The sequence below is a fragment of the Mesorhizobium sp. RCAM 05104 genome (assembly GCF_059683645.1).
On the sequence record NZ_CM185033.1, the window covers coordinates 170,385 to 388,815 of the forward strand.

General features: G+C 61.2%; 252 protein-coding genes, 5 tRNA genes and 3 pseudogenes (2 of these 260 only partly in view). 65 read left to right on the plus strand and 195 right to left on the minus strand.

The window, feature by feature from the left end:
* The 9 genes from AC56QP_RS00875 to eno all read right to left on the minus strand — a co-directional run.
* On the minus strand, positions 1-154 hold the 5' portion of the coding sequence (locus AC56QP_RS00875) for a GlsB/YeaQ/YmgE family stress response membrane protein (RefSeq protein WP_019858028.1). The gene continues 104 nt to the left of window position 1, outside the view; only the first 154 of its 258 coding nucleotides appear in the window; its start codon is at positions 152-154; the stop codon falls past the left edge of the window.
* Positions 155-256: 102 nt separating this feature from the next.
* Entirely contained in the window at positions 257-1,702 is a 1,446-nt protein-coding gene (gene lpdA / locus AC56QP_RS00880) for a dihydrolipoyl dehydrogenase (RefSeq protein WP_489861272.1), read from the minus strand.
* A gap of 12 nt (positions 1,703-1,714) precedes the next feature.
* Positions 1,715-2,350 carry an SGNH/GDSL hydrolase family protein gene (locus tag AC56QP_RS00885; protein ID WP_489861271.1) on the minus strand — a complete coding sequence of 212 codons (636 nt, stop codon included), beginning with the start codon at positions 2,348-2,350 and terminating at the stop codon, positions 1,715-1,717.
* A 4-nt stretch (positions 2,351-2,354) separates the two neighbouring features.
* Positions 2,355-2,768 carry a hypothetical protein gene (locus AC56QP_RS00890; protein WP_489861270.1) on the minus strand — a complete coding sequence of 138 codons (414 nt, stop codon included), beginning with the start codon at positions 2,766-2,768 and terminating at the stop codon, positions 2,355-2,357.
* Positions 2,769-2,783: 15 nt separating this feature from the next.
* The gene (locus AC56QP_RS00895; RefSeq protein WP_489861269.1) at positions 2,784-4,157 is read right to left on the minus strand and encodes a pyruvate dehydrogenase complex dihydrolipoamide acetyltransferase; all 1,374 of its coding nucleotides are present in this window, start codon (positions 4,155-4,157) and stop codon (positions 2,784-2,786) included.
* Between the two features lie 17 nt (positions 4,158-4,174).
* Positions 4,175-5,575, minus strand: a complete 1,401-nt coding sequence (locus AC56QP_RS00900; RefSeq protein ID WP_489861268.1) for a pyruvate dehydrogenase complex E1 component subunit beta — start codon at positions 5,573-5,575, stop codon at positions 4,175-4,177.
* 15 nt (positions 5,576-5,590) lie between these two features.
* The gene (gene pdhA, locus AC56QP_RS00905) at positions 5,591-6,628 is read right to left on the minus strand and encodes a pyruvate dehydrogenase (acetyl-transferring) E1 component subunit alpha (protein WP_489861267.1); all 1,038 of its coding nucleotides are present in this window, start codon (positions 6,626-6,628) and stop codon (positions 5,591-5,593) included.
* 194 nt (positions 6,629-6,822) lie between these two features.
* A complete protein-coding gene (locus AC56QP_RS00910; RefSeq protein WP_489861266.1) occupies positions 6,823-7,146 on the minus strand; it encodes an FtsB family cell division protein in 324 nt (107 codons plus the stop codon).
* A 165-nt stretch (positions 7,147-7,311) separates the two neighbouring features.
* On the minus strand, positions 7,312-8,586 hold the full coding sequence (eno, locus tag AC56QP_RS00915) for a phosphopyruvate hydratase (protein ID WP_489861265.1): 1,275 nt from the start codon (positions 8,584-8,586) through the stop codon (positions 7,312-7,314).
* A 208-nt stretch (positions 8,587-8,794) separates the two neighbouring features.
* On the opposite strand from eno, the gene AC56QP_RS00920 reads away from it, so the two are divergent.
* Positions 8,795-8,920 carry a hypothetical protein gene (locus AC56QP_RS00920; protein ID WP_091584815.1) on the plus strand — a complete coding sequence of 42 codons (126 nt, stop codon included), beginning with the start codon at positions 8,795-8,797 and terminating at the stop codon, positions 8,918-8,920.
* A gap of 57 nt (positions 8,921-8,977) precedes the next feature.
* Here the strand turns inward: AC56QP_RS00920 and AC56QP_RS00925 are convergent, their stop codons facing one another.
* From AC56QP_RS00925 to AC56QP_RS00940, 4 genes are all read right to left on the minus strand, one after another.
* Entirely contained in the window at positions 8,978-9,343 is a 366-nt protein-coding gene (locus tag AC56QP_RS00925; RefSeq protein WP_091584703.1) for a PRC-barrel domain-containing protein, read from the minus strand.
* Between the two features lie 83 nt (positions 9,344-9,426).
* The gene (locus AC56QP_RS00930; RefSeq protein ID WP_027045027.1) at positions 9,427-9,630 is read right to left on the minus strand and encodes a dodecin family protein; all 204 of its coding nucleotides are present in this window, start codon (positions 9,628-9,630) and stop codon (positions 9,427-9,429) included.
* A gap of 86 nt (positions 9,631-9,716) precedes the next feature.
* Positions 9,717-10,562 (minus strand): 3-deoxy-8-phosphooctulonate synthase, encoded by an 846-nt coding sequence (gene kdsA / locus AC56QP_RS00935; RefSeq protein WP_489861264.1) that lies wholly within the window; start codon positions 10,560-10,562, stop codon positions 9,717-9,719.
* Positions 10,559-11,449, minus strand: a complete 891-nt coding sequence (locus tag AC56QP_RS00940; protein WP_489861263.1) for a VOC family protein — start codon at positions 11,447-11,449, stop codon at positions 10,559-10,561. Before AC56QP_RS00940 ends, kdsA begins: the two co-directional genes overlap by 4 nt.
* 90 nt (positions 11,450-11,539) lie before the next feature.
* Here AC56QP_RS00940 and AC56QP_RS00945 point away from each other — a divergent pair, with 90 nt between their 5' ends.
* A complete protein-coding gene (locus AC56QP_RS00945; RefSeq protein WP_489861262.1) occupies positions 11,540-11,743 on the plus strand; it encodes a GNAT family N-acetyltransferase in 204 nt (67 codons plus the stop codon).
* 327 nt (positions 11,744-12,070) lie between these two features.
* On the opposite strand, the gene AC56QP_RS00950 is transcribed toward AC56QP_RS00945, so the two are convergent.
* Both AC56QP_RS00950 and AC56QP_RS00955 read right to left on the minus strand, forming a co-directional pair.
* Positions 12,071-12,361: a Dabb family protein gene (locus AC56QP_RS00950; RefSeq protein ID WP_489861261.1), complete on the minus strand. Its 291-nt coding sequence runs from the start codon at positions 12,359-12,361 to the stop codon at positions 12,071-12,073.
* Positions 12,362-12,454: 93 nt separating this feature from the next.
* Positions 12,455-12,589, minus strand: coding sequence for a hypothetical protein (locus tag AC56QP_RS00955; protein ID WP_489861260.1), 135 nt, complete (start codon positions 12,587-12,589; stop codon positions 12,455-12,457).
* Positions 12,590-12,735: 146 nt separating this feature from the next.
* On the opposite strand from AC56QP_RS00955, the gene AC56QP_RS00960 reads away from it, so the two are divergent.
* Positions 12,736-12,876, plus strand: coding sequence for a DUF1365 family protein (locus AC56QP_RS00960; RefSeq protein ID WP_489861259.1), 141 nt, complete (start codon positions 12,736-12,738; stop codon positions 12,874-12,876).
* 59 nt (positions 12,877-12,935) lie between these two features.
* On the plus strand, positions 12,936-14,192 hold the full coding sequence (locus AC56QP_RS00965; RefSeq protein ID WP_489861258.1) for a class I SAM-dependent methyltransferase: 1,257 nt from the start codon (positions 12,936-12,938) through the stop codon (positions 14,190-14,192).
* 111 nt (positions 14,193-14,303) lie between these two features.
* On the opposite strand, the gene AC56QP_RS00970 is transcribed toward AC56QP_RS00965, so the two are convergent.
* On the minus strand, positions 14,304-16,280 hold the full coding sequence (locus AC56QP_RS00970; protein WP_489861257.1) for a bifunctional 2',3'-cyclic-nucleotide 2'-phosphodiesterase/3'-nucleotidase: 1,977 nt from the start codon (positions 16,278-16,280) through the stop codon (positions 14,304-14,306).
* Positions 16,281-16,431: 151 nt separating this feature from the next.
* The gene (locus tag AC56QP_RS00975; RefSeq protein ID WP_489861256.1) at positions 16,432-17,697 is read right to left on the minus strand and encodes an NAD(P)/FAD-dependent oxidoreductase; all 1,266 of its coding nucleotides are present in this window, start codon (positions 17,695-17,697) and stop codon (positions 16,432-16,434) included.
* A 164-nt stretch (positions 17,698-17,861) separates the two neighbouring features.
* Here AC56QP_RS00975 and AC56QP_RS00980 point away from each other — a divergent pair, with 164 nt between their 5' ends.
* On the plus strand, positions 17,862-18,512 hold the full coding sequence (locus AC56QP_RS00980) for a 5-formyltetrahydrofolate cyclo-ligase (RefSeq protein WP_489861255.1): 651 nt from the start codon (positions 17,862-17,864) through the stop codon (positions 18,510-18,512).
* Between the two features lie 161 nt (positions 18,513-18,673).
* A complete protein-coding gene (locus tag AC56QP_RS00985) occupies positions 18,674-19,087 on the plus strand; it encodes a hypothetical protein (protein WP_489861254.1) in 414 nt (137 codons plus the stop codon).
* On the opposite strand, the gene AC56QP_RS00990 is transcribed toward AC56QP_RS00985, so the two are convergent.
* Positions 19,084-19,557 (minus strand): Lrp/AsnC family transcriptional regulator, encoded by a 474-nt coding sequence (locus AC56QP_RS00990; RefSeq protein WP_013531467.1) that lies wholly within the window; start codon positions 19,555-19,557, stop codon positions 19,084-19,086. The genes AC56QP_RS00985 and AC56QP_RS00990 overlap by 4 nt on opposite strands.
* Positions 19,558-19,712: 155 nt before the next feature.
* On the opposite strand from AC56QP_RS00990, the gene ald reads away from it, so the two are divergent.
* On the plus strand, positions 19,713-20,828 hold the full coding sequence (gene ald, locus AC56QP_RS00995; protein WP_489861253.1) for an alanine dehydrogenase: 1,116 nt from the start codon (positions 19,713-19,715) through the stop codon (positions 20,826-20,828).
* Between the two features lie 220 nt (positions 20,829-21,048).
* Positions 21,049-22,350, plus strand: coding sequence for an outer membrane protein (locus AC56QP_RS01000; RefSeq protein WP_489861252.1), 1,302 nt, complete (start codon positions 21,049-21,051; stop codon positions 22,348-22,350).
* A 234-nt stretch (positions 22,351-22,584) separates the two neighbouring features.
* On the opposite strand, the gene AC56QP_RS01005 is transcribed toward AC56QP_RS01000, so the two are convergent.
* The 5 genes from AC56QP_RS01005 to AC56QP_RS01025 all read right to left on the minus strand — a co-directional run bounded on the left by AC56QP_RS01005 (position 22,585) and on the right by AC56QP_RS01025 (position 26,451).
* Positions 22,585-23,052 carry a DUF1203 domain-containing protein gene (locus AC56QP_RS01005; protein ID WP_489861251.1) on the minus strand — a complete coding sequence of 156 codons (468 nt, stop codon included), beginning with the start codon at positions 23,050-23,052 and terminating at the stop codon, positions 22,585-22,587.
* A gap of 164 nt (positions 23,053-23,216) precedes the next feature.
* Positions 23,217-23,780 carry a GNAT family N-acetyltransferase gene (locus AC56QP_RS01010; RefSeq protein ID WP_256753660.1) on the minus strand — a complete coding sequence of 188 codons (564 nt, stop codon included), beginning with the start codon at positions 23,778-23,780 and terminating at the stop codon, positions 23,217-23,219.
* Between the two features lie 5 nt (positions 23,781-23,785).
* Entirely contained in the window at positions 23,786-24,637 is an 852-nt protein-coding gene (gene sseA, locus AC56QP_RS01015) for a 3-mercaptopyruvate sulfurtransferase (protein ID WP_489861250.1), read from the minus strand.
* A 36-nt stretch (positions 24,638-24,673) separates the two neighbouring features.
* On the minus strand, positions 24,674-25,417 hold the full coding sequence (locus AC56QP_RS01020; protein ID WP_489861249.1) for an alanyl-tRNA editing protein: 744 nt from the start codon (positions 25,415-25,417) through the stop codon (positions 24,674-24,676).
* On the minus strand, positions 25,417-26,451 hold the full coding sequence (locus tag AC56QP_RS01025; protein WP_489861248.1) for a cysteine synthase A: 1,035 nt from the start codon (positions 26,449-26,451) through the stop codon (positions 25,417-25,419). The genes AC56QP_RS01020 and AC56QP_RS01025 overlap by 1 nt, the downstream gene beginning before the upstream one ends.
* A 226-nt stretch (positions 26,452-26,677) precedes the next feature.
* Between AC56QP_RS01025 and AC56QP_RS01030 the strand changes: the two genes are divergently transcribed.
* The gene (locus tag AC56QP_RS01030) at positions 26,678-27,499 is read left to right on the plus strand and encodes an SDR family oxidoreductase (protein WP_489861247.1); all 822 of its coding nucleotides are present in this window, start codon (positions 26,678-26,680) and stop codon (positions 27,497-27,499) included.
* A gap of 88 nt (positions 27,500-27,587) precedes the next feature.
* Positions 27,588-28,562, plus strand: coding sequence for an alpha/beta hydrolase (locus AC56QP_RS01035; RefSeq protein WP_489861246.1), 975 nt, complete (start codon positions 27,588-27,590; stop codon positions 28,560-28,562).
* Between the two features lie 106 nt (positions 28,563-28,668).
* Here AC56QP_RS01035 and AC56QP_RS01040 read toward each other — a convergent pair whose 3' ends face one another.
* Positions 28,669-30,060 carry a DEAD/DEAH box helicase gene (locus AC56QP_RS01040; protein WP_489861245.1) on the minus strand — a complete coding sequence of 464 codons (1,392 nt, stop codon included), beginning with the start codon at positions 30,058-30,060 and terminating at the stop codon, positions 28,669-28,671.
* Positions 30,061-30,448: 388 nt separating this feature from the next.
* Here AC56QP_RS01040 and AC56QP_RS01045 point away from each other — a divergent pair, with 388 nt between their 5' ends.
* Positions 30,449-31,981 (plus strand): acyl-CoA carboxylase subunit beta, encoded by a 1,533-nt coding sequence (locus tag AC56QP_RS01045; protein ID WP_489861244.1) that lies wholly within the window; start codon positions 30,449-30,451, stop codon positions 31,979-31,981.
* A 35-nt stretch (positions 31,982-32,016) separates the two neighbouring features.
* On the opposite strand, the gene AC56QP_RS01050 is transcribed toward AC56QP_RS01045, so the two are convergent.
* Complete coding sequence (locus AC56QP_RS01050; RefSeq protein ID WP_489861243.1) at positions 32,017-33,543, minus strand: NAD(P)H-hydrate dehydratase; 1,527 nt, start codon at positions 33,541-33,543, stop codon at positions 32,017-32,019.
* A 354-nt stretch (positions 33,544-33,897) separates the two neighbouring features.
* Here AC56QP_RS01050 and AC56QP_RS01055 point away from each other — a divergent pair, with 354 nt between their 5' ends.
* Positions 33,898-34,236 carry a P-II family nitrogen regulator gene (locus tag AC56QP_RS01055; RefSeq protein ID WP_006205430.1) on the plus strand — a complete coding sequence of 113 codons (339 nt, stop codon included), beginning with the start codon at positions 33,898-33,900 and terminating at the stop codon, positions 34,234-34,236.
* Positions 34,237-34,299: 63 nt separating this feature from the next.
* Positions 34,300-35,709, plus strand: coding sequence for a type I glutamate--ammonia ligase (gene glnA / locus AC56QP_RS01060; RefSeq protein ID WP_256753651.1), 1,410 nt, complete (start codon positions 34,300-34,302; stop codon positions 35,707-35,709).
* Between the two features lie 852 nt (positions 35,710-36,561).
* Here glnA and AC56QP_RS01065 read toward each other — a convergent pair.
* Positions 36,562-37,602, minus strand: coding sequence for a glutamine synthetase beta-grasp domain-containing protein (locus AC56QP_RS01065; RefSeq protein ID WP_497100851.1), 1,041 nt, complete (start codon positions 37,600-37,602; stop codon positions 36,562-36,564).
* 317 nt (positions 37,603-37,919) lie between these two features.
* On the opposite strand from AC56QP_RS01065, the gene AC56QP_RS01070 reads away from it, so the two are divergent.
* The gene (locus tag AC56QP_RS01070; protein WP_489861242.1) at positions 37,920-38,117 is read left to right on the plus strand and encodes a DUF2735 domain-containing protein; all 198 of its coding nucleotides are present in this window, start codon (positions 37,920-37,922) and stop codon (positions 38,115-38,117) included.
* Positions 38,118-38,204: 87 nt separating this feature from the next.
* On the opposite strand, the gene AC56QP_RS01075 is transcribed toward AC56QP_RS01070, so the two are convergent.
* From AC56QP_RS01075 to rpsL, 44 genes and pseudogenes are all read right to left on the minus strand, one after another.
* Positions 38,205-40,091 carry an MFS transporter gene (locus AC56QP_RS01075; RefSeq protein WP_489861241.1) on the minus strand — a complete coding sequence of 629 codons (1,887 nt, stop codon included), beginning with the start codon at positions 40,089-40,091 and terminating at the stop codon, positions 38,205-38,207.
* Positions 40,092-40,283: 192 nt separating this feature from the next.
* Entirely contained in the window at positions 40,284-41,075 is a 792-nt protein-coding gene (locus AC56QP_RS01080; protein ID WP_489861240.1) for an ATP12 family chaperone protein, read from the minus strand.
* A 12-nt stretch (positions 41,076-41,087) separates the two neighbouring features.
* Positions 41,088-41,960 carry a DMT family transporter gene (locus AC56QP_RS01085; protein ID WP_489863429.1) on the minus strand — a complete coding sequence of 291 codons (873 nt, stop codon included), beginning with the start codon at positions 41,958-41,960 and terminating at the stop codon, positions 41,088-41,090.
* Positions 41,961-42,007: 47 nt separating this feature from the next.
* Positions 42,008-42,988, minus strand: coding sequence for an RluA family pseudouridine synthase (locus tag AC56QP_RS01090; RefSeq protein ID WP_489861239.1), 981 nt, complete (start codon positions 42,986-42,988; stop codon positions 42,008-42,010).
* A gap of 60 nt (positions 42,989-43,048) precedes the next feature.
* Complete coding sequence (crcB, locus tag AC56QP_RS01095; protein WP_489861238.1) at positions 43,049-43,423, minus strand: fluoride efflux transporter CrcB; 375 nt, start codon at positions 43,421-43,423, stop codon at positions 43,049-43,051.
* Positions 43,424-43,454: 31 nt separating this feature from the next.
* On the minus strand, positions 43,455-43,838 hold the full coding sequence (locus AC56QP_RS01100) for a DUF779 domain-containing protein (protein WP_489863428.1): 384 nt from the start codon (positions 43,836-43,838) through the stop codon (positions 43,455-43,457).
* Positions 43,839-43,950: 112 nt separating this feature from the next.
* The gene (gene adh / locus AC56QP_RS01105; RefSeq protein WP_489861237.1) at positions 43,951-45,468 is read right to left on the minus strand and encodes an aldehyde dehydrogenase; all 1,518 of its coding nucleotides are present in this window, start codon (positions 45,466-45,468) and stop codon (positions 43,951-43,953) included.
* Between the two features lie 141 nt (positions 45,469-45,609).
* On the minus strand, positions 45,610-46,581 hold the full coding sequence (locus AC56QP_RS01110) for a helix-turn-helix domain-containing protein (RefSeq protein ID WP_489861236.1): 972 nt from the start codon (positions 46,579-46,581) through the stop codon (positions 45,610-45,612).
* A gap of 176 nt (positions 46,582-46,757) precedes the next feature.
* Positions 46,758-48,416, minus strand: a complete 1,659-nt coding sequence (locus AC56QP_RS01115) for a hypothetical protein (RefSeq protein ID WP_489861235.1) — start codon at positions 48,414-48,416, stop codon at positions 46,758-46,760.
* A 337-nt stretch (positions 48,417-48,753) separates the two neighbouring features.
* Positions 48,754-49,584, minus strand: coding sequence for an aspartyl/asparaginyl beta-hydroxylase domain-containing protein (locus tag AC56QP_RS01120; RefSeq protein WP_489861234.1), 831 nt, complete (start codon positions 49,582-49,584; stop codon positions 48,754-48,756).
* A gap of 155 nt (positions 49,585-49,739) precedes the next feature.
* Positions 49,740-50,423, minus strand: coding sequence for a DUF930 domain-containing protein (locus AC56QP_RS01125; protein ID WP_489861233.1), 684 nt, complete (start codon positions 50,421-50,423; stop codon positions 49,740-49,742).
* Between the two features lie 5 nt (positions 50,424-50,428).
* The gene (locus tag AC56QP_RS01130) at positions 50,429-51,736 is read right to left on the minus strand and encodes a replication-associated recombination protein A (RefSeq protein WP_489861232.1); all 1,308 of its coding nucleotides are present in this window, start codon (positions 51,734-51,736) and stop codon (positions 50,429-50,431) included.
* A 48-nt stretch (positions 51,737-51,784) separates the two neighbouring features.
* Positions 51,785-53,276, minus strand: a pseudogene (locus AC56QP_RS01135) (DegQ family serine endoprotease).
* Between the two features lie 198 nt (positions 53,277-53,474).
* Entirely contained in the window at positions 53,475-53,906 is a 432-nt protein-coding gene (gene rplQ / locus AC56QP_RS01140) for a 50S ribosomal protein L17 (RefSeq protein WP_023799277.1), read from the minus strand.
* 39 nt (positions 53,907-53,945) lie between these two features.
* Entirely contained in the window at positions 53,946-54,956 is a 1,011-nt protein-coding gene (locus AC56QP_RS01145) for a DNA-directed RNA polymerase subunit alpha (RefSeq protein WP_013531438.1), read from the minus strand.
* A 101-nt stretch (positions 54,957-55,057) separates the two neighbouring features.
* Positions 55,058-55,447 (minus strand): 30S ribosomal protein S11, encoded by a 390-nt coding sequence (gene rpsK / locus AC56QP_RS01150; RefSeq protein ID WP_006205444.1) that lies wholly within the window; start codon positions 55,445-55,447, stop codon positions 55,058-55,060.
* A 128-nt stretch (positions 55,448-55,575) separates the two neighbouring features.
* On the minus strand, positions 55,576-55,944 hold the full coding sequence (gene rpsM / locus AC56QP_RS01155) for a 30S ribosomal protein S13 (RefSeq protein ID WP_006205445.1): 369 nt from the start codon (positions 55,942-55,944) through the stop codon (positions 55,576-55,578).
* A gap of 191 nt (positions 55,945-56,135) precedes the next feature.
* Complete coding sequence (locus tag AC56QP_RS01160; protein ID WP_497100850.1) at positions 56,136-56,732, minus strand: adenylate kinase; 597 nt, start codon at positions 56,730-56,732, stop codon at positions 56,136-56,138.
* On the minus strand, positions 56,729-58,069 hold the full coding sequence (gene secY / locus AC56QP_RS01165; protein ID WP_015317976.1) for a preprotein translocase subunit SecY: 1,341 nt from the start codon (positions 58,067-58,069) through the stop codon (positions 56,729-56,731). The genes AC56QP_RS01160 and secY overlap by 4 nt, the downstream gene beginning before the upstream one ends.
* 193 nt (positions 58,070-58,262) lie before the next feature.
* Positions 58,263-58,736 (minus strand): 50S ribosomal protein L15, encoded by a 474-nt coding sequence (rplO, locus tag AC56QP_RS01170; RefSeq protein WP_027028844.1) that lies wholly within the window; start codon positions 58,734-58,736, stop codon positions 58,263-58,265.
* 22 nt (positions 58,737-58,758) lie between these two features.
* Positions 58,759-58,956 carry a 50S ribosomal protein L30 gene (gene rpmD, locus AC56QP_RS01175; protein WP_006205449.1) on the minus strand — a complete coding sequence of 66 codons (198 nt, stop codon included), beginning with the start codon at positions 58,954-58,956 and terminating at the stop codon, positions 58,759-58,761.
* Positions 58,957-58,981: 25 nt separating this feature from the next.
* Positions 58,982-59,545, minus strand: coding sequence for a 30S ribosomal protein S5 (gene rpsE / locus AC56QP_RS01180; protein ID WP_006333394.1), 564 nt, complete (start codon positions 59,543-59,545; stop codon positions 58,982-58,984).
* Positions 59,546-59,680: 135 nt separating this feature from the next.
* Positions 59,681-60,040 carry a 50S ribosomal protein L18 gene (gene rplR, locus AC56QP_RS01185; RefSeq protein WP_091584612.1) on the minus strand — a complete coding sequence of 120 codons (360 nt, stop codon included), beginning with the start codon at positions 60,038-60,040 and terminating at the stop codon, positions 59,681-59,683.
* Between the two features lie 138 nt (positions 60,041-60,178).
* Positions 60,179-60,712, minus strand: coding sequence for a 50S ribosomal protein L6 (gene rplF, locus AC56QP_RS01190; protein ID WP_091584610.1), 534 nt, complete (start codon positions 60,710-60,712; stop codon positions 60,179-60,181).
* Positions 60,713-60,804: 92 nt separating this feature from the next.
* Positions 60,805-61,203 carry a 30S ribosomal protein S8 gene (rpsH, locus tag AC56QP_RS01195; protein ID WP_006205453.1) on the minus strand — a complete coding sequence of 133 codons (399 nt, stop codon included), beginning with the start codon at positions 61,201-61,203 and terminating at the stop codon, positions 60,805-60,807.
* A 12-nt stretch (positions 61,204-61,215) separates the two neighbouring features.
* Complete coding sequence (gene rpsN / locus AC56QP_RS01200; RefSeq protein WP_010909282.1) at positions 61,216-61,521, minus strand: 30S ribosomal protein S14; 306 nt, start codon at positions 61,519-61,521, stop codon at positions 61,216-61,218.
* Between the two features lie 27 nt (positions 61,522-61,548).
* Positions 61,549-62,127 carry a 50S ribosomal protein L5 gene (rplE, locus tag AC56QP_RS01205; protein WP_091584608.1) on the minus strand — a complete coding sequence of 193 codons (579 nt, stop codon included), beginning with the start codon at positions 62,125-62,127 and terminating at the stop codon, positions 61,549-61,551.
* A complete protein-coding gene (rplX, locus tag AC56QP_RS01210; protein ID WP_013531428.1) occupies positions 62,120-62,434 on the minus strand; it encodes a 50S ribosomal protein L24 in 315 nt (104 codons plus the stop codon). Before rplX ends, rplE begins: the two co-directional genes overlap by 8 nt.
* A 12-nt stretch (positions 62,435-62,446) precedes the next feature.
* Complete coding sequence (gene rplN / locus AC56QP_RS01215) at positions 62,447-62,815, minus strand: 50S ribosomal protein L14 (protein WP_006205457.1); 369 nt, start codon at positions 62,813-62,815, stop codon at positions 62,447-62,449.
* Positions 62,816-62,887: 72 nt separating this feature from the next.
* A complete protein-coding gene (gene rpsQ / locus AC56QP_RS01220) occupies positions 62,888-63,127 on the minus strand; it encodes a 30S ribosomal protein S17 (protein ID WP_010909280.1) in 240 nt (79 codons plus the stop codon).
* 11 nt (positions 63,128-63,138) lie between these two features.
* The gene (rpmC, locus tag AC56QP_RS01225) at positions 63,139-63,339 is read right to left on the minus strand and encodes a 50S ribosomal protein L29 (protein WP_006205459.1); all 201 of its coding nucleotides are present in this window, start codon (positions 63,337-63,339) and stop codon (positions 63,139-63,141) included.
* 13 nt (positions 63,340-63,352) lie between these two features.
* Complete coding sequence (gene rplP / locus AC56QP_RS01230) at positions 63,353-63,766, minus strand: 50S ribosomal protein L16 (protein ID WP_013531427.1); 414 nt, start codon at positions 63,764-63,766, stop codon at positions 63,353-63,355.
* Between the two features lie 27 nt (positions 63,767-63,793).
* The gene (gene rpsC, locus AC56QP_RS01235) at positions 63,794-64,519 is read right to left on the minus strand and encodes a 30S ribosomal protein S3 (RefSeq protein ID WP_091584605.1); all 726 of its coding nucleotides are present in this window, start codon (positions 64,517-64,519) and stop codon (positions 63,794-63,796) included.
* A complete protein-coding gene (gene rplV / locus AC56QP_RS01240; protein WP_006205462.1) occupies positions 64,519-64,908 on the minus strand; it encodes a 50S ribosomal protein L22 in 390 nt (129 codons plus the stop codon). The genes rpsC and rplV overlap by 1 nt, the downstream gene beginning before the upstream one ends.
* Before the next feature lie 2 nt (positions 64,909-64,910).
* Complete coding sequence (rpsS, locus tag AC56QP_RS01245) at positions 64,911-65,189, minus strand: 30S ribosomal protein S19 (RefSeq protein ID WP_006205463.1); 279 nt, start codon at positions 65,187-65,189, stop codon at positions 64,911-64,913.
* A 16-nt stretch (positions 65,190-65,205) separates the two neighbouring features.
* On the minus strand, positions 65,206-66,039 hold the full coding sequence (rplB, locus tag AC56QP_RS01250; RefSeq protein ID WP_024505067.1) for a 50S ribosomal protein L2: 834 nt from the start codon (positions 66,037-66,039) through the stop codon (positions 65,206-65,208).
* A gap of 22 nt (positions 66,040-66,061) precedes the next feature.
* Complete coding sequence (locus AC56QP_RS01255; protein ID WP_010909275.1) at positions 66,062-66,355, minus strand: 50S ribosomal protein L23; 294 nt, start codon at positions 66,353-66,355, stop codon at positions 66,062-66,064.
* Positions 66,352-66,972: a 50S ribosomal protein L4 gene (gene rplD / locus AC56QP_RS01260; RefSeq protein ID WP_489861230.1), complete on the minus strand. Its 621-nt coding sequence runs from the start codon at positions 66,970-66,972 to the stop codon at positions 66,352-66,354. Before rplD ends, AC56QP_RS01255 begins: the two co-directional genes overlap by 4 nt.
* Positions 66,972-67,694 (minus strand): 50S ribosomal protein L3, encoded by a 723-nt coding sequence (gene rplC / locus AC56QP_RS01265; protein WP_091584603.1) that lies wholly within the window; start codon positions 67,692-67,694, stop codon positions 66,972-66,974. The genes rplD and rplC overlap by 1 nt, the downstream gene beginning before the upstream one ends.
* Before the next feature lie 61 nt (positions 67,695-67,755).
* Positions 67,756-68,064, minus strand: coding sequence for a 30S ribosomal protein S10 (gene rpsJ / locus AC56QP_RS01270; protein ID WP_010909272.1), 309 nt, complete (start codon positions 68,062-68,064; stop codon positions 67,756-67,758).
* 69 nt (positions 68,065-68,133) lie between these two features.
* The gene (gene tuf / locus AC56QP_RS01275; RefSeq protein WP_256753628.1) at positions 68,134-69,309 is read right to left on the minus strand and encodes an elongation factor Tu; all 1,176 of its coding nucleotides are present in this window, start codon (positions 69,307-69,309) and stop codon (positions 68,134-68,136) included.
* A 66-nt stretch (positions 69,310-69,375) separates the two neighbouring features.
* A complete protein-coding gene (gene fusA, locus AC56QP_RS01280) occupies positions 69,376-71,466 on the minus strand; it encodes an elongation factor G (protein ID WP_091586436.1) in 2,091 nt (696 codons plus the stop codon).
* Between the two features lie 29 nt (positions 71,467-71,495).
* Complete coding sequence (gene rpsG / locus AC56QP_RS01285) at positions 71,496-71,966, minus strand: 30S ribosomal protein S7 (RefSeq protein ID WP_008875664.1); 471 nt, start codon at positions 71,964-71,966, stop codon at positions 71,496-71,498.
* Between the two features lie 74 nt (positions 71,967-72,040).
* A complete protein-coding gene (gene rpsL / locus AC56QP_RS01290; protein WP_006333356.1) occupies positions 72,041-72,412 on the minus strand; it encodes a 30S ribosomal protein S12 in 372 nt (123 codons plus the stop codon).
* Positions 72,413-72,875: 463 nt separating this feature from the next.
* Between rpsL and AC56QP_RS01295 the strand changes: the two genes are divergently transcribed.
* From AC56QP_RS01295 to AC56QP_RS01305, 3 genes are all read left to right on the plus strand, one after another.
* Positions 72,876-73,157: a transcriptional regulator gene (locus tag AC56QP_RS01295; RefSeq protein WP_489861229.1), complete on the plus strand. Its 282-nt coding sequence runs from the start codon at positions 72,876-72,878 to the stop codon at positions 73,155-73,157.
* Between the two features lie 16 nt (positions 73,158-73,173).
* The gene (locus tag AC56QP_RS01300; protein WP_489861228.1) at positions 73,174-74,286 is read left to right on the plus strand and encodes a PLP-dependent cysteine synthase family protein; all 1,113 of its coding nucleotides are present in this window, start codon (positions 73,174-73,176) and stop codon (positions 74,284-74,286) included.
* A 75-nt stretch (positions 74,287-74,361) separates the two neighbouring features.
* Entirely contained in the window at positions 74,362-75,288 is a 927-nt protein-coding gene (locus AC56QP_RS01305) for a Gfo/Idh/MocA family protein (RefSeq protein WP_489861227.1), read from the plus strand.
* Between the two features lie 170 nt (positions 75,289-75,458).
* On the opposite strand, the pseudogene rpoC reads toward AC56QP_RS01305, so the two are convergent.
* From rpoC to tuf (AC56QP_RS01370), 13 genes and pseudogenes are all read right to left on the minus strand, one after another.
* Positions 75,459-79,656 (minus strand): annotated as a pseudogene (rpoC, locus tag AC56QP_RS01310) (DNA-directed RNA polymerase subunit beta').
* 130 nt (positions 79,657-79,786) lie between these two features.
* Positions 79,787-83,923: a DNA-directed RNA polymerase subunit beta gene (gene rpoB, locus AC56QP_RS01315; protein ID WP_489861225.1), complete on the minus strand. Its 4,137-nt coding sequence runs from the start codon at positions 83,921-83,923 to the stop codon at positions 79,787-79,789.
* A 250-nt stretch (positions 83,924-84,173) separates the two neighbouring features.
* Entirely contained in the window at positions 84,174-84,551 is a 378-nt protein-coding gene (gene rplL, locus AC56QP_RS01320) for a 50S ribosomal protein L7/L12 (protein WP_091586446.1), read from the minus strand.
* A 54-nt stretch (positions 84,552-84,605) separates the two neighbouring features.
* A complete protein-coding gene (gene rplJ / locus AC56QP_RS01325; protein ID WP_095089664.1) occupies positions 84,606-85,124 on the minus strand; it encodes a 50S ribosomal protein L10 in 519 nt (172 codons plus the stop codon).
* Between the two features lie 392 nt (positions 85,125-85,516).
* Entirely contained in the window at positions 85,517-86,215 is a 699-nt protein-coding gene (gene rplA / locus AC56QP_RS01330; protein WP_091586448.1) for a 50S ribosomal protein L1, read from the minus strand.
* 4 nt (positions 86,216-86,219) lie between these two features.
* Positions 86,220-86,648 (minus strand): 50S ribosomal protein L11, encoded by a 429-nt coding sequence (rplK, locus tag AC56QP_RS01335; RefSeq protein WP_006333334.1) that lies wholly within the window; start codon positions 86,646-86,648, stop codon positions 86,220-86,222.
* A 177-nt stretch (positions 86,649-86,825) separates the two neighbouring features.
* Positions 86,826-87,353: a transcription termination/antitermination protein NusG gene (nusG, locus tag AC56QP_RS01340; RefSeq protein WP_256753630.1), complete on the minus strand. Its 528-nt coding sequence runs from the start codon at positions 87,351-87,353 to the stop codon at positions 86,826-86,828.
* Positions 87,354-87,380: 27 nt separating this feature from the next.
* Positions 87,381-87,584 carry a preprotein translocase subunit SecE gene (secE, locus tag AC56QP_RS01345; RefSeq protein WP_013531408.1) on the minus strand — a complete coding sequence of 68 codons (204 nt, stop codon included), beginning with the start codon at positions 87,582-87,584 and terminating at the stop codon, positions 87,381-87,383.
* Between the two features lie 364 nt (positions 87,585-87,948).
* A tRNA-Trp gene (locus tag AC56QP_RS01350) sits at positions 87,949-88,024 on the minus strand.
* An 81-nt stretch (positions 88,025-88,105) separates the two neighbouring features.
* Positions 88,106-88,657, minus strand: coding sequence for a putative glycolipid-binding domain-containing protein (locus tag AC56QP_RS01355; RefSeq protein ID WP_489861224.1), 552 nt, complete (start codon positions 88,655-88,657; stop codon positions 88,106-88,108).
* A gap of 23 nt (positions 88,658-88,680) precedes the next feature.
* Complete coding sequence (locus tag AC56QP_RS01360) at positions 88,681-89,163, minus strand: group II truncated hemoglobin (RefSeq protein WP_489861223.1); 483 nt, start codon at positions 89,161-89,163, stop codon at positions 88,681-88,683.
* 97 nt (positions 89,164-89,260) lie between these two features.
* Positions 89,261-90,904 carry a COG3904 family protein gene (locus AC56QP_RS01365; RefSeq protein WP_489863427.1) on the minus strand — a complete coding sequence of 548 codons (1,644 nt, stop codon included), beginning with the start codon at positions 90,902-90,904 and terminating at the stop codon, positions 89,261-89,263.
* A gap of 163 nt (positions 90,905-91,067) precedes the next feature.
* The gene (gene tuf, locus AC56QP_RS01370; RefSeq protein WP_256753628.1) at positions 91,068-92,243 is read right to left on the minus strand and encodes an elongation factor Tu; all 1,176 of its coding nucleotides are present in this window, start codon (positions 92,241-92,243) and stop codon (positions 91,068-91,070) included.
* A gap of 292 nt (positions 92,244-92,535) precedes the next feature.
* On the opposite strand from tuf (AC56QP_RS01370), the gene AC56QP_RS01375 reads away from it, so the two are divergent.
* A complete protein-coding gene (locus AC56QP_RS01375; protein WP_489861222.1) occupies positions 92,536-93,423 on the plus strand; it encodes a DMT family transporter in 888 nt (295 codons plus the stop codon).
* Between the two features lie 189 nt (positions 93,424-93,612).
* Here the strand turns inward: AC56QP_RS01375 and AC56QP_RS01380 are convergent.
* Positions 93,613-93,686 (minus strand) — tRNA-Gly (locus AC56QP_RS01380).
* A gap of 211 nt (positions 93,687-93,897) precedes the next feature.
* Between AC56QP_RS01380 and AC56QP_RS01385 the strand changes: the two genes are divergently transcribed.
* Positions 93,898-94,377 carry a potassium channel family protein gene (locus tag AC56QP_RS01385; RefSeq protein WP_489861221.1) on the plus strand — a complete coding sequence of 160 codons (480 nt, stop codon included), beginning with the start codon at positions 93,898-93,900 and terminating at the stop codon, positions 94,375-94,377.
* A gap of 12 nt (positions 94,378-94,389) precedes the next feature.
* Here AC56QP_RS01385 and hemN read toward each other — a convergent pair whose 3' ends face one another.
* The gene (hemN, locus tag AC56QP_RS01390) at positions 94,390-95,739 is read right to left on the minus strand and encodes an oxygen-independent coproporphyrinogen III oxidase (RefSeq protein ID WP_489861220.1); all 1,350 of its coding nucleotides are present in this window, start codon (positions 95,737-95,739) and stop codon (positions 94,390-94,392) included.
* A 156-nt stretch (positions 95,740-95,895) separates the two neighbouring features.
* Between hemN and AC56QP_RS01395 the strand changes: the two genes are divergently transcribed.
* Positions 95,896-96,624, plus strand: a complete 729-nt coding sequence (locus AC56QP_RS01395) for a Crp/Fnr family transcriptional regulator (RefSeq protein WP_489863426.1) — start codon at positions 95,896-95,898, stop codon at positions 96,622-96,624.
* Here the strand turns inward: AC56QP_RS01395 and AC56QP_RS01400 are convergent.
* Positions 96,621-97,037, minus strand: a complete 417-nt coding sequence (locus AC56QP_RS01400; RefSeq protein ID WP_489863425.1) for a hemerythrin domain-containing protein — start codon at positions 97,035-97,037, stop codon at positions 96,621-96,623. The two genes, AC56QP_RS01395 and AC56QP_RS01400, sit on opposite strands and share 4 nt — an antisense overlap.
* Positions 97,038-97,289: 252 nt before the next feature.
* On the opposite strand from AC56QP_RS01400, the gene ccoN reads away from it, so the two are divergent.
* The 10 genes from ccoN (at position 97,290) to AC56QP_RS01450 (ending at position 107,604) form a co-directional block, all read left to right on the plus strand.
* Positions 97,290-98,900 carry a cytochrome-c oxidase, cbb3-type subunit I gene (gene ccoN, locus AC56QP_RS01405; protein ID WP_489861219.1) on the plus strand — a complete coding sequence of 537 codons (1,611 nt, stop codon included), beginning with the start codon at positions 97,290-97,292 and terminating at the stop codon, positions 98,898-98,900.
* A gap of 11 nt (positions 98,901-98,911) precedes the next feature.
* Entirely contained in the window at positions 98,912-99,643 is a 732-nt protein-coding gene (gene ccoO / locus AC56QP_RS01410) for a cytochrome-c oxidase, cbb3-type subunit II (RefSeq protein ID WP_489861218.1), read from the plus strand.
* 12 nt (positions 99,644-99,655) lie between these two features.
* Positions 99,656-99,805, plus strand: coding sequence for a cbb3-type cytochrome c oxidase subunit 3 (locus tag AC56QP_RS01415; protein WP_091586321.1), 150 nt, complete (start codon positions 99,656-99,658; stop codon positions 99,803-99,805).
* A gap of 2 nt (positions 99,806-99,807) precedes the next feature.
* On the plus strand, positions 99,808-100,671 hold the full coding sequence (gene ccoP, locus AC56QP_RS01420) for a cytochrome-c oxidase, cbb3-type subunit III (RefSeq protein ID WP_489861217.1): 864 nt from the start codon (positions 99,808-99,810) through the stop codon (positions 100,669-100,671).
* A 216-nt stretch (positions 100,672-100,887) separates the two neighbouring features.
* Positions 100,888-102,447: a cytochrome c oxidase accessory protein CcoG gene (ccoG, locus tag AC56QP_RS01425; protein WP_489861216.1), complete on the plus strand. Its 1,560-nt coding sequence runs from the start codon at positions 100,888-100,890 to the stop codon at positions 102,445-102,447.
* The gene (locus AC56QP_RS01430) at positions 102,444-102,941 is read left to right on the plus strand and encodes a FixH family protein (protein WP_489861215.1); all 498 of its coding nucleotides are present in this window, start codon (positions 102,444-102,446) and stop codon (positions 102,939-102,941) included. Before ccoG ends, AC56QP_RS01430 begins: the two co-directional genes overlap by 4 nt.
* On the plus strand, positions 102,938-105,226 hold the full coding sequence (locus tag AC56QP_RS01435; protein ID WP_489861214.1) for a heavy metal translocating P-type ATPase: 2,289 nt from the start codon (positions 102,938-102,940) through the stop codon (positions 105,224-105,226). Before AC56QP_RS01430 ends, AC56QP_RS01435 begins: the two co-directional genes overlap by 4 nt.
* Positions 105,223-105,378 carry a cbb3-type cytochrome oxidase assembly protein CcoS gene (gene ccoS, locus AC56QP_RS01440; protein WP_091586331.1) on the plus strand — a complete coding sequence of 52 codons (156 nt, stop codon included), beginning with the start codon at positions 105,223-105,225 and terminating at the stop codon, positions 105,376-105,378. The genes AC56QP_RS01435 and ccoS overlap by 4 nt, the downstream gene beginning before the upstream one ends.
* A gap of 203 nt (positions 105,379-105,581) precedes the next feature.
* Positions 105,582-106,688, plus strand: coding sequence for a copper-containing nitrite reductase (gene nirK / locus AC56QP_RS01445; RefSeq protein ID WP_489861213.1), 1,107 nt, complete (start codon positions 105,582-105,584; stop codon positions 106,686-106,688).
* Between the two features lie 49 nt (positions 106,689-106,737).
* On the plus strand, positions 106,738-107,604 hold the full coding sequence (locus tag AC56QP_RS01450; RefSeq protein ID WP_497100849.1) for an SUMF1/EgtB/PvdO family nonheme iron enzyme: 867 nt from the start codon (positions 106,738-106,740) through the stop codon (positions 107,602-107,604).
* A gap of 54 nt (positions 107,605-107,658) precedes the next feature.
* Here AC56QP_RS01450 and AC56QP_RS01455 read toward each other — a convergent pair whose 3' ends face one another.
* The gene (locus AC56QP_RS01455; RefSeq protein WP_489861211.1) at positions 107,659-108,834 is read right to left on the minus strand and encodes an NnrS family protein; all 1,176 of its coding nucleotides are present in this window, start codon (positions 108,832-108,834) and stop codon (positions 107,659-107,661) included.
* Between the two features lie 105 nt (positions 108,835-108,939).
* Complete coding sequence (locus AC56QP_RS01460; RefSeq protein WP_489861210.1) at positions 108,940-109,377, minus strand: pseudoazurin; 438 nt, start codon at positions 109,375-109,377, stop codon at positions 108,940-108,942.
* A 145-nt stretch (positions 109,378-109,522) separates the two neighbouring features.
* Here AC56QP_RS01460 and AC56QP_RS01465 point away from each other — a divergent pair, with 145 nt between their 5' ends.
* Positions 109,523-110,224 (plus strand): Crp/Fnr family transcriptional regulator, encoded by a 702-nt coding sequence (locus AC56QP_RS01465; RefSeq protein ID WP_489861209.1) that lies wholly within the window; start codon positions 109,523-109,525, stop codon positions 110,222-110,224.
* Positions 110,225-110,227: 3 nt separating this feature from the next.
* Here the strand turns inward: AC56QP_RS01465 and AC56QP_RS01470 are convergent, their stop codons facing one another.
* Positions 110,228-110,476 carry a DUF1858 domain-containing protein gene (locus tag AC56QP_RS01470; RefSeq protein WP_497103893.1) on the minus strand — a complete coding sequence of 83 codons (249 nt, stop codon included), beginning with the start codon at positions 110,474-110,476 and terminating at the stop codon, positions 110,228-110,230.
* Positions 110,477-110,853: 377 nt separating this feature from the next.
* On the opposite strand from AC56QP_RS01470, the gene AC56QP_RS01475 reads away from it, so the two are divergent.
* From AC56QP_RS01475 to AC56QP_RS01485, 3 genes are read left to right on the plus strand one after another with little or no spacing between them, the layout of a single operon-like run.
* The gene (locus tag AC56QP_RS01475; RefSeq protein ID WP_497103894.1) at positions 110,854-111,666 is read left to right on the plus strand and encodes an FMN-binding protein; all 813 of its coding nucleotides are present in this window, start codon (positions 110,854-110,856) and stop codon (positions 111,664-111,666) included.
* A 31-nt stretch (positions 111,667-111,697) separates the two neighbouring features.
* Positions 111,698-112,411 (plus strand): FAD:protein FMN transferase, encoded by a 714-nt coding sequence (locus AC56QP_RS01480; protein ID WP_489861206.1) that lies wholly within the window; start codon positions 111,698-111,700, stop codon positions 112,409-112,411.
* Complete coding sequence (locus AC56QP_RS01485) at positions 112,408-113,919, plus strand: RnfABCDGE type electron transport complex subunit D (protein ID WP_489861205.1); 1,512 nt, start codon at positions 112,408-112,410, stop codon at positions 113,917-113,919. Before AC56QP_RS01480 ends, AC56QP_RS01485 begins: the two co-directional genes overlap by 4 nt.
* Positions 113,920-113,927: 8 nt before the next feature.
* On the opposite strand, the gene AC56QP_RS01490 is transcribed toward AC56QP_RS01485, so the two are convergent.
* The 3 genes from AC56QP_RS01490 to AC56QP_RS01500 are packed head-to-tail and all read right to left on the minus strand — an operon-like array spanning position 113,928 to position 116,262.
* The gene (locus AC56QP_RS01490; RefSeq protein ID WP_489861204.1) at positions 113,928-115,271 is read right to left on the minus strand and encodes a sensor histidine kinase; all 1,344 of its coding nucleotides are present in this window, start codon (positions 115,269-115,271) and stop codon (positions 113,928-113,930) included.
* On the minus strand, positions 115,271-115,936 hold the full coding sequence (locus tag AC56QP_RS01495; RefSeq protein WP_489861203.1) for a response regulator transcription factor: 666 nt from the start codon (positions 115,934-115,936) through the stop codon (positions 115,271-115,273). The genes AC56QP_RS01490 and AC56QP_RS01495 overlap by 1 nt, the downstream gene beginning before the upstream one ends.
* Entirely contained in the window at positions 115,936-116,262 is a 327-nt protein-coding gene (locus AC56QP_RS01500; protein WP_489863423.1) for a PepSY domain-containing protein, read from the minus strand. Before AC56QP_RS01500 ends, AC56QP_RS01495 begins: the two co-directional genes overlap by 1 nt.
* A 619-nt stretch (positions 116,263-116,881) precedes the next feature.
* Between AC56QP_RS01500 and AC56QP_RS01505 the strand changes: the two genes are divergently transcribed.
* Positions 116,882-117,580: a CBS domain-containing protein gene (locus AC56QP_RS01505; protein ID WP_489863422.1), complete on the plus strand. Its 699-nt coding sequence runs from the start codon at positions 116,882-116,884 to the stop codon at positions 117,578-117,580.
* A gap of 103 nt (positions 117,581-117,683) precedes the next feature.
* Here AC56QP_RS01505 and AC56QP_RS01510 read toward each other — a convergent pair whose 3' ends face one another.
* Both AC56QP_RS01510 and AC56QP_RS01515 read right to left on the minus strand, forming a co-directional pair.
* The gene (locus tag AC56QP_RS01510; protein WP_489861202.1) at positions 117,684-118,142 is read right to left on the minus strand and encodes an NUDIX hydrolase; all 459 of its coding nucleotides are present in this window, start codon (positions 118,140-118,142) and stop codon (positions 117,684-117,686) included.
* Positions 118,143-118,229: 87 nt separating this feature from the next.
* Positions 118,230-119,042: a universal stress protein gene (locus AC56QP_RS01515; protein ID WP_489863421.1), complete on the minus strand. Its 813-nt coding sequence runs from the start codon at positions 119,040-119,042 to the stop codon at positions 118,230-118,232.
* 734 nt (positions 119,043-119,776) lie between these two features.
* Between AC56QP_RS01515 and AC56QP_RS01520 the strand changes: the two genes are divergently transcribed.
* Positions 119,777-121,291: a PAS domain S-box protein gene (locus AC56QP_RS01520; protein WP_489863420.1), complete on the plus strand. Its 1,515-nt coding sequence runs from the start codon at positions 119,777-119,779 to the stop codon at positions 121,289-121,291.
* A complete protein-coding gene (gene fixJ, locus AC56QP_RS01525) occupies positions 121,281-121,895 on the plus strand; it encodes a response regulator FixJ (protein ID WP_489861201.1) in 615 nt (204 codons plus the stop codon). Before AC56QP_RS01520 ends, fixJ begins: the two co-directional genes overlap by 11 nt.
* On the opposite strand, the gene AC56QP_RS01530 is transcribed toward fixJ, so the two are convergent.
* Positions 121,892-122,647: a hypothetical protein gene (locus AC56QP_RS01530; RefSeq protein ID WP_489861200.1), complete on the minus strand. Its 756-nt coding sequence runs from the start codon at positions 122,645-122,647 to the stop codon at positions 121,892-121,894. The two genes, fixJ and AC56QP_RS01530, sit on opposite strands and share 4 nt — an antisense overlap.
* Between AC56QP_RS01530 and AC56QP_RS01535 the strand changes: the two genes are divergently transcribed.
* Positions 122,646-123,293 carry a helix-turn-helix domain-containing protein gene (locus AC56QP_RS01535; RefSeq protein ID WP_489861199.1) on the plus strand — a complete coding sequence of 216 codons (648 nt, stop codon included), beginning with the start codon at positions 122,646-122,648 and terminating at the stop codon, positions 123,291-123,293. The genes AC56QP_RS01530 and AC56QP_RS01535 overlap by 2 nt on opposite strands.
* Positions 123,294-123,435: 142 nt before the next feature.
* Here AC56QP_RS01535 and AC56QP_RS01540 read toward each other — a convergent pair.
* A tRNA-Tyr gene (locus tag AC56QP_RS01540) sits at positions 123,436-123,520 on the minus strand.
* 198 nt (positions 123,521-123,718) lie between these two features.
* Between AC56QP_RS01540 and AC56QP_RS01545 the strand changes: the two genes are divergently transcribed.
* A complete protein-coding gene (locus tag AC56QP_RS01545) occupies positions 123,719-124,567 on the plus strand; it encodes a TrmH family RNA methyltransferase (RefSeq protein ID WP_489861198.1) in 849 nt (282 codons plus the stop codon).
* Positions 124,568-124,689: 122 nt separating this feature from the next.
* Here the strand turns inward: AC56QP_RS01545 and AC56QP_RS01550 are convergent, their stop codons facing one another.
* The 3 genes from AC56QP_RS01550 to gcl form a co-directional block, all read right to left on the minus strand.
* A complete protein-coding gene (locus AC56QP_RS01550) occupies positions 124,690-125,607 on the minus strand; it encodes a 2-hydroxy-3-oxopropionate reductase (protein ID WP_489861197.1) in 918 nt (305 codons plus the stop codon).
* A gap of 195 nt (positions 125,608-125,802) precedes the next feature.
* On the minus strand, positions 125,803-126,600 hold the full coding sequence (gene hyi / locus AC56QP_RS01555; RefSeq protein WP_489861196.1) for a hydroxypyruvate isomerase: 798 nt from the start codon (positions 126,598-126,600) through the stop codon (positions 125,803-125,805).
* Positions 126,601-126,624: 24 nt separating this feature from the next.
* On the minus strand, positions 126,625-128,406 hold the full coding sequence (gene gcl / locus AC56QP_RS01560; protein ID WP_489861195.1) for a glyoxylate carboligase: 1,782 nt from the start codon (positions 128,404-128,406) through the stop codon (positions 126,625-126,627).
* Between the two features lie 212 nt (positions 128,407-128,618).
* On the opposite strand from gcl, the gene bhcR reads away from it, so the two are divergent.
* Positions 128,619-129,440, plus strand: coding sequence for an HTH-type transcriptional regulator BhcR (gene bhcR, locus AC56QP_RS01565; protein ID WP_489861194.1), 822 nt, complete (start codon positions 128,619-128,621; stop codon positions 129,438-129,440).
* Here the strand turns inward: bhcR and AC56QP_RS01570 are convergent, their stop codons facing one another.
* Positions 129,441-129,800 (minus strand): hypothetical protein, encoded by a 360-nt coding sequence (locus AC56QP_RS01570; RefSeq protein ID WP_489861193.1) that lies wholly within the window; start codon positions 129,798-129,800, stop codon positions 129,441-129,443.
* A gap of 118 nt (positions 129,801-129,918) precedes the next feature.
* Between AC56QP_RS01570 and AC56QP_RS01575 the strand changes: the two genes are divergently transcribed.
* Positions 129,919-130,353, plus strand: coding sequence for a hypothetical protein (locus AC56QP_RS01575; RefSeq protein WP_489861192.1), 435 nt, complete (start codon positions 129,919-129,921; stop codon positions 130,351-130,353).
* 76 nt (positions 130,354-130,429) lie between these two features.
* On the opposite strand, the gene AC56QP_RS01580 is transcribed toward AC56QP_RS01575, so the two are convergent.
* The 3 genes from AC56QP_RS01580 to AC56QP_RS01590 all read right to left on the minus strand — a co-directional run bounded on the left by AC56QP_RS01580 (position 130,430) and on the right by AC56QP_RS01590 (position 131,501).
* Positions 130,430-130,735, minus strand: coding sequence for a BA14K family protein (locus AC56QP_RS01580; protein ID WP_489861191.1), 306 nt, complete (start codon positions 130,733-130,735; stop codon positions 130,430-130,432).
* Positions 130,736-130,946: 211 nt separating this feature from the next.
* A complete protein-coding gene (locus tag AC56QP_RS01585) occupies positions 130,947-131,141 on the minus strand; it encodes a hypothetical protein (RefSeq protein WP_489861190.1) in 195 nt (64 codons plus the stop codon).
* Between the two features lie 192 nt (positions 131,142-131,333).
* The gene (locus AC56QP_RS01590; protein WP_489861189.1) at positions 131,334-131,501 is read right to left on the minus strand and encodes a hypothetical protein; all 168 of its coding nucleotides are present in this window, start codon (positions 131,499-131,501) and stop codon (positions 131,334-131,336) included.
* 158 nt (positions 131,502-131,659) lie between these two features.
* Between AC56QP_RS01590 and AC56QP_RS01595 the strand changes: the two genes are divergently transcribed.
* Both AC56QP_RS01595 and AC56QP_RS01600 read left to right on the plus strand, forming a co-directional pair.
* Positions 131,660-131,735 (plus strand) — tRNA-Thr (locus AC56QP_RS01595).
* A gap of 224 nt (positions 131,736-131,959) precedes the next feature.
* Positions 131,960-132,436 carry a hypothetical protein gene (locus AC56QP_RS01600; protein WP_489861188.1) on the plus strand — a complete coding sequence of 159 codons (477 nt, stop codon included), beginning with the start codon at positions 131,960-131,962 and terminating at the stop codon, positions 132,434-132,436.
* Positions 132,437-132,523: 87 nt separating this feature from the next.
* On the opposite strand, the gene AC56QP_RS01605 is transcribed toward AC56QP_RS01600, so the two are convergent.
* A complete protein-coding gene (locus AC56QP_RS01605) occupies positions 132,524-132,781 on the minus strand; it encodes a hypothetical protein (protein ID WP_489861187.1) in 258 nt (85 codons plus the stop codon).
* Positions 132,778-133,401: a hypothetical protein gene (locus tag AC56QP_RS01610; RefSeq protein WP_489861186.1), complete on the minus strand. Its 624-nt coding sequence runs from the start codon at positions 133,399-133,401 to the stop codon at positions 132,778-132,780. The genes AC56QP_RS01605 and AC56QP_RS01610 overlap by 4 nt, the downstream gene beginning before the upstream one ends.
* Positions 133,402-133,515: 114 nt before the next feature.
* Here AC56QP_RS01610 and AC56QP_RS01615 point away from each other — a divergent pair, with 114 nt between their 5' ends.
* Positions 133,516-133,755, plus strand: a complete 240-nt coding sequence (locus tag AC56QP_RS01615; protein ID WP_489861185.1) for a hypothetical protein — start codon at positions 133,516-133,518, stop codon at positions 133,753-133,755.
* A 4-nt stretch (positions 133,756-133,759) separates the two neighbouring features.
* Positions 133,760-134,092: a hypothetical protein gene (locus AC56QP_RS01620; RefSeq protein ID WP_489861184.1), complete on the plus strand. Its 333-nt coding sequence runs from the start codon at positions 133,760-133,762 to the stop codon at positions 134,090-134,092.
* A 178-nt stretch (positions 134,093-134,270) separates the two neighbouring features.
* Here AC56QP_RS01620 and AC56QP_RS01625 read toward each other — a convergent pair whose 3' ends face one another.
* Positions 134,271-134,603 (minus strand): hypothetical protein, encoded by a 333-nt coding sequence (locus tag AC56QP_RS01625; RefSeq protein WP_489861183.1) that lies wholly within the window; start codon positions 134,601-134,603, stop codon positions 134,271-134,273.
* 439 nt (positions 134,604-135,042) lie between these two features.
* On the opposite strand from AC56QP_RS01625, the gene AC56QP_RS01630 reads away from it, so the two are divergent.
* Both AC56QP_RS01630 and AC56QP_RS01635 read left to right on the plus strand, forming a co-directional pair.
* Positions 135,043-135,333, plus strand: a complete 291-nt coding sequence (locus tag AC56QP_RS01630) for a hypothetical protein (protein WP_497100847.1) — start codon at positions 135,043-135,045, stop codon at positions 135,331-135,333.
* Between the two features lie 75 nt (positions 135,334-135,408).
* Complete coding sequence (locus AC56QP_RS01635) at positions 135,409-135,873, plus strand: Ros/MucR family transcriptional regulator (protein ID WP_489861181.1); 465 nt, start codon at positions 135,409-135,411, stop codon at positions 135,871-135,873.
* Positions 135,874-136,387: 514 nt separating this feature from the next.
* Here the strand turns inward: AC56QP_RS01635 and AC56QP_RS01640 are convergent.
* Positions 136,388-136,594 (minus strand): hypothetical protein, encoded by a 207-nt coding sequence (locus AC56QP_RS01640; protein WP_489861180.1) that lies wholly within the window; start codon positions 136,592-136,594, stop codon positions 136,388-136,390.
* A 129-nt stretch (positions 136,595-136,723) separates the two neighbouring features.
* Between AC56QP_RS01640 and AC56QP_RS01645 the strand changes: the two genes are divergently transcribed.
* Together AC56QP_RS01645 and AC56QP_RS01650 are read left to right on the plus strand one after the other, a co-directional pair.
* Entirely contained in the window at positions 136,724-136,852 is a 129-nt protein-coding gene (locus AC56QP_RS01645; protein ID WP_489861179.1) for a hypothetical protein, read from the plus strand.
* Between the two features lie 58 nt (positions 136,853-136,910).
* The gene (locus AC56QP_RS01650) at positions 136,911-137,240 is read left to right on the plus strand and encodes a hypothetical protein (protein WP_489861178.1); all 330 of its coding nucleotides are present in this window, start codon (positions 136,911-136,913) and stop codon (positions 137,238-137,240) included.
* Between the two features lie 615 nt (positions 137,241-137,855).
* Here AC56QP_RS01650 and AC56QP_RS01655 read toward each other — a convergent pair.
* From AC56QP_RS01655 to AC56QP_RS01680, 6 genes and pseudogenes are all read right to left on the minus strand, one after another.
* Positions 137,856-138,077 carry a DUF768 domain-containing protein gene (locus tag AC56QP_RS01655; protein WP_489861177.1) on the minus strand — a complete coding sequence of 74 codons (222 nt, stop codon included), beginning with the start codon at positions 138,075-138,077 and terminating at the stop codon, positions 137,856-137,858.
* A gap of 586 nt (positions 138,078-138,663) precedes the next feature.
* Positions 138,664-140,781 carry a hypothetical protein gene (locus AC56QP_RS01660; RefSeq protein WP_497103899.1) on the minus strand — a complete coding sequence of 706 codons (2,118 nt, stop codon included), beginning with the start codon at positions 140,779-140,781 and terminating at the stop codon, positions 138,664-138,666.
* Complete coding sequence (locus AC56QP_RS01665) at positions 140,781-142,172, minus strand: hypothetical protein (RefSeq protein WP_489863714.1); 1,392 nt, start codon at positions 142,170-142,172, stop codon at positions 140,781-140,783. Before AC56QP_RS01665 ends, AC56QP_RS01660 begins: the two co-directional genes overlap by 1 nt.
* 279 nt (positions 142,173-142,451) lie before the next feature.
* Positions 142,452-143,162: pseudogene (locus tag AC56QP_RS01670) on the minus strand (phage tail tip lysozyme); the annotation flags it as partial.
* Positions 143,159-144,151 (minus strand): tail fiber domain-containing protein, encoded by a 993-nt coding sequence (locus AC56QP_RS01675; protein WP_489861174.1) that lies wholly within the window; start codon positions 144,149-144,151, stop codon positions 143,159-143,161. The pseudogene AC56QP_RS01670 and the gene AC56QP_RS01675, both read right to left, overlap by 4 nt.
* A gap of 2 nt (positions 144,152-144,153) precedes the next feature.
* Positions 144,154-144,630, minus strand: coding sequence for a GNAT family N-acetyltransferase (locus AC56QP_RS01680; protein WP_497100843.1), 477 nt, complete (start codon positions 144,628-144,630; stop codon positions 144,154-144,156).
* Positions 144,631-144,949: 319 nt separating this feature from the next.
* Here AC56QP_RS01680 and AC56QP_RS01685 point away from each other — a divergent pair, with 319 nt between their 5' ends.
* Positions 144,950-145,204, plus strand: a complete 255-nt coding sequence (locus tag AC56QP_RS01685) for a hypothetical protein (protein WP_497109016.1) — start codon at positions 144,950-144,952, stop codon at positions 145,202-145,204.
* A gap of 1,268 nt (positions 145,205-146,472) precedes the next feature.
* On the opposite strand, the gene AC56QP_RS01690 is transcribed toward AC56QP_RS01685, so the two are convergent.
* From AC56QP_RS01690 to AC56QP_RS01780, 19 genes are all read right to left on the minus strand, one after another.
* Positions 146,473-147,177, minus strand: a complete 705-nt coding sequence (locus AC56QP_RS01690; protein WP_489861172.1) for a hypothetical protein — start codon at positions 147,175-147,177, stop codon at positions 146,473-146,475.
* Positions 147,177-147,848: a hypothetical protein gene (locus AC56QP_RS01695; RefSeq protein WP_489861171.1), complete on the minus strand. Its 672-nt coding sequence runs from the start codon at positions 147,846-147,848 to the stop codon at positions 147,177-147,179. The genes AC56QP_RS01690 and AC56QP_RS01695 overlap by 1 nt, the downstream gene beginning before the upstream one ends.
* 80 nt (positions 147,849-147,928) lie before the next feature.
* A complete protein-coding gene (locus tag AC56QP_RS01700; protein WP_489861170.1) occupies positions 147,929-148,420 on the minus strand; it encodes a hypothetical protein in 492 nt (163 codons plus the stop codon).
* Between the two features lie 12 nt (positions 148,421-148,432).
* On the minus strand, positions 148,433-149,416 hold the full coding sequence (locus tag AC56QP_RS01705) for a phage major capsid protein (protein ID WP_489861169.1): 984 nt from the start codon (positions 149,414-149,416) through the stop codon (positions 148,433-148,435).
* A gap of 5 nt (positions 149,417-149,421) precedes the next feature.
* The gene (locus AC56QP_RS01710; RefSeq protein ID WP_489861168.1) at positions 149,422-150,558 is read right to left on the minus strand and encodes a hypothetical protein; all 1,137 of its coding nucleotides are present in this window, start codon (positions 150,556-150,558) and stop codon (positions 149,422-149,424) included.
* The gene (locus AC56QP_RS01715) at positions 150,516-150,806 is read right to left on the minus strand and encodes a hypothetical protein (protein ID WP_489861167.1); all 291 of its coding nucleotides are present in this window, start codon (positions 150,804-150,806) and stop codon (positions 150,516-150,518) included. Before AC56QP_RS01715 ends, AC56QP_RS01710 begins: the two co-directional genes overlap by 43 nt.
* A gap of 70 nt (positions 150,807-150,876) precedes the next feature.
* The gene (locus AC56QP_RS01720) at positions 150,877-151,245 is read right to left on the minus strand and encodes a hypothetical protein (protein ID WP_489861166.1); all 369 of its coding nucleotides are present in this window, start codon (positions 151,243-151,245) and stop codon (positions 150,877-150,879) included.
* Positions 151,245-152,495 carry a hypothetical protein gene (locus AC56QP_RS01725; RefSeq protein WP_489861165.1) on the minus strand — a complete coding sequence of 417 codons (1,251 nt, stop codon included), beginning with the start codon at positions 152,493-152,495 and terminating at the stop codon, positions 151,245-151,247. Before AC56QP_RS01725 ends, AC56QP_RS01720 begins: the two co-directional genes overlap by 1 nt.
* A gap of 1 nt (position 152,496) precedes the next feature.
* The gene (locus AC56QP_RS01730) at positions 152,497-153,216 is read right to left on the minus strand and encodes a hypothetical protein (protein ID WP_489861164.1); all 720 of its coding nucleotides are present in this window, start codon (positions 153,214-153,216) and stop codon (positions 152,497-152,499) included.
* Positions 153,217-153,501, minus strand: a complete 285-nt coding sequence (locus AC56QP_RS01735) for a hypothetical protein (protein ID WP_489861163.1) — start codon at positions 153,499-153,501, stop codon at positions 153,217-153,219.
* Positions 153,501-154,931 carry a hypothetical protein gene (locus AC56QP_RS01740; RefSeq protein ID WP_489861162.1) on the minus strand — a complete coding sequence of 477 codons (1,431 nt, stop codon included), beginning with the start codon at positions 154,929-154,931 and terminating at the stop codon, positions 153,501-153,503. Before AC56QP_RS01740 ends, AC56QP_RS01735 begins: the two co-directional genes overlap by 1 nt.
* A gap of 133 nt (positions 154,932-155,064) precedes the next feature.
* Entirely contained in the window at positions 155,065-155,937 is an 873-nt protein-coding gene (locus AC56QP_RS01745; protein ID WP_489861161.1) for a hypothetical protein, read from the minus strand.
* 263 nt (positions 155,938-156,200) lie between these two features.
* A complete protein-coding gene (locus tag AC56QP_RS01750) occupies positions 156,201-156,512 on the minus strand; it encodes a hypothetical protein (protein WP_489861160.1) in 312 nt (103 codons plus the stop codon).
* Between the two features lie 120 nt (positions 156,513-156,632).
* A complete protein-coding gene (locus AC56QP_RS01755) occupies positions 156,633-156,956 on the minus strand; it encodes a hypothetical protein (RefSeq protein ID WP_489861159.1) in 324 nt (107 codons plus the stop codon).
* A complete protein-coding gene (locus AC56QP_RS01760; protein ID WP_489861158.1) occupies positions 156,956-157,165 on the minus strand; it encodes a hypothetical protein in 210 nt (69 codons plus the stop codon). The genes AC56QP_RS01755 and AC56QP_RS01760 overlap by 1 nt, the downstream gene beginning before the upstream one ends.
* Positions 157,150-157,404: a hypothetical protein gene (locus AC56QP_RS01765; protein WP_489861157.1), complete on the minus strand. Its 255-nt coding sequence runs from the start codon at positions 157,402-157,404 to the stop codon at positions 157,150-157,152. The genes AC56QP_RS01760 and AC56QP_RS01765 overlap by 16 nt, the downstream gene beginning before the upstream one ends.
* A complete protein-coding gene (locus AC56QP_RS01770; RefSeq protein ID WP_489861156.1) occupies positions 157,401-157,616 on the minus strand; it encodes a hypothetical protein in 216 nt (71 codons plus the stop codon). The genes AC56QP_RS01765 and AC56QP_RS01770 overlap by 4 nt, the downstream gene beginning before the upstream one ends.
* Before the next feature lie 2 nt (positions 157,617-157,618).
* Complete coding sequence (locus AC56QP_RS01775) at positions 157,619-158,521, minus strand: hypothetical protein (RefSeq protein WP_489861155.1); 903 nt, start codon at positions 158,519-158,521, stop codon at positions 157,619-157,621.
* Between the two features lie 86 nt (positions 158,522-158,607).
* Positions 158,608-160,008 (minus strand): hypothetical protein, encoded by a 1,401-nt coding sequence (locus AC56QP_RS01780; RefSeq protein ID WP_489861154.1) that lies wholly within the window; start codon positions 160,006-160,008, stop codon positions 158,608-158,610.
* Between the two features lie 111 nt (positions 160,009-160,119).
* Between AC56QP_RS01780 and AC56QP_RS01785 the strand changes: the two genes are divergently transcribed.
* Positions 160,120-160,458: a hypothetical protein gene (locus tag AC56QP_RS01785; RefSeq protein WP_489861153.1), complete on the plus strand. Its 339-nt coding sequence runs from the start codon at positions 160,120-160,122 to the stop codon at positions 160,456-160,458.
* Here the strand turns inward: AC56QP_RS01785 and AC56QP_RS01790 are convergent.
* From AC56QP_RS01790 to AC56QP_RS01835, 10 genes are all read right to left on the minus strand, one after another.
* The gene (locus AC56QP_RS01790; RefSeq protein WP_489861152.1) at positions 160,455-161,879 is read right to left on the minus strand and encodes a hypothetical protein; all 1,425 of its coding nucleotides are present in this window, start codon (positions 161,877-161,879) and stop codon (positions 160,455-160,457) included. The two genes, AC56QP_RS01785 and AC56QP_RS01790, sit on opposite strands and share 4 nt — an antisense overlap.
* Entirely contained in the window at positions 161,857-162,330 is a 474-nt protein-coding gene (locus AC56QP_RS01795) for a terminase small subunit-like protein (RefSeq protein WP_489861151.1), read from the minus strand. The genes AC56QP_RS01790 and AC56QP_RS01795 overlap by 23 nt, the downstream gene beginning before the upstream one ends.
* A complete protein-coding gene (locus AC56QP_RS01800; RefSeq protein WP_489861150.1) occupies positions 162,314-162,721 on the minus strand; it encodes a helix-turn-helix domain-containing protein in 408 nt (135 codons plus the stop codon). The genes AC56QP_RS01795 and AC56QP_RS01800 overlap by 17 nt, the downstream gene beginning before the upstream one ends.
* Complete coding sequence (locus AC56QP_RS01805; protein WP_489861149.1) at positions 162,718-163,092, minus strand: hypothetical protein; 375 nt, start codon at positions 163,090-163,092, stop codon at positions 162,718-162,720. Before AC56QP_RS01805 ends, AC56QP_RS01800 begins: the two co-directional genes overlap by 4 nt.
* A complete protein-coding gene (locus AC56QP_RS01810; protein ID WP_489861148.1) occupies positions 163,082-163,519 on the minus strand; it encodes a hypothetical protein in 438 nt (145 codons plus the stop codon). Before AC56QP_RS01810 ends, AC56QP_RS01805 begins: the two co-directional genes overlap by 11 nt.
* Entirely contained in the window at positions 163,516-163,812 is a 297-nt protein-coding gene (locus AC56QP_RS01815) for a DUF6074 family protein (protein WP_489861147.1), read from the minus strand. Before AC56QP_RS01815 ends, AC56QP_RS01810 begins: the two co-directional genes overlap by 4 nt.
* A gap of 114 nt (positions 163,813-163,926) precedes the next feature.
* On the minus strand, positions 163,927-164,460 hold the full coding sequence (locus tag AC56QP_RS01820) for a hypothetical protein (RefSeq protein WP_489861146.1): 534 nt from the start codon (positions 164,458-164,460) through the stop codon (positions 163,927-163,929).
* Positions 164,460-164,678, minus strand: a complete 219-nt coding sequence (locus AC56QP_RS01825; RefSeq protein ID WP_489861145.1) for a hypothetical protein — start codon at positions 164,676-164,678, stop codon at positions 164,460-164,462. Before AC56QP_RS01825 ends, AC56QP_RS01820 begins: the two co-directional genes overlap by 1 nt.
* Positions 164,675-164,965: a winged helix domain-containing protein gene (locus tag AC56QP_RS01830; RefSeq protein ID WP_489861144.1), complete on the minus strand. Its 291-nt coding sequence runs from the start codon at positions 164,963-164,965 to the stop codon at positions 164,675-164,677. The genes AC56QP_RS01825 and AC56QP_RS01830 overlap by 4 nt, the downstream gene beginning before the upstream one ends.
* Positions 164,962-165,153: a DNA-binding protein gene (locus tag AC56QP_RS01835; RefSeq protein WP_489861143.1), complete on the minus strand. Its 192-nt coding sequence runs from the start codon at positions 165,151-165,153 to the stop codon at positions 164,962-164,964. Before AC56QP_RS01835 ends, AC56QP_RS01830 begins: the two co-directional genes overlap by 4 nt.
* Positions 165,154-165,273: 120 nt before the next feature.
* On the opposite strand from AC56QP_RS01835, the gene AC56QP_RS01840 reads away from it, so the two are divergent.
* The 3 genes from AC56QP_RS01840 to AC56QP_RS01850 all read left to right on the plus strand — a co-directional run bounded on the left by AC56QP_RS01840 (position 165,274) and on the right by AC56QP_RS01850 (position 167,245).
* Entirely contained in the window at positions 165,274-165,894 is a 621-nt protein-coding gene (locus AC56QP_RS01840) for an Arc family DNA-binding protein (protein WP_489861142.1), read from the plus strand.
* Positions 165,891-167,141, plus strand: coding sequence for a tyrosine-type recombinase/integrase (locus AC56QP_RS01845; RefSeq protein WP_489861141.1), 1,251 nt, complete (start codon positions 165,891-165,893; stop codon positions 167,139-167,141). Before AC56QP_RS01840 ends, AC56QP_RS01845 begins: the two co-directional genes overlap by 4 nt.
* A tRNA-Thr gene (locus tag AC56QP_RS01850) sits at positions 167,112-167,245 on the plus strand. Before AC56QP_RS01845 ends, AC56QP_RS01850 begins: the two co-directional genes overlap by 30 nt.
* A 134-nt stretch (positions 167,246-167,379) precedes the next feature.
* On the opposite strand, the gene AC56QP_RS01855 is transcribed toward AC56QP_RS01850, so the two are convergent.
* Genes AC56QP_RS01855 through AC56QP_RS01865 form a run of 3 tightly spaced genes read right to left on the minus strand, consistent with a single transcriptional unit; the run spans position 167,380 to position 168,634 of the window.
* Positions 167,380-167,658 carry a hypothetical protein gene (locus tag AC56QP_RS01855; RefSeq protein ID WP_497100839.1) on the minus strand — a complete coding sequence of 93 codons (279 nt, stop codon included), beginning with the start codon at positions 167,656-167,658 and terminating at the stop codon, positions 167,380-167,382.
* Positions 167,655-167,891, minus strand: a complete 237-nt coding sequence (locus tag AC56QP_RS01860) for a hypothetical protein (protein WP_497100838.1) — start codon at positions 167,889-167,891, stop codon at positions 167,655-167,657. Before AC56QP_RS01860 ends, AC56QP_RS01855 begins: the two co-directional genes overlap by 4 nt.
* Positions 167,888-168,634 carry a hypothetical protein gene (locus AC56QP_RS01865; RefSeq protein WP_497100837.1) on the minus strand — a complete coding sequence of 249 codons (747 nt, stop codon included), beginning with the start codon at positions 168,632-168,634 and terminating at the stop codon, positions 167,888-167,890. The genes AC56QP_RS01860 and AC56QP_RS01865 overlap by 4 nt, the downstream gene beginning before the upstream one ends.
* Before the next feature lie 125 nt (positions 168,635-168,759).
* Between AC56QP_RS01865 and AC56QP_RS01870 the strand changes: the two genes are divergently transcribed.
* Entirely contained in the window at positions 168,760-169,014 is a 255-nt protein-coding gene (locus AC56QP_RS01870) for a helix-turn-helix domain-containing protein (protein WP_497100836.1), read from the plus strand.
* Positions 169,011-169,382 carry a hypothetical protein gene (locus AC56QP_RS01875; RefSeq protein WP_497100835.1) on the plus strand — a complete coding sequence of 124 codons (372 nt, stop codon included), beginning with the start codon at positions 169,011-169,013 and terminating at the stop codon, positions 169,380-169,382. Before AC56QP_RS01870 ends, AC56QP_RS01875 begins: the two co-directional genes overlap by 4 nt.
* Here AC56QP_RS01875 and AC56QP_RS01880 read toward each other — a convergent pair.
* From AC56QP_RS01880 to AC56QP_RS01945, 14 genes are all read right to left on the minus strand, one after another.
* Positions 169,372-169,752, minus strand: coding sequence for a hypothetical protein (locus AC56QP_RS01880; RefSeq protein ID WP_497100834.1), 381 nt, complete (start codon positions 169,750-169,752; stop codon positions 169,372-169,374). The genes AC56QP_RS01875 and AC56QP_RS01880 overlap by 11 nt on opposite strands.
* A gap of 16 nt (positions 169,753-169,768) precedes the next feature.
* Complete coding sequence (locus tag AC56QP_RS01885) at positions 169,769-170,629, minus strand: ATP-dependent DNA ligase (protein WP_497100833.1); 861 nt, start codon at positions 170,627-170,629, stop codon at positions 169,769-169,771.
* A gap of 167 nt (positions 170,630-170,796) precedes the next feature.
* Positions 170,797-171,387 carry a hypothetical protein gene (locus AC56QP_RS01890; RefSeq protein ID WP_497100832.1) on the minus strand — a complete coding sequence of 197 codons (591 nt, stop codon included), beginning with the start codon at positions 171,385-171,387 and terminating at the stop codon, positions 170,797-170,799.
* Between the two features lie 2 nt (positions 171,388-171,389).
* A complete protein-coding gene (locus tag AC56QP_RS01895) occupies positions 171,390-172,400 on the minus strand; it encodes a hypothetical protein (protein ID WP_497100831.1) in 1,011 nt (336 codons plus the stop codon).
* Positions 172,401-172,589: 189 nt separating this feature from the next.
* Entirely contained in the window at positions 172,590-173,039 is a 450-nt protein-coding gene (locus tag AC56QP_RS01900) for a hypothetical protein (RefSeq protein WP_497100830.1), read from the minus strand.
* 54 nt (positions 173,040-173,093) lie between these two features.
* Positions 173,094-173,258, minus strand: a complete 165-nt coding sequence (locus tag AC56QP_RS01905; RefSeq protein ID WP_497100829.1) for a DUF3309 family protein — start codon at positions 173,256-173,258, stop codon at positions 173,094-173,096.
* A complete protein-coding gene (locus tag AC56QP_RS01910; protein ID WP_497100828.1) occupies positions 173,255-173,848 on the minus strand; it encodes a hypothetical protein in 594 nt (197 codons plus the stop codon). Before AC56QP_RS01910 ends, AC56QP_RS01905 begins: the two co-directional genes overlap by 4 nt.
* Before the next feature lie 97 nt (positions 173,849-173,945).
* A complete protein-coding gene (locus AC56QP_RS01915; protein WP_497100827.1) occupies positions 173,946-174,158 on the minus strand; it encodes a hypothetical protein in 213 nt (70 codons plus the stop codon).
* Complete coding sequence (locus AC56QP_RS01920; RefSeq protein ID WP_497100826.1) at positions 174,143-174,415, minus strand: hypothetical protein; 273 nt, start codon at positions 174,413-174,415, stop codon at positions 174,143-174,145. The genes AC56QP_RS01915 and AC56QP_RS01920 overlap by 16 nt, the downstream gene beginning before the upstream one ends.
* Positions 174,415-175,722 (minus strand): peptidoglycan-binding protein, encoded by a 1,308-nt coding sequence (locus AC56QP_RS01925; RefSeq protein WP_497100825.1) that lies wholly within the window; start codon positions 175,720-175,722, stop codon positions 174,415-174,417. Before AC56QP_RS01925 ends, AC56QP_RS01920 begins: the two co-directional genes overlap by 1 nt.
* 18 nt (positions 175,723-175,740) lie before the next feature.
* On the minus strand, positions 175,741-175,992 hold the full coding sequence (locus AC56QP_RS01930; RefSeq protein ID WP_497103905.1) for a DUF7338 family protein: 252 nt from the start codon (positions 175,990-175,992) through the stop codon (positions 175,741-175,743).
* A gap of 59 nt (positions 175,993-176,051) precedes the next feature.
* On the minus strand, positions 176,052-176,222 hold the full coding sequence (locus AC56QP_RS01935) for a hypothetical protein (protein WP_497103906.1): 171 nt from the start codon (positions 176,220-176,222) through the stop codon (positions 176,052-176,054).
* A 21-nt stretch (positions 176,223-176,243) separates the two neighbouring features.
* Positions 176,244-178,049 carry a hypothetical protein gene (locus AC56QP_RS01940; protein ID WP_497109017.1) on the minus strand — a complete coding sequence of 602 codons (1,806 nt, stop codon included), beginning with the start codon at positions 178,047-178,049 and terminating at the stop codon, positions 176,244-176,246.
* On the minus strand, positions 177,964-179,034 hold the full coding sequence (locus AC56QP_RS01945) for a hypothetical protein (protein ID WP_497109018.1): 1,071 nt from the start codon (positions 179,032-179,034) through the stop codon (positions 177,964-177,966). The genes AC56QP_RS01940 and AC56QP_RS01945 overlap by 86 nt, the downstream gene beginning before the upstream one ends.
* A gap of 89 nt (positions 179,035-179,123) precedes the next feature.
* Between AC56QP_RS01945 and AC56QP_RS01950 the strand changes: the two genes are divergently transcribed.
* On the plus strand, positions 179,124-179,339 hold the full coding sequence (locus AC56QP_RS01950) for a hypothetical protein (protein WP_497100822.1): 216 nt from the start codon (positions 179,124-179,126) through the stop codon (positions 179,337-179,339).
* Here the strand turns inward: AC56QP_RS01950 and AC56QP_RS01955 are convergent.
* The 23 genes from AC56QP_RS01955 to AC56QP_RS02065 all read right to left on the minus strand — a co-directional run bounded on the left by AC56QP_RS01955 (position 179,333) and on the right by AC56QP_RS02065 (position 200,074).
* The gene (locus AC56QP_RS01955; protein ID WP_497100821.1) at positions 179,333-183,610 is read right to left on the minus strand and encodes a hypothetical protein; all 4,278 of its coding nucleotides are present in this window, start codon (positions 183,608-183,610) and stop codon (positions 179,333-179,335) included. The two genes, AC56QP_RS01950 and AC56QP_RS01955, sit on opposite strands and share 7 nt — an antisense overlap.
* Complete coding sequence (locus tag AC56QP_RS01960; protein WP_497100820.1) at positions 183,610-186,819, minus strand: D-Ala-D-Ala carboxypeptidase family metallohydrolase; 3,210 nt, start codon at positions 186,817-186,819, stop codon at positions 183,610-183,612. Before AC56QP_RS01960 ends, AC56QP_RS01955 begins: the two co-directional genes overlap by 1 nt.
* Entirely contained in the window at positions 186,819-187,310 is a 492-nt protein-coding gene (locus AC56QP_RS01965; RefSeq protein ID WP_497100819.1) for a hypothetical protein, read from the minus strand. The genes AC56QP_RS01960 and AC56QP_RS01965 overlap by 1 nt, the downstream gene beginning before the upstream one ends.
* Before the next feature lie 10 nt (positions 187,311-187,320).
* Positions 187,321-189,786, minus strand: coding sequence for a phage tail protein (locus AC56QP_RS01970; protein ID WP_497100818.1), 2,466 nt, complete (start codon positions 189,784-189,786; stop codon positions 187,321-187,323).
* On the minus strand, positions 189,786-190,388 hold the full coding sequence (locus AC56QP_RS01975; protein WP_497100817.1) for a phage connector family protein: 603 nt from the start codon (positions 190,386-190,388) through the stop codon (positions 189,786-189,788). Before AC56QP_RS01975 ends, AC56QP_RS01970 begins: the two co-directional genes overlap by 1 nt.
* Positions 190,389-190,392: 4 nt before the next feature.
* Positions 190,393-190,635, minus strand: coding sequence for a hypothetical protein (locus AC56QP_RS01980; RefSeq protein WP_497100816.1), 243 nt, complete (start codon positions 190,633-190,635; stop codon positions 190,393-190,395).
* A gap of 67 nt (positions 190,636-190,702) precedes the next feature.
* The gene (locus tag AC56QP_RS01985) at positions 190,703-191,692 is read right to left on the minus strand and encodes a Coat protein (RefSeq protein ID WP_497100815.1); all 990 of its coding nucleotides are present in this window, start codon (positions 191,690-191,692) and stop codon (positions 190,703-190,705) included.
* A gap of 40 nt (positions 191,693-191,732) precedes the next feature.
* Positions 191,733-192,644 (minus strand): hypothetical protein, encoded by a 912-nt coding sequence (locus AC56QP_RS01990; protein WP_497100814.1) that lies wholly within the window; start codon positions 192,642-192,644, stop codon positions 191,733-191,735.
* An 86-nt stretch (positions 192,645-192,730) separates the two neighbouring features.
* Complete coding sequence (locus AC56QP_RS01995; protein ID WP_497100813.1) at positions 192,731-193,303, minus strand: hypothetical protein; 573 nt, start codon at positions 193,301-193,303, stop codon at positions 192,731-192,733.
* 55 nt (positions 193,304-193,358) lie between these two features.
* A complete protein-coding gene (locus AC56QP_RS02000; protein ID WP_497100812.1) occupies positions 193,359-193,535 on the minus strand; it encodes a hypothetical protein in 177 nt (58 codons plus the stop codon).
* Complete coding sequence (locus AC56QP_RS02005) at positions 193,532-193,861, minus strand: Bbp19 family protein (protein ID WP_497100811.1); 330 nt, start codon at positions 193,859-193,861, stop codon at positions 193,532-193,534. The genes AC56QP_RS02000 and AC56QP_RS02005 overlap by 4 nt, the downstream gene beginning before the upstream one ends.
* Positions 193,858-195,594, minus strand: a complete 1,737-nt coding sequence (locus AC56QP_RS02010) for a portal protein (RefSeq protein ID WP_497100810.1) — start codon at positions 195,592-195,594, stop codon at positions 193,858-193,860. Before AC56QP_RS02010 ends, AC56QP_RS02005 begins: the two co-directional genes overlap by 4 nt.
* Positions 195,594-195,932, minus strand: a complete 339-nt coding sequence (locus AC56QP_RS02015) for a hypothetical protein (protein ID WP_497100809.1) — start codon at positions 195,930-195,932, stop codon at positions 195,594-195,596. The genes AC56QP_RS02010 and AC56QP_RS02015 overlap by 1 nt, the downstream gene beginning before the upstream one ends.
* Before the next feature lie 2 nt (positions 195,933-195,934).
* Positions 195,935-196,129 carry a hypothetical protein gene (locus AC56QP_RS02020; protein ID WP_497100808.1) on the minus strand — a complete coding sequence of 65 codons (195 nt, stop codon included), beginning with the start codon at positions 196,127-196,129 and terminating at the stop codon, positions 195,935-195,937.
* A gap of 14 nt (positions 196,130-196,143) precedes the next feature.
* Positions 196,144-196,395, minus strand: a complete 252-nt coding sequence (locus AC56QP_RS02025; RefSeq protein ID WP_497100807.1) for a hypothetical protein — start codon at positions 196,393-196,395, stop codon at positions 196,144-196,146.
* A complete protein-coding gene (locus AC56QP_RS02030) occupies positions 196,388-196,864 on the minus strand; it encodes a hypothetical protein (RefSeq protein ID WP_497100806.1) in 477 nt (158 codons plus the stop codon). The genes AC56QP_RS02025 and AC56QP_RS02030 overlap by 8 nt, the downstream gene beginning before the upstream one ends.
* A gap of 3 nt (positions 196,865-196,867) precedes the next feature.
* Entirely contained in the window at positions 196,868-197,311 is a 444-nt protein-coding gene (locus tag AC56QP_RS02035; protein WP_497100805.1) for a hypothetical protein, read from the minus strand.
* The gene (locus tag AC56QP_RS02040; RefSeq protein WP_497100804.1) at positions 197,311-197,529 is read right to left on the minus strand and encodes a hypothetical protein; all 219 of its coding nucleotides are present in this window, start codon (positions 197,527-197,529) and stop codon (positions 197,311-197,313) included. Before AC56QP_RS02040 ends, AC56QP_RS02035 begins: the two co-directional genes overlap by 1 nt.
* Positions 197,529-197,717 (minus strand): hypothetical protein, encoded by a 189-nt coding sequence (locus AC56QP_RS02045; protein WP_497100803.1) that lies wholly within the window; start codon positions 197,715-197,717, stop codon positions 197,529-197,531. The genes AC56QP_RS02040 and AC56QP_RS02045 overlap by 1 nt, the downstream gene beginning before the upstream one ends.
* A complete protein-coding gene (locus AC56QP_RS02050) occupies positions 197,714-198,448 on the minus strand; it encodes a phage terminase large subunit family protein (RefSeq protein WP_497100802.1) in 735 nt (244 codons plus the stop codon). The genes AC56QP_RS02045 and AC56QP_RS02050 overlap by 4 nt, the downstream gene beginning before the upstream one ends.
* A gap of 112 nt (positions 198,449-198,560) precedes the next feature.
* Positions 198,561-199,283, minus strand: coding sequence for a terminase large subunit domain-containing protein (locus tag AC56QP_RS02055; RefSeq protein ID WP_497100801.1), 723 nt, complete (start codon positions 199,281-199,283; stop codon positions 198,561-198,563).
* A complete protein-coding gene (locus tag AC56QP_RS02060; protein ID WP_497100800.1) occupies positions 199,204-199,677 on the minus strand; it encodes a terminase small subunit-like protein in 474 nt (157 codons plus the stop codon). Before AC56QP_RS02060 ends, AC56QP_RS02055 begins: the two co-directional genes overlap by 80 nt.
* 37 nt (positions 199,678-199,714) lie before the next feature.
* Complete coding sequence (locus AC56QP_RS02065) at positions 199,715-200,074, minus strand: hypothetical protein (RefSeq protein ID WP_497100799.1); 360 nt, start codon at positions 200,072-200,074, stop codon at positions 199,715-199,717.
* A gap of 74 nt (positions 200,075-200,148) precedes the next feature.
* On the opposite strand from AC56QP_RS02065, the gene AC56QP_RS02070 reads away from it, so the two are divergent.
* A complete protein-coding gene (locus tag AC56QP_RS02070) occupies positions 200,149-200,367 on the plus strand; it encodes a hypothetical protein (RefSeq protein WP_497100798.1) in 219 nt (72 codons plus the stop codon).
* A 171-nt stretch (positions 200,368-200,538) separates the two neighbouring features.
* Here AC56QP_RS02070 and AC56QP_RS02075 read toward each other — a convergent pair whose 3' ends face one another.
* From AC56QP_RS02075 to AC56QP_RS02125, 11 genes are all read right to left on the minus strand, one after another.
* Positions 200,539-201,177: a DUF6456 domain-containing protein gene (locus tag AC56QP_RS02075; protein WP_497100797.1), complete on the minus strand. Its 639-nt coding sequence runs from the start codon at positions 201,175-201,177 to the stop codon at positions 200,539-200,541.
* Entirely contained in the window at positions 201,174-201,461 is a 288-nt protein-coding gene (locus AC56QP_RS02080; RefSeq protein ID WP_497100796.1) for a hypothetical protein, read from the minus strand. The genes AC56QP_RS02075 and AC56QP_RS02080 overlap by 4 nt, the downstream gene beginning before the upstream one ends.
* Entirely contained in the window at positions 201,458-202,063 is a 606-nt protein-coding gene (locus tag AC56QP_RS02085) for a hypothetical protein (protein ID WP_497100795.1), read from the minus strand. Before AC56QP_RS02085 ends, AC56QP_RS02080 begins: the two co-directional genes overlap by 4 nt.
* Positions 202,060-202,989 (minus strand): primase/helicase family protein, encoded by a 930-nt coding sequence (locus AC56QP_RS02090; protein ID WP_497100794.1) that lies wholly within the window; start codon positions 202,987-202,989, stop codon positions 202,060-202,062. Before AC56QP_RS02090 ends, AC56QP_RS02085 begins: the two co-directional genes overlap by 4 nt.
* Positions 202,986-204,572: a DEAD/DEAH box helicase gene (locus AC56QP_RS02095; protein ID WP_497100793.1), complete on the minus strand. Its 1,587-nt coding sequence runs from the start codon at positions 204,570-204,572 to the stop codon at positions 202,986-202,988. Before AC56QP_RS02095 ends, AC56QP_RS02090 begins: the two co-directional genes overlap by 4 nt.
* Positions 204,569-204,922 carry a hypothetical protein gene (locus AC56QP_RS02100; protein ID WP_497100792.1) on the minus strand — a complete coding sequence of 118 codons (354 nt, stop codon included), beginning with the start codon at positions 204,920-204,922 and terminating at the stop codon, positions 204,569-204,571. Before AC56QP_RS02100 ends, AC56QP_RS02095 begins: the two co-directional genes overlap by 4 nt.
* On the minus strand, positions 204,915-205,784 hold the full coding sequence (locus AC56QP_RS02105; RefSeq protein WP_497100791.1) for a hypothetical protein: 870 nt from the start codon (positions 205,782-205,784) through the stop codon (positions 204,915-204,917). The genes AC56QP_RS02100 and AC56QP_RS02105 overlap by 8 nt, the downstream gene beginning before the upstream one ends.
* Positions 205,781-206,011, minus strand: coding sequence for a hypothetical protein (locus tag AC56QP_RS02110; protein WP_497100790.1), 231 nt, complete (start codon positions 206,009-206,011; stop codon positions 205,781-205,783). The genes AC56QP_RS02105 and AC56QP_RS02110 overlap by 4 nt, the downstream gene beginning before the upstream one ends.
* On the minus strand, positions 206,004-206,195 hold the full coding sequence (locus AC56QP_RS02115) for a helix-turn-helix transcriptional regulator (protein WP_497100789.1): 192 nt from the start codon (positions 206,193-206,195) through the stop codon (positions 206,004-206,006). Before AC56QP_RS02115 ends, AC56QP_RS02110 begins: the two co-directional genes overlap by 8 nt.
* Positions 206,196-206,304: 109 nt before the next feature.
* Positions 206,305-207,306 carry a hypothetical protein gene (locus AC56QP_RS02120; protein WP_497100788.1) on the minus strand — a complete coding sequence of 334 codons (1,002 nt, stop codon included), beginning with the start codon at positions 207,304-207,306 and terminating at the stop codon, positions 206,305-206,307.
* 8 nt (positions 207,307-207,314) lie between these two features.
* Complete coding sequence (locus tag AC56QP_RS02125) at positions 207,315-208,520, minus strand: tyrosine-type recombinase/integrase (protein ID WP_497101066.1); 1,206 nt, start codon at positions 208,518-208,520, stop codon at positions 207,315-207,317.
* A gap of 498 nt (positions 208,521-209,018) precedes the next feature.
* Between AC56QP_RS02125 and AC56QP_RS02130 the strand changes: the two genes are divergently transcribed.
* Positions 209,019-209,624, plus strand: a complete 606-nt coding sequence (locus AC56QP_RS02130; protein ID WP_489861140.1) for a cupin domain-containing protein — start codon at positions 209,019-209,021, stop codon at positions 209,622-209,624.
* Between the two features lie 208 nt (positions 209,625-209,832).
* Here AC56QP_RS02130 and AC56QP_RS02135 read toward each other — a convergent pair whose 3' ends face one another.
* Together AC56QP_RS02135 and AC56QP_RS02140 are read right to left on the minus strand one after the other, a co-directional pair.
* A complete protein-coding gene (locus AC56QP_RS02135; protein WP_489861139.1) occupies positions 209,833-210,399 on the minus strand; it encodes a DUF2569 family protein in 567 nt (188 codons plus the stop codon).
* A 123-nt stretch (positions 210,400-210,522) separates the two neighbouring features.
* Positions 210,523-211,137 carry a TetR/AcrR family transcriptional regulator gene (locus AC56QP_RS02140; protein WP_489861138.1) on the minus strand — a complete coding sequence of 205 codons (615 nt, stop codon included), beginning with the start codon at positions 211,135-211,137 and terminating at the stop codon, positions 210,523-210,525.
* A gap of 91 nt (positions 211,138-211,228) precedes the next feature.
* Here AC56QP_RS02140 and AC56QP_RS02145 point away from each other — a divergent pair, with 91 nt between their 5' ends.
* The 6 genes from AC56QP_RS02145 to AC56QP_RS02170 form a co-directional block, all read left to right on the plus strand.
* A complete protein-coding gene (locus AC56QP_RS02145; RefSeq protein ID WP_489861137.1) occupies positions 211,229-212,314 on the plus strand; it encodes a polyamine ABC transporter substrate-binding protein in 1,086 nt (361 codons plus the stop codon).
* A 13-nt stretch (positions 212,315-212,327) separates the two neighbouring features.
* On the plus strand, positions 212,328-213,194 hold the full coding sequence (locus tag AC56QP_RS02150) for an ABC transporter permease (protein WP_489861136.1): 867 nt from the start codon (positions 212,328-212,330) through the stop codon (positions 213,192-213,194).
* A gap of 1 nt (position 213,195) precedes the next feature.
* Positions 213,196-213,978 carry an ABC transporter permease gene (locus AC56QP_RS02155; RefSeq protein WP_489861135.1) on the plus strand — a complete coding sequence of 261 codons (783 nt, stop codon included), beginning with the start codon at positions 213,196-213,198 and terminating at the stop codon, positions 213,976-213,978.
* Entirely contained in the window at positions 213,975-215,039 is a 1,065-nt protein-coding gene (locus AC56QP_RS02160) for an ABC transporter ATP-binding protein (protein ID WP_489861134.1), read from the plus strand. Before AC56QP_RS02155 ends, AC56QP_RS02160 begins: the two co-directional genes overlap by 4 nt.
* Positions 215,040-215,041: 2 nt before the next feature.
* Entirely contained in the window at positions 215,042-215,803 is a 762-nt protein-coding gene (locus AC56QP_RS02165; RefSeq protein ID WP_489861133.1) for an MBL fold metallo-hydrolase, read from the plus strand.
* 125 nt (positions 215,804-215,928) lie between these two features.
* Positions 215,929-218,431, plus strand: partial view of a caspase family protein gene (locus AC56QP_RS02170; RefSeq protein ID WP_489861132.1) — the 5' portion only. The gene runs 458 nt beyond the window's last position; the window shows 2,503 of its 2,961 coding nt (coding positions 1-2,503); the start codon lies at positions 215,929-215,931; the stop codon falls past the right edge of the window.

The following is a 218,431-nucleotide window of genomic DNA, read 5'->3' on the forward strand; positions in this document are numbered from 1 at the left end:
CCTGCAGGATGGCGTTCAACACGACCGCGCCAACGATGCCCATGATAATGTTCATGAAGATGCCGGTGTTGCTCTTCATGACCATTTCGGCGAACCAGCCTGCCAGGCCGCCGATGATGATGGCTGCGATCCAGCCGACGCCGTTCAAGTGCATATGCCCTCTCCTTGTTCGATGGGTGAAAACGCATCCGCAAACGAACACCCTTGCCGTCGAGCTCTCGCAGCTTGCGCGTTTGAGTCTCGTTCGACAAATCTATCATGCGTTCAGCGCGCGGCCATAGGCGTCAAGCACGCTTTCCTTCATCATCTCCGACAGTGTCGGATGCGGGAAGATGGTGTGCATCAGCTCCTCCTCGGTCGTTTCGAGGTTCATCGCCACGACAAAGCCCTGGATCAGTTCTGTCACTTCGGCGCCAACCATGTGCGCGCCGAGCAACTGACCGGTCTTCTTGTCGAAGATGGTCTTGATGAAACCCTGGTCCTCGCCGAGCGCGATGGCCTTGCCATTGGCGGCGAACTGGAAGCGCCCGACGCGGATGTCCTTGCCCTCGGCCTTGGCCTTGGCTTCGGTCAGGCCAACGGAGGCGACCTGCGGGTTGCAGTAGGTGCAGCCTGGAATCTTGAGCTTGTCGATGGCATGCACGCCGGGGAAGTTGGCGATCTTTTCCACGCACACCACGCCCTCGTGCTCGGCCTTGTGGGCAAGCATCGGCGGACCCGCGACGTCGCCGATAGCGTAGATGCCGGGCACATTGGTCTTGCCATAACCGTCGACGACGACGCAGCCGCGGTCGGTCTTCACGCCAAGCGCTTCAAGGCCGAGATTCTCGATGTTGCCCTGCACGCCGACGGCCGAGATCATGCGGTCGGCGGTGATCTTCTCGACCTTGCCGTCCTTCATCTCGACATGCGCGGTGACAGAATTCGCGCCCTTCTCGACCTTGGTCACCTTGGCTTCGAGGATAATCTTCATGCCTTGCTTCTCGAACTGCTTCTGGGCGAACTTCGAGACTTCGGCGTCCTCGACTGGCATCACTGCCGGCAGCAACTCGACGACCGTCACCTCGGCGCCCATGGTGCGGTAGAAGGAGGCGAATTCGATGCCGATGGCGCCCGATCCCATCACCAGCAGCGACTTCGGCATCTCCTTCGGCACCATGGCTTCGAAATAGGTCCAGATCAGCTTGCCGTCAGGTTCGATGCCGGGCAGCGCGCGCGGCCGGGCGCCGGTCGCCAGGATAATGTGCTTGGCGGTGTAGGTGCCCTCGCCCTTGACGCCTTTCGGCACCGGAGGCTGCGGCTCCATCGGCTTCTTGGCCGTGTTGGACACGACGATCTCGCCGGGCTTGGAAAGCTTGGCTTCGCCCCAGATGACATCGACCTTGTTTTTCTTCATCAGGAAGGCAACGCCGCCGTTGAGCCGCAGCGAGACCTTGCGCGAGCGGTCGACCACGGCCGATGTGTCAACGCTGACCTTGCCGTCGAGCTTCAGCCCGTAATCCTTCAGATGATCGGAATAGTGCATGATCTCGGCCGAGCGCAGCAGCGCCTTGGTCGGGATGCAGCCCCAGTTGAGGCAGATGCCGCCGAGATGCTCGCGCTCGACGATCGCCGTCTTGAAGCCAAGCTGGGCGGAACGCACCGCCGTGACGTAGCCGCCGGGGCCCGAGCCGATGATGATGACGTCGTAGTTCTCAGCCACGGTCTTTCTCCTTTACAGTTCCAGCATGACGCGCACGACCGATGTCAGCGCCTTGCCGATGTTTCGCGTGTTTTCGGCATCGAGGTGGACGCCATCGAGAGGGGTGGTTTGCGCCACCGTGCCGGCATCGAAGAAGCCGCAGCCGGCTTCGTCGGCGAGCGCCGCATATTGGGGCGCAAGCTGTTGCGACGCCGCGTCGCCGCCGGCAAACATTTCCTTGAAGTCGGCATTTTCGGTGCGGCTGACGACAGGCGGCGAAACGATGAGTATCTGCGGCGCCGGCCAGTCGAACGGATAGTCGTGGCCACGCACGATGTCGATCAGCCGTTGGATGCCTTGCTTGGCCGCGACCGGATTGCCGTGGATCCACGGCTTCATGTCGTTGGCGCCGAGCATGATGACGATCAGGTCGAGCGGCGCGTGTGTCGTCAGCACCGTTGGCAGCACCCTGGCGCCGTTGCGATCGGCTCCGGCCAGGTGATCGTCAAAGGCGGTGGTGCGCCCATTGAGGCCGTCAGCGATGATCTGGACGCCGCCGCCGACGCCAGCCTGCAGCACACTCGGCCAGCGGTCCTGCAGCGCATGACGGCCACCTTCGGCGTTGTAACCCCAGGTCAGCGAATCGCCGTAGCAAAGAACCGTCTTCATCCGCTCAACTTGCCTTCCCAACAATCATGTCACGCTTCACCCGCCGGCGGACGAACACCCGTTGCACCAGTATGGTCACCAGCCCCGGCAGGCCAAGGCCAAGCACCATGGGAATATCGCCCTTCACCGCCGTCGTGCTGCTGTCGGTGTAGAGGATCAGGGCGGTCAGCAAGACAAGAAGCGCCACAAAGACGATCAGCAACCACATCCCCGTTTTCCCGACCGCAGCCAGCGGATCGGCTGTGAACTGCGCCACGAACAAGATAGAGGTCGCCACGATCGTCACCAGCACCGATGCCATGAAGACGAGAATGTATTCTTCCTGAGCGTTGGTGATGACGGCCAGTTCTTGCGCCACCAGCCCGCCGGCGAATCCGGAAATGATGAAAGCGAGAAGGCTGGTGAAGAATTTCCGCACCGCCTTCTCCCCTTCCTACACCAGCATGCCCATCGGGTTCTCGATCAGCCGCTTGAAGGCGACCAGCAGTTCGGCACCCAGCGCACCATCGACGGCACGATGATCGGTCGACAGCGTCACCGACATCACGGTGGCAATCTTGATCTCGCCATTCTTGACCACCGCCCGCTCCTCGCCCGCTCCAACGGCCAGGATGGTCGCGTGTGGCGGGTTGATGACGGCGGCGAAGTCCTTGATGCCGAACATGCCGAGGTTGGACACCGCCGTGGTGCCGCCCTGATACTCTTCCGGCTTCAGCTTGCGGCTGCGCGCCCGGCTGGCCAGATCCTTCATCTCGTTGGAGATGGCGGACAGCGTCTTTTCGTCCGCATGCCGAATGATCGGGGTGATCAGGCCGCCGGGGATCGACACCGCAACGCCGACATCGGCATGCTTGTGCTTGACCATGGCGCTCTCGGTCCATGAGGCATTCGCATCCGGCACCGCCTTCAGCGCCATCGCCATCGCCTTGATGACCATGTCGTTGACCGACAGCTTGTAGGCCGGCACATCGCCCTTTTCGGTCTTCTTCACCGGCGCCGCCGCATTGATCTGCGTGCGCAGCGCCAGCAGCGCATCGAGTTCGCAGTCGAGCGTCAGGTAGAAATGCGGGATGGTGGTCTTGGCCTCGACCAGGCGGCGCGCGATGGTCTTGCGCATATTGTCATGCGGAACGAGCTCGTAGGAGCCTTGCTCGAACAGTTTCAGCACCTGATCGTCCGACATCGCCTTGACGGCGGGAGCGGCAGCGGCAGGCGCGCCGGCCGGAGCCTTGGCTGCAGGCGCTGCCTTGGCACCACCACCGGCAATCGCCGCGTCGACATCGGCCTTCACCACACGGCCATGCGGGCCGGTGCCGGTGACGGCGGACACATCGACGCCGGCTTCCTTGGCGATACGACGCGCCAACGGCGAAGCGAAGGTGCGCTCGCCACCCGCATGACCGTTGCCAACCGGAGCCGCATCTGCCTTGGGTGCGGCGGCGACAGGTTCAGCCTTTGGTGCCTCGGCCTTCAGTGCTTCAGCCTTGGGCGCTTCGGTCTTGGGAGCCTCGGCTTTCGCTGGCGCAGCACCGCCACCGCTTTTCGCGGCAGCGCCGGCGTCCTCACCCTCGGCAGCCAGCACGGCGATCAGCGCATTGACCTTGACGCCTTCGGTACCGGCGGGAACGACGAGCTTTGCAACCGTGCCCTCATCGACAGCCTCGACCTCCATCGTCGCCTTGTCGGTCTCGATCTCGGCGATGACATCGCCCGGCGAAACCTTGTCACCTTCCTTGACCAGCCACTTTGACAGATTGCCTTCTTCCATGGTGGGCGACAGGGCCGGCATGGTGATGTTGATTGGCATTTTGTCCTCCCGCCGGTTCAGCGATACGTGACGGCTTTGACCGCCTCGATGACTTCGCCAACGTTCGGCAACGCCAGTTTCTCGAGGTTGGCCGCATAAGGCATCGGCACGTCCTTGCCGGCAATGGTGATGACCGGAGCATCGAGGAAATCGAAGGCGCGCTGCGAGACCTGGTTGGCAATATGGTCGCCGACCGAACTCTGCGGGAAGCCTTCTTCCACCACCACCAGCCGGTTGGTCTTCTTGACCGAGGCGATGATGGTGTCGAGATCGAGTGGGCGGATGGTCCTGAGATCGATGATCTCGGCATCGATGCCCAGGCCGCGCAATTCCGCCTCCGCCTTGACCGCATAGGTCATGCCGATGCCGAAGGAGACGATGGTGACGTCCTTGCCAGTCTTGTGAATGCGCGCCTTGCCGATCGGCAGCACAAAATTATCCAGCTTCGGGACGTCGAAGGACTGGCCGTAGAGGATCTCGTTCTCGAGGAAGATGATCGGGTTCGGATCGCGGATCGCTGCCTTGAGCAAGCCCTTGGCGTCCGCCGCGGTGTAGGGCATCACAACCTTGAGGCCTGGAATATGGCTGTACCAGGCCGCATAGCATTGCGAATGCTGCGCGGCGACGCGGGCGGCGGCGCCGTTCGGTCCACGGAACACGATCGGCGCGCCCATCTGGCCACCGGACATATAGAGCGTCTTGGCGGCCGAGTTGATGATCTGATCGATCGCCTGCATGGCGAAATTGAAGGTCATGAACTCGACGATCGGCTTCAGGCCGGCCATCGCCGCACCAACGCCTACACCGGCAAAGCCATGCTCGGTGATCGGCGTGTCGACAACGCGCCGCGGCCCGAATTCCTGCAGCAGGCCCTGCGTGATCTTGTAGGCGCCCTGATATTCAGCGACCTCCTCGCCCATGACGAAGACATCGCCGTCGCGGCGCATTTCCTCGGCCATCGCGTCGCGCAGAGCTTCGCGCACCGTGGTCGAGACCATTTCGGTGCCGGCCGGAATGTCCGGATCGGCGGCGATTTCGGTTTTCGGGGCGGCGGCGACAGGTGCCGCGGCCGGCTTTGTGGCTTCCGCCTTGTCGTCGGCGGCCGGAGCCTCTGCCTTCGCCGGCGCTTCCGTCTTGGCGGGAGCCGCGGACTTGCCGACGTCGGCGGCGCTTTCGCCGTCCTGCAACAAGACGGCAATCGGCGTGTTGACCTTGACGCCTTCGGTGCCGGCGGCGATCAGGATCTTGCCCAGCGTGCCTTCGTCAACGGCTTCGACTTCCATCGTCGCCTTGTCGGTTTCAATCTCGGCGATGACGTCGCCGGCGACGACCTTGTCGCCCTCGTTCTTCAACCATTTGGAAAGATTGCCCTCTTCCATGGTCGGCGAAAGGGCGGGCATGAGAATTTCGATCGGCATGTCCTTGCCCTCCCGTTACAGTACGATATCGGTCCAGAGCTCGGACGGATCCGGCTCCGCGTCGTTCTGGGCAAATTCGGCGGCATCCGCGACGACGTCGCGAACCTCCTTGTCGATGGCTTTCAATTCGTCTTCGGTCGCCCACTTCTTCTCGATCAGCCGCGCCTTGACCTGCTCGATCGGGTCATGCTCGGAGCGCATCTTCTGCACTTCTTCCTTGGAGCGGTATTTCGCCGGGTCGGACATCGAATGGCCGCGATAGCGATAGGTCTGCATTTCGAGGATCAGCGGCCCGTTGCCGGCGCGGCACCATTCGGCGGCGAGATCGCCGGCGGCCTTCACCGCACGCACGTCCATGCCGTCAACCTGGATGCCGGGAATCTTGAACGAGGCACCGCGATGCGAAAAGTCTGTCTCCGCCGACGAGCGCGAGACCGAGGTGCCCATGGCATAACGGTTGTTCTCGATGATGTAGATGACCGGCAGCTTCCACAGCGAGGCCATGTTGAAGCTTTCATAGACCTGGCCCTGGTTGGCAGCACCGTCACCGAAATAGGTCAGCGAGACGTTGTTGTTGTCGCGATAGCGGTTGGCAAAGGCGAGCCCGGTACCGAGCGACACCTGAGCGCCGACGATGCCATGGCCGCCGTAGAAGTGCTTTTCCTTGGAGAACATGTGCATGGAGCCGCCCTTGCCCCTGGACAGACCACCGCGGCGGCCAGTCAGTTCGGCCATGACGCCGCGCGGTGAAAGCTCCATGGCCAGCATGTGGCCGTGGTCGCGATAGGCGGTGATCATCTGGTCGCCCTCGATCAGCGCCATCTTCATGCCGGTGACGACTGCCTCCTGGCCGATATAGAGGTGGCAGAAACCGCCGATGAAACCCATGCCGTAAAGCTGGCCGGCCTTTTCCTCGAAGCGACGAATGAGCAGCATGTGCCGATAGGCGGCAAGCTCTTCATCCCTGGTGAATTCAGCAGGCTTGGGGGCGGAAAGCCCTGATTTGCCGTCGGATCTGGATTTGGCAGGCGCTTTTCTGGCTGCGGTGGCCATGCATCACTCCCTGTTGGCGTCTCTTTGCGGACATTAGAGCAGGATGAAATCTGCTCTGGGGAGATCAGCTCCTCCCCACCGATTTATGGGAGGCTAACACGCGTAAGAGCGTTACGCCATGCCGAATTTGCATAGCTGGCATGCACCTAAGCGATTAAAAACATTGAAAATATTGGCGATTAACCTGATATCGGTTATTTCGCTGAGACCGGCAACATGATGGTTATTTCGTCAGCCTGGGACAGATTGAGCGCCCTGCGCGCCTGCTCGTCGAGCATGTCCCTCTCGAGCGTACCTTCATGCATGAGCCGAACGCGCCGTTCAAGTTCCATCCGGCGCGCCTTGATCGCATCGAGCTGACCTTGCAGCGCAACCGTCTGGGCTTCCAGCTGATATTTCGAGTTGATGCCGAATTCACCATGATAGGCATGGAAGCCGAAATAGGCGAGGAACGCCACGCAAAGCGAGGGGATGATCAGCCGGCCGGTGTTCCTCTGTTTGTGCTGACGCGTCCACATCGCTCGAATCCTCGCGGCCGCAAACTCAGGCGACCCAGGATCTTTTTCGCCCGATTGTGCTTAACGGACGGTTACGGATGACCGGCCTGGCGGCGCCGAAATGAAAAAGGGGCGGGAATGCTCCCGCCCCTTCACGCGATATCCGAGAATCCGAATGTTTTCGGATCAACCCTTCAACATCGACTTGCCGGCATAGAGTGCCTGCTTGCCGAGTTCTTCCTCGATGCGGATCAGCTGATTGTACTTGGCCATGCGGTCAGAACGCGACAGCGAACCGGTCTTGATCTGTCCGCAATTGGTGGCGACGGCGAGATCGGCGATGGTCGAATCCTCGGTTTCGCCCGAGCGGTGCGACATGACGGCGGTGTAGCCGGCCTTGTGCGCGGTCTCGACCGCGTCGAGCGTTTCCGTCAGCGAGCCGATCTGGTTGACCTTGACCAGGATCGAGTTGGCGACGCCCATGCGGATGCCGTCGCGCAGTCGCGCCGTGTTGGTGACGAACAGATCGTCGCCGACTAACTGGGTCTTCTTGCCGATCAGGTCGGTCAGATATTTCCAGCCTTCCCAGTCATCCTCGGCCAGGCCGTCCTCGATCGTGATGATCGGGTAGTCCGCGGCAAGCTTGGCCAGGTATTTGGCCTGGGCTTTCGGGTCGCGCGTCTTCTTCTCGCCCTCATAGACGTAGTTGCCGTCCTTGAAGAACTCGGTCGCCGCGCAATCGAGGCCGAGCGCGACCTCTTCGCCCGGCTTGAAGCCGGCCTGCTCGATCGATTCCATGATGAAGTCCAGCGCGACCGGCGCGCTCTTCAGATTGGGGGCAAAGCCGCCCTCGTCGCCGACATTGGTGTTGTGGCCGGCGTCCTTCAGCTTCTTCTTCAGCGTGTGGAAGATTTCCGATCCCCAGCGAACGCCTTCGCGCAGCGTCGGCGCGCCGATCGGCAGGATCATGAATTCCTGGAAATCAATCGGGTTGTCGGCATGCGCGCCGCCATTGATGATGTTCATCATCGGCACTGGCAGGACATGCGCCTTGGTGCCGCCGACATAGCGGTAGAGCGGCAGGCCGGCGGCATCGGCAGCCGCCTTGGCCACCGCCAGCGAGACGCCGAGGATGGCGTTGGCGCCAAGCCGGCTCTTGTTGGGCGTGCCGTCGAGCTCGATCATGGTCTGGTCGATGTGGATCTGGTTTTCGGCTTCCATGCCGCCGATTGCTTCGAACAGCTCGCCATTGACCGCCTCGACGGCCTTGAGCACGCCCTTGCCGAGATAGCGGGCGCCGCCGTCGCGCAGTTCGACAGCCTCGTGGGCACCGGTCGAGGCGCCCGACGGCACCGCGGCGCGGCCCATCGAGCCGTCTTCGAGAACGACGTCGACCTCGACGGTCGGATTTCCACGGCTGTCCAGGATTTCACGCCCGACAATGTCGATGATGGCGGTCATTGCGATGTCCCCGATTGATCGATTGAAAGCGTCGCGCACGTCTTAGCCAAAGTGCCGCAAAAGGCAATCGGCCTGCCTGCAATTATTGCCGTGGCGTCAGACCCGGCGATTCACGAAGCGCAAATCCCTGTCATCATAAGTCATGCCATCGGGCACGGATTTCGGGTATGGCTGTTGTCGCGCGGGGCGAAACATGAGGAGTTTCGCCATGTCTGAGTTGAGCGGTATCGTGAGTCTGTTCCTGATCGCGGCTGCGTTTCTGACGTCGTGCGACAACCAACAGTCGCCACCCAAAGCTTTGGCGCCGCTGCCGGCCTTGCACATCAGCGAGTAGGCCGCGACCTGAATCAAAAAGGCCCCGTCTCGGCGGGGCCTTTTTTGATTGCAGCCGTCAATGCCAGTAGGGCGTGACCTTGTAGTAGTCGTAAGACGCATCACGCGCCGTCTCGCCATCCGCGCCGGCCAGCTCGTTGATCGAATAAGCAGGCGCCGCTTTCAGCTGCTCCTTGGAGAACGGCACGATGTAGCCGCCCTTGTCCTCATCATAGTCGAGACTTGCCCACGGGATGGCGTGATACTTCTCGCCGATGCCGAGAAAGCCGCCAAAGCCAATCACCGCGAACATGATGCCGTTCGACGTCTTGTCGAGCATGATATCCTCGATACTGCCGATGCTTGTGCCTTCGGTATTGTAGACGGACGTACCGATGACGCGCGAAGCAGCAATGGCTTCGGTATGGCCTGTCTGCGTTGTCATGGTGTGCTCCTCGTTGTCGTTGATCTAGACTTTGACAATGAGGGGCGGGAGCGAAAGTTCCCGACTTTTTCGGCTACGGGCAGCTACTCCGCGAGGATGAAGGTAACCTTCATATTGACGCGATAGGCAGCGATCTTGCCGTCCTCGACGACGATCTTCTGGTCCTGGATCCAGGCGCCTTCGACGTTCTTGAGGGTCTTCGATGCGCGCGCAATTCCCTTTTCGATGGCGTCCTGAAAGCTCTTCTTCGACGACGATGTGATTTCGGTGACGCGGGCAACGGACATGGCTTCCTCCTGCCAAAACGCTCATTTGCCGGACAAGCGTACAGCCGGCTTATCCCTTCCACAAGCGCCGGCAGGATGCGTCTGGCTCAGCGAGCCTTCGCCACCCGGTCGAAAGCCATCAGCCTTTCCAGGAGTGCCGGCATATCCTTCAGCGGCAGCATGTTCGGGCCATCTGAAGAGGTCGAATTGTCAGGATCCTGGTGGGTCTCGATGAACACGCCGGCAACGCCGACGGCGACAGCCGCGCGGGCCAGCGTCTCGACAAAGCGACGTTCGCCACCCGATGAACCACCCTGCCCGCCCGGTTGCTGCACCGAATGCGTGGCATCGAAGATCACCGGCGCGCCGATCTCGGCCATGATCGGCAAGGCACGCATGTCGGACACCAGCGTGTTGTAGCCGAAAGACGCGCCGCGCTCGGTGGTCAAGACGTTTGGGTTGCCGGAGCCGGTGATCTTGGCGACCACGTTCTTCATGTCCCAGGGCGCAAGGAACTGCCCCTTCTTCACGTTGATGACCTTGCCGGTTTTGGCGGCGGCGACCAGCATGTCGGTCTGGCGCGACAGGAAGGCCGGGATTTGCAGCACATCGACATGCGGCGCGACGATCGCGCACTGTTCCTCGGTGTGGACATCGGTCAGCACGGGGAGCGAAAATTCCTTGCGCAGCTCGTCGAAAACGGGAAGTGCGGCGTCCATGCCGGCGCCGCGCGTCGCCGACAGCGAGGTGCGGTTGGCCTTGTCGTAGCTGGTCTTGTAGACGAGGCCGATACCGAGCTTGCCTGTCAGTTCCTTGAGCGCGCCAGCCATGTCGAAGGCGTGCTGGCGCGATTCAAACTGGCAGGGGCCGGCGATCAGCGCCAGGGCCGCGTTGTTGTCGAAGACGACATTGCCAACGGTTACCGACGAATTGGGCGCCAGGGGCTTGCTCATTTGATCTCCCGGAAGATGAAAGCCGCGCCCTGTCCGGATGCCGGCTGCACGACAATATCATTGCCCGATATATTGTGTTTGATGGAATTGGCTGCAAGCAGCCTCGAGGTGACATCGGCGTGCCGGATCGAAAAGACCACCGCGGCGAAGCGAAGCTCAGTTGGCGCGCCGGCCGACACGCCAAAACGTGAGGTGAAAGACGCGGGGTCAAGCACGCTCAAGGTTGCATTCGGCAAATGAAACGTGCTGCCCTGCCCGCTGGCGGTTGGATCGTCCATCGCTACCGAAATCAACCTGCGCTGTTCGGAAGGCTGGCCGCTGACCGCCACCACTTCGACGATGCCGGTGGCTCCGTTGGCGTGGGCCTGCAACGCCGCGCGGTCCACTTTCGGAGCATTGACCCGCTCGCAGGCAAAGAGAAAAGCATCCGTAGCCTTGCTGCCAGACGCAAAGGCGAGCTTGAACGATGCGATGTCGCTCTTGCCCGCCGTGTCGGTGAAGGCGCGCGAAAAGCTCAGCATATCTCCAGCCGAGATACCGGCTTCGACATAGCGTGCATGGTCGGCGTCGGCATTGCCGGTGGCAAGAACCATGGCGGAAAAGCCGTCGTCGCCGTGACTGTCGCGATAGACGCGGTCGCGCGCGACGAACACATTGCCGTCGGCAATGGCCTTCGTCGCTGCCTGTTCATCGCCGACCGAGATCGGTTCGAGATAGGTGCCATCGGCGAGGAAAACACAGCAATTTTCCGTTCCGAAGGGATGGATGCCGGTCGGCGCAACGACGAAGCCAAGCGCGGTGAGCCGGGCTCGCGCCACGTCGAGGCTGCGCACAGGCAGCACCAGATGATCGAGCGGATGAATGCCGGCGGCTGTTGTTCGGGTCATGCAGGCGCGATGTGCATCATTCCGTAAAGCGGTTCAAGCCGTGATCGCATCCCGGCCGCCAGCCGGTCGCCTTTGTCTTCGGGTTGGTCGATGGCGAATGCTTCCGCTATATTCTGCTTGCCTGCGATTATGGCGCGTTATGCGCGCTATTCTCCGGGATTCCTGGTGCTCGACCATGTGATGGCAGAGTGGGCCGCCGGCGGCGGCACCATCTTCGATTTCACCATCGGTGACGAACCGTTCAAGGCTGACTTCGGCTGCAGCCGCACGACGGTGCACGAGTTCCGCTTGTGACAGTCCTGCCGCCCCTGCCAATGGAAATCAGCGGCGTTGCCACGCGCTGCGGCTGGCGAGGCAGTACCGCATCGCTTTCGGCACAGCCACCGACGTCCTCAAATATCGATCGGCGAACTCGATCTCACGCACGCATGCCGGCTGCATAAGAGGGCTGGACGATCTTGTCGCCCGCTGTCCCGACTATCAATCCGAAGGCTACGGGCCGATCCTGAGCTGTCTGACGATACGTGGCGCGCTGAAAGCGGCGGCGCAAGGCCATTTCGGCACCGCGTTGGCCGAAGTGAAGGCCCGGCGGAAGGCTGGCAACCTGCCCGGCGGCCTCGATCAGCTGCCGGCCACGACATCGGCCGAATAGCGCAGTTCGCGCAACGGTTTGACCTCCCTGGTGGTCTGCGTATAGAGCGGGTGCGCCTTGTAGGCGGCCAGCGCGGCGTCATCGGCGAACTCCGCGTAGACGACCACATCGACCTCATCCGACAGGGGATCCACCTTGGTGTTCAGCGTCACCTCGAAGAGACTGGAATGGGGAATGTTGCCGAGCGCCAGCAGGCCCGTGCGCACCGCCTCCACATCCTCCTTGCGCCGCGCGCTGAAGAAAACAATGTGCCGGATCAACCCCGCCTCCTCGATCGAAATGCCGGGGTCTTTTGTGATGGCAGAACGGTCACGTCAACCGACAACGATGTCGCGGCGGCGTTCAGATGGGCGCTAGATCCTGCCGGTCACGTATCGCACGACATGCGTTACGTCCCTGACCGTCATGTCGAGATACCGGCCCTGATTGTAGAGGCCGTCCCAGATCAGAAAAAACGCGACGGCGGCAATGACGATTACATAACGCATGGCTAAAACTATCGCACAAGCGCGGTTGCAACCATAGGTGTTTTTGGTGCGTTCGGCCTGTGCTTTGCTAGAGGCAAATCCAAACCGGCGATCGCTGGCCCATTGGCACAGCCCAGCTCGCAGCCTGCCTCTTGAAGTTCCCCCTCATGACGTGGAAGATTGTCGCGGGGATTCACTGGGAAGCGCTGAAGCTCTGGTTAAAGGATGCGCGCTTTCGTTCGAGCCCGCACGTCGCCGAACCGGTCAGCTACCGGGACCAGGCAACGGCGTTCGAGCCTGGCGAATGAACCGCGAGAAGAGGAGGTCGGCAATTTGTGCCGACACCGCGGAAGTCCGGGGGCATGCGATGGCTTACAAGGAACATCACGGCGTAGCGTCGGGCGACGCAGTCAGGCTGGATGAATTCAATTTCGCCGAGATCGTCAAGGGCCTGCCGGCCAAGGCGCGCATGGTGCTGTCGGCAGCGATGAACCTGCCGCGCGGTACGCTGAAGGTCAGGATGCCGGACGGCCGCGCTGTCCTGGTCGGAGGCAAGGGACCCGGCCCCGACGCCGAACTGGTGCTCAAGAACTGGCGCTTGCCCGGCCGCGCCTTTTCCGGCGGTACGATCGGCGTTGCCGAATCCTACATGGACGGTGATTGGGAAAGCCCTGACGTGACCAGCTTCCTGGAACTGTTCGTGGTCAATTCGGCCATCGGCGAACGCGTCGCCGGCGGCGCCAGCTGGCTCATCAACACCGTTCAGCGTATTCGCCACTGGTTCAACGAGAACACACGCACCGGCTCGAAGCGCAATATTTCAGCGCACTACGACCTCGGCAACGCCTTCTACAAGGAATGGCTCGACCCGAGCATGACCTATTCCTCGGCGCTCTACGCGACCGGTGCCAACGACCTGGAGGGCGCCCAGGCCGCCAAATATCGCGCACTGGCGAAGGACACGGGGATTGGCCCGAAGGACCACGTGCTGGAAATCGGCTGCGGCTGGGGCGGCTTCGCCGAATTCGCGGCGCGAGAGATCGGCTGCCATGTAACCGGGCTGACGATCAGCCGCGAGCAGCACGACTTCGCCAAAGCACGCATCGAAAAGGCCGGGCTTGCCGACAAGGTCGACATCAAGCTGCAGGACTATCGCGACGAAACCGGCACCTACGACCGCATCGCGTCGATCGAGATGTTCGAGGCGGTCGGTGAGAAATACTGGCCGGTGTTCTTCGGCAAGATGAAGGCCTGCCTGAAACCCGGTGGTACCGCGGGCCTGCAGATCATCACCATCAACGAAGCCGCTTACGACACCTATCGCGCAAGGCCGGATTTCATCCAGCGCTACGTTTTCCCCGGCGGCATGCTGCCGACCCCGTCGATCCTGAAGGCGCTCGGCAAGGATCATGGCCTTGCCCATCTGCGCGAGCGCGTGTTTCCCGATGATTATGCGCGCACGCTCGCCGAGTGGCGCCATCGCTTCTGGGCGTCATGGGAGAAGATCGTTCCGCTCGGCTTCGACGACCGCTTCAAGAAGCTCTGGGAATTTTACCTGCACTATTGCGAAGCCGGCTTCCGCGCCAGCTACATCGACGTGCGCCAGGTGGTCTACAAGGCGTAAATCCACGCTGTGACGGCGTGGAAACGAGCTTGCGCGGCCTGTTTCCTGCGCAGATCGTTTCTTGAATTCCACAGTGCAAAACCGCCCCCCAACGATCGCGGATGGCAGCGATCATAGAAGGATGCGATACTTCGCGAATCCTGCCTCGCCTTCACCCACCGGTTCGATCTTCAGCGATTTCACGTCAGCTATGAAATCCTTCGCCCTGGCGCCGGTTTCGAACAAAGCGCTGGTTCCTGGCAGCGGCGCGAACGACCAGTTGTCGTCCGCCGACGGGTTGATCGTGCCCTGGCTTACGATATAGCGAACGATGACGTCGCGATTGGTGTCCGGCGCTTCGTAGATGATCTTCGAGGCATTGATGTCGGGGAAATTGCCGCCGCCGCCGGCACGATAATTGTTGGTCGCGACGACGAATTTCTGTTCTACATCAATTGGTTTTCCATCGAACATCAAGTCGATGACACGGTTGGCGCCGGCATTCGCCACCCCGCCCTTGGCATCGTATTTCGGCGGCTGCGAGAGATCGATCTTGTAGGTGACGCCGTCGATGACGTCGAAATTGTAGGATGGGAAGTCTGTGTTGATGAGCGCCTGGTCCGCCTGGCCCGGCTCGATCCTGTTGAAGATGCCGGCAGACATTTCCAACCATTCCTTGACCTCGGCCCCGGTGATTTCGACGGCCCGCACGGTGTTCGGATAGAGATAGAGATCGGCAACGTTCTTGATGGCGATGTCGCCTGCCGGCACATCGGTATAGTAGTCGGCGCCGTTGCGTCCGCCTGCCTTGAAGGGAGCGGCGGCCGACAGCAGCGGCACATCCTTCCATTGCGTGTTCTTGAGAATATCCCTGAGGTACCAGGTTTGCGCCTGGCTGACGACCTGCACCGACGGATCGTCCGCGACCAGCGCGAAGTAGGAATAGAGCGGGGCAGAGGTCTTGCCGACAGGGCGGCGCACATAGGCCAAGGTCGCCTGGTGGTCCTGCTCGAGCGCCGCGATGATGCGCTTGTCGTCCGGGACGGTCGGCTTGTTCTTGTTGTCGACGCGTTCGAAGATCGGCCGCGCCTCGGAAGTCGCGGAAACGACCTTCCATTTCGATCCGTCGCGCTCCAGCATCAGGTCGATCAGCCCCATATGCGAGCCCCAGAAGCCACCCATGACGGCGGGTTTACCCTGCAGCGTGCCTTTCTGTGCATCGACGCCCTCGAGCGACTGGAAATCCTTCTTGCCAGGGAAAACCAGGTGCTGGTGGCCGGTGAACACCGCATCGATGCCGTCGACGCCGGCCACGAAGAACGAAGCGTTCTCCATCATGTCGCCCTGCTTCACGTCGATGCCGGAATGCGAGAGCGCGATCACGATGTCGGCGCCTTCCTCCTTCATCTGCGGCACCCAGGCCTTGGCCGCCTCGACGATGTCGCGCGTCTTGACGTTGCCCTCGAGATTCTTGAGGTCCCAGACCATGATCTGCGGCGGCACGAAGCCGATGATGCCGATCCTGATCGGTTGCTCGGCGCCCGAGCCGTCCTTGATCTTCTTGTCGAGGATGACATAGGGCTTCAGGTAGAGCTTGTCGTCGCGCGGGTTCGCGGCAAGCTCGGTGCCTCGGACAAGGTTGGCGCAGACGAAGGGGAAATTGGCGCCGGCCAGTACCTTGTCCAGGAACGACAGGCCGTAATTGAACTCGTGGTTGCCGAGCGTCGAGCATTCGTAGCCGAGCAGGTTCATGCCTTTCATGATCGGATGGAGATCGCCGTCCTTCATGCCCTTCTCGTAGGCGATGTAGTCGCCCATAGGGTTGCCTTGCAGCAGGTCGCCATTGTCGATCAGCATCGCATTGGTGGCTTCCTTGCGCACCGCGTCGATAAGGGAGGCCGTGCGCGACAGGCCCATCGTGTCGTTCGCTTTGTCGGCGTAGTAATCGTAGGGCAGCACGTTCACATGGATGTCGGTGGTCTCCATGATCCTGAGGTGCGCCTGGTTGGCCTGCGCGCGGGCGGAGAACGGATGCAGCATGATCAGCGCCCCTGCGGCGGCCCCCGCAAGGAGATCGCGGCGGGAGACGGGATGGAGCAGTCGGGACATGTTTTCTCCTTCTTCGACGACGTCACAAGCCCTGCCCCGAAGCGAACTTGGCGCTGAAATCGGCTCAAGTCCACTCAAGAAGTCGCGCGCATTGGAGCGCCAGTCGATCAGCGCCATATGACGCGCGGATGAATGCGACAGTGAAGAATAGTCAGGTCTTGTCGTCGTCGCCTTGGGTGATCAGCCGGGCGCTGCGCTGGCCTGTGACGTAGATCCATAGCCAACTCAGGGAAACCGCAAGCCGGTTGCGGAAGCCGATCAGAAAATAGATGTGCGCGATGCCCCACAGCCACCAGGCGAGCCAACCCGTAAGCTTGATCCAGCCGAAATCGATCGCGGCAGCGCGTTTGCCGATCGTCGCCAGATCGCCGGCATGTTTGTAGTGAAATGGCCGCGTGGTGCTATCACCGCCGAGCCTGGCCTTGATGGTCGCCGCGACATGGCGGCCCTCCTGCTTGGCGGAAGGCGCGACGCCGGGTACCGGCCGTCCATCGGGCCGCAGCACAAGGGCGGCGTCGCCGATGACAAAGATCTCCGGGCTGCCAGGCACGCTGAGGTCCGGCTCGACGAGCACCCTGCCCGCGCGGTCCGCCTTCGCCCCTAACCATTCGGCGGCGGGCGAAGCGGCAACACCGGCTGCCCACAGGATCGTCCTCGCCTCCAGCTGCTTGTCGCCAAACACAACACCTTCGGCGTCGCAGCGCGTAACGGCCCGGCCGAGTTCGATCGTCACGCCGAGCCGCTCGAGCGCCTTTCTGGCATAGTCGGAGAGTTTTGGCGCGAAATTGGCAAGGATGCGATCGCCGGCCTCGATCAGAACCACGCGCGTTTGCCGCGTATCGATGTTGCGGAACTCGCCGCGCAACGTGTCATGCGCCAGTTCGACGATGGTGCCGGCAAGCTCCACGCCGGTTGGCCCGCCACCGACGATCGCAATGGTCAGCAGCGCCTGGCGCTTGGCCTGATCGGTTTCCCGCTCGGCCTGTTCGAAGGCCAAGAGAATGCGCCGCCGGATGGTGGTGGCGTCCTCAAGTGTCTTCAGGCCCGGCGCGAAAGGCTCCCATTCGTCGTGGCCGAAATAGGCATGACGAGCGCCGGTGGCCAGCACCAGCGTGTCGTAGGCGACAGCGCTGCCGTCATCGAGCAGCACGCGTTTGCCTGCACGGTCGACGCCGGTGACGTTGGCTAACAGCGTCGTCACGTCCTTGCGCTTGCGCAGGAGGTGGCGGATTGGCCAGGCAACCTCGGAGGTTGCCAGCGCGGTGGTCGCGACCTGGTAGAGCAGCGGTTGAAAAAGATGGTGGTTGCGCTTGTCGATCATGGTGATGCGCACCGGCGCTCCGTCAAGCGCGCGGGTGAATTCAAGACCGCCGAAACCCGCGCCGACAACGACGACATGATGGCTGGCCTGGTTCACTTCATTTCACCCTGACGGTAAGAATACCTGTCCCAGATGTAGGTACTTTTGTGCAATGCAGCAACAGAAACACGGTGCCAGGGACTCGCCGTCCCATGTCGTGAATGCACAAGTTATATCGTGTCGCGAGGTATAGCGTCATCCAACACGCTTTGAGGTGACGCATGGCCAACGATCATGACGACCAAGCTCCGGCGCAGTATGCTTCGCCGCCTTGCTTCATGCATGAATTCGATCCGGAATTCCGGGCGCCGCTATCCGACTGGACCGATGTGAGGCGCTGGCGCAAGGCCGAGCGAGAACGGTTGATCGCCGCTCGTCTTGCCGTTTCGGCCGACGCGCGGACGGTGATGTCGCAGCGCATCGCCGAAGGCCTGGACGCTGTCGTCGGCGAGATCGCCGGCCGCATGGTCAGTCTCTACTGGCCGTTCCGCGGCGAACCGGATCTGCGGCCATGGATGGCGTCCATCAACGAGCGTGGCGGCCGCACCGCGCTGCCCATCGTTGTCGAGAAAGCGCAACCGCTGATCTTTCGCGCCTACGCACCGGGCGATCGGCTGGAAAAGGGCGTGTGGAACATCCCGATACCGGCCGAGGGCGACCCGGTTCTGCCAGATATCGTCATTTCGCCTATCGTCGGCATCGATCCGGGAAATTATCGCCTGGGCTATGGTGGCGGCTTCTTCGACCGCACGCTGGCCGCGATGCCGTTCAAGCCGCTGGTCATCGGCGTCGGCTACGAACTGCAGCGCATCGCCACCATCTATCCGCAGCCGCATGACATTCCAATGGATCGGGTCGTCACCGAGGCCTAAGAGCGCCGCACAGCAGCGCAAATGTCTCGTGACAAAAATCCGACTTGGTCGATAAATAATATGACCTTTGAGCGACCATGCTGTGGAGGACTGTTTCGACTTGCGTTCTGGGCGGATCCAACGGTCGCTCTTAGACTGGCCGCTTCACAACGGATGATAGGATGATCGGACGAACTTTAGCGGCTGCCGTTGCCATTGCGTTTTCCTTTTCGCCTGCGCATGCGCAACCGCAGCATCGTTTGCCGAGCGGCTATAAATGGGGCCGCTGCCTGCTTGTTGTTGACGGTCAGACCCGTATATCCGGAAGATGCTCCTATCAAATCGAGACGGGCGGCGATTTCAATATCCAGGGGCCTCGGCAAGTTTTTGCGGGTATCGACTATCCCGATACGCATAGTGGGGCCGGTGAAATGTCCGAAGATTACTGGGCCGTTGTCTACAAGGACGGTGATGTTTGGGGCGGCTATGCGAACTCGGACATTCGCGAAACTCACGGTGATGAACGTTGGGCAGACCTTCGCCGCGAAGGCGCATGTTATCTTGGAAAGGGCGTCCGGGTGTGCCTCTGGCGTTAAGCCATTTCCGGCTTCATGCCCATCGCCGTGCGGTCGACGATCTCACGCAAGGCGAATGACGAGTTGATCTTCGTCACATGCGGCATGGCCGACAGCCACTCCTTGTGAATGCGCTCATAGTCGACCAGATCCTTTGCCGCGATGCGCAGGATATAGTCGTATTCGCCCGACATCAGGTGGCACGACAGCACGTTGGGGCAGCGCTTGATCGCGGCCTCGAAATCCGACAGCGTCTTCTCGAACTGCCCCGACAGCGATATGTGCACGATCGCCGTCATCTGGTGACCAAGGGCTGCATTGGATAGCCGGGCGTGGTAGCCGCGGATGGTTCCGGATTTCTCCAGATTGTCGAGCCGGCGCGAGCAGGCCGACTGCGACAGGCCAACCTTCTCTGCAAGAGCGGCATTGGGTATCCGACCATCCTTCTGCAAAGCCTCGAGAATGGCGATATCAATCCTGTCGAGCGGCATTTTTCGTGAATCCTGCGAAAATATAGCTATTTTGCGCAACGATTATCGAAACTTGCTGGCGCGCGCAAGCGCATTCGCAAACACATGCGCAGCGATTCATGGTTCACTTGGCCGATACAGGGAACGAGCCCAAAGGGCCGGATCAGGAGAAGAAGATGCGCGTCGGCTGCCCCAAGGAAATCAAGAACCACGAATATCGCGTCGGCCTCACGCCCGGCTCGGTCCGCGAATATGTCGCTCATGGCCACGAAGTGCTGGTCGAGACCGGTGCCGGTGCCGGCATCGGCGCCGATGACAACGCCTACCGCGCCGCCGGCGCCACGATTGCCAAGACCGCTGCCGACGTGTTCGCCAAGTCGGACATGATCGTCAAGGTCAAGGAACCGCAGCCCAATGAATGGGCGCAGCTTCGCGATGGCCAGATCCTTTATACCTACCTCCACCTGGCTCCAGATCCGGAGCAGACCAAGGGGCTGCTTGCTTCCGGCGTCACTGCAATCGCCTACGAGACCGTGACCGACGACCGGGGCGGCCTGCCGCTTCTGGCGCCGATGTCGGAAGTCGCCGGACGCCTGTCGATCCAGGCCGGCGCGACGGCGCTGCAGAAGGCCAATGGCGGCCGCGGCGTGCTGCTCGGCGGCGTGCCCGGCGTGCTGCCCGGCAAGGTCACCGTGCTCGGCGGCGGTGTCGTCGGCCTGCATGCCGCCAGAATGGCGGCGGGCCTTGGCGCCGACGTCACCATCATCGACCGCTCCATCTCGCGCTTGCGCCAGCTCGACGACCTCTTCGCGGGCCGTGTCCACACCCGCTACTCGACCGTCGAGGCGCTCGAGGAAGAATGCTTCTCGGCCGACATCGTCGTCGGCGCCGTGCTCATCCCGGGCGCCGCCGCGCCGAAGCTCGTCACCCGCGAAATGCTGTCCGGCATGAAGAAGGGGTCCGTTCTGGTCGACGTCGCCATCGACCAGGGCGGTTGCTTCGAGACCTCGCACGCGACGACTCATGCCGACCCCACCTACGAGGTCGATGGCGTCATTCACTATTGTGTTGCCAACATGCCTGGCGCGGTGCCGGTCACCTCGGCCCATGCGCTGAACAATGCGACGCTGCACTACGGCCTGCAACTCGCCGACAAGGGTCTGAAGGCGCTGGTCGACGACCACCACCTGCGCAACGGCCTCAATGTCCACAAGGGCAAGATTACCAACCGTGCGGTCGCCGAGGCGCTTGGGTACGAACTGGTCGAGCCGAAGGCCGTCCTGGCTGCCTGATTCCGCGAAAAGACAGCTTCCTCCCGTCTAACTCGCCGGCTTATGCCGGCGACTTTTTTTGGGGAGATCGAAGGCAACGAAGCCCGTTTTCCAAGCAAATCGGAAACAAAACCCCGCGGCGCAACGGCGCTTTGCCCATGACTGTTGCATTTTTGTCATTTCCTACATTAGCCACCCCTTGCTAGAGGCATTCCGGGCTTATTATTGAGGGGTACGGGCAATGTTCATTCGCACGTCTGCGAAATCTATTCTTTTTTCCGCTGTTTCGATCTTGGCTTTGATGTCTGCTGCTCATGCGGCCGATGTGGTGCAGCCCGTTGAAGCGTCCGGCTTCAACTGGAGCGGCATCTATGTCGGCTTCGGTGTCGGCGCCGGCGCCAACGTGCACGAGCTGGGCAGTGATTTTACTCCCATCTCGCTGAACGGCATCGGTGGAGAAGGCGCCTATGGTGAATTGACGGTTGGCTATGACTATATGGTGTCGCCGCGCTTCCTGCTCGGGGGTCTGCTTGACGCTCACGTCGGTAACATCGAAACCTCGCTGGATGCTGGCGGATTAAGCGCTTCGATCCAGGAGACCTATGGTTTCGACGCCGGTTTGCGAGTGGGCTACCTCTTCACGCCGAATACTCTGGGCTATGTGCTCGGCGGCTATTCCTGGCAGAAGTACAAGCTCGATACGAACGCTGGATTCGGCTTCGATTGGGACCAGAGCGGATATTTCGTCGGAGGTGGCATTGAAACGGCCATCAACAGCAATTGGACGATCAAGACCGAGTATCGTTATACCCGCTTCGGCACCAAGGGGGATCTCCTTTCCGAGGCCGGCATCCCGTCACCGGATGGCGCGCTCAACCTCGACACCTCGCGGCACACTTTCCAGGTTGCAGCCAATTATCGCTTTGGCGCCCGGAATGGCGGCGCAACTGCCTTTGAAACTCCGACTTACAACTGGACCGGTTTCTACGCCGGCGGTGCGTTGGGCGCAGGTGCATCCGTGCACCAGATCGAAATCCCGCCGCTAGCTGGCGCCAAGTTCAACGGCCTCGGCGGTGAAGGCGCGTTTGGCGAGTTGAACGTCGGCTATGATCATGATTTCGGCAACTGGGTCGCCGGCGTCATGGTCGATGCTCGCTACTCCGGCATGACCTCGAAACTGGACCTCGGCGGCGGATCCATCAACGTCGATACCGACTATGGTTTCGATGTGCTTGGCCGCGTCGGAATGAAAATGGACGAATCGACGCTCGCCTACGCACTGGCTGGCTACAGTTGGCAGCATTTCGACCTGAACGCTTCCGACCCGATCGGCGATATCCTCGACTGGGGCTCCAGCGGTTTCTCAGTTGGTGGCGGTTTGGAAACGGCTGTGTCCAGCAACGTCACCGTCGGTCTTGAGTATCGCTATTCGCAGTTTGCCAAGAAGGATTTCTCGTCGGAGTTGGGGCTGCCTGACGACTCCATCACCTCTACTTCTTCTTTCCATACCGTGCGTCTCGGCGCGAAGTACAAGTTCAACTAAAAAGCCCTCCAGGCAAACAGTTGCAGCCCGTCGGCCTGGCCGACGGGCTTTTTCTTTGCTCGGAGAACTCATTGGGCAAAGCGCGGGCAACAAAAAAGCGGAGCCAAAGCCCCGCTTCCTCGGTATCGAGATTTCCCGCCGGTTCATCCGCGGTCGGCAAATCGATCGACAATCGCTTTCTATCGCGACTATGCGACGGGAGTAAGACAGCCGCACCCAGCCGCTGTCTTCGCCTCACGCGCGCTCGATACGGCACTGGTAGCAATTGTTGCGCGCCGAGCGGACATGGACGTAGGCGATATCGTCGCGTTCGAACAAGGTCTCGGCTCGCGCGGCAATTGCTCCGGTCGGGATGACACCGCCGCTGCCGTAGACGATGCGGTCGTCCCTGCCATAGCCGCGCACGATGTAGTCGGGACTTTCGAGAATCTCGGGCAAAACCTCGCTCTCGGCGGCGCGTTCGCATTCTTCGGCATGCAGGAAGATCGGCCCGGTTTCGGCATAGGGCTGAGGGTCCGGAAATGGCCGGTAGGCCAAAACGAGATAGGCGTCGCCAGCGGCGATGTTCTTCAGGCAGTGCCGGCAAGGCATGCCGTCACCGTCAGAAATCTGTCGCTCGGGCGTGTGGCCGTAGCCATCCGGGCCGCCAAACTGCAGGGCCCTGACATCTTGGGTCGGCAGGGCTTTGAACTGGATGGTCATGGTGAAAAATCTCCGGTGTCGCTGACCAGAAATTATGCGCCAAGGCCGATGCTTCCCACCCGATTCCTGCCAAGTATCGAAGCGCCGATGGCATTGGCAGCCTGTGCTGATCGATCTCTCGATGGATCAGCGGTGCCATCAATGACGAAGCCGGCTAATCAATATCACGGCCGCATCACGCTGGCCGAACGCTCGGCGAAAGGCAGCGGATGCACGATCTCCTTCTTCTGCGCCACCGGCGCAAAGCCGAGCTTCTGGTAGAGCGGCAGGGCCGCCGGATGATCGAGTGTGCAGGTCTGCACCGCCACCCGCTTCGGCCCGTACGACCATGCGGCGGCAATCGCAGCGCCGAGGAACCAGCGGCCGATGCCTTGTCCGGTCGCATGTTCCATCATGCCGAAATAAGCGAGTTCCACCTCTTCCGGCAAATGTGGCTTGAGGTCGAAGAAGCCGGCCGGCGCGCCATCGAGATAGAGCACCCTGATATCGCGATCCTCGCGGTGGATGCCGGCCGCGAGTTCGTCGTCATCCAGCCTCAATACATTGACCCAGTGCCATTTGCGCCCTACCCGGTCCATCAGGTAGCGGTAGAAATGCAAGGGAATGTCCTTGGTCTTCAGCAGTGCGATCTGACGGTTGTAGGGCACAGGCGGCGAATAGGCCGGCGGCACGTGCATCTCGAGAAATGTCACGGTGACTTCGATGTCTTCCAGCACGCCGTTGTCCATCGTCGTCATTCCTTGCCGGTCACAACAGGCGTGTCGGAGAGCCCGCCCCACTCCGTCCATGAGCCGTCGTAAAGCCTGTTGTCGGTATGGCCAAGCGTTTCCAGCGCCAGTGTGACCACCGCGGCAGTGACACCGGAGCCGCAAGACGTGACGACAGGCTTCGACAGGTCGATGCCGGCCTCCTCGATCACCTTGCGCAGGCGGTCCTTCGACAACAGCACGCCGTTTTCCGACAGCGCCGAATAGGGCAGATTGCGCGCGCCCGGCATATGGCCGGAACGGATGCCGGCGCGGGGCTCGGGCTCGGTGCCGGCAAAGCGGCCCGGTCCACGGGCATCGGCGATCTGGCTTTCCCTGGTGTCGACGATCCGGCGCATGTCGGCGAGGCTGGCGACGCGACCCGCGTCGAAATCGGCATAGAATACGCATGGGGCGATCTTCGTGGGCTCGGCCGTTACCGGCCAGCCGGCCGCCTTCCAGCCATCGAAGCCACCGTCCAGAATATAGGTCTGGAAAACACCCATCACGCGGAACATCCACCACGCCCTGGGCGCGGAGAAGAAGCCCGGGCCATCATAGACGACGATGGTATCGTCGGCCGAAACCCCCATCGCACCGACATACTGTGCAAAATGCTGCGGCGACGGCAATGTGTGCGGCAGGGCAGAATCGGGATCGGAAACCGCATCCTGATCCAGGAACCGAGCACCCGGAATGTGCGCCGCCTCGTATTCGGCGCGCGCATCGCGTTTTTGCGCAGGCAGATACCAGGACGCATCGATGATCACCAGGCCAGGCTGGCCAAGGCGCGTCCGCAGCCAGTCCGCGTCGACAGTGAAGGGGCTATCCTCGGCCATTCTTGTTCTCTCTATTCTCGGCAAAAGCGTTGTGTATCAGGCCGCCGGCATCGGGCCAAAGCGGATACGGAAGCGCCGGTTCTCGCGACCCTTCTTCTCGATCTTGCCGATGTGGATTTCGCCGACTTCGCCGGTGCTTTTGACATGTGTGCCGCCGCAAGGCTGGCTGTCCACCGAGGCGTTCTCGCCGATGCAGACAAGGCGGATCTTGCCGGTACCAACCGGTGGCCGGACGTTCTTGGACTTCACCAGGCCAGGGTTTGCAGCCAGTTCCTCATCGCTGATCAGCCTGGTGAAGATCGGGTGGTCGGAGCGCACCAGGTCCATCAGGCTCGCCGTCACCTCTTCCTTGCTGAAGCTGGCATCGGGAATGTCGAAATCGACGCGGCTGTCGTCCTCGGAAACGGAAGCGCCCGTGATCGGGAATGGGCAGACGACCGTGAGCAGGTGACATGCCGCGTGCATGCGCATCAAAAGATGCCGCCGCTCCCAGTCGATCGCCAGGCTCACCTTCTCGCCGACCTCCGGCCCGGCATGATCCGGCGCCGGCATGTGGATGATCTCGTCCTTGGTCTCACCGGATATGGTGGCGGCAATGGCGACGCGGCTGCCATCGGCGCGTTCGAGATGGCCGGTATCGCCCGGCTGGCCGCCCGAGGTGGCGTAAAAGATCGTTCGGTCGAGAATGATGCCGCCACGATCGTTGACGGCGACGACGGTGGCGTCGGCCGTCCTCAGGTAGGCGTCGTCGCGAAACAGCGCTTCCGTCTTGTACGCCATCACGCGACCTTTTCGAATGGCACCGAAATCCTGCTCTTCAGCTCCATCCAGCCAGGAACCGGCAGCTTCTTTTCGCGCAGGAATTCCGGGTTGAACAGCTTCGACTGGTAGCGCGTGCCGTAGTCGCAAAGAATGGTCACGATCGTGTGGCCGGGGCCCAATTCCCTGGCCAGCCGGATCGCGCCGGCTATGTTGATGCCGGTCGAGCCGCCGACGCAAAGACCTTCCTCCTGGATCAGGTCGAAGACGATCGGCAGCGCCTCCTCGTCCTGGATCTGGAAGGAGAAGTCAGGCGCGAACCCTTCGAGATTGGCGGTGATGCGTCCCTGCCCGATGCCTTCGGTGATCGAGCTGCCCTCGGACTTCAGCTCACCGCTGGTGTAGAAACTATAGAGCGAGGCGCCCAGCGGATCGGCGAGTGCGATCTTGACGTCCTTGCTCTTTACCTTCAGCCCGAAGGCGACGCCGGCCAGCGTCCCACCCGAACCGACAGCCGAGACAAAACCGTCGATCTTGCCTCCGGTCTGGCTCCAGATTTCCTGCGCCGTGGTCCGGATATGGCCGTCACGGTTGGCGACATTGTCGAACTGGTTGGCCCAGATGGCGCCGTTCGGTTCCGTCCTCGCCATCTGCTCGGCGAGCCGGCCCGACAGTTTCACGTAGTTGTTGGGATTCTTGTAAGGAACGGCAGGCACTTCGATCAGCTCGGCGCCGAGCAGCCTGATCGTATCCTTCTTCTCCTGGCTCTGCGTGTCGGGAATGACGATGACGGTGCGGTAGCCGAGCGCCTTGGCGACCAGCGTCAGCCCGATACCGGTATTGCCGGCGGTCCCCTCGACGATGACGCCGCCGGGCTTCAGCAACCCGCGCTGTTCGGCATCGCGGATGATGAACAGACCGGCGCGATCCTTGACCGACTGGCCCGGATTCATGAATTCGGCCTTGCCAAGGATCTCGCAGCCGGTCTCTTCGGAAGCTTTGTTGAGGCGGATCAGAGGCGTGTTGCCGATCACGTCGATCACAGAACGGGGCATTCAGGATTCCTTTGTGCGGTGCGCCGAAACCCTAGAAACCCGAAGCTTCGGTTTCAAGGCAAGAATTTGTCTGGTCCAGTCGCATTTGCGGTGCTGTTGTTGCAACAACGTTTCCCGGGACCGACCTCGTGCCCCACTGTTCATTTCCGCCTGGCGTTGAAAAGCAGCTTTTCATTCGATTTCTTCATCGCTAGAGCAAAGCAGGAACAAGTCGACAGGGCGCAGCATGACACTCTACCGGGCCAACCCGAAGCACGGCGTCGCCTGGATCACGGGCGGAAGCAGCGGTATCGGTCGCTCGCTGGCCAGGGATCTTGCGTCCCAGGGCTATGCCGTCGCGGTGACGGCACTCGACGACGATCCGATCGACACGCTCGTCGTCGAGACCGCACAGATGCCGGGCAGTGTCACGGCTTTTCCCTGCGATGTCACCGACGAGCCGCGCATGGCCAGAACCGTCGCCGCGATCGAGAAGGAACTCGGGCCCATCGTGCTCGCCGTCTTCAATGCCGGAAACTACATATCGACACCGGGTGAGGCTCTTGTCGTCAATGACTTTCGCCGGTCCTTCGAGGTCAACTATTTCGGCATCGTCAACGGCCTGGTGCCGCTCATCGAGCGCATGCGTGTCAGGGCACGCGGCCATGTCGTGCTGGTCGGTTCGGTCACCGCCTATTTCGGCTGGCCGACCACGGCCGCCTATGGCGGCACCAAGGCGGCGATCAACATCCTGGCGGAATCGCTGAAGTATGATTTCGACAAGATGAATGTGCGCATCCAGGTGATCAATCCGGGCTTCATCGACACGCCGCTGACCGAGAAGAACATGCTGCCGATGCCGGGGCTGATGCCGGTCAGCCGGGCGTCGCGCCGCATGGCGCGGGGCATCAAGTCCGGCGGCTTTGAAGTCACCTTCCCGCGCCGAACAAGCTGGCCCCTGAAACTCCTCAGCCTGCTGCCGAGGCCGCTGTACAGAGGGGTAATCAGCCTGATGACCAACTGGAAGGCGCGCCCGCTGCACTACGACCGCAAGCCGCCAATCGAATAGAACGCCGTCGAAAAGTGTCGGCTCCCTGCCGGCCGTTGCCTGTTTCTGGACGCGGCCATAGGTTGAGAATTGTAGTGTGGAGTCCGCGATGGGGCGACGGGTTGTGCTTGCTATGCTGGTCCTTGTCGCCGTCCTCGCACTGGCCTTCGGGCTCGGCCCGCGTGTAGCTGTCGACACCACGATCCATTTCGATCCTTCGGTCATCGGCGACGATCCGCAGGCCTATGTGGCGCGAGTGGAAGCCGCCGTGCCCGGAATCCGCGATGGGCTGGACAAGGAGATCGTCTGGGCAAATCCTATGGTTCATGCCATGACGCCGCTGTCGATCGTCTATATCCACGGCTTTTCCGCATCGAAGGGCGAGATCCGGCCGCTGCCTGATGACGTGGCCAGCCAGCTCGACGCCAACCTCTTCTACACCCGCCTTACCGGTCACGGGCAGGATGGCGCTGCGATGGCGCAAGGCAGCGTCAATGCCTGGATCAACGACTATGAGGAGGCGCTCGCCATCGGCCGGGCGATCGGCGACAAGGTGATCGTCATCTCGACCTCGACCGGCGGCTCGCTGGCGGCATGGGCGGCAACACAGCCGGGCGCGTCGGACAGAGTGGCGGCGATTGCGTTCATCTCGCCGAACTTCGGCGTCAAGGCATCCGGCGCCGAAATCCTGACCATGCCGTGGGGCAAGCAGATCGCCAAACTCGTCGCTGGCAAGGAACGCAGCTTCGTGCCGCACAACGCGTTGCATGAGAAATTCTGGACCTACCGCTACCCGATCGAAGCGACCTTGCCGATGCAGGCGCTGACCGAACTTGCCTATGGCGCGCCGGTGGAGAAGGCGACCATCCCTGCCCTGTTCATCTTTTCGGATTCGGACAGAGTGGTGCGGCCCGACCGCACCCGCGAAATCGCCGGGCGCTGGGGTGGTGCGCACGAACTGGTGCCGGTCGACGACACTGGCGACCCGGACAACCATGTCATCGCCGGCGACGCGCTGTCACCGTCCACTACGGCCTTCCTCGCGCAGAGGATTGGTGTCTGGATCGAAGCGGTGGTGAAGTAAGGCGCGGACGAAAAGGGCGGCCGAAGCATCGCTTCAGCCGCCCTTTTCTGTATCAGTCACGGACAATCAGCCAGCTTGAGACTTGGCTGCTGCAACGCGATCTGGCTTACGCAGCCCGCGCCGCGGGCCGCTTGCCGCCGAAGCGGCGCTTGTTGTTGCCCTTGAAGGGCTTGGCGCCTTCCGGCTTGCGCTCGCCAGCAAAAGCCGGCTTTTCGCCGAAGCGCTTCTTCTCACCGCCCGGCCGCCGGCCGTCGCGACGGCCATTACGGTCATTGGCGGGCTCGAAGCGCTCGTTCTTCTCGGCCGGATTGCGCTGCGGATCGGGGCTGCCGAGATGGTCGGCAACGATCGGCAGCTTGGTGCGGATGATGCGCTCGACCTGGCGCAGCTTGCTGTTTTCGGAAGGATCGCAAAGTGTGATGGCGATGCCGTCCATGCCGTTGCGGCCGGTGCGACCGATGCGGTGGACGTAGCTTTCCGCTTCGTCCGGCAGGTCGAAATTCACGACATGGCTGATGCCGGGCACGTCGATGCCGCGCGCCGCGATGTCGGTCGCGACCAGAATGCGTACCGAACCTTCACGGAAATCGTTCAGCGCCTTCTGACGGGCATTCTGCGACTTGTTGCCGTGAATGACGGCGGCCTTGAACCCGTCGCGCTCGAGATCCTTGGTCACCCGGTCGGCGCCATGCTTGGTGCGCGAAAAAATGATGACGGACTTCATCGCTTCGTCGGCGAGCATCGTCGAGAGCACCTGACGCTTCTGCTTGGTGCGGGCGAAGACGACGCCCTGCACGATTTCGACCGCCGCGGTGCTATGCGGCGAGACTTCGATGCGAACCGGATTCTTCAGCAGGCCCTTGGCCAGCTCGGCGATCTCATCCGGCATGGTGGCCGAGAACAGCGCCGTCTGGCGATCAGGCGCGGTCGCCTTGGCGATGCGCTTGACGTCGTTGATGAAGCCCATGTCGAGCATGCGGTCGCCCTCGTCCAGCACCAGCCATTTGGTGTCGGAGAGAATGAGGTCGCCTTCGCGCACCAGGTCGGTCAACCGGCCGGGCGTGGCAATAAGGATGTCGACGCCGGGGGCTACCTTCTTCACCTGGCTGAAGCGCGAGACGCCACCCAGCACGAGCGCGGTCGAGACATGCGCGCCCTTGGCGAGGATCTTGATGGTGTCCTCGATCTGCACGGCGAGTTCGCGCGTCGGCGCCAGAATCAGCGCGCGCGTCGTCTTGGCGCGCCGCTTGGTGCCGAGCGCGATGATCTTCGACAGGATCGGCAGTGCGAAGGCCGCGGTCTTGCCGGAGCCGGTCTGCGCAATGCCGAAAATGTCGCGGCCTTCCATCTGCGGCGGAATTGCCTGCGCCTGGATCGGCTTGGGCTCGGTGAAACCGGCGGCGTGGGTGGCCTTGAGCAGCGCACCCGTAATTCCCAGTGCTGCGAAACCGGAAAGTTCCCCAGAGTCCTTACCGGGCAAAGTGTTTTCGTTGGTCAAAATAATCTTCTTTCACGCGGCCTCTGGCCGCAAACATCAATGGCGGCAGGGCGCAACCTACCGTCGGATAACATTGTCATGGAACGACAAGGCGGCGGACGATTTCGTCCGCGCGGCTGCGCTGTCGTGCCCGCAGGCATCATGCCACGGGGCTTTTTCGCCACCTTGCCGATCAACCGGAAAGAGGGAAAACAGACGCAACCAGTCTCATTCTTCGAGAAGGCCGGATAGTCCCGGCCCAAGCGCCTATGCCGCCGCATATGGCCCAGTTCGCCGCCAAATGCAAGGGGCGCCATGCTGCAGCGCAACAAAACCATGATTAAGGGGGTGCTTGCACTCGCCTGCGAGCATCATTACCACGAAATGCAGCCTGCGCGGGAGATCGGCCATGAAAGATGTACTCAAGGAACTCGAACGCCGTCGCGACATCGCCCGCATGGGCGGCGGCCAGTCCCGCATCGACGCCCAGCACAAGAAGGGCAAGCTCACCGCGCGTGAACGCATCGAGGTTTTTCTCGACGAGGGTTCGTTCGAGGAGTTCGATATGTATGTCGAGCATCGTTCGACCGATTTCGGCATGGAGAAGACGAAGATCGCCGGCGATGGCGTCGTCACCGGCTGGGGCACGGTCAATGGTCGCCCGGTCTACGTCTTCGCCAAGGATTTCACCGTGTTCGGCGGTTCGTTGTCGGAAGCCCATGCCGAGAAGGTCATCAAGGTGCAGGAGATGGCGCTGCGCAACCGTGCACCGATCATCGGCCTTTACGACGCCGGCGGGGCCCGGATCCAGGAAGGCGTGGCGGCGCTCGGCGGCTATGCCGAGATCTTTCAACGCAATGTGCTCGCCTCCGGCGTCATTCCGCAGATTTCCTTGATCATGGGCCCTTGTGCCGGCGGCGACGTCTATTCGCCGGCCATGACCGACTTCATCTTCATGGTGCGCGACACCTCCTACATGTTCGTCACCGGACCGGACGTGGTGAAGACCGTCACCAACGAGACGGTCACCGCCGAGAGCCTCGGCGGCGCGTCCGTCCACACGACGAAATCCTCGATCGCCGACGGCGCCTATGACAATGACGTCGAGGCGCTCCTGCAGATGCGCCGGCTGGTCGACCTGCTGCCCGCCTCCAACACGTCGGAGCTTCCCGAGATCGAATGTTACCAGTCGGTCACCGACCACGATCTGTCACTCGACCGGCTGATTCCCGACAACGCCAACAAGCCCTACGACATCAAGGAACTGATCCTGAAGACCGCCGACGAAGGCGATTTCTTCGAGATCCAGCAGAATTTCGCCAAAAACATCGTCACCGGCTTCGGGCGCGTCGAGGGCCGCACGGTCGGTTTCGTCGCCAACCAGCCGATGGTGCTGGCCGGCGTGCTCGATTCGGACGCCAGCCGCAAGGCGGCGCGCTTCGTGCGCTTCTGCGACTGCTTCTCGATCCCGATCGTCACCTTCGTCGATGTTCCAGGTTTCCTGCCCGGCACGGCGCAGGAATATGGCGGGCTGATCAAGCACGGCGCGAAACTCCTGTTCGCCTATGCCGAGGCAACCGTGCCGAAGATCACCGTCATCACCCGCAAGGCCTATGGCGGCGCCTATGACGTGATGGCGTCAAAACATCTGCGCGGCGACATGAACTATGCCTGGCCGACGGCGCAGATCGCGGTGATGGGCGCCAGGGGCGCGGTCGAGATCATCTACCGCAAGGACATCGGTGATGCTGAAAAGATCGCAGCCCATACAAAGACTTACGAGGATCGCTTCCTGTCGCCCTTCGTCGCCGCCGAGCGCGGTTATGTCGACGAGGTGATCATGCCGCACTCGACTCGCCGCCGTATCGCGCGGGCGCTCAGGATGCTGCGAAACAAAGACATGCAGAACCCCTGGAAGAAGCACGACAACATCCCACTGTAAGCTGAATGTCGCCGGCATTGCGCAAGCGCCGTTGATCAGCGCCTGCCTAGGGCAGCGAGCAGTTCGCGCAACACCGGCACCAGCGCCAACGGCAGATCCTCGGCGATCAGACCCGGTCCAAACCGGGCCCCGGCTTCGGCATGGATCCAGACCGCGGCGCAGGCCGCTTCGAAGGCTGGCATGCCTTGCGCTAACAGGCCGGCGGTGATGCCGCACAGCACGTCACCCGAACCGGCGGTGGCAAGCCAGGGCGCTCCATTGCAATTGATCGCCGCCCGGCCATCGGCAGCAGCGATCACCGTGTCGGCGCCCTTGTAGACGATGACCGCATTGGCACGCGTGGCCGCCGCGCGTGCCTTGTCCAGCTTGGATGAGACATCGTTGCCAGCTAGGTCGGGAAACAGCCTGGCGAACTCCCCTTCATGCGGCGTCATCACCAAGGCCGGTGCGTTCGGTTGGCGAGCGGCTTCGAACAAAGCGTCCGGTGCCTCGCGAAACGAGGTGATCGCGTCGGCGTCGAGGACCAGCCCGTCAATCCTGGTGGAGGCGTCGCTCGGTTGGCCGGCCAGCAACGTGAGTGCGAAGGTCCGCGTTCTCTCACCGACACCAAAGCCGGGCCCGAGAACAAAGGCCGAAGGCCTACGTTCGTCGACAAAAGCCTCGATGTCGGAGATGTCGTCGGTCTTGCGCAGCATGATCGAGGTCAGATGCGCAGCATTCGCTTCAATGGCGCTGTCGGGCGAAAGCACGGTCACCGCCCCTGCCCCGCTTCGGGCCGCGGCCAATGCCGACAACCGCGCCGCGCCCGTCGCGCTAGAGCCGCCGGAAAAGACGCCGGCGTGGCCGCGCTTGTATTTGTGCGCGTCGACGGCTGGCACCGGAAAATGGTCCAGCCAAAGCGCCGGCGTGTTCTCGAACGTCCGGGGCTGGAGCCGCGCGATGATGCCGTCGCCGATGCCAATATCGGCGAGCACGATCTCGCCGCATCGTTCGCGGCCCGGCAAGAGCAGATGGCCGGGCTTCTTTCGCGCGAAGGTCACGGTGGTGTCGGCGAAAAATGCCTTGCCGAGCACTTTGCCGCTGTCACCGGAGACACCGGAAGGAAGGTCGACCGCGACGACCGGCAAATGCAGATCGGTAGCGATGTCGACCGCCCCGGCGGCATCGCCGGACAAGGGCTTGGACAGGCCTGCCCCATAAAGCGCGTCGACCACAATCGAGCCGGCCTCGGGATCAAATCCAGACAGCGGCCGAGACTTGATCGGACATTCGGCGGCAGCGAGCGCCGCATCGCTTTGCGGCCGCGGCGCTCCGGATGCCCAGATGGTGATGCCGAGGCCACTTGTGGCCAGGAGGCGGGCGACGACGTAGCCATCGCCGCCATTGTTGCCGGGGCCGCAAAGCACATGGACGTGCGTCGCCGCCGGATAGCGCTTGAGGACCTCGGCCGCGACCGCTTCGCCGGCCCGGCGCATCAATCCGATACCGTCGGTCGGGCCGTCGGAAATCGTCAACCGGTCGGCCTCGCCCATCTCGGCGGAAGAAAGAAGTTCGTTGCTCATGGATTGCCGATCCGCATTCGATCAAGCATTGTCCGGTTTTCGATCCGAAGCAAAGAGGAGTTGTCGCGATCTGCGGCCATATCGTCGGGACGGGACGTGGCAGGCGCAAAACTGCCCACCAAATGGGCGATATGCCTAACTATTATGCGGACGCAAGCGCTGGCGCTGTGTAGGCTCCAGCAGCCCACGCCGTATCCGATGCAGCGAATGACGCGAATTTGCATCCGCGCGCGGCTCGGCTTTGAAATCGTATGAGACCCCTTCGAATCCATCCAATTGGCACAGTTCGTGCTTGATGGAGGCGCAAGCGGGGGCTCACAACCCGTCTTTTTGGCAGTGGAGGCCACTTTTTACATGAAAAAGATCGAAGCGATCATCAAGCCATTCAAGCTGGATGAAGTGAAGGAAGCCCTTCAGGAGGCCGGACTGCAAGGCATCACCGTTACCGAGGCCAAAGGTTTTGGCCGCCAGAAGGGCCATACCGAACTCTATCGCGGCGCCGAGTACGTCGTCGATTTCCTGCCCAAGGTTAAGATCGAGGTGGTACTTGGCGACGACGCCGTCGAAGGCGCGATCGAAGCCATCCGCAAGGCGGCCCAGACCGGCCGTATCGGCGACGGCAAGATCTTTGTCTCCAACATCGAGGAAGTCGTGCGAATCCGCACCGGCGAAACAGGCATGGACGCGGTCTGAGCCGACCTCGCCATCCTTCGAAACGTCATCATCAAAAAACGTCATCACACAGGGATAAATGACATGACGACAGCCAAAGACATCATGAAGCAGATCAAGGACAACGACGTGAAATTCGTCGACCTGCGCTTCACCGATCCGAAGGGCAAGCTGCAACACGTGACGATGGATGTCATCGAGGTCGAAGAAGACATGTTCGCCGACGGCGTGATGTTCGACGGCTCTTCGATTGCCGGCTGGAAGGCCATCAACGAGTCCGACATGGTGCTGATGCCCGACCCGGAAACGGTCCACATGGACCCGTTCTTCGCGCAGTCGACCATGGTCATCCTGTGCGACATCCTCGACCCTGTTTCGGGCGAATCCTACAACCGCGATCCGCGCGGCACGGCCAAGAAGGCCGAGGCCTACATGAAGTCGGAAGGCATCGGCGACCAGATCTTCGTCGGCCCGGAAGCCGAATTCTTCGTGTTCGACGATGTGAAGTACAAGGCCGATCCCTACAATACGGGCTTCAAGCTCGACTCGACCGAACTGCCGTCGAACGACGACACCGACTATGAAACCGGCAATCTCGGCCACCGTCCGCGCATCAAGGGCGGTTATTTCCCGGTGCCGCCGATCGATTCGGCGCAGGACATGCGCTCCGAGATGCTGACCGTGCTCGCCGAAATGGGCGTGCGCGTCGAAAAGCATCACCACGAAGTGGCCGCCGCGCAGCACGAACTTGGCATCAAGTTCGACACGCTGGTGCGCAACGCCGACAAGATGCTGATCTACAAGTATGTCGTGCACCAGGTCGCCAACGCCTATGGCAAGACGGCCACCTTCATGCCGAAGCCGATCTTCGGCGATAACGGTTCTGGCATGCACGTCCACCAATCGATCTGGAAGAATGGCAAGCCGACCTTCGCCGGCAATGAATATGCCGGCCTGTCGGAAAGCTGCCTGTTCTACATCGGCGGCATCATCAAGCACGCCAAGGCGATCAACGCCTTCACCAACCCGCTGACCAATTCCTACAAGCGTCTGGTGCCGGGCTACGAAGCGCCGGTGCTGCTGGCCTATTCGGCGCGCAACCGCTCCGCCTCCTGCCGCATCCCATTCGGCTCGTCGCCGAAAGCCAAGCGCGTCGAGGTCCGCTTCCCTGATCCGGGCGCGAACCCCTACCTCGCCTTCGCCGCCATGCTGATGGCCGGCCTCGACGGCATTAAGAACAAGATCCATCCGGGTCAGCCGATGGACAAGGATCTCTACGACCTGCCGCCGAAGGAACTGAAGAAGATCCCGACCGTCTGCGGTTCGCTGCGGGAAGCGCTGCAGAGTCTCGACAAGGATCGTGGCTTCCTGAAAGCCGGCGGCGTCTTCGACGACGACCAGATCGACAGCTACATCGAGCTGAAGATGGCCGAAGTGATGCGCTTCGAAATGACGCCGCATCCGGTCGAGTACGACATGTACTACTCGGTCTAAGATTAGATTTAATACTCAAGCCCTTGAAGGAGTTTCCTCCTTCAAGGGCTTTTTGCTGACATTCGGCAGGCACGCGTTCGATGATCGCACGCATGCATGGGCTGATGAGTCTGTGCTCCATTGGAGGCAATGCACGTCAGTCCAAAGACAGGTGCATGGCCCAGCAATGTTCGATCGATGATTTGGGATGGTGTCGATTACGGAAATGAAGCCTGGAGCGAGCGGCGCACTGCCTCAGGCTACAGTGACCGCTCGTCCGGCGCCCCCGCCAATGCCGCCGTTCAAGCCCCCCGCCCGTCCGAACAGCATCGCGTGACGTAACCCCAAGGCCTGTGAATACGCATGCTGCACTGCGATCTGTCAACGCCGCCAATCAGGCTGGTGATAGCCGATTTAACAGCCCGAACAGGCGCTTATGGACGGGTCACAGCCACTCAAAAGTGCCTGGAAAGGCGGTTTTCCGGGCTTTCTAACAAGCTGCCGCTGGAAACGGGCATGACAGCAGCCGGGGCCTTGGCGGGATTTGCGACCGCCTGAATTGTCTGACTTTTTCTGGGTCCTTTTGCCCAGATCCGATCTGTCGCGCACCGGCAGCAAAGAACCCCGGCACAAGCCATGCAAGAGCAGACCATCGGAGGACGGCGGGCGGCACGACCGCCAATCCCGACGCGCTCGACGGCCGCTTCCCGAAGGGCCTGGCGGACGGGCGGAGCTAAGGCCACATGGACTTCATTCCCCAGGGGCGTATGGACACTTCTTCGCCGCGGAGGTGCAGGCGACCGAGACGCAGCTGGAACAAAAAAAGCCCCGGCGAGAGACCGCCGGGGCTTTCTGTTTCTACCAACGCGACGCTTAGGCGGCGGCCGAGACCTCGGCGCTCGCCGCCACCGAAGCAATCGTCTTCAGAATCTGCGAGGCGATCTGGTAGGGGTCGCCCTGCGAGTTCGGACGGCGGTCTTCCAGATAGCCCTTGTAGTCGTTCTTGATGAAGGAATGCGGCACGCGGATCGAAGCACCGCGATCGGCGATGCCATAGCTGAACCTGTTCCACGGCGCGGTCTCATGCTTGCCGGTCAAACGCTTGTCGTTGTCCGGTCCGTAGACGGCGATGTGATCCATCAGGTTCTTGTCGAAGGCCGCTATCAGCGCTTCGAAATACGCCTTGCCACCCACTTCGCGCATATAGGCGGTCGAGAAGTTGGCGTGCATGCCCGATCCGTTCCAGTCGGTGTCGCCGAGCGGCTTGCAGTGGTATTCGATATCGATTCCGTATTTCTCGGTCAGGCGCTGCAACAGGTAGCGGGCCATCCACATCTGGTCGGCGGCCTTCTTGGAACCCTTGCCGAAAATCTGGAATTCCCACTGGCCCTTTGCCACTTCGGCGTTGATGCCTTCGTGGTTGATGCCTGCGGCAAGGCAGAGATCGAGATGCTCCTCGACGATCTGACGGGCGACAGAACCGACATTCGAATAGCCGACGCCGGTGTAGTAGGGGCCCTGCGGTGCGGGATAGCCGCTTTCGGGGAAGCCGAGCGGGCGGCCGTCCTTGTAGAAGAAGTATTCCTGCTCGAAGCCGAACCAGGCGCCCTCGTCATCGAGGATGGTGGCGCGCTTGTTGGAGGCATGCGGCGTGACGCCATCGGGCATCATCACTTCGCACATGACGAGCACGCCGTTTGTGCGCGCCGGATCCGGATAGACAGCGACCGGCTTCAGCACGCAGTCGGAGCTGTGCCCCTCGGCCTGTTGCGTCGAGGAACCGTCAAAGCCCCACAGCGGAAGCTGCTCGAGCGTCGGGAATTCAGAGAACTCCTTGATCTGCGTCTTTCCGCGAAGGTTGGGGACCGGGGTGTATCCATCGAGCCAAATGTACTCGAGCTTGTATTTCGTCATTCTAGCCTCTCGTTGCTTGATCACCAAACCCTGGGCGGCGCCGATTTGTGGGAACCACCCAGCAGCCGACCTGCCGGATCACTAAAATGCAATTCGTGTGCCACTCTCGCCCCGAAAGGTGCGGCAAAATTGACGCCGTGTTCGGTTGAAGTCGGCAAGCCGCCTAAGCAATGCGTCCGGATCAACCACAGTCGTAATTCGCCCAAATATTAGGCAAATACTGATCTTTTCGTAGGCATATTGCCTAATTTGGTCGCAGACCTTATCTTGAAAACAAGTTGAATCGACAAGGTTCGGCAGAAGAAAGGAGCCCGACAATGGAAATCATTTCCACGCGTCCGTCGGCTAAAATTCTGATGTTCCCGGTGGCAGCGCGCGCCTCTGCCTCAAATTTGAGCGGAAAGGCTAAGTTTGCAGCAGAGCTTGCCTCGTTGCGCGGTGTTCGGACGGATTTCGGCGACGGCTGGTATCACGAGGCAGCCATCGAGGATGCGAAGCAGGACCGGCAGAGCTAGTCCCTGCCCTCCTCGGGTCTCCACCAGCATTGAAAAACCCGGCGCGATCGCTCGCGCCGGGTTTTCTTCAGCCTACCGAGCCGTCAGCTATTGCTTGGTATGCAGGTCGGTTCCGAGCGTATCCCTGACGAAGATGACGCCGATGATCAGCGACATCGCCGCGACCGCGATCGGATACCACAGACCAAAGTAGATATCGCCCCTGGCGGCGCTCAAGGCGAAGACCGTCGCCGGAAGCAGACCACCGAACCATCCATTGCCGATGTGGTAAGGCAGCGACATGCCAGTGTAGCGAATGCGGGTCGGGAACATCTCGACCAGGATCGCCGCGATCGGCCCGTAAACCATGGTCACGTAGAGGATCAGGATGAACAGGATCGCGACGATCTTTGTCCAGTTGACCTGCGCCGGATCGGCAAACATCGAGAAGGCCCCCGACGCGGGTATGTTGTAGACGGTCACGTCCTTGGCGCCGGCGGCTTCCTCGGACGTCAGCACCTTGTCCTTGACTGCCTGCTCGAGCGGAACCGTTGCCTTCTCACCGGCGCGGATGGCCGCTGCATCGAGCTTCAGTTCGGGATTGGCCGCGACGAAGGCGTCGAGCTTCTGGTCGGCCACCTTGGATGCCGCACGCTTCAGCGGATAGCCACCATCCTTGAGTGCCATGCTGACTGCCTTGGTGAAGGCAGCATCCTTGGCCTTGGCCTGATCGCCGGCGGCGATGGCGTCGTAGGATTCGACAGTCTCATTGCCGAGCTTCACCGTTGCCGGGGTCCCAGGCGCCGCTGTGGTGACGATGTCATACGGCACAGAACTCTTGGCAAGGAACGACGTGGCAATGTCGCACGACGTGGTGAACTTCGCCGTGCCGACCGGGTTGAACTGGAATTTGCAGTCGCCGGGCGCCACGGTAACCGTCGCACGCGTATTCTGCTGCGCGGCGGCCAATGCCGGGTTGGCCGCCCAGGTCAATGCCTTGAACAGCGGGAAGTAGGTGAAGATCGCCAGAGCCAGCCCCGCCATGATGATCGGCTTGCGGCCGATCTTGTCGGAAAGCCAGCCGAACACGACGAAGAAGATGGAGCCTATCCCCAAGGCGATGGCAATCAGGATGTTGACCGTCTGCAGGTCGACCTTGAGCACGTTCTGCAGGAAGAACAACGCATAGAACTGGCCGGAATACCAGACCACGGCCTGGCCGGCGGTCAGGCCGAAGAGGGCCAGGATGGCGATCTTGGCATTCTTCCACTGTCCGAAGGCCTCCGAAAGCGGGGCCTTGGAACCTTTGCCCTCGTCCTTCATGCGCTGGAAGGTCGGCGATTCACTCAGCGTCAGGCGAATCCAGACAGAAATACCGAGCAGGATGACCGAGACGAGGAACGGAATACGCCAGCCCCAGGCGGCGAAGTCTTCCTTGCTCAACATCGCCTGAACGCCGAGGATGATGATCAGCGACAGGAACAGGCCGAGTGTTGCCGTTGTCTGAATCCACGAGGTGTAGAAACCACGGCGGTCGTCTGGGGCGTGTTCGGCGACATAGGTTGCCGCACCGCCATATTCACCGCCGAGCGCCAGACCCTGGAGCATGCGTAGTCCGACCAGGATGACCGGAGCAGCAATGCCCCAGGTCGCTGAACCAGGAAGCAGGCCGACTAGGAACGTCGAACTGCCCATGATCAGGATGGTGACAAGAAACGTATATTTGCGTCCGACGAGATCGCCGATGCGACCGAACACCAGCGCGCCGAACGGACGCACCAGGAAGCCCGCGGCGAAGGCCAGCAGGGCGAAGATGTTGCGCGTTGCTTCCGGATACTGGCTGAAGAAGGTTGCGCCGATGAAGGCGGCAAGCGAGCCGTAGAGATAGAAATCGTACCATTCGAAAACGGTGCCGAGCGAGGAAGCGAAGATGACCTTCTTTTCTTCCCGCGTCATGCCGCGGCTTGCTCCGCCGGCGGTCGATGCCATTGCCATTGCTATGTCCTCCCGTGAGACCCTTGTCCTCGATACTGCCCGTCATCATCCGCGTTCTCCTCCGAACACGGACTCAAGCACAGCAATCACGGAAAAATGACAGAAAGCGCCCCCCAACGGCAGAGCGCCTTTGGGATTATGACTTTGGTCTAATGTGCAGTGCGGGATGAGTTTGAACGAGCGGTGAAACCGTCAGCCCTTGAGCGCTTCGAGCAGGCCGGCGGCGGCCATCATGTCGCGCTTGCGGGCGGAGCGGCGCGCGACGGCCTCCGCGTCCTGGCCCCACTGCTCGATCTGCCAGTCCTCGTCGACATGGCCGGCGGACCAGGCCGCCTCCGTGTCGAGTTCACCGAAATCGACAGCCAGCGCCAGCAGCGCCGAGCCGGTCAGCGACGTCATGACATGAATGGCGGCCAGCCGCAGCGGATCGGCACGCTGGCTGAGATGGACACCAAGCACCGCAATGGTCTCGCGCGGCTGCTCGACATGGATGATGCCTTGGGCGAGGTTGAAACGAGCCCCGAGTGTCGCCCTCGCCCAGTCGATCACCGGATCCCAATGCTGGTCCTGCCGCTCGACCAGCCCTTGCGGCGCGTCGGCGCGATAGCAGAGCAAGTCGGCGGAAGCGAAGCGCAGAATGTCTTCCAGCACCGCCTGCGGGTCGCTGGCGACGCCGTCGATGGCGGTGTTTACGAGGCGCATCACTGGCATCGTCACCGGATTGATGGTCTCGCCCTGGGCGGCGAACTCGGTAGCGACGAGCGCTGCTGCTCTCTCTGTCGGCAGAGCCAGCAGCGCCTTGCCCGGCGTGCGTACCGGCTTGCCGTCGAGATGCACGGCAAAGCCGCCTTCCGCCGGCGCGACCGAGGCCGTCTTGTAAAAGCGCTTCGGCAGATGTGTTTTCATCTGGATCTGGGCGCGGCGCACCGGGTCCGGATCGGAAAGATATTTGCCCGCTTCGAGGTCCTCGAGGATATCACGCATAAAAAATCTCTCTCACATCGGCACCAGCTTGCGCGACGGCCGGTTGACGATGATCAGTCCGGCGGCAATGAGGCCAAGTGCCAGAAAAATGCGAATGGTCAGCGGCTCATTCAAGAAGATGCCGCCACACAGCACGCCGAAAACCGGTGACAGGAAGGTGAAACTGGACAGGCCCGAGGCCGGATAGCGGCGCAGCAGCCAGAACCACAGCACATAGGTGAAGGCGACGATGTAGACCGCCTGGAAAAGCAGGGCCAATGTCGGCAGCACGGACGGGTCGCGAACGGGCGGACCGGCGAGAGGCAACACCAGCACGCCAACAATTGCCGCGCCGGCGAGTTGATAAAGCAGCAGCTTTTCGGCGCTCGCCTCAACCAGCTTCGACCGTTTGATGAGGATGTTGGTCAGAGCCCACAAAAATCCGGCGCCGAGGCTCAAGAGATCACCGAACAATATGTCGCCGCTACCGCCAAGCTTGTCGGAGAAGACTGCGGCAAGGCCGGCAAAGGCCAGCAACAGACCGAGGAACTTGCACAAGGTGATCTGCTCGCCGAGCAGGAAGTGCCCGCCGATCAGCATCCAGAAAGGCATCGTGTTGACCAGCAGCGTGTTGCGGGCGACGGTGGTATGCTCCAGGCCAACATAAAGGCAGAGGAACTCGATGCCGAAAAGCCCGCCCACGGCGATCCCAGCAAGCAGCGTCCCATCGCGGGTGAACAGCGCTATGCCGCGCCAACGGCACCAGAGGAAAACGCAAAGGCCGCCGATGATCGACCGGGCAATCGACAGGAAAACAGGATCGTAGCCGGCATAGGAGATCTTGGCGGCGACGTAGTTCAGCCCCCAGGAAAAGGTCAGGCCGACCATGATGGCGGCGGCGGCCATATCGACCGTGTCGCGCCGGTCCAGCGCGTCGGTGGCGCCGCTCAAGATCAGTCCTCCGCGCTGGCGTCGTCGAAGCCGATCAGGTTCCAGCTCTGGCGCATATGCGGCGGCATCGGCGCGGTGACATCGATGACGCCCTTGTCCGGGTGCGGAATTATGATACGGCGCGCGTGGAGATGCAGGCGGTTCTGAATGCCGCCGGGGAAATCCCAGTTGGTGTCGGCCTCGAAATACTTCGGATCACCGATGATCGGACAACCAATGTAGGCGGCATGGACACGAAGCTGGTGGGTGCGGCCCGTATAGGGTTCCATTTCCAGCCACGTCATCGTCTGCGCCGCCTGCTCGATGATGCGGTAATAGGAGACGGCATGGTCGGCGCCCTTTTCGCCATGCACGGCGACGCGAACCCGGTCACCGTCAGGCGTCGGCTCCTTGATCAGCCAGGTCGAGATCTTGTCCTCACGCTTGGGCGGCACGCCCTTCACCAGCGCCCAGTACGTCTTCTTGGTCTCGCGGGCGCGAAACGCTTCGGACAGCTTCATGGCGGCAAGCCGGGTGCGCGCTACGACCAGCACGCCCGATGTGTCGCGGTCGAGCCGATGCACGAGCCGCGGCTTCTCACCCTTCTGGTTGCGCCACGCCTCCAGCATGTCATCGACATTGCGGGTGACGCCCGAGCCGCCCTGCACGGCAAGGCCCGCCGGTTTGTTGAAGACAAAAACCTTCGGATCCTCGTGGATAAGCATTTTCGCCAGAACGTCGGCATCGCCCTGGTTGCGGATGGAATGACCGGTCAACGCGCTCTCGCCCTTCTTGTCGACCTCGAGCGGTGGAACGCGCACCATCTGGCCGGGCTCGACACGGGTGTCGGCCTTCACACGGCCGCCATCGACGCGGATCTGGCCGGAGCGCAGCAGCTTCTGCAGATGGCCGAAGCCAAGGCCCGGGAAATGGGTCTTGAACCAGCGATCGAGCCGCATGCCCGCCTCGCCGGCCTCCACCGTGATCTGTTCAACACCTGCCATGGTTCTCGCTTTATCCGTTTTCCAAGCAGGACGGAGCCTGCTCTCGGCGCGGCAATAGCATTAAGGCAGGCTTCTTGCGAGCCAAAGACCAAAAAACAGGGCGAAGATCGCGCCAGTGACGCTGGCCAGCGCATAACCGAATGCCGGCAACGTCGCTCCCCGCTCCCATAATGTCGCGAAATCGAGCGAAAACGCGGAAAAGGTGGTGAAGCCGCCAAAGATGCCAGTGGCGACGAACAGCCGAAGCTCGTTCGACCCGCCGCGACGTGACAGGGCTGCGATGAACAGGCCCATGGCGAAAGAGCCGGCGATGTTGATGGCCATCGTGCCCCATGGAAAATTCGGACCGATGAGCCGCAACGCGCCCATATTGGCCAGGTGGCGGATGCCGGCGCCAATGCCGCCGCCCAGAACAACGAGAAGGAGATTGAGCATGGCGGTTTTCTGCCCTCGCGGGGCGGCCCGGTCAATCCCCCGCGCGTGTCGGCACTGGCACCGCACAGACAGTTGAACGCGTCAGGAACCGCCTCTCGCGTCCATTGTCGAGCGAGAACATGCCGCCCCTGCCCGGCACAACATCGATGATGAGATCGGTGTGCTTCCACACCTCATGTTGCGAAGCGCCGATGTAGACGGGAGTCTCGCCGATTTCGCCGAGCATGATATCCTTGTCGCCGACGATGAAGTCGCCCCGGGGATAGCACATCGGTGAGGATCCATCGCAGCAACCGCCCGATTGGTGGAACAGCACCGCTCCGTGATCGGCGATGATTTCGGCCAGAAATGCCCGGGCCGCCGGCGTGGCTGAGACTTTTCCAAGGGAAACCTTGTCGAGCATGCCGTCCTCCATCACGAAGCGTGCTCCCCCACGAAGGGACCGAGGCGCGGCGATGAAAGCCGCGCCTCTTCTTGAGATCGCGCATGATCCCTGTGACAGGATCATGCGCCGGCTCGGGAGGTGATCAGAAGAAACCGAGCTTCTTCGGGCTGTAGCTGACCAGCATGTTCTTGGTCTGCTGATAATGGTCGAGCATCATCTTGTGGTTTTCGCGACCGATGCCCGATTGCTTGTAGCCGCCAAACGCAGCATGCGCAGGATAGGCATGGTAGCAATTCGTCCAGACGCGGCCAGCCTGGATGGCGCGGCCGAAGCGGTAGCAGCGGTTCGCGTCACGGCTCCAGATGCCGGCGCCAAGGCCGTAGAGCGTGTCGTTGGCGATCGACAGTGCCTCATCGTCATCCTTGAAGGTCGTCACCGAGACCACCGGTCCGAAGATCTCCTCCTGGAAGACCCGCATCTTGTTGTGACCCTTGAACACGGTCGGCTTGACGTAGTAGCCGCCCGCCAGATCCCCCGGCAGGTGGTTCTGCTCGCCACCGGTCAACACTTCGGCACCTTCCTGACGGCCGATGTCGAAGTAGCTCAGGATCTTCTCCAGCTGTTCGCTCGACGCTTGCGCACCGATCATCGTTGCCGGGTCGAGCGGATCGCCCTGGACGATCGCCTCGACGCGCTTCAGCGCACGCTCCATGAACTTGTCGTAGATCTTCTCATGCACCAACGCCCGGCTCGGGCAGGTGCAGACCTCACCCTGGTTGAGGGCGAACATGACGAAGCCTTCGATCGCCTTGTCGAAGAAGTCGTCGTCCTCGGCGGTAACGTCCTGGAAGAAGATGTTGGGCGACTTGCCGCCGAGTTCCAGCGTTACCGGGATGAGATTCTGGCTGGCATATTGCGAGATCAACCTGCCGGTCGTCGTCTCGCCGGTGAAGGCGATCTTGGCAATCCGGTTCGACGAGGCGAGCGGCTTGCCGGCCTCGAGGCCAAAGCCGTTGACGATGTTGAGCACGCCATCCGGCAACAGGTCGCCGACCAGATCCGCCCACAGCATGATGGTGGCGGGCGTCTGCTCGGCCGGCTTGAGGACGACGCAATTGCCAGCGGCAAGCGCCGGCGCCAGCTTCCACACCGCCATCAGCAGCGGGAAATTCCAGGGGATGATCAGGCCGACGACGCCGAGCGGCTCATGGAAATGATAGGCGACGGTGTCGTGGTCGATTTCCGAAATGCCGCCCTCCTGGGCACGCACGGCGCCGGCAAAATAGCGGAAATGATCGATGGCGAGCGGAAGATCGGCAGCGGTCGTCTCGCGAATCGGCTTACCGTTGTCCCAGGTCTCGGCGAGCGCCAGAAGATCGAGATTGTCCTCCATGCGGTCGGCGATGCGGTTGAGGATCAGCGCACGGGCGGCGGCACTTGTCTTGCCCCAGGCATCCTTGGCCTTGTGCGCGGCATCGAGTGCCGCCTCGATGTCCCTGGCGTCGGACCGGGCTACCTCGCCCAGCGGCCGACCGTTCACCGGCGAGATGTTTTCAAAGTATTTTCCGGAAAGCGGGGCGACCCATTTGCCGCCGATAAAGTTGTCGTAGCGCTTGGCGAAGGGAACCTTGGCCGCGCGGGAAAATTCTACCTTGTTCATCGTCTTCCTCCCAAGAAGCAACGCCACGGGATGCGGCGTGTCGCTGGGAAGAGTTGCCGATGAGGTCGGGCTTGTCAGCCCAGGTCCAGCACTCGCCGACGCCGACTGTCGCAGAACTGCGACAGTCGCGGGCCTCAAAGGTCAATGTGGACGGCGGATACCGAAGCGGGCAAGCTTGCGGTGCAAGGTGGCCCGCGAAATTCCAAGGTTGCTGGCGGCGGCCGAAACATTGCCTTCGGCGCGCGCGATGGCGCGCTGAACTACGCCGCGCTCCGCTTCATCCAGCTCTTCGGCAGTGTTGGCCGAGCCGCCAAGGATGTCGGCTGCCGGCAGCCCCTTGGCGAGCGCCTGCTGTGTGATACCGAGGGCCAGCCGCGCAGAGCGCGTCGCGCCGACCACGAGATCATCGCCATTGACCGCGATCAGCGCGCCGGCGCCGCGCTCCGCCGCCGAGGCAAGCAGAATACGGGCATTGGGAAAAGACAGGCGAAAATTCTCGGCCTCGATGCGCCGCGCGGCATCGCCGACCGCAATGGCGATCAGGCCGACAAAGCCTTCGGTCAGGTCCGACCTGCACGACGAGACATCGAGCGCCGCCGCCAGATTGCCCTCATGGTCATAGATCGGCGCGGTGGTGCAGCTGAGCAGCGTGTTGCGTGAAAAGAAATGCTGGTCCCGGTGAATGGTCAGCGCACGCTGATCGGCAAGGCATGTGCCGATGCCGTTGGTACCCTCGGAGTCCTCACTCCAGACGGTGCCCGTCCATAGCCCCCACTCGTCGAACGTGTCGTCGTCCGCGACTGCGCCACGGCGTTCGACCGGGATGCCATTGCGATCGGCAAGCAGCACACAGCAACCGACACCGCCGACAGCCAGATACAACCGGTCGAGGCTCGCATCGGCGGCACGACGCAATGGCTCCATACGCTGCCTTGCTTCGTTCAGCTCGCCCTCGGTCAAGCGTCGTGGCGCCTTGCGCTCGGCCGGATCGAGACCATGCAATGCAAGCGAACGCCGCCAGGAAGCGACCAGCGCCGAGCGGGCCGCCTCGCGGCTGGCGATGGATGCCTGTATGAAATCCGCATGATGGCCGGTCGGCTGCTGTCCGCTCACCTATCCTCCCAAGGCGAATGTCGCTTCCAACTCACAGTAGCGTTATATCTGTTGAGATACATCCGCTGCGTCGAGTTGTAGAGGAACAAGGCCCGATCGCGCTATAAGACGTTGGTTCAAGACCATTCGCTGAGAGTAGCCGATCGAGCCTTGCCCAAGCGCAACCAACATGATCGTCACCACCCAGGCGTCGTCCAGCCCGGGTATTTTTTTCTGAACTCGCCGTAAAGGGCATCGATTTCGGTTTTGCTGACCGGGCGCACTTGCTCATAGAGGTAACCGTTGACGCCGCCGGACAACTGGTATGCCTCGACCCGCTTATATGCGGCACCGATGCCTTTCCCTTCGACGATGTGTTGGGCCGGTAGCGTGGTACAGATCTGCGCACCCGACTGCAAATGAGTCACGGGAGGATCGGTTACAACAATGTATTTGGATTTCAAAGTTTCCGGCCTGAATTTATCACGACTGTCTACCTGGCAAGACCAGACTATGTAGGGATAAACGTCCTTTTTCATTTCAAACAACAGCGAGTCGCTCATGATCGAACCTGAGGCGAACACTGAAAAATGGTCACCAGGTGCCATTTTTCTAACAAGGTCATCAACAAGGCGCCGGTATTCAGAAAGATTGTCAAGGTGCAGAGGAAGCGTGGCTTCCCTGGCAAAAACGTAGCCGATCGGCGACAGCAGTTGACGACCGATCGGAAAGAAAGTGCCAAAAAAAGCAAAAGCAGCGGCAATGGCTATGACGACGGTCGACCATCGTGATTTCAGCGCCGGCATCGAAACGATCGCAACAATTGCTTGGGCGTATGCAGGAAAGAGCCAAAGAAACATTGGCATTGAATGGTGACGGTCCGGATCCTGCGTCCGGGTAAAGAGGAAAAACGTGAGTGCCGAGGCAACGGCACAGAACAAAGAAAAACCGTTGCGACGTGTCACAGAAATATAAAGGCCAAATACGATCAATAGCCAATTTACATAGCTGAGCCTGGATCCTACCTGGTCAAGCTGGGAGACGAAATTCGTCCTGTATCCGGCGTAAATGTCCCCATAGCTGGTTCCTAGAATCTTGGCGATCAACGGTAACTGAAAACTCCATGCGGACCCGATAATAACGAAAATTGCACACACACCGCCCAATAACGCTTTTCGCAGATCCGGGTAGTTCCGATATTTTGCAACATTCAACAAACAGAACAAGGCTGCGGAAATTCCGACACCTATGACACTGTAGGCGTACCAGCGGCGCAGCATGAATGCCAACCACAGGCACGCGCCAACGCATATTCCGCTGATCACTGGTTCACGGGTCAGAAGCTTTGACTTCCAAAGAAAACAAGTTGCCGCGACAAGCGCCAAACAACCGGCAACATCTGGCAACCCACGAAGCGTCGCCGCCCAGAACGGGGTGTAGAGACAGGCCGCGATCCACACGGCGGGCCAGCTTCGGGGTGGAGATGTCTCGTAGACCGCCTCCAGATAGCTCATTCTTCCCATGAAAAGAGCTGTCGGGACCAGGTAAACCGCGACTATCCCGGCGACATATGAAAGCCTGGAGCCGCCAAAAAATATGTGAAACGGCATCAGAGGCGCCAAAATCGCCGCACTGTAATCTTCCGTCGCGATAGAGGTCTTCAACTGGCTCAGCCACTGAACAGGCGCCTCAGCCAAGAGCGCGCCCTGCTCGTTGAACCTATCGAAATAGCCAGCGAAATCCCAGTAATAGACGGAATCTTCAATTTTTATATAGATTGCCGCTAAAGCAACACCAAGCAACGCGCTGCATATGTAAGTTCTCGCCCAGAATCCGAGGGTCTTGTTCGTTGTCACTTGAGGCCGCCAAGAGTGGGAAGAAACAGAACTGTCGAGGTCAAACCGGAACTAACGCTGATACAGCCGAGAGCCGTTCAGGCGAACAGGAATCCCCACGGGATTCATACGATAAATTGTTGAGGGCTTGAATGGGATCAAAACTTGAACGCAGGGGCGTCGCAAGCGTCGAGCGCGCCTTCAAAGGACAATCGCAGGGATAGAGTTTCCAAACGGGCTTTTGGCATATCGAGGCTTGTGGGCAGTGCATGAGCAGCCGGCAAAAGATGGCCAGACAGCACATGCAAGGCACGCCAAAACGCTGCCGACAGGGCCGGCAGCGTCGACGAATCTCAGGTCAGGGGGTTCCGACCTTTTTCGGCTTGGTCGAACCGATCATCTTCCAGTTCTTGTAGAACATCGAATTGATGCGCTCGACGCTCACCGAGACTAGGGCAAGAAGGCCCGCAATGAGCCCGGGGACCGGGGACGGGCGAATGATGTCCATGAACACGCAGTAGCGCCGCCCGTCATATTCGTTGACCGAGCGGTGCAGCAGCGTGTCGTCGAAGATGAACAGCGGATTGTCGTACCAGTAATTCTTGACGTTGCCGCATTCGACGAAGATTTCCGATTTCACCGGAATCAGGTTGTAGAGAATACGCAGGCTGAGCCGCAGCGGGCCGAAGTGCCAGGACGTCGATTCACGCTTGCTGAAGACGGAAACGGCGATGGTCTTTATGTATTTGAAATCCTTGTTGAACTCGGCGACGTTGTCGATCTTGTGCTTGCCGTACCACTGGTAGACATACATGCCGCGCCGGCCGGCGCCAAAATTGGCGTCGATGTCGGCGATGATCTCGTCCTTGCGCGCCTTGAAGACGTCCAGAACCTCGTTGACCTCGCGCTGATAATCCTCCGGGAACTGCTCCAGCTTCCACACGCCGGGGTTCCTGTAGCACAGGAGATCGACCAGCAGGTTGAACGGCGAAAGCAGCCAGGTGAACAGGCCGTTGCCAAGGAAATAGCCGCTGAACAGCGACATATCCTTGCGGTCGTTGCGCAGGACATCGATGAGGCCGAGGACGATGAAGATCGTCGTCAGGATCGGAATGAAATAGAAGCCGAGGGCAAGAAGCGGAATAGCAATGGCGAATTTGCGAAGGGTTTTGCGAAGGGTTTTTGTCATTTTTCCACGCGCGGAGCGCGATCCTGTTGCGAAAGAGTAGCGCCAAATCGTGGCAGCGACCACCGCCCCGGCCGCGCGCCTTGATAAGGTTTTTTGGGTCGCCACACAACGCCCCTTGGCGTTGCGGGTGGTCAGCCGGGTAGAGCCGATATCGGTCAATGCACCGCCGGCAAGCCGAGTTCGTCCCATTTTTCCCTGGCCACGGGATCGCCAACCAGAAACTCAAAGCCGACGACGCTTTCGCCATCATGCGCCAGTTGGCATTTGAACTTCAGGCCGTACCAGTTTCTGCGGCTGCGAAAGGCAGCGCCGTTGGCGGCGATCGTCGTGCCGGTGATCTTCTCCTCCGCCGTTGCATAGGGCACGACCTGCTCTGGCTGAAAATCCGCACGCCATCGGCGAATCTGATCCATCGCCTCGAGATTGCACAATTGCACCATGCGCTCGTCGGAAGCGAAGGTCGCGAGATCGGCGCGCGCCTGGCGGCTGCGTGGATCGGCGAGCGTCTTGGCCGACAGCATTTCGGTCGGCCGGATCATGGCCGGTGCGCTGGGCGGTTGAGATTGAGGAGCACTCGGCGATGGTGTTCGTGCCGGTGCCGGCGCTTGTGCCTCGAGCGCCGAAGGCGGTGCTGGCGCCGGCGGCGGCCTTGTCGCGGCCTCGAATTGCTGCGGCGTCAGAATGTCGACCGACACCCGCTCCTCATCCAGCCGTTTCGGCCTCTTTGGCAGCGGCATAAGTGCCAGCGTCGCGGCCAATAGCGTGTGGAGAACAACCGAGGTTGAAATGCCCCATGGCGAAGCCTCGTTTTGAAGCGTGACGACGACCGGGCCACGCAAGCCTGCTATTCCCGCTCTTTGCGCAGCTTTGCCCAGTAGTCGAGCCGCTTCCTGATGTCGCGCTCGAAACCGCGTTCAGGCGGATCATAGAAGGTCTGGCGGCCCATCTTTTCGGGGAAATAATCCTGGCCCGAAAAGGCATCCGGCTGGTCATGGTCGTAGCGATAGCCGGCGCCGTAGTCCTCCTCTTTCATCAGCTTGGTCGGCGCGTTGAGGATGTGCTTGGGCGGCAGCAGCGAGCCGTATTCCTTGGCGGCACGCGTGGCCGCCTTGAAGGCGGTGTAGACGGCGTTGGATTTGGGCGCGGTGGCGAGATAGACGGTGGCCTCGGCGAAGGCGAGTTCGCCCTCGGGCGAGCCGAGATAGTCGTAGGCGTCCTTGGCGGCGTTGGCGACGACCAGCGCCTGCGGATCGGCAAGGCCGATATCCTCCATCGCCATGCGCACCAGCCGGCGGCCGAGATAGAGCGGATCCTCGCCGGCATCGAACATGCGCGCGAGATAATAGAGAGCGGCGTCGGGATCGGAGCCACGCACCGATTTGTGCAGCGCCGAGATCAGATTGTAGTGACCGTCCTGGCCCTTGTCGTAGATCGGCGCGCGGCGCTGGACGATGCGCTGCAGCCCCTCGGCATTGAATATCTCGCCTGGCTTGGCGGCGCGCCAGACCTCTTCGGCGAGCGTCAGCGACGCGCGGCCGTCGCCATCGCTCATACGGATGAGCATCGCCTTCGCCTCGTCATCGAGCGGCAGCGCCCTGCCCTCGATGTCCTCCGCCCGCGCCATAAGCTTGGCGATGCTCTCCTCGCCAAGCGAGTGAAAGACCAGCACGCGCGCGCGTGACAAAAGAGCCGCGTTGAGCTCGAAGGACGGATTTTCGGTGGTGGCACCGACGAGCACGACGGTGCCGTCTTCCATGACCGGCAGGAAGCCATCCTGCTGCGCGCGGTTGAAGCGATGGATCTCGTCGACAAACAACAAGGTCTGGCGGCCATTGGCGCGGCGCAGCTTGGCTGCTTCGAACACCTTCTTCAGGTCGGCAACGCCGGAGAACACCGCCGATATCTGCTCGAAGGCGAGGCTGGTTTCACCGGCAAGCAACCGTGCCACCGTGGTCTTGCCGGTGCCGGGCGGTCCCCAGAAGATCATCGAGCCGAGCGAACCGGAGCCGATCAGACGGGTCAGCGCGCCGTCAGGGCCGGTCAGATGTTCCTGGCCGACGACCTCACCAAGGTTTCTTGGCCGCAGCCTGTCGGCCAGCGGCCGCCCGGGCGGTGCCTTTTCCGGTTCGTCGACGCTGAACAGATCGGCCATGCACTTCTTTTTGGTTGGAGCATGAGCCCGATTGCACGGGCCCGTGCTCTAATAACGCAACACCTGACGCAGTATCTGCCCGCCGCGCTCGACGGTAAAGCGCCACCAGCGCGTATCCTGCTGGGCGACCTGCGCCAGCGTTGCCGCGGTATCGATGGTCGTGCCGTTCACCTCGCGCACGATGTCGCCGGGCTGGAAGCCGAAATCGGCGGCCGGCGAGATCGCGGTTGATGTCGATCACCGTCACGCCTTTGAGGTCGGTGCGCAGGCCGAGCTTCTGGGCGAGCCGCGGTGACAGTTCCGCGACCTTGGCGCCGGAGAATGGGCTGCGGCCATGCAGCGTCACTTCCGAGGCTTTTGTACCCTCCGGCGCGCGCTCGAGCGCGATGTCCATCGCTGCTTGTTGTCCCTTGGTCAGGATCGCGAAGTTGGCCTTGGTACCGATCGACAGCGTCGCCATGCGATAGTCCAGCGCCTCGATGCTCTCGACAGGCTTGCCGTTGATCTGCAGCACGACATCGCCCGGCTTCAGCCCGGCTTTGCCCGCCGGGCCCGCCGCGTCGACCGAAGACACCAGCGCGCCGGTCGGCTTCTCCATGGCAAGCGATTCGGCGATCTGCGGCGTCACCGCTTCGAACTCGGCACCGATATAGGGCCGCTCGAAGAAATCGAGGCCGGCCTTGGCGGCATCGGCAAAAGCCCGCACCATATTGGCGGGGATGGCAAAGCCGATGCCGATCGAGCCACCGCTGCGGCTGTAGATGGCGGTGTTGATGCCGACCAGCTGGCCGCCCATGTTGATCAGCGCACCACCGGAATTGCCGGGATTGATGGCGGCATCGGTCTGGATGAAATAGCCCGAATCCGAAACGCCGATATGGCTGCGGGCTAGCGCCGAAACGATGCCGCTCGTCGTGGTCTGTCCGACGCCGAAGGGATTGCCGATGGCCAGCACCAGGTCGCCGACCTCGAGCGCATCGGAATCGCCGATGGCGATGACGGGAAACGGCTTGTCGGACTCGATCTTGAGCACGGCAAGATCGAGCGTCTCATCTTTCAACATCACCTTGCTGGTGAATTCGCGCCCATCGGCGGTCGCCACCTTGACCTCGTCGGCGTCCTTGATGACGTGAAAATTGGTGACGATGACGCCGCTTGGATCGACAAGCACGCCCGAGCCAAGCGAAGACTGCGCCCGCGGCTGCGCGCGGCCGAAAAACTCCTCGAAGAACGGATCGCCTTCAAAAGGCGACGTGACCTTGGCCGTCTGCGAGGCATAGACATTGACCACGGCGGGCGCCGTCTGCTTGACCAGCGGCGCGAACGACAGTTGAACCTCCTCGCGGCCGAAGGGCACGCGCTTGTCAGGCCCCGATGTGGTGTTCTCGCCTTCCACGCCGTGCAGCAGGTCGGTCAGGACGTCGGAAAGACCCGGATCGGCCTTGGGGGCATCCTCGGCAAGAGCCTGCCTGTCTGCCGGCGCGGCTGCGAACGTCAGCATGGCGCAGAGCAGAACAAGGGACAGTCTTTTGGCGCGCATTCGCGAATCCTCCAAGGCGAGTTCGGGCGCATTGTCCCGACGATTGTGCAAAATGAAAGGCTAAGCCCCTGAAATCCGAATATTTCAGCCAAAAGGCCCTCGGTTCCTGGCAAGAAATCCGGTTCGCCGCAAATTGCCGCTTCAAGAAAACAAAAGGGGCCCGCAGGCCCCTTTGAACTCTCTAGGAAAAGCCGAGCCTTATGCGGCCGCGGCTTCCTCGTCGGTGCCTTCCGCCTCGATGCGGGCGCGGTCGCCGGCGCCCTTGGCCGAGGTGTCGCGGTCGACGAATTCGATAACCGCCATCGCGGCGTTGTCGCCGTGGCGGAAGCCCGCCTTCATGATGCGCAAATAGCCGCCGTTGCGGGTGGCGTAACGCGGGGCGATGGTGTCGAACAGGCGCTTGACGACGCCTTCATTGCCGATCTGCGCGATCACCTGGCGGCGGGCGTGCAGGTCGCCGCGCTTGCCGAGCGTCACCAGCTTCTCGACGATCGGACGCAGGTCCTTCGCCTTCGGCAGGGTGGTGAGGATCTGCTCGTGCTCGATGAGCGACACCGCCAGGTTGGCGAACATCGACTTGCGGTGGCTTATGCTGCGGGCGAACCGGCGGCCCTTAAATCCGTGGCGCATGGCTCTTCTCCTTCATTGCGGGTTCGAGAGGCCTCAGCCTCAATACTGATCTTCGTAACGCTTGGCGAGGTCTTCGATGTTTTCCGGCGGCCAGTCCGGCACTTCCATGCCGAGGTGCAGGCCCATCGCCGCCAGCACTTCCTTGATCTCGTTCAGCGACTTGCGGCCGAAGTTCGGGGTGCGCAGCATCTCGGCTTCGGTCTTCTGGATCAGGTCGCCGATATAGACGATGTTGTCGTTCTTCAGGCAGTTGGCCGAACGCACCGAAAGCTCGAGCTCGTCGACCTTCTTGAGCAGCGCCGGGTTGAAGGCGAGCTCGGTGACGGCTTCGGCGGCGACTTCCTTCTGCGGCTCGTCGAAGTTGACGAACAGACCAAGCTGGTCCTGCAGGATGCGAGCGGCGAAAGCCACTGCGTCCTCGCCGGTGATCGAACCATCGGTCTCGATCGTCATGGTCAGCTTGTCATAGTCGAGAACCTGGCCTTCGCGGGTGTTCTCGACCTTGTAGGAGACCTTCTTGACCGGCGAATAGAGGCTGTCGACCGGGATGAGGCCAATCGGCGCGTCCTCGGCGCGGTTGCGGTCTGCCGGCACGTAGCCCTTGCCGGTGTCGACGGTGAATTCCATGCGGATTTCAGCGCCTTCGTCCAGCGTGCAGATGACGTGGTCGGGGTTGAGGATCTCGACGTCGCCAACCGTCTGGATGTCGCCGGCGAGAACCGCACCTGGTCCCTGCTTGCGAACGACCATGCGCTTGGGGCCATCGCCTTCCATGCGGATGGCGATTTCCTTGATGTTCAAGACGATGTCGGTCACGTCCTCGCGCACACCGGCGATGGACGAGAATTCATGCAGAACACCGTCGATCTGCACGGCGGTAACAGCCGCACCGCGCAGCGAAGACAGAAGCACGCGACGCAGCGCGTTGCCCAGCGTGAGGCCAAAGCCGCGCTCGAGCGGCTCGGCGACCAGAGTGGTCAGTGTCTTCTTCTTCGACGAGAACTCGATCTTGTTCGGCTTGATCAGTTCCTGCCAATTTTTCTGGATCATGATGCTTTCCTTCCGTTGACCCGCCACCATCCAATCGTGGCGGGCGACCTGGAATACCGCGGAGGAACGCTCCTGGCGTTCGCGCGGCGTTCGGTAATTTCTTAGACGCGGCGCTTCTTGCGCGGGCGGCAACCATTGTGCGGGATTGGCGTCACATCACGGATCGAGGTGATGGTGAAGCCGGCCGCCTGCAGGGCGCGCAGCGCCGATTCACGACCGGAGCCGGGTCCGCAGACCTCGACTTCGAGCATGCGCATGCCGTGTTCCTGGGCCTTCTTGGCAACGTCCTCGGCAGCCATCTGGGCGGCAAACGGGGTCGACTTGCGCGAACCCTTGAAGCCCTGGGCACCGGCCGACGACCAGGCAATCGAATTGCCCTGCGCGTCGGTGATGGTGATCATCGTGTTGTTGAAGGTCGAATTGACGTGGGCAACGCCCGACGAGATATTCTTGCGTTCGCGACGGCGAACACGAGCGGCTTCCTTGGCCATGATAGTCCTTTCAGTTGATCTCTACACCGCCGTAATGCCAGCGGCTCCACCCTTCCCGTTTTTCAGTTGCCGGGAAAACGCAACCGGCAGCCGAAGCTGCCGGGCGAGACGGACAAGCCGTCCGAAACTTACTTCTTCTTGCCGGCGATCGACTTGGCCGGGCCCTTGCGGGTGCGCGCATTGGTATGCGTGCGCTGGCCGCGAACCGGCAGCGAACGGCGGTGACGCAGGCCGCGGTAGCAGCCGAGGTCCATGAGCCGCTTGATGTTCATCGACACTTCGCGGCGCAGGTCGCCCTCGACCTGATAGTCGCGGTCGATCGTTTCGCGGATCTGCAGCACTTCCGCGTCGGTCAGCTGATTGACGCGACGTTCGGCCGGGATGCCGACCTTGTCGACGATCTCCTGGGCGAACTTCTTGCCGATGCCGTGAATGTACTGAAGCGCGATGACGACGCGCTTGTTGGTCGGAATGTTAACGCCGGCTATACGAGCCATGTTCTTCTCTTCTCCATGTGGGCCGGACGAACCGGCGCTATCTTAAGTTGCCCCGCGTCCGGTGGAGGCCGGCCCATGCGGGAGTTTCCAGTTCAAAGCGGCTGCCTTGCCCTTGCGGACAAGCAAAGCCCATGCCTGATAGGAAGACGGGCCGCCATACCGCAGCGAACCGCTCCCGTCAAGCGCAATCGTTAATTTCGCCGCGTTGCCGCCTTGAGCACTGCCTCGATCTGCTCCGTCACCTCATCGATGTCGGCCATGCCGTCGACGCTCCTGAGCTTGCCCTTGGCATAATAGTAGCCAATCAGCGGCGACGTCTTCTTATAGTACTCTCTCAGGCGTTCCTCGAAGACGGCCGGATTATCGTCCTTGCGTACGGGCAGACCGGCGGCCTGTGCCTCATTGGCGCGCTTGACGATTCGACCAACCAGCGCCTTGTCGTCGACGACAAGTTCGACAACGGCATCCAGGCCCTGGGAACGATCCGAAAGCATTGCTTCCACCGCGTCCGCCTGAACCAGGGTTCGCGGGTATCCGTCGAGGATGAACCCCTTCGCGCAATCGGCCTGATCGATACGCTCGGCGACGATCGCATTAACGATGGCATCGGACACCAGTTCACCGGCATCCATCACCGCCTTGGCGCGCTTACCGACCTCGGTACCGGCCTGGACGGCAGCACGCAGCATGTCGCCCGTCGAAAGCTGGGGTATGCCGTGTTTTTCTACCAGTCTTTGTGCTTGTGTCCCCTTGCCCGCCCCTGGCGGCCCAAGCAAAATCAACCTCATCTGGCTTTCTTCCCCCCGCGCAGCTTCGACTTCTTGATCAGGCCTTCATACTGGTGCGCGATCAGGTGTCCCTGAATCTGCGCAACCGTATCGAGCGTGACACTGACCACGATCAGAAGCGATGTGCCACCAAGGTAGAATGGTACGCCAGTCGCCGAGATCAGGAACTCCGGCAGCAGGCACACCAGCACCAGATAGATGGCGCCGACGACGGTGATGCGGGTGAGAACGTAATCGATATAATCGGCGGTGCGCTCGCCCGGGCGATAGCCCGGGATGAAGCCCGAATGCTTCTTGAGCTGATCGGCGGTGTCCTTCGGGTTGAAGACAATCGCAGTATAGAAGAAGGCGAAGAACACGATCATCGCCGCATAGAATGCCATGTAGAGCGGCTGACCGTGGCCGAGCGAAGCCAGGATGGTGCTCGCCCAGGCCGGCATGTTGGTCGTCTGCGAGAAGCCGGCAACGGTGGCCGGCAGCAACAGCAGCGAGGAGGCGAAGATCGGCGGAATGACGCCTGATGTATTGAGCTTCAGCGGCAGATGCGAGGTGTCGCCCTGGAACATGCGGTTGCCGACCTGACGCTTCGGATACTGGATCAGCAGGCGGCGCTGGGCACGTTCGAAGAACACAATGAGGGCGATGACGACGATGGCCAGGACGATGATCGCCAGGATCAGGCCGGTCGACAGGGCCCCGGTGCGGCCAAGCTCAAGCGTGCCGGAAATGGCGTGCGGCAGGCCGGCGACGATGCCGGAGAAGATGATCAGCGAGATGCCGTTGCCGATGCCGCGCGCGGTGATCTGCTCGCCGAGCCACATCAGGAACATGGTGCCGCCAACCAGTGTGACGACGGTCGAGATGCGGAAGAACATGCCGGGATCACTGACGATGCCGTTGCCGTTCTCCAGGCCCACCGAAATGCCATAGGCCTGAACCAGCGCCAAAAGCACGGTGCCGTAGCGCGTGTACTGGTTGATGACCTTGCGGCCCTGCTCGCCTTCCTTCTTCAGCGCTTCCAGCGACGGGATGACCGAGGTCATCAGCTGCATGATGATGGAGGCGGAAATGTACGGCATGATGCCCAGCGCGAAGATCGCCATGCGCTGCACGGCACCGCCGGCGAACATGTTGAACATGCCGAGCACACCCTTGCTCTGCGAGGAGAAGGCCTGCGCGAAGGCGTCGGGATTGATGCCGGGAAGCGGAATATAGGTGCCGAGGCGATAGACGAGCAACGCGCCGATGGTGAACCAGATGCGTTTCTTCAGGTCCTCCGCCTTGGCGAAGGCCGAGAAATTCAGATTCGAGGCTAGTTGTTCAGCAGCCGAAGCCATGCCTGATTCTCCGCTTGGTAACGCTTGATGGCCCGAAGGTCAGGCGGTGCGTTTCACCGAAGCTCACGAGATAAGCTCCGGGCTCTAAACATGCAAGCGGCCGCGTTGACGCGGCCGCCTAATTGAGCAGATCAAAGCGCAATCGTGAGCAAAAAACGGATCCCACTCTTGCCGATCGCGCTTCAAATTGCCGTTACTCGGCAGCTGCCTTTTCCGGCAGCTTGACCGAACCACCGGCCTTTTCGATCTTCTCGATCGCGGCCTTGGATGCGCCGGCAACGTCAAAGGCGAGCTTCGCCTTGATCTCGCCGTCGGAGAGGATGCGCACGCCATCCTTGACGCGGCGAATGACGCCGGCGGCAACGAGCGATTCAGCCGTCACGGTTGCCTTCGCGTCGAGCTTCTTGGCGTCGATGGCGACCTGGATACGGGCCAGCGACACAACGGTGAAGCTCTTGGCGAAGATGTTGTTGAAGCCACGCTTCGGCAGACGCCGATAGAGCGGCATCTGGCCACCCTCGAAGCCGTTGATGGCGACGCCGGAGCGCGCCTTCTGGCCCTTGACGCCGCGACCACCGGTCTTGCCGGAGCCGGAGCCGATGCCGCGGCCGAGACGCTTCTTGGAATGCGTCGCGCCGTCCTTGTCACGCAGATCGTTGAGTTTCATCTGAGTTCTCCTGCGCTTTGGCTCAGCCCTCGTCCACGACGCGGACGAGATGCTGGACGGCGGCGATCATGCCGCGCACGGAGGGCGTATCTTCCAGCGTGCGCTGCTTGTGCATCTTGTTGAGGCCGAGCCCGACCAGCGTCGCGCGCTGCTCCTTCGGACGGCGGATCGGCGAACCGATCTGCTCAACGGTGATGGTCTTGGTTGCTTTCTTGGCCATGGTCAAAATCCCTGGTCAGCGTCGACTATTCTTCAGCCGCAACGGCGGTGCCGCGGCGGGCCTGAAGGGTCGAATACTTGATGCCGCGCGCGGCAGCCACATCCTTGGGATGCATCTGGCTCTTCAGCGCGTCGAACGTGGCGCGAACCATGTTGTACGGGTTCGACGAACCCATCGACTTGGCGACCACATCATGCATGCCGAGCGTCTCGAAGACAGCGCGCATCGGGCCACCGGCGATGATGCCGGTACCTTGCTTGGCGGCGCGCAGCAGAACACGGCCAGCGCCCCAACGCCCTTCGACGTCGTGGTGCAGCGTGCGACCCGAGCGCAGCGGCACGAAAATCATGTCGCGCTTTGCCGATTCAGTTGCCTTGCGGATAGCTTCCGGCACTTCGCGCGCCTTGCCGTGACCAAAGCCGACACGGCCCTTCTGGTCGCCGACGACGACGAGTGCTGCAAAACCGAAGCGACGGCCGCCCTTGACGACCTTGGCGACGCGGTTGATGTGGACGAGCTTGTCCACCATGCCGTCATCGCGTTCTTCACGATCGCGGCCGCGGCCGCCATCCCTACGTTCCTGTGCCATATCCTGTTCCTTGTTTTTTTCCGGAAGCACGGTTGCTGATAAGATCCGGCGCCTCTGTGGGTCACCGGGGGCGAAAGTCATTTTTCCCTTCGCATGATCCTTATCCGAAAAGTCTGCGACTTTTCGGGATCATGTTTAGAAGCTCAGACCACCTTCACGGGCAGCCTCGGCGAGCGCCTTGACGCGGCCGTGATAGATGTAGGCGCCGCGGTCGAAGACGACTTCCTTGACGCCGGCCTTAGTGGCGCGCTCGGCGATCAGCTTGCCGATCGCGGCAGCGGCGGCGGTGTCGGCGCCGGTCTTGAGCGAACCCTTGAGGTCCTTCTCGAGCGTCGAGGCCGCGACGATGGTGTGACCCTTCGCGTCGTCGATGACCTGCACATAGATGTTCTTCGACGTGCGGTGGACCGACAGACGCGGACGCTCGCCGGCGACCTTCTTGATCTGACGGCGGACGCGCTGCGCGCGGCGCTGGATGGATTCCTTGGTAGCCATGATAGTTCCTTGCCTTCACAAAACGGGGGCCGCCCTATGCGGTAGGCGAAAGCGCCTCCCGCGACCGCTCCCCGCGGCGTTACATCTCTTTAGCTTGGTCCTTTCCGAAAAGTCTGCAGCTTTTCGGGGCCAAGCCCACTACTTCTTCTTGCCTTCCTTGCGGACGATCTTCTCGCCAGCGTAGCGGACACCCTTGCCCTTGTAGGGCTCAGGACCGCGATATTCGCGGATCTCGGCGGCAACCTGGCCGACCTGCTGCTTGTCGATGCCGGTCACGGTGATTTCCGTCGGCTTCGGCACAGTGATCGTGATGCCAGCCGGGGTCTCGTAAACGACATCATGGCTGAAGCCAAGGGCCAACTGCAGGTTCTTGCCCTGCATGGCGGCGCGATAGCCGACGCCGGTGATCTCGAGCTTCTTCTCGAAACCGTCCTTGACGCCCTGCAGGATGTTGACGATCTGCGTGCGCGACATGCCCCACTTGGAGCGGGCCGTCTTGGTCTGGTCGCGCGGCTGGACAGCGATCTCGCTGCCTTCCATCTTGACCAGGACTTCTTCGTTCACCACGAACTTCAGCTCGCCCTTGGGGCCCTTCGCCGTCACGGTCTGGCCGTTGACGGTCGCGGTCACGCCCTGCGGCAGCGAAACGGGTTTCTTTCCAATACGAGACATTTTGTTGTCCTCGTCACTTCTCTTGTTTCAGGTCTCTGTTTTCGGGCATGATCCCGAAAACCGGATTCCGATTTTGCCGGTCACACGCCAGATCAGAAGATCTGGCAGAGGATTTCACCGCCGACGTTCTGTTCGCGTGCTTCGTGATCGGCCATCACGCCCTTCGGTGTCGAAAGGATGGCGATGCCGAGGCCGTTGGCGACGTGCGGGATCGACTTGGCCGAAACATAGACGCGGCGGCCAGGCTTCGAGACGCGGGCGATTTCGCGCACCACCGGTGCACCGTCGAAATACTTCAGCTCGATTTCGATCTCGGACTTGCCGTTGTCGAAATCGGTCTGGCTGTAGTCGCGGATATAGCCTTCAGCCTTCAGCACGTCGAGGACGCGGGTGCGCAGACGCGAAGCCGGCGTCGAAACACTCGACTTCTTGCGGCCGTAGGCGTTGCGGATGCGGGTCAGCATATCGCCGAGAGGATCGCTCAATGACATGTTATGTCCTCCTTACCAGCTCGACTTGACCAGGCCCGGGATCTGGCCGTTGTTGCCGAGATCACGAAGCGCGATGCGCGATACTTTGAGCTTGCGATAGTAGGCGCGCGGACGGCCGGTGACTTCGCAGCGGTTACGGATTCGGATCTTGGCGGAGTTGCGCGGCAAGGCAGCAAGCTTGAGCTGAGCGCGGAAGCGCTCCTCCATCGGCTTGGACTGATCCATGATGATCGCCTTGAGGGCTGCACGCTTGGGACCGTACTGGTCGGCAAGCTTGCGGCGCCTGTTGTTCTTCTCGACTGAGCTGGTCTTTGCCATTTCAGATTTTTCCTTTTCTCGCTGCCGTTACTGGCGGAAGGGGAAGTTGAAGGCCTTGAGCAATGCCCTGGCTTCGTCGTCCGTCTTCGCAGTCGTACAAACGATGACGTCCATGCCCCAGATCTGATCAACCTTGTCGTAGTTGATCTCCGGGAACACGATGTGTTCCTTGATGCCCATGGCGTAGTTGCCACGGCCATCGAAGCTCTTCGGATTCAGGCCGCGGAAGTCGCGGACGCGTGGCAATGCGATGTTCACGAGGCGGTCGAGGAACTCGTACATGCGTTCCTTGCGCAGCGTGACCTTGGCGCCGATCGGCATCTTCTCGCGGACCTTGAAGCCGGCGATCGAGTTGCGGGCGCGGGTGACGACGGCCTTCTGGCCGGCGATCATCGCCAGGTCCTCGGCGGCGATCGAAGGCTTCTTCGAATCGCCGGTCGCTTCGCCGACGCCCATGTTCAGCACGATCTTGTCGATGCGCGGAACCTGCATCTCGTTCTCGTAGCCGAACTGTTCCTGCAGCGCCTTGCGAATGGTCTCGTTGTAGACCTGCTTGAGACGCGGCGTGTTCTGGGCAGTCGCCTGCTTGGATTGAGCCTTAGCCATTGATGACTTCTCCCGAGCGCTTGGCGACGCGCACCTTCTTGCCGTCCTTCTGGAAGATGAAGCCGACGCGGGTCGGCTTGCCATCCTTGGGGTCGGCCAGCGCGATGTTCGACAGCTGGATCGGCGCTTCCTTGGTTATGATCCCGCCCTCTTGGGACTGGGATTGCTTCTGGTGACGACGGATCATGTTGACGCCGCGCACCAGCGCGGTGTCTTCCTTCGGCTGTACCGAGAGGACTTCGCCCGAACGGCCCTTGTCCTTGCCGGCCAGCACGACGACCTTGTCGCCTTTTCTAATCTTTTGCATTGGTCCGGCTCCTTACAGCACTTCAGGCGCGAGCGAGATGATCTTCATGTGGTTCTTGGCGCGGAGTTCGCGCGGAACCGGTCCGAAGATACGCGTGCCGATCGGCTCTTTCTTGTTGTCGACGAGAACGGCCGCGTTCTTGTCGAAACGGATCACGCTGCCGTCCGGGCGGCGGATGTCCTTGGCCGTGCGAACCACGACCGCCTTCATCACATCGCCCTTCTTCACGCGGCCGCGCGGAATGGCTTCCTTGATCGACACCACGATGATGTCGCCCACGGAAGCGTATTTCCGCTTCGAGCCGCCCAGCACCTTGATGCACATGACACGACGGGCGCCGGAATTATCCGCGACGTCGAGGTTTGTTTGCATCTGAATCATGACTGGCCGCCTTCTTCTTTTCTAACGGGACGGGCTCAAAGCCCCTCCCCGGTCTGTCCAAAATTCGTTTGTTTACGCCTGGTCCGAAGACACGACGATCCAGCGCTTATCCTTGGAAATCGGCTTCGATTCCTGGATGAACACCTGATCGCCAACCTTGTGGGCGTTGTTTTCGTCGTGCGCCTTGTACTTCTTGGTCATGCGCACGGTCTTCTTCATCACGGGATGCGTGAAGCGCCGTTCGACCTTGACGACAACCGTCTTCTCGTTCTTGTCGCTGACGACGGTGCCCTGCAGAATGCGCTTTGGCATGGTTTTCGTCCTTAAGCCTTCTTAGCCGCGGACTTTTCCGCAGCGATGGTCTTGATACGCGCGATGTCCTTGCGGACCTGCCTCACGCGTGCGGTCTTCTCGAGCTGGCCGGTGGCCTTCTGGAAGCGCAGGTTGAACTGCTCCTTCTTCAGGCTGGCCAGGTCGTCGGTCAGCTGGTCCTGGGTCTTGGTCCGGATGTCTTCGGCTTTCATGATCAGCCCGTCCTTATTCTGCGATGCGCTGCACGAAGCGCGTCTTGACCGAGAGCTTGGCCGCGCCGAGACGCAGTGCCTCACGGGCGGTTTCTTCATTGACGCCGTCGATCTCGAACATGATGCGGCCCGGCTTGACGCGCGCCGCCCAGTAGTCGACCGCGCCCTTGCCCTTACCCATACGAACTTCGGTCGGCTTCGAAGTGACCGGCACGTCCGGGAAAATACGGATCCAGACGCGACCAGCGCGCTTCATTTCGCGAGTGATCGCGCGGCGGGCCGCCTCGATCTCACGCGCGGTGACGCGGTTCGGCTCAAGCGCCTTCAGCCCGAAACCACCGAAATCCAGGTTGGTACCGCCCTTTGCGGTACCATGGATACGGCCCTTGAACTGCTTGCGGAACTTTGTGCGCTTTGGCTGCAGCATCGTTCTAACTCCAAATTCCTAAATGTCTCAGGCGTTTTCGCGACGACGACCGCGTTCGCGATCACCACCACCGCCATGCGCATTGTCGCCTTCAGTGGCGCGACGCTCCGAAGCCATCGGGTCATGCTCGAGGATCTCGCCCTTGAACACCCAGACCTTGACGCCGCAGATGCCGTACGCCGTATGTGCCTCGGCCGTGCCGTAGTCGACATCGGCGCGCAGCGTATGCAGCGGCACGCGGCCTTCACGGTACCACTCCATGCGCGCAATCTCGGCGCCGCCAAGACGGCCGGCGCAGTTGATGCGGATGCCTTCGGCACCGAGGCGCATCGCCGACTGAACGGCACGCTTCATGGCGCGGCGGAACGCGATGCGGCGCTCGAGCTGCTGGGCGATCGACTGGGCGACCAGAGTCGCGTCGATCTCCGGCTTGCGCACTTCAACGATGTTGAGGTGCGTCTCGGACTTCGTCATCTCCATCAGCTTCTTGCGAAGCTTCTCGATGTCAGCGCCCTTCTTGCCAATGATCAGGCCCGGACGCGCAGCATGGATAGTGACGCGGCACTTCTTGTGTGGACGCTCGATCACGACTTTGGAGATCGCGGCCTGCTTGAGTTCCTTCTCAAGATACTTGCGGATCTTGATGTCCTCATGCAGCAGCTTGCCGTACTCGCCGGTGTTCGCGAACCAGCGCGAATCCCAGGTGCGGTTGATGCCGAGGCGAAGACCGATCGGATTGACTTTCTGGCCCATTATGCGGCCTCCCCTTTTTCTTCGACTTCACGAACAACGATCGTGAGGTGCGAGAACGGCTTCTCGATACGGCTGGCGCGACCACGTCCACGAGCATGGAACCGCTTCATGACGATCGACTTGCCGACATAGGCTTCCGCCACGATCAGCGCATCGACGTCGAGGTCGTGGTTGTTTTCCGCGTTGGCGATCGCCGATTCCAGCGTCTTCTTGACCGTGCCGGAAATCCGCTTGGCCGAGAATTCGAGGTCGGATAGCGCTGTCGCGACCTTCTTGCCGCGGATGAGCGCGGCAACCAGGTTCAGCTTCTGCGGGCTGATACGGATCGTGCGCAACACGGCGCGCGCTTCGTTGTCAGCAAGCCTGCGCGGAGCTTTGGCCTTGCCCATGATTATTTCCTCTTCGCCTTCTTATCCGCGCCGTGACCGTAATAGGTCCGGGTCGGAGCGAATTCACCGAACTTGTGACCGACCATGTCCTCGTTCACCGAGACGGGAACATGCTTCTGGCCGTTGTAGACACCGAAGGTGAAGCCGACGAACTGCGGCAGGATGGTGGAGCGACGGCTCCACATCTTGATCACCTCATTGCGACCACCTTCACGAACCTTGTCCACCTTCTTGAGAAGGTAGCCGTCAATGAAGGGGCCTTTCCAAATCGAACGAGTCACTTGGCGTTACCTCTTCTTAGCTCTTGCGCTGATGGCGCGAGCGCAGGATGAACTTGTCGGTCGCCTTGTTGGACCGCGTCTTCTTGCCCTTGGTCGGCTTGCCCCAGGGGCTGACCGGATGACGGCCACCCGAGGTGCGGCCTTCACCACCGCCGTGCGGATGGTCGACCGGGTTCATGGTCACGCCGCGATTGTGCGGACGCTTGCCGCGCCAAACCGTGCGACCGGCCTTGCCGTCGTTGATGTTGCCATGATCCGGATTGGACACGGCACCGACGGTGGCCATGCAGGAGCCGTGAACGACACGCTGCTCGCCCGAGTTGAGGCGCAGGATCGCCATGCCCTGGTCACGGCCGACCAGCTGGCCATAACCGCCTGCCGAACGGGCAACCTGGGCGCCCTTGCCCGGCTTCAGCTCGATGTTGTGGACGATCGTGCCGACTGGCATCGAAGCCAGCGGCATCGCATTGCCCGGCTTCACATCGACCGATTCACCGGACACGATCTTGTCGCCGGGAGCCAGACGCTGCGGAGCGATGATGTAGGACAGCTCGCCATCGTCGTACTTGATCAGCGCGATGAAGGCGGTGCGGTTCGGATCGTATTCAATGCGCTCGACCGTGCCGACGACGTCGAACTTGCGGCGCTTGAAGTCGATGATGCGGTACGAACGCTTGTGACCACCACCTATGAAGCGGGCGGTGATGCGACCGTGGTTGTTGCGGCCGCCCGACTTGGTCAGGCCTTCGGTCAGGCCCTTCACGGGCTTGCCCTTGTAGAGGCCCGAGCGGTCGACGATGACCAGCTGGCGGGTGCTCGGCGTTACCGGGTTGAATTTTTTCAGTGCCATTGTTCTGTCCTCGCGGCCTTGCTCAGAGACCCGTCGCGACGTCGATCGACTGGCCGTCGGCCAGCGTCACAATCGCCTTCTTGACGTCGCTCTGGCGGCCGATCGTGCCGCGGAAGCGCTTGATCTTGCCCTTGCGGACAAGCGTGTTCACGGCCATCACCTTGACGCCGAACAGCGCTTCGACGGCAGCCTTGATTTCCGGCTTCGACGCCTTCTTGGCGACGTTGAAGACGACCTGGTTCTGCTCGGAAGCCATGGTCGACTTTTCGGTGATCGCCGGGCTGACGATCACGTCGTAGTGACGAAGGTCGGTCATTTAAAGCGCTCCTCGAGAGCCTCGACGGCGGCCTTCGAAAGGACCAGCGTGCCGCGGCGCAGAATGTCGTAGACGTTGATGCCCTGGATGGGCAGCACGTCGATGTTCGGGATATTCGTCGCGGCCAGCTTGAAGTTCTTGTCAAGCTCGGCGCCGCCGATCAACAGGGCGTTGCTCAGGCCCAGCGTCGCGAAATTCGCGAGCAGCGCCTTCGTCTTGGCCTCGGTCAGCTTCAGCTCGTCGATGATGATGATCGACGCGCTCTTGGCCTTGGCCGAGAGGGCATGCTTGAGGCCGAGCGCGCGCACCTTCTTCGGCAGATCGTGCTCGTGGCTGCGGACGACCGGGCCATGGGCCTTGCCACCGCCGCGGAACTGCGGAGCGCGTGCCGAATGGTGACGGGCGCGGCCCGTACCCTTCTGCTTGTACATCTTGGCGCCGGTGCGCGCGATCTCGGCGCGGCCCTTGGCCTTGTGCGTGCCCTGCTGCTTCTTGGCTAGCTGCCAGCGCACGACGCGCTGCAGGATGTCCTCGCGCGGATCAAGGCCGAAAATCTCCTCGGAGAGTTTCACCTTGCCGGCGTCCTTGCCGCCAAGCGTTGTGATCTTGAGATCCATTATTCCGCTCCCTCTGTGGCCGGAGCCTCGTTCTTAGCAGCTGCCGCAACTGGGCGGATCGCGGCGGGCTTCGGCGCATTGGCCGGCAGTGCCACCTTGGCCGCATCGCGGACCAGGATCCAGGCGCCCTTCGATCCGGGAACCGCACCGCGGATCAGGATCAGGCCGCGATCGGCGTCGGTCGAAACGATCTCGACATTCTGCGTTGTGACGCGGGTGTCGCCCATGTGGCCAGCCATATGCTTGCCTTTGAACACCTTGCCGGGGTCCTGGCGCTGACCGGTCGAACCGTGGGTACGGTGCGATACCGAGTTACCGTGGGTCGCGCGGCCACCACCCATGTGGTGACGCTTGATCACGCCCTGGAAGCCCTTGCCGATCGTCGTGCCGGTCACATCGACCTTCTGGCCGGGAACGAAGTGCTCGACAGTGATCTCGGCGCCGACATCGATCATGTTGTCCGCGGAGACGCGGAACTCGGCGACCTTCGCCTTCGGCTCGACGGAAGCGGTCGCGAAATGGCCGCGCATCGCCTTCGACGTGTTCTTCACCTTGGCAAGGCCAACGCCGAGCTGAACGGCGGTGTAGCCATTCTTCTCCTGCGTGCGCTGCGCCACGACCTGGCAGTTCTCCATCTGGAGAACGGTGACGGGAACATGTTCCCCGGCATCGTTATAGATGCGGGTCATTCCCACCTTCTTTGCAATCACACCTGAACGCATCGGTTCAATTCCTTTAGAGTTCCGGGCCAGGGGCACCGCCCCTTACCGCGCTCTCATTCCCTTAGAGCTTGATCTCGACGTCCACACCGGCGGCCAGATCGAGCTTCATCAAAGCATCGACCGTCTGCGGGGTCGGATCGACGATGTCGAGCAGACGCTTGTGCGTGCGCATCTCGAACTGCTCGCGGCTCTTCTTGTCGACGTGAGGCGACCGGTTGACCGTGAACTTTTCGATCCGCGTCGGCAGCGGAATGGGGCCGCGGACGTTGGCACCGGTGCGCTTGGCCGTCGACACGATTTCCTTTGTCGAGGCGTCGAGCACGCGGTGATCAAACGCCTTCAGGCGGATGCGGATATTCTGTCCGTTCATGCGTCACTTCCTTGTTCTGGCGCGGCGCGGGCATATCCTGCGCCCGCGACAGATCGGTTTAAGTCCAAATTACTCTTTGATGGTGACGACGATGCCGGCACCGACGGTGCGGCCGCCTTCACGGATGGCGAAGCGCAGCTTCTCTTCCATGGCGATCGGCACGATCAGCTCGACATCGACCGTGATGTTGTCGCCCGGCATCACCATCTCGGTGCCTTCCGGCAGCGACACGATGCCGGTCACGTCGGTCGTGCGGAAGTAGAACTGCGGACGGTAGTTGGTGAAGAACGGCGTGTGGCGGCCACCCTCGTCCTTGGTCAGGATGTAGGCTTCGGCCACGAACTTCTTGTGCGGCTTCACCGTGCCGGGCTTGGCCAGAACCTGGCCGCGCTCGACACCTTCACGGTCAACGCCGCGCAGCAGCGCGCCGATGTTGTCGCCAGCCTGGCCCTGGTCGAGCAGCTTGCGGAACATCTCGACGCCCGTGCAGGTCGTCTTGGTCGTCGGACGGATGCCGATGATCTCCAGCTCCTCGCCGACCTTGACTACGCCGCGCTCGACGCGGCCGGTCACCACCGTGCCACGGCCCGAGATCGAGAACACGTCCTCGATCGGCATCAGGAACGGCTTGTCGAGCGGACGAACCGGGGTCGGGATGTAGGCATCGACCGCGGCCATCAGCTCGCGGATCGCGTCCTCGCCGATCTTCTTGTCGGAATCTTCCAACGCAGCCAGCGCCGAACCCTTGACGATCGGAATGTCGTCGCCGGGGAACTCGTTCTTGGTCAGAAGCTCGCGAACCTCGAGCTCGACCAGTTCGAGCAGCTCCGCATCGTCGACCTGGTCGACCTTGTTCAGGAACACGACGATCGACGGCACGCCGACCTGGCGGGCAAGCAGGATGTGCTCGCGGGTCTGCGGCATCGGGCCGTCGGCAGCCGAAACAACCAGGATCGCGCCGTCCATCTGCGCGGCACCGGTGATCATGTTCTTCACATAGTCGGCGTGGCCGGGGCAGTCGACGTGAGCGTAATGGCGGTTAGCCGTCTCGTATTCAACGTGAGCCGTCGAGATCGTGATGCCGCGCGCCTTCTCTTCCGGCGCCGCATCGATCTGGTCATAGCGCTTGTATTCGCCAAAATACTTCGTGATCGCCGCCGTCAGCGACGTCTTGCCATGGTCAACGTGACCAATCGTGCCGATGTTCACATGAGGCTTAGTGCGCTCGAATTTACCTTTTGCCATGTGATGTCTCCAATCCTGCTCGCCCGTGCGGGCCTTGAATTAAGTTACCGCTGCAACCCGTTCGAGTTACGCGTATTTCTTCTGGACTTCCTGGGCGACCGCGGTCGGCACAGGCTCGTAATGATCGAACTGCATCGTGTAGGCCGCGCGGCCCTGGCTCATCGAGCGCAGGTTGTCGACGTACTTGAACATGTTGGCGAGCGGCACCATCGCGTTGATGACAACTGCAACACCGCGCGCTTCCTGGCCCTGGATCTGGCCGCGACGGCCGTTCAGGTCGCCGATGACGCTGCCGACGTAGTCTTCCGGTGTCACCACCTCGACCTTCATGATCGGCTCGAGCAGCTGCACGCCAAGCTTGGGCGCGGCTTCACGGAAGCAGGCGCGGCCGGCGATTTCGAAGGCCAGAACGCTGGAGTCCACATCGTGGTAGGCGCCGTCGATCAGCGTCGCCTTGACGCCGATCATCGGGAAGCCCGCGAACGGACCCGAGGTCATGACGCTGTTGATGCCCTTTTCGACACCGGGGATGTATTCCTTCGGCACGGCGCCGCCGACGATCTTGGTCTCGAACTCGAATTCGCTGCTGTCCGGATTCGGCTCGAAGAGGATCTTGACGCGAGCGAACTGGCCGGTACCACCGGTCTGCTTCTTGTGCGTGTAGTCCTGCTCGTGCTTGCGGGTGATCGTCTCGCGATAGGCCACCTGCGGCGCGCCGACATTGGCCTCGACCTTGAACTCGCGGCGCATGCGGTCAACGATGATGTCGAGGTGCAACTCGCCCATGCCGGAGATAATGGTCTGACCGCTTTCCTCATCGGTCTTGACGCGGAAGGACGGATCCTCGGCCGCCAGACGGTGAAGGGCGAGGCCCATCTTTTCCTGGTCGTTCTTGGTCTTCGGCTCGATCGCGATCTGGATGACCGGGTCGGGGAATTCCATGCGCTCGAGAATGACCGGATGCAGCGGATCACTGAGCGTGTCGCCGGTGGTCGTGTCCTTGAGGCCAGCCAGAGCGACAATGTCGCCGGCGAAAGCCTCTTCGACGTCGGCGCGCGAATTCGCATGCATCTGCAGCATGCGGCCGATGCGCTCTTTCTTGCCCTTGACGGTGTTGTCGACCGAAATGCCCTTGGTGAGCTTGCCCGAATAGATGCGGGCAAAGGTCAGCGAACCGACGAACGGGTCGTTCATGATCTTGAAGGCCAGCATCGACAGCGGCTCGCTGTCGTCGGCGTGACGCTCGATCTCGGCGTCGGTCTTGGCGTCGACGCCCTTGATGGCAGGAACATCGGCCGGCGACGGCAGATATTCGACGACGGCGTCGAGCAGCGGCTGCACGCCCTTGTTCTTGAAGGCCGAGCCGCAGAACATCGGATAGAACTTCACCGCGATGGTGCCCTTGCGGATCAGCGCGCGGATCTCGTCATTCGACGGCATCTTGCCTTCGAGGTAGTTCTCGAGCGCCGTCTCGTCCATTTCGACGGCGGCCTCGATCATCTTCTCGCGGTATTCTTCCGCACGAGCCTTGAGGTCGTCAGGGATCTCGACAACGTCCCAGGCAGCGCCCAGCGTCTCGTCGCGCCAGACCAGCGCGTTCATCTCGACGAGGTCGACAACGCCCTTGAACTCGGTCTCGGCGCCGATCGGCAACTGCATGACGACGGCATGCGCACCAAGGCGCGAACCGATCATCTCGACCGAGCGGTAGAAGTCGGCGCCGATCTTGTCCATCTTGTTGCAGAAGATCATGCGCGGGACGCGGTACTTGTCGGCCTGACGCCAGACGGTTTCCGTCTGCGGCTCGACACCGGCATTGGCATCGAGCAGCGCGATGGCGCCATCGAGAACGCGCAGCGAACGCTCGACTTCGATGGTGAAGTCGACGTGTCCGGGGGTGTCGATGATGTTGAAGCGGTACATCTTGCCGCTGCGACCCTTCCAGAAGGTCGTGGTCGCGGCCGACGTGATGGTGATGCCGCGCTCCTGCTCCTGCTCCATCCAGTCCATGGTGGCAGCGCCGTCGTGGACTTCGCCGATCTTGTGCGACTTGCCCGTGTAATAGAGGACGCGCTCGGTGGTCGTCGTCTTGCCGGCGTCAATATGCGCCATGATACCGAAATTGCGGTAGTCTTCGATTTTGTATTCGCGGGCCATCGTAGCTGCCTCTCAGTCTCGTTCGCGCTTTACCAGCGGTAGTGCGCGAAAGCGCGGTTGGCTTCAGCCATCTTGTGGGTGTCTTCACGCTTCTTGACAGCCGTGCCGCGGTTGTTGGCCGCGTCCATCAGCTCGCCGGAGAGGCGGTCGACCATGGTGGTCTCGTTGCGGTTGCGGGCAGCAGCGATCAGCCAGCGGATGGCCAAGGCCTGGCGGCGCTCGGGGCGCACGTCGACCGGAACCTGGTAGGTGGCACCGCCGACGCGGCGCGAACGCACTTCGACATGCGGCGCGACATTGTCGAGCGCCTGATGGAAGACGGTGACCGGCTCCTGCTTGGTCTTCGACTGAACCTGGTCGAGCGCACCGTAGACGATGGTCTCGGCAACCGACTTCTTGCCGTCATACATGACGGCGTTCATGAACTTGGTAACGATCAGATCGCCGAACTTCGGGTCCGGATTGATCTCACGCTTTTCTGCACTGTGACGACGGGACATTTTTTCTCTGCCTCAATTATGCGTGGTGGCCTGGATCCCGGATATTTGCCGGGATGACCTTCGCTACGCTTCGGTCACTTCGGACGCTTGGCGCCGTACTTCGAACGACGCTGCTTGCGGTTCTTCACGCCCTGCGTGTCGAGCACGCCGCGGATGATGTGGTAACGCACGCCCGGAAGATCCTTGACGCGGCCGCCGCGGATCATGACCACGGAGTGTTCCTGAAGGTTGTGGCCTTCGCCGGGGATGTACCCGATCACTTCAAAACCATTGGTCAGGCGGATCTTGGCCACCTTGCGCAGCGCCGAGTTCGGCTTCTTCGGCGTCGTGGTGTAGACGCGCGTGCAGACGCCCCGCTTCTGCGGGTTCTGCTGCATGGCCGGGACCTTGTTGCGCTTCACCGGCGCTATGCGCGGCTTGCGGATCAGCTGGTTGACGGTAGGCATTAAACCCTCTTGTCTCTCAATTCCGTGTCTCGCCCGGTCAGGGCCGCTCAAAGCGTCATTTCCATACGCAAATTCGGGCCACAAACCGCGCCTCGCGGTCTTGCCCGAACAAATGGCAGAGGAAGCGGAAGCCGCTTCGTGCACGCCGGAAATGTCTTTTCGCTCGTAAAACGAACCCTGTTTGAAGCAAACTCCAAAGCGTGTCGCTTCGGAAGGGAGAGCCTCACATCGGTTCTGACTGGCCGGCTTCTACTCGTAAGCCCGCGAACCGTCAACCCCGGAGTGGCAAATATTGCATTGAAGCCGGGGCTTGGCAGCCATGCGAAAACCGCATGTAATTTTCTTTCGCCATTTTGCAAGGGCGAGGAAGAAAGTGACCGGCTGTAGGCTGTTGCGCGGCCCTGCTTTCATGCGAAAAAGCCGCATGAGCAGTCAAGATCCCCTCGCCCGGAGGAATCGGCCCGTGAATGACAATGAAGAACGCCCGGTCACCATCATCACCGGCAGGGTGTGGAAGAGAAAGGGCGGCAAGCCGGAAGGCGTGCACGTGATGCTGGTTGCGCCCGATGACGATTCGGCGGTGCGCCGCGTGCTCGAATCGCTTGCCGCGGAGGGGTACGCGGAGGCCGAGCTCGACCAGATCGGCGATATGGAGGGCGTGCCGGACGAGGAGCCGCATCTGTCGGCCTTCCAGGGCGCGCTCGAAGGTGAAGTGTCCATCGTTACCTTTGACGTGCCGATCTGAAACCAGGTCACGAATGATGGCTGGATCAAAAGCGGCTGGACCTGCATCCCGAGCCTGGGCCGACAGGGCGGTCGCCGCGATCGAGGCCGACCAGCGCCGTTCGGCCGACACGCATCTCTGGAAGCTTGATCTGCCGGCGGTGGCCGGCATCGACTTCTACCTCAAGGATGAATCCACCCATCCGACCGGCAGCCTGAAGCACCGGCTGGCGCGCTCGCTGTTTCTCCATGCGCTGTGCAATGGTCTCATCCGCGAAGGTGCGCCGGTGATCGAAGCGTCGTCGGGTTCGACGGCGGTGTCGGAAGCGTATTTCGCCCGCATGATCGGCGTGCCGTTCTATGCCGTGATGCCGCGCTCGACGTCGCGCGAAAAGATCACCGCGATCGAACACTATGGCGGCACCTGCCACTTCATCGACGATGGCAGGCGCATCTATGCCGAGTCGGCCGAACTGGCGGCGAAACTCGGTGGCCATTTCATGGACCAATTCACCCATGCCGAGCGGGCGACCGACTGGCGCGGCAACAACAACATCGCTGAATCGATCTTCGGGCAAATGCGCGAGGAGCGTCATCCGATCCCGGCCTGGATTGTTATGAGCGCCGGCACCGGTGGCACCACCGCCACCATCGGCCGCTTCCTGCGCTACAAACAGCATTCGACGCGGCTGTCGGTCGCCGACGTGGAGCGTTCCGCTTTCTTCGACGGTTTTGCCACCAAGAACGCCGACTGCCGCTGCGAACAGCCGTCGCGGATCGAAGGCATCGGCCGGCCGCGCGTGGAGCCCTCCTTCGTGCCGGGCGTTATCGATCATATGCTGCGGGTGCCGGACGCGGTGTCGCTGGCGGCGATGCGGGTTCTGTCGCGCCGACTCGGTCGCCGTGTCGGCGGCTCGACCGGCACGAACTTCATCGCCATGTGCCTCCAGGCCGCGCGCATGGTCGAGGAGGGCAAGGCCGGCTCATTGGTGACGCTGATGTGCGATTCCGGCGACCGCTATGCCAACACCTATTATTCCGACGAATGGCTGGCAGCGAACAATCTCGACCCCTCGCCTTTCGAGCCGGCGATCGAGGCTTTTCTGGCGGGCGGAAAATTGGCGCTGCAGTTCGAGGAAAGCTGGGGCTGACCTTCCGGCTTCGGCTTGCCCGGGGCAAGTGTTCTGATAAGAAACGCTCACCATCATCCAACAGACGGAGCGGCCGTGTCCCAGCCCATCAAGATAGGCATCGTCGGTGTCGGCAAGATCGTCCGCGACCAGCACCTGCCGGCCCTGGCGAAAGACCAGAACTATCGTCTCGTCGCGGCCGCCAGCCGGCATGGCAAGGTGGATGACATCCCGAATTTCCCCGATATCGAATCCATGCTCGACGCGGTGCCGGAGCTCGAGGCCGTATCGCTCTGCATGCCGCCGCAATTTCGTTATGACGCCGCGCGCGCGGCGCTCGAAGCGAAGAAACATGTCTTCCTGGAGAAGCCCCCGGGCGCCACTGTCAGCGAGGTCGAGGACCTGAGGGCATTGGCGGTGAAGAACGGCGTCTCGTTGTTCGCCAGTTGGCACTCGCGCTATGCGCCGGCGGTCGAGGCCGCGCGCGCGTTTCTGAGCTCGGCCCGCATCAGCTCTGCCGCCGTCAACTGGAAGGAAGATGTGCGCCGCTGGCATCCGAACCAGGAGTGGATCTGGGCCCCCGGCGGCTTCGGCGTCTTCGATCCCGGCATCAATGCGCTGTCAATTGTGACCCACATCCTGCCGGCACTGTTCATCACCTCGGCGGTTCTCGACTTTCCAGCGAACCGCGACGCTCCGGTCGCGGCACACGTCGCCTTCCGCACCTCGAACGGGTTGCCAGTGACGATGGAACTCGACTGGCTCCAGACCGGCCCGCAAAGCTGGGACATCCTGGCCGACACCGACAAGGGCGCGATGGTGCTGTCGGGCGGCGGCTCGAAGCTCGCCATCGACGGCCGCGTCGTCCATGACGAACCCGAAGCGGAATATCCGATGCTATACAAGCGCTTCGCGGAGATTGTCCGTGCCGGCACCTCGGATGTCGATCTCGCTCCGCTCCAGCACGTGGCCGACGCTTTCATGCTCGGCAAGCGCAACGTCGTCGAGGCGTTTTTCGACTGAGCCACGAGGTTGCAAAAAGCGACCTCTGCTCCGATTCTCCGATCATCTCACGCGCGGCGCGCCGCCCTACTCCGTCGCCACTGGCATGGATTGGCCGACTGCAACGCAGAAAAAAATAGGCCGCCGGGTTGCCCCGACGGCCTCGTTGCCTGAGATTTTTACCGTCGCGCTTACTGAGCGGCGGTAACCATGTCGGTCAGCATCGGCTCGGCGACTTCCACACCGGAGGCCTTGCGGCGCTCGTCGATGATCAGTTCGTCGCGCGAGGTGGCGATGCGCCGGATCTGGCTCATCGTGCCGCCGGTGCCGGCCGGGATAAGCCGGCCGACGATGACGTTTTCTTTCAGCCCCTGCAGCATGTCGGTCTTGCCGGCAACAGCGGCTTCCGTCAGCACCCTGGTCGTCTCCTGGAAGGAGGCGGCCGAGATGAAGGACGGGGTCTGCAGCGACGCCTTGGTGATGCCCAGGAGCACCGGCTGGCCTTCGGCCGGCTTCTTGCCGTCCTCGATCAGGCGCTCGTTGACCTCTTCCAGTTCGATCACATCGACGTGGTCGCCCGGAATGTAGGTCGAGTCGCCCTGCGTGGTGATCTCGACCTTCTGCAGCATCTGGCGAACGATCACCTCGATGTGCTTGTCGTTGATCGACACGCCCTGCAGGCGGTAGACTTCCTGGATCTCGTTGACGAGGTAGGAAGCAAGTGCCTCCACGCCCTTGATCGCCAGGATGTCGTGCGGCGCCGGATTGCCGTCGAGGATGTAGTCGCCCTTCTCGATGACGTCGCCGTCCTGGAGATGGAACGGCTTGCCCTTCGGGATCAGGTACTCGACCGGCTCAAGCGTCGAGTCATGCGGCTCGATGATGATGCGACGCTTGTTCTTGTAGTCGCGGCCGAAGCGGATCGTGCCGTCGATCTCGGCGATGATGGCGTGATCCTTCGGACGACGTGCCTCGAACAGTTCGGCAACACGCGGCAGACCGCCGGTGATGTCCTTGGTCTTGGCGCTTTCCATCGGGATACGCGCCAGCACGTCGCCGGGGCGAACCTGCGCACCCGGCTCGACCGAAAGAATGGCCTCGACCGAGAGCAGGAAGCGGGCGTCGCCACCCTTCGACAGCTTGCCGACCTTGCCCTTGGCGTCCTGGATGGCAATCGCCGGCTTGAGGTCGTTGCCGCGTGGCGTCGAGCGCCAGTCGATGACCTCACGCTTGGTGATGCCGGTCGACTCGTCGGCCGTTTCCTGCACGGAAATGCCGTCGACCAGATCCTCGTACGACACCCTGCCCTCGATTTCGGTGAGGACCGGACGGGTATAGGGATCCCACTCGGCGATACGCTGGCCGCGCTTCACCTTGTCGCCATCGTCCACGAAGATACGCGAACCATAGGTGAGACGGTGCGTGGCGCGCTCCTTGCCGGCTTCATCGAGGATCAGCACCGCCATGTTGCGGCCCATGACCATCTGCTGGCCGTCGGAGTTGCGCACCACGTTGCGGTTGCGGATCTCGACCTTGCCCTCATACGAGGCTTCAAGGAACGAGCTGTCCACCACCTGCGCGGTGCCGCCCATGTGGAAGGTACGCATGGTGAGCTGGGTGCCCGGCTCGCCGATCGACTGCGCCGCGATGACGCCGACAGCTTCACCCTGGTTGACCGGGGTGCCGCGAGCCAGATCGCGACCGTAGCAGACCGCGCAGACGCCAACCCTGACTTCGCAAGTCAGTGCCGAGCGAATGCGAACCGACTGGACGCCGGCCTTTTCGATCTGTTCGACGTCACGCTCGTCCATCAGCGTTCCGGCTTTCACCAGGATCTCTCCCGACACCGGATGGATGATGTCGTCGAGCGACGTACGACCCAGCACGCGCTGGCCGACGGAAGCGACGACCTGGCCGGCATCGACGATCGGCTGCATGGTGAGGCCCTTGTCGGTGCCGCAGTCGACGGAGTTGACGATGCAGTCCTGCGCCACGTCGACCAGACGACGGGTGAGGTAACCCGAGTTCGCCGTCTTCAAGGCGGTGTCGGCCAGACCCTTGCGGGCGCCGTGGGTCGAGTTGAAGTACTCGAGCACGGTCAGGCCTTCCTTGAAGTTCGAGATGATCGGCGTCTCGATGATTTCACCCGACGGTTTGGCCATCAGGCCACGCATGCCGGCGAGTTGGCGCATCTGGGTGGGCGAGCCACGCGCACCGGAGTGCGACATCATGTAGATCGAGTTCATCGGCTTCTGACGGCCATTGTCCTCGAACTCGACCGCCTTGATGCGGGCCATCATTTCGTCGGCGACCTTTTCCGAGCACTTGGCCCAGGCGTCGACGACCTTGTTGTACTTCTCGCCCTGCGTGATCAGACCGTCATTGTACTGCTGCTCGTATTCCTTGGCCAAAGCCTCGGTGTCGGAGACCAGCTTGATCTTGGCGTCCGGGATCAGCATGTCGTCCTTGCCGAACGAAATGCCGGCGCGGCAGGCATGAGCGAAGCCGAGTGCCATGATGCGATCGCAGAAAATGACTGTCTCCTTCTGACCGCAATGGCGGTAGACGGTGTCGATCATCTTGGAGATGTTCTTCTTGGTCATCTCCTGGTTGGCGGTCTCGTAGGGCACGTTAACGTTCTTCGGCAGAAGCTCGCCGATGATCATGCGGCCAGGGGTGGTGTCATGGATCTTCGACACGACCTTGCCTTCGGCGTCGACCGTGCGGAAGCGACCCTTGATCTTGGCGTGCAGCGTCACCGCCTTGGTCTCGAGCGCGTGCTGGAGTTCGCCCATGTCGGCAAACACCATGCCTTCGCCCGGCTCGTTCTGGTTGACGATCGAGAGATAGTAGAGACCCAGAACCATGTCCTGCGACGGCACGATGATCGGCGCGCCGGAAGCCGGGTGCAGGATGTTGTTGGTCGACATCATCAGCACGCGGGCTTCAAGCTGCGCTTCCAGCGACAGCGGCACGTGAACGGCCATCTGATCGCCGTCGAAGTCGGCGTTGAAGGCCGTGCAGACCAGCGGATGCAGCTGGATCGCCTTGCCTTCGATCAGGATCGGCTCGAACGCCTGGATGCCGAGGCGGTGCAGCGTCGGCGCACGGTTCAAGAGCACCGGATGCTCGCGGATGACCTCGTCGAGGATATCCCAGACTTCCGGACGCTCCTTCTCGACCAGCTTCTTGGCCTGCTTGACGGTCGAGGAGTAACCCTTGGCGTCAAGACGGGCGTAGATGAAGGGCTTGAACAGCTCGAGCGCCATCTTCTTCGGCAGGCCGCACTGGTGGAGCTTGAGCTCCGGACCGGTGACGATGACCGAACGGCCGGAATAGTCGACGCGCTTGCCGAGCAGGTTCTGGCGGAACCGGCCCTGCTTGCCCTTGAGCATGTCGGACAGCGACTTCAACGGACGCTTGTTGGCGCCGGTGATGACGCGGCCGCGACGGCCATTGTCGAACAGCGCATCGACGGCTTCCTGCAGCATGCGCTTTTCATTGCGCACGATGATGCCGGGGGCGCGCAACTCGATCAGCCGCTTCAGACGGTTGTTGCGGTTGATGACGCGGCGGTAGAGATCGTTCAGATCCGAGGTGGCGAAGCGGCCGCCGTCCAGCGGGACGAGCGGACGCAGATCCGGCGGGATCACCGGAACCACCTTCATGATCATCCATTCCGGACGGTTGCCGGATTCCATGAAGTTCTCGACGACCTTGAGCCGCTTCAGATACTTCTTCTGCTTGAGCTCGGACGTGGTCGAAGCCAGTTCCGAACGCAGGTCGCCGGCGATCTTCTCCAGATCCATGCCGGCCAGAAGGTCATGAATGGCCTCGGCGCCGATCATGGCGGTGAACGAGATCCTCGCCATACTCGTCGACGGCGATCATGTACTCTTCCTCGCTGAGCAGCTGGTGCTCCTTCAACGCGGTGAGGCCAGGCTCGGTGACGATGTAGTTCTCGAAGTAGAGGACGCGCTCGATGTCCTTCAAGGTCATGTCGAGCAGCGTGCCGATGCGCGATGGCAGCGACTTCAGGAACCAGATATGGGCGACGGGCGCGGCGAGCTCGATATGGCCCATGCGCTCGCGACGGACGCGCGACAGCGTGACTTCGACGCCGCACTTCTCGCAGATGACGCCCTTGTACTTCATGCGCTTGTACTTGCCGCACAGGCATTCATAGTCCTTGATCGGGCCAAAAATGCGCGCGCAGAACAGACCGTCACGCTCCGGCTTGAAGGTGCGGTAGTTGATGGTCTCCGGCTTCTTGATCTCGCCGAACGACCAGGACAGAATCTTCTCAGGGCTGGCGAGCGATATCCGGATGGAATCGAACACCTGCGCCGGCGCCTGGGGATTGAAGAGATTCATGACCTCTTGGTTCATGCCGTTCTCCTTTTCGGGGTCCTCGAAAACCCCTTGCATCTAGCGCGGGCCAAACGCCCGCCGTCTTTTGTCGGCCACCGGCCGAAGAATTGGTGCGTCCGGTCGCGGAAACCGCGACCGGACGTCTTGCTTACTCGGCCGCGTCGGGCAGCCGGACAGGGTTGTCGTCGAGCTTGGTGTTCTCCAGCTCGACATTGAGGCCGAGGGACCGCATTTCCTTGACGAGCACGTTGAAGCTCTCGGGAATGCCGGCCTCGAAGGTGTCGTCGCCACGGACGATCGCCTCGTAGACCTTGGTGCGGCCGGCGACGTCGTCCGACTTCACCGTCAGCATTTCCTGCAGCGTGTAGGCGGCGCCGTACGCTTCCAGCGCCCAGACCTCCATCTCGCCGAAGCGCTGGCCACCGAACTGCGCCTTGCCGCCCAGCGGCTGCTGGGTGACGAGCGAGTACGGACCGATCGAACGCGCGTGGATCTTGTCGTCCACGAGATGGTGAAGCTTGAGCATGTAGATGTAGCCCATCGTCACCTTGCGATCGAACGGCTCGCCGGTGCGTCCGTCATAGAGCTGCGACTGACCGCTGGTGTGCAGGCCCGCCTGCTCCAGCATGATGTTGATGTCAGCCTCGTGCGCGCCGTCGAACACCGGTGTCGCGATCGAGACGCCGCGGCGCATCTGCTCGCTGAGGCGAACGATGCTCTCGTCGTCATATTCACGAACCGGCTCGTTGCGGTCGTTGGCCGGGATGAAGCTTTCGAGCGTCTTGCGCAGCGGCTTGATGTCGCCGGCTACCTTGTACGCGTCGATCAGCTCGCCGATCTTCTTGCCCATGCCCGCGCATGCCCAGCCCAGATGCGTTTCCAGGATCTGGCCGACATTCATGCGGCTCGGCACACCCAGCGGGTTGAGCACGATATCGGCATGCGTGCCGTCCTCGAGGAAAGGCATGTCCTCGACCGGAACGATCCGCGACACGACACCCTTGTTGCCGTGACGGCCGGCCATCTTGTCGCCGGGCTGCATCTTGCGCTTCACGGCCACGAAGACCTTGACCATCTTCATGACGCCGGGAGGCATCTCGTCGCCGCGCTGCACCTTCTCGACCTTGTCCATGAAGCGCTGTTCGAGCGCCTTCTTGGAGTCGTCGTACTGGCCACGCAGGGCTTCCAGTTCGCTCTGGAGCTTTTCGTTCTCCACGGCAAACTGCCACCACTGCGAACGCGGATACTCGTCGAGCGTATCCTTGGACAGCGTCGAGCCCTTCTTGAAGCCCTTCGGTCCAGCGATTGCTTCCTTGCCGACGAGCACGTCGGAAAGGCGCGCGTAGACGTTGCGGTCCAGAATCGCCTGCTCGTCGTCGCGGTCCTTGGCGAGGCGTTCGATCTCCTCGCGCTCGATCGCCATGGCGCGCTCGTCCTTCTCCACACCGTGGCGATTGAACACGCGCACCTCGACGACGGTGCCGAAGGTGCCCGGAGGCATGCGCATCGAGGTGTCGCGCACGTCCGAAGCCTTTTCGCCGAAGATGGCGCGCAGAAGCTTCTCTTCCGGCGTCATCGGGCTTTCGCCCTTCGGCGTGATCTTGCCGACCAGGATGTCACCCGGCTGAACTTCGGCACCGATATAGACGATGCCGGCTTCATCGAGGTTCTTCAGCGCTTCTTCCGAGACATTGGGAATATCGCGCGTGATTTCCTCTGGTCCGAGCTTGGTATCGCGCGCCATGACCTCGAACTCCTCGATGTGGATCGAGGTGAAGACGTCGTCGGCGACGATGCGCTCGGACAGGAGGATCGAGTCCTCGTAGTTGTAGCCGTTCCACGGCATGAACGCGACCAGCACGTTACGGCCGAGCGCCAGATCACCGAGCTCGGTAGACGGGCCGTCGGCAATGATGTCGCCCTTGTTGACCCGGTCGCCCATGCGCACCAGCGGACGCTGGTTGATGCAGGTGTTCTGGTTCGAACGCTGGAACTTCATCAGCCGGTAGATGTCGACGCCGGACTTGCCCGGGTCGAGATCCTCGGTGGCGCGAATGACGATACGCGTCGCGTCCACCTGGTCGACGATGCCGCCGCGGCGGGCGCCGATGGCGGCGCCCGAGTCACGAGCAACGATCGGCTCCATGCCGGTGCCGACAAACGGCGCTTCGGCGCGCACCAGCGGCACGGCCTGACGCTGCATGTTCGAGCCCATCAGAGCGCGGTTGGCGTCGTCGTTCTCGAGGAACGGGATCAGGGCCGCGGCCACCGACACCATCTGCTTGGGCGACACGTCCATCAGATCGACGTTTTCGCGCGGCGCCATCATCACTTCGCCGGCGCTGCGGCAAATGACGAATTCGTCGACGAAACCACCATTCTTGTCGAGCTCGGCGTTGGCCTGCGCGACATGGTGCTTGGCCTCTTCCATCGCCGACAGATAGACGACGTCATTGGTTAGCTTGCCATCGACGATCTTGCGGTACGGGCTCTCGATGAAGCCGTATTTGTTGACGCGTGCGAAGGTGGCCAGCGAGTTGATCAGACCGATATTCGGGCCTTCCGGCGTCTCGATCGGGCAGATGCGGCCGTAGTGCGTCGGGTGCACGTCGCGCACCTCGAAGCCGGCACGCTCGCGGGTCAGACCGCCCGGTCCAAGCGCCGAGAGACGGCGCTTGTGGGTGATTTCCGACAGCGGGTTGGTCTGGTCCATGAACTGCGACAGCTGCGAGGAACCGAAGAACTCGCGCACGGCGGCGGCCGCCGGCTTGGCGTTGATCAGGTCCTGCGGCATGACCGTGTCGATCTCGATCGAGGACATACGCTCCTTGATCGCGCGCTCCATGCGCAGCAGGCCGACGCGGTACTGGTTTTCCATCAGCTCGCCGACCGAACGCACGCGACGGTTGCCGAGATTGTCGATGTCGTCGATCTCGCCCTTGCCGTCGCGCAGTTCGACCAGCGTCTTGACCACGGCCAGGATGTCGTCCTTGCGCAGCACGCGCACGGTGTCCTCGGCCTTGAGTTCAAGGCGCATGTTCATCTTGACGCGGCCAACGGCCGACAGATCGTAGCGCTCGCTGTCGAAGAACAGCGAGTTGAACATGGCTTCGGCGGTCTCGAGCGTCGGCGGCTCGCCGGGGCGCATGACGCGATAGATGTCGAACAGCGCGTCCTGGCGGCTCTCGTTCTTGTCGACGTTGAGCGTGTTGCGGATATAGGCGCCGACATTGACGTGGTCGATGTCGAGAACCTTGATCTCGTCCTCGCCGGTGCCGAGCAGCACTTTCAGCGTCTTTTCGTCGATCTCGTCGCCGGCTTCGAGGAAGATCTCGCCCGTGCCATAGTTGACGATATCCTCGGCAAGGTAGTTGCCGAGCAGGTCCTCGTCGGTCGCCTTGATCGCCTTCAGGCCCTTCTCGCCAAGCTGACGTGCCTGGCGGGCGGTGATCTTCTTGCCGGCTTCGACAACGATCTCGCCCGTATCGGCATCGACCAGGTCGCCGACGGCCTTGAGGCCGCGGAAACGTTCGACGTTGAACGGAATGCGCCAGTGGTCACCGGCCCGCTTGTAGGTGATCTTGTTGTAGAAGGTCGACAGGATCTCTTCGCCGTCCATGCCGAGCGCCATCAGCAGCGACGTCACCGGAATCTTGCGGCGGCGATCGATGCGGGCGTGCACGACGTCCTTGGAATCGAACTCGATGTCGAGCCACGAGCCGCGATAGGGGATGACGCGCGCGGCAAACAGAAGCTTGCCCGACGAATGCGACTTGCCCTTGTCGTGGTCGAAGAAGACGCCCGGCGAACGGTGCATCTGCGAGACGATGACGCGCTCGGTACCATTGACGATAAAGGTGCCGTTCAAGGTCATGAGCGGCATGTCGCCCATGTAGACGTCCTGCTCCTTGATGTCCTTGATCGACTTGGCGCCGGTATCCTCGTCGATATCGAACACGATGAGGCGCAGCGTCACCTTCAGCGGCGCGGCATAGGTGAGGTCGCGCTGACGGCATTCGTCAACGTCGAATTTCGGTCCTTCGAACTCGTACTTCACGAACTCCAGCATCGAGGAACCGGAAAAGTCCTGAATCGGGAAAACCGACTTGAAAACGGCCTGCAGTCCCTCGTCCGGACGCCCACCCTTGGGCTCCGCCACCATCAGGAACTGGTCATAGGATGCCTTCTGAACCTCGATAAGGTTCGGCATCTCCGCAACTTCCGGGATCTTTCCGAAGAACTTGCGTACGCGTCTGCGGCCATTGAAAGTCTGGGTCTGGGCCATCGTCGCTCCTTAGCTCTAAACTCGGGACGAGCCTCGCCGCGGCCCGCCTTGCATTCTGAGCCACCTCGGCGGCGGCCCTCTATCTGTTCTCCGGCCGCCTGTCGGCGCCGGCTAAAACGGGAGAAAACCCGTTTCCTGAAGGCCGGTTGGCGGCCCTCAGGAAAGAGGTTCTCGTACGTCTCGCGCTACGCGTGCTCCCTTGGCGCCAAGGGAGTGGCGGACGGCGCGAGGCCGTCCGCCGCTTTTACGCTTACTTCAGGTCGACCTTGGCGCCGGCTGCTTCCAGCTGGGCCTTGAACTTCTCAGCGTCGGCCTTGGAAACGCCTTCCTTGACCGGCTTCGGAGCCGCTTCGACCAGATCCTTGGCTTCCTTGAGGCCAAGACCGGTGATAGCGCGGACTTCCTTGATGACGTTGATCTTCTGAGCGCCTGCCTCGGTGAGGACGACGTCGAATTCCGTCTTTTCCTCGGCCGGAGCAGCTGCGGCCGCACCACCGCCAGCGGCGGCAACAGCCACCGGAGCAGCGGCGGAAACGCCCCACTTTTCTTCCAGAAGCTTCGACAGCTCGGCCGCCTCGAGGACGGTCAGCTTCGAAAGGTCGTCTACGATCTTTGCGAGATCAGCCATTGTTGTATTCCTTCATAAGGTTCGAACGTGTGTTTGTGATAGCGAGGAACGGCCTCATGCCGCCTCGTCCTTCCGGGCGTAAGCGCCGATGACGCGCGCGACCGAGGCCGCTGGCGCATTGACGATCTGGGCGATCCGGGTTGCCGGCGTGGCGATCATGCCAACCAGCCTGGCGCGCAGCTCATCGAGCGACGGAAGTGTGGCGAGTGCCTTCACACCGTCGGCGTTGAGCGAGGTGGTGCCCATTGCGCCGCCGAGAATGACGAGCTTGTCATTTCCCTTGGCGAAATCGGACGCGACCTTCGGCGCCGCAATCGGATCCTCCGAATAAGCGATCAGCGTCTGTCCCTTGAACAGGTCGATGATCGATGCGGAGTCCGTGCCCTGAAGAGCGATTTTGGCGAGACGGTTCTTCGCGACTTTGACGGTGCCACCGGCGGCGCGCATTTTCGACCGAAGGTCGTTCATTTGCGCGACGGTGATACCGGCGTAGTGGGCCACGACCACTGAACCTGCGTTCGAGAACGCACCGTTCAGGCCCGTGACGAGTTCGCGTTTTTCCGCTCTGTCCACTGCCTATCTCCAGTTGACCCCCATCCTGTTAACGGGAACATTCCCATTCACGAGGACAGGCGTCGGGTTGCCTTTTGTCGGCCGGGCCATCCAGTAACGGATCTCCCGAACGACGCTCGAGGATCCTGCCCCCTTTCGCCACACCGACGGCCAAGCCGACGATGCGCAGACAAAAGGCAAACACGGTTCGAACCTTTCATTGGAGCACTTGCTCCTTTGTCAGGTCTTCACCCGTCTCATGCAGGCCCACATGAATTAAGGCTTTTGGGCCGCCTGCAATCTCGGACAGGATGTCCGGAAGCCTTTCGACTTCCGGCACCGGGCCCAGGATAAATCCGAGGCCCGGAATTCTTTGCGGATCAGCTATTTAGCAGCCGATCCGGATGGTCGTATCAGGACGCGGCGAGCGTCGCGACGTCGAGCTTGAGGCCCGGGCCCATCGTCGAGGTGACCGACACCTTCTTGACGTAGTTGCCCTTGGCGCCAGCCGGCTTTGCCTTGTTCACCGCGTCGGTGAAGGCGCGGATGTTCTCTTCCAAGGCCTTGACCTCGAACGAAACCTTGCCAACGCCAGCATGGACGATGCCGGCCTTTTCGACGCGGAACTCCACAGCGCCACCCTTCGATGCCTTGACGGCTGCGGCGACGTCGGTGGTGACGGTGCCAACCTTCGGGTTCGGCATCATGCCGCGCGGGCCGAGCACCTTGCCGAGACGGCCGACCAGCGGCATCATGTCCGGCGTGGCGATGCAGCGATCGAAATCGATCGTGCCCTTCTGGACGATGTCGACCAGATCCTCGGCACCGACGATGTCGGCGCCAGCGGCCTTGGCTTCCTCGGCCTTGTCGCCACGTGCGAACACGGCGACACGAACCGAGCGGCCGGTGCCGTTCGGCAGATTGACCACGCCGCGGACCATCTGGTCGGCATGACGAGGATCAACACCGAGGTTCATGGCGACTTCGATGGTCTCGTCGAACTTGACCGAAGAACGGTCCTTGAGCAGCTTCAGCGCTTCACCCAGGGCATAAGCCTTGTTGGGATCAATGCCTTCGCGGGTCTTCGATACACGCTTTGCAATCTTTGCCATGATCTTAGCCCACCACTTCCAGACCCATCGAGCGGGCGGAGCCCTCGACCATGCGCATGGCCGCTTCGACGTCGTTTGCGTTCAGATCCTTCATCTTCTGCTCGGCGATGGCGCGCACCTTGTCGCGGCCGATCGTGCCGGCCTTGATCTTGCCCGGCTCCTTCGAACCCGACGTCAGGTTCGCCGCCTTCTTCAGGAAGTAGCTCACCGGCGGCGTCTTCATGACGAAGGTGAAGGACTTGTCCTGGTAGTAGGTGATGACGACCGGAATCGGCGATCCCTTTTCCATTTCCTGGGTCTGCGCGTTGAACGCCTTGCAGAATTCCATGATGTTGATGCCACGCTGACCAAGCGCCGGGCCGATCGGGGGAGACGGCGTAGCCGATCCCGCTTTCACCTGGAGCTTGAGCTGGCCTGCAATTTTCTTAGCCATCTCTTTTCCTGCCTTTGTCTGTGCCGGACCCCACTATCTAGGAAACCCCGGCGGTTGCAGTCTGGTGGTGCGGTTCCCGCGGCCGGCTAAGCCGCCTTCGCCTCCCACCGTTCTCAAGACCGCGCAATTGCTTGCGCCGTCTCCCCTGATCGCCAAACCGGCGCCAGGGGTTCCGGATCAGCCCTTTTCGACCTGTCCGAATTCCAGATCGACAGGCACGGCGCGCCCGAAGATCGAAACTTCCACCTTGAGCCGCGCCCGCTCCTCGTCCACTTCCTGGACGAAACCGTTGAACGACGCGAAGGGACCATCCGAAACGCGGATCGCCTCGCCGATCTCGAACGTGACCGACGGCTTCGGCCTCTCGACGCCCTCCTGCACCTGGTTCAGGATGCGCTGGGCCTCGACCTCGGTGATCGGCACCGGCTTGGAGTCGCCCAGGAAGCCGGTGACCTTCGGCGTGTTCTTCACCAATGAGAAGACAGCGTCGGTCAGGTTGGCCTTGATGAGCACATAGCCCGGGAAGAACTTGCGCTCGGCATCGACCTTGCGGCCGCGACGAACCTCGACGACCTTCTCGGTCGGCACCACGATCTGCTCGATATCGGCGGAAAGGCCCTTCTGCTTGGCCTTGTTGACGATGTCCTCGGCGACCTTCTTTTCAAAGTTCGAATAGGCGTGGACGATGTACCAGCGCGCGGTCATTTCAAGACTTCTCCGTAATCGCCGGACTTAGCGTCCGATGCCCAGAATCTGTTCGACCGCAAGGCCCATGAGCTGATCGGCGGTGAAGAAAAAGATCATCGCAATCACAGCGAAGGCCAGAACCATCACCGTCGAGATCATCGTCTCGCGCCGCGACGGCCAAGTCACCTTGGCGGTCTCCGCGCGAACCTGCTGGAGAAAGACGAAAGGATTTGTGGTTTTCGAAGCCATATGCCGCTCTGTCTTCAAGACCCGTTGGCCGGGTCTCCTGGATGATCCCGCTGGCCGGGACGTGCCGCCTGAGCTCAAGTCAGCGCCGAATCAGCGCAATCATTTCGCCCATGCAAATCAGACGCGTAAAGCCGGCTTCCCAGCTCCACGCGTCGCGTGTCTGTTTCGTCTACATAAAACCGATTCTTGATCCACGCAAGTGGCAAGTGTCCGCTTTATGACCAAACGCCGCCTCGGAACCATCCAGTCGTTCCGTCCCGGCTATGAGGCTCTTATGCCTCAGTCGACCTAATATGGCAAGCGGGTCGCCAATTTTCAAAGGCACGCCGGCAGAAATATCGTTTTTTATGGCCATTTCGAGAAATGGCACGGGCAGCAGGGCTCGAACCTACGACCTGCGGTTTTGGAGACCGCCGCTCTACCAACTGAGCTATGCCCGTATCGTGCGCATGTCGGCGCAGCAGGCGCTTCCTAAAAGCTTCCGCACGCTCTGTAAAGAGTGGTTTGCAAGCAAACGCGCCTTAACCCCTTTGCCAGAAATCTGGATAGCTGACGACCAGCCCATCGCGGTCGATCTCAAGCTCACGCCTGAAGTCGCTGGCGCGCGATTCATAGAGATATCGCCTGCCCTCTTCGAGGCAAGTGTAGCGTTGCGGGTTGCTCATCACGGTAAGTGCCGGGAGATCGACGAAGGCGGTGGTGATCTCGGCACTCTGCCCGGTGGACAGCCGCAATCGCCGGATCGGCAGCGTGTTGGTGAACGGGGTGACGGTGAGATCAGGGTCGAGAATGCCGCCAAGCTCGGGCATCGGCAAGCCGTCCCTGGTCCAGCGGCCATCGCCATCGGAGCCAAGAACAAGTGTCTGGCCGGTGCCGATCATGTCGACAGTGACGCTCCTGGCACGCCAACTGACGTCGCAGACGATGCGATAGCGGACAGCGAACGGCGTTTCGCCGGAACAGATGACGACGGAGTCGGCCGAAATCTCCCCTGCCCGCTCTCGCAACACGAGGTGTTCGAGACCGGGGCCATCCCACTCGCGCCAGCGCACGATCTTCGTATCTTCCGGCATCGACCCTCCATGGCGACTGGAAGCTATTTGGCGTCCGGTACTCGATACGGCCCGCCGGGCACACCCCAGCCCCAGGCGGGCATCGGTTCCGTTTCGGGATCGCAGGTCTCGCCGAGATTGGAATTCATCTTGGCCAGCCGCGAGCCCCATTCGACATAACCCATGAAGGCCGATCGGAATTCAGGATCGTCGGGCAGGCCGACCGCGTCGGCGGCATCGGCCAGAAGATTGATCCAGCGGCGGCGCTGCTCCTCCGTCAGATGCTTGCCCAGATGATGCATGACCATCTCGCGGTGGCCACCAAATTTCTCGCTGTAGGTTTTCGGTCCGCCGACAACCTCGCCGATGAATGCCGCGACGTGGGCGGGGTGATCGGGCGACATGGCCCGGAACACCGGCCCGACGATCGGGTCTTGCGCCACCTTGTCATAGAAAGTCTGGGTCAGCCGGTTCAGGGCCTCAATGCCGCCGGCCCATTCGTAGAGTGTCGGGATATCCTCGCTCATTCTCTATCCTCCGCCAGCCCTGGCGCCGCCAGCAGCGACGATAGCGGAAGAATCCAGCATGGCTCAACCTACCTCGATGGCCAGTTGCCGCCACGCTCTACAATTTGGCGGGCGCGTCGGCCTCGGCATTGGCGGATGGCAGGATCCGGCAATTTTCGGGCCTGGGAACAGCCTTGCAGATGGTGGCGCCGGTCAGCGCGTCGACCGATTGCGGTCCCGTTGTCAGTCCGACCTTCAGCATCATGTCGGGTTCAAGCCGACGCTCGACCGGGCGTCGCTCAATCGCCGTGAACAGGCCAGGATCGATCGCCATCTCCTCCAGGAAAGCCTTGACCACCTGCTTCTGCCCCATCAGGTGCAGGCCAAGCCGCGCCTGGGGACCGACAAGCCGCCTGACGCCGCCGGCAAGCATGAGCGCGCAGGCCGAACCGCACTCCACTCCCGCATCGATGCTCAGCCCCGCATAGGCGCCATCTTCGGCCGCACAATCCGCCTCTACCGGGTCGCAGCCAACGAAATCGGTGCGGCCAACGGCGACGTCGAGCTTCTTTTCATGGATAAGTCGTCCAGCCGCCAGAGCGCCAAACAGGTCGCCTCCCCGCGAACTGATCACCACAGGCAGCCGCCGGTCGCCAAGCGTGGCCAGCAACTGGCGCAGCTTCTGCGGGGTCTGGGGCGTAATCGCGCCTTGCGCCGAGATCCATTCCGGGCAGTCGGGATTGCAGAGCGGATTGCTGCCGCGAACCACGACAAAGCGCATGTCTTCATCGCTTTGTGCGCCCTCCACCGGTGGCGGCGAGGGTTTGGCTGCGGCCGTCGGGCCGCCGGCAGGCTTGCTCGCCGGTATTTCCCGGCAGTTCGGAGCCAACTGGTCGGGCAGGCAAAGGCTTGCGCTGGTCAACAGGTCTACAGCGTCCTTGCTGGTGGCCAGCTTCATCGTCAGCATGTCATCGAGGCTGATCTGGCGGATTTCGCTGGCCGGCGTGCTCTTCATCGTTTCGAGCACGCCCTGGTCGACACCCATCTCGTCCAGATAAGCCGTCAGCCTTTTCTCCACCGCCTTGCTCATCTCATAGGTCTTGTAGCTGCCGGCATTCTTTCGGCTGACGATCTTTGAGTTGAGTATCTTCTTCTTGCCCCCCACGACGCGATAGGTGGTGCGATATTGCAGTTTCGTGCGGACATAGGTCGTGGTGATCTGATGAACACCAAGATAGGCCCATTCGCCGACGATACGCCGGACACCGCCGGCAAACATCAGCGGACAGGCGGAATTGCACATCGAACCGCTGGCATAGGGCTCACCGAAATAACGGGCACCCTTGCCGTCATTCGCAGTGCAGTCCTTCACATCGGGCAGACAGCCATCGAACCAGGTCTTGCCGACGGCGACATCGAGCTTGTTCTTGCGGATCAGCCGGCCAAGAGTCAGCGCCGCATCGACATTGCCGCCGGGAGAATCCACGACGATCGGCAGTTTTCGCCCGCCAAGCGTCTTCAGCATGCGTTTGAAGAGAGCTGGCGTTGCGGCTTCTATCGAGCCTTCAGCCGAGATCCATTCCGGGCAGATGGGCTCGCAACCCGGTGCATTGCTGCGGACAACGACAAACCGCATCGTCGGACCGGGGTTCGGAGTTGTATCCGTCGCAAAGGCCGAATGCCCCATCACAAGCAACGCCAGCAGGCAGATCAGCCTCAGCAACCACAATGCCTGACGATGGGGAAGGCGCACTGGAAGCATTTGGGAAAAGCCCCTCGATGCAACCATACTAGACAAGGTCCAAGGGCTTGCAACAGGTTCGGGCAACAATATGGGCAACCGATCAAAAGAAGATCAAAAGAAAAGGGCGGCCCAAGGACCGCCCTTTCTATCTCGAATCCAACCCGGCAAATGCCGGCCTCGATTACTCTTTGATGGTGACGACGATGCCGGCACCGACGGTGCGGCCGCCTTCACGGATGGCGAAGCGCAGCTTCTCTTCCATGGCGATCGGCACGATCAGCTCGACATCGACCGTGATGTTGTCGCCCGGCATCACCATCTCGGTGCCTTCCGGCAGCGACACGATGCCGGTCACGTCGGTCGTGCGGAAGTAGAACTGCGGACGGTAGTTGGTGAAGAACGGCGTGTGGCGGCCACCCTCGTCCTTGGTCAGGATGTAGGCTTCGGCCACGAACTTCTTGTGCGGCTTCACCGTGCCGGGCTTGGCCAGAACCTGGCCGCGCTCGACACCTTCACGGTCAACGCCGCGCAGCAGCGCGCCGATGTTGTCGCCAGCCTGGCCCTGGTCGAGCAGCTTGCGGAACATCTCGACGCCCGTGCAGGTCGTCTTGGTCGTCGGACGGATGCCGATGATCTCCAGCTCCTCGCCGACCTTGACTACGCCGCGCTCGACGCGGCCGGTCACCACCGTGCCACGGCCCGAGATCGAGAACACGTCCTCGATCGGCATCAGGAACGGCTTGTCGAGCGGACGAACCGGGGTCGGGATGTAGGCATCGACCGCGGCCATCAGCTCGCGGATCGCGTCCTCGCCGATCTTCTTGTCGGAATCTTCCAACGCAGCCAGCGCCGAACCCTTGACGATCGGAATGTCGTCGCCGGGGAACTCGTTCTTGGTCAGAAGCTCGCGAACCTCGAGCTCGACCAGTTCGAGCAGCTCCGCATCGTCGACCTGGTCGACCTTGTTCAGGAACACGACGATCGACGGCACGCCGACCTGGCGGGCAAGCAGGATGTGCTCGCGGGTCTGCGGCATCGGGCCGTCGGCAGCCGAAACAACCAGGATCGCGCCGTCCATCTGCGCGGCACCGGTGATCATGTTCTTCACATAGTCGGCGTGGCCGGGGCAGTCGACGTGAGCGTAGTGGCGGTTAGCCGTCTCGTATTCAACGTGAGCCGTCGAGATCGTGATGCCGCGCGCCTTCTCTTCCGGCGCCGCATCGATCTGGTCATAGCGCTTGTATTCGCCAAAATACTTCGTGATCGCCGCCGTCAGCGACGTCTTGCCATGGTCAACGTGACCAATCGTGCCGATGTTCACATGAGGCTTAGTGCGCTCGAATTTACCTTTTGCCATAGTCTCTTTCCTTGGACGGCCTTGACCTTCAGTTCAGTCGAATGCGGGGCGATTAGCGACAAAGGCCAAAAAACACAAGCGTCTTTTGGCCGGGCGCCGTCTCACTCGGTCCGAACCCGAGATCCGGTTACGGGGATGTGGCGCTGATATAGGAATGCCCGCGGAGGAATGAAATGGGCGAGAGACCGATCGAACGAAGCCGATTGCGTCCTCGTCCTTGCCCACCACTGTCTGATACACGGCCAGCTCATGGCCCATTGCGGTCATCATCCAGGTCTGATCTCCTGACTGGATGCATTTCCTTCCGACGACCGTTCGCGGCCCGCTGTTCATGATCATTTCGACCGGGTCGTATCTCGTCAACGATACGATGATGAAACTCGCAACGTCAGGCCTGCCGTCCTACGAAGTGCTGTTTCTGCGCGGCGCGGCCGCAACGCTCTGGGGCTTCCCGCTGCTGTTCGCGCTCGGCTACGGCAAACAGATTCCGCTGATCTTCGACAAGCGCGTGCTGCGCAGGAACCTGCTCGAGCTGGCGGCGATCCTCTGTTACGTGGTGGCGCTCGCCAACATGCAGATCGCGGATTCAACCGCGCTCGGACAGATCACGCCACTCTTGATGCTGGTCGGCTCGTCGATCCTGTTTGGCGAGCGGATCGGCGGCCAGCGCATGGCGCTGATCGGGCTCGGCTTCATCGGCGCGCTGATGGTGGCGCAACCGACCATGCAAGGCATTTCGGTCTACGCCTTGCTGGCGCTGGGCAACGCGGCGCTGGCGGCGGCGCGCGACCTTGCCGGCAGGCGGGTCTCGGCCGAGGTGCCGGGGATGATCGTGGCGATTTCCGCCGTCGTGGTGGTGCTGATCGGCGCAGGGGCCGCGCATCTGGTCTCAGAGCGCTGGGTGATGCCCGAGACGCGCCACCTGCTGCTGATGGCCGGCGCCGGATTTTTCCTGATCTTCGGTCACTTCTTCATCTTCATGGCCTATCGCGTCGGGCCAACCAGCGCCGTGGCGCCGTTCTATTACTGTTTCACCGTCTGGGCGGTCATTTCGGGCCTGCTGGTGTTCGGGCAATTCCCCAATGCGCTGGCCGTCTGCGGCATCCTGCTGGTTGTCGGCAGTGGACTGACCATCGTGTCGCTGGATCAGCGCCAGCGCAGGCTGACCGTCGTCGCATAGCACCCGTCACCGGGCGCAAAGCGTTGGTAAGGATGAAGGTCTGGAGCGAATACCGCCTCCCGATATTCCGTCCGGGAGCCAATAGCGCGCCCTCGAAGCGTTCACGCCCGTGCGCAGCAGGATACCCGCTTGATTGAACGCTTTGGCGTACAACGGGACGTCAGGTCAGAGGTACTTGGCGTAGGCCTTTGGAGCGGGTAGCGGGAATCGAACCCGCACTGTGAGCTTGGAAGGCTCTTGTGATACCATTTCACCATACCCGCATACACTGACCTAGCTAGTCGACGTTGTTGCGAAGGTCAAGGACCGTCAGTCCGGCATTCGGAGCCTACAAATCCGCCAGCCCATCCGAACACTTTCGGTCAACACGGTGCCAAACTCGACCGTTCAGGGCGCCGATTTTCCCCGTCACGGCTTTGCGTCGACAGCCTGTCGGCGAAACCTGCCGGTTCAACGCTCGAAAGCCGCCCGGATTTGATTTCGCGCAAGGAAGGACGCGGTTGTGATTTCTACCTTCCGCATATGGTCCTCAATCTGCTCATCGGCACCGTCATCATAAGTCTGACAGTCCTGGTCCACACCTTTGGCCTCATCGCCATCACGCATGCGATGGGATACCTTGTCGCGCGGTTTCGCATGCATGGGCGTCGCAGCCGCACTGTTGCTATGATCAGCGTGGTGATGGGGCTTTTCGCCGTCATGACCACCGAGGTCTGGCTTTGGGCGGGGCTGTACCGGTTGCTCGATATCTTCGTCGACTTCGAAACCGCCCTGTACTTTTCAACCATCACCTTTGCGACGGTTGGCTATGGCGACGTCGTGCCTGCTCATGGATGGCGTATGCTGGCGGCGCTCGAAGGCGTGAACGGGTTTCTGCTTATCGGCTGGTCTACCGCCTATCTGATCGCTGCCGGAACGCGCATCGGCCCGTTCAAGGCGGGGGAGCATTTCTGAAGGGGTCCATTGTCAGACCGCCACTGAATGCCTGCTCTTCCCGGTTTCGAGATATTTGTCGAACTTCGCGGCAATGCTTCTGACAAAGGGGCGACTTTCCGCCGGCACGACGAAACAGTCGCCGTCCAGCTCAAGCAACCGGTCGGGATTTTTGAGAGCCATGGAACTTGCCTCGAGAAGGAGCCGTTGGCCGCGCTCGCCGAAGCGCTCCACCAGATCGATTGCCGAGAAGGCGAAATCGCACATCAGGCGCTCGATGATCCAGCCACGGACGCGATCATCATCGGACAATGCGATGCCACGGATCGCGGCCAGTCCGCCGCCTGCGACCATGCGTCCATACTCGGCGGTCGAAGGCATGTTCTGCGCATAGCCTTGGCGAAACTGGCTGATGGACGACGGGCCGAGGCCGATCAGGGTTTCGCAGCGATCCTCGGTGTAGCCCTGGAAGTTCCGGTGCAATGTCCCCGAGCGGGACGCAACCGCCAACGCATCACCGGGTTTTGCGAAATGGTCGAGCCCGATGGCCTCGTATCCCTTGTCGACGATCGCCCGCGCGGCCAGTTGCGATTGCGCAAAACGCTCCACGGGACCGGGCAACCATGCCTCGTCGATCATCGTTTGATGCTTCTTGAACCACGGCACATGGGCGTAGCCAAAAAGCGCTATCCGGTCTGGCGCCAAGGTCAGCGCCTGCTCGACGGTGGAGGAGACGCTCTCCCTGGTCTGATGCGGCAAGCCGTAAAGCAGATCGAGGTTCACGGACTTTACACCGCGTGAGCGAACCCCGTCGACGACAGCCTTGGTCAGCAGGAAGCTCTGCTCGCGGTTGATCGCCCTCTGCACCTTCGGATCGAAATCCTGTACGCCGAGGCTCGCTCGCGTCATGCCGATTTCGGCGAGTGCGTCGAGGCGTCCGTCGTCCATATCGTTGGGTTCGATTTCGACGCTGATCCTGGCGTCTGGAAGAAAGTCAAAGCTGGCGCGCAATGCCGCACCCAGCGCCACCATGTCCTCGGGCTTCAGCATCGTCGGAGAGCCGCCGCCGAGGTGGACAGCACGCACCCCGGCCTTGCCGGCGACAATACGGGCAACCGTGGCGATCTCCGCATGCAACGAACGGAGATAGGCGGCGACCGGTTCATAGTGACGTGTCTGCTTGGTATGGCAGGCGCAAAACCAGCAGAGCCTGTCGCAGTAGGGGATATGCAGATAGAGTGAAATCTCATCGCCGTTCCCGAGCGCTTCCAGCCAGCCTCGACAGACAGTGGCATCGACCCCCGCATGGAAATGCGGCGCGGTCGGATAACTGGTGTAGCGCGGCACGTTCTCGCCAAGTCTGGCAGCTAGCTCCGGTCGCATGTCACGATTCCTATGTTTTTATGGTCGAGGAAATGGCCGCATCGGCACGCCAATGCCTTGATTTCGGTCAAAGCCTCTTCAACGGACAAACTGCCGCAAGGCATTTTCAATGGCCGATGCTATCTTGCCGGCATTCTGGATCCACGGACAACCGCGATGACAGTGCGTCAAGATGTTCACAGCGCCGGCATTCCCGTGCTTTGCCAATCCTGCGAGGCAAGGCATCGCGGCGTTTGCGGTGCACTTGACCCCGACCAGTTGGTCGCGCTCTCCAAGACCTCATCGAGGTACACGATTGAATCAGGAGCAGAACTGATCGGCGATGCCGAGACCGTCAACAGCTATTCCAACGTGCTTTCCGGCGTGGTGAAGCTGACAAAGGGCCTTTCGGACGGACGTCAGCAGATCGTCGGCCTCCAGTTCGCCCCCGATTTTCTGGGGCGACCTTTCAAGGTTGAAAGCGAGATCAACGCCGAAGCGGCAACAGCCGTCTCCCTGTGTTCATTTCCAAAGGCGTCCATCGAAAGGATGATGAGGGAGTCGCCGGAGCTCGAGCATCGCCTACTCAAGCAAACGCTGAAGGAGCTCGACGAAGCACGCGAGTGGATGGTGACGCTGGGACGCAAGACCGCTTCGGAGAAAGTGGCGAGCTTTCTGCTGATGATTGCCAGGAATATCGATCCTGCAACTGATCCAGCCACCAATTCGACGAGCTTTGATCTGCCGCTCACACGCGCCGACATCGCCGATTTTCTCGGTCTGACGATCGAGACGGTGAGCCGCCAGTTGACCAGACTGCGGGCGGAGGGCGTAATCCGGATCGAAAACAATCGACATGTGACGGTGGAAAGCCTGAGCCGCCTGGAGCGCCGCTCCGGGGCCTAGCGCGCGTCCGCGATCCCGATCATCGGCAAGACATGCTCGCGTTCAAATGCGATGTGCCTGCGCATGCTTTCGAAGAAACCGCGCAGCATGAAGCCTATGGCCTCTGGATTCTCGACAGGCCTGCCGTGACCGATCGCGAGCAGAATTTCAGTCACCTCGCCGGCAAAGCACTCGTCTTCCACATGTTCGGCCCGCAACCGCCGGGTTGACGCAAGGTTCGCATCGCTGCCGACCACCGCCTCTTCGTAGGCTGGGAAAATGATCGTCTCTTCATATTGATGAATGTTGCGCAAAAGCGGCAAGATCGCATTGGCCGTGCTGAGACACATCAGGGGATCGACGCCTGGCAACGCATCGGCGATTTTCTCCAGAGAATCGCAGAGCCGCAGTTTCTCGCCATGCGCGCGCCTCATCACGGCTGCGGGCACGGCCTCCCTGTCGAATCGTCCAGCCGGCGTGGAAATTTCGCGGCGGTTTTCAAACAGCGGCGATCCTCGCGCTTTCTCCGAATTCAATGGCAACCTCCCGGTCGTTTGCGAGACCGACGCTGCCCAATCCGAAGGTGCCGAGCTTTGACATGGATCAAGGCGGCGACAAAGGCGCTGCTAAATGGTGCTGCCGCGGATCGATGTCCGCGAATCGGAATCTGAGGTCGGGGATATGTCATGAAATTCGGCACTGAAATCGTGGCTCTAGGCCTGTTCGCGTTTGCGGCCCTGGTGGCGGCCGGGTTTGGCGTGGACGAACCCTTTCGCCAGCATATGTGGGTGCTGTTCGCCGTGCTGGTGGGCTTTACCGTTGTTCTTCTTCGCAACACCAGTTTCGCGCGGGCGGCCGCGGTTGACCCATCGGCCTACATGGATGGGCCAATCCGCTACGGCGCCATCGCCACCATGTTCTGGGGTGTTGTCGGCATGCTGGTCGGCGTGATCATCGCGCTGCAGCTCGCTTATCCGGACCTCAATATCCAACCCTGGTTGAACTTCGGCCGGCTGCGGCCATTGCACACATCCGCCGTCGTCTTTGCCTTCGGCGGCAATGCGCTGCTTTGCACGTCCTTGTATGTGGTGCAGCGCACCAGCCGCGCGCGGCTGTTTGGCGGCGGCCTCGCCTGGTTCGTGTTCTGGGGATATCAGCTTTTCATCGTCATGGCCGCGACCGGCTATCTGCTCGGCATCACAGAGAGCCGCGAATACGCCGAACCCGAATGGTACGTGGACATCTGGCTGACCATCGTCTGGGTCGCCTATCTCATCCTGTTCCTTGGCACGATCCTGAAGCGCAAGGAGCCGCATATCTACGTCGCCAACTGGTTCTACCTCTCCTTCATCGTTACCATTGCGATGCTGCATGTGGTCAATAACCTGTCGATGCCAGCCTCATTCCTGGGTTCCAAGAGCTACTCTGCTTTTTCTGGTGTCCAGGACGCCCTGACGCAATGGTGGTACGGTCACAACGCCGTCGGCTTCTTCCTCACCGCCGGCTTCCTCGGCATGATGTATTACTTCGTGCCCAAGCAGGCGAACCGGCCGATCTACTCCTATCGTCTCTCGATCATCCACTTCTGGGCGCTGATCTTCCTCTACATCTGGGCCGGTCCGCACCATCTCCACTACACCGCCCTGCCCGACTGGGCGCAGACGCTCGGCATGGTGTTCTCGATCATGCTGTGGATGCCGTCATGGGGCGGCATGATCAACGGCCTGATGACGCTGTCCGGCGCTTGGGACAAGCTCCGCACCGATCCGATCATCCGCATGATGGTGATGGCTATCGCCTTCTACGGCATGTCGACCTTCGAAGGCCCGATGATGTCGATCAAGACGGTCAATTCGCTGTCGCATTATACCGACTGGACCATTGGCCACGTGCACTCAGGTGCGCTCGGCTGGGTGGGCATGATCTCGTTCGGCGCGATCTACTACATGGTGCCGAAGCTGTGGAACCGCGACCGGCTCTATTCGCTGCGGCTGGTCACCTGGCACTTCTGGCTGGCGACGCTCGGTATCGTCGTCTACGCCGCGGTGATGTGGGTGTCCGGCATCATGCAGGGCCTGATGTGGCGCGAATACGACGAGCAGGGCTTCCTGGTCTACTCCTTCGCTGAAACCGTCGCCGCCATGCACCCCTACTACGTCATGCGCGCCATAGGCGGGGCGATGTACCTCTCCGGCGCTCTGATCATGGCCTGGAACGTCACCATGACCATCCTCGGACACCAGCGCGAGGAGGAGCCAATGCCCGGCTCCGTTCCCGCCCTTCAGCCTGCCGAATAAGGAGCCAGAAAATGGGCTTGATGGACAGACACGCAATCATCGAGAAGAACGCCACGCTTCTTCTCGTTGGCTCTCTTCTTGTGGTGACCGTCGGCGGCATCGTCGAGATCGCACCGCTCTTCTATCTCGACAATACGATCGAAAAGGTCGAGGGCATGCGGCCCTATTCGCCGCTCGAACTCGCCGGACGCAATGTCTATGTGCGCGAAGGCTGCTATCTCTGCCACAGCCAGATGATCAGGCCGTTCCGGGACGAAGTCGAACGCTATGGTCACTACAGCCTGGCGGCCGAGTCGATGTACGATCATCCTTTCCAGTGGGGATCGAAGCGAACCGGGCCGGATCTCGCCCGGGTTGGCGACCGCTACTCGAATGGATGGCACGTTCAGCACCTTACGGATCCGCGTTCGGTGGTGCCGGAATCGATCATGCCGAGCTACGCGTTCCTGAAGGACAAGCCGATCGAGGTGAAGGATTTCTCGACACATCTGGTTGCCAACAGGCGGGTCGGCGTCCCCTACACCGATGACATGATCGCTCACGCCAATGCCGACCTGATGGCGCAAGCCGATCCCAACGCCGATACATCCGGTCTTGAGACCCGCTACCCCAAGGCCAAGATCGGCGACTTCGACGGCAACCCGCAACAGGTCACCGAAATGGATGCCCTCGTCGCCTACCTGCAGATGCTCGGCACCTTGGTCGATTTCAAGAACTACGACGAAGCCGCCGGCTATCGCTGAGGAGTTTTATCGATGGATTACAATTTGATGCGAGAGTTTGCCGACAGCTGGGGCCTGGTTGCCATGGCGCTCTTCTTTGTCGGCGCAGTCGCCTTCGCATTCCGCCCCGGCAGCCGCGGCCAAGCGGACGAAGCCGCCCGTATTCCTCTCAAGGACGATTGACGATGAGCAACGAGCATATCGACGAGGTCACTGGTGTCTCGACCACTGGCCACGAGTGGGACGGCATCAGGGAGCTTAACAATCCGCTCCCGCGCTGGTGGATCATAACGTTCTACATCACCATCGTCTGGGCGATCGGCTACACCATTGCGTACCCGGCATGGCCGATGCTGACCTCGGCAACCAAGGGTGTGCTCGGCTATTCGAGCCGTAACGACGTCGGCAACGAGCTGGCGGCGGCCGAGGTTGCCAAGGGCAAGTATGTCGCGGCAATTCAATCGAAAACCGTGTCCGAGATCGCCTCCGACGATGCGTTGCGCGAATTCGCCATCGCCGCCGGTGGCGCCGCGTTCAAAGTCAATTGCGTGCAGTGCCACGGCTCCGGCGCGCAAGGATCCAAGGGCTTTCCCAACCTGAACGATGACGACTGGCTGTGGGGCGGCAAGGCTGAGCAGATCCAGCAAACGATCACGCACGGCATCCGCTTTGCGTCCGACACGGATACCCGCGTGTCCGAAATGCCGGCCTTTGGCGACGTCATCACCGCCGACCAGATCCAACAGGTCAGCGCTTACGTCGCCAGCCTGTCCGGCACTGTTAGCGATCAGGCATTGGTCGCGCCCGGCGCCAAGGTCTTTGCGGAAAATTGCGTGGCCTGCCACGGCGACAACGCGAAAGGCAACAAGGAACTCGGCGCCCCCGACCTGACCGATGCGATCTGGCTCTACGGACCCGGCGAAACAGCCATCGCCGCCCAGGTCCGTGCGCCGAAACACGGCGTGATGCCGGCCTGGGGCGCGCGCCTGGGCGAAACCAAGGTCAAGGAACTGGCGGTCTATGTGCATTCGCTTGGCGGTGGAGAATAGGAAGCGGGGGTCCATTCTCTGGCCATCATCGCCCAGGCGACGAGGCCCGGCACAGCCGGGCCTCGATTTGCATTCCGGCACCCGGTTTGACTTGCATCAACGCGGTGCGGCTTGCCATGCGGCAAAGCTTCGCCGACGCGCGGCACTCAGGACGCCAGTAGAATCGGGAATGTCCGGTTGCACGGCAAACCATCGGTTGCGCGATTGGAGATACTCGTGCTGGACAACACACAGGTAGAACGGCTCGAAGCCGAGGCGGTCAACTCCGCCAAGACCCGTCAGCCACTTTACGCGGCACGCAAGAAGATCTTCCCGAAGCGCGCCTCAGGCAGCTTTCGCCGCTTCAAATGGCTGGTGATGGCAATCACGCTGGGCATCTACTATCTGACGCCGTGGTTGCGATGGGATCGTGGCCCATTCGCCCCGGACCAGGCGGTGCTGCTCGATCTCGCCAACCGGCGCTTCTACTTCTTCTTTATCGAGATATGGCCGCAGGAGTTCTACTATGTGGCCGGCCTGCTTGTCATGGCCGGCGTCGGCCTCTTCCTGATCACGTCGACTGTCGGGCGCGCCTGGTGCGGCTACACGTGCCCACAGACCGTGTGGGTCGATCTGTTTCTGGTCGTCGAGCGGGCCATCGAGGGTGATCGCAATGCGCGCATGAAGCTCGATGCCGGGCCGTGGACCGTCCGCAAACTCGTGCTGCGGGTATCGAAACACGCCATCTGGCTGGTCATAGGCGCGGCGACCGGCGGCGCTTGGATCTTCTATTTCGCCGATGCGCCGACGCTGGCTGTGGAGCTCTTCACCGGCACCGCGGCGCCCGTCGCCTACATCACCGTCGCCGTGCTGACGGCAACGACCTATACGTTCGGCGGGCTGATGCGCGAGCAAGTCTGCACCTACATGTGCCCGTGGCCGCGCATCCAGGCGGCCATGCTCGACGAGAATTCCCTCACCGTCACCTACAATGACTGGCGCGGCGAGCCGCGCTCGCGTCACGCCAAGAAGATCCTTGCCGCAGGGCAGCCTGTCGGCGACTGCGTCGACTGCAATGCCTGCGTCGCGGTCTGCCCGATGGGAATCGACATTCGTGATGGCCAGCAGCTCGAATGCATAACCTGCGCGCTTTGCATCGACGCCTGCGACGGCATCATGGATAAGCTCGGCAGGGAGCGCGGGCTGATCTCCTACGCGACGCTCTCCGACTACAACGCCAACATGATGCTGGCGACCGCTGGCGGTTCCAGCTCCGTCAATCCAGCGCTGGTCAGGACGGCAGATGGCACGTTCTCCGACAAGGTGGCCCATTTTCATATCCGCAAGATCTTCCGGCCGCGCACTTACGTCTACATGGCTATGTGGTCGCTGATCGGCCTGGGCCTGCTCTATTCGCTGCTGACGCGCGACCGGCTCGAAGTCAACGTGCTGCATGACCGCAATCCGCAGTTCGTCACGTTGTCCGACGGCTCGATCCGCAACGGTTACACCGTCAAACTGCTCAACATGGTCCCCGAGCCAAGGACGATCGTCGTCACCATTCAAGGCTTGCAGGGAGCCGAGATGAGCGTCGTTGGCATCGATGTGCCCGTCGGTCGTTCCGTCCCGATTTCGGTCGAACCCGACCGGCTGAAGATGCTGAAGGTTTTCGTGCGCCAGCCGGCAGGTCAGATTCAGGGCACGGCGCAGACCTTCAAGTTCCGGGTCGAGGACAAGGCGAGTTTCGAGTCGGACGAGTACACCGCCACCTTCAACGCACCGGAGACCGCCAGATGACCGCCAAGGCGCAAAAGCCCCGCGAATTCACCGGCAAGCACATGTTGGCCGTCATCCTTGCCTTTTTCGGCGTGATCCTCGCGGTCAATCTGACCCTGGCGACGCTCGCCAACACAAGCTGGACTGGCCTTGTCGTCGAGAACACCTACGTGGCGAGCCAGCAATTCAACAAAAAGGCCGAGGAAGGGCGGGCGCAGGCAGCCCTCGGCTGGACCGGCAAGCTGACCATCGCATGGGGCGAGGTCCGCTACAGCCTCGCTGATGCCGCCGGCAAGCCGGTTGCCTTGCATGGTGTCAAGGTGCTGTTTCGCCACCCGGCTTACGAGAAAGAGGACAAGTCCGTCACGCTCGCCCTCGCCACCGGCCAGGAATTCGCCGCCCAGCACATGCCAAAGGACGGCGTCTGGATCGTCGAGGTGGACGCCGATGCCGGTCTCGCGGAGCCCTATCGCGAGGTCCGCAGGATCATGATTTCCCATGGAGCGCTGCAATGAGTTGTTGTGCGCCGGGCGCGGAAATGGCGCTGGATATGGACAGCGGCACATCCGTCCTGCCGTCGAGCCAGGAGATCAAGCTGGCAAGTCGATCGCTTGGCGATGGTCTCAACCAGACCGACCTTTCAGTCCCCACGGTTCATTGCGCGGCCTGTATCCAGACGATCGAGGCGGCATTGGGAAAGCTCGATCGCGTGGAGAGCGCTCGCGTCAACCTGTCGACCAAACGGGTTTCGGTCCAGTGGCGTGGCGATGACGTTCCGCCGCTCGTCGCCGCGCTTGGGCGGCTCGGCTACCAGGCACATCTGTTCGCCCCCGAGGTCGATGAAAAGGACAAGGCGCTTGCGGAGCTGATCCGCGCCGTCGCGGTTGCCGGCTTTGCGGCCGGCAACATCATGCTGCTTTCGGTCTCGGTCTGGTCCGGTGCTGAAGGCCCGACCCGCGATCTGTTCCACTGGGTCTCGGCGCTGATCGCCATCCCGGCGCTTGCCTTCGCCGGCGGCATCTTCTTCCGCTCGGCGTGGAATGCGCTGCGCCACGGCCGCATGAACATGGACGTGCCCATCGCGGTCGGTGTCTCGCTCGCCTATGCCATGAGCCTCTACGAGACGATCAACCATGGCGACCACGCCTATTTCGATGCGTCGGTATCGTTGCTGTTCTTCCTGTTGATCGGCCGCACGCTGGATCACGTGATGCGCGAACGAGCCCGAACCGCCGTAAAAGGCCTGTCACAACTGGCGGCGCGTGGCGCCATGGTGGTGCGCGGCGATGGCGCGCGCGACTACCTGCCGATTGGCGAGATCGAACCAGGCATGCAGTTGCTGATCGCCGCCGGCGAAAGGATCCCCGTCGACGGAAAGATCCTTCGGGGATCGTCGGATCTCGATTGCTCTCTGGTTTCCGGCGAGAGCACGCCCAGAAACGCGGCGCCGGGGGAATCCGTGCAGGCCGGCGTGCTCAACCTTACCGGTCCGCTGACGATCCAGGCGACAGCCGCCGCGAAGGATTCTTTCCTGGCGGAAATGGTTCGCCTGATGGAAGCCGCCGAGGGCGGCCGCGCGCATTACCGCCGCATCGCCGACCGCGTTTCGGCGCTTTACGCTCCGGTGGTTCATCTCACCGCCTTCGCGACATTCCTTGGCTGGATGGCGGCGACCGGCGACTGGCATCGGGCGATGACCATCGCTATCGCCGTTCTCATCATCACATGTCCGTGCGCGCTCGGCCTCGCCGTACCGATCGTGCAGGTGGTCGCGGCGCGGCGCCTGTTCGAAAACGGCATCATGGTCAAGGACGGTTCGGCCATGGAACGCCTGGCAACGATTGATACGGCGGTGTTCGACAAGACCGGCACGCTCACGCTCGGACAGCCCCGTCTCATCAATGCGTCGTCGATCGATCCGGCCATGCTGGCCATCGCAGCCGACATGGCCGCGCATTCGCGTCACCCTTATTCAAAGGCCATAGCCGGCTTCGCAGGTCTTGCCGGCCGGCCCAAGCTCGAATCCGTCAGCGAGCACCCTGGTTTCGGGATTGAAGCCAGCGCGGCGGGAAGCACCTGGCGATTGGGTCGACGCGGATGGGCTGGATGGAAGGCGCGAACCGGCGGAGAAGGCAGACATGGCCATGGCGGAACGGTTCTGACGAAAGACGGGATCATTGTCGCGACCTTCGACTTCGAGGATGCGTTGCGTGCCGACGCCAGGGCAGCCATACTGGAATTGAGGGATGCCGGGGTGTCGGTCGAGATGCTCTCGGGGGATACCGCCGGGGCTTGTGGCAAAGTCGCGGAGATGCTGAACATCGACAGCTTCGTCCCGGCCCTGCTCCCGTCCGGCAAGGTCGAGCACATCGAAACCCTGGCGAAAGCCGAACACAAGGTCCTGATGGTCGGCGATGGGCTCAACGACACGCCGGCACTGAGCGCGGCGCATGTCTCGATCGCTCCGGCCACCGCGGCCGACATCGGCCGCAGCGCTGCGGATTTCGTGTTCCTCCGCGAAAGCCTTCTGGCCGTGCCGCTTGCCGTGGACGTCTCGCGCAAGGCGGGAAGCCTGATTCGTCAGAACATCGCCATCGCGATCGTCTACAATGCCGTCGCGGTACCGATCGCCATCCTGGGCCACGTCACACCGCTGATCGCGGCGATCGCCATGTCCGCCTCGTCGCTGCTTGTGATCGGAAATGCGCTACGCCTGCAAGGCTTTGTGGCAAACGCACCGGCGCAAGACGCGCGGCGGGACAGGCGCGCCAGGGGCGACCAGCTGGCACAACCCTCATGACGACGCTTGTCTACCTCATACCCGTGGCCCTTTTTCTCGGCGCGCTGGGCCTGGCTGGCTTCCTGTGGGCCTTGAGGAGCGGTCAATATGAGGATCTCGACGGAGCCGCCGAGCGGATCCTTATCGATCGGGACGACAAGCCGGACCTCTGATCTGGATGGCTTTGCCGACACCGATGTCGGCCGTCAGCGCGTTGCCAGCGCTCCGCACCATGTGGCGCGCACGGTTGCCCTTGGTCGAGGGCTCATGCCGGCCAACCAATGAAACTCACCCAGTTTGCGCCAACGCAAAGAGACGCTGCGTCATCTCAGGTATCTTCTGCCCATCAGCAACGGTTGAGAGACAGGAGACTAACATGTTCACGCGACGCGAAGCCCTCTTCGGAGCAGCCATTGGCGCTGCCGCCGTGGCGGCGATGCCGGCATTTTCCGCAACGGTCACACAAGCCGACATCAAGGCGCTGCCGCGCGAAAAGATCAAGCTTGTGGCGCCGCCTTTCGTCCATCCGCACGATCAGGTCGCCAAGACAGGACCGAAGATCGTCGAATTCACCATGACGATCGAGGAAAAGCCTGTCGTCATCGATGCCGACGGCACGAAGCTCAATGCGATGACCTACAATGGCTCGATTCCTGGCCCGCTGATGGTCGTGCACCAGGACGACTATGTCGAACTGACGCTCATCAACCCCGATACCAACTCCCTCGCCCACAACATCGACTTCCACGCAGCGACCGGTGCGCTGGGCGGCGGCGGCCTCACCTTGATCAACCCCGGCGAACAGGTGACCCTGCGCTTCAAGGCAACCCGGACGGGAACGTTCGTCTATCACTGCGCGCCCGGCGGTCCGATGATCCCCTGGCATGTCGTCTCCGGCATGAGCGGCGCGATCATGATCCTGCCGCGCGACGGTCTCAGGAACGACGAGGGCAAGCCGATCAAGTACGACAGGATTTTCTACATCGGCGAGAACGACTTCTACATCCCGCGCGACGAGAAGGGCAACTTCAAGAGCTACGAGTCGGCCGGCGACGGTTACGACGACATCGTCAAGGTGATGCGTGGGCTGATCCCGACACATGTCGTGTTCAACGGCAAGGTCGGTTCGCTGACCGGCGACAACGCCATGAAGGCCAAGGTCGGCGAGACCGTGTTGATCGTCCATTCGCAGGCCAACCGCGATACGCGGCCGCATCTGATCGGTGGGCACGGTGATTATGTCTGGGAGCAGGGCAAATTCGCCAATCCGCCGGCCAAGGATCTGGAAACCTGGTTCATCCGTGGCGGCTCGGCTGGTTCGGCGCTCTATACGTTCCTGCAGCCGGGCATCTACGCCTATGTCAATCACAATCTGATCGAGGCCGTGGAACTCGGGGCGACCGCTCATTTCATGGTCGAAGGCACGTGGAATGACGACCTGATGACGCAGGTCGAGGCGCCGAAACCCATCGCCTTGAACTGATACCGAAAACTGCCCGGACAGCGATGCTGTCCGGGCTTGGACAAAAGCCATGTCGCTTTCCATCTTGAAGCTTGTGTCGGTCGCCATGGCGGCCGCGGTTGTGCCAGCAGGACTGTCGATACAGGCAGCCGGCGGGCATCGACAGTCCGGCCCCGTTGCCACGACGACCTTGCTTCCCGGTTCGATCACCTACCCGATGCCCGGCGAGTTCCTGAAGGGCGGACGCCCGCAAGGCAATCCCCGTCTCGAGCGGCAACTCGACAAGCCTCTTGAAATCATGACCTATCAAGTCAGCGTCGGCGACTATGCGGCCTGTGTCGCGGCCGGCGGCTGTCAGCCACCACAGGAGACACGCGCGGTCCCGAGCGATGCTCCCGTGACCGGAGTGAGCTATCTCGACGCCGACGCCTATGCCCGGTGGTATTCGGAAGCGACCGGCGACCACTGGCGGTTGCCATCCGACGAGGAATGGGCATTTGCCGCGGCTGAGCGGTTCGCAGGTGAATTCGAGGGCGTGGAAGACGACGCCAACAACCCTGCCAGGCGCTGGCTGACCAGCTACACGGCCGAGGTGGAACTCAAAATCAAACCGGACCCCCTGCCCAGGAGCCGTGGCTCCTTCGGAGTGAATTCCCGAGGCCTCGCGGACTTCTCCGGCAACGTCTGGGAATGGACGTCGACCTGCTATGTCCGCATAACGTTGGCCGCCGATGGAACCGGTGTTGCGAGTTCGGTCGACAATTGCGGTGTCCATGTCCTTGAAGGGCGTCACAGAGCCTATATGTCGAACTTCGTCAGCGACGGGAAAAGCGGAGGCTGTGCCGTCGGAACGCCTCCCGACAATCTGGGATTCAGATTGATCCGGGACCATGCGGGATGGGCGAACCGGATCTTCGGCTGGCTGCGCATCGTCTGAACAGCACATCAACGTCTTTTCGACCCGTCGAGAGTCCGCCTGCCGCTGCGGCGCTCACCGTGCTTTTGGCGTCATCAACGCGGTTCCATAGATCACCAGGAAGCCGGCAAATGCCGCCACCCAGGCGGTGCCGGCAATGTCGATCATCACGCCATAGGGAACGAAAGTGGCCAGGATTCTCAGCGATCCCGCGAGAAGGATGGCCACGAAGATAAACGAGGCGCCTCTTCCGGCCTTGAGCTCTCGTCCGGTGTGCCCGAGCGTTGCGCGGATCATCACGGCGAGCGTCATCGCACCAACCGCACCGGTTCCGAGGGCGTGCAGTCCTGCCGCCGTCGGCACAGCGCCTGGGAAGAAGATCGACGCCGAGACCAGGGCAAGGCCGACCGGCACAAAGGCGTATGCGAGATGAAGTACCAGCACGAGCGGATCCCGCAAGGTACGCTCGCCAGCCCACCGCGATAAACGCCATGCCTGGACAATTGCGGCGGTCGCCAGCACCAGCGCGGAGACGATGCTTTCCGGGGCTAATGTCCATGCTCCCAGTGCAATGGCCGAGATGGCTATCGATGCCACGTCAAAACGGTCGAAAGGCGCGGGAAGCCTGCCGGGATTTTCGCGGACGAGCCAATTGCGCGTGAAGCTCGGGATGATACGCCCGCCGATGAGCGAGATGAGCATGATCGCCGCTGCCATGCCAAGCCTTCGGCTGATGTCCGATGTGCCTTGAATATGTGCCTCGATATGAAACACGCCATTGGCGCAAGCCAGAACGGCAAGCGGCACCAGCACCTTGAGGTTGCGCCAGTTGCGTCCGGCGACAATTTCGCGTGCCGCCGCCGCGGTGACCGCGAGCAGAAACGCACCGTCGATCAGGGCGCCTGCTTCCCAGCCGATATCCGCCGAGAAGAAAACAGCAGCGCGACCGGCAATCCACAGGACAACCAATGCCAGCAATGGCAAGCCTTGCACAGGCAGCCGGCCGGTCCAGTTCGGGATGGCGGTCAGCAGGAATCCGGTAACGATCGCCGGCAGATAGCCGAACAACATCTCGTGGACATGCCAGTCGACGGGAACGAACGCACTGTGGGCGTCGAGTTCACCCGCATAGATCGGCAGCCAAAGCAGAACGGACAGTCCGGCATAAAGCGATCCCAGGAAGAAGAAGGGCCTGAACCCGTAGGAAAGAAACGCTGGGCCGGTGTAGGCCCGCAGGCGTGGAATTCCCATGACTTTGCATCCTCAAATGAAAAGGGCCGGATGAACCGCCGCCCTCGGTCCGTCCGGCCCTAGCCTGCCAGTTATGCCGGCAGGCATGGCTGTATCGATTGCCGGTCAGTTGGCCGGGATCTGGCTGAACAGGTCGGCGAACACCGTCTTTGCCTTGCCTGGGTGCTTGACCGCCTTGGCGGCATCGAGGTTGACCGGCTTGCCGACAACGATCAGGGCGACCATGCCCATGCCGTAGTGAGGTGCGCATCTGACACCGTAGACGCCCTCCTTCGTCAGTGTGACGGTGATTTCCTCGCTGGGCTTTCCCTTGAAGGGTTCAGCGCCATCCGGAAGCATGCCCTTGATCGACTCAGCGTCGTGCGTCTTGTCGGTCGGCACGAACTTGACGGTGTCGCCGGGTGCGGCCTTGACGAAGGCCGGCTGGAAAACCATTGCGCCTTTTTCGCCTTTGTTGAGCATTTGCACCACGTGCTCTTCGGCGCTTGCGCCGCTGGCGAGCGCGAGGATGGAGATTGCGGCGGCGAGGATGGAAAGTTTCATCGATTTGTCCTTTGTTTCGTCTTCGCGGCATTGGCCGTTCCATGCCATTTAGCCTGATATGCGCTGGCAGAATTTGCGCTGGCGCAAACTCGGGGTAGAAAGGTTTCCCGCACGACTGGTGCGGAACAGGCCGTGGGGGATCCGCTTGGCTGCGCTGGACCGATCGCTGATATCGCGACTGCCGCTCTTCCGGGAACTGACGCCCGACGAGCAGACCGAGCTTCTCCGAGGCGCGAAATCGTCACGCTATGCCAAGGACACGGCGATCTTCGAGCAGGAAACCGACGCCCATTCCTTTTTCGTTCTGATCGCGGGGCACATACGCGTCGTTCGTACCACGCCGGACGGACAGCAGGTCATCGCCAGGTACATTAGCGAAGGCGAGATTTTTGGCGTGGCAGCGGCGCTTGGCCGGACGACCTACCCCGCCAGCGCAGTCGCCGCGGTGGACTGCGTGGTGCTGGCCTGGCCCAACGCGCTTTGGCCGGAGCTGGCGCGACGGTTCCCGGCGTTTGGGGCGACCACCTACAGGACGGTTGGGAACAGGCTGCAAGAAACCCAGACGCGGGTGATGGAGATGTCGACCGAGCAGGTGGAGCAGCGGGTCGCGCATGCGCTGCTGCGACTGGCGAACCAGACCGGCCGAAAGACCGACAGCGGCATCGAAATCGACTTCCCGATCTCGCGGCAGGACATTGCCGAGATGACTGGCACGACACTTCACACCGTCAGCCGTTTGCTCAGCAAGTGGGAAGAGAGGGGGATCATTGTCAGCGGGCGCCAGAAAGTCACGGTCAAGGACCCGCATCGCCTGGTGGTCCTGGCCGAGAACCGGGACAAGGGCTGACGGTCACCGGTCTCCTCGAACAACCGATTCCAATTCGAGGAGAAAGTCGCCCTCGTCGATCTGATGTTCTCGGCATGCCTCCGCCACGGTATGGAAAGTGCCGATCGGACAACCGACGCAAAGCATCCTGTACCTCAACAGCACTGCCACCGTTGCCGGCCATCGCCTCATGATCTCGTCGACGACCATGTCGGGATTGATGGAACTGGCTTGCTTCATGGTCGAACTTTCGCCTCCACAAAACGCATTCATATGCCCAGCGCGCCTTGCCTTCGTTGCGCTTTCGCAACTTGAAGAACAGCAGAGGCCGGATCGGGCTCCCCGGGCCAGATCTACGAACTTGGGAAACGGACAATGCGAGGATCTCGGCGGAGCCGCCGTGTCCGGCAGTCCATTGCCGGCACGCCCCGGAATGTCACGCCGCCGGCTTTAGCGCCGACCGCACCCAACACTGCGGGGGACAGCAGAGAGGCAGACACGGCAGCAACAAGTGATGCCGCCACCAAGACCGGCATCATCGCCAATGGCGTGGCCGCGCCCCTGACAGCCAATTGACAGCTCTGGCATGAGATATTGCGGTTGAAGCGATCCGAAACGGATTCGCCAGTGCAACCTGGAATGCAATGCAAATGAAGCAGATTGCCTTGTCACTTTTCGTGATCGCCGCCTCTGGCGCCTATGTGTGGGAACAGGCCGGTACGGCCCCCGCGGACGACATGCTGGGTTCGGCGCAACCAGCCGACGCCGCCGCGGGAGGTACCGCGCAGCCGGTAATCCCCGCCGCGCCAACTGACAACGCTCCGGCTCCGACCATGCCTGTGATTCGCCAGCAGAGCGTCCGGCTCGAGCCCCAGTTCAACACGCAGCCGGCGATTGGCAGGGAAACAACGGCCGCCATCACAGCACCCACCCCGAAGCTGGAACCCGTCGTAAAGCAAGCGCAGGTTTCGCGGACAGTCGCCCCGACACCAGTACCGACTGGAGCCACAACCGTACCGGCCGCCGTTCCCGCGCCTGAAACGCCATCCTTCGTCATCACTCCGGCCGTTTACATACCCATCCCGCAACCGCGGCCGGACTATGCGGAAGCAACCGCCCGCGTCATCCGTACAGGCATGAAGGCGACCGTGAATGCCGGCACGAAGCCGGCCGCGCATGGCTTCGTCGATGGCACCTACACCGGTCCCGTCGCGGATGCCTATTACGGGCTCATCCAGATTCAGGCTTCCATCCAGGGCGGTCGCCTGACGGCGCTGAAAGTGCTGAAATACCCATCTGACCGCCGCACCTCCGTCAGCATCAACCGGCAGGCACTGCCGATGCTGCGCGACGAGGCGATCAGCGCGCAAAGCGCCCATGTCGACATCATTTCGGGCGCGACGCTGACCAGCAGGGCCTTCATCCAGTCGCTTGGCGGCGCGCTGAAGAAAGCCGCTTCGTAGGTCCATGCGTGAAACCCGGATTTTGATGGGCATGCCCGTCACCGTCGATGTCGGCGGCGCGTCGCACGCGTTGATCGACAAGGTCTTCGATTATTTCGAGCACATCGATCGGCGCTTCAGCACGTACAGGACCGACAGCGAGATTTCCGCCATCAACCGAGGCGACGTACCGGTCAGGGACTGGAGCGGCGAAATGATGGAAGTGCTGGCGCTCGCCGAACAGACGAAAAACGAGACGGACGGATACTTCGACATCCGCAAGCCTGACGGTTCCCTTGATCCGTCCGGCATCGTCAAGGGCTGGGCCATCCGCAACGCGGCCGAAATCGTCCGACAGGGCGGGGTCAGCGATTTCTTCATCGAGGCCGGCGGCGACATCCAGGCGTCCGGGAAAAACGACGAAGGAAAGGACTGGAGCGTGGGCATCCGCAATCCCTTCAATGCGGATGAGGTCATCAAGATCGTTTACCCGCGCGGACGCGGCGTCGCGACGTCCGGTACCTATGTACGCGGCCAACATATCTACAATCCGCATGGGGCTGGCACCCCGATCGCCGACATCGTCAGTTTGACGGTGATCGGGGCGGATGTCCTCGAAGCGGATCGTTTCGCCACGGCGGCCTTCGCCATGGGACGGGACGGCATCTTCTTTCTCGAGCAAACGCCAGGTCTGGAAGGCTACGTCGTCGACATCGATGGCCGTGCCACGCCGACCAGCGGCTTCGGAGCGCTTTGCACGCCATGATCAAGACCATTGACCGATTTCTCGACCGGCTGACCATGTACAGGTTGATCCTGTATTATCTCATGGCTTTGGTGGCCACGGCCCTGGTGTTCGGATTTGCCGGCCTGGTGCCGCATAATCCGGTAGCGCTCGCCTTCACCACGGCCCTGGCGCTGGCGGCGTGCTGGATCGCCAACAAGGTCTTCGCCCGCATCTTCGAAGTGCCGGCCAACAGCGAGTCGGTCTACATCACCGCGCTTATCCTGGCGCTTATCCTCGACCCGGTGGCCGTCACCGATCTTGCGGGCATCGGTGCCGTGGCGTTCGCTTCCGTCTGGGCGATCTCGTCCAAATTCATCTTCGCCGTCGGCAGAAAGCACCTGTTCAATCCGGCTGCCCTGGGTGTGGCATTGTCGGCGTTCCTGCTCGACAAGCCGGCGACCTGGTGGGTTGGCGGCAATTTGTGGCTGCTCCCCGTTGTGCTGGTTGGAGGTATCCTCATTGTCCGGAAGCTGCGCCGGCTGGATCTTTTCGCGACCTTCGTTGCCGTCACGCTGGCGACGATCCTGGCGACCACCGAGCCCTCGCAATATGTCGTCGCGCTCAAGGAAACCCTGACTTCGTCGCCGCTGTTGTTCTTTGCCTTCGTTATGCTGACGGAGCCATTGACGGCGCCGACGGCGCGTTTGCCGCGCATCACCTTCGCTGCCATCGTCGGCTTCCTGTTCGCCCCGAACATCCATATCGGCTCGTTCTATTTCACACCGGAGCTGGCGCTGCTGGCTGGCAACCTGTTTGCCTACGCAGCCGGCCCGAGGGGACGCTTCGTGCTGACATTGGAACGCATCGAGCGCTCGGCCGTCGACAGCTATGATTTCATCTTCCGGTCGCCACAAAAGCTCGCCTTCCAGGCTGGCCAGTATCTTGAATGGACGCTTGGCCTCGACCGTTCCGACAATCGCGGCAACCGGCGCTACTTCACGATCGCCTCCGCACCCACGGAGGAAACGGTTCGCCTCGGCGTCAAATTCCATCCCGAATCCAGCGCCTTCAAGCGCGAGCTTATGACCCTCAAGCCCGGCGACCGGATTCACGCCGCGCAATTGGCCGGGAGCTTCACGCTGCCCGCCAAGCCCGAAACCAAGATTGCCTTCCTTGCCGGAGGCATCGGCATCACGCCGTTCCGCTCCATGCTGCAACATCTTCTTGACCGGAAGGAGAGACGGCCGATCGTCATCCTCTATGGGACCGAAGGCCAGCAGGATATCGCCTATCGCGACGTGCTCGGCGCCGCCAGGCGAGAACTCGGCATCCGGACGGTTCATGCCGTTGCCCACGGTGGCGAACGCGGCCAGTATCAAGGCTATATCGACGAGCGCCTGATCCGCTTGGCCATACCCGACTACCTTGAGCGGACATTCTACATCTCCGGCCCTCAGGCGATGGTCAAGGCGCTGCGCCAGAAGCTTCGCGCGATGGGCGTTCGCCGCTCGCGGATAAAGGTCGACTACTTCCCAGGGTTTGCGTGAAGCAGGGGTCAACGGTGTCGTGGCAAGGAAATGGTCACGACCAGGCCGGGGTTGGCGTTGGCCATGTCAAGGCGTCCGCCATAGGCTTCGACAATGTCCGAGACGATGGCAAGGCCAAGCCCGCTGCTACCACCCCTGCTGTCCAGCTGGACACCGCGCGACAAGGCGGATTGCCGATCCGCTTCAGGAATACCAGGTCCGTCGTCCGCGACGGCAATGACGACTCCACCGGACGTCGCGGATGCATCGACCCGCACCTCCGATTTTGCGTAGCGCACCGCATTCTCGACCAGATTGCCGAGGATTTCGGACAGGTCGCCTTCATCGATTGACGCCATCAGATCGTCGGCGATCTGCACCTTGAACGAAAGCTGCTCGCCGCCTGGCGTGCGCTTGACCACGGCAATGACGCCCGCCGCCGTTTCCCGAATGCGGCAAAAGGCCTTGGCCGATACGCCGGGTGCGAGGCGGGCGCGCGCGAGTTCCCGCTCGACGTGACGCCGGATCGCCGCCGCGCTCTTCTCGATTTCGTCGGCCAGGCTGGTCTCGCCCTTCTTGCGCAAGGCGCGAATGTCGGCCGACAAGACCTGCAGCGGTGTCTTGAGGCCATGCGCCAGGTCTGTCGCGCGGGATCGGGCGCGCGCCAGCGCCTTCTCCTGGGCATCGAGCAGCCGATTTATTTCATCGGCAAGCGGCTGCACCTCGCTCGGCGCCGCTACATCCAGTCGCGCGGCTCGCTGTGCAATCACGTTTCGAACCGCGACCCGCAGACCTTCCAACGGAGCAAGGCCGACCGTGATCTGGATGAAGAATGCTGCCATCAGGGCGAGGGCGAGCAGGATCAGGGCCGGCGCAAGATCGCGGACATATTCACTGACCGCCAGTTCCACGCCGCGATGGTTTTCCGCGACGATGGCGCGAAATGATCGGCCGTCGACATCGGTGACCATGCGCTCGACGGCGATGGCCAACTCTCCGTCGGGCCCTTTGAATTCCTTGAATTCCCTGAGTTCGCCGCCGGTTCCGAGGGCAGGCAGGGCAAGGGTTGCATCCCATAGTGAACGCGAGCGGACGAGGCTGCCGGAACCGACGTCCTCCACCTGCCAGTAATGACCGGACAAGGGAATGGAAAAGCGCGGGTCGGTCAGGGCCGCCTGAACTGAAAGGCGGCCGTCGGGGCCGTATGCGGTAGCGCCGATCAGGTCGTTGAGGTCGACGGTCAGCTCGCTGACGACACGCCGTTCGACATTCAATTCGAATAGATAGCGCAGTCCTACTCCCGCCACGGCAAGTGCGATGAGGATTGAGACCGTCGCTGCCAACCAGAGCCTGAAGCGGATCGAGTTGCCCATCAAGGGGGCTCATCGGGTATCAGATACCCGAAACCACGCCGCGTTTCGATGACGTCGCTGCCAAGCTTGCGACGCAAACGCGCGACAATGACCTCGATCGTGTTCGGATCGCGGTCATTGCCTGAATCATACAGGTGCTCGGCCAGTTCGGTGGGCGCCACCACGCTCCCGGCATGATGCATCAGGAACGCCAGGAGCCGATACTCCAGCGGCGAAAGCGAAACGGGAATGCCGCGCAGCGAGATACGCATCTGGCGCGTGTCCAGAAGCAGAGGCCCTGACTTCAGCACGGGCGCCGCCTGCCCGGTCGAGCGCCGCAGAATTGCCCGCAACCGGGCAAGCAGTTCTTCCATTTCGAAAGGCTTGGGGAGATAGTCATCGGCGCCGGAATTGATGCCTTCGACACGCTCCGTCCACATGCCCCTGGCCGTCAGGATGAGAACGGGAAACCGTCGGCCATTGGCCCGCCAGCGCTTCAGGACAGTGAGGCCGTCTAGCTTGGGCAATCCGAGATCCAGAATGGCAGCGTCGTAGGTTTCGACGTCGCCTGAGAACCATGCGGCTTCGCCATCGCGCACGATATCGACCGCCATCCCGGATGCCTTTAGGGCAGCCGCGATGTCGGCCGCGATGCGTGGCTCGTCCTCAGCAAGGAGAATCTTCATCAGTCGCCCTCCTCGCCCCCCATGATGACGCCGGCATCGGCGTCGACATCGACGATCTTGCGACGACCATCCGCGACGATGATCTGGAACCGATAGACCCATTTGTCGCCGAGGCGGATGAGGTCGACCGCGACAACATCGCCGGGCGTTTTGGCGCGAACAATGTCCAGGATTTTGGCAAGGCCTTTGATTTCGCCGTGTTCGTAGAGGTCCCGCGCCCGATCGTGGTCGCCGTCGTCATCCTCGTCGGCAAGCGCGGCAAGCGGCTGGACCAGGGCAAGCCCGATCAGGCCCATCACCATGAGACGCTTCAGCTTGGCTATCATCAACAAGGCATCTCGCACACGGAAGCTGTCAATCTGCTGTCAGCCATCCTCAGCCGCCAGCAAGCAAGAGTTCTCTATTGGGTTGTCATCGCGTCCAATCATGGCCGCGCTGAGAAGGATATCGAAATCATGCGCAATTCCATTTTTTTGCTTGTAGCACTTGGAGGCCTCACAATCTTTGCCCTGCCGGCGGCCGCTGAATCGAATGAGGGGTCATGTGGAGCGCCAGCTGCCGTCGCCCCTGCCGGTCCAATCGACCTGGAGGCCATCCCGATGGGGGACGCCACCGGCCCGAAGGCAGTCAAAGGCGTCGGCGACGATGAGTGCGATGATCGGTCCGCCAGTGGTGTCGTTGGCGAAAGCGAAGCATCAGACGACGACTAGTTCCTCGATCGGTGCCAGCGGTTCTTTCAGTCTTTCCGGACCCGGTCAATCGTTCTGGCCAACCGCCTGCGATTGATCGGGAAAGGTCGCTGGCGTGCAAGCCAATCCTTCCCCTCCCAACGCCACCAAACCACACGATACGCGACGCTGCCCTTCCCCGAAAATGATTCAGATCAAGGCATGCCGCGGCCATCATGCCGATAAATGGCAAGAACAGGCGTTTGAGGAGGCATCCATGCAAGCCGAAACCATAATGACCGCGCCAGTGGTCGGAATAGCCCCGTCCGCATCTGTCGCCGAAGCGGCTCAGTTGATGCTCTCGAACAGGATCAGTGGCCTGCCCGTCATCCGCGGCGACGGCACGTTGGTTGGAATGGTCAGCGAAGGCGATTTCCTGCGCCGTGGAGAACTCGGCACCGAGCGCAAGCGTTCGCGTTGGCTGGAATTTCTCGTCAGCCCCGGAAAAGCCGCTGATGAATACGTCCGAGCCAACGGGCGACAGGTCGAAGAGGTGATGTCCGATGATGTCGTCACGGCAACCCGCGACGCTTCGCTCGCGGAGATCGTCGAACTGATGGCACGTCACCGCATCAAACGCATACCGATCGTCGAAGCCGGCAGGGTTGTCGGCATCATTGCCCGCTCCGACCTTCTTAGGGCATTGCTTCTCCCGCAGTCAGCCGTGGCCCCGATGTCCGTCGACGACGAACAGATCCGCCAGACTATCCTGGCCGAACTCGCTGCCCAGAAATGGGTTGCCAAGGACATGATAAATGTGACCGTCGACAAGGGCGTGGTGACACTGAGCGGCGCCATCTTCGATGAACGCGAGCGCCAGGCAGCAATTGTCGCGGCGGAAAACGCTGCCGGCGTCAAAGCCGTCAAGGATGACCTGTTCTGCGCCGACCCTCTGTCCGTCATTCTGGTTTCGTAGCGCCTGAAGCCAGCACCACGATCTTCTCGACGCGAACTGCGATGGATTGAAGCTCCCAAGCCGTCAAAACAGGAAGACTTTCAAGTCCAAGCCATGCCGCTGGCTAGATAGACGCCACAAGCCGATCGAGGAAGGACCGCTGGCCGGCAAGCATCTTTTCCCGAGCCTGGGCAAGATCCAGCCACTCACCACGATCGATCTCGGGAAAGGACTGCACGCGGCCACTGCGCGGCGGCCATTCCATTTCGAACATGTTGCTGCGCAGCGTAGCGGTGTCGAAATCGCCTTCGACCGCGAAGGCCGTGATGAGCTTGCCTCCGCGCTGGCGCAACTCGCGCAAGGGAAGCAGCGGTGCCCCGCCGAGCTCCCAGCCGGTTTCCTCGGCGAATTCGCGACGCGCCGCGGCCTCGGGTTGTTCGTCGTCGCCATACTCGCCCTTGGCGATGGACCACGCGCCGAGATCGCGGCTTTGCCAGAACGGGCCGCCCGGATGGACAAGCAGCACCTGCAGGCCGCTGTTCGACCTGCGATAGGGCAGGATGCCCGCGCTTTTCTTGGCCATGACTTCACGCCCTCGCCATACAGCCTGTCACCTGGGGGCAGGCTGAACAGGTCTTCCGCCGCGCAGCGCTCTCGGTCGCCGTGGGCATCAATACGACATGAAGCGGTTGATGCCGCTTTCCTCAATCAGCGAGCGCGTGACGCCGCCGAACGCCCATTCCCGCAGACGGCTGTGACCATAGGCACCGGAGACGATCAGGTCCGCATGGATCGACCGCGCAAATGTCAGCAACTGATCGCCATCAGCCTCGCCGGCGATCGATTCGGTTCGTGCCATGATACTGTGATGTTCGAGAAAGACCGCGACGTCGGCGAGGCTGTCGTGAATACTTTCATCGCGGTCGGTGTCGATTGTGGCAACGACGACTTCGTTGGCCTTGGCCAGAAAAGGCAGGGCATCTGCTATCGCCCGCCGCGCTTCCCTGGTGTCCTTCCAGGCAACCAGCACGGTTTTTGCCATGACATGCTCGACATTGCTCGCGGCAACCAGAACCGGTCGGCCTGCACCGAGCACGAGGCTGCCGACATCCACTGCTCGAAAGACATTTTCCCCTTTCTCGCTGCCGGTAACGATAAGATCGGCCACACGGGCCGAAACGCTCAGAAAGCGAGTCGGGCTGGAAACGGATTGCCCCCATTCGCTGAAGATCGATGCGGGAACCAGCCTCTCGAATTCGGCTCGCAATTCGGCAAGCCGCTTTTCGATTTCCGTGCGCTGGATCTGCATGATCTCCCCTTCGTAGACCATCCCGTTGCCTGTCGCGACCAGGGGCGGAACATCCGCAGCCGCCAGGCCGATGAGACGGGCGCCAAACCGCTCCGCAAGCTCGATCCCCAATTTCACCGTCGCTGCAGGAGGTGCATCCACGGCAAGATTCACGATGATTGACTTGTAGGACATGATGGGCGCCTCTCGTTGGACCGGTGAAATGCGAGGATGAAATGCATCCACCGACGCTCGATGCCTTGATGCGGGTCAAAAAGACTGTTTCTCAATTGCCGGTCCACTCGATCACGAGCCTCTGGCATGATCGGTTTTGCGTGGGCAGAGAGGGCGATGAATGATAACTAGGCCAAATTGCACGTCCCTACATCCAAGGACTTGATGTGAACGACAAGGAAACGCGCGTTTTGCCGACCGGTGAAACCATGCTGAAATCGGTGTCAGCGTTCGGTAACAGCGAGATTGGCAGGCTGATCATATCTTATGACTGGTCAATTTCGCCGGTTGGCCCGATAGGGTCGTGGTCTCAGACGCTGATCAACACCGTCTGCACCATGCTCCCGGCCCGCACGCCGATCGCCCTGTTCTGGGGGCCCGACCTTGTGGCGCTCTACAACGATGCCTGTGCCTCATTGCTCGCCGGAAAGCATCCGCTGGCGCTCGGTGGCCCGGCGTCGGCAAATCGAGCAAAGCTGTGGGACGACCTCGAACCATCGCTTCACAAGGTACGCACCTCCGGCGAGACTGTCTTTGCGCATGCGAAGCCACTGCAGAGTGAACGGTACGGCATTGCCGAAGAGGTCTATTTCGACATCTCATACTCGCCGGTCATCGAGGTGGACGGCACGGTCGGTGGGGTGCTGTGCATTCTGAGCGAAGTCACCGACCGAGTTCGCGGCGAGCAGCGGACCATGGCCGAGCATGACCGGCTGGCCCTGATGTTCGAGCAGGCCCCGGGGTTCATGACGTTGATGCGCGAGCCGGGTCATGTCTTCGAGTTGACCAATGCCGCCTACCAACGGCTGATTGGCGGTCGGCAAGTGATTGGGAAGTCGGTGCGCGAAGCCCTGCCCGAACTCGAGGGCCAGGGTTTCTACGAACTGCTCGACCAGGTGTATGAAACCGGCGAGCCGTACAGAGGTCGGGCAGTGAAAGTCGCGCTTCGCAAGAAGGATGGCGAATCTGTCGAAGAGCGCATTCTCGATTTCGTCTATCAGCCGATCAAGGCCGACGACGGCCGTATCGCGGCCATCTTTGTCGAGGGCACCGACGTCAGCGAACTTTCCTTCGCAAACGCTGCCCTTCAGTTGCGCGAAGATCACTTGCGTTCGATCCTGGCGACCGTGCCCGATGCCATGGTCGTCATCGACGAAAAGGGCCGGATCCAATCCTTCAGCACCGCGGCCGAAACCCTGTTTGGCTATCAGTCGAGCGAAGCCATCGGTCAAAACGTCAACATCTTGATGCCGGCGCCCTATCATGGCGAGCATGATGCCTATCTGCACCGCTACCTGACGACGGGCGAGCGCCGGATCATCGGGCTCGGCCGCACGGTGACCGGGATGCGCAAGGATGGCTCGACCTTTCCGATGGAGCTTTCCGTCGGCGAAATGCATCCGGGTACCGGCCGGTTCTTTACCGGCTTTTGCCGCGACCTGACCGAACGCCACAGGGCGGAAGCAAGGATACAGGAGCAGCAGCAGGAGTTGCTGCACATGGCGCGGTTTACCGCGCTTGGCGAAATGGCCTCGACATTGGCGCATGAGATCAACCAGCCTCTCACCGCCATCACGAACTACCTCAAAGGCAGTCGCCGACTGCTCGAGAAAAGCACGGAAGAGAATGCGCCCATGCTGCGCGAGGCTGTCGAAAAGGCAGCCGAGCAGGCGTTGCGGGCCGGAGATGTCATCCGACACCTCAGGGACTTCGTCGCCAGAGGCGAGAGCGAGCGTCAGGTCGAACGCTTGCCGACGCTGATCGAAGAGGCCTCGTCGCTGGCCCTGGTCGGCGCAAGAGAGATAAATGTCCGTGTCAGCTACAAGCTCGACCCGCTGGCCGAACTGGTCTTGACCGACCGCATCCAGATTCAGCAGGTTCTGCTCAATCTGATGCGCAACGCGGTGGAAGCCATGCAAGGTGCGCCACGCCGCGAATTGCACGTCATCACCGTCGCCCGGGATGACGGGATGGCCGAGGTCAGCGTGATCGACACAGGCACAGGGCTTGCGCCAGAGGTCGCGGCCCAGCTTTTCCAGCCATTTGTCACCACCAAGAAGCAGGGCATGGGTGTCGGTCTCTCGATTTGCCGTACTATCGTCGAATCGCATGGCGGCCATATCTGGGCGGAGGCCGCCCCTGGCGGAGGGACCGCTTTCCGCTTCACCTTGCGCATCGTTGAAAAGGGAGAGGTCGCCAATGACCGCTAATGATCTTGTGCACGTGGTCGACGACGACGTCGACGTCCGCAAGTCGCTTGGTTTTCTCCTTGCGACGGCCGACTTTGCCGTGCGCCTGCATGAATCGGCGACAGCCTTCCTGGCTACCGCGACAGGCGATCTCGATGGCTGTATCGTGACCGATGTGCGCATGCCCGGCATTGACGGCATCGAGTTCCTGCGCCAGCTCAGGGCCCGCGGGCAGGCGATACCCGTCATTGTCATGACGGGTCATGCCGATGTGGCGCTGGCCGTTCAGGCGATGAAGGAAGGGGCTTCCGATTTCATCGAGAAACCGTTCGACGATCAGGTTTTGATCGATGCGATCCGCTCAGCGTTGGACAACCGCAACCAGGTCGGTGCAACGCACCCACAATCAGCGGAAATTCATGGGCGCATGGCGTCGCTCTCTGAGCGGGAGCGGCAAGTGCTGGACGGGCTGGTGTCGGGTCTGCCGAACAAGACGATCGCCTATGATTTGGGCATCAGTCCGCGCACGGTCGAGATTCATCGAGCCAATGTCATGAGCAAGATGGGCGCGGGCAGCCTGTCGCATCTCGTGCGCATGGCGCTGATCGTGGAATCCAGACCCTAGGAAGCGCCACCCAGGGACTTGCCGCCGTCTGTCGGCATTGCCTTCGACTCCCAGTAGCGCCAATGGGTCGGGCGGATGTCGACGCGAACGCCAGTCGCGGCGTTCGTCCAACCCTGCCGCCCCTTTATGCAGGGAAATACGAGCGCATGTTCGCCGTCCTCGTCCAAGACGGCGAGTTCAAGGTCGCGACCAAACGGAGCGCTTAGGATTGGCTTCCACATCGCCATATGATGCGCGGAAGCGACAACTCCCGCCTTGATTTGAATCATATTCCGGCAAAGCAATGCGCCATCGAACTGGCAGTGGTGCGCTCCCCCGGCCAACGCCGGCGCGACTGGTGGGAAACCTGGCGCACTCAAGCCGGCTATTCCCCTGGTTGCCGACAGCGTCCCGCACGTCTTCTTCCGGATATCGATCGAGCAGGTGTCCGGACGCGAAGCGAGCGCGTGAGCCGCGGCGGCGACACCGACAGCATGCTGGCGAAGCACGTCGGCGACTGAACGGTTCGAGTTCGGCAACCGATCGACCGCGACCTTGACACCATGCAGGGCGGCTCCAGCGTCAACCGCGCCCTGGATGGGACCGGCCGATTGCCGCGCTGTTCGATGTCCCGTGCGCCCATGATTTCGGCGATCGTTATCTGCCCGCCGCAGAACTGGTCCTAGGTAGTTTCCCGTAGGGACATAACCGAATTTCGCCACCCACGGATTCGCGCGATTGCTGTGTCGCGGATCAACCGGGAAAACAGCCATGCACACCTACACGACCTCCAGAATTGCACTGCCGTCACGGTCCCCCCAGCCGACCCTGCCAGAGGCTTTCGAGCCCGCGCTGCTGCAACCGCTCAGCTTCTTTCCCGCCGGCGCGGAAATCTATGCCCAGGGCGAGAAGGCCGGGCCCTTCTATCAGGTCGAGTTCGGCGCCGTCCGCATCTACCGCCTGCTGGCCGATGGCCGTCGCCAGATCAGCGCCTTTCACCTGGCCGGAGAGACATTCGGCTTCGAGGCCGACAGCACGCATCATTTCTTCGCCGAGGCAATCAACGCCACCGGCATCCGCGTCTTTCGCTTCGCCACGGGTGCGGACATCTCGCGTCAGGTGCTGCCCCTGGCGCTCAAAGGGCTGACCAGGGCGCAGGAACACCTGTTGGTCCTCGGTCGCCAGAATGCCATCGAACGCGTCGCCGCCTTCCTCCTCGACATGGCCGAGCGGCAGGGTGGATTGCAGCCGATCGAGCTGCCGATGTCGCGCATGGACATCGGCGACTATCTCGGCCTCACCATCGAGACCGTGTCGCGGGTGCTGACCCGGCTGAAGGACAAGGGCGTGATCCGCCTCACCAGCCTGCGCAGCATCGAAATCGTCAAGCACGAAGCGCTTCAAGATATGAGCGAATGAGACTGGACCTGGTGATTTACGGGAGTGCCGCGGGTTGGAGACGGTGACTAGTAGCGCCGTCGATCCGCCCCACACGATTTCTTTCGGGGGCAAGCGTCCGCTTCCATGCCCGCCTCGCGTTTCAGGGCTTCCGGGCCGGCAGTGGTGGAGAGGGTTGGATTCGAACCAACGTAAGCTAAGCTAACGGATTTACAGTCCGTCCCCTTTAACCACTCGGGCACCTCTCCAGTCTGCCGCCGGAGCCATGCAACGAGGCATTCGCGCCAATTCGGACCCGAGTTGTATCTTCTCCGAAACCAGCGAAGCGCCTTATGGCGGCAAGGCTGGTGGGTGTCAACCGCGCAGCCAGGGTTTTTCAACCTTGTTCGCCGGCTGCGGCGACGGGCCATATCCTTAGCCGTAGGAGACGGCTATAGAAGCCGGTCATGAGCAACAACGCCAACACCCCGAAAGACACTCATTACGCCAAGCTTCGCCGCGCCTATCGCGACGAGAAAAGCGGCGGCGCGCCGGCCTTCCGGCCACGCCAGCCCGTGCCGCCCGGCGAAAACGCCGCGGACGGCCTGGTGCGACTCTACGGCCTGCACACGGTGCGGGCGGCACTCGACAATCCGCGCCGCAAGATCAGGAAGATGCTGGTGACGCGCAATGCGGCCGAGCGCCTGGAGATAACCGATCTCGCTGCCCTGCCCTTCAAGGCGGAACTGGTCGAGCCCAGGGATATCGACAAGATCACCGGCTCGGACGCCGTGCATCAGGGCGTGCTGATCGAAGCAGAGCCGCTGAAGCCCAAGCGACTTGATGCACTTGGGGATGCAAAGCTGGTTCTGGTGCTCGACCAGGTCACCGATCCGCACAATGTCGGCGCCATCCTGCGTTCGGCGGTCGCCTTCGGCGCCGGCGCGCTGATCACCACCGCGCGCCACAGCCCGCAGGAATCGGGCGTGCTGGCAAAATCCGCCTCTGGTGCGCTGGAGCATATCGACCAGATCGAGGTCAAGAACCTGGCCGATGCGCTCGGGCAATTGCACGAGGCCGGCTTCCGCACCATCGGGCTTGATTCGGATGGCCCTGCGGAACTCGAAAAAAGCTTTGCCGGAGAAAAAATCGCCCTGGTACTGGGCGCCGAGGGCAAAGGCCTGCGCCAGAAGACGCGTGAGACGGTAACGATCTTGGCGCGGCTCGACATGCCGGGAGCCATCCACTCACTCAACGTATCGAACGCCGCGGCGATCAGCCTCTATGTAGCGCGAGCATTCCTGAAGCGCGGCTAAAGCGGCAACCCGCTTGCCGAGAAGCATCTCCAGGCGAGAAACGGGTTCCGGCGACGCAGGAACCCGTTCTCCGACAGGGAAAGAGTTGGCGGCTTGGGAACGTTGCGCCGCCTTCTCCCGACCTATGCCGCTTTGCCTTTGACTTCGGCTGCGTCGCCGCCGACCTCGAAATTGGCCATCCGCTCCAGCGCGCGAACCAGCGCGGAGTGATCCTCCTTCGCGCCGCCATTGGCGGCGCAGGAATTGAACAGCTGCTGGGTGGTCGAGGTGTTGGGCAACGACACACCGAGCGCTTTCGCACCCTCCAGCGCGAGGTTGAGATCCTTCTGGTGCAGTTCGATGCGGAAGCCCGGCGCGAAGGTGCGCTTGACCATGCGCTCGCCATGCACTTCGAGAATGCGCGAGGCCGCCAGCCCGCCCATCAGCGCCTGCCTGACCTTGGCTGGGTCGGCACCGGCTTTCGACGCAAAAACAAGAGCTTCGGCGACAGCTTCAATGGTGAGTGCAACGATGATCTGGTTGGCCACCTTGGTGGTCTGGCCGACGCCGTTCGGTCCGACCAGGGTGATGTTCTTGCCCATCTTCTCGAAGATGGGTTTGGCGCGCTCGAACGCCCTTTCCTCGCCACCAACCATGATGGTCAGCGATGCCGCCTTGGCGCCGACCTCGCCGCCCGAGACCGGCGCGTCGAGATAGTCGCAACCAAGTTCATTGATCCTTCTGGCGAAGGTCTTGGTCTCGATCGGCGAGATGGAGCTCATGTCGATGACCAGCCTGCCCTTGGACAGTCCGGACGCGACGCCGTTCTCGCCGAACAGCACATCGGCCACCTGCGGTGTGTCGGGCACCATGGTGATGATGATATCAGCCGCTTTCGCCACGGCGGCATGGCCGGCGACTGACTTCAGGCCCTTGGCGACGAGATCAGCCGGCGGCTTGGAGCGGTGATCGCTGGCGATGACCTTATAGCCCGCGTCCAGCAAATGCCCCGCCATCGGCGCGCCCATGATGCCGAGGCCGATGAAGCCGATGGTTTCCATTGTGGTTCTCCCGAAAATCTTTGTTCGAATGTTCTTCGACGTTAGCACTGCCCCTCATCCGCCTGCCGGCACCTTCTCCCCGTATAGTAAGGGGGAGAAGGGAGATGGCCGCATCGCTGGCGCCCCCTCTCCCCGTTCTTCACGGGAGAGGGTGAGGGTGAGGGGCAGCGCAAATGCTGAGCAAATTCGCGCGAGCTAAGCCGCCGCGCTGCCCTGCCCGGCCAGATCCCGGAACCAGCCCAGCCCGGCCTCGGTGCCCGCCTTCGGCTTGTACTCCGCTCCGACCCAGCCGGAGTAACCGACGCGGTCGATGTGATCATAGAGGAAGGGATAGTTGATCTCGCCCGTCCCCGGCTCGTGACGGCCGGGATTGTCCGCAAGCTGGATATGCGCGATGCGGCCGAGGTTTGCCTCGATGGTACGGGCGAGATCCCCCTCCATGATCTGCATGTGATAGATGTCGTATTGCAGGAACAGGTTCTTTGACCCGACACGGTCGATGAACGCCAAGGCCTGATCCGAATAGTTGAGGAAGAAGCCCGGAATATCGCGGGTGTTGATCGGCTCGATCAGCAGCCTGATCCCGGCCTGCTCCAGCGTCTCCGCCGCGAAGGCGAGGTTTTCGGCAAAGACATCCTCAAGCACCTTGCGGTCGACACCCGCTGGCGCGATGCCGGCCAGGCAGTTGACCTGCTGGCAGCTAAGCGCCTGCGCGTAGGTGATCGCCTTGGCGATGCCCTGGCGAAATTCCGGCACCCGATCCGGCAGCACGGCGATGCCACGCTCGCCCTTGCCCCAGTCGCCGGCGGGCAAATTGAACAGCACCTGCGTCAGGCCGTTCTTCTTCAACCTCGCGGCGACGACATCGGGCGCGTGATCATACGGCCCGATATATTCGACGCCCTTGAAGCCGGCGCGGGCGGCGGCGTCGAAACGGTCGAGGAAGTCATGCTCGCCAAAGAGCATGGAAAGGTTGGCTGAAAACCGTGGCATAGTGCAATTTCCTCACAAGATGAATCAGTCGAGCATGACGATCGACGTCGGCGCGTCTTCGTGGCTTTCGGCAAGTTCCTCGAATTCGGTGACCTTGTCGATCTCGGTGCCCATGGAGATGTTGGTGACGCGTTCGAGGATGAATTCGAGCACGACCGGAACCTGGTGCTCTTTCATCAGCCGCTGCGCCTCCTTGAAGGCGGCGGCGAATTCCTCGGGCTTGCGCACCCTGACCGCCTTGCAGCCCATGGCCTCGGCCACCGCGACGTGGTCGACGCCATAGCCGGCCTCGGGATCGTTGGCGCGGTTGATGTTCTCGAAGGCGAGGCTGACCTCGAAATCCATCGAAAAGCCGCGCTGCGCCTGGCGGATCAGGCCGAGATAGGCATTGTTCACGACGACATGGAGGTATGGCAGCTTGTGCTGCGCGCCGACCGCCAGTTCCTCGATCATGAACTGGAAATCATAATCGCCCGACAGCGCCACGATGGTGCGGTCGGGATCGGCGGCGCGAACGCCAAGCGCCGCCGGCAAGGTCCAGCCGAGCGGGCCGGCCTGGCCGCAATTGATCCAGTTGCGCGGCTTGTAGACATGCAGGAACTGCGCGCCGGCGATCTGCGACAGGCCAATGGTCGTGACATAGGTGACATCGCGGCCGAACGCCTTGTTCATCTCCTCGTAGACACGCTGCGGCTTCAGCGGCACCTGGTCGAAATGCGTCTTGCGCTTCATGGTCTTCTTGCGACCCTGGCATTCCTTCGCCCAGCCGGACCAGTCGCGCAGCTTGCCGGCCGTCTTCCACTCGGTGGCGACGTCGAGCAGCATCTTCAGTGCTGCACCCGCATCCGAGACGACGCCGAGGTCCGGCGCGAAGACACGGCCGATCTGGGTCGGCTCGATGTCGACATGGATGAACTTCTTGCCCTTGGTGTAGACGTCGACGGAGCCGGTGTGGCGATTGGCCCAGCGGTTGCCGATGCCGAAGACGAAATCGGCTTCCAGCATCGTCGCATTGCCATAGCGATGCGAGGTCTGCAGCCCGCACATGCCGGCCATCAGCCGGTGGTCGTCGGGGATCGCGCCCCATCCCATCAAGGTCGGGATGACCGGCACGCCGGAGATTTCGGCGAATTCGATGAGCAGATCCGACGCATCGGCATTGATGATGCCGCCGCCGGCGACGATCAGCGGCTTTTCGGCCGCGTTGAGCATCGCCAGAGCCTTTTCGGCCTGCGCGCGCGTCATCGCCGGCTTGAACGGCGTCAGCGGCTCATAGGCGTCGATGTCGAACTCGATCTCGGCCAGTTGGACATCGACCGGCAGGTCGATCAGGACCGGCCCCGGCCGCGACGAGCGCATCAGATGGAACGCCTTCTGCAGCGACATCGGCACCAGATAGGGTTCCATGACGGTGACCGCCCATTTGGCGACAGGCGAAGCGATGGTGGCGATGTCGACGGCCTGGAAATCCTCCTTGTTCAACCGCGCGCGCGGCGCCTGGCCGGTGATGCACAAGATCGGAATCGAATCCGCCGCGGCCGAGTAAAGCCCGGTGATCATGTCGGTGCCGGCCGGGCCCGAGGTGCCGATGCAGAGCCCGATATTGCCTGATTTGGCGCGGGTGTAGCCTTCGGCCATGTGCGAGGCGCCCTCGACATGACGGGCAAGGACATGGCGGATCGTGCCCCTCGCCTTCAGCGCCGAGTAGAGCGGATTGATCGCCGCGCCCGGCACGCCGAACGCGCAGGAAATACCTTCCTTTTCGAGAACGAGAACCGCGGCATCGACAGCGCGCATCCTGGCCATTTTCCGGCCCTCCACAGGGTTTGTCATTGTTGGATGGCCGATGATGTCAGCAAGCCGGCTATTTTTCAATTTTTTCAGAATATTTTTTCATTTCTAGAAAACGACAGTTGATATCTGATTTCATTGTGTTTTCCGTTTTCCAAGAATTCGACCTCTCTTCGAGTGGAAAACTTTTTCATTGCGTGTTTTGCGAGATCAGCCAGAATGACGGCATGGAAACGACCGAGAAACGCCAGCGCGGCCGTCCACGCGCCTTCAACGGGCCTTCCGAGGCCAATTCGGTGCAGTCGCTCGATCGGGCCTTGCGCATCCTGGCCATTGTCGCCGAGGGCAGCGGCCTGTCCTTGAGCGAGATTGCCGCGCAGAGCGGGCTTGCCGCCTCCACCGCCTACCGCATGCTGACGACGCTGCAAAACCACGGCATGGTTGAATTCGACACGAGCGACCAGCTGTGGTCGATCGGCGTCGAGACCTACCGCATGGGCGCGGCGTTCCTGCGCCGCCGCAAGCTGGTCGACCGCGCCCGCATCGTCATGCAGGAACTGATGGAGAGGACCGGCGAGACCGCCAATCTCGGCGTCGCCGAGGATGATTGCGTGGTGTTTGTCAGCCAGGTCGAGACGCACCAGGCGATCCGCGCCTTCTTCCGGCCGGGCACGCGCAGCCCTTTCCATGCGTCCGGCATTGGCAAGGCAGTGCTGGCGCATCTCGAGCCGGAACGTGTCGGAACCATCCTGCGCAAGGCCGGGCTGCAGCGCTTCACCGACAAGACGCTATCCGACATTTCCGCCCTTGCCCACGATTTGGCGACGATCAAGCTGCGCGGCTGGTCTGTGGATGATGAAGAGCGGCACCCCGGCATGCGCTGCGTGGCCGCCGCCATCTTCAATGAATTCGGCGAGCCGATCGGCGGCGTTTCGGTGTCGGGGCCGACCGTGCGGGTAACGCCGGAGCGGCTGGCCGAGATCGGGCCCATGGTGCGCAGCGCCGCCGCCGAAGTGACAAGGATGATCGGCGGCGTGCAAGCCGGCTGATCAAGCTGCCCCGGGCAGCGCGCTCTTGGTCGCAATATCGAAGAAATCCAGCAGGATCGCCAGCCCTACTCCGCAGGCGGTCAGGATGATGCCGGCCATGAAGATGCGGTTGGCACGCTCGTAGATCTGCCGACGCAGCGAATCCACGTTGAGCAGCAGCGACAGCGCCCGCATCTGGAGGGCGATGCCGACCAGGATCGGCAGGACGGCGACAAGATGGTAGGTCTGCCATGGTATCGGGTTGGCCGCCCAATGCGTGACGAAGCCCAGCGAGAACGCCAGCAGGATGCCGACGGTGGTGACCGTGCCATTGCGGAAAACCGGCTCGATCAGGTCTTCCTTCGGGTCCTGATTGTCCAAGCCACCCTCCGTGTTGGCCATCGGAATAGACTAGACGCTCCGAAAATCGCTGTATAGCGCCGCTACATGGGATTTCACCGTCTTGCCGCGGCGTTCGAATGCATGCGAAAGGGCACCGATGAGGAATACGGCTCAGCTTCTGCTTGCCGCTTCACTTTGCGGATGCGTAACGACAGCGCCCAAACCCGATCCCGGCGACCAGCGCGTGAAACCCATTCCGATCTCGCTCGCCTTGGAGGAGATCATCACGACCGGCATTCGTCAGCGGCTGCAGGACCCTGCCTCAGCCAAGTTCGGAACGATCCTTGCCGGCGAACGGACCCTCAGCGGCCGCCGGGAGATCGTGGTCTGCGGCCATGTCATCGTCAAGAAATCTTCCGGCAGCCATGGAACCGACGAACCTTTCGCCGCCAGGATCTATCCAGATGCGGGAAGTACCTTCGAGCTCGTCGCGATAGGTGATGAGTCGCCGAAGACGCGCCTTCTCATTGGCGACGCCTGCCGTGCGGCCGGATTGGCGATCCAGGACTCCAAGCCGAAGGCTGATCTCTAAACGCGGTCTTCAGGCGTTCAAACGAAAGAAAAGGGGCTGCGTACAGCCCCTGTTTCCTGTGTTGGTAACCCTCCGCTCAAAGCCGGCAGTAGTGGCGATAGCCGTCGTAACCGATGTAGGTGTCGGAGTCCGGATCGTAGCTCGAATAGCGATCGAAGCAGCGGCGGACATGCCATGAGCCGCCGTCTTCGTCGACATAGACGGTACGCGGCTGCTGCTGGGCGAGCAGGCTGCCCAGGACAAACCCGCCGACACCGGCGGCGATGCCAATGCCGAGGTCGTGGTGATGCGAATGAGCTGCCGAGGGCTGGACGGTGCCGACCAACGTGGTGGCAGCGACGGTGGTGGCGATGAGGCCGGTAACGAGTGTGCGCTTGAACATGATGATCTCCTTGCTTCGTTGACCGAGGCGATCCATCCGCCTCTTGATCATCTGTCGTTGCGGCCAAGAAAAAGGTTCGAATCTTTTTTGATTTTTTAGCGCGACCCACCCGCTTGGCATGTCCAGCTTCGTCTCCGGCGATTGCGAAGGCCGCACAGAACGCAAGAAGGGCGGCCGAAGCCGCCCTTCTTGGGAGAATGGGGTCCCTCCATCAAAGGAAAATGATCACCTTGCCATGGCCGTGGTGATGATGGTTGTGGTGCCACCACCAATGCCTCTTGAAATGGTGATGATGATGGTGGTGATGATGGAAGCCGTGAGCCGAGGACGACTGGACGGTGCCGGCGAGTGCGCCGGTGGCGACGAAAATGGCGACGAGGCCCGATGTCAGAGTGCGCTTGAACATGATGATCTCCTGGATCCTTGGTCGAGGCGACCTATTCGCCTCTGGAGATCAGTCGGCGCGGCATGGGAAAAGGTTCGAAAGGTCGAGGAGATCTTTTGTGGCACGGCCTGGCGCACAAGCAAGTAGCGAAAGGCAGGAACACCAGAGTGCCCCGTCACTACTGACCATTCCCTATTCCCCATTCGCCCTCTCTCACCCCATGCCGGTGATATGGCGAAGCCAGAAGGCGAGCGCGATGAAGCCGATGATCGTGGTCACGCCGGTCCAGTCGATATTGGCCTTCTTCACATCGTTGATGAGCTTCACCAGCAGCATCCAGGCGATAACGACGATTGGGAGAATGATGACAAATCTGATCATGCGACACCCCGGTTCGAAGCGATTACACCTCCCTGATATGTAGGAAGCGGGTCTGCGGATTTCAGCATGCGCATTCGCTCCGTCATCCACCACGGCAGGTAACCGAAAACGGAGTTTTGTCTTTACTGGCGCAACAAATATGCTAACCGGAGCGCCGTGCCCTTGTAGCTCAGCTGGTAGAGCAGCGGTTTTGTAAACCGAAGGTCGGCGGTTCGATTCCGTCCGGGGGCACCAATAAAATCAATAACTTAAGTCCATATTCCCGCCGCTTGCATGTCGCATGCTGTTGCAAACCACTTCCGTTGATTCCCAACGTTTCCCGGCGACTAGCGGCACGTCCACGCGACATGGCCGCAACATGAAAAGCCGCCACCGTGAGGCAGCGGGCTTCTCCATTGCTTTCCTGCCCCTACCGGCGCCTACTGTGCACGCGCTTGTGAAAGCGCGTGGGGTGATCAATGGGCTGGCTTGGCAACAAAGTTCTTGGCTGGTCGACGAACGTTCAGAAGCGTGAGTTGGAGGAGTTTGTCGGACGGCTTCGAGCCTTAGACGGCCACGAGGTTGGCATGATTGTCGCCTGCGCTACCAATCACAGAAATATGGTCGCACAAACGAGAGGGTGGAACCTGCTGGAGCCCGCTCTCTGCGAAATGCAGGAACCCCTGCTGGCGCTGAAAATCGGGCAGCTTATCAAGGAATTGCAGACCAAGAACCGACCTGAGCTTGCCGTTGGCTTTTTCGTTTGGCTGCACTCTGTCCGGGCTGCGAACAATCCAGATCTGCGGCAACTCGGGCGCGATATGTGGAAAGAACTGGGCCGTGGTTTCGAACACGTTGAAGACGCTGCGGAAGGTTTCGAGACGCTGACGGGATTCGAGTTCAAGACCGACGGGTACGATGCATATCCCGCCGGTCTTACGCCGGCCCCGGTGTGAGGAAATCGTGGGCGATCATTCCGCTTCCGAAATTAAAAGCCCGCCACCGAGAGGGAAGCGGGCTTCAAGTGTCCGAAGGGCAATTGATCAGGCTTTGGTGTCTGCCTGTCTCGTTTTTGCCAACTCCAAGACATTAAGCGATTCCCCGGTCTTCCTTCCCACCATCCGCAACAACCTCACGATGTCGCCAACGGCTTCGTTGACAAGCGCGTCTTGGCCCAGCCCGGGGATTGTCTCCATCGCCAGTTCGCAAACGCGGACTATCGCGCATGCATCATAGCCGCGATCGATATCAGCCTCGGTGATTAGGCCCCGATCCGGCGCGACAGACAGGGCGGCGTTCATGCGACACCCCCTTTCCGAGCGACGCGCGCAATGTCGGCCATGATATAGTTGATGTCGTCGCCTTCGAACTCCCACACCCGATGAACCCGCGCCTTGGCCGCGATGTCGCCAAAGCTTTGGGCAGGGCATCGCACGAGCCGATTTGCGGCGGCGTAGGCGCGGTCCAACTGGCGCACGAAAGCCCGATCCATCTTGGCGAAGCCCGTGCGGCGCCGGGCCAGTCCATCGGCCTTGGCATAGGTGCGTATGGCCTCGGCATATTCGTCGGCAGCGTTGCCGAACGATTTGAAGTCGCGCAATTCACCAATCGTCAACCGGCGGATGGCCTCGATTTCTTCTGGCGAGGTTTTCCGCATAACCGGCCTCACCAACTTTTCGCGTTCCGCAAAATAGGCTATCTCAGCCGCGTTGTGTTCTGGCAACATTTCCCGATGTTTCTGCCATTCGGTATGAAAGGCGGCTTCAAGCTCGGCAACCTTGCTGATAGTCGCGGCCGGCGCCGGCTTCGCAATCATAGCAGTTGCAGCGAGAGCAAGCCCCGCACCAGACAGATTGAGCAGGCGGCGGCGGTCGATATTGGGCATACCTTCGGCGGCAGCCCGAACAGAGGTGTTCGGCATGTGGTTGGTTCCTTGTTAACTAGTAAAATTTACCTGTTCACCATGAATTGGAATTAGCTTGCCGTCAACAGCAAACTATGAACAATTACTAGTTAGATAATAGAGGGACATAGAATGCTCACAACCGGAAATCAGCTTCGCGCCGCCCGCGCCTTGGTTGATATGGACCAAGGGACGCTTGCGAAGCGTGCCGGGATCAACATCAACACGATAAGCGCTATGGAGAAGAAAGGCGCCCATGGTTTGACTAGCGGTCTCGACAAGGTGCGCGCCGTCATGACCGTTCTTGAGGAAGCTGGCATCGAGTTTCTGAATCACGGAAGCCCAGGGGTTCGGTTGCGGTCGAAGGGATAACGACATGCGAGTTTTGGTTTTAGCGCAATGCTTGCTGCTCGCCGGGCCATTGGCTGCGGAGGCACAAACCTTCGGCCTCGTTGGTGGAGGTATGGACTCATGCGGGCAATGGGTGAGCTCGTCCAACAATGGGATGCACGTCGTCTATATGAGTTGGGTGCTCGGGTATCTCTCGGCGTACAGCATGATGAAAGCGGTTCGGACCGGTCAAGATACTCGGTTGTCCCAAAGCGATTTGCAGGCCTTGGACCTGTGGATGACCAACTACTGCAACGCCAATCCGCTGAAATCGATCAACGATGGCGCTTATGCGCTTGCCGTCGAGTTGACAAAGTGACTGAACCCACACCCCGCACCCGCATGTCGGCAAAGCGGCTACAAGCCATCTTCACCGAGCATTGCACCGGCCACAACGTCGCGCCGTGCTGGTTCGGGCGCTAGATTTCGATCGCCATCCATTTCGCCCAAAACGGATCGTGTGCCCTATTGTCGCTCAACGCGCTGAAAGAAGTCGCTCATTGTTCGCCCCACTCGATCGCGAGCTTTCCACCCAGGGCATAGATGCCCCGCACGATAGCTCCGTAGTTGAAATATCTCTTTGCCCGCTTTCCCTTCCAACTCTTATTTTTGAAGTAGCCTCCTCCGTTTGCAAAGAGGTCCAGGTCCTGCATGGATAGTTTCCGTTTGAAACACTCTTCCCTCAGGCGATCAAGAAGGTCATCACCCGTAGTGATGTAGGCAGCCCTGGGTCGAGACAAATTAAGTTTCTGCCCCTTGTGCATAAGACTTGCCGAGCTACGGTTCGGAAATGCCTCAAGCAATTCTTTGCGGCTGGCGGTGGTGAACATCTTCCGGAATCGGGATTGCTCCTGCGCTGTCCAGATGGGCAATCTTTTGGCTAGTTGTAATTCGCTGCAATGATGCCTTATCGCTAAAATGGTCCGATGAGGGAGCGCTCTGCATAGGGCCTGATAGTCTGGGAACAGCTCGCGGCATTTCCCGTTTTCTTCTTCAGACCAGATCAGTGCGCCGGAGGCGGTGACACCTCGCTTCCGAAGTCGACGTCGTCGACTTTGGGCGCTGTTGGCGTGCTTCGAAATGTCGGCTAGGTACATCGCTGCTCAGTCCCTCTTTCTCGACCGCCGCCCGCCGCGAACGATCTGATGTGGTCAAGAAGGCACTTTCCAATCAAGAAGCGATTCCGTCACCGATAAACACAGGGTCAACAGGGATTGGTGTGGACGGAAGCCTCTTGTGAGAGGAGCTAGAATCCGCAAGCATCTTGCTATGGCCCGAATATCCATCGCCGACGAGCTCGAAAGCGCCGCCAACAGGATTGCGGATATGTCGCGGCCGGATCTGCAGATCATCTTGCGGCGTGCGGCGCTCATGCTCCGAAATGTGGCTGGCGTGCCGCTGGACCCGGCGACCGAAGAAGCTCTGAACTCCATTGCCGCCGAGATGAAGATAGGTCGGTCGGACCTCGTCCAGATCGTATTGAGGGAGTGGTTGGAGACGAACGCCTATCTGCCAGTGCATGAGTTCGATGACGACAGCGAGACAGAGGGGCGCGCGTGACGCCCCATCATCGTATTGCGCCGCTGAGGTGCCTCAAGTATTAGCTGTCCAAACAACAAAGGGATCAATCAGCATATGACCGTCCAAACAACCGCCGGCCCAGAGCTTATCGAGCTTACAGCGGATATTGTTTCTGCCTATGTAAGCAATAACCCATTGCCAGTTGCGGGCCTATCGGACCTGATCGCATCGGTTCACTTGTCGCTGACGAGCGTTGGCGGGCCGATCGCGCCGGCCCTAGAGCCGCAAACACCTGCGGTCAACCCGAAGAAGTCGGTGTTTCCCGACTACATCGTCAGCCTGGAAGATGGGCGCAAATTCAAGTCAATGAAGCGCCATCTCGGCTTGTTAGGAATGACGCCTGACGCCTACCGCGCCAAATGGGGATTGCCCCGTGACTACCCGATGGTAGCTCCGAACTACGCCGCAACTCGGTCGGCGCTCGCCAAGGCTAGCGGGCTCGGCCGCAAGGCTGCGGCCTTTGAGGCGGTGCCGCAGCCTAAGGCTAAGCGGAGGGCGAAGGCTGGCCGCCCATCCTGACGGGCACCTGCGAGAAGTGAGCCTAACACACCTAGGGCCAGAGTCCGTCGAACGGATACAATAGGATACCCAATTGGCGTAGTCCCTCCCGTGAGAAATGTTGATATGTTTCCAGGGTTGTTAACCGAAGCTTGGATGATCCCGGCTTCAGCGAACATACGGGAGAACTAACATGAGAAGCGCAATATTTAGGGTGCTGGCTATCGTCGTCCTGTGCACTACCGCGGTCGCAACGACGACCAGCTTCAGCATGGCTGGTGACCCCCGCGATGCTGGCCACAAGCCAGGTGATAGAGGCAATTGAAATCAGGCAGGACCGCCGCGCGGTCGATGATGCCAAGCGCAGCCCATGCGACGCGTTTGAATTCCCATCAAAAGCCCGCTGCTTCACGGTGGCGGGCTTTTACAAGGGTGTAGGCCGGGTTGCGTGCCGGTTTTGTAGGTCGAGCGGCAAGAGTGGGTCACACCCATCCCTCGCTGCTTAGCGATATGAGCGGCTCCTCAGAAGCAACGGCTATTTTCGCGTCGACTGAATCCTCAGAAGGCCGTCAAGCTTCCCTACGATCAATTCTAAATTATGGTCCATTGCGGACAGCGCTATCGCGATATGCTCTAGGGCTTCGGCAATTTTTTCGTCGGTCTTCATTTCGCCTGTGATGTCTGGTATCGGATTGAACGGGCGAGTAACCCCTTTTGGCCCTGACTTGCGTATGCGCTGCATTGTGCATTCCTCTTAAAATCGGATGAAAGCACGAATCCTGGCATGCAGGTGAATCTTGATCCGCTAATTTAGCAGTGCCTTGAACGGCAATCCCGACCGCTTTAGAATGCGGTCATGGAATCCGAGCGGATGAAGACAGCGATCATGGTGGCCATTATCATCGCCATTGCCGCCGGGTTTGGTGTCCTGGTCTCGGTTATCGCCCTGTATACCGGGGATGCTCCGACGAGCAGCGTGGAAAGCGCTACCCAGCCGTAGGGGAATGGCGGGGGATCCCGGTTCCATATATGTTCGATCCCTCCAAGGGAGGGCGAGGATGTTTGGTATCGAATCTTATAAAATTGTTTGGGGTGTGCTATTTCTGATCGTTGAGTTTCTTCTGGTTTATGGGGCGCTCCACCAGATCGTAGTTCCGGAAATCGGGAACTCCCGTGACGCGAAGCGCTTCAATGAGAGCGTCAAATATGCAACTAGCGCGATGAACACGCTAGCGGTTGGCATGATAGCGGCGGCTGTGATAGTACCTGCCATTAACCAGCAGACCATACAATTGTGGTCATTAAGTTGGGCGTCAGCCGGTTTCGCCCTACATATCATGGGGCACTTGACGCTTAGCTTGATGAAAAAGGAGGACGGCTATGAATGAATTCCTAGTTTTCGTGCCTCTCGCGGCACTGGTTTTCGGCGCTGCGCTTTATTTTGCGCTACGCGGGCGACCCAAGGACAAGCACCATTCGCTGTTCGGACATTAAGACGAAGCCCGCCTAGGCGGGCTTTTTCTTTGGGGTTTCGTCCTTCGGTGGAACCGCCTTCACCACCTTTTCAACACGCGGTCAAAGGCTTCCTCTGACTGGTCAGTTTCCAGCTTGCGCGCGGCTTCCCAGGAACTTCGTGAGGGGTAACCTACGCCCCTCACTCGAAGGTCGGCTTCCAGTCGCGATTGCGCTTCGCCTGGAGGGCTTCGTAATCAGGAACAACCGTGAAGAACACAGGTTGGCGGTCACGTCCTGCAGCGTTGCGAACAGCCGGACCAGATCCCAATGCATGGAACCGTGGTCCGCGCCGAGCCGATTGATAAGCGCTTGGATATCGAGCTTTGTCGACCTGCAGCACGCCGGATGCCCGCAGTTCAAGTAGATGGTCTCACGGGCGGCCACGGTATCGGCGAGGGTCTTGTGGGGCATGGCAATCTCCGATGATGGGATCGCCGCAACGGAAGAGTGTATTCCCGATCCCGATAGCGCCGGCAAGTGAAATGCGCTTATTCCGGCAGGCCTGGGTCATAGTGGACGATGGCATCGAGAATCGTTCGATAGAGGCTGTCGACTTCCTCATCGATTTCTTCCCGCTTGATGCCGAGCGCCTTGGCGTCGGCGATCACCTTGTGTGTGAGTTCGTCGACTGAGATGACGTCCGCCGTCGTCGTCTCCGGGACATTGTTGATTAGCCATTGATCTAGGAAGTTGATGCCGCGTGTGCTCATCCAAACCAGCCAAACGTGAGGCTAACCATCACCACCGCGATCAGGATTGAGAGCGGCACTGCGGCGAACAGCCCTGCTTCCAAAACTCGTGTTTCTTTGTCACTGAACATTAGATGCGCCTTCAGCATGTTTCGTTGAAGCTTAGAAGCTGCGGACCCCTGATTTGGTTCCGCGTGCCGGCGGCGAGTTGCAAGGGAGACAGTCGGCTTACCGGTCCGAGGGCGCCTCGAAATCACCAAGGTCGGATTCAAAGCCGGACGGACTTCAAACGCATGAACGGACCCGCAAAACCGCAATTCAATTAGCCAGCGCTAAATATCGTCCCGGAACGCCTTAGACGAATTGAAAATTCAAAACCCGCCGCTGGTCTTTCAATCAGGTGGATTTCGGCATATCTTGCCGCCCCATGTCCAGGAACGCCGCACTTCAACTCATTGCCGCCGCGCTCTTCGTTGCCATACTTGCGGGCATCCAACAGGGGCTAGGCTGGATCCTGGATCAGATGACGCCGCAATTTGCCTATGGAGCGCTGTCTGGCGCCCTGGTCGTCATGCTGATGTTCGCCATTGGCATATGGATGGACCGTTCAGCGACCTTCGGCAGAGGACAGCAGAAGCGCCCGGGCGACACGATCGACCTGTGACTGTTGCAACGGAGATCCGCGACCGGCCTTCATGAGAGCCGCCAACACCGGGCTCTGCTGTCCAGTTGTCAGCGCCCGTGCCATTTCCGATACAGCTTTCTCGTTCCCTCCCGACCGGAGCGCGGCAAGTACCTTCTCCGCCGCCTTGTAGCCAGAAGCTCGGGCCGCGCCGCGAACGCCGCCGGCCATGAACGCTTCCGGTACGCCGAAGCCCCTGCCCGATTCGCCCGTGACGGCATCCTGGGCGGCAATGCGCGCTGCGCTTTCAGAGTTTCGCGTGACAATGCTCGACGTGTCGGCAAAGAGTTTTTCTCGGTCTAGCAGATCAATAATTCTATCGGCCCTATCCTTGCCCCATAGCGTCGCCAGTCGGTCGCGGTTCCAGTCGCCTTCGCCTTTGATTATCTGCTGAAGCGCAACGCGGTCGTTTGCCTTGGTGCCAACGATACGCTCAATCTCAGCGCGCGCGCCTTCCCGAAGCCTGACAGGCACAGCAGACGGGCCAATCTGCATGCCCTGTGGCAGCGCGCCTTGCTGAAACTCCTGGGCGAGTTCGGCAGGGCGTGGCGATTCGCGACCGCTGGACAGGACCGTCTGCCCCCGCTGCACCGCGTCACGCTGGCGTGCCAGCTCGGAATATTTCGCGTCAACTTCCTTGATACCGGGGACCGACGCGCGAAGCTCGTCGTCGACAGCCTGACGCGCCGTGGTCAGCGCATTGATGGCGTTCGTCCCCTGTGTCGTTTCCAGCATATCGTCGATGGCTTGCCGGGTGTTCAGCAACTCCCCAGCGTCAGTTACGAGTGACGTTCCGGGGGGCGGCTGGCCGTTGGCGCGCGCCTGGGCAATCTCTTGTGGCGTCGGCGCATGGTCAAGCATGCCACGCACGCGCTGCACGGCACGCTGTGGCTCGCCACGCAATGTCTGTACTTCCTGGTCGAGATAGCGCGCAATCGGAAGGGTATCGACCGGGGCGGCGTCTCGCAGCGCCATCTGGTATTCCGGTGAAAGCGCCCGCTGGTTGGCCTCTATGCCGGCATTGATCCGAGACGGGACCGGCGCCGAGCCTAGCTCTTGATCAAGTGCGCTTCGAATGCGCTGGTTTGCGCTCGTTTCGCGAGCCTCGATCGCGCTGCGCACAATCTGCTTTCCTTCGCCCGGCGTGGCCGCAATCGCTCCGGCCGTGTGGCGCATGTTGGGGCCAAGATCCATTACCATGCCGTCATTGCCGAGCTTTGCCAAAGCAGCCGGGTCAATCGCATCTTGTCGCGCGGCGTCCGCCAGGACAGACACGGCCCGCTTGTCGAGGCCAAGGGCCCGAGCGATAGCGCCAACGTGCAGATTGTCGGCGACCGCCTTCACACCCTTGCCGATGATCGGGCCAACGACTGGCCCCGCGATCCCGGCTCCCAAGCCCATCAAACCGCCTTTGGTCGTTTCCCACGGGTCACCACCGGAGCGAACAGCGCTATCTGCCGCGCTGATGCCGCCACCAGTAATACCGCTCGCGAGCATTTTAATGGGCATGCTGGCAGCACCAATGCCGAAGGCCTCCGGTGCCGCCATCATAGCCGGCAGCGTACCGGCAACCGCTCCCGTCACGTTGCCGAGGGTGCGCGCGACGGGATGAGCGTCGCGGCTCACCTCGTTCATGCGGGTCATTTCGGCATTGACTTTGGAGTAAGGCTCTCCGGTCAACAGTGAGCCGATGCCAGCAGACGCTGCGGTCAGGCCCTTGTCGATGTACGGCCCAGCGATCGGGACGCCTTCCCCCGTCGAAGTGAGGAAGGTTCCGCCAGCGCCCATGTCGGGATTGGGCACGAAAGCGGGAGCATCGTGGCCACCTTTTGCCTTGGGGCCACCGCTGGCCATGATCGCCTGTGCTTTAGCTATGCCGGCCTTTGCCCGCGCCTCTGCATCGACGGCGTCGCCGCTCAGCGTCGAAGCCGCCGGCAGCGACTTGGCAATCTCTTCAACAGCCGCGTTTTGCTGCTCGGGCGTCATCGATAGAAAGGCGTCGTCGACTTTGACCTTCTGGCCTTGGATGTTGAGCGTTGCCATTACGGTTCAAGGCTCCATTTCAGCCCGTTGCTCGTCGTGCCGGCACCCGTCCCGGCAGAAGCGGGAGGTGCATTGTCCCCGCCGTTCTTGATGGCGTCGACCATCTGCCGGACGCGCGCCAGCTTGTCATCAACAGAGGCCTTCGCCTCGCCCGGCTTCGGCGTCAGGATCGCTGCTTGATTTTCTACTTCGGCCGGCGCCGCAGTCGCGCCTGACACGCTGTAGAGGTAGGAGGCAATGATGGTGCGCAGCGAGTTCGACGCCCGCTGATATTCGGGCGATTTCAGATAATCGGCTCCATAGTCGGAACCGTGCGGAACGGCCGAAAGCGCCTGATCCGACAGATTGGATAGGGCAGAGAAATTATCCTCGACAATCTTCAGTTCGGGACCGACCACTGAATACAGCTTGGCGTCCCGCTGCTGCTGCTCATTCAGCGGCTTCGACTTCGGACCAGTCAGCGGCACAATGCCCGTGTTCGGGCTTGGAGGCGGATTCGCTGCGCGCGGGCTTGTCGGTTCAGGGACGGCAGCGGGCGGCGTCTGCACAGGCGGCGGTGTGGCTGGCGCTGGTCCGGGAGCAGCAGGACCAGGCGAAGCAGCGGCGGGCGGCGTGATCGGTTGCGGCGCCTGTCCGGGCATCTGCGCGACGATACCAGAGGGCGTCAGGAACATCATTTCCCCATTCGGGCCGGTGATCGTTTTTCCGGCGCCGACCTGGGCGGCCTGCTCTTCGGTCAACTTGCCATTCTGAACGAGCCAGTTGAGTGCCTGGGCGTCAACCGACGTGCCTTTGAACAAAGGCGCTTTGCCGCCATCCTGTTGGGCGATGGACTTCGATTCTCCGGTGCGCTTGTTGTAGAGCGTGTTGTCGTCCAGCTTCTCCCAATCGGTCTGCTGCCCCGTATAGACGGCCTGATGCGTGTTAGGGTCGACAAGCGAGCCGCCGACTTCGATCAGCTTGTTTTGATCTGCCTGAAGCTTCCGTTCGTCGAAGTCGAGCCGCGCCTTTTCGGCCGGCGTCATCTGCGGGTTGCGCAGCCGCTCCGTCTCGATGCGGGTCTTCTCCATTTCGAGGCGGTTCTTTTCCATCTCCATTTGCGTGGCCGGGTCGGCCTGGTCCATTTTCTTTTTCAGGAGCAGGCTGACGACGCCACGCTGTTCAGGGCTCAACCGGGGATCTGTCGCCGCTTGCATGAGCTGCTGAACGGTCGGGCCGCCGCCCGCGACCTGAACGCCGCCACTCTGCGCCGCCGGAGCCGCGCCAGTGTTGACCGGAATCCATCCGTGGTCGCCTGTTGCGCCAGCCATGCCGGTCGTCTCGACATACTGATAGGTCTTGCCATCCGGTCCCTTGCGGATAGCACCGGGAGTCGGGTTGGCGCCAAGCATCGGCGCGCCGCCACCGTCAGCGGCACGCGGAGACTGCACGACGCGAGAGGCAGGCGCAGGCACGGGAACCCCAGACAGGGCTTGCGCGGGCGTCTGCTGCGGTCCAGAGGCGGCAGGAGCAACGAGCGCGTTGGCGACGGCACTGCCGGCTGCGGGTGCCATCCCTGCGGCGGGGTCAAGGCTCGCGACTTTCACCGGGTCCGAGGTGGAACCGCTGAACCGCGATACAAACGAGTTTGCCTGTGCGATACGCCGCGCGGCCTCGCCGCCTGGTCGATCATAGCCCGCGAATTTCCAGGCGTTGTTCATGATTTGCTGGGCTTCGGTCGGCGACTTCGCCGCGTTCAGCCGATCGATCAGCGTCGGGTCTTCCTGCAGGAAGAACTGTGCCTGGAGCTGCGGCGAAGGATTGCTGGGATCGCCGCCGTTCTTGGCCGCGAATTGTCGCATCGCCTCGAAACGCGGGCCGCGCCAAGACAGGATGCCGCCAGCCGTGCCAGCCCGACCGCTTTCACTCGGGTCCGACCACGATCCGAAGGCGTTCTTCGGATTGAACCGGCTTTCAGCGTTCGCAGTCGATGCGACGGCTGCGAGGCCATTGGGATTGGTGACCTTGCTTTTCACCGTGTCCATGAAACCGGAATAGATGTCGTTGCCCGACAGGTCCGGAGCCGGGCCAGCCGCGCCGCCTTGGCTGGGCGTTGCAACGTTGCCGCTGTCGGCCGTGGGAGCCCCGCCAGCGCCAGTGGAGCCAAACAGCGCCGAAAACACGCTGTCACCGCCTTTGCGCCAATCTGCTTCCGCTTTGTTGGCCCTGCCGTTGGCCAAGCGGTAGCCAAGAGCCTCGCCGACCGCAGAAAGGCCCTGCCCGACCGTCTTCGGCGCCACAGGGCCGCGAAGAGCGTCAGCGATGGCGCGAAGGCGCGCGAGTTCTTCCGGCGTCTGTACGCCAGTGTCCCCGCCGAAGATGAAACCCGGCTGCACCGTCATGCGAAGGCCCTCCCGTAATCAACGGCGTCGAAGCCGTCGACCTTCGTCACCGCATAGGGGCGATAGGCGCGAACCTCGTCAGCCATGACGCCGACCTGTTCGCCATCCCCCCACAGGTATTCGAAGACGTATTTCGTCAGGCCATTGGGATAGGTGCCGATCGCCCTGATGTTCTTTTTCAGCCTACGGTCCGAAAACTTGATCAGGTTCGCGCCGAGACCGAAGAGACCGCCGAGCAGATCGTTGCTGCTGGCCGCGTCCTGCTGCCATGCCTGGAGCTTCTGATTGTAGTTCGTGTTGATCAGCCCGGCCGTGTCGGTGGTCGGGATGGTCGGCATGTTGGCATTGACGAAATTCGGCTGACTAACCTGTGAGCCCGAGAGCAGCGCCGTCAGATTATTGATCGGCGCCGAATTCTGCGCCAAGGCCTCTTGCACGGCCTGCCCGCGACCGGACAGCAGCAGGGAGTTGTAGGCGTCGTTTTCGCCCTGGTCCTGGATGTTTTGCGCCTGGGCGTAGTTGTCCGAACCGGGACGGATGCCACGGTTGATCAAGTCGGCTTCGTTGGACTGCCGACGAGCATCCAGCGCCGGCTGAAGGCGCTTCATGCCGAGATCCATCAACCGGGCTTCGGTTGCGTCGTTAGACAGATCGACCGGTTTGGCTAGGAAGTCGTTCAGGAACGCCGATTGCGAATTGGCCAGCTTGCCGAGGTTCAGTTGCGCCGCGTCGGTCTGGTCCTTGATCGCCTTGCCGGCATCCGACAGGCTTTGCGTGGCTGTGTAGGTCGGGATGTCATAGGACTTGCCCGTATACGGGTCATTCCATTTGTAGGTACCAGACTGGTCATAGGTCAGGCTCCCGTCGGGCGTCACCTGGTTGACGTTGCCCAGATTGGCATTGGCAATCGCGGTGCCGACATTCGTTGCGGTCGACGCGGCGGAGGTTTCCTTGGGATCGGGCGGAGCCGGAGCTTTGGGAGCGCACATTTTCAGTTGTCCTCGAAGAACAGGGTCATTGCGTGGGCCGTGTGACGAAAGCCGACCCGTTCGCAGAGCTTGGCAACGCGAAGGTCGGTCATCGTCGTGACGTGAGCCCGCTTGACGCCGCGCGAGCGAAGTTCGTTCAGAATGTGCTTGGTTAGCTTCATGCCAATCCCGTTCCGGTGATCTGGCCGGACGTAAATCGCATCCTCTTGCGAGATGAGTTCGCTGTTGTGCATGTCGAGGGCGAGCCAGATCAGCGCGTAGCCGACGGCCTCCCCCTTTTCGGTCCTGACGACGAACAGCAGGATGTCGCCGCTGTCGCTCGACGCCACATAGGTCCCGAGCCGTGGGTTGTACGGCGGGCAGCGCATGCCCTGCCCCTCCAGCCGAGCCTGCATCTCGCCATAGTGTCGGACCAGCAAGGGCTGGACGTCGACATAGGCCGCGCCGAAGTTCTCGATGGTGATCCGGTAGTCGGTCATACGACGATGCCCCCGTTTTCAAAGGTGACGTCGAGCTGCACGAATTCGGTGGCCGGTCGCTGATTAAGGAAGCCTGTGATCTGCAACTGCGGCTGCATGACGTATCCGGTCTTTCCAACCGAAATCCATTGCCCGCCGCCGACTGACGCCACCGGCTGGGCCTGGTCCCATTTCGCAACATCCCACTGGCCGGAATCCCAAAGGTCAGCAGACCCGCCATCGGCCGCCGCAGGTGCCGGGGGAGCTGGACGGAATAGTTGACCGAGAATGAGATTTTCGGATTGTACGGCGTAGCGCTGAGAAAGGTCGGCCGGGCCTGATGCACGGTCTTCAGCCCGCCCAGCGACTTCATATGGTCGGGATTGCCGACATAGGTGTAATAGATCGGCAGGCCGTCATCGTTGCCGCTAATCTGGCCTTCGAAAACCTCTCCGTCATTGGTCCCGAAAAAGAGCCGGCTATCGTGCAGTTCGATGCAGCGCGTGGCCCAGCCGACGAACTTGCACCAAGCGCCAGTTTCAAGGTTGACGACGAATGCCCAGGACTCTTGCCCATCTGCCGTGACCGGCAATGAGACAATGGCGTAGTTCATATCCGGCCATTTGATGATTTCCCAAGGCAGGGAAAGCCGCCTGGCGGCCTCACGCTTCCAATCGGGCTCGATATTGCGCGAGATAGCCGCAAGCGACAGGGCGGCTGCATCCTTGTTGATCGCCGCCGAAATAGGCACCAAGCCTTCTTTCGTCGCGACGATCAGGTCGCCGCCAGCTCGCATCGTCGCGCGCTTGCCCAGCGGGTCTGTCAGGTCATAGCGACCTACCAAGTTCCATTCGGCTTGCGTCGAGCCGGCCGGATTAGATCCTTCGAAGATTGCTGCCTCGCCCTCAGTCGTGACGAAGACGCATTTGTCATCGATGCCGTCGCCAGCATCGAGCGACCATGTCGCGCCGAAGAGCAGCGAGCCGCCGCGCTGGAAAATGCCCGACAGGTTGAGCGAGCCCAGGGCGCCGGTCACGCTGTCAACGCCGAGATAGCGGGCGCGCATTGTGCCGCCTTCGATGAAGAAAAGGCGGTTGCGGTAGAGCCAGACATGAGACAGGGCCGAAGTCGCCACGCCGGTAATCGCGGCGGAGATCTGGACCACGCCGCCTGGAATGTCCGCCTTGGCAGAGCCGGCAATCGACCCTGTGACGGTTTCGTTGTCCTGGAACGTGCCGGTGATACTCTGAATGAACAGAGAGCCGGTCGTGCCATTGTCGATCGACTTGACCACGGTCGCGGTTGCGCCGCTGGTGCCGCCCGTGATGGTCTGACCGGCGACATAGTTGACCGTCTGGGTGTCGAAGTTCAGCCGATAGGTCGCGAGACCGTTGACGGCCGACCAGTCGAACGTCGTGCTGTAGAGCTGCAGAAAATCTGTGCCGTTGACCGCCACCACGAACGAGCCGCCGGACGTGGTGAAATTGACGTAGGAGTAATAGCCGGATGTCTGCCCGGAGACGGAAGCGACAGGCGGAACGGTCGGCGAAGCCGGCGACGTGACATCGCGGATTGTGGCAGCATCGCAGGCCCAAATTTTTTTCGTGCCGCCGGCATTGTAGGTGATGAAGCTTTCAACCGGGTCTGTGCCGACAGTCGCGCGCTTCACAGAGCCGCCGCGCAAAATGATGCCGGTCGAAGTCGGGAGACAGTTTTCAAGCGTCTGGGCTGAAAACGGCTTGGATTTGACCAGGCTCTGGTTGGTCACCCAGCCAGCGACAGGCGCGCCAAAGGTATACGGCTCAGACCTAGCCGCCGCTTGGACCGGAACGGCCTTACGGCGACCAGGAAAGCGTTCCGCCCTCACGGCGCACCTGTGACTGTCCCAGGCCACGCCACATTGCGACCACGCCAGCTAAGGGGCGGCTGACCAGACACTACCGGCTTGGAGCCGGGATCTTTGTCGATCAGCCGCAGCTTCAATGTTTCGAAGTCGTCTAGCGCCTGCTGATAGGCAAGGCCCTTGTTCTGCTTCCACCGGTAGATGATCGCCAGCTTCAGCAGACGCTCGGAAAGCCTGAACGTGTCGGCGTCTTCCGTGAACATCGTCTTCAGCGAATTGTCGCTCGCTTTGACCAGATTATTCGAGACATAGAAGAACTTCACGGTTTCGCCGGAGCCTATGACCGGCCACTGGTGAAACTGATCGCCGAAGATGATCCAGTAGCCGTTCACGCTGGCGACGGGCGTCACCTGAAGCTCAAGCCATTGGTCCGGACTGGTCAGATGGTTCGTCGCCCAGAGCCAGCGGGACGACCAGAGCGACGATGTTTGCTGCATCCGCTCATAGTCGTCAGGGAGGTTGAAATCGGCCGCAATGCCATCGCCTGTGAACGTCTTCAAGACCAGCAGCTTTTGCCAATCGTAGGCGTCGACGATTTCCGACGCCATGACGTTGGCAAGTTCCTGCATCTCGACCATTTCCCGGGTGGAGGCGCCATAAACCAGCGTCGGCACGTCCATGCCGAGTACGGTCGCTGCACCTTTCACCACATCGAGAATGGACATCAGGCGGCGTCCTTCGCGCCCTTGCCTTTGGCCGCCGGCTGGGTCTGCTCTTCAAGCAGTGCCTCCATCGCAGCCAGGCGCTCCGCCATCTGCTCGATGATGGCGTCCTTCTGGGCTTCGCGCTCGGATGCCTTGGCGGCGTCGGTGTTTTCCAGGAACAGCTTCGCCTGCTTGCGCATCTCGCGCATATTCGGCAGCCGGACCTTGTCCATCTGGCCTTCCTGAAGGTCGCGAACCTCTTCCACCGTCCGAATACCAGACAGGCGAAGGACTTCGGCCTGCTCGGGAGAAACGCCGGGCCACGCAGCGAGAGCCATGCCGTTGACCGGGATATCCTGACCCTTCTTGAACGCCTCATAGGCCGGCTCGATCTGCATCCAGCGCGCCGTCATGAACTTCAGCTTCTCGCCGTCCTGGTCCTCGCCCATCTTCGACGGGTCCGGGAGCATCAGGCGAACGCGTTCGGTCGTCTTGGTGTTCATTGGCGAGTGCGAGGGCGAATAGGTCACCCAGTCCTCCGCCTGCCGTTCGAGAAAGCGGCGCCCGCTTGCGTCGAGCCTGTAGCCCTTCAGGTCGCACTTCTCCGTAACCGGATCACCCTTGATCGGCAGCATCTCGTAGCTCGTCTTGAACCCCATCACTCGGATCATCGGGGCTTGGTTTTCGGCCATATTCTTTGCTCCTGAAACGTGGCGGGCGCCGAAGCGCCTCTTGAGGAATGGGGCGGAGCCGAAGCCCCGCCCTGTTGCCGTCAGTACGGGAAAGCGCACATGACAATCTTCGCCGAGGCGTCGATCGCGTAGGCGCAGACCGTGTCGGTGACGGCGGCGGCAACCTTCAGGGTGCCATCCGTGGTGCCGGACAGGATCAGGGCGTTGCCGTCAGCACCCGACACGAGAGCCGTGGCGAGCGTGGCCACGCCCTTGACCTGGATCCAGCCATATTCGCCATTGCCAGGGGCAGCAGCGAGAACGCCAGCACCGTTTGCAGCGGTGTCGGACACATCCGAGGTCACTTCGTTCGACTGGCCGGCAGAGACGCCGCCCGGTGCATAGAAGCCGACCACGTTGTTTGCGACGGCGGCGATGGCGCCGGCCCCCTGGTTGTATTTCACGAACCGGTAGACCTTGCCGTCATACGATTCGTAGGTGTCGCCAAGGCGGGGAGCCTTGCCGCTTTCCGCGCCCGTGAGATCGGCCGCGGTGTAGGTCTTGGTGATGTTTGCGCCAACAAAAGAGGTCATGATTTTCTCTCCTTATGCCGCGTCGAACAGGACGCCCTGAAGCGACCGGTTCGAGGTGACGAGATTGCCCATCCAGTAGAAGGGGATCACAACCGCATCCTGGTTGACGGGCTTCTTCTCGTCGTCCTGAGTCCACTGCGCCTCCTTATGCTGGTCGACGTAGACGTAGTCCGTGTTGAGGAAGTAGCCCTTCTCGGCCGTGGTCGTGAAATTCGTGTTGTCGTCGAACATCACGTCGGCGGTCTTGTACTTCAGGCCGATGAACCCGGACTGGGCCATGTCGGCATCCATGTACCTCTGAAGCTGCTGCTCACCGAGCTCGTACAGCGAGTAGAAGTCATGGCTGAAGGTGATGATGTCCGGCTTGTCGGCGCCGCGCGTCAACGAGAGCCAGAGCTTGTTCATGTCAGCCTTGAACGACGCCGCATTCGCTGCGGAAGGCGCCGCAGCAAGGTTGGTGCCGGTGGCCTCCAGGAACTTGTTGCGCCAGAACGTCCACATTGCGGAGTCAATGCCGCCGACCGTGCCCTGACCGTTGGTCTGGAGGATGTTGGCCAGGCCGCCGATCTGGTTAGACAGCGAGCCGTCCGAATACAGGTCGACAGAGAAGTTGTTCGCGGCGGTCTTCAGCGCATTGTTCTTCTTGGTTTTGACGAGGTTGATCATCGCGAACTTGCCGCTGTTCTGGCGAAGCTCCTTGCCGCTCGACACGACATGCAGCGCGACCTGCGCCCAGTCGAATTTCGCGGACGTGACGACATCCGAGCCGTTGGTGTTCAGCGTATCGAGGCCGGCATAGCGCTGGTAGGTGTTGTTCTCCGCGTACTCGAGCTGCACCTGAATTTCGGTGCCGCCGTCGAGATTGCGGATCTTGTTCTTCTTCTTCAGCCGGTTGAGGAAGGCGTTGTTCTTCGAAACGTTGTCCGCCACCTCGTTCGCGCTGTTGCGAAGCGTGGTGGACACCATTTCAGTGAAGGTGGTCGACGGACCAGCCATCGGGTTTAACCTTTCTGATTGCGCTCATAGACAGCGGCCAGCTCTTCATCTTCGGTGAGAGCCCGACCCTTGCCCGATGCTGTTGAGGGGATGTTGACGGCGGCGGCACGACGAGCGCCTTCGACCTTGGCGGCGCCATTGGTAGCGGCTGGCTTTGCAGCGGCTGCTTTAGCCCTAAGATCGGGATCGGCGTTCACGGCCATGTCGTAAGCCAGTCCGAAAACGGCCTCTTTCGAGGCGGCATCGCCGAGCTTCCTTCGCGCCTTGTGGATTGCTTCAACCATGTCGACTTCAGGGATTTCGGAGTAGAGCGGCTTGTCGGCTGACAAGCGGGTCAACTCGTCGGCGGCCGACTGCTGGTCGACGCGCTCCTGAAGCTTCTGGTTTATGCGGTCGTCGATCGTGGCGGGGTTATGGACAGATGAAAGCATCTGCTTAAGCCCGGCGATTTCCTGCCGCAATTCTGACTCGCCCTGCTGGACGGTTTGACCAAAGGCTGCCGCGATTTTGTCGCGCACGCCGTAGCTGTCGATGATCGCCATGATGGATTCGACGGGCGCCCGGTCCAGATTGGCCTGGGCGTTGAACAGGAAATCAATCGCCTTTGCAGGGGTGACAACCGACCCATCTGCCAGTTTGCGGCCCTTCTGCGGATCGAAGTAATGGGCATGCCGGTCGATTACCTCCTGGATCGGCTTGACCGTCGAAAGCTGCCGGCCGTGATCGGAAAGCCTGCTCTGCAGCTCTTGCTCGCGGGCAGCCACAAACGCCCGGATTTCAGCCGGCGTCTTCTCCCATGCGCCCTTGACGACATCGGCGCCCTGAAGGCCTTTCCAGTTGTCAGGCAGGGGAACCGAACCAGCGCCAGGCGTCAGACCATCGCCAGCCGGTTCCCCGCCATCACCGCCTTTCGGCGATGCCGTTGTGCCGGTCTCTTCCGTACGCTCTGGGCTGGCAAATTTGCCGCCTTCGCGTTCGGCGCCATTGTCGCGCTCGTTCTTGTTCCAGATTGCTTCAAGCGCGGAATCGTCGACGCCAGCATTGTCGTTCACGACGACATCAACAGTGGGGGTGGCTTCGGCAACGTTAGCGAGAGCGTTCATCGAAATTCCTCTGACACCTGAAGGCCCCGCTTCTTGCAAAACTCGGGGTTTTTGAATTTGCCCTTGGTCGGGGAAAGGCTGGGCTCGTACTCGACGCAATTGTGTTTCTTCAGATCGTCGCGCCGCTGAGAGCGCGAGCCGATAACCGCGCCGTTGATCGGCGAGCGGTATTCAGGAATGTCTGACATGACATTCGGCATGGTGATCTGACCCGCAAATGGCTTCTCCATCGGAGCGCCCGTCTGCCGGTCCACAAAGATGCCGTTTCGAAACACGTACCGAGCCATTTCAAGTCCCGCTTGGAGGCAGGACGAAGGGTGCGGTCGATCGGTGCGAAAAGATAAGCCGTTTGAAAAATCAGGCGAGCAGCAGGGCTGTCACGGCGTCATCGTCGGCCATGTCCGCCAAATAGCGCTGTATCATCAACTGGCCCATCGTCTGTTCAAGCATCGCGGCGCGGTCCACGGATGCAGGCCGATCCACAGGAATGCCTGCCTGTAGCGCGGCGATCACTTGCGGCGAAAGTTCCGGCCATGCAACCACTTCAACGATCGGCTCTTGCGGCTCGTTGAGGTCGACAATCTTGCCGTCTCGGATATACTTGATGGGACGACGGTAGAATCCGCCGTCGCCGCCAACGGGATGCGAGATGACAGGCGATTCCGCCGCAGTTGGGAAGTACCTGTTCGGAAAGTACCGCTTTCCGAAATAGCGATCAGCAAACATCAGCTCGGGTCCAGCGTCACGCCCAGGCGATTGCCGTCAGCATCGACCGATGCGACGATCCGGTCTTTAGTATCCGAAACATCGCGGAAAACAGCCGTCGCGGTGGTCATTCCGCTAGCCTTCCCAAGCAACGATGCGTTCTGCAGCCTGGTCGACTGGCGGAAGGTCAGTGCCCCATCCACAACCGTGTCATGAACAGCAGTCGCGACTGTAGCAGCGCTCGGTATATCCCCGACTGCGGCCGGGGCTGTGGGGATGTTGTCGGTCTTGGCCTTGATGGCGTTCACCGTGCCGTTCACGGTGCCGAAGTTGGTGTTGACCGTGCCGAATGCCGCTGCAATGTCTGATGCGTCGGCCGGGTCGGGCGGCAGATTGGCCGTTTTCGAGTTGATGCCGGAAAGCTGGGTGTCGAGGTTGGCCGTAGCCAGGCCGACAGCGGTTCGAACACCGGGCGCGTCTAGATCGTTGAAGCCGGTCACGCCGGTTCCTTTCGCAAGGACGATGTTCGTTCCTGCCGTCAAGAGGCGCGTGGTAGTTGACCACACAGCATCGAGCGCATTCGCCGCGAATTTTGCCGCTGTCAGCGCGCCGGCTGCAAAGGTGTTGGCAGTGATCGCGCCGGAGTTCCATGCAGTGCCGCCGGCATTGACCACGTTGACACCAAGCTGGGCGCTGGCGGTGTTCACCGCCGCATTGGCGATGTTCTTCACGTTCACCTCAATCACGCCGGCCGTCGAAGGCGTGGCCGCCGCGCTGCCGAGCAACTGCGTCATGTTCGAGGCGATCACGCCCGCCGTGACGCTGAGCTGGCCACTACCGGTGCCCGACGAAACCAAGACGCTCGCGCCGATGTCACGCGCGGTTTGCGCGGTTCCGGCGATGGCTGAAACGTCAACCCTGCCGTTTGCGTCGACAAGCTGGGTTCGGCCGCTGGTCGTGTCTCGGCGGAAAAGCTCGATCACCCGCGTGACCGGCGCCATATTGGCCTGGGTAATGTGAACCGTGTACTCTTCCGCGTCGGATGCCGACGCGATGGTCGTGTCCTCGTCGATCAGCAACGAATAGACGCCGGGCATGTTGGCAGCCGACAGTTCGGCAATCGTCGGCGTGGTGTAGACCGTTGCGGTGCCGCCGTTGCGGCTCCGGTAGACCGTAAAGGTGGTCAGACCCGTCTTGCGGGTTTTCAGGTCGGCGCTATCGACAGCGACGAAGTAGATGTTTTGGTCAATCTTTCCGCTTGGAATTCTCATCTCACGGCCCCAGCGCTACATCGCCATTGATGCCGACGCTAAAGAAGTCGACTTCGGTATCGGGATTCGCGCCGCCGATGCTCAAGCCTGTCCAGCCGGCCGCCGAAATAGAGCTGTCGGTGTTGTTGGTGAACGCTGGCTCTGATTGGCCGTCGTTCCAAATCTTCATGCTCAACGTGGTCCCGTTCACGCGAAACCGGAACCACACCCAGTTGTTTACGGCATAGTTGGGCGAAGGGCCGTTCGCGACTGCCCCGATGGTCGTCGAGGCTCCAGCCACATATTTCTGATCGCTTTGGGCGTAGAGTGTTCCCACATTTCGGCCAAGAAATGTGCCGATATAACCCGTCTCGGCACCCGCAGTACCCGCGCCCCGGATGGAGGCTCGCATGAACACTTCGCTGTCTGCGTATGCCTCGATGGCGCGCGCCCTGAAAAGCACTTCACAATCGGCTACAGCAGGAACGCGGTCCCACGACAAAGCCTGCCTGCTGGCAGATGTTTTGGTCCAGCGGAGGGCTTTGCCGCTCATCGCCGCCGCTACGTTCTGCACCAAAGGGACGTCGGTAGTAGCCCAGCGTTGGGTCCAGTCAGACGGTTTCGCGCCTACCGCATATTCAGAGAAATCGGTGCGGTATTGGTTGGATCCGATGATGGGCGTAAGCACTCCCTCCATGAACTGGAGTGGTTGCCCCGGATAGAACTGCCCCTGGTCGAACATTTAGCCGTTCAGGTCCACTGCGGCGACCGCGTCGGCTTTGGCTTTCAGCGCGTTGAACTCTGTCGTCATCTTGACCAGCTGGGCCTTCACGGCCGCCTCATAGGCGTTGCCCGCGCCGAAAGCATTCACAGTCGCGACGACATCGGCGAAGTCGTTCGGGATGGCGGCAAGCGCGACAGATGCCGTGCCTGCATTCGCCTTAACCTTCATCATTACCTGGCGCTGATCGCTCAGGCGCGCTGCGATTGCGGCCATGCCAACTTCGATTTCACTGGTGGTTGCCATTACTGCATTCCTTGCGGTTGAGGTTGGACGGTTTCAACGCCGGCCGGGCGCCCCTGCTGGTCCTTGATGATCCGCTTCGGTGCCGTCAGCGCCTTGGTGACTTCGATCATGAATTGGCCGAACATCTGCCGTTGCGCGGCGAGTTCCTTCAGAACGGCCTCGCCTCCAATCGGATCGATCTGGATCGGCGGAGGCACAATGCCGTTGGCGGCCAAGACCTGGTTCTGATCGGTTGCAGCCGCGATCTGTTTGGAGCGCAGATCGAACTGCTTTTCCTTCATCGTCATGTCGTGCTGCTCGCGCTTGAACTGCATATCCTGCTCAGCAGAGGCAGTTTTAATTTTCGCATCAGCAGCTTTTGCCGCCGCGTCCGCCTCTCGCGCCTTCGCTTCCGCTTCAGCTTTTTGTTGTTCGGGGTTAGGCTTTGGTGTCTCAGGCTGTTCGGCTTTCGCCTTGGCATCGGTGACCATCTTTTCCAGAACGTCTTCGACAGACTTGCCGAGGTTGAACAGGCGCGAGTTCGCCGCGAAGATTTCGACGGCAACCTCTTTCGGAAGCTCGCCAGACTGGACCATCGGGCCGACAGCAGCCCAATAGGCGCCGGCGCCTTGGAGGAATTCCGCTGCTTCGGCCTTCTGCCGCGACAGGTCCGCCTTCACTGTGGAATCGCTTTCGACATCGATGCGGTACATGGTCGATAGCTTTTGCGTGAAAAGCTGCTGAACGGCCTGCATCTGCGCCAGCTTGGCCTGCCGGGCTTTCTCCGCCATCTGCGCGGCCTGGGCGGCCTGCTGATACTGCTGCATCGTGTCGGGAGGCAGCTGCGCGCCCTCCGGAGGTGGCGGCGGCGGTTGAATGGGCGTGAGATCCTGTTGCGTCGGGATGATCTGGACGCCTGTCATCTGCTGGAGCGTCTCATGTGAGAATTTGGCCGGGATGATTTCCGACATCATCACGAACAGGTCACGCGCGCCGCGCTCCATCATGCGCTGCATCTTCTGGATGCGCAGCGAACCCCATTGCGTCTTGATCTGCTGGGCGCCAAGCGTCTCGCTGGCCTGAGAAGCACCGCGAACGATGTCCGAAATGCCGGTGATTTCGTATATGGCCTGCTTCGTCTGCTCACGGGCGTTGTACAGCTCGCGCAGAACGAGAATGAACTTTTCGACCGGCCAGAACGCGACGGCACCAGCCAAGCCGCCATTCGCCGCCCAGATTTCAGCATTGCCGATCGGGACAAATTCCGTGTCGTCGGCCGCTAGCATGTTGGCAATGTCGCCGGCATCGCCCGAATACCAGCCTTTGACCTTCATGTGGCCGGTAATGATGTTGATGCGCTTGGTGGTGAGGTCCAGCTCATCCGCGAGCTTGGAATAAATCGAGAATGGATTGACCGGCATCAGCCGCCCGGTGAGTTCGATCGGCTGCACGGGCGTTGCGATCGGGAAGAAGTTTGACAGGCCCAGAGGGTCGTCGACTGTCTTCAGGATCACACCCTGGTCATCGACGAAATAGACCTTGCGGCTGGTCCTACACCAGATTTCCCAACCCGTCAGGTCGCTGTCAGATCTCGCCGCGCGCCTTCTTCTCCTGGTCGGTCGTCTGCATGCCGATCAAAGCGGTATCGAATGCAGCGTCTTCGTTTTCGCGCGAAACGACGAACCGGAACGCCATCCACGGGCAATCGCTCCAGCGCTTGGCAGGGCCATGACGGAAATCGCGCCAGCTTACGGCTTCGAAGTCGATGCGCTCGTTTGCGAGGCGTTCCATTCCTGGTTGCGCCACCACGTCGTTTGGCAGATTGGTCCCGTTGCCAGCCATTCCGGCGCCTGTGGATTGAGGCCGCACATAGCCTCCAGCCGATCCGCCGTTGCCTGCCTTGTCTCCGCTGTCTCCGCCGGCAGCATCAGCTGCGTCTTCTGCGGCGCTTGGCGTCTCGCCTTCGGATGTGTCTTCGAGGTCATCGGTCACGTCCTTCACGAAATCGCTTTTGAAACGAAGCCTGACGACACCACGGCCCGCTAGGAACGCGTCTTGCGCCTCCGCCTCCAGTTCGACCTGAAGCTTCGAATCGTCGACCTGGACCTTTATCGACCGCTCGATGATTTCGGCCACGTCCTTGCCGGCTGGGTCTTCATCGGCAAATCGGCGGCGAACGTCTGGCGCGGGCGGGCTGTTGATGACCGCCGGCACGATGGTTTCGACGTTGGCGTACAGAATGTTGAAATCGTAAGTGCTGCCAAGTGTGGTCGACGAGTTGTAATCACGGCTCGATACCTCGCCCGTGAAGGCTTTGACGGCCTTTTCGGCATCGTCCAGCCACTGCTTTTCAAGCTTGGTAGCGGCCTCTATGCGGGCAAGCCATTTGGCACCCTCGTCGCGGAGGGCCTTCCCCTGTTTCTGCTGGTCAGTGGTGAGCTTGTCCGCCTTGGCCATTCCAACACGATGGCGGAAGCACGCACGAAAACATAAGCCGTTTGGAGATTCGATATTTCCGTCACAGCCGGCCAAATGCTGACCAACCGTCAGGGCGCTGCGATTTTCGATGCGCTACGATGTTTTGACTGAATACGTAAACGCCCGCCAGCGAGGGCCGGCGGGCGCACTCAGGCGGAAGCGGCGCGGGTTTAGCCTAGCCGATAACAAAGTTAGGGTACAGGCGAGCATGGTGCAGCGACAAATGCACAACCAAGCGATTCTTAGTCTACAGTCACTATTGCGACGTTGAAATTGTCGGCAGGGAATAGGCGGTCGCCAGTATCCAGCGCCTTGTTTCTAAGGACCACCCATTCAGTTTCCCAATCGATGGCGATTGTCGTTGTCGTGCTGTACGTATTCTTAGTGACATCTGTCAGCAGGGCTATGAATCGATCACGTTCCTTGTTTTGGAAACTCAGTCTGCTTGAGGCGTTGTCGAACGTGACACCTGGGCTAGACATCGTCAATGCACGATCCATAACTTGTGCTACAGCTAGCACTCTCCCTGGTCCAACCACTTTAGCTTCCGGCATTTTATTTTCCTCCCTGTTTTGAGTGCATTCCTAAATGCTTTTCGACTACAGCTGCCGGATCCGCCGTAGTCAATTACGGAAAAAGTACTAGGTCAAAAGCTTCGGGGATCGATCTTCGAATCACTCTTCGCGAACCGGCTTGAATTTACGCACGATCATTTCGAACAGAATATCCGAGATCCACATTGCCGAGACGCCAATCAGGAACGCTGCTGCCAGCGTTGTCGTGTCGTCAGCGGGGGCCGGGATCGGCAAACCGGTTGCCTTGAAGTAGGAAACCGCCGGCAGGGTCAGATACGCTGCCGCCAGGGCCCCACAGATAGGCGAGGCCACCATTTCACGGAGCTTGTACCGGTGCCGTGACAGAGCCCGCAGGATGCCGCCTGAAAGGCCGGCAACGAGCACGGGAGCCTTGATGCCAAGGAGTTCGAAGAAATCATGCATCACGGCTTCCATCCGCACCAGTCAACGCCCTTGGCATTGAATGAGTTCATCTCGTCCAGTTCGGCACGACTCATCACCTGAACGACTACGAGCGATGGCCGGCGCGGCGTGTTGTGGTCGCACCAGACTTTGCGCGGGTCGGCGACCGGCGCCGTCGTGACGCATGCTGAGAGAACCATGAACACTGGGATTGTCAGCGCTTTGCCCATTTGGTGGCCTCCGCCCGCGCCTGGTCGTCTGTCATGCCGGCGGCCTGCCGCTCTGCCGCTGTGGCCTCGCGGTCCATCTCCAGACGATCCTGAGCCGCGGCTAGCTCTTTGGCTGCCTGCTTTGCCTTCTCTCGCGCACTCCCCTTGCGATAGGCCGTCCAGAGCCCGGCAAGTGCCATGACGCCAGCGAGGAGATACGGCCAAAGCTGTTCGATGAGCGCTGTGGCGATCGGGATCATTTGCCAATCCTCGTCTTCGCCCGAATACGACCCCAGATCATTCCGACACTTGTTGCAAAGCCGATCAGCGACGCCCCGAGCTCATGAATGTTCCCGGTGAAGTCGCCTGTGGAAAAGTCGATGTTGATGCCGGCCAGACCGACGGAATTGAGCAGCGAGAAGACGCCAGCCCAGACCGCAAGCGACTGCCACCATGGCTTTGCATTTTCCATCACTATTTCCTCTTGAAGATTGCGCCGACGACGGCGAACAGCAGGCGCCAGAGCCAATTCCGTTCGACAGTCACGGTTTCGGTAGTCGGTGTCGGCGCGGGATAGATGATTGGCGGGGCCGAAGGGGGTGCAGGCGGCGCTACGGGAGGCGCGGCGGGTTGCGGAGCCGCTGGAGCCGGAACGATCACCGAGACGGGGTTCGCAGGCTCGGGCGTTGTCTCGTCGCCGGCTTCTTTCCCGGCATAGCCGCCCGCTTGCAAGGCGGCCTCGAACGCCCTCGCGTAACCGGCGATGGTCGCACCGTTGCGCTTCACGTCCGCGTTGATAATCGATCGCGCATTGATGTAGTCGGCCGTGGTGCTGGTGATGTAGTCGGCCAGCCTCTTGCCGGTGAACAAGCCCCGAAGCATGCCAACGAACATGATCAGCACCGCGATTTTCGGCTTCAACGCTAGATCCGGATTCGCGACGAGATCAACGCCGATGGCCAAGCCTATCTTGGCGTACATCTCTTTGCCGGTGATCTGCGGCAGGCCCCGCCCGCGATAATCCCAACCATCATTCGGGCCAGTGTTGCCCATCCGGCCGCCGTAGACGAAATTGGCGAGCTTCTGCGGCTGGCGGACATATCCAAGCGTGCTGGCCGCTGTTGGGAAGCGGGAAGGCCACGCCTTCATCATCGCCTCTGTCGAGTAGTTCAGGTTTTCCGATATCGGCTGCATCGACGAGCCAACTTCGTGATATGGCGTGGCCAGGATGTAAGCAAGTTGCCGAAGCGGCACATCGCGCGCCTGGGCTTCGTCCAGGATCAAATCGAGGATTGCGACCTGACCGCTGGAAAGGCTCGTGCCGAAAACGCCCGAGTTCCGTGAGCGAAGAGCGGCATAGAAAGCGCTGCGATCCATGATTTTCCCTGCGGGTTGCGAACCGGCGCAGGATGGTAGGAAGTATGCGAAAACTATAGCCGCTTGGTTTTGAGGTTACCGCGCCGTCAAAGGCTTAGCCTCCATCCAGCGTTCGCCAGTTTGACATTAGCGCCGGATGTGTTTGCCCAGTATATGTTCGTCGATTCGAGCACCAAGTTGACCGGAGGGAACACGCCAATCCCCCACATTTGGCTCCAGACCCATGAAAAAGGCGGTGGATTGGTGGTGTTGTTGAAAGCTCCATATGAATTGTTGGGAGCTAGCATAAAACCCGTGCCATCTCCGCCAGGTGCGGATGCCACCGGCGTTACGAAAATCTCAGACGCTATTGGCGGGACGAATGCCGAGACTGAAACCGCCGTCCATGTTGGCGCCGAAATGCTCCCGCTGTTCCCGGACGCCAAGATTGGCATCCCTGTGGGGTTTGTCCCAATCGTCAATTGAGCTCGGGTTCCATACTGGATCATGCGCCAGAGGTTGGACGAAGCATCGTTTCGAAAGGCACTGACCAGCGTTTTGTGGGTGTAGGTCGCGGGAAGCGTTGGGGCTGATGCTGATGCCGAAATCAGCCCGATTGTGGTGGTGCCGTTCCAGCAGACCCAGCCATAATACCAAGTGTTCGAAGCTTCCGCGCCGGTATCGAGACCATTGGCCCCCGATGCCGTGATATCGGCAGTCACGTTGACGGCGGTCAGCCGAACCGCATTGCCGCTTGCATCCTCGACCGAGAGCGCGTCTGCGGTGATTGCCACCTGGGTGGCGCTTGAGATGGTGACCTTCAGATTTCGGAACCCGGCGACGAGCTGCTGTTTTGTGCTGAGCAACATCGTACCGTCGGCATCAGGGACAGACACCGTGCGCGTCGTCGCAGTCGTGATCCCCGAGACCTGAAGTTTCAGCTTTTTGGTGGCGTCGGTCTCGTCGACAAAAAAGGTCGTGTTGTCCTCAAGGCTCTTGTTCTTCAGGGTTTCGGTTGCGGTCGACGAGTACGGCGGCACAGCGGCGCGCTGATAGCCGACACATGTCCAGTTGCCGCTGCCCAGAGACCGAAGGGTCATGATGTCGCCAGCCGCCGTGGTGATGTTCTGGGCTCCAGGCAGGATCAGGCTTGTAGCGTTGTGTGTCAGCGTCAGAATGCCGGCGAACGTCAGAACGCGGACGGCGCCCGCCACCACTGTGCCGAAACCGGTAATCGTCACGGTTCCGGTGATGGTGACTGTCACGCCCGTTGCGTTGGCCAAATTGACCGTCGCAGCAGATGCCATATTTGCGCCGGCTGCATTGAGATTGTCGTTGCCACCCACCGCGCTCGATGCGCCGGAGCCGCCGGCCGTTACCGGCCTCGCGGCGTTTGCGTCGGCTACCAGATCGTCGACCAGCGCGTTGTATTTCGCGCTTTCGATCGTGGTGTTTGGTGTTCCAGCGGTCCCCGGAGGGGCCGAATATACTCCACCAGCGCGAGGCATAGCCGCTCCAATCCTATTGGTCGGCGCTAGGGTGCTGATGCCTCTACGAAAAGATAAGCCGTTTGAATTCGCCTTGGCTTCGGGTCTATCGTGTCAGCGGGGGAAATCGTGATGGACCAGAATAGCGGTTGCTTGCCGGTCTTGCTGGTGATCGGCATCGGCTTATGGTTTGCTTTCGGACACCCGGCCAAGACCGTTGCTGACTGGTACTGGCCGAACGATGCCGCGCCCTGGGAAACAGTCGACGCGTTCTACTATCCAAACAAAGGCGACCTGGGCACTGTCCGCGAGCAGCATGGATTGGCCGATGTACAGAGCTGCCGCGATTGGGTGAACGCCCAGGCCTACGCTGATGGCGACCCGACCATGACACGCTCTGACTATGAATGCGGCTTGGGCGAGCCAGAGCCTTACGGGATACTGAAAATCTACCGCGCTACAGTCGACTAGCGTCCCGCCCGCCGCCGTCTGACCATGGCGTCAACAGCATCCTTCACCGACTGATTGCTTCGGATCGATCCGTCAGGCATCGCCTGATAGGTGCCGGGGTCACCAGCAGGTTTCACCACTGCCACGATTGCTTCGCGCCAGGCGAGGCCTAGATACCGGAACGCGGAGGCGTAGTGTTCCGCCCAGTTCTTGACCGGGGTCGACAGAAACACCTTCTTCTCGTCGTCCCATTCCCGACGAAAGGCCTTCAGGCCCTCGATGCCATCGGCCACCCGTTCATTGTTCGCGAACCGGGCGAGCTTGATTGTCTGCCGGCCGGCGTTCACCCCATCGGCAAAGCTCGCTATGCCGACCATCTTCGGCTTGCGGCCATGATCCTTCAGTGTTTGCAGCCGCGTGCGCGCCGTTCCCCACTGCGGATGCATGATGTCATGCGGAACGTAGTCGTTGCCCTTGTAGCCCTTGTCGTCGAGCCACTTGCACCAGTCGGCGAGGTCTTCGCTGTCGGGTAGGTAGAAATCGACGATGATGGGCGTGCCGTCGATGACCTGAAAACACCAGATCGGGTTGTTGGACGCCTTACCCAGATCCCAGACCGTGTGAACCGGGTAGGCCTCATTGACCGCAATGGGTTTGCCAATGCGGCCTTCCCGCTCCGCCTTCGCTACTTCAGAACCCCAATACGAGCCCACCAGCGCGCCCGCGAACGAGCAATAGAATTCCTGGTCAATCAGGAGGTCGGCAACCTCTTTGCCGAACAGGCCGGTGTAAATCACCCGCTGCTCTTCGATGTCCTCCTGCGATATCGCCTGTGTGGCATCGACGCCCAGCACTTCCGTGAACCACCCGCGCGGGTTCGACTGCGGATGAAAGGCATTGCCCTTTGTCGCGTCCAGCATGCCCTTGGCGTGGTTGTTGCCGCGCGGCGTGGTGATGAATGAGGCCCAGCCACCATTTTCAGCCAGAATCGGCGACAGGTACGCCCACGCCGCCGGCTTAGCCAATGCCCATTCCGAGAAGGTGATCCCGACCGGTGGCGATCCAACCAGGCTGTTGAAGTTATCCGAGCCGACAACCTGAAACGTCGATCCGACCTTGAAGCGGATGAACATCTCATTGTCGTTCATGTTCTCGATTAGAGGCTCTGGGAAGGCCTCGAACAGTCGGCGCTTGGCAGTGTGAGGGTTCACCGCGTTCCAGATGGCTTTGCGGGCCTGTGCGGCCTCCGGCAACATGTGCCAGTAGGTGCCCGGCCGCTCATGGGCGGACACGGCGTGCATGTTCAGGTTGATTTCATCCTTGCCGGCGCGGCGGTGCCAGAACAAGAGCTGGCGCCTACAGCCTTGCTCCCAAGTGTCCCATGCTTTCTTCTGATACCAGCGTGGCCGCCAGCCGGCGTTAGGAAGCTGGATTGTCGGCATCAGGCTTTTCCGCCTCTGAGAGCTTCAGCACCTGAACGACCAGCGGCCCGCCGTCGGGATCGGTGAGCGCGACCTTGGCCCCGTATTTCTTCGGCCGCATGCGCTCTGCTATCCATTTGCGCGTGTCGATGCGCAGCCGCGACCGCTGGATATGCTCGCTGTTGACCTGCTCATAGGTCGAGCCGTCCGCATTCGTCTTGGTGATGTAGTCGTTGCTGCCGTCGTCGGCGATGTCGGGCATTTCATCCACATGCACGTCAGCCTGGAGTTCACGCGCACGCGTGTACTGGTCGCAGAACGCCGCCCGCGCCGGATCAAGTAGCCATCGCAACACGGTCGACTTGTTCGGCATGTCTTCATGCAGACAAATCGAGCGGAGGCTGTTGCCCTCTGCCAACCGCTGGCAAATGGTGTCCGCCAGATCCTGGGTGAAATCACTTGGCCGCGCCATTGCTCGCCTCCTTCAACCTTATCTGCACCAGCCGCACATTGATCCCGAGCTGTTTTGCAATCTCTCGGGCTGAGAGACCCAGCGCCTTCATGTCCTTGATCGACTTGCGCCGCTGTAAAGCGAGTTGCCGACCCCTATGTTTGAAAGGCCGTTTGACCCGCACGTCACCTTTTTCGCGCGCCCGCTTGACGTACTGAACGACCGTTGTCGGCGAAATGTCTAGACACTCCGCGATGGTCTCGTACGTCGCCATGTCCTGGTACATATCGAGCGCGCGGTTTCGGTTGCGCACTACGGCGTCAACCGCCTTGCCGCCCTTCTTATTGAAGGAGGAATAGGCATGAAATGGGAGGGAAGCACGATGCTTTGGCTTGGACATCCCGTGGTTCATTTGTCGCCATCCGTGTCATCGGCGCGCCAAAATGATTTGTATGGCTTGGGCTTTGGTAGAAGCTCGCCTCCCCGATACTCGTAGTTGCCGCCTTCTTCGGCGCGCCATATGGCGTTCTCCTGCCGGTGCTTACTTAGCGTGGCGCCAGTGGGTCGATATTCGACCAACAGCTCAAGGCTGGCATACATCCTCTTCGGAGGATCGATCCGGTACCAAACGCCGCCATGAAGGAAGAAACGTTGAAAGCCGAGCTCCGTTAGGTTGCTCATGCGCAACTCGCAGATCGCGCCATCTTCTTTTGCGTCGCCGATCGGTCGCCAGGGGTTTTCCCGTTCAAGCCTCTCACGCTCTCGCCGCTCATCAATGGTCATCCTGCTTCCCTTTCGATGCGAGGTAATCGGCAACGCTGACTTGCCGGACGGCCGAGGCCGCACCGAATGTGCCGAGCTGGGAGGTGTTGAAGGCCCGCTTGCCTTTCGGATCGAATTTCGCCGAGGCTCCCTTCCGCAACCAGCCTGGAGCCTTGGCCGCGTTGCCCCTCAGGCGATGCTCAGCCTTGCGCTGCTTTTTGGCTTCCTGCTTTGCCTTGCGGCTGGGCTTGGCCTCCCGTTCGGTAGCCAGCCCTTTGGACAGGATCTTGGTCGAGATCCAGTCAGCCCGCTTTTCGGCCGCCGATACGGGCGAGCCTTCCAGCCGATCGACCACACGCCAAGCCTGGGCATTGGTTTCGAACGGACCAGCAGCGACACAGCTCCCGTCGACAACGACGAAGCCGTCCTCAGTTTCAACCACTGTCATGCGACATGCCCTCCCTCTGGCTTGTTGCTTCGATAGGAGAGCCGGATGATTTCCGCCTGCACAGCCGACCAGAACGCGCCTAGATGCTCGTCTTGTTCGCTGTCCGATATGCCGGTTCTTGCCATTTGCCGGATCAGGCCATCGGTGACTTGGTCGCGGTAGGATTCCGCCGCTTTGTCGGTTGGCTTGGCAAGCATCTTTTCAGCTGTCGAACGAATGCGACCGACCCGTTTTCCCATCGGGAACAGGATGATTTGACAGGGAGTCGGCCAGTCAAACAGCGTTGGCTGCATGCTCGCCTCCCGCCGTTACCATCTGGTAGGATAAGGATGTCACAGAAACCATGACGGTTTGCTCTACAAAGCACCCGGTTCCGTCATGCTTCTTATGACAGCGCGTCCTAGAAATCATGACGCCCTCCTACGGTTCGTCATGGAAGTTAGGACAGGGTCGTCATTGTTTTCATGACGGGTTTTTGTTTTCCGTCGCAGGCCGTTGGTGCCAGTCGGATTGTTGGCACTCGGGCCTTTCACCGGAAACTCTCGGTCGGGGCGCCAGTCGCGGTAGAGCTTCCTGCCGTCCTGCTGCTTGTCGGTCCCAGGCATCTTGATTTCGGTGATTTCGTAAGACGGGCACTTTGCCGCGCCCTCCACACCTAGGCATGCAGCTTCCGTTTGAAACAGAAAGCCCTTCCGTTGGAGATCCCGGAAGCCTTCGGCGGCTGTATCGGTTGCACACCCCATACAGGCCGCCGCCTGCCGCACACTCAGCCTTATCTTGCCGTTATTGTTGGCATCAGGGCCGCGCCATTCGAGCTTGACCCATGGATAAAGCGCCTGAGCCGTAGAAGAGAGCGCGCGCCACGCGGGTTGCTCCATTGTGTGGCGAATAATCTTGGTGAAATGCTCGCCCGGCGGGTTTCGTCCGTTGCCCTTCCCCATCAGTGCGCCCTCGCCCGGATCAGCGCCGCTTGCCGGCAGGCCTCGACCGCGTCTTTGAGCGGCAGAGCGAACTTCTCCTGCAATTGGGGAATTATCGCCTTGGTACGATCGGCCGAACCGGTGGCGAGCCATGCCGCCGCCTCAGCGACAGCAAGGTCGACGGCAGGCCAATTCCATTGCGGCGCCTCGTCCGCGTTCAACTCGTCGGTGCCACTCATGCCGCCCGCTCCGCAGGCTCAATGATGCTGGTGGGTGACTCCAACTTGTACCGGCCATGTACCCCGGAAAAAGGCCCGCCGTGGCTTTCGCGCTTTGTCGAGATCACGAACCCATCGCGCCGGAGAAGATAGACGGCATGAGCGACCCTGACGCCGGTTGGCAACTCCAGGGACGTGATGCCGGCGGCACCGGCCTTGATCAGTTTTTCCATCATCCAGGCGGCTCTACCGTCTAGTCTCTTCACGGCGCCATCCGGCTCGACCTTAACAAGAAGGGAGTACTTCATGCCGCGTCCTCCATGAAGAATTTGGTAAGGTTGGATCGCTCGGCGACCCATCGACCTCCCACCTTGCGCGCCGGCAGTTCGCCCTTTTCCAGCATGTGAAATGTCGCCCGCTGGGTGCGGCCAATGAATACGGATATGGCGTCGGCTCCCCATACCAACTCCAAACTATGGTCGGATTTCGTAGACAAATCGTGCTCCTTTCGTTCACGGGTGCAACTTGCATCTATTGCCAAGAAGTACCCGGAACTGTGGATGAGTGCAAGTCGCACTCTTGCCTTTCATGGTGGCAAGTTGCACTTATCCCCAGCATGAGTGATGATGACCGCGAAAAATACCCTAGTGAGCTGGCCGAACGCTTTCAGGTCCGGCTTCCGCCTGGTTTGCGAGACCGCATTAAAGAAGCGGCAGACAAACACAGCCGTTCGATGAATGCTGAGATTGTCGCGCGTCTTGAAGACTTTCCGACGCTTCAAAAGACGTTGTTCGCTACGACGCGGGAGCGAGCGAAACTGGCGGACGATAAGGAGCGCCTTGAATGGGAGCTGGATCGGCTAGAACACTTGCGAAAACGCTTCTTTAACAAGGAGGGAAAGCCTGCCCCTGTTTTAGCAATTCCCCAGCCCTTGCTTGATCGCATTAGCCTGGAAGCGGAGCAGAACCACCGAACGCTTGACGCCGAGGCGATTGCCGCTCTTGAGGTTGCGTTCCCTCCAAAGTCGATAGACATCAATCTTCTATCGGTCTTTTTGGAAAGCTTGATCGGCGTCAGTGCTCCTGACGGGAACAGCGACTATCTGAATTATATCAATAATGCTCTTGCCGACGCCAAGCAGCCATGGACCGTCCGAGCTGGCTGGGACGGTGAGGTAAGCTTTGTTCCCTACGCCACCCGCGCCGAGCAATCGAACGACGAGGGCGGGAACGAATGAGCGTCCGTAAGCGCACATGGACCAATAGCCGAGGCATCGAAAAGGAAGCCTGGGTTGTCGACTATGTCGACGGAAAGGGCATCCGGCGGCTGAAGACATTCGCCAGAAAGAAAGATGCCGACAGCTTCCGCGACGGCGCCGGCGTCGAGATCCGCCAGGGCATCCACGTAGCGGACAGGGATAGCGTCAGACTGGCCAAGGCCGGGGACATTTGGATCAAGGGGGCTGTAGACGCCGGGCTGGAGCGCTCGTCCACCGAGGCATATCGATCGCACCTTGACCTGCATATCAAGCCGTTCATCGGCCAGGAGCGGCTTTCCGATCTAAGCGTCAGCACACTCCGGGCATTTGAAGACAAGCTTCGCGAGAATGGCCGATCACCCGTAATGGTGCGCCGGATCATGGTCAGCCTTGGCACACTGCTCGCAGACGCCCAGGAGCGCGGCTTTGTGGCCCGCAACGTTGTTCGGGACATGCGCGCCCGTCGCAGGCGCGGAGAGCGCCAGGACAAGCGTCAGAAGGGCAAGCTTAAGGTTGGGGTCGATATCCCGTCACGCGAAGAGATCAGGGCTATTGTCAACGCCCTCTCCGGCCGGTGGCGCCCATTGCTGCTTACGGCAATCTTTACCGGGTTGCGCGCTTCGGAATTGCGCGGGCTCCGCTGGCGCGATGTGCATCTAGACAAACGAGAACTGCATGTGCATCAGCGCGCCGACAGGTTCAATGCGATAGGCAAGCCGAAATCGGAAGCAGGCGAGCGAACGATCCCTTTGCCGCCGACAGTCATCAACGCGTTGCGGGAATGGAAACTTACTTGCCCGCGCAGGCGTACCGGAAAGCTGGACGAGGAAGGCAAGCCGGTCACTGTGCTGGAGCTGGTCTTCCCTAACGGCGCGGGCAACATCGAGGGTCTGAGCAACATCATTCGACGTGGCCTGATCCCCACGCAGATAAAAGCTGGCGTCACTGTGCCAATTCTAGACGAGCATGGCGAGCCGCAGCACCACAAGGACGGCAAACCCGTTGTCACAGGCAAATACACCGGCATGCATGCGCTTCGTCACTTCTATGCCTCGTGGTGCATAAACCGCACCGAGGAAGGTGGCCTGGGATTGCCCGCTAAGATGGTCCAGGAAAGGCTTGGACATTCGACCATCGTGCTAACGATGGACCGCTATGGGCACCTGTTCCCGCGCGGCGACGACGAGGCGGAACTAGCCTCTGCCGAGCGGCTGCTGTTGGGCTAACGCGACACAGGCGCGACATAGGACACTGAAAGCCTTATTTCCCATGACTTCGGAGCGGTTTTGTAAACCGAAGGTCGGCGGTTCGATTCCGTCCGGGGGCACCAGTCCACCGGAAAAACTGACACAATTTCAACTGGTTAGAGATTTCTCCTGGTTGCCTGTCCTCCGTTGTATCCACCTTAAAAAGAAAAAGCCCGCCACCGTGAGGCAGCGGGCTAAGTGGAAAACATTTCCTCTTTCAGAAATGACCGTGCCAGCGCTGCCCCTCCTGTGGAACGTCCGGGTTGTCGGTCCAGCCGCACGAATCGCCCTCAGACGGTTCGGCATCGTGCTGCTCTTCGAGGTCGCAGTCATCTTCCTCGCGGTCATCGGTGCGGCAGACTTCGCCGCCACCGGCCAGAAACGGTTCAAGATCCGGGTCGGGCTCCACAAAGTCCAACAGCGAGATCAGTCGCTCAATCTCATCCTCGATCGAGCGACGGACGGACGGGTCAGAAAGGCGGGCCAGCGCGCTCATGAAGCACCGCCCTTCAAGCCCTCATGGCTTTCGAGGGCATCGTGCAATGGTGCGTGCATCTCGATCGCCAGCGCCATCAACCGGCCTATGGCTTCGGTAGCGTTTGCCGACAGACTGCGGCCCTGGGCACCGTCAGTCACCGCTCTGACAAGGTGCAGTATCGCAAGCAGATCGTAGCTGCATCCGGCCAATTGCGTGGCAGTCATATCGCCTTGGTCAACGAAGCGGTTCATGATGCACCGCCTTCGTCATCCGCCGGCATCATCGAGGAAAGCAGGACGCGCAAATCCTCGTCTTGGATTTCGCAGCAGCTACCGCGAAGGAAATGCGCGAGCGCTTCGGCTTTTCTGGCGACATCGGCAAGGGTCGTGCAGCGGTACGCGCAAATCGCAGTGAACGCGTCCATATCGGCATCGGAGGCAGCTTCCTCGATCTCCTTTGCCTGCCAGAGGCCGGCGGCCTTTCGGCGGCTTACCTCTTCACGCAAGACTTGCCGCAGGGTGCGCAAATCATGGGCCTCGGCCTTCTGAAGAGCAGTGGCGGCTTCCACCGCCGTAGTCGGCGCCACCTTTGTCAACGCCGCCAGTTTGTGGTGTTGCTCCTGATAGCGTCGACCAATGTCCTTGCGCACGTCTTGATAGTGTTCGGCGATGTCGAAGTGGGCGAAGAACGACTGAACGTTGAACGATTGCGCCCCGCCGATCGACAACGGCACAAACAGCTCCTTCTGGGCTACCTGGAAATAGGCTTCCTCCAGCTTGCTTGTTGCGGTGAGCGCGTCTTCAAAGTCGTCTACAGCCTTGTGCTTGGCGGCGATCAAACCTTCCAGCTCGGCAGAGGTCGCAGCGGCGGCAGATGGCTTCGTAGCCATTGCGGTTGCGGCGAGAGCGAGGCCCGCGCCGGTCAGGTTGAGCAGGCGGCGGCGGTTAACATTGGGCATGCCTTCGGCGGCTGCCCGAACAGGGGTGTTCGGCATGGTTTGTCTCCGGTGTTGTGGTTACCATTACCAACTTGGTTGGTCTTTTAACCATATGCCCCGGCCCCTATTGTCGTCAACAATAATTTGTGTATGATACCAAAATTCTTATATGTAGGGACAAAATGCCAATCACTGGATACCAGATAAGGGCCGCGCGCTCGCTCATTGGATTGGAGCAGATAGCCCTTGCCGATAAGGCGGGGGTCAGCGCCAACACGATCCGCAACATGGAAGCATTCGGCGCCGACCGCGTGAAAGTCCGAACGGACACTCTGGATGCCGTCACAGATGCGCTGAAGGCTGCCGGCGTCGTCTTCCTTGACGAGGGCGAAACGGCCAATGGAGGGCCAGGCGTTCGCCTGCGTTCAAGCCCATGACCGCCAACACGCCCCGAGCCCGCATGTCGGCCAATCGTCGACAAGCCATCTTCACCGAGCATTGCACCGGCCACAACGTCGCGCCGTGCTGCCTTTGTGGTGAGCCGATCCACCGCCACACCGACCGCTGGATTGTCGAACACAAGCGCGCCCTTGGTCTGCTAGGCCCGGACGTGAACACCAATTGCGGCCCGGCTCATTTCAAGTGCGGCGAGGTCAAGACCCACACCCAGGACTTGCCGAGTATCAGGAAGGCCAAGCGCCAGCAGGCCCGGCACGAAGGCACAAAAAAGCCGGCGCGAGGGTTTCAGACCCCGGCCGGCGTTGCGTTCGATTGGAAGCGGCGGCGCTACGTGGCTATCGTATAGGATAGTCCGCCTTGACGACGATGCGGGTGTAGGCCCGCTCCAATCCAAAGACAGCTTCATCCTTGGTGGTCACGGTTCCCCTCGCCCCACCTTCGTGGCAGGTCCAGAACCATGTCCCCTTAGCCGGCCCGTGCAGGGTCTTCATGATCCTGCCGACACCCTCGCTTTGAAAGCTGCCCTCGAAGTCATAGGGCACAGCTTGCCCGCCGATGACGGTCCTGCCCCATTGGAGATGAACGCGAGCGCCACGGTCAACCACGAACTGGAATGCGCCTTCCTTCGTGTCGAAGGTATCGATGGCAGCGCCGCCGTCCACGACTTGCCAGCCGCGCTGGTAGGCGAAACGGATGATGAGGCGATCGGATGGCATTGAGCCGATATAGCGTTCAATCTTCCTCGCGGAAATCCTGCAATGAGGCGTGGCGCAACTTCTCTTCGCCGCGCAGGTGCTTCACAGTGGCGACAAGCCCCGGCTTAACCCATTGCGTCGCCGAACGCTTCATGCCCTTCGGCGCCGTCCCCGCGTGGTCCTGGACGCGCTGCCAGAGCCGTTCGCGCATATCGCGGTTCAAGGTGATGAAGGCCGAGCCGACATATTTGCGCGTGACAGGCTCACCCAGCAGGGCGAAGGCAGGCTTGCCGGCTTCGCGTTCGACGCCCAGCAGCTCTAGTTCGCTGGTCGTGTAACATTTGATTTTCCACCAGGCGGTGGAATCGCCGCTGCGATATTTGCTGTCTTTGCGCTTCGAGACCATGCCTTCGAGCCCGGCTTGGTCGATCACATGAAAAATGGCGTTCGCTTCGCCCGGCAGCGCTTCGCTGAATTGGATGCGTCCGCCCGGTTCGATCATGCCGTGTAGGATTTCGCGACGGTCTTCGTTCGCCATGCTGCGCAAGTCGTGACCATTGAGGTGCAGCAGGTCGAAGGCCACGAAGTAAAGGTCGTGCTGGCGCTTGGCGATAGCCGACAACAGAGCTTTGAAATCGGAAAGACCGGCAGCATTGGTGACGATGATTTCGCCGTCGATGATGGCGCTTTCAACCCCCAGCTCTTTGCCGGCCGCAGCGAGGTCACGGTATTTCGCCGTCCAGTCGTAGCCGTTGCGCGTGAAGATCCTCGCCGCGCTATCTTCGATGATCATCTGTGAACGGTAGCCATCGAATTTGACTTCATGCGACCAGTCGTCACCCGCAGGCGGCTTCTCGTGCAGCATCGGCAATTGCGGTGGAATAAACTTCAAACGCATGAACGAACTCACATCGGCGCGATTCAATTAACTTGCGCTGAATTGGTTCCCAAAACGCAAAAAGCCCGCCAGCCGAAGCCAAGCGGGCATGAGGAGGCGCTTCAAGCAAACCCGGCGGCGGGACAACGAGCAGAGATCGGCTTGTTGCTTCCAGCTGCGCTTTTCAATCAGCTCTTCTCACCGATCTTGTTTATCTTTTCGAACAGGAAGGTGATCGAATATATGCTTAAAAAGCCGTAATGCGAGATAAAGAATAGAACGCAGATGATGGCAAAATCCTTTAAACTCCCGATATTTTTCCCGGCTATATAGCTGAAATTCACATTGAAAAGGACGATATAGGCGGCAATGTATAGCACGCCGATTGTGCATAGGTATCCAAACAATAGACTCGCATACTGCCGAAGGCTGAGGGTTTCAAAGAATGCTTCGTGTTCCTCATTGCTCCATATTCTGATCTCGGCATTTGTCCCAGCAAGCTTGTCGTCCAAGCCCTTGCGCTCAAAGGTAGCAAAGGCCCCCAATGCCGCGAGATGGAACGGCACCACGAAAACCATGAACTGAAAGATGTTTGCAGTTAGATTCGGCAAAAAATCGCCCGAGAAAGCCAGAGGAAAATTGTGGAGCAAGAGAAATATAACTAGCGTCACAGCGGCGGGCAGAAAAATCTCGTACACGCGCTTTGATCTATAAAAAGGGTGGCTTCCTCTAATCGTCAAGAAGCGGATTGATGCCAGAAGTTCCCTGATCCACCACATGGCTATTTCCAGTACTTCTCGTTGTGGATGGCTTCTTTTGCGGCCTTCATTACCGGAGGGTGGAATTCCGCGTAGCATTCTGCGGTGGTTCCGACGAGGCCTCCTACCGGCACAGTCCTGCAATAGCGCATGTCCGCTTCCCCCAGTTGATCGATGGCTACGACTCTGGTGTTCCCAGCGGGCTGGCCCTGTTCGTCCACGAGTTCAATATTCAACGCCTCGAAGTCGATACCCGCAAAAGATTGGCGAACGTGGTCGATGAGACTTCTCACCTTGCCGAAATCGGCGGTTGGGTTTATGCGCGCCGTAAGCTGAAGATCTAAGCGCTGAATTTTCGGCTCATCGGCTTCACCCTGGAAATCTTTCGTTCCACGAACCAGCTTGAAGCCGCCAATCCTACCTTCTTCGAGGTCTTTTTTAAGGCTGGCATTCTGCTGGGGATTAAACGTTACAGTCGGCCGATACCCGATAGTCTCGGGCTTCTCCTTAGCGCTACGCCTTTTTTTCTCAGCGACAAACTTCTCTGGAAATTCCTTTGCATAGCGCTCCATGAGATTTGATAGGAAACTTTTCGCGAGCGCGCGGCCAATTCCACGAGTTCGCTCCATCGCCATTCGATAACGCCCTTGATCCCCGCCGACGGTGATGGCCTGCTTGGAGATCACAATGTGTGATGAAGCCCCAGGGACGTCACCGGGTTCGTCCGACGTAATCGTTTTGACAGTACGGTTTTTGGTGTTCACAAAACTTGGCAACCCCCTATCCGGATCGCCGCGAACGAGCAGGAATGAAATGTAGCTAGCCTCATCCTTGAGGTCAGAGATGTAGATTGCGTTGGTCTCATCCTGTGTTTCCTTGCCCCCTGCATTGGTGCCGACAATGAGTGCGATAGCATCGTTTTTGTCGTAAAAGTGCTTTGATGCCGCGACCAGCGTGTCTAGGTACACCTCAGCATTCACTGCCGGGTACCGTCCCATTCCAACCTTCATAAGCTGAAGAAATTTTTCGGCCATTGCACTCCCTCCCAATCCATGCCGATTGAAATCAACATGGCTCGCAAGAGTCGATAGCCTTGGTCTAAGAACTAAGTGGGAAACGTGAAATATATTTTAGGGTACGGCTGTCCAACGTCTTGGCCTTCCTCGAAACCAGCTTGAACGCCCCACTACGGGCAATCATAGCCGCTTCACGGGAGGATGGGGCTACCGCAGCAGTTCAGGCGGAGAGCCCACCAGACCGGCCTTCTTCTCGGGTGCGAGATTGTCCACCTTGGTTGATAGCACCTCGATCTTGGTCGAAAGCCCGTTCACATCCTTGCGGATCAGCTCCAGCGTATTCGTGAGGATCTCGGTAAAACGATCGATACGGACGTTAACCGCGGTGGCCTGCTGCTCCAGGATGCCGACACGGTACGGCATGTTCGTGAGCGGCGCCAAGGCAGCCTGGATGTCATCGAACTTCCTGTCGGTGACGCTGGACCGAGTGACGCGATATTCCTCGACCTTCGCAAGGCGCGCGTCGAGGCTGTTCACATAGGTCACGACTGCGACTGCGGTCCCGAGCACTGTGAGCAGGCTCGGGATATTGAAGGTTCGCCAGTTGATTTGGACTGAAGCGTTCTGCACTGCGTCGTCCCCGCGTTGGTCTGCCATGCACTGCTTCCTATAAACATCCGTGTTGCCCGAATGGTTGCCGTGTCGAAGAAATCAGATACGCCCGAGCACAATCAAAATGAGGATGATCACCAGCACCAAGCCGAGCCCGCCGCCGCCGTAGTAGCCGGTGCCGTACCACGGCCCGCCGCCCCAGCCGCTGAAACCGCCGAAGAAGGCGACCAGCAACAGGATGATGATGATGCCGCGAACGCTCATTTTGCTTTCTCCTGTTGCCGTCGAATGGCACTGATCGTGAAGCCGCCGATCGCCAGCACCAGCACCGCAACGCCGGCAATGATTGCCCAGAGACTGCTAGCGCCGGCCGCCCGGCTTTGCATGTCGTCGAGCTTGGCAGCGTTCTTGTTGATGTTGTCTTCCATCGCCTTGAACCGGACGTCGGTCGCCACAAACAGCGCCTTGGTTTCATCCTTCGAGATGAACGTTCCCGCCTGATCGGAAAGCGTGTTGCGAAACTCGTTCACGCTGTCGAAGCGCTTGGTGAGTTCGGCCGCAGCCTTGTCGGCGGATTCCTTCGTCGCGGCCAGCGTGTCTTGCAGCGCCTTGGTTTGAGCGTCGGCCCGTTCATTGTAGAGCCGATCGCGTTCATCGATCAGCAGCCGAAGCGTCTTCACGTCATTGTCGACGCGATCAAGGATGTCGGTCCGGTTCTGCTCGATCCGGTTCGAGAGAAAATCCCGAAGCGAAACGCCGTCGGTGTTCGGCGCTGGCGCCGGTTCCTGTGCTGCAGCGCCGACCGTCATCAGCGCCAGGACAATTGCAGCAAACTCGAGCCTTTGGTTTTTCATCGCAGGACACACCCGGTTGCCGCGCAAAAATGGTGGCAAATCCCGAAGATGACCGCCGAGACGACGATCAGAAACAGGATGTAGCCGGGCAGCGCGTTCACGGCTTCCAACCGCACCACTTCACGCCCTGCGCATTGAAGGCGTTCAATTCGTCCAGCTCCGGCCGGGTCATGACCGCCACGACAGCGAGAGACGACCGGCGCGCGTGGTTGTGGTCGCACCAGACTTGCCGAGGATTGTCGACCGGCGCCGACGGCGTGCAGCCGGCGAGCGCCAGGCAGAGAGCGAGAGCTTTCAGTGTCTTGCCCATTTCTCAGCCTCCGCGCGCGCTTCCGCGTCCGTCATCCCGGCCGCAGTGGTCTTGGTCGCATCGTCTTCACGGTTCATCTGCAGCCGATCCTGTGCGGCGCGGAGCTTGGCGGCGTCCTGTGCCGCCTTGTCCTTTTTCGCTTGGCGCCGGCTACCGGCAACGAACAGGGTGATCGCCCCGCCCGCCGCCGCGATGACGGTCATCAGCGTCTTGCTGCCGATGATCGCGTTGAACAGCCAAAGGAGGAACGCGCCCATCAGCGTCGATCCCCCGCGTTGAACGCCTCTTTCGATTTGTTCACGCCGTATTGCGAGGCGAGATAGAGAGCGGCGCAGACGAAGATCACGCCGCCGATCCAGACATATTGCGGAACGTCGCCGACGAAATCCTTGAACGGCGTCAGGTAGTTTGTGGCAGGCGCGATGTAGTCGACACCCTTGGTTACTGCCGTGCCACCGCCGACGACGGCGGCGCCCAGCCTTGTCCACCAGTGCACGCGGGCTTCGGGTATTTTCGCGGCGACATCGCCGGCCGTGGCGTTGGCGCGTTCCGGCGCCATCTTGCGCGGCGACGCGGTGGCGAGCGCGGTCAGGAAAGCTTCGTCGATCGTGTCGCTTGGCGTCAGGCCATCGGCATCGTTCTTGAAGCTCAGGATGGCACCGCGCGTCAGCGGCCCCATCTTGCCGTCGATGCCGCCCGGATTGTAGCCGAGGTCGGCAAGCCGCTTCTGGACGGTTTCGATCACTTCCTTCGTCGGCGGATCAGGAACGGCAGGAACAGGATCAGCGGCCACAGGAGCGGGCTCTACAGGGGCGGCAGGCTGCGGAGGCTCAGAGTTCCGGACAAGCACCAGCGGAGGCTTGGCGTGCGCCGTGGCGTGCGCTGGTGCCTCTTGCCCGGCATAGTCGGCGGCTACCAGGCAGGCTTCGAACGAACGGGCATAGCCGGCGATCGTCGCGCCGTTGCGCTTGACGTCATCGTTGATGATGCCGCGCGCGTTCGTATAGTTCGCCTTGGTGCCGCTGATGAAGTCCGCCAGCTTCTTGCCGGTGAAGATCCCGCGCAACATCCCGACGAACATGATCTTCACCGCGATGTCAGGGCGAAGCGCAAGATCGGGATTGCCGACGAGGTCGACGCCGATCAGAGCGCCGATCTTTGCATACATTTCTTTGCCGGTGATTTGCGGCAGGCCCCGACCGCGAAAATCCCAGCCATCGTTCGGGCCGGTGTTGCCCATGCGCCCGCCATAGACGAAGTTGGCCAGCTTTTTCGGCTGCTTCACATAGGGCAGCGTGCTGGCCGCTGTCGGGAACCGCGACGGCCAGGCCTTCATCATCGCCTTCGTCGAGTAGTTCAGGTTTTCCGAAATCGGCTGCAGAGGCCGGCCGACTTCGTGGTACGGCGTGGCCAGGATATAGGCGAGCTGCTTCAGCGGCACGTCGCGCGCCTGTCCTTCATCGAGGATCAGGTTCAGCGTTGCCAGTTGCCCGGCCGACAGGCTGGTGCCGAAGAGCCCCGAGCCACGCGCCCGGAGAGCGGCAAAGAATGCAGTGCGATCCATAGGGAAAGTACCTTTCGTTCAGATTTTTCGCAGGGGATTGAACATGACCTTGAGCATCCCGACGTTCAGCTTCACGTCGGGTTGCTTCCAGCCGATCCAGAGTTTGATGAAGCGACCGCCGCCCAGCGGAATGTCGCGTCGGTAGCTGAAATAGCGCCGGCCCTTGGCGGTCACATAGACCAGGGTGAAGCCGGCTGCGACGCCGGTATCGAAAACGCCAAACTGCGGCGTCTTGACTTCGGTCGTGACCGGCCCGGCATAGCCGAGCACATAGGCGTTGAAGCCATAGCCGGGGTTACGGCCCTTTCGTTCGCAATATTGCCGCGTATCTAGTCTTTCTTGCCTGCTCCTTCAGCAGCCGTCGCTGCGGTTTCGGCCTCGGCCGCGCGCGCCTTCATGATCTGCTCATTGATCGACTGGACGATCGGCGCGGCAAACTTGAACGGAACGTCCTGCAGTGCCCGGTCGAGGACCGCCATCTGCTCTTCGGTGAAGGTCAATGTGTACAATGCGTTCTCCTGTTAGCTGGCCCAGCCAAACGCGCGCCAGTCGTTGACGACTGCCATAAGCACGCCCGCAAGCTGCGGCAGCGTGACAGTCGAGGTGTCGAAAGTACCGCGCTGGATAGTGCCAGTAAGCGCGGCTTGAGCATTTCTGGCTACCGGCGTGGCGCCAAAAACCCCAATGCCGGTGGTGTTGATCTGGAGCTTGTTCGTAGCCGCGCCGTCTCTCAACCGAATGCCGCCAGTGCCTCTACCGATAAGGCTCATGTCAGTGTTGGCATCATCGCCAAGAACCTGAAAGTTTGGTCCGACACCAGTCGCAGCAGGGCTATATGCGATGTAGTTGACGGCGCTCGCCACGTAGGTGGTGGACTGGATTATCTTCCCACCAGTGTTCTTGACGAGCAGCCCGGTGTCGTCGGCTATGACGAACATCTGATGCGCCGCGTTGGACACCTCCGAGTGCAGCGTAAAGGCGTAGTTGCCCAGTGCGTCACTCGTGAACCACTCTACGCGGGCCTTGTCGGGCAGCATGATGGCGTGCTGGTAGTTGGTGGAGGCATCCTTGGTGAGGGCATTACGTCCGAAGATGATGCCGGTGCGGAACTTGGCCCCGTTGTTATTAATGAGCAGCGCCCAGTCGGTATCGTAAGCTACGGTGTTGCCGCCGCCGCTCGCCAGCAGAATGCCAAACACGCGGCCCTGCACGTAGGTGGCCTCTGGCGTGGCCTGTGCGGGCACAAGCGAGCTGTTAAGCCTGGTGGCCTCGATCTCAACGCCATTCACCGTCGTATCTGAGCCGGGGCGCTGGACTGCCTCAAAGTAGTGACCCCAGACAATGCTGCCACCACCATTCGAGTGCCCGGAGGCAAAGCTAGCGCCGCCGTAGGCTACCTGACCGCTGCTTCCATCTGGGGTTCTTGCCGCACCCAAGATGCCAAGGTTAGGTTGGCCCGGTGTTGGGTCGCACACTGCGGCAAGCTGTGCACCGTACAGCAGGTAAGACATGGCGAAGGCGCTGCTGGGGGCGATCTCATCGTTGAGCCACGACCCGGCCCCCGTAGTGCCCACCCCCGCGCTGTCACCAAGCCAGCGCGTTGCACCCTTGCCAACCAGAACGCGGTCGGAGAAGCGCTTGTAGTTGATGCCGCTGATGCCAAAGTTCAGGCCGCCGTCTTGCCGTATCCATGCTCCCCCAGTGCCGTCGAGTTGACCTCCCGTGGGGATCACGTAGATTTTCTGGGCCGGATCGAATAGCTGCTTAACGGTAAAGTTGGTGGTTCCCGTTAGGTCCACCGCCGTACCGGCTAGCGCATTGGCAAGCGTGGTGGCCAGCTTGAGGTTATCGGCGTCCACCTTGATGGCGTAGTACACCGTGTTGACCGTGACGCCGTTGACGGTGGTTGTTGATACCACACCAGAGGCCGTGGAGAGCCCGTGGGCTACCTTGGTGATCGTATCGGTGCCCGAGTTGACGGCAGTCGAGGTGACGCTTTGGAGGACCGTGCGGGTAGACAGGTCGCCCCCCTGCCAGCGATACCAGCTCTCAAAGCCAAAGTCGGTGACGTAGGCAAGCCTGTCCTTCGATGTGTCGAGGCCCGGAAGTTGCGCAACGGTGCAATACGTCGGCAGAACGCCAGACAGCCGCAAATCCGGCGCCGCAATAGCCCCAGTCAGACCGGCAACAGACGCAACGGCGCCCTGGTCTCCAGCGCGGTCGAAGATCAGCCAGCAGGCTTCAGCGTTCGCAATGGCGCCGGCACCGCTTACGTAAGCCAGCGTCAGTTTTCGGTAGCCAGTTCCGTCGACCACGGAGCCGGTCACGTTGAAGACGTACTTTGTCGCCGCCGTCGTCTTCGAGCGAGATCGTCAACGTGCCGTGGATGGTGTTCGTGCTGTCGTCGAACGTGTCGAGCATTCCCGTCTGGGAGACGGCGTCGCTGTCCTGGTTGTCGACATAGGCGCCGGTCGCCGAAGCGATGGTCGCGTTGTTCAGGCGGAAAATGCCGTTGCCGGGATCGGCGTCGGCCGTAGTCGTCGAGAAGACGTAAGGCAGGCCAGCGACCACAGTCGCCGCCGCTGTAGCGCTCGCAGCCGCAGCGGTGGCAGAGTTGCCCGCGTTGGTCGCCTGCGTGCTGGCGGTGGTCGCAGAGCCCGAGGCAGCGGTAGCGGAACCGGATGCCGCCGTCGCCGAGTTGCTGGCGTTGGTCGCCGAGGTCGCAGCGCTGGAAGCAGATGTCGACGCGTTCGAGGCCTGCGTTGTGGCGGTGGTCGCAGACGTCGCGGCATTGGTTGCGCTGGTGGATGCCGCCGAGGCCGAGCCCGCCGCCGCCGTGGCGGAACCAGATGCAGCGGTTGCGCTTGTCGCCGCCGCACCGGCCGACGTGGACGCCGCCGAAGCGCTCGACGCAGCCGCAGCCGCAGCCGCGACCGCATCGCCCAGCGTGTCTTCCGAGAGATAGAAGGCCAGGACGATGTTGTCCGTCCCGATCACCGGATTGACCGTTTCAAAGGCAAAGACAAAATCGGCCGCCACGGTGCCTTGCTGCACGTGAACGGTCGTTCCCTTCTGCAGCGTGCGCGAGGTGCGCGCGTCGGCCGCGCGATACCATTGACCGGCGCTCGCGGTGTAGATGCCGTTCGTCTTGGCGTCGGTCTGGTTTTTCACCAGCACCCGATCGCCGACTACGGTCAGAAAGCCGTCGATGGTTTGGAGGCCATAGAGGGTAATGTTCGCCGTCGTGGCGAGGCGAACAGGTTCGCGCTCCCCGGTCAGGAGGCGCACGGCGGCAGTTGCGGGTCGGGCCATTAGGCTTGCTCCATTAAGCACCCCGCAGGGCGAGGCTTGAAAAAGTCGGGTTTTGGCGTTGAGTGCGCGGCTATTCGCTAGAAAGGGCCTTGATGGGTTCTCTTCCCTACCGCCGCTTGACCGAGCTTCAGCGCTTCCGCATGTGGCTTGAATTCGATATCCCTTGGCCGAAAGTCGGAGCGTTGGCACTTCTCGCTGTGCTGGCGCTTGCCATCTTCTCGACCTTTACCCACACCCGCCGGCCAGGCTTCGAGCAGGCCGAATGCCACCGAGGCGCGAACGTCAGCGACGACTGCGATTATTGAGCGTCGACCGCCCGCTTCAGTGACGGCTTGATGCCATAGTCGTCGAGCCCGAAACCGCCTTCCATAATCCACCGCCAATAGGGCAGCGTCGCGAACGGGATCATTTTTGAGATCCTGTCGATATCCTGCTTTTTCAGGTCCGGCACGGTCGACGGATCATTGTCAGTCATCGCCATCAGCGCCCGCGACGGGATGCCGAGCATTTGAGCGACATCGGTGCCGAGCTGAAATGACGGGCCGAGCAGCGCGCCGAAGGCGTCACGGTTTGCATACCGCGAGGCCGGTGCCCGCTTGTCGGCGTTCGGGTCGATCTTCTTGCCGATGCGCGAGGCCACTTCGTAGAAGCCAGGCGCACCCAGCTTTTCCCATGTGTTGTTGATCTCAAAGGCCAGCGGAAACACGCCGGCCCGGTCGAGCCCTTCCGCGACCAGCGTGCCCATGTTGTTCGTCAACTCCCGGTTCGATTCCTTGGTCTTGAACCAATAGGCCGCCATGCCGAGGACCATCATCGCCAGCGTGCCTTGAATGAACGAGCGCGGCCCTTCCTGCAGCCCGCGCATCAGAACGCGCTGGTTCGACGCGATGGCGAAGGATCGAAACTGGATCAGCGCGCGGCCGGTCGGCGTATGGGCGAACAGCGGCACGTCGGCGACGCTCTTCGTCACGATCACGGTGTCGACGTCTTTGTTGATCGCACCGGAGAAGGCGCGGCGCGCTTCGATATCGGTCCAGTGTTCGAGGCCCGGGATGTGCACGTTGCCTTCGACTTGGCCGAACTCTTCGAATTGCCTGGCGATGCGGCCGGCCATGCCCTGTTCGATGCCGATGAAACCCATGTACCGACGTTCGGCCGCGTCGAGCGCGCTATAGTCCATCTGGGCATTCTTCAGCACCCGGTTCTGTGTCAGCACCGAGGCGATCGACTTATGAAAATCGTTCCACCAGGGCAGGAACGTCAGCTTCGAAAAGGTGTTCGACATATTGTCGATGAACCGTTCGAAAGGCGAGTTGTGCGAGTAAGGATCGGCAAGCTCAGCCATCGACGCAATCCGCGATTGCAGCGTGCGTTCGGTCACGGCGCCGGCCAGTTCGCCATCACCCACCGCCAACTTGACCGCCTTCAGGTTGTTAAAGAGCGGAACGATCCCCTCGCTGACATAGCGGCCGAAGCCGTTCACCATTGCCGGCCGCGCCGCGTCAGTCGCCGAAGCAGCCAGGACGCCGCCGAGCGAACGAACATAGTTGAACGCCTGCACGACGCGGAGCACCCGAGCGTAATTCGTGTGCGAGTTGGCGACTTGGTATTGCCCGCGCAACAGATCGCGGGTGCCGGCCACGTCTTCGATATCGCTCTTTTCCCGAGCAGTCAGCACCTTGAGTGCTTTCGCCTTTTCCTTCTGATCGAGCGCCGAGGCCATGACGCCTTCGCGGAGCCGCAGGTAATCGGTGCGCGCCCGATCGATTTGGCTCTTCAGCGTCGGATCACCGGCGCCGCCTAGACGCCTGTCCATCCGCGCCAGTTCGATATCGGTCGCCATGACGCGGGCATATCGCCGGCCGATCAGTTCGATGTCGTGTTCCAGAAAATCTTCGATCAGGTGATCCGGAATGTTGAAGGTGCGTTCCTTCATCGGCCCCCGGTCGCTCATCACCATGTCGTAAGAGGTCATGCCCTGTTTCGCGCGGCCGGTCAGTGTCGTGTGGATATCGTTGACGATGCCGCTGACATAGTCGGCGCGGTCGGCCGGTGAAACGAAATCGGGGATTTCCTGCTTCACCTTGGGCACCATCGGTTCGAGCTTGTTGGCCCTGATCTTCAGCCCTTCGATGTTGGATGCGAGGCGATCCAGATCGATCGACTTGGCCGCCAGTTCGGATAGCATCGCGTCATTCGCACGACCTTCCGCTTCCATGCGGCGCAGCGCGTCGACACGCTTGCGAAGCGACCGTTCGGAAAGCTTTGCCTTGAAGAGGTCGCGCTTTGTCGTGGCATAGTCGACGACCAGCTTCACGCGCGGCGACGTGTTGGCGAGGTCGGACATCTTGCCGATCTCTGCTTCCAGCGCCTGCAGGTGTTGGCTGGCCGTTTCCATTTCGGTCTTGCTGATCGCGTGCTCGTTGACGACGGCGTCTGTCGCATGATCGAATTCTTCCAGCTCCCGTTCGAACCGAGAGATGCGCGTGTCGAGTCCTTCCGTGTTGCGTTCCGCAGCGTGCACGCGGACGATATGGTCGCGGACTTGCTTCACCGTGGCGTTTGCGGGCAGGCCCACGCGGTCGAGCCATTCCGAGGCGATCTGATCGATATTCTCATGCGCCGCCGCTGCAGCCTCTTCGTCCGCCGTGCGCAGGGGATTGCCGCCCAGTTCGTTGCGGATCGATTCCATGACAGACACCGGGTCGACATAGCCGGCGCCGTCGCTTGGCAGATTGGCGAAAATCGCATCTTCCGAGTGGACGAAGTTGTCCACATCGCCGATCCCGCCTTTCTTGATGAACAGGCCCGGATGCGTCTGTGGCGTCACGTCCATCGCGCGCAGTTCGCGGTCGAGCTTCGAACCGACGCGGACACCGCCCTTTTTCTTGATCAGCGCCAGAACAGGCGAGCGATCGGCAAACGGCTGTTTCTTGCCGGCGGACTTCGCAGCGGCGCGAGCCTGCTTCACCGTGTCCACCATGACGGCGTTTTCGTCGGCACCGCGCAGCATGGTCACGAGAGGCGCAGGCGCCCGCACTTTGAGCACGTCAAGCCGATCCTGCCGCAGCCGGGTCAAGTCATCGGTGCGGCGCTGGCGCGAGCCAGTGCGTTCAGACAACCGGTCTTCGATCCCCTGCACTTTCCGAGACAGCCGATCGTGCGCTTCCATCGCCTTGTCACTGTCAACGATCTTGTTGCCCAGGCGGATTTCGTCGGTCTTGAATTCGAGCTGCGAAATCTGTTCGTCGATCCACGGGCGAACGATTTCCTTGAACCGGGCTTCTTCGGCCGTCAGGCGCGGCGAGTTCCACAAGCGCGACAGATATGATGTCGCCGTCTTCACATCCACGTCAGCCGGCAACCGGCCTTCCTTGATCGCGTATTCCTTCAGGGGATCGAACAGCGTCGAGCGCCAGAAGCTTGCCGCCTTCGACACGGCATCGTGCGCGCCTTCGTCGCCGCGCCGCATAGCCTTCGCCGTGGCGGTGCGGAATTCTTCGGCCGTCATGTCGAGGCCTTGCTTGCGCGCATCCTGCCAAATCTGGCGCGTCGTCTTCAGCGCCTTGGCGACCGCGCCGCGATCCCATTCTTTGACCGCAGTTTCAACCGCGATGTTGCCTTCGCCGCGAGCGTTCTTTTCGATGTAATAGCCAGTCTCTGCCGTGTTCGCCATGATCTCGCGGATGACAGGCGAAGGACTATGCGAGCCCCGCAGCATCGGGTTCAATTGCGCTTGCGCGGCGCCCACCCACTTCGCACCCTTGCCGATCGCATAGTCGTCGAGCACCGGGCCAGGCACCGCTTGAGCGCCGGCAGCTTGCGGCGAACCATTGGCTTGCGCCACGCCGTTGGCGACGCCTTCGCGGAATTCGTCATAGGCGTTCGGGTTGCCGGGATCAGCCATGATCCGTTCGACCGTCGACAGCGCGGCGCGGCGTTCGGCGTGCGACATGAGAGCCCCGACACCAGAGCCGAGCACGCCACCGAAGACAGCACCGGCGCCGATGCTCATGGCGCTTTCCGACAGCGGCCGGGTTTGCTGGCTTGCCTGCAATGCCAGTTCCGAGACGCCGGCACCCACAGCGCCCGCGACAGCCGTGCGTGCGCCGGTCATCATCGCAGCCCGACCAATTCGGACACCGGTGACCAATTCGCCCCCAGGCACCAGAGACGGCAGATCGATCAGCCCGGCGCCGAAACTGGCAGCGGTTGCCGTCCAGCCGCCAGCATCGAGGTTCCGACGGTCTTCGTCTTCCATATCGATTTGCGACTTCAGGGCATTGAAGGCGATTCGGTTGTGGATCTTGGCGAACCGATCCCAGGACTGTTCGTAGCGCGACCCTTGCAGCTCTTTCCACATGACATCGCCGGTGAAGCCGTCTTCCCGCGACGCCGTGTCGATGCCGGCCATCTTGTTCGACGCCATCGAGGCGACCGTGTTGTTCTGCCGGAAGGCCGAGCCGATGATCGTCATCGTATCCGGATCGATTTCCTTTCCAGGATCAGGCGTGTAATCGACCGCACCGAATTGGGAGAGCGGCGCCGGATCATCGGGATAATTGACGATGCCCATCAGTTATTTCCCGTTGGTTTCCGTCGGAACGCCGCACCGGCATCAGGGCTACCGCCGCCGCGCGGTTGCTGCGGTCGGGGCTGTTGCGGAGGCGCTGGCGGCTCTTCCAGCTTTTTCTGCTCAGAACGGTACATATCGGCCTGCATGCGCCCGGCGCCGATCGTCGCTTCCGAGTTGAGAGCCCGGATGAAGTCTTGCGTGTTCGGGTCTTCGTTGATCACCTTGGCCTTGGCGACCGCAGCGCGCTCGATGTCGTTGGCCTGATCGTCGATCGCCAGATCGTGCTTGAACTTCGTCGCGGTTTCATCCGACACTTTCTGCATCGTGGCAGCATCGACCGCCCACGGGCCGGACAGCACTTCGTCGAACTTGGTTTGGCCGTGCTCAGTGTACTGGTAAAACAACCGGTAGCGCGGAGGCCGCTTCAATTCGATGTCGGCGCGAGTTTGCGCCGACGGCAGCACGGTCACGTTTTCGACCTTGTGCCCGAGAGGTTCGGCATAGGCCGAGGCAGTCGCCAGCGCATCGGCGCGGAGATAGTCGAAGTTTCCACCGATCGGCGGATACTGCTTTTCAGGCGGCAGGCGCATCAGGTTCGGAGCGCCCGAGATGTTGGTGATGTTCCACCGGGTCTTCAATTCAGCCAGGGCTCGAGACTTGGCCAGGCCGACGTCACCGTTCGTTTCATAGAACGCATCGGTCGCGATCTCCCGATATTCGGCGAGCAGCGCTGACGACTGTTCTGGCATGATGCCGGCGCCCGGTTCGGAACCGAAGATGCCAGGGTCATAAGCGTCGGTCACATCGCCGATGGTCAGCGTCTTTTGGAACTTCTCGGCGTCGGGTTTCAGCACTTCACGATTGACCTTGACGGCTGGATCAGCCCGACGGATCAGCTCTTGCGCAGCGTCTTTCCCCGACATGCCCAGCTCATTCACGAGATGCCGGTAGTCGGTCAGCTTCGTCTGCACGTCATTGCCCGGAATGGTCGTGAAGGCAGTCGGCGCGATCCTTTCCACAGCATCGGCGCGCGACAGCGAGGCCGCCAGTTCGCCGGCATCTTTCGACGCGGCACCTTGGCGAAGGTTCGCTTGCAGCGTGTCCGGAATGTAGCCGGTCGATTCCACGAAGCCGGTTGAAGCCTGATCGCGCTTGTCCGGCGGAACAGCCGAGATGAATTGATTGTAGGCCTTGTCGGCAATCTTCGACACATCCGGGTTGAACGGGTTGATGTCGACTTTCTGCCCGGCGCCGATCGCACTCATCAGCGCATCGACACCCATGTTTTCTTTGTTCTTCGACTGCAGCGAGGAATACAGTTCCGCCTTGTCGCCGTCATCCAGCCGAGTATCGGCCAGGATCATGCCGGGCTCTTTGATCGTGCCATCGGCAACGCCCAGCTTGAAGCGGTCTTTGTATGCGGTGTAATCCGCCTTCGCCGTGGCGATGTCGGACGCCTGTTGCTGGCGATACTGCGCATCGGCCTGATTGAGCAGCGTCAGCCGATCGTCAGGCGACAGGCCAGCGAAGCGCGGATCGGGCGCGGAATGCACATAGGCGGCCGGCGGCTCCCCGTCCGCAGGCGCGTCAGCCAGTGCGGAGCGAGCCCAGCCCGGCAGACTGTCCGAATGGTGCGACGCGCCCCAGGCGCGCACCGGGCCAGTGTCGATATGGATGGAGTTTCCATAGACGCCGATGCCGCCCCAGCCTTCAGCCCGAGCGGTTTGGATCAGGCGAACCCGGTCTTCGCGCGGCATGGCAGACACGTCGATGTCGAAGGCGTTGCCTTCCAGATGCTGCGAAGCTTTGGCACCGCCAGCCCGTTCGTTGCGAGCCGGATCACGATAGCCCGAGACGATCGGCAGTGACGTGCCGAAGACGTTCTGCAGGCTGCGGAATTTGCTGATCACTTCCGGCTTGACGCCCTTCATGTCAGGGACCGAGGACACGCGGCCGGCGGTGTTGCCGAAGACGATCGGCAGATCGACACCAGGCGAGCGCGGCCGAGGCGCAGAGGCAGCGGTCGCGCCGTCAGCAGGACCGGCGCGACCGGCGACCGCATCGGCCAGCATCGCGTCAGGATAGGCTTGGGAGGCCGGCCCGTGCTCTTGCGTCACCAGACCGCGCAGGAACTTCGCCGCGCTGGCGGGGTTCTGCAGGTTCAGATCGTCATTCGGGCCGATGCCCATGGTCGCCGCGATGTTCGCCGCCGCTTGCGTATTGCCAGGTGTCCAGCCGCCATCACCGGCAATGAGCTGGTTTGCCGTGGTCTTGCCGCCCTGATACTTGCGCACCGCGAGCTGATAGGCCGCCCGCATTCCATCCTGCGGTGTGGCGAACACCATTTGAGGGTCGCCCTGATCGGTGTTCTTGGAAGGCCCGACGACACCACCGAAGCGACTATTCGAGACAAACTTCATGTTGCCCGGATTGTTGTTCCGCATTCCGGCCGGCAGGTTCGGATTGCCGCCACCGCCGACTTGCACCGGGCCAGCGAAGCCCAACGCAGCGCGCGCCATGCCGGCGGCTTTCGGGTCTTTTTCGAGCCAAGCCTGAAACAGCGCCTTCGTGGCGTTGGCGTTCCAGTTATATTTCGCCTTCTCTTTGTCGAGAGCCGGCGCCGTCGTGGATTCGATGCGCGCCAAGCCTTGCTGTTTGAAGGCGAGGAACGTCTTCATGTCGTTCGGGTCGCCCTGCAGGATGCCGTTCAGGATGTTGTCTTGCGACTTGGCGAGTTCGACCTGTTCATACGATTGCCGGGTCGTATACTGGACCGTCGCGAACCGGTTCGAGCCAGCCAGGCGCGTCGGCTCTTTCGTCTTGTAGAAGTTCGCACGCTGGCTTTCCGGAACCTTTTGCGCCTGCTCTTCGAAAATCTTGTCGAACGTGCCGGGCTTGATGACGCGGCCGGACCGGGGATCGACGGCGCCATACATGTTATCGTGCAGGCCCGAGCCATCGGCCGGCAGGTTCGGATCACGCGCCGCCGCATCTTCGGCCGCCGCGATCCTTTGCTTCAGCTCGTCATCGACCACGCCAGTGTCGAACTTGTCCTGTTGATCCTTGACCGCCTTCCAGTGTTCAGCGACCGCCTGCAGCTGATCGCCGCCGCTTTCGATGGCTGCACCGATGGGCGAGCCCTGCGGATATGAAACAACGTTGCCCGTGTCGAGCGAGCGCTGTGCAACTTGAAGGGGAATGACGGCCATTAGAACGGTGACCCTCCAGGCGCATCCGGGAACGCGTTCATTCCGAGCCCCACGGATTTTGCAGGATTGTAAAGACCGGCGAGGCCACCAACGAGGTTGCTACCGGCTTTGAAGATGCCGGCCGCCATCGACTGCTTCCCACTGAAACGCGAGATCGAAGCCTGCGTGTTCAGGTTGTTCTGGCGCAGCGCCGAGCCGTATTGAATGGACTTCAGGTCAAGCTGGTTTTGACGGGCATTGGCCGCGAGCACTTCCGAAGGCGAGCCGGTGACAGCGACACCAGAGGCGCCGACTTGCGCGCGTGCGCTGGCTTCCATCAGATCTTGTTTGTGCTTTTCCTGCGTCTGTTCGAACGCAGCGGCTTGAGCGTCGGCCGCCGCTTGCTGCTCATAGGCTTTGGCCTGCATGTCGGCCATCTGCTTTTCTTGCTGGCCTTGCATCAGCGCGCCGCCGACGGAAAGGCCAATGCCGATTAGGGCGAGTGTGCACATTCCGGAGCCCCTACGGTTCACTGTCAAAAATTGGCGTGATTGCCCTGATCGTGCACGGCGTCGGGTTGACGTGGCGGATTTTCACCCGGCCTTGCCCCTCCCAGCTGTCATCGATATTCACCTTGACGTTGCCGGTGAACAGATTGGCCTTTCCGTCAGGCACCGCGACCGACGGCAGCTTGACCGTCTCCCAGCGTCCGCGAATGTAGGACGAGATCGTCAAGCCAGTCGTGTCGGTTTCCAGCAGCGACAGCATCAGCGCCGCGACTTTCTTGCGCCGGCCGACGATCGAGCCGTCCTTCCCACCGACATCGAGTTCCAGACTATCGGCCGCCGCCACGTAGGGCAGGCCTACAGCCCATTTAGCCGCGGTTGCCCCGCCAGGCAGGGTTACAGCCCCGGCGCTCACGGTGAGGCCCTTGTAGACCTTACCATCGGCGAGAGCATCGACCACTTGGCCGTTGAGATGCGTCAGCCCTGAAACCGTGCCGACCGCCGCCCCCGAATAGGCAAGGCCACAGTCGACTTCGAAAGCGTCAGCGACCAGCCCATATTCGAACGGCGCCGTCTTGATTTCGATATAGCGCTTCGTGACGCCGCCGATCGTGCGCTTGACGATGAGCCAGATATCATCGTCGCCATTCTGGCCAGGCGTGACGACTGCGCTTTCAACAATGCCCCAGGTCGAACCGCCGAACGATCCGCTAAATTGGTGGATATGCATCCCGCGAACGTCTTGCGAAGGCTGATGCGTATAGCCGCCGAGCTGCCCGTCATCGGTCGGGAACCACAGGACCGGATCGGGATCAGTCTGAAACGCCAGCTCGACCACCCCCTTCTTCGGAATGTGTTCGGAGACTTGGCCGATGTCGTCGGACGAAAACTTGCCGGTTGCCGTTTGCGTGAGTTCGGCGATCGATTTGCGCGAGCGCGTCACGTAGAGGAACGATTGACCAGCGTCGACCGGTCGAACGCGGGCGCAGCCAAAGGTTCGCGAACGCCTGTTCTTGAAGGATGACGGCGTCAGCGCTTCGTCGAGGCCAGAGCCGGACAGCGAGCGGATGCCGCCCGAGGTTCCGATCAGCAGCGCGCCGTCCGAATCGGCGATCCAGACGATATCGTTCGCTTGTCCGCCGCCGGCTTGGAGGAATTCCAGCGCATCGGTGTCTTTCTCGCCGAGCGCGAAGTTGTCAAAATCACCGGTCGCCGAGGCATAGACCGAGAACCGGCGACTGAAGGCCAGGCGCTCTTCGTAGAGAGAACCGCTCTCCACATACTTGCCGGGAACGAAGGTGCCGAGCCGCCAGCGCGTGATCGGCGTCAGGTTCGGCAGTGCATGACCGTACAGTATGACCTTGACCACGGTCGTGCTGGTGCGGCTGGTGATCTTCACCCAGCGCCAAACGCCATCAGAACCGAGAATCCTGATCGCCCTGCCGACATCCGTCGTCTGGAAACCGGTTCCCCCGTTGATGCCGACGATCGACGAGGCGGTGAGATCGAACGGCGTCTGATCAGATGCCGCGATATGCATGGCCAGTTCAGCGCTCACGCTGTTCACCGCATCACTGCCGCCGCCGCCGGTGAACGACAACTGGTGATATTCAAAAGCGGCCTTGTTGACGAACTCGTAGAACCGGGTTTCCGAATTGCTCCACCCAAATTCAGCCGCCCGAGTGTCGAGCGTGACCCAGTCGGTTCCGTTGTTCGAGCCCTGAAATTCCCAGGACGTGAAGAAATCTTGGTTGCTGGAAATGTCCTTTGCCGTGGTGAGCCAATAGGCGTCGACCACCCTTTGTGCGCTGGCAGCGTTGCGAAAACGGATATAGCCATCACCGCCGCCCGATAGGACGATGGTCTGCGTTTTGTCACGGTCGAACATGTTGAAGGCGCTTGCGGTGCCGCTGGCAGTCGAAGCCGTGCCGCTTGGCGCCGTGTTCGTCGTCATGATTGGCGTAAGATGTCCCGTATTGGCCAGGGTCAACGAGGTCGCCGTGTCGTTGATTGGATCGTAGGGACCGTCGAGAAATTCGAAATCAGTCAGAGCCCATGACGTGTGCGCTGTCCGCGTCAGCACCTTGAGCGGATAGTTCCTATGGCTGATCCACATCTGATCAGCCGATTGCACATAGTCGAGTTCGAACAGATCGGCTTCGAGATACGGCGTCGAGACTTCGACCGATCCCACCCGTGCACCGTACGCATAGACCCGGATATACTGATCGCCGAATTCCAGCATGTAAGCCTGATCGGACGAGAAAATGAACGGGATGCCGCGCGTCGCCTTGGCCGATGTCTTCACTTCGTTGACGAAGTAGGAGCCGCCGCGCTTGCGGATGCCACCATGCGGCAGCGTGACCAGATTGGTGCACTGCGAAAGCGCGGCGCGATAGAGATCGAGAGACGCGCGCGCGTGCAGCCGAGGCGAGATTTCGCCCCTAACGAACGTGTCTTGGATCGGGTAGAGCGTCGCCATCAGCGGAACGACCTTGCGTCGCCACGCTGCGCGGCCCAGGACGTCGTGACGAGCCTTCCGGAGCGTTGGATAGCCTGCGCAGAGAAAGCCGCGTCCAGAGCCCTGTCGTAGACGCTGCGAGCCACGTCGATCATCCCGCTCTTGTGCGTCAGCGGATGAGCGATCTTGACCGCCAGAGCCCCGACCAGCACTTCGGTGAAGAGCGCGTCCCAATCGTTCGGGTCTGTCAGGTTCGCGATATAGCGGATGATGCGCGGGCTCGACTGATCGGTGTAGATCAAGCCAGCCTCTTGCCGGTAATTGATCCGGAGCCCGTCAGGTTCGCCGTTATAGGTCAGCGGCAGCGGCCGAAGACAATCCGCCGGCAGCTCATAAACCCAGTTCAGCGTGCAGTCGCCCGAGGCGGTATCGGTGCCAACGACCGACGCCGACAGGATGGCGAAGCACCAGGCATACTTCGACAGCTCCGATTCCCGCGTCAGATCGAAATGCAGGTTGAGCAGGCGCGCCGCCTTCACGTCTTCGTCGAGACTGTCGATCGGCGATTCGTCGAAGACGGCAATCACCATGTTGGCGACGTCAACCGGTGTGATCCCTGCCATTGGTTCAGGCCTTCAACGGAGCAGGACGCAGCGACGGCCCGCGATACTTGTCGCGAACGCGCTGGCCAAAAGCCGGCGGCGTGTTTCCGGCCGGCTGCATGTAGAGCAGCGCCGAAGAGCCCGAGAGGTAACGGCGCTTCGGCGGCGGATCGAATTGCTTGCGCTTCCGGCGCACCGGCTTGCCCACAGGTTCGGCAGTCTCGCCGGCCAGATCAGCCGGGCCGGGCAGGCTTTCGTCATTCGTCATTGTGTCAATCTCCACAACAAAAGGGCGAGCAGCCGAAGCCGCCCGCCCGTTTCCAGTTTCAGCCAGATCAGGCTTCCGTGGTCTTCAGCGCGATGAAGGTCATGTTCTTGACGCTGGACGCCGTGCGGTTCCAGTTCGCGGCCAATGCATACTCAGCATCGGTTGCGAACTCGCCGGCCGTCGAGGCGTCGAGGAAGCGCGTGCCGGGAACGTGCGGGACGAAGTGACGACGCCCAACCATTTCCGTCACGCCGCCGCCATGGCCTTGGCGCGGCTTGCGGTCGAATTCGAGGGGACCGCCCTCGGTGTTGACCGGAAGCTCGTTCCACATGATCGCCTTATCCTTGAACATGAACGCCGTGTAGACGTTCGATGCGACAGGGATATCGTCGTCGACCACTGCACGCAGGCCCATGTAGTAGGGGATCATCGGCCCACCCTGCTCAGACGACGGAACCATGTCGATCAGGTCGGCGAGCTTCAGCGCCTTCATCTGCTTCGAGTGCATCCAGATCGTCTTGAACTTGTCAGCGCGGTCGCCGTGAAGATAGGCGGCTTCGATGATGTCGGTGTCGACGATGCTGGCCCCGGTCACACGGACAAGATCACCGGAATTGCTGATGACGTTGTCGGCGATGACGCCCTTCAGAATGCCGAGGATCGCGAGCTTGTTGGCACGCTGCCAATAATCGGTCTGACGGCGGACGATCAGCTTCTGCGGATCATCGCCGGCAAGGATCGAGGTCAGGTCGGGAATGCCCCAGGCCTGCGCACGAACCGCACGCGCGGCAACTTCGCGGCGCGAACCGATCTTCTTCATTTCGATGGAATCGGTCGGGTCGTCGTTGACCGGTTCCGAGGGATCATTTCCCAGATCCTTCCAGCCAGGCATATCGACGGAACGCCCGCCCATGCTCAGCTTCGCAGTGATCGCCGGATCGTTGAACAGGATGCCGGCCTGGTAGATTTCCAGGCTCTGCACGTGCTCTTCGAACGAGTATTGCGCATAGACGGACGGGACGATCGAATCCGAAATGCGAGTGTAGGCGTCAGCCATTTTATTATTCCTTCAGGCAGGCGAAGCGCCGAGGCCCAGCTTACTGGGGATTGCTCGGGAACCAGGATTCGGGATTTTCGCCCGCCTCCTTGCACAGCCGCTTCGCGCGTTCGGGGTCGCTTTTCACAAGCGCGGAAATCGCCGTCAGATTGCGTTCACCCTTTGCGTCTCGCTTGAAGGGATTGTCCCCACCGCGAGCAGGATCACCGTCAATCGTATCCTCTTTGAACATGCCTTCGCCGACGGCCTGCAGAGCACGCGCAACCTTTGGTTTGGTGAGCGAGCCGTCAGGCAGAAGGATACCCGCCTCTTTGAAGGCGTCGACCAGATCGAGCTTTTTGACCGCCCGGTTCGCCAGTTCCAGCTTCTGTTTGAAGCCGTCGCTGTCTTTCGGTCCCCAATCCTTCACGAGATCGTCGTGGGTTGTCTCGACCGATTGAGCGACGCGGACTTGTTCCGCCTTCGCCGCATCGGCCATGTAGCCCAGAAACTTATCGTGGTAGGCCTGCGCAACTTTCGGCGTTGCTCCCGCTTCCGCAGCCCATGCTTTGGAGGCAGTCGCGAGTTCGTCGGAATATGGCAGGTTTTCGGGGAGCCCTTCCGGGCGCTTGTATTCGATCTTGTCAGGCGATGTTATCGGCCGCATGTCTTCAGGCAGGCGGGCATTGAACTTTTCCCACTCTTCCTTCGGAGCATCGGCCGCCGGAACGCGAAGGCTTTCGCCCTGCTGTTTCTCGAGTTCCGCATAAGAGGTCAGCACCACATCGGCACTGTCCGACTTGTTCCAGCCCTTGGTTTCAGCGATTTTACGGTTGCCTTCGGAAAGACCGTCAAACCAACTTTTTACGCCTTCGGTGGCGGACCCGTTGTCCACCGCAGCCGCTGGCTTCTCCAGGTTGCCCGCCGGCTGCACTACTGCAGCCACGGACCCGGCTTCTGCCTGATCACTCATGTGAGAAATTCCTTGGCGGTGGTTCCAATGGAAAGGGCGCCGCCACCGCAGCGAGCGCCCCTTTCCGTCACGCCGTTATGGCGAGATCAGACATTGTCTCCCCAGTTCTCCCAGAACAGGGTGATGGCGCCGGTCACGGCCACGGTGCCGTCGCCATCGATGTCGGTGCCGGTCGCAAACGACAGGTTCAGGTAGAGATCGATCGCGGTCGTGGTGCCGTCGAGCGTGGCAGGCGCGACCACATCGGCAAGGGATGCCGTCGACAGCGCCGTGGTGGCGCCGTCCAGCGTGCGCGTGGTGACGGCGATGACATTCTGCATGGTGGTCGCCAGAGTGGCGGCCGAGGCGGCGGCAGAGCCAAGGCCCCAGGTCAGCGAGGCGCTGTCGTTGATAGTCGACGGGCGTGCAGTCAGGACCGCGAACTGCATCTTGGCGACGCCGCCATTGATCCGAACCTTGCCGTCGGCAAAGTCGAAGATCTTCAGCGAGGCGTACGCCAGCGCATCAGTCACTGTCATCTGCATCGCATTGAAGGTGAAGACCGTGCGCCAGCGACCGCCGCGCCCGGTGGTGACGGCGGTAAGCCCCGCCTTGGGCGGGTTGACGCCTGCTTCACGAGCAGCGGCGCGTGCAAGGGATCGTGCGAAACCACGAGGCATGATGATATTCCTTCATTCTAGGGAGGGATTTTCGGCGAGCCGCGCCGATCGGCAGTCACTGGACCGGAACGTAACGCTCAGCGAAAACGACCGGATGCAGATAGTCAGTCCCGTTCTTGCTCTTCACGACCCAGAAGCCGACGTCGGGGATATGCTTGACCCACTGCGGCTTCGGTTCGGTGGAACCGGATTGCCATGCGTCAACCACTTGCCGACGCTTTTCGAACTTCACGACCGTGCTCGTTCGAGACGTGCCGCCCTTTCCAGAGCGATCAGTTGATCGTCATCGAGCGTTAGAAACTTCATGACGTGCTGCAGGACTTCGGCCCGAGCGTTCGACAAAGCACTGTGCAGCTCGAAGCCCTGCGGCGTCTTCGTCTTCGCCATCCATTCGGCATAGGACGGCCGGCGGTAATAGCCGGTCATGTCAGCCAGATCAGTCAGCACCATCTCGCCGTCGGCGCCGGAGAAGACCCGGAGATAAGCCTTCGTCAGCGCATCGTCGGCATTGGCCGGACCGCCGACTTGACCGGCCCGAGCAAACTTCCTTGCGGTCATTGGCCGCCACCGGCTTGGCCAGGGATCAGACCGGACAGGCTGTCCATCAGGCCGCTGTCACGAGCCTGCACGGCGGCAGGAACGGCGTCCTTTGCCATCTTGCTGGCGGCTGCGGCTGCGGCCATCCCCTGTTGTGCCTGCGTCGCCTTTGCCCGCGCATCGCGCTTGGCCGTGACTTCGTCAGCGCTGCGGAATATCCTTTGCGGGCTGCGGCCGGCGGACTGGACGACCTTGATCGCTTCGTCGCCGTCAATGTTGTCCATGATCTCAGGATCGAATTGCGCCATCTGCATCGCCGTGGTGACGACTTGCACCGTGTCGCGGGCTTCAGCCGAGCGACGCAGCACATCGAGAGGCCCGGTGAAGGTGGGACGCACCGTCTTGCCGGCGAGCGATGCCGGCGGACGAAAGCGGCTGTCTTCGTCGTAAAGCCCTTTCTCTTCCAAGATACCCAGCTCCCGATCGAGGTTCGTGGCGAAACCGGCTTGAATGATCGAGCCCGAGGGACCGAGCAGCGCGCCTTTCTCTTCCTGCCGGATCAGGGCTTCGGTTGCCGACATCTGCGGGTTTTGCACCAGCGTCTGAAACAGGTTCACGAACATCATGTCGCGGATCTCTTCGGCCCGCGTGGCGGCATAGTTGAACGCATAGGTCGGGTTTGCCCCGGTGTTGATTGGCGCGATCAGCGCTTCGCCCCGGTCGCTGATCAGGCCAGGATAATTCTCACCAGGGTTCAGGACCGGCACATCATCGAGCCGGGCACGCGACGCCGTTGCCGGGTCGGTCACTTGCTGCAGCGCACGCAAGCCAGAGCGGCGAACCGCGTTCTCTTCGCGGACAGTCGTCAGCGCTTCGATCGTCGGAGAGATGCCGTAAGGATCACCCTCATACCGGCGCCAGTTGAAAGAGGCGATCGGAAACGTCTTGAAGCCGCTTTCCTTAACGATTTCACACTCTTGCTCAATCACATGGTAGGAGGCGAAATCAGCGTCGAGGTACCGGTAAACGCCGCCGATGTTGTACATCTTCCTTTCATCGCGCGGCTTGATGCACTGCACCAGGCTGATCTTGGTTTCGATCTTCACCGGATCGTCGACCAGCGCCTTGATCACCGCCGGCAGCTTGTCATAGCCGAAGATCTGCGCAGCCTGTCGCGCAGTGCGCTCATACCGGCGATGGAACGTGTCGACGATGCCCCACCGGTTGCGCGAGATGAAGCCTTCGACGACAGGGATCGAGGCATAGCGGATCATCGTCCCACCGAAGCCCTCTTCAGCGTAGAGATAGGCCGGACCGTAGCGCACCACGTTGCGCAGGCAGGCTTGCGTCGCTGGCACGAAGTTCGAGTTCGCCGAGTAGCGGAGCGAGAACAGGAAATCGCGGAGCCCTTCAGCCCATTCCTTTTCCTCTTCCGTCTCTTCATCGTTCATCGCCGCAGTGGACAGGCCATGCCACTTTTCCGACTGCGGGATGATCAGGCTTTCCAGACCAGCGGCCAGGCGGTTGCCGGCCGAGTTGATCGTGTTGGCGTAGACGCGGCTTCCCTTGCTTTCGCTGCGCTCAGGCTGCGAAGTCAGGCTGCGGCTGGACCGGCTCGACCAGATGTCGGGCGCGTCCGGATCACAGAATTCCGCGACCGCCTCCCAGGCGGGTTCGTAGTGGCTTCGCTCAGTCTCCATTTCGGACTGACGCGACAGCACATCGGCAGCGCGGGAATCGCCGGTGTATGCCATCAGGTGAAATTGCCCACTGCAAGAACCGTCGAGCCGGCGCCGGTAATGACTGACCAGCCGGCAGTGCGCGATTTCACGCCCAGCCAGACCAGATAGGTGCCGACGCCCTGTCCCGGCGAGTTCGGAAACACGGTGATCGCAGTATCGGAACCGTCCTTGATCTGCACTTGCGCGGTGGCAGCGGTGGCAACGACTACGGTCAGGGATTCGATATAGTCGCCGATCTTGGTCCCAGCGCCGAGAGCCGTGGTCGCACCGGCAGCTAGTGCCTTATATTCGCCCGTGCTGTCACGCTTGATCGCGCCGCCGCGATTTGCTGTTGAATTGCGTCCGGCCATGGTCATACCCCCAGAAGAACGCGGCGCTGACCAACCAGCGCGCTAGGTGCGAGATCGGTTTTCACCGTGTTGGCGGTGCCATTATCGGCGGCGAGCGACTTCTGCAGCGCATCGGCCCGAGCCTGCACGTCTTTGTCGCGCACTGTCGGCGTGACCGGCAGCGGCTTCAGCTCAGGCGGTTTCTGGAATAGGCACATTGGACGTGTCTCCGTCAGAGAAGGTTGAAGGCGCCGAATGCCCACGCAGCCAGAGCGACGAGCAGGAAACCGGCATTGAGGATGATCGACCAGCGTGCAGACGTGGCATTGACCGAGGCGGACAGCGCAGCGAGTTGCCCGAGATAGGCCGCGCCGCTGGCACCAACCGCGCAGATGATCACGACACGGTCGCCTGTTGCGATCCCGGCAGCGCCGAGCAGTACCAGGGCGACAGCGCCGAGGATGTAGACGCCGAGTTCAGTCATGAAACCATGTCTCCCTTGTCCAATCGAACAGGATGAAATCTTCGCCGTTGTTGCCGAAGCCCGGCAGGCGGCAGCGTTCCGTTGCACCGAGGCGATGCAGCCAGCGCAGTGCCAGTTCATTCGAGGCCAGCGCCCGCGCTTCCACCCGCCAAGCGCCTTCAGCGGCCACATGAGGCCCGAGCGTCGAGTAAAAGAACTTCGTGATCCGAGGAACGCAGCGCTTCATGCGCTTGCCGCCCCACGACCACGCCAGCCACAGGCCCTTGCGAAGCGGTGCAGCACCGAAGGCAGCTTCCGGGTTGCCATCGAGCTCGACCACGTAGGCAGGCCCCTGCATGGCTGTCAGCGCCAGCATTGCCGGCGACCATTCGTCAAACTGGCAATCGATTTCCGCCTTGTCTTCAGGCCGCAGGTTCGCAGCAATGAACGACAGGTCGCGGAGATTGCCGCCGATGATCCGGGCCGACATCGATCAGCGGCCGATCCGGTCGACCGGCGAGCAGTCGCCACCATCCAGCATTGCCGCCAGTTCGCCATCCTTCACGACGGTTGCCGTGGCGACGTTGCCGACAGTTCGAACAATCTGCAGCAGGCCACCGGCAACCAGGCTCTTCAGCTTCGGACAGACGGCCAGAGCCAGCCGAGCGCAGCGCCCATGCATGATTGCGTTGTCCATAGCCCGCACCGTGCCTGTGCTCATGTCGGCCGGCAGGGCTTCACCACGCACGAAGGCGAACGCCTCTTGCCCTTCGTCATACCCCACGCCGCAGACCGCACAGACGGCGCCGGAAGCACAGGCCGCAGCCCTTGCCGCGTTCATGGTCGACAGATCGTCAGCCGGCGACACCCACGGAATCGGCAGACCGCCGACGACAGGACGAGGCCAGCCCGAGGCAGTCAGCTTGCCTTCGCTCATTAGAGATCGAGCACGTGCATCTTGAGGTGTTCAGCGATCCACAGACACGCCTCGCGCGACAAGACCGACGACCGCACCACCAGTTGCCCGCTGCCTGTGTGAAAACCGACGATGACGACGCTTTCCCAGTCTTCGCGGGCGCTAAAGGCCAACGCCTGTTCTGGCGTCATCTTCGTATGCGGCCCCAGCTCGACCACCTTTGCAGCCGCGTTGCCCATCAGCGGAAATCCCCGAGCGGATCGGAATAGGGAGCCCGGCGAGTGTGAGGTTCGATCGGCTCGATTTCGTCGACACCGTCGAACTTGCGCTTCTGCGGATCACCGATCACCAGGCCGGACCGGACTTCGATCTTGATATATTCGCCGGTTGTCTTGTCCAGGCGCTGCACAAAGTGACTGTTGCTCATCGGAACCCCGCCAGCGGATCAGTTTGTCCCCTTGGCCGCTTTGCCGCCCGGAACTCGGCAGGATCGACCAGAGCTTCACGCAGCATCATGACGCCATACCGCGACGCCGATATCAGATCGTCTCGCAGCTTGACGACTTGGCCGTCCTTCCGATGGTACAGCCGGAACTCTTCGAACCACGGGCCGAGCGTGTTGAAGACCTTGAAGCGGCCGGACTGCATGCGATCGAGCATGTCCATCAGGCCAGCTTCGACCGAGACAGAGCCGTCCGGAAACTGCGCATGAGAGCCGAGCATGTTTAGCCCGTGCTCCCGATACTGGTTTGCCAGCGCGATGCCGGCGCCTTCGAGCGTTTCGCGTCGACCATCCCGAGGCCAGGCCCACGGCAACCATGAGCCCCACGGCTTCAGCGTGACACTCTGCATCGCTGGCGTTTGTTGCGATCCCCGCGTCGCCTTCGAAATGTAGACGATGTCGGCTTCGGTATCCCATGCCAGTTCGACCGCCGCAGATGGATGGTCCCAACCAAAGTCGAGAGCGCCGAGGCGCGGCCAGTAGCGTGGCAGTCGGAACGGTTCACAGGCGATCAGCTCTTCGGCTACGGGAAAGATGCGCCCAGAGCCCAGGACAGGCACACCACGCGCCCGAGCTTCCCGTTCATGGGCGGGATAGGCTGCGATGATGTCGGCCCGTTCCTTCGCGGAATAGTGCTCCGCGTCGTCGATGGTCATAAATGTGACGTGCTTACTCATCGGCAGGCCGGATCAACCAGGAACCTATCGAACAGGCACGGTTGCGGCGATGCGCAGCCGGTGAGCAGCAGGACAGCCAGGACGAACCACTTCATGCCGCTTTCGCATTCATCATCATTTCAACCTCTTCGGAGGTCAGGAATTGCAAGACAACTTCGGACATGCCGAGCAGCGGCGTGAAGGTAACGATCGTGATCCCGCCCGTGGTGTTCGTCCGCGTCAGCCCTTCCGAGTAGATGTCAAGCGTCGGCTCTTCGTCGAACCAGACGCCATGAAGCGTTTCGCCTTGCCACTTCTCCCGCCCCTTTTCGTAGGACTTGAAGGCCAGGACCGATTCGCCGGCTTGCAGATCACCGCCGCCGCCATGGCGAACCACGATGTTGTCGAGTTGCCCCGGAATGCCGCGTGCCAGAGCCGTGGCGATGATGGCGTCGCCCGGAATGAGGCCGGTTCCCCAGGCTGCAGGCTGTTGAGGCGGACCGACCAGGACACGCTGCGGATTGTCGCGCGTGCTTTCGCCAGTCACACCGGCCGCCCACATCCGGACAGGAGTGTCGAAAACCTTGCCAGCCCACCAGTCGGGATATCGCCCGGTTAGATGCATTGCCCATTCGGCGCCGCCGGCTTTGGTCTTGCCGAGCTGATTTCCCGCCATGAACAGGCGTTCGCGATTGGTCGCGCCGGCCGCGTGGAAGATTGCCTGCTTCTCATACGGCCGATAGTCGGCCAGTTGGTTACGGCCCTTCCTCCTCGCCTGTTCCTCCAGAAGTTGCGCCAGCTCCAGCTTTTGCGAGTAAGTCAGCGATGCGAGCATTAAGCGCCTCTTCCGACATCGTGTTCAGCGTGCCGGCGACATTGAGATCCAGCTTTTCGCCGTATTTCTTCGGATCGAGCTTGGCCACCGCCCACTTCCGAGTGTCGACGCGCAGCTTCGAGCGCTGGACATGATCGGTATCGAACACGTCTTCGGTCGACCCGTCGGTTTTGGTCCGCTTGCGGTAATCGTTCGTGCCGTCGTCGGCGATGTCGATCGTTTCGTCGAAGTACTCATCCGCCTGTATCGTGCGCGCGCAGGCGTACTGGTCACGAAATGCGGCGTGGATGGCGAGCCACCGACAGACCGTTGCCTTTGCGGGCATGTCGTCGGAGAGGCAGATTTTGCGGAGGCTTTCCCGATTGGTGAGCCGTTCGCAAATCTTGTCTGCCATCTCCTGCGAATAGTCTGTCGGTCGCCCTGCCATTGGATTACTCGGCGTCTGCCGGGTTCGGTTCAGCAGGAGGCGCCGGCTCTTTGGGTTCGGCAGCAGCCTTGTTGCCCTTGGCGAACCGACCGCCCTTTGCCGCCTTCGCGGTGCGAACGGACTTGGCGTCGTTCTTGGCGATATCGTCGGCACGGCCTTCAGCACCGATCGAGCCTTCAGGGAAGCCCCATTCGCCGACCGAATCCTTTGTGCCGCCGCGAACCATGCCGATCATGACAGCCGGGCCGACTTGCTCGACATGGCCGAAGCGGACATCAGGCGGTCCGCCTTCGAATTGGCCGATGGTGGAGACGATTTCGACGCCGGCTTCGTCGGTGATGATAGTTGCAAAGCGTGTGGACATTGGTCGATTCCTTTTGGTTGCTGGCATCGCGGCAAAAATGCTTCGATGCTTGCGTCTGGTGGGGGATGATGACGATGCGAAATTTGATGATTGTCGCGCTATGCGCCGCGCTGGTGTTCACGTGCTACCGGCTCATCCTGGTTGAGAACCAGCGATACGCCATGCTTGTCGGTCTATGCCAGCGGCAGGACTTGGTGGTGTTGCACGACATCGAATGCTTGAAGACCGTCGAGACGCGCACATCGTGGACGTGGAACCTATACTACGGGCTCTTCGGAAAGCTGCCGGTCTAGGTACAGCTTGCCGTCCGCGAGGAAATGGCGCGGCGAAAGCTCTTCATGCTGGCTTGGAGGTATCGAATCCGACAAAAAACCCGGCGCGAAGGCCGGGCTCATGGGCCAAATCACCCATTCGATACGCTTGTGTGACATAGTGGCATGCCACGGTCAAGGCGCGGAGGCTTCTCACCTTCCTGTTTTTGCACCTTTTTTTGCGTCCGGTGGACGGGTGATCCTGAAGAACACGGCCAGGTTATCGAGCCCGATCTTCAGCAGCTTGACCAGTGCTTCACGTGGATCACCGGTTGTTTCGGCCAGTTCCCGCAGTGACATGCCTTCGCAGACCACCTTGTCGATCACGAGAACGATTTCCCAATGGCCGATCTTTTCCCGCGCCGATGACAGACTGGCGTGCGCGACAGCCAGGCGCTGCGGCGTGTCGACGTTGATCCGGCCGCCGTCTACCCGTTCCTGCATGGACCCGGTCTTCATGCCTTCGCGCGAGGCATATTCGAACACGTCCCGATATTGCCGCGCCGCGTTGCGCTGATCATCGTTCAGGGAGGAAATGCCCTTGAGCGGATCGACGTTGCGAATTCGGGCGACGCCACCGAGCGCGACATAGCCGCCGTTGCTGATTTCATAGATCCTTGTCGCTTCCATCGTGCCATCCACCAATCGTTCGCGCCCGAATTCGTCGATCCGCAGGCCGAAGCCGTGACCCAGTTCGCGGCGCGCGTGAACTTGTTCTTTTTCCGCCCGCTTGATCTTGGGCATTTTCGGCCCAGCCGGCTTTGCTGGCTTCGATTTCGTTTTCGCGCTCATGCTTGCAGTTGCTCCGGATTTCGCTGCCAAAGTCTGTCCATCAATTCGTCGTATCGCTCCGGCCCGAGGTGCTTGAATTCACACTCGTGAAAAGCCTGGGCCAGCATCTCGTGCAGATCGTCGCGGATCGTGTTCCAGAGGATCGGGCTGACACCCTTCCATGCCATCTGCTCTTGCCGCAGCTTGAAGGCGCGCCGGATGTAATCAGCCAGCGCCTGGTCACAGTCGAAGATTCCGCGATGGTACGCGTCATCAAGCTCAGCCTGGGAGAGCGATTGCATCACGACGCCTTCCGCTTACCGAAGGGCAGGACATTCGAGCCGTCGATCTTTTCAACGGCGTCCTCTTCTCTTGGGGGATTCACTAAGGGGGAATAGGGTCTAGAATCTGGAGGGACCGAACTACAAATTCTGGAGGGACCGACCCCTGTTTGTCCGTCCAGTTTCTGGAGGGACAAATCCGCTTCCGGTCCCTCCATTGTATGGACGGACGTTTTCGCCCGACGTGCTACTTTCTTCTGCCGTTGCACCTCGCGGTTATGAGCGAGTCTTGCAGCGATCATATCCAGGGCTTCGTCGCGCCAAGGATTTATCAGCTTGTAGGTTGCAACCTTGCCCCCTTGCCGTACAGCGACCAAGTACGCCCGCTTTTCGTCGTTGTTGCCGAGCAGGCGGGATCGGCTAGTCCAGAACTGGCCATGGCTCAGCCCCGTCATTGCCATACCTCGGCTCGACGCCAGCCAGGCCTTGTGACCAGGCCAGTCCATTACTGCGATGTATGCCGCGAGCACCTTCAAGTCCGCCGGTCTAACCGTAGGATCGGCGTTGGCTGTCTCGATCAGATCGAGTTTGAAAGCGGCTTTCGAACTATCGAGTTCCTTTTTCATGAAGTGCCTTTCTTGCGCACAGCGCCCGCCATGACGGCTGTCAGGGCTCGCTGCACGGCAAAGATGCTTGATCGTTGGTGGAGGTCGTTGAAGTCCGTCCCGATGTCGGGCGGCATGCCAAAGGGCAGCGACGTTTTGCGGGCGTAGTATTCGCTGGCGCCGAGGCCGTCGAACTGCTTAAGCGGTTTGTCATTCTCAGCGGCGATGAACACCCGCCCGCCAACGTGGCCCGCGACCGTCACGATATTCGCGGCCGAAAAGCAGCAGAGTATGGTCGGCTTGATCTTCATCCCCTGCAGAGCAGCGCGGACGGAGAGGCCCGTTGCATAGCCTTCGCAGAGCCAGGTATCGACACCGGTGCTGATCCGGTGGGCAGCGCCCCATGTGGCCCCGCCGAAAAGAAACTTTTTCGTGCCGTCTTCCCAGATCAATTGTGCCGACGCCACTTGGCCGCCGATGCGGGCCGGTATGACCATCGCGGAAGAACAGCCGGCATCGGGTACGAGGTAATCGCCGCCGATCCGACGCACATCTTCCACCCGGATCACCATCGCCTTTTCGTCGCGGAACCCCTTCGCGGCCAGGTAGGGATGCGGCCCGATCTTGGCTGTGGCGATCATGGCCGACGCCAACCGGGCCGCGCGCTCCGCGTCGGCCTGCTTCTTCCGCTTCGAAAACTCGATTTGCTTTGCGATCTTCTGGCGGTCGCGTTTCTCGACCTCGCCACCCATCCCGACTGTAACAGTCTCGCCGGTTTGCCAGTTGAAGGCCGTGACGTGTGTTTCGTTGATGATGACCCGCCCGTCGCCCTTACCGTTCTTGCCGGATAGCGTGTCGGTGTGCAGCCACTTGCCGAAGCTACGTTCCTTTGGCGGGATGATGCCGACCGAAGAGCAGGCGTTGTCGATCGCGTCTTCGATGCTCATGCCGCGCGCCTCGGCTTATTGCGGAACCGTTTGATTTCACGCTCGACAAGCTGCCACTCGTCGACCTTCACCAGGCTATGTTCGCAGGCCCCATCGAACAGCCCATAGGGCAGCTTGCTGCCGGGATAGATGCCGCGCCAGACGCCATAGGCCCACTTGCGAGACGATTCCTCCCCCTTGCGGCCATTGGATAGGCAATAGGCCAGCGCGGTATTCCAGATCGCCTTCGGATCTTCCAGGCACTTCGCGCGTAGACCTTTGCGCGGCGCGAAGGCGTTCTTAATGCTGAAATCGAAATCGATCAGCTCGCCTTCAACGACTTGGATTTCACCATACTTCGGTCGCTGCCAACCGCAGGAAACGCAAGCGTCGTGATGGGGCTCCATTTGAAGCCCGCACTCACCACAGAAGTATTTCTGTTTGACCTTCTCGTTAGGCTCCCGATCCTCGCCATCTTTCTTTTGAGCGCTCGACAGGCTGTCGACGCCATGTTCGAAAAGCCATGCAGTGTCTTCAGCGAACGTGACGCAGTTGCCAGAGTGATCCAGCCACAGCCCGAAATCTTTGCCTTCAGAAATGCGCATCACGCGCCCAAGCTCTTGGATATGGGACGAGAAGGATTTTCTGTACGGCCGGCAGGAGATCCCGCACATCACGTCAGGCACGTCGAAACCCTTGGTCAGCACCGCGCAGGAAACAAGTCCGTCGATCGCGCTGTCTGGCTTGCGGAACTCTTCGATTTTGTCGCGCCGCTCTTTGTCCGACACGTCCAGGTAGCTGATCTGTTGAAAGTTGAAGCCAGCAGCGGCGAACTGGCGGCATAGCTCTTCCCCGTGGGCAACGGACGGTGAGAAGACGAGGGTCTTCACCGGACCGCCGAAATGCTTTTGCGTCTGCTGGACCCATGTATGGATTACGTCGCCAATGATTGTTATCCCGCGCTGGCCGGCGTCGGTTTCGTCGTACTCCCCGGTGAACGCCTTCTTCGCGCCCTTCATGTCTGGGGTGACGCAGGCCTTTATCTTGAGCGGCGTCAGCCAGCCTTCGGCGAGAAGCTGGTTTGTTGTCGCACCGTTGACTAGAGCGTCCCAGTGATCGGCCATACCGTCGGTGAACGGCGTCGCGGTCAAACCGACGACGATGGCGTCTTTCGCTCGCTCGACTAGTTCAAGGTTGGATTGGTATTCGCAATGAGCCTCATCAACGATGATGAGCTTCGGCAGCTCGCTGTCCAGATATTTACGCCGCCCTACCGTTTGCGCCGACGCCACCTGCACGGGCTTCGTCGGATCGGTCAGCCAGTGGTCGGCCTGAATGATGCCGTGATCGATGCCGTATTTTGCGAAGCGCTCGCTGGTCTGGTCGATCAGCGTGACGCGATCCACGATGAACCAGGCTCGAGAATTTTTGGCTTGGTTTTTGGTGACGAGATCGATTGCCGTCTCTGTCTTCCCGAACGCCGTCGGCGCCACCAGGATGATCCGGCGAGCGCCTTCGCGGATGCGTTGACGCAAAAGCTCTTCTGTCCTGATTTGGTGAGGGCGAAGCGATATCTGTTGATGGGTTGGCGGAAGAGCGTTCATGCCGATGCTCCCGGCGCTTCGTCAATCATCCGGCCGCATGTCGTCAGGAACCATGACCAGTCCATTTCGCTGACCCCGGCCGGCTTGGTCAGGGACAGGTAGCGAGCGAACTGTTCAGCCCATTCGCGAGGCGCGCCCCCGTCGAATTCAACAATCGCGGCGCGCTCTTCGAACTCAATGTTTTCGTCGGAGCGCAGATATTCGGCGACGGCCTGCCCGTTCTTGGCGATGTACGTCCGCGCAGATGCCGGCAGCTTCTGCGGGTTAACGATCCGCAAGGAGTTGCCGTCCAGCACGATGTTCGCGCCAAACGACCGCACTCTGTTGAAGAGATCGGCCACGTCAGCCAAGGGAAATGACCTCATCATTCGATGATTGGGGATCAACGGGAATGACCACATCGCTGGACCAGCCGAGATCAGTGGCGCGCTTCTGCCACCCCTTCGCCCGCTTCATCCATCCGGCCTTGTCTTCGCTTTCCTGGATCAGCCGGGCATTGAGGGTGCGAATTTCTTCGTCCTTGCCAGCGATCACAGCTTCGAAGCCGCCTTGCTGATATTGGACCCACATGTCGGCGAACTTTGCGTTTTCGGCTTTGAGTGCCACGTTGTCGGCTTCCAGCCCGCGCACCTGTTCTTCCAGCTCAGACACGCGGTCTACGGTCTCGACATTCGCGCCGGCGGCTTTGGCCTTGGCGACTGCTTCATCCCGAGCGGTGACATGCTGCTTGACGGCGTCGGGGAGCGCGGCGCGGGATGTATCGCGCTGGCGGTCGTGTTCGGCTTTCGTTTTGTCCTTGGCGGCGCGCTTCTCAGCGATGACATCGGTGGCGGCTTTTTGCGGCTTTTCGCCTAACTCGACGCGGGCCTTGATCTCTTGCACTACAGCCGGGAGATCGCCCTTTATGTCGCGGGCGTCGCGTTCTGAAATGTCTCCCGTGGGAGACAAATTGCCGGTGGCTTCCTCGATTGCGCTGATGACGCGGCCTTGGTCCAAAAGCCTGTAAGCATGGGCGCGTCCTATCTGGAATTCTGCCTTGATGTACGCTTCCCATGTCGGGTACTTGAGCGCCTTCCAGGCCTTGCGGTCATGTGCTTCGAGCAGGAGAGACCACACCCTGTCCACTGCGGCGCGGATGCGTTTCGTGATAGCAAAGGCTTCGTTCGCCGTGAGGTCACGAGTTGCCAAGGCGGCAGCGGTCTTCCTGATCAAGCTGCACCCCCGAAGTCGGCATGGCGCGGGAAGCGGACAATTTTGTCCGACGGCGGTCGAAAGCCGGCTTCGACGAACAAGTAGTGGAATCTGGCAAAGGCCTTACCGGAGGCGATGGCGTCGGCGACCGTCTTGGTTTCAGCCGCTACCTGGGCGAGGTCGCGCCATTCGCAAAAGGCGCGATCCTGTTCGGCGGTAAGCTTCTCATCCTGAGCGGCCTCACGCATAGCGGAGCGCCTTTGCGTTCTCGATTACCGCAACGATTTCAGAATGGGGCCAGCGGGAGAGCGCGCCGATCTTGACGGGCGGCGGCACCGTGCCATCAGCGACACGTCGCCAGAAAGTCGGGATGCTGACCTGAAGTACCTTCGCGCCTTCACGGGCGGTCAGGAGCGGGTCGGAGAGTTCCATTGGTCGACCTCGTATTCGATTGATACGAGGTGAGAAGTATTATTGTGCTTAACCCTAAGCCATCAAAAGCCGGCCAGAAAGGCGCACATTAAGGCCAATAAATCGGCCGCTACGCCGCATTGCTGTTGGTCGAATTACTGGCATGATTTTCTGGCAGCGCAGACAGGCCCGTAAGCCAGTACTGGATGGTAGACCGTGAGGCATCCTGCTTGAATATGTCGCGAACAAACGCACGAGCCTCTTCGATGACAGCTTCGGCCTTCGGCGGCATCTTGTTCCCGTACTTGGCCTGGTGCCAGTTCCGAACGGCATCGCCGAGCGAATGGACCGCCTTTGGAGGCCTTCCCCTTGCGGGCTTTGACTTCGCAACAGATTTTTCAGAAACAACGTCTTGCACTATCGCGACGCCAGGGTAAGCGCGCATAGACACATTGACGGCCTCGCAATTTGGCTTCGGGAACACCTGTAACATTTGTTCGGAATGTACCTGCACGGCTTCGAATGTCTTGTTGTCATGCCTGAGGCGGTTTTCAGCCCAATTGAAGCGAACCAGCGTCCAGTATGTCGTGGGAATTTCCTCGAAATGGCCCTTTGGCGCTTCGTCGTCAGCGGTGAGATCAGCCACCCACCCGACCGCTTTCAAGTCCCCGCCTGCCAATGCCTGAAAAACTCGCATCCGGGCCAGGTCTATTGTCTGCTCGAAGGCTTCTTCCATCTTTTGTGCCCACCTACCCTCTTCTGCATCGTGAATGATGCGGTTTAGCTGCTCCCGTTTCCAGAGCTCAAGAGCTTGACTATCCTCGCCGTCGGTCGGCTGATATCTGGCAAACCTTTCATCCCATTGGGCTACATATTCGTCCACATCGCCATCTTGTATGAACGTCCGTGCCTCAGAGTATCGGCTGTAGTCGATCGAAATTCCGATGCTGCGGAATTCTAGCTCGCTGAAGCCGGGGTCGTAGTCGACCATCTCGCCGGTTTCGAAACTGGTTTCGCCTCTCCTTGCGTCGCCATACCCATCAAAATAAAAATCGGGAGCCCGGCCGAGTGCGAACCAGTAGACCACTTCCTGGATGTAACACGTCTCTGGTAGCTCAATTTCCTTGAACATTCTGGGCATCAGCCGGCGCCCCCCACTCCAGCCATCTTAATTAATTGCCCCATTTTGCCGGTGGCATGATGCGCCCACCGCGTCATCAGCTTTCGACGTTGCTCAAGAAAGTCTGTGCGCCTGTAGGCACGCTCTACCGACCCACCGGCGGCATGTCCCAACACCGTCTCTGCGACGTCGTGCGGGGTATTGGTTGTCTCTGCAATCCAGTCTCGCAAGCTAGATCGGAACCCGTGTGGACGAGCGGCCATTTTTGCACGTTCCATCAAACGCGCCATCGTGGCGTCGGAGATGACGCCCTTCTTTGCGCTCGGGAACAGAAACCCGCCTCGGGCATGCCGGCGGGCTTCCTTGATCACCGCGAGAGCTTCCTTCGACAGCGGCACTCGGAAATCTGCGGTCGCATCCTTGCGGCCCTTCATGGCCGCGCCTGGAATGGTCCAAATGTCGTCCTCGATCTGTTCTTCGCGGAGGAAACGAAGCGGACCAGAACGAACGCCGGTCAGGATCAGCAGGCGAAGAGCTAGGTGCGTAACCGTACCGTCGACCAGGGAGAGATAGAAGGTTGGAACTTCCTGCCACGGCACCGCCGGGATGTTTGTTGCCTTGTGCCGCTGCTTGCCCAGCAAAGCCCGGGCCTTGTCGGTAGCCTGAAGATCAACTTCCAGACCAAGGGCGGCAGCATGTTTCAAACAGATGCCCAGCCGATTCATCGCCTTGCGAGCGGTGTCAGCCTTGTCGTGCCAGATCGGCGCCAGCGTGTCGCGGATGTCTTTCTGGTCGATGTCCGTTACCGGCATCTTCCCAAGCTTCGGCAAGATGTGAATTTCCAGCGGGCTGAACCACCGGCCGGCTACACCGTCGCCCTTCAACTCAGCCTTGCGGCTCTCGAAAGCATCAAGTGCAACTTCAGCCAGCAAATGCAATTTGCTCGCAGCCTCACGCTTCAGGCGGTCCCGTTCTTTAATGGGATCTAGATTTGCTCGCACGATTGCGCGGGAACGCTCAGCGCCTTCCCTCGCCTCCTTTAGGGGCACCTCAGCGCTTGAGCCTAAGCCCATCTCGCGCCGCCGGCCGTGGACGGTATATCGGAAAAACCACTGCCCTCCCCCATCCGGGCGTTTGTGCAGCCAAAGGCCGCCGCCGTCGGAATATTTGCCAGGGCTCGCATTCTTGACGAACACAGCTGTAAGCTTGTTCAGCGACCGGCTCATTCTCTGTCCACCGTTTAATCCACCTTCGCGAAGCATATGGCGTGATTCTCGATGATACAGCGTGAGGTCGAACGAAACAAGAACTCTCTTGTTTTTCAACAGCTTTGATCGGTGCTGATAGAGCCTGACACTCAGAGATTTGGGGTTTCAATGCCGTCCGGGGGCACCAGTTCGCAGCTAAAGCGTCATATGTAGCTTGCAACAGCGAGCCAAAGGAACATCTGCGAAATCGTAGTGAGCAGCATGTCGATGAACACGAGGCTGCGGCCATGACGCGTAAGAAATTCACGCGCGCGCGGATAGCGCGACGCCAATATGGCACCTACCCTCCTCGGTGAATGCTGACAGCGCGTTCGCGCCTTACGCTTTTTGAGGGACAAGCCTATAGTAAATTTCGCGAAAACGCTGCAGCCACTAAGATCTCTGGACTTTGACGTGCCGATATTCTGAAATACGAGATGATCCATGTCACGCTGTGGAGATGTCTACGAGAACAAGGTGACCGGTGAATTCGCCGTGATCCTGCGTGGCACCGAAGACCGCGACCAAGGACCTGGCATTGTTCATTTGACCGCTCGGCCGGGCGCTGCGGTCGTTGGCGAGCACTTCCATCCGAACATGATTGAGCGGTTTACCGTCTTCAGCGGCCGGCTCGATGCCTCCATCGCCGGGAAGACATTTTCTCTGGGACCCGGCCAATCCGCAACGGTGGAGGCAGGAGTGGTGCACGATTGGTGGAACAGCAGCAAAACCGACGAGGCGCACGTCCTGATCGAAATCGAACGAGCGCCCGGCGCGGACCACATTGATCCGAACCGGTTCGAGCTGCTGATCGGCATGCTCTTCGGCCTCGCCAATGCTGGCCAGGTGGATAAAAAAGGCAGACCCTTCCTGCTTCAGGCGGCAGTCATCGCCAGAGAATTTGCCGACGTGATCGTCTTCACCCAGCCTCCACCGGCGATTCAGCGGGTGGCGCTCGCTATCCTGGCACCGCTCGCCAATCTGCTTGGCTATCAGGCGATCGACCCGGCCTTCTGCAGGCCGCACGCCCGTGTTACGCCGGCGCCCGAAATCCTCGCTTTGGCAGGCCTTCCGCCTGCCTGAGGTCGATGTCACAGGGAGGCCCGCGCCTCGCCGTCCAGCAGCCGGGCGACGAACTTCAGTCGCTCGTCCATGACGTTACACTCCTTCCAAGGCACCTTGCTCTCCTTCCAAAGGGCCGAAAGTGTAACCTGTCTATCCGGAATGAATTGTCACCCATCTCTCTGGAAGGGCAGCTCTTATGCGAATATTTGGACCGCGGACGCCTCTTTCAGGCGCTCGCGACTTGTCCAGATGCGCTCGCCCTGTCGAACGTGTTCCTCACCCTGACCGACTTGTAGACATAGGCGGCCCAGATGCCGGTCACCACGAACGAGGCTATGGGAGCCACCAGCGCATCGCCTGCCAGCACCTGATTCACCGGGACGCCAAGGGTGGTCGAAATCCAGATCGTATCCAGGATAAACACGACAGGGATCGCAAGCCACTGGCACAGAAACAACTGCGGAAATCGATGGCTTCGCCTGAACATCGCAACGAGCACAACCAACTGAAGCACCAGAAATGCCAGGTTGAGAGCGACCTCGCCATACACAGCCAGCGGCCCATTTGAGAGGGTCATAAGTTGCTGGTAGCCATCGGCTGAATTGCCCAGTTCGGCGAGTGTGCGCAGCGGTGACAATGCCTGACCGATCGCCAGCAACATCAGCCAGCCGCCGAAGCCCACAAGAGCCTCAGGATTCTGTGACGGCTTCGCGGCTGATCGAACGGCAAAAAAGACAGGCACGCCGATCAACAGCAGCAGTATCGCCCAATGCCAGATTGAAAACGTTCCCATTTACCCCCCCAATTATGCCCCTCTAAGTTGTATCAGATTTCAAACTCAACTCAAGAGGTGAACCTCGTGTGAAACGACGTTTGATGCCGAAGCGACGATTTCTCCTGTCTTCTCCTGACTCCCTCACACCCCGATCGCCGCCACCAGGATCCGGTTCTGCCGGCGTATCGCCGCGCGCAGTTCCGGTATCCTTGCCTCGTCACGTTTCACGAACTCGATGAACATCATGTTCATGTTGTTGAAGATCAGTTCGCCGAGCGCCTGTCCGTCGATATCCTGCTTCACAAGGCCGAGCGCCTGCAGGCGGGCGATCAGCGCGCGGATCTGTTCGGTCAACGAGCGGTCGAGCGCGGTGTAGGCCTGGCCGAACGGGCCGTCGGGCAGTTGCGTCGAGATCGCCATCGCCTGCCGCCACATCTCCTTGCTGAGATAATGCAGCGAGTGCTCGATATAGATGCCGAGCAGCGTATCCAGCGCGTCGCCGACATTGGCCGGCGGGTTGGCAACGACGCCGCGGCCGGCGTTGAGCACCTCATTGACCTCCAGCGAGACGATGGCGCCGAGGATGTCGCCCTTGTTCTCGTAGTAATTGTAGATCGTGCCGACCGAGACCTCGGCCTGGGCGGCGATCGCCTCGATCTTGGCGCCTTCATAGCCCGCCTCGCGAAAAAGCTCCGCCGCCGCCTCGATGATGCGGCGGTGCCGGTCCGCCTTTTGCCTTGCCCGCAATCCGCTCATATCAGCCTCTTGCCATAAAAACAGAATTGACTCAATTTTAGAATTGGTTCAATTTTTTGCAAGAAGCCACAAAGGCAAGGGAGAACACTTGATGTCCATGAAATCCGCATCCAGGAATCCGCTTTCCATCCTGAAGAGCCATCTGCACGCCGCGTGCGCCGCCACGGCACTTCTGCTCGCGACGGGCGCCCAGGCCGCCGATCTCAACGCGCTGATCTGGTGCGACCACTCCGATCCGGCGCTGCTGCAGCCTTTCGAGGAGGCCAATAACGTCAAGGTCAACGTCAAGGAATTCGAAGGCACCGGCGCAGGCCTCGCCATCGTCGAGCAGTCGCAGCCCGGCGACTGGGACGTGATGGTGATCGATAGCATCGACGTGCCGCGCGGTGTCGAGAAAGGCCTGTTCGAGCCGCTGCCGGAAGACAAATTGCCCGTCGCCGACCTGTTTCCGCAGGTGAAGATGGACGGTTCCACCGTGGTCGGCGGCAAGCGCTACGGCATCACCGAAAAATTCGGCTACAACACGATCGGCTACAACAAGACCAAGGTCGACCCGGCCGACATGCAGTCGATGGCCGCGCTCACCGGCGACAAGTACAAGGGCAAGGTCGCCATCTACGACTATTACCTGCCGGTCATTGGCATGGCCGCGCTGGCCATCGGCAAGAAGACGGCCGATCTCACCGAAGCCGACCTGCCCGCCATCAAGGCCGAACTTCTCAAGATGAAGGCCAATGCCAAGCTGGTCGGCGAAGTGACCGCCAGCCAGACAGCGCTGGCCACCGGCGAAGTCGACATCCTGGTCGGTGGCGGTGAGTGGGTGACGGCGGGCCTGGCCAAGGAGAACCCGGCGCTGGACTTCTCCATTCCCAAAGAAGGCGCCGTGCTGTGGTCGCAGTCGCTGGCCATGTTCAAGGATTCCAAGAACAAGGACATGGCGCTGAAATTCATCCAATACATCATGAGCCCGGAAGGCCAGGCGCGGCTTGCCACCTCGTCCTGCTACTGGGGCATGCCCGCCAACACCAAGGCGGCGCTGACCGACGACCAGAAGAAGATCCTGCGTTTCGACGAGCAGCCGGGCTTCCTCGCCCGCGCCCAGGCCTATCCGGCGCCGAATGCCGATCTCGACAAGAAGATGCAGGACATGTGGACTGAAATGCTGCAGGCGAAGTGAGCGACTGCCGCTGATGAGCATAGCTGGAAACAACGGGCGTGCCCTGCCCCGGGCGGGCCGTGCCCTGCCCTGGGCGCTGGTCACGCCGGCGCTCGGCTGGACGCTGCTGTTCTTCGTCCTGCCCTTCATCGCCATGGGGTTTTCCAGCCTCACGGCGCATGAGGGCGGCGGCTTCACGCTGACGAACTACAGCCAGTTCTTCACCAACCCCTCCTATTGGCAGGCGATGGTGAACTCGCTGCAGGTGACGGCGATCGTCACCGTTGTCTCGGTGCTGCTCGCCTATCCCTTCGCCTGGATCCTCGCCGAACAGGTGCCGGAACGCTGGCAACGGCTGGCGCTGATGCTGGCCGTGCTGCCGTTCTGGACCTCTTATGTCGTACGCTCCTACTCCTGGCTGCTGGTGCTGGCGCAGAATGGCGTCATCAACCGGGTCCTGACCGGCTCCGGCCTGTTCAACGAACCCGTGCAACTCGCCAATACGCGTTTCGCCACCGTCACCGGCTTCGTGCATTTCTTCGTCATGCTTCTGACGCTGACGATCTTCGCCAACCTGAAGCAGTTGAGCCCGAGCTACCGCAAGGCCGCCGCCGATCTCGGCGCCGGGCCGGTGCGAACCTTCCTGCATGTGGTGCTGCCGCTGACCTTGCCCGGCATCATGGTCGGCGCCTTCCTCACCTTCGTGCTGTGCATCGGCGACTACATCACGCCGCAGATCCTCGGCGGCAACAACGAGCTGCTGATGCCGCAACTGGTGATGATGCAGATAGGCCGGCGCGGCGACTTTCCGCTGGCGTCGGCGCTGTCGATCATCCTGATGGCGGTGGTCACCATCGCCTACCTCGCCTGCGCCCGCTGGCTCAAGATCGAGCGGGCCTGAAATGCGCCAGATCGTCCGCGTCGCTTCCTGGCTCTATGCGCTTGCCGTCTACGGCTTCATCTTCCTGCCGGTGGTCGTGCTGGTGCTGTTCTCGCTGCAGGCGACGTCGTTTCCGATCCCGCCCTTCACCGGCCCGTCGCTGCGCTGGTACGACGCCGTTCTCTCAGACCCGCGACTGACTTCGGCGCTGGTCAATTCGCTGCTGGTGGCGTCGATCTCGTCGCTTGCCGCCGTCACGCTCGGCTTCCTCTCGGCCTGGGGCTTTGCGCGCTTTCTCCTGCCTGGCTCGGGCCTGCTGCGTGGCCTGATCACGTTGCCGTTGACGGTCAGCTACCTCATCATCGGCATGGGGCTTTTGGTGCTGTTCAACTGGGCCGGCGTGCCGAAGTCGCTGCTTGCCGCAGGGATCGGCCATGTCGTGATCAACCTGCCGCTGTGTTTCGCCATCATCTACAGCCAGATGGGCGACCACCAGATCAACATCGAACGCGCCGCGCGCGACCTCGGCGCGCCGGAATGGAAGGTGCTGCTGCTGATCACCGTGCCTGTCATGGCGCCGGCCATTTTCGCCGGCTTCTTCCTGTCGATGACGTTCTCCTGGGACGAGTTCGTGATTTCGTTCCTGTTGACCCGCTTCGACACAACGCTGCCGGTGGAAATCTGGAACCTGCTGCGTTCCGGCCTCAACCCCAAGACCAATGCGGTCGGCTCTCTCGTCTTTGCCGTCTCCATCATTCTCGTCGTGCTGTTTGAACTGACATTGCTGCGCAGGAGAAAAGCATGACCGCCCCCCTGGTCGACATCAGCTCCGTCTCGCATCGCTTCGGCCACCAGACGGTGCTGAGGAACGTCTCGCTGCAGATCGAGCCCGGCAGCTACACGATCCTGCTCGGGCCATCCGGGTCCGGCAAGACGACGCTGCTGTCCATTCTGGGCGGCTTCGTCACCCCGAGCGAAGGCAAGGTGTTTATCCGCGGCGAGGACTGCACATCGGTGCCGCCGGCAAAGCGGCCAACGACGACGGTGTTCCAGGACTATGCGCTGTTTCCGCATATGAGCGTCGGCAGCAATGTCGGCTTCGGCTTGCGCATGCAGGGCGTGGACGCAACCACACGCGCCGCACGGGCGCGCGAGACGCTGGCCCTGGTTGGCCTCGCCGCCGCCTTCGACAAGAAGCCGCACCAGCTTTCCGGCGGCCAGAGGCAGCGCGTGGCGCTGGCGCGTGCGCTGGTCATCGAGCCGGCGGTGCTTTTGCTCGACGAGCCGCTCGGCGCACTCGACCTCAAGCTGCGCCGGCAAATGCAGGACGAGTTGAAAGCCATCCAGAAGCGCGTCGGTACCGCTTTCATCCATGTCACCCACGACCAGGAAGAGGCGATGGCGCTGGCCGACCACTGCGTGGTGATGAACGATGGGCGCATCGAGGATGAAGGACCGCCCGAGCGCGTTTATGCGCGGCCGGCGACGCGTTTTTCCGCGACCTTCATGGGCGAAAGCACGATTCTTCCAGGCACAGTCACGGAGGCCAAGAACAGGACAAGCGCTGTCGCGACGGCGGTTGGACAAGTGTCACTGCCCAGCGCGTTGGCGGTGGGTTCGGCCGTTGGGCTGGCCATCCGGCCGGAGCATCTCGTCCTCGGCGCGACCACCGGCACTGCAAAGCTGGGGACGGCCAGGGTGAGCGACGTCGTCTTCCAGGGCAGCTTCAAGCGCGTGCTCGCGGTTTCCGTCGAAGACCCCTCGCTGCAGTTCATCGCCAGGCTGCCCGCGACAGCCACCGTCCAGCCGGGCGACACGGTCGCGGTTTCGTGCGATACCGATGAGATCATCCTGCTGACGGATTGAACATGGGCACGCTTCCGGTCATCGACGCTCCAGACTGGTACGAGACCATCCGCATGGCTGACGGCGTGACGCTGATCCACGAGCCGTGGATCAAGCCGTTCTTCCGCTGCAACATGTGGCATGTGCGCGGCCGAGATCGCGATCTTCTCTTCGACACCGGCCTCGGTCATTTCAGTCTCAGACGACACGTGACGCTGGTGAGCGAGCGAAAGCTCACCTGCATCGCCAGCCACACCCATTTCGACCATATCGGCTGCCATCACGAATTTCGCGACCGCTGCGTGCATCGCGCCGAGGCCGAAATCCTCGCCGATCCGCGCAACGAATGGACCGTTGCCGACCGCTATGCGAACGACGACATGTTCGATCGATTGCCGCAAGGCTGGGATACCGGGCGCTACCGGATTCTGCCGGCGCCCGCCGGCCGGCTTCTCGAGCATGGCGACGTCGTCGATCTCGGCGACCGTGCCTTCGAGGTGATCCACACGCCCGGCCATTCGCCCGGCGGCATCGCGCTCTACGAGAAGAAGACCGGCATCCTGCTCTCTGGCGACATCATCTATGAAGGCCCGCTGATCGACGACGTCTATCACTCGGATATCTCTGACTACGTCGCGACATTGCTCGGCATGCGCGACCTCAATGTCTCGGTCGTGCATGGCGGCCATTTTCCGAGTTTCGGCAAGGTGCGCTATCGCCAGCTCGTCGACGAGTATCTGGCGCAAAAACGGCAGGTCGGCTGCCACCTGCGGCAGAGCCGGTAAGGGGCAGCTAATAAGCGTCCTGTCGCCGCCGACCTCGTCATGATATCGTCAATTACGAGACCGTTGATGAATTTGGGGCAAGTCGAGGCATGACCGCCGCGGCCTGTGGGGCTTGGATCAAGGTCATGCGCCTACTTCTGGCGGCCGTGCTGCTGATGACCATGGCGCTCTTCTCCGTCGCCCGCGGCGAGGAGCGCTTCGCGCTCGTCGTCGCCAGCCCGACCTACGACAATGCGCCGGCCATCGCCAACGCCGAGATGAGCGCCGAGCTCGTCGCGACTTGCCTGCGGTCGCTTGGCTTCACCGTCCGGCAAGTGACGGACGGCGATCGCGCCGACGTGGCGCGTGCCATGTATGATTTCGCCAAGTCGCTCGCCGCGCCCGATGCCGTCGGCATCTTCTACTATGTCGGCCATACGGCCCAAGCCAATGACAGGAACTATCTGCTGACGCGCGGCACACGGACCGATTCCAAGGAAGCGGTAGACCAGACGGCATTGCCTCTCGATCTGTTCACGCAGGCGCTCGAGGCCACACCGACATTGAAAGTGGTTTTGCTGGATGATCCCGGCGACGGATACAACCCCACCCCGGGCGTGATGCAAGGACTGGCGGCTGTTGGTCCGAAGTCCAATGCCATTGTCGCATACTCCGCCAAGCCGGGAAGCGTTGCGTTGAACGAAACCGGACCGGTCACGGTGTTTGCCGATGCGCTCACGGCTGCGCTAACCAGGCGGGGCGTGGACATCGGCACAGTGCTCGCCTCGGCCGCGCAGACCGTCGCGGACAAGACATCCGGTGCGCAGTGGCCGTGGGTGGCATATGGCCCATCGGCAGACAGAAATTTCGTGTTGATGGCGGATGTGCCGGCCTCTGCCGCACCGGCGCCGACCGAAGCGCTGCCGGCGCCCGTCGAAGCACCGCCGGAAGCGGCCGCGCCCGAACCCACGCCGGTGCCACCGATGGCGAGCGGCGGCGGCTACGATTCCGGGAGTGCCGGCTGGGGCACTGGCGGCAGTGACTATGGCAGCTTCGATGGCAGCGGCCGGGAGCCGCCTCCGATGGATGTGGCGCCGGGCTCCGGCAATCCCGCCGACGCCATGACCGGCAACGGCACCGATGAGGCAGCGCAATACGAGGAATACAAACGCCAGGAATTGCAGCGCCAGCAATATGAGGAACAGGCTCGACGACAGTACGAAGAGCAAAGGAGATATCAGGAAGACGCCGCCAAGGCCGCGGCCGCGGCGCAGAACAATCTTGGCGACAGCTATCCGAAGGACGGCGACGCCGGCGGCACGGAGCCCGGCCCACCACCGGCCGCTGAGCCACCTTCCGTGTTGCCCGATGTGGCGGCCGACGCGCCGTTGGAGGCGCCTCCCGGCGCGATTTCCCCAGCCGTCGACAACAATGCGATCGAGGTCGTGCGCCACCCCACCATCGATGCGCCCGACGACGTCGTTGCCGGCGAGACGGTGACCGTTTCGATCGCGCTGACCGAAGAGCAATTGACGCCGGAGGTGAAGGTGAAGGCCGCTCCGGGCTCGTCGGTGACGGCCGACGGCGCCTTGGCCATGGCAATGCCGGCCGGGGCCGAACAATGGCCAATCGACATTGATCTCTTCGCTTCCGGCTTTGACCTTGCCGATGGCGGCAAATGGAGCCGGCGGACGACGCTCTACCGCGAAGGCGACAGCGACTTTGTCCGCTTCGACCTCAAGGCGCGGCCGATAGTGAAAGACAGCAAGCCCGGCCAGTTCATCGCCCGTATCTACAGCGCCGGACGGTTCCTGGGATCGGCATCGAGACCCGTCATTGTTCGTCGAACAGCGTCCGTTGAAGCCAGCGCCCAAGGTGCCACAGCCAACCGCACTGCCGCGCCGCTGACGCTGGCCTCCGCGCCGCCGCAGCAGGCGGTGACAGGCACTGTGCAGCTCGACGCAGCAGCCTCCGACGCAGTGGCCGATCTCGATGTCACCATTCTTTATGACGACCCAAGCGGATTGGGTCCGGGCCAGATCATCATCCATTCGCCGCACCTGGCTGGCCCAGTGACCGATACCTTCTCGACGCCACCGCAGATGGCGACATGGCTGGACTCCGAATACCGCCGCCTGTTGCAGCTCGGCATGAACCTGCGCGGCGCGGTGTCGCTCCAGCAGCCTGCCGCAAACAGCGATCCGGAAGCGCAGAAACGCTTTGTCACGCTGGCCGCCGAAGGTTTTGGCGACGCGCTCTACCGGGATTATGTGCCCGAGGCGTTCAAGGATGTGTTCTGGTCGCTGCGCGACAAGGACGAACTGCATTCGATCCAGATCACCTCGAACAGCCCCACTCTGCCGTGGGAGCTGATCCGCCCGCAAAGTAGCGACGGAGCCACCCGCGACGGCTTCCTTGGCATGAGCTACCGGCTGGCGCGTTGGGCACCGCGCAGCACATCCTCGCAGGTCGACAATCCGCTTGACCGGATGGCGTTCACCGGCGTCGCGGCCGTCGCGCCCTCCTATGTCGACAAGCAGTCGCTGCCGTTCCAGGAGGTCGAGATCGACGCGCTGAGCAAGCTCGCCGGCTACCGCCGCTTCGATGGTGATTTCGTCTCTTTCGAAAGGTTGGTCGGCGAGGTCTCGA

Bases quoted from the DNA above. Each gene is read 5' to 3' on its own strand.
- AC56QP_RS01120 (WP_489861234.1), bottom strand. From the start codon at position 49,584: ATGACAAAAACCCTTCGCAAAACCCTTCGCAAATTCGCCATTGCTATT.
- AC56QP_RS01840 (WP_489861142.1), top strand. From the start codon at position 165,274: ATGAGTGATGATGACCGCGAAAAATACCCTAGTGAGCTGGCCGAACGC.
- AC56QP_RS01685 (WP_497109016.1), top strand. From the start codon at position 144,950: ATGCACGGTCTTCAGCCCGCCCAGCGACTTCATATGGTCGGGATTGCC.
- hyi (WP_489861196.1), bottom strand. From the start codon at position 126,600: ATGCCACGGTTTTCAGCCAACCTTTCCATGCTCTTTGGCGAGCATGAC.
- AC56QP_RS01720 (WP_489861166.1), bottom strand. From the start codon at position 151,245: ATGTTTGCTGATCGCTATTTCGGAAAGCGGTACTTTCCGAACAGGTAC.
- AC56QP_RS01695 (WP_489861171.1), bottom strand. From the start codon at position 147,848: ATGGCCGAAAACCAAGCCCCGATGATCCGAGTGATGGGGTTCAAGACG.
- AC56QP_RS01725 (WP_489861165.1), bottom strand. From the start codon at position 152,495: ATGAGAATTCCAAGCGGAAAGATTGACCAAAACATCTACTTCGTCGCT.
- AC56QP_RS01690 (WP_489861172.1), bottom strand. From the start codon at position 147,177: ATGTCCATTCTCGATGTGGTGAAAGGTGCAGCGACCGTACTCGGCATG.
- AC56QP_RS01590 (WP_489861189.1), bottom strand. From the start codon at position 131,501: ATGATCAGATTTGTCATCATTCTCCCAATCGTCGTTATCGCCTGGATG.
- AC56QP_RS02075 (WP_497100797.1), bottom strand. From the start codon at position 201,177: ATGAGCGCGAAAACGAAATCGAAGCCAGCAAAGCCGGCTGGGCCGAAA.
- AC56QP_RS01160 (WP_497100850.1), bottom strand. From the start codon at position 56,732: ATGAGGTTGATTTTGCTTGGGCCGCCAGGGGCGGGCAAGGGGACACAA.
- AC56QP_RS01480 (WP_489861206.1), top strand. From the start codon at position 111,698: ATGCCCGTCACCGTCGATGTCGGCGGCGCGTCGCACGCGTTGATCGAC.
- AC56QP_RS01965 (WP_497100819.1), bottom strand. From the start codon at position 187,310: ATGTGCACACTCGCCCTAATCGGCATTGGCCTTTCCGTCGGCGGCGCG.
- AC56QP_RS01400 (WP_489863425.1), bottom strand. From the start codon at position 97,037: ATGAGGCGCGCGCATGGCGAGAAACTGCGGCTCTGCGATTCTCTGGAG.
- pdhA (WP_489861267.1), bottom strand. From the start codon at position 6,628: ATGGCCACCGCAGCCAGAAAAGCGCCTGCCAAATCCAGATCCGACGGC.
- rplD (WP_489861230.1), bottom strand. From the start codon at position 66,972: ATGGATCTCAAGATCACAACGCTTGGCGGCAAGGACGCCGGCAAGGTG.
- AC56QP_RS01415 (WP_091586321.1), top strand. From the start codon at position 99,656: ATGGATTACAATTTGATGCGAGAGTTTGCCGACAGCTGGGGCCTGGTT.
- AC56QP_RS01085 (WP_489863429.1), bottom strand. From the start codon at position 41,960: ATGGCCGCCGCCGCCATCATGGTCGGCCTGACCTTTTCCTGGGGGCTG.
- AC56QP_RS01645 (WP_489861179.1), top strand. From the start codon at position 136,724: ATGAAGACAGCGATCATGGTGGCCATTATCATCGCCATTGCCGCCGGG.
- AC56QP_RS01845 (WP_489861141.1), top strand. From the start codon at position 165,891: ATGAGCGTCCGTAAGCGCACATGGACCAATAGCCGAGGCATCGAAAAG.
- AC56QP_RS01055 (WP_006205430.1), top strand. From the start codon at position 33,898: ATGAAAAAGATCGAAGCGATCATCAAGCCATTCAAGCTGGATGAAGTG.
- AC56QP_RS01530 (WP_489861200.1), bottom strand. From the start codon at position 122,647: ATGGCTGTTTTCCCGGTTGATCCGCGACACAGCAATCGCGCGAATCCG.
- AC56QP_RS00925 (WP_091584703.1), bottom strand. From the start codon at position 9,343: ATGACAACGCAGACAGGCCATACCGAAGCCATTGCTGCTTCGCGCGTC.
- AC56QP_RS01535 (WP_489861199.1), top strand. From the start codon at position 122,646: ATGCACACCTACACGACCTCCAGAATTGCACTGCCGTCACGGTCCCCC.
- AC56QP_RS02145 (WP_489861137.1), top strand. From the start codon at position 211,229: ATGTCCATGAAATCCGCATCCAGGAATCCGCTTTCCATCCTGAAGAGC.
- AC56QP_RS01825 (WP_489861145.1), bottom strand. From the start codon at position 164,678: ATGAGTGGCACCGACGAGTTGAACGCGGACGAGGCGCCGCAATGGAAT.
- rplC (WP_091584603.1), bottom strand. From the start codon at position 67,694: ATGCGTTCAGGTGTGATTGCAAAGAAGGTGGGAATGACCCGCATCTAT.
- AC56QP_RS01255 (WP_010909275.1), bottom strand. From the start codon at position 66,355: ATGACCGACCTTCGTCACTACGACGTGATCGTCAGCCCGGCGATCACC.
- rpsH (WP_006205453.1), bottom strand. From the start codon at position 61,203: ATGTCATTGAGCGATCCTCTCGGCGATATGCTGACCCGCATCCGCAAC.
- AC56QP_RS00885 (WP_489861271.1), bottom strand. From the start codon at position 2,350: ATGAAGACGGTTCTTTGCTACGGCGATTCGCTGACCTGGGGTTACAAC.
- AC56QP_RS01830 (WP_489861144.1), bottom strand. From the start codon at position 164,965: ATGAAGTACTCCCTTCTTGTTAAGGTCGAGCCGGATGGCGCCGTGAAG.
- hemN (WP_489861220.1), bottom strand. From the start codon at position 95,739: ATGCGACCGGAGCTAGCTGCCAGACTTGGCGAGAACGTGCCGCGCTAC.
- AC56QP_RS01900 (WP_497100830.1), bottom strand. From the start codon at position 173,039: ATGGCAGACCAACGCGGGGACGACGCAGTGCAGAACGCTTCAGTCCAA.
- tuf (WP_256753628.1), bottom strand. From the start codon at position 92,243: ATGGCAAAAGGTAAATTCGAGCGCACTAAGCCTCATGTGAACATCGGC.
- AC56QP_RS01955 (WP_497100821.1), bottom strand. From the start codon at position 183,610: ATGGGCATCGTCAATTATCCCGATGATCCGGCGCCGCTCTCCCAATTC.
- AC56QP_RS01635 (WP_489861181.1), top strand. From the start codon at position 135,409: ATGACCGTCCAAACAACCGCCGGCCCAGAGCTTATCGAGCTTACAGCG.
- kdsA (WP_489861264.1), bottom strand. From the start codon at position 10,562: ATGAGCAAGCCCCTGGCGCCCAATTCGTCGGTAACCGTTGGCAATGTC.
- sseA (WP_489861250.1), bottom strand. From the start codon at position 24,637: ATGGCCGAGGATAGCCCCTTCACTGTCGACGCGGACTGGCTGCGGACG.
- AC56QP_RS00940 (WP_489861263.1), bottom strand. From the start codon at position 11,449: ATGACCCGAACAACAGCCGCCGGCATTCATCCGCTCGATCATCTGGTG.
- AC56QP_RS00990 (WP_013531467.1), bottom strand. From the start codon at position 19,557: ATGCCGCTCGACAGGATTGATATCGCCATTCTCGAGGCTTTGCAGAAG.
- AC56QP_RS01615 (WP_489861185.1), top strand. From the start codon at position 133,516: ATGCTCACAACCGGAAATCAGCTTCGCGCCGCCCGCGCCTTGGTTGAT.
- ccoS (WP_091586331.1), top strand. From the start codon at position 105,223: ATGACGACGCTTGTCTACCTCATACCCGTGGCCCTTTTTCTCGGCGCG.
- rplO (WP_027028844.1), bottom strand. From the start codon at position 58,736: ATGAAACTCAACGATCTGCGTGACAAGGACGGCGCGACGCATTCCAAG.
- AC56QP_RS01735 (WP_489861163.1), bottom strand. From the start codon at position 153,501: ATGGCAACCACCAGTGAAATCGAAGTTGGCATGGCCGCAATCGCAGCG.
- AC56QP_RS01515 (WP_489863421.1), bottom strand. From the start codon at position 119,042: ATGTCCTACAAGTCAATCATCGTGAATCTTGCCGTGGATGCACCTCCT.
- AC56QP_RS01805 (WP_489861149.1), bottom strand. From the start codon at position 163,092: ATGACCATTGATGAGCGGCGAGAGCGTGAGAGGCTTGAACGGGAAAAC.
- AC56QP_RS01780 (WP_489861154.1), bottom strand. From the start codon at position 160,008: ATGCCTCGCGCTGGTGGAGTATATTCGGCCCCTCCGGGGACCGCTGGA.
- AC56QP_RS01865 (WP_497100837.1), bottom strand. From the start codon at position 168,634: ATGCCGAACACCCCTGTTCGGGCAGCCGCCGAAGGCATGCCCAATGTT.
- rpmC (WP_006205459.1), bottom strand. From the start codon at position 63,339: ATGAAAGCCGAAGACATCCGGACCAAGACCCAGGACCAGCTGACCGAC.
- rpsK (WP_006205444.1), bottom strand. From the start codon at position 55,447: ATGGCCAAGGAAGCCGCTCGTGTTCGCCGTCGCGAACGCAAGAATATC.
- AC56QP_RS02090 (WP_497100794.1), bottom strand. From the start codon at position 202,989: ATGAGCATCGAAGACGCGATCGACAACGCCTGCTCTTCGGTCGGCATC.
- AC56QP_RS01745 (WP_489861161.1), bottom strand. From the start codon at position 155,937: ATGGCCAAGGCGGACAAGCTCACCACTGACCAGCAGAAACAGGGGAAG.
- AC56QP_RS01675 (WP_489861174.1), bottom strand. From the start codon at position 144,151: ATGTGCGCTCCCAAAGCTCCGGCTCCGCCCGATCCCAAGGAAACCTCC.
- AC56QP_RS01500 (WP_489863423.1), bottom strand. From the start codon at position 116,262: ATGATAGCCAAGCTGAAGCGTCTCATGGTGATGGGCCTGATCGGGCTT.
- AC56QP_RS02110 (WP_497100790.1), bottom strand. From the start codon at position 206,011: ATGCGTGAGGCCGCTCAGGATGAGAAGCTTACCGCCGAACAGGATCGC.
- AC56QP_RS01090 (WP_489861239.1), bottom strand. From the start codon at position 42,988: ATGGCAGGTGTTGAACAGATCACGGTGGAGGCCGGCGAGGCGGGCATG.
- AC56QP_RS01520 (WP_489863420.1), top strand. From the start codon at position 119,777: ATGGCCGAGCATGACCGGCTGGCCCTGATGTTCGAGCAGGCCCCGGGG.
- AC56QP_RS01870 (WP_497100836.1), top strand. From the start codon at position 168,760: ATGCCAATCACTGGATACCAGATAAGGGCCGCGCGCTCGCTCATTGGA.
- AC56QP_RS01910 (WP_497100828.1), bottom strand. From the start codon at position 173,848: ATGAAAAACCAAAGGCTCGAGTTTGCTGCAATTGTCCTGGCGCTGATG.
- AC56QP_RS01070 (WP_489861242.1), top strand. From the start codon at position 37,920: ATGGAAATCATTTCCACGCGTCCGTCGGCTAAAATTCTGATGTTCCCG.
- AC56QP_RS02085 (WP_497100795.1), bottom strand. From the start codon at position 202,063: ATGAAAAAGGAACTCGATAGTTCGAAAGCCGCTTTCAAACTCGATCTG.
- AC56QP_RS01975 (WP_497100817.1), bottom strand. From the start codon at position 190,388: ATGGCAGGGATCACACCGGTTGACGTCGCCAACATGGTGATTGCCGTC.
- AC56QP_RS02165 (WP_489861133.1), top strand. From the start codon at position 215,042: ATGGGCACGCTTCCGGTCATCGACGCTCCAGACTGGTACGAGACCATC.
- AC56QP_RS01800 (WP_489861150.1), bottom strand. From the start codon at position 162,721: ATGAACCACGGGATGTCCAAGCCAAAGCATCGTGCTTCCCTCCCATTT.
- rpsJ (WP_010909272.1), bottom strand. From the start codon at position 68,064: ATGAACGGACAGAATATCCGCATCCGCCTGAAGGCGTTTGATCACCGC.
- AC56QP_RS01430 (WP_489861215.1), top strand. From the start codon at position 102,444: ATGACCGCCAAGGCGCAAAAGCCCCGCGAATTCACCGGCAAGCACATG.
- rplX (WP_013531428.1), bottom strand. From the start codon at position 62,434: ATGCAAAAGATTAGAAAAGGCGACAAGGTCGTCGTGCTGGCCGGCAAG.
- AC56QP_RS02160 (WP_489861134.1), top strand. From the start codon at position 213,975: ATGACCGCCCCCCTGGTCGACATCAGCTCCGTCTCGCATCGCTTCGGC.
- AC56QP_RS00985 (WP_489861254.1), top strand. From the start codon at position 18,674: ATGATCGGACGAACTTTAGCGGCTGCCGTTGCCATTGCGTTTTCCTTT.
- AC56QP_RS01375 (WP_489861222.1), top strand. From the start codon at position 92,536: ATGCATTTCCTTCCGACGACCGTTCGCGGCCCGCTGTTCATGATCATT.
- ccoN (WP_489861219.1), top strand. From the start codon at position 97,290: ATGAAATTCGGCACTGAAATCGTGGCTCTAGGCCTGTTCGCGTTTGCG.
- fusA (WP_091586436.1), bottom strand. From the start codon at position 71,466: ATGGCCCGCGAATACAAAATCGAAGACTACCGCAATTTCGGTATCATG.
- AC56QP_RS01985 (WP_497100815.1), bottom strand. From the start codon at position 191,692: ATGGCTGACGCCTACACTCGCATTTCGGATTCGATCGTCCCGTCCGTC.
- AC56QP_RS01750 (WP_489861160.1), bottom strand. From the start codon at position 156,512: ATGCCGGAAGCTAAAGTGGTTGGACCAGGGAGAGTGCTAGCTGTAGCA.
- ald (WP_489861253.1), top strand. From the start codon at position 19,713: ATGCGCGTCGGCTGCCCCAAGGAAATCAAGAACCACGAATATCGCGTC.
- AC56QP_RS00930 (WP_027045027.1), bottom strand. From the start codon at position 9,630: ATGTCCGTTGCCCGCGTCACCGAAATCACATCGTCGTCGAAGAAGAGC.
- ccoP (WP_489861217.1), top strand. From the start codon at position 99,808: ATGAGCAACGAGCATATCGACGAGGTCACTGGTGTCTCGACCACTGGC.
- AC56QP_RS01895 (WP_497100831.1), bottom strand. From the start codon at position 172,400: ATGGCCGAAAAATTTCTTCAGCTTATGAAGGTTGGAATGGGACGGTAC.
- AC56QP_RS01660 (WP_497103899.1), bottom strand. From the start codon at position 140,781: ATGGCAACGCTCAACATCCAAGGCCAGAAGGTCAAAGTCGACGACGCC.
- AC56QP_RS01995 (WP_497100813.1), bottom strand. From the start codon at position 193,303: ATGCCTCGTGGTTTCGCACGATCCCTTGCACGCGCCGCTGCTCGTGAA.
- AC56QP_RS01925 (WP_497100825.1), bottom strand. From the start codon at position 175,722: ATGGATCGCACTGCATTCTTTGCCGCTCTCCGGGCGCGTGGCTCGGGG.
- AC56QP_RS02005 (WP_497100811.1), bottom strand. From the start codon at position 193,861: ATGACCGCAAGGAAGTTTGCTCGGGCCGGTCAAGTCGGCGGTCCGGCC.
- secE (WP_013531408.1), bottom strand. From the start codon at position 87,584: ATGGCTTCGAAAACCACAAATCCTTTCGTCTTTCTCCAGCAGGTTCGC.
- gcl (WP_489861195.1), bottom strand. From the start codon at position 128,406: ATGGCCAGGATGCGCGCTGTCGATGCCGCGGTTCTCGTTCTCGAAAAG.
- AC56QP_RS01730 (WP_489861164.1), bottom strand. From the start codon at position 153,216: ATGTTCGACCAGGGGCAGTTCTATCCGGGGCAACCACTCCAGTTCATG.
- AC56QP_RS01810 (WP_489861148.1), bottom strand. From the start codon at position 163,519: ATGACAGTGGTTGAAACTGAGGACGGCTTCGTCGTTGTCGACGGGAGC.
- AC56QP_RS01855 (WP_497100839.1), bottom strand. From the start codon at position 167,658: ATGAGCGCGCTGGCCCGCCTTTCTGACCCGTCCGTCCGTCGCTCGATC.
- rpsQ (WP_010909280.1), bottom strand. From the start codon at position 63,127: ATGCCAAAGCGCATTCTGCAGGGCACCGTCGTCAGCGACAAGAACGAG.
- AC56QP_RS00970 (WP_489861257.1), bottom strand. From the start codon at position 16,280: ATGTCCCGACTGCTCCATCCCGTCTCCCGCCGCGATCTCCTTGCGGGG.
- AC56QP_RS00960 (WP_489861259.1), top strand. From the start codon at position 12,736: ATGACGTGGAAGATTGTCGCGGGGATTCACTGGGAAGCGCTGAAGCTC.
- nusG (WP_256753630.1), bottom strand. From the start codon at position 87,353: ATGACCGCGCGCTGGTACATCGTCCACGCCTATTCGAACTTTGAAAAG.
- AC56QP_RS02020 (WP_497100808.1), bottom strand. From the start codon at position 196,129: ATGTGCCTATTCCAGAAACCGCCTGAGCTGAAGCCGCTGCCGGTCACG.
- tuf (WP_256753628.1), bottom strand. From the start codon at position 69,309: ATGGCAAAAGGTAAATTCGAGCGCACTAAGCCTCATGTGAACATCGGC.
- AC56QP_RS02050 (WP_497100802.1), bottom strand. From the start codon at position 198,448: ATGACCATCGACGACGCGGAGCACTATTCCGCGAAGGAACGGGCCGAC.
- AC56QP_RS02060 (WP_497100800.1), bottom strand. From the start codon at position 199,677: ATGGCAGACAAGATTTGCGAACGGCTCACCAATCGGGAAAGCCTCCGC.
- rpsG (WP_008875664.1), bottom strand. From the start codon at position 71,966: ATGTCCCGTCGTCACAGTGCAGAAAAGCGTGAGATCAATCCGGACCCG.
- AC56QP_RS01355 (WP_489861224.1), bottom strand. From the start codon at position 88,657: ATGCCGGAAGATACGAAGATCGTGCGCTGGCGCGAGTGGGATGGCCCC.
- AC56QP_RS01920 (WP_497100826.1), bottom strand. From the start codon at position 174,415: ATGGGCGCGTTCCTCCTTTGGCTGTTCAACGCGATCATCGGCAGCAAG.
- AC56QP_RS02030 (WP_497100806.1), bottom strand. From the start codon at position 196,864: ATGTCGGCCCGGATCATCGGCGGCAATCTCCGCGACCTGTCGTTCATT.
- rplN (WP_006205457.1), bottom strand. From the start codon at position 62,815: ATGATTCAGATGCAAACAAACCTCGACGTCGCGGATAATTCCGGCGCC.
- adh (WP_489861237.1), bottom strand. From the start codon at position 45,468: ATGAACAAGGTAGAATTTTCCCGCGCGGCCAAGGTTCCCTTCGCCAAG.
- AC56QP_RS01815 (WP_489861147.1), bottom strand. From the start codon at position 163,812: ATGCAGCCAACGCTGTTTGACTGGCCGACTCCCTGTCAAATCATCCTG.
- AC56QP_RS01655 (WP_489861177.1), bottom strand. From the start codon at position 138,077: ATGAGCACACGCGGCATCAACTTCCTAGATCAATGGCTAATCAACAAT.
- AC56QP_RS01890 (WP_497100832.1), bottom strand. From the start codon at position 171,387: ATGTGGTGGATCAGGGAACTTCTGGCATCAATCCGCTTCTTGACGATT.
- AC56QP_RS01435 (WP_489861214.1), top strand. From the start codon at position 102,938: ATGAGTTGTTGTGCGCCGGGCGCGGAAATGGCGCTGGATATGGACAGC.
- AC56QP_RS02045 (WP_497100803.1), bottom strand. From the start codon at position 197,717: ATGAGCAACAGTCACTTTGTGCAGCGCCTGGACAAGACAACCGGCGAA.
- AC56QP_RS00920 (WP_091584815.1), top strand. From the start codon at position 8,795: ATGTCTGAGTTGAGCGGTATCGTGAGTCTGTTCCTGATCGCGGCTGCG.
- glnA (WP_256753651.1), top strand. From the start codon at position 34,300: ATGACGACAGCCAAAGACATCATGAAGCAGATCAAGGACAACGACGTG.
- AC56QP_RS02125 (WP_497101066.1), bottom strand. From the start codon at position 208,520: ATGAGCCGGTCGCTGAACAAGCTTACAGCTGTGTTCGTCAAGAATGCG.
- rpmD (WP_006205449.1), bottom strand. From the start codon at position 58,956: ATGGCCAAGAAAGCAACCAAGACCATCACCGTTGAGCAGATCGGTTCG.
- rpsL (WP_006333356.1), bottom strand. From the start codon at position 72,412: ATGCCTACCGTCAACCAGCTGATCCGCAAGCCGCGCATAGCGCCGGTG.
- AC56QP_RS01630 (WP_497100847.1), top strand. From the start codon at position 135,043: ATGGCCCGAATATCCATCGCCGACGAGCTCGAAAGCGCCGCCAACAGG.
- AC56QP_RS01075 (WP_489861241.1), bottom strand. From the start codon at position 40,091: ATGGCAATGGCATCGACCGCCGGCGGAGCAAGCCGCGGCATGACGCGG.
- AC56QP_RS00900 (WP_489861268.1), bottom strand. From the start codon at position 5,575: ATGCCGATCGAAATTCTCATGCCCGCCCTTTCGCCGACCATGGAAGAG.
- AC56QP_RS01505 (WP_489863422.1), top strand. From the start codon at position 116,882: ATGCAAGCCGAAACCATAATGACCGCGCCAGTGGTCGGAATAGCCCCG.
- AC56QP_RS01760 (WP_489861158.1), bottom strand. From the start codon at position 157,165: ATGGGCAAAGCGCTGACAATCCCAGTGTTCATGGTTCTCTCAGCATGC.
- AC56QP_RS01065 (WP_497100851.1), bottom strand. From the start codon at position 37,602: ATGACGAAATACAAGCTCGAGTACATTTGGCTCGATGGATACACCCCG.
- AC56QP_RS01010 (WP_256753660.1), bottom strand. From the start codon at position 23,780: ATGGACAACGGCGTGCTGGAAGACATCGAAGTCACCGTGACATTTCTC.
- AC56QP_RS01605 (WP_489861187.1), bottom strand. From the start codon at position 132,781: ATGAACGCCGCCCTGTCTGTCGCGCCGGATCGGGGCCTAATCACCGAG.
- AC56QP_RS00895 (WP_489861269.1), bottom strand. From the start codon at position 4,157: ATGCCAATCAACATCACCATGCCGGCCCTGTCGCCCACCATGGAAGAA.
- AC56QP_RS01640 (WP_489861180.1), bottom strand. From the start codon at position 136,594: ATGCAGCGCATACGCAAGTCAGGGCCAAAAGGGGTTACTCGCCCGTTC.
- AC56QP_RS01775 (WP_489861155.1), bottom strand. From the start codon at position 158,521: ATGGATCGCAGCGCTTTCTATGCCGCTCTTCGCTCACGGAACTCGGGC.
- AC56QP_RS02035 (WP_497100805.1), bottom strand. From the start codon at position 197,311: ATGAGCGAAGGCAAGCTGACTGCCTCGGGCTGGCCTCGTCCTGTCGTC.
- AC56QP_RS02150 (WP_489861136.1), top strand. From the start codon at position 212,328: ATGAGCATAGCTGGAAACAACGGGCGTGCCCTGCCCCGGGCGGGCCGT.
- rplE (WP_091584608.1), bottom strand. From the start codon at position 62,127: ATGGCTAAGGCTCAATCCAAGCAGGCGACTGCCCAGAACACGCCGCGT.
- AC56QP_RS02055 (WP_497100801.1), bottom strand. From the start codon at position 199,283: ATGCTCGCATCGCTGACTTACTCGCAAAAGCTGGAGCTGGCGCAACTT.
- AC56QP_RS02140 (WP_489861138.1), bottom strand. From the start codon at position 211,137: ATGAGCGGATTGCGGGCAAGGCAAAAGGCGGACCGGCACCGCCGCATC.
- AC56QP_RS01600 (WP_489861188.1), top strand. From the start codon at position 131,960: ATGGGCTGGCTTGGCAACAAAGTTCTTGGCTGGTCGACGAACGTTCAG.
- AC56QP_RS01970 (WP_497100818.1), bottom strand. From the start codon at position 189,786: ATGGCGACGCTCTACCCGATCCAAGACACGTTCGTTAGGGGCGAAATC.
- AC56QP_RS01450 (WP_497100849.1), top strand. From the start codon at position 106,738: ATGTCGCTTTCCATCTTGAAGCTTGTGTCGGTCGCCATGGCGGCCGCG.
- rplA (WP_091586448.1), bottom strand. From the start codon at position 86,215: ATGGCAAAGATTGCAAAGCGTGTATCGAAGACCCGCGAAGGCATTGAT.
- AC56QP_RS01035 (WP_489861246.1), top strand. From the start codon at position 27,588: ATGGGGCGACGGGTTGTGCTTGCTATGCTGGTCCTTGTCGCCGTCCTC.
- rplQ (WP_023799277.1), bottom strand. From the start codon at position 53,906: ATGCGCCACGGATTTAAGGGCCGCCGGTTCGCCCGCAGCATAAGCCAC.
- AC56QP_RS01665 (WP_489863714.1), bottom strand. From the start codon at position 142,172: ATGCTTGGCGCCAACCCGACTCCCGGTGCTATCCGCAAGGGACCGGAT.
- AC56QP_RS00945 (WP_489861262.1), top strand. From the start codon at position 11,540: ATGGCGAATGCTTCCGCTATATTCTGCTTGCCTGCGATTATGGCGCGT.
- nirK (WP_489861213.1), top strand. From the start codon at position 105,582: ATGTTCACGCGACGCGAAGCCCTCTTCGGAGCAGCCATTGGCGCTGCC.
- AC56QP_RS01130 (WP_489861232.1), bottom strand. From the start codon at position 51,736: ATGGCCGATCTGTTCAGCGTCGACGAACCGGAAAAGGCACCGCCCGGG.
- AC56QP_RS01650 (WP_489861178.1), top strand. From the start codon at position 136,911: ATGTTTGGTATCGAATCTTATAAAATTGTTTGGGGTGTGCTATTTCTG.
- bhcR (WP_489861194.1), top strand. From the start codon at position 128,619: ATGGAAACGACCGAGAAACGCCAGCGCGGCCGTCCACGCGCCTTCAAC.
- AC56QP_RS01580 (WP_489861191.1), bottom strand. From the start codon at position 130,735: ATGTTCAAGCGCACACTCGTTACCGGCCTCATCGCCACCACCGTCGCT.
- rplV (WP_006205462.1), bottom strand. From the start codon at position 64,908: ATGGGCAAGGCCAAAGCTCCGCGCAGGCTTGCTGACAACGAAGCGCGC.
- AC56QP_RS02070 (WP_497100798.1), top strand. From the start codon at position 200,149: ATGCGAAATTTGATGATTGTCGCGCTATGCGCCGCGCTGGTGTTCACG.
- AC56QP_RS01795 (WP_489861151.1), bottom strand. From the start codon at position 162,330: ATGGCGCGGCCAAGTGATTTCACCCAGGATCTGGCGGACACCATTTGC.
- AC56QP_RS00955 (WP_489861260.1), bottom strand. From the start codon at position 12,589: ATGCGTTATGTAATCGTCATTGCCGCCGTCGCGTTTTTTCTGATCTGG.
- AC56QP_RS01610 (WP_489861186.1), bottom strand. From the start codon at position 133,401: ATGCCGAACACCTCTGTTCGGGCTGCCGCCGAAGGTATGCCCAATATC.
- AC56QP_RS01990 (WP_497100814.1), bottom strand. From the start codon at position 192,644: ATGAGTGATCAGGCAGAAGCCGGGTCCGTGGCTGCAGTAGTGCAGCCG.
- crcB (WP_489861238.1), bottom strand. From the start codon at position 43,423: ATGCTCAATCTCCTTCTCGTTGTTCTGGGCGGCGGCATTGGCGCCGGC.
- AC56QP_RS01785 (WP_489861153.1), top strand. From the start codon at position 160,120: ATGGACCAGAATAGCGGTTGCTTGCCGGTCTTGCTGGTGATCGGCATC.
- AC56QP_RS01490 (WP_489861204.1), bottom strand. From the start codon at position 115,271: ATGGGCAACTCGATCCGCTTCAGGCTCTGGTTGGCAGCGACGGTCTCA.
- AC56QP_RS01680 (WP_497100843.1), bottom strand. From the start codon at position 144,630: ATGACCGACTACCGGATCACCATCGAGAACTTCGGCGCGGCCTATGTC.
- AC56QP_RS01790 (WP_489861152.1), bottom strand. From the start codon at position 161,879: ATGCCGACAATCCAGCTTCCTAACGCCGGCTGGCGGCCACGCTGGTAT.
- AC56QP_RS01045 (WP_489861244.1), top strand. From the start codon at position 30,449: ATGAAAGATGTACTCAAGGAACTCGAACGCCGTCGCGACATCGCCCGC.
- AC56QP_RS01715 (WP_489861167.1), bottom strand. From the start codon at position 150,806: ATGGCTCGGTACGTGTTTCGAAACGGCATCTTTGTGGACCGGCAGACG.
- rplP (WP_013531427.1), bottom strand. From the start codon at position 63,766: ATGCTGCAGCCAAAGCGCACAAAGTTCCGCAAGCAGTTCAAGGGCCGT.
- AC56QP_RS01960 (WP_497100820.1), bottom strand. From the start codon at position 186,819: ATGGCCGTCATTCCCCTTCAAGTTGCACAGCGCTCGCTCGACACGGGC.
- AC56QP_RS01080 (WP_489861240.1), bottom strand. From the start codon at position 41,075: ATGCGTGATATCCTCGAGGACCTCGAAGCGGGCAAATATCTTTCCGAT.
- AC56QP_RS01905 (WP_497100829.1), bottom strand. From the start codon at position 173,258: ATGAGCGTTCGCGGCATCATCATCATCCTGTTGCTGGTCGCCTTCTTC.
- AC56QP_RS02040 (WP_497100804.1), bottom strand. From the start codon at position 197,529: ATGGGCAACGCGGCTGCAAAGGTGGTCGAGCTGGGGCCGCATACGAAG.
- AC56QP_RS01025 (WP_489861248.1), bottom strand. From the start codon at position 26,451: ATGCCCCGTTCTGTGATCGACGTGATCGGCAACACGCCTCTGATCCGC.
- AC56QP_RS01620 (WP_489861184.1), top strand. From the start codon at position 133,760: ATGCGAGTTTTGGTTTTAGCGCAATGCTTGCTGCTCGCCGGGCCATTG.
- AC56QP_RS01495 (WP_489861203.1), bottom strand. From the start codon at position 115,936: ATGAAGATTCTCCTTGCTGAGGACGAGCCACGCATCGCGGCCGACATC.
- fixJ (WP_489861201.1), top strand. From the start codon at position 121,281: ATGACCGCTAATGATCTTGTGCACGTGGTCGACGACGACGTCGACGTC.
- AC56QP_RS01550 (WP_489861197.1), bottom strand. From the start codon at position 125,607: ATGGAAACCATCGGCTTCATCGGCCTCGGCATCATGGGCGCGCCGATG.
- AC56QP_RS01020 (WP_489861249.1), bottom strand. From the start codon at position 25,417: ATGGCGTACAAGACGGAAGCGCTGTTTCGCGACGACGCCTACCTGAGG.
- rplL (WP_091586446.1), bottom strand. From the start codon at position 84,551: ATGGCTGATCTCGCAAAGATCGTAGACGACCTTTCGAAGCTGACCGTC.
- AC56QP_RS01585 (WP_489861190.1), bottom strand. From the start codon at position 131,141: ATGTTCAAGCGCACTCTGACATCGGGCCTCGTCGCCATTTTCGTCGCC.
- AC56QP_RS01365 (WP_489863427.1), bottom strand. From the start codon at position 90,904: ATGCTTCCAGTGCGCCTTCCCCATCGTCAGGCATTGTGGTTGCTGAGG.
- AC56QP_RS02025 (WP_497100807.1), bottom strand. From the start codon at position 196,395: ATGACTGAACTCGGCGTCTACATCCTCGGCGCTGTCGCCCTGGTACTG.
- AC56QP_RS01145 (WP_013531438.1), bottom strand. From the start codon at position 54,956: ATGATCCAGAAAAATTGGCAGGAACTGATCAAGCCGAACAAGATCGAG.
- AC56QP_RS01875 (WP_497100835.1), top strand. From the start codon at position 169,011: ATGACCGCCAACACGCCCCGAGCCCGCATGTCGGCCAATCGTCGACAA.
- AC56QP_RS01765 (WP_489861157.1), bottom strand. From the start codon at position 157,404: ATGATCCCGATCGCCACAGCGCTCATCGAACAGCTTTGGCCGTATCTC.
- AC56QP_RS02010 (WP_497100810.1), bottom strand. From the start codon at position 195,594: ATGGCATACACCGGCGATTCCCGCGCTGCCGATGTGCTGTCGCGTCAG.
- AC56QP_RS01700 (WP_489861170.1), bottom strand. From the start codon at position 148,420: ATGACCTCTTTTGTTGGCGCAAACATCACCAAGACCTACACCGCGGCC.
- AC56QP_RS01455 (WP_489861211.1), bottom strand. From the start codon at position 108,834: ATGGGAATTCCACGCCTGCGGGCCTACACCGGCCCAGCGTTTCTTTCC.
- AC56QP_RS02095 (WP_497100793.1), bottom strand. From the start codon at position 204,572: ATGAACGCTCTTCCGCCAACCCATCAACAGATATCGCTTCGCCCTCAC.
- AC56QP_RS01050 (WP_489861243.1), bottom strand. From the start codon at position 33,543: ATGAGCAACGAACTTCTTTCTTCCGCCGAGATGGGCGAGGCCGACCGG.
- AC56QP_RS00965 (WP_489861258.1), top strand. From the start codon at position 12,936: ATGGCTTACAAGGAACATCACGGCGTAGCGTCGGGCGACGCAGTCAGG.
- AC56QP_RS02120 (WP_497100788.1), bottom strand. From the start codon at position 207,306: ATGTTCAAGGAAATTGAGCTACCAGAGACGTGTTACATCCAGGAAGTG.
- rplF (WP_091584610.1), bottom strand. From the start codon at position 60,712: ATGTCTCGTATTGGAAAGAAACCCGTTTCGCTGCCGCAGGGCGTGACC.
- AC56QP_RS02065 (WP_497100799.1), bottom strand. From the start codon at position 200,074: ATGTCCACACGCTTTGCAACTATCATCACCGACGAAGCCGGCGTCGAA.
- rpsC (WP_091584605.1), bottom strand. From the start codon at position 64,519: ATGGGCCAGAAAGTCAATCCGATCGGTCTTCGCCTCGGCATCAACCGC.
- eno (WP_489861265.1), bottom strand. From the start codon at position 8,586: ATGACCGCCATCATCGACATTGTCGGGCGTGAAATCCTGGACAGCCGT.
- rpsM (WP_006205445.1), bottom strand. From the start codon at position 55,944: ATGGCTCGTATAGCCGGCGTTAACATTCCGACCAACAAGCGCGTCGTC.
- AC56QP_RS01005 (WP_489861251.1), bottom strand. From the start codon at position 23,052: ATGACCATCCAGTTCAAAGCCCTGCCGACCCAAGATGTCAGGGCCCTG.
- AC56QP_RS01460 (WP_489861210.1), bottom strand. From the start codon at position 109,377: ATGAAACTTTCCATCCTCGCCGCCGCAATCTCCATCCTCGCGCTCGCC.
- AC56QP_RS01030 (WP_489861247.1), top strand. From the start codon at position 26,678: ATGACACTCTACCGGGCCAACCCGAAGCACGGCGTCGCCTGGATCACG.
- rplK (WP_006333334.1), bottom strand. From the start codon at position 86,648: ATGGCTAAGAAAATTGCAGGCCAGCTCAAGCTCCAGGTGAAAGCGGGA.
- AC56QP_RS01575 (WP_489861192.1), top strand. From the start codon at position 129,919: ATGAGGAATACGGCTCAGCTTCTGCTTGCCGCTTCACTTTGCGGATGC.
- AC56QP_RS00980 (WP_489861255.1), top strand. From the start codon at position 17,862: ATGGCCAACGATCATGACGACCAAGCTCCGGCGCAGTATGCTTCGCCG.
- AC56QP_RS01885 (WP_497100833.1), bottom strand. From the start codon at position 170,629: ATGCGTTTGAAGTTTATTCCACCGCAATTGCCGATGCTGCACGAGAAG.
- AC56QP_RS02115 (WP_497100789.1), bottom strand. From the start codon at position 206,195: ATGGAACTCTCCGACCCGCTCCTGACCGCCCGTGAAGGCGCGAAGGTA.
- AC56QP_RS01705 (WP_489861169.1), bottom strand. From the start codon at position 149,416: ATGGCTGGTCCGTCGACCACCTTCACTGAAATGGTGTCCACCACGCTT.
- AC56QP_RS01545 (WP_489861198.1), top strand. From the start codon at position 123,719: ATGAGCAACAACGCCAACACCCCGAAAGACACTCATTACGCCAAGCTT.
- AC56QP_RS02155 (WP_489861135.1), top strand. From the start codon at position 213,196: ATGCGCCAGATCGTCCGCGTCGCTTCCTGGCTCTATGCGCTTGCCGTC.
- AC56QP_RS01485 (WP_489861205.1), top strand. From the start codon at position 112,408: ATGATCAAGACCATTGACCGATTTCTCGACCGGCTGACCATGTACAGG.
- ccoO (WP_489861218.1), top strand. From the start codon at position 98,912: ATGGGCTTGATGGACAGACACGCAATCATCGAGAAGAACGCCACGCTT.
- AC56QP_RS01945 (WP_497109018.1), bottom strand. From the start codon at position 179,034: ATGGCCCGACCCGCAACTGCCGCCGTGCGCCTCCTGACCGGGGAGCGC.
- AC56QP_RS01360 (WP_489861223.1), bottom strand. From the start codon at position 89,163: ATGAGCGAGGATATCCCGACACTCTACGAATGGGCCGGCGGCATTGAG.
- AC56QP_RS01625 (WP_489861183.1), bottom strand. From the start codon at position 134,603: ATGTTCACCACCGCCAGCCGCAAAGAATTGCTTGAGGCATTTCCGAAC.
- AC56QP_RS02135 (WP_489861139.1), bottom strand. From the start codon at position 210,399: ATGGGAACGTTTTCAATCTGGCATTGGGCGATACTGCTGCTGTTGATC.
- AC56QP_RS01395 (WP_489863426.1), top strand. From the start codon at position 95,896: ATGACAGTGCGTCAAGATGTTCACAGCGCCGGCATTCCCGTGCTTTGC.
- AC56QP_RS02015 (WP_497100809.1), bottom strand. From the start codon at position 195,932: ATGGCCGGACGCAATTCAACAGCAAATCGCGGCGGCGCGATCAAGCGT.
- AC56QP_RS01915 (WP_497100827.1), bottom strand. From the start codon at position 174,158: ATGGGCAAGACACTGAAAGCTCTCGCTCTCTGCCTGGCGCTCGCCGGC.
- AC56QP_RS01510 (WP_489861202.1), bottom strand. From the start codon at position 118,142: ATGGCCAAGAAAAGCGCGGGCATCCTGCCCTATCGCAGGTCGAACAGC.
- AC56QP_RS01475 (WP_497103894.1), top strand. From the start codon at position 110,854: ATGAAGCAGATTGCCTTGTCACTTTTCGTGATCGCCGCCTCTGGCGCC.
- AC56QP_RS01000 (WP_489861252.1), top strand. From the start codon at position 21,049: ATGTTCATTCGCACGTCTGCGAAATCTATTCTTTTTTCCGCTGTTTCG.
- AC56QP_RS01470 (WP_497103893.1), bottom strand. From the start codon at position 110,476: ATGAATGCGTTTTGTGGAGGCGAAAGTTCGACCATGAAGCAAGCCAGT.
- rpoB (WP_489861225.1), bottom strand. From the start codon at position 83,923: ATGGCCCAGACCCAGACTTTCAATGGCCGCAGACGCGTACGCAAGTTC.
- rplB (WP_024505067.1), bottom strand. From the start codon at position 66,039: ATGGCACTGAAAAAATTCAACCCGGTAACGCCGAGCACCCGCCAGCTG.
- AC56QP_RS01300 (WP_489861228.1), top strand. From the start codon at position 73,174: ATGGCTGGATCAAAAGCGGCTGGACCTGCATCCCGAGCCTGGGCCGAC.
- AC56QP_RS01820 (WP_489861146.1), bottom strand. From the start codon at position 164,460: ATGGGGAAGGGCAACGGACGAAACCCGCCGGGCGAGCATTTCACCAAG.
- AC56QP_RS01755 (WP_489861159.1), bottom strand. From the start codon at position 156,956: ATGCATGATTTCTTCGAACTCCTTGGCATCAAGGCTCCCGTGCTCGTT.
- AC56QP_RS01860 (WP_497100838.1), bottom strand. From the start codon at position 167,891: ATGAACCGCTTCGTTGACCAAGGCGATATGACTGCCACGCAATTGGCC.
- AC56QP_RS01980 (WP_497100816.1), bottom strand. From the start codon at position 190,635: ATGACGAATGACGAAAGCCTGCCCGGCCCGGCTGATCTGGCCGGCGAG.
- AC56QP_RS01770 (WP_489861156.1), bottom strand. From the start codon at position 157,616: ATGGAAAATGCAAAGCCATGGTGGCAGTCGCTTGCGGTCTGGGCTGGC.
- secY (WP_015317976.1), bottom strand. From the start codon at position 58,069: ATGGCTTCGGCTGCTGAACAACTAGCCTCGAATCTGAATTTCTCGGCC.
- AC56QP_RS01100 (WP_489863428.1), bottom strand. From the start codon at position 43,838: ATGGAGGACGGCATGCTCGACAAGGTTTCCCTTGGAAAAGTCTCAGCC.
- rpsN (WP_010909282.1), bottom strand. From the start codon at position 61,521: ATGGCAAAGACCAGCTCAGTCGAGAAGAACAACAGGCGCCGCAAGCTT.
- AC56QP_RS00910 (WP_489861266.1), bottom strand. From the start codon at position 7,146: ATGTGGACGCGTCAGCACAAACAGAGGAACACCGGCCGGCTGATCATC.
- AC56QP_RS01880 (WP_497100834.1), bottom strand. From the start codon at position 169,752: ATGCCATCCGATCGCCTCATCATCCGTTTCGCCTACCAGCGCGGCTGG.
- rpsE (WP_006333394.1), bottom strand. From the start codon at position 59,545: ATGGCACAGGAACGTAGGGATGGCGGCCGCGGCCGCGATCGTGAAGAA.
- rplR (WP_091584612.1), bottom strand. From the start codon at position 60,040: ATGGCTACCAAGGAATCCATCCAGCGCCGCGCGCAGCGCGTCCGCCGT.